Below are 228,561 nucleotides of genomic sequence, written 5' to 3'. Positions count from 1 at the left end.
CCTCGGCATTGCCGTCGGCGGTGCGTCTTCTACTGTACCTGTGCTGATCGCCGAGCTGGCGGCACCACGTCATCGCGGGCGGCTGGTGTGTCAGAGCGAGGTCATGATCGTTTCCGGGCAATGCCTGGCCTATATCGCCAGTGCCAGTTTGGCGCACTTGTTCGACAGCCCGTTAACCTGGCGCTTTATGCTGGCCATCTCGCTGATCCCGGCCGTGCTGCTGTATGTCGGCATGAAATTGGTACCTGCATCGCCGCGCTGGCTGGTGGGTAAAGGCCGGGTTGATGAGGCCAGAACTATCCTCGCAGGTATCCGCGATACGCAGGCCGAGGTGAACAGCGAGCTGACAGAAATCGTCGAGCAATGTGTCAAGGAACAACGCCAAGGCACTGGTTTGAGCGCACTGAAGGAGCCGTGGCTGCTCAAGCTGCTGGGCATCGGTATTGCCTTGGGGTTTGTCCTGCAGTTCACCGGGGTCAATGCCTTTGTGTATTTCACCCCGATGATTCTCAAGGAAACCGGCATGGGCACCCACGCAGCCCTGGTGGCCACCATCGGCAATGGTGTGGTCTCGGTGATCGCGGCCTTGATTGGCATGTGGCTGATCAATCGCATGGGGCGGCGCTCGATGCTGCTCATGGGGCTGATTGTGGTGGTGCTGGCGCAAATCTTCCTCGGCGTAGTGATCAACTTCATGCCGCACTCGCTGCTGCAGAGCTACATGGCTTTGTCCGGGGTGCTGGTGTTTCTGTTTTTTATGCAGATGTGCATCGGCCCGGTCTACTGGCTACTGATGTCAGAGCTGTTCCCCAACCATGTCCGGGGCCTGATGAACGGGATTGCGGTCAGTCTGTTCTGGGTGTTCAACGCCATCGTCGCCTTCCTGTTCCCTGTGTTGCTGAGCGAGATGGGCGGCATGACGTTCTTCCTCTTTGCGCTGATTAATATCGGCTCGATCATCTTTTGCACCCTGTGGCTTCCCGAGACCAAGGGCATGACCCTGGAGCAGATCGAACAGCATATGCAGCAGCGTCTCAGCGGGCGCAGATGGCGTGCGGGCGAAGCCAGCGCCAACCTCTACTGAGCTGACAGCCAGTGCTGCACCCGACTTCAACAATAATAAACAAGGACATCACGCCATGACTGTGTACTCGGATAACCAGATCCCGGTAGGCGGGCTCTTCGAAGAAGAACGCTCGGCCGACATCGTCAATGCCCGGATCAGCGACCAGGCCAACCCGCGTTTGCGTGAGGTGATGGCAGTGCTGACCCGGCACCTGCATGCCGCGATCAAGGAAATCGAACCCAGCCACGACGAATGGCTGCGGGCCATCGAGTTCCTGACCCGCACCGGGCAAATGTGCACGGACTGGCGCCAGGAATACATCCTGTTGTCGGACGTGCTGGGGGCCACCATGCTGGTGGATGCCATCAACCACCGACGCCCCAAGGGGGCGACCCCGAACACCATTCTGGGACCGTTCTATGTGGCCGATGCGCCCCGCTATGAGAACGGCGCCAATATTTGCCTGGACGGCAAGGGCGAGCCGACCCTGGTCAGCGGTCGGGTGCTTGATACCCAAGGCAATCCGATTGCCGGGGCAACCCTGGATATCTGGCAAACCAACGACGACGGCTTCTATGACGTGCAGCAAAAAGGCGTACAGCCAGATTACAACCTGCGCGGCCTGTTCACCTCTGACGCCGATGGCTTCTACGCCTTTCGCACGGTCAAGCCACGGCATTACCCGATCCCGGCCGATGGCCCGGTGGGCCAGCTGCTGGGCGAGCTGCTGGGCGAGCTGGGGCGTCATCCCCACCGCGCCGCGCACTTGCACTTTATCGTCACGGCGCCGGGCTTCGATCAGGTTATCACCCATATCTTCACCCCCGATTGCCCGTACTTGCATGAAGACACGGTATTTGGCGTAAAAAAAGAATTGATCGCCGAGTTCACCCGCCAAACCGACCAGGCCACAGCCCGGCGTTATGACCTGCAAGTCCCCTTTCTGGCCGTCAACTGGGACTTTGTCCTGAGCCCGGCCTGAGACAGCGGCCTTTCGTTTTAAACACCTCACAAAAGTGATCGTCATGCCCGACAAATCTGTTGAATTGCTTGCTGCTTATTGGACCCTCGCGGGTGATACCTACCCGGGCGCGCCCAGCGAGATCAGCCCTTTTTCCCTGCAGTCGCGCGCCGAAGCGGCCGCCCGGACCGGCTGGCGCGGCATGGGCCTGGTGCACGCCGACCTGGTACATAACGTCGCCAAACTGGGGCTGCCCACGGTACGCAGTATCTTCCAGGATAACGGTATCAAGCATCTTGAAGTCGAGTTTCTGACCGATTGGCACCTCGATGGCCCGCTGCGTGCGGCCTCGGACAAGGTTCGCGATGAGCTGCTGGAGATTGCTGGCGAACTGGGCGCGCGCAGCTTGAAGGTCGCCGGTGGTTTGTTTGAAGAGGGCCCGCCCGATATACCGCGCATGCGCGATGCGTTCGCCGTCCTGTGCGACCGGGCCAGGCCTTATGGCGTCAACGTGGTGATCGAGTTTTTACCGTTCTCCAGCGTCAACACCATTGATCGCGCCAAGGCCGTTACCGAGGGCGTGCGCCCCAACGGTGGCTTGCTCGTCGACACCTGGCATGTAGCGCGCGGCGGCATGAATTTTGACGAAATCGCCAAGTTGCCGCTGGAGCTGATCAAGTCCATCGAGCTGGACGATGCCAGCCACGCCATTGTCGAGTCATTGCTCAATGACTCGACCCATCATCGCAAGTTATGCGGCGAAGGGGATCTGGATGTTCCCGCGTTTATCCAGCAGGTTGTCAATGTCGGTTATCGCGGGCCGTGGGGCGTGGAACTGATCAGTGCCCAGTTGCGCAAGCTGCCGTTGGACGTTGCGGCCAAAAGGGCCTTCGACACGACGATGGCGCAGTTTGAAAACATCCAGTTCCCGGCTTGATGCACTGGCAATAACCGATTTTTCCTTGGCTACAACAACGAACAATAGCGTTTTCAGGAGAGACAACTATGGTGGGTATCGCAGTTCTCGGCGCCGGTCGTATCGGCAAGATTCACGCAGCCAACGTGGCAGCCAGCAAATTCGCAACCCTGGTCGTGGTCGCAGACCCCTTCGCCGATGCCGCTGCCAGCCTGGCCGATGAGCTTGGCACGCAAGCCATGACCGACTGTGAAGCGGCCATTGACCGGGCCGATGTCGACGCCATTGTGATTGGCACCCCGACCCACACCCATATCAACCTTATGCTGCGTGCGGTACGCCAGGGCAAGGCGGTATTGTGCGAAAAACCGATCGACCTGGACATGGCCAAGAGCCTGGCGGCAGTGGAGGAGGTGGAGCGTCTGAATGGCCGTGTGATGCTGGCCTTCAACCGTCGTTTCGAAAGTACGTTTGCCCAGATGCGTGCGGCCATTGACGCCGGCGATATCGGTGAAGTGCGCCAGGTGATCATCAGCAGCCGTGACCCGGGCCTGGCCCCGGAAGACTACATAGAGCATTCGGGCGGCATTTTCCGTGACATGACCATCCACGACCTCGATATCGGCCGCTGGTTGTTGGGCGAAGAACCGGTCGAGCTGACGGCCATTGCCAGCCGTCTGATTGACCCGGCGTTGATGGAGAAATACGACGACTACGATACCGCGATGGTGCAGATGCAAACGGCATCCGGCAAGCAGTGCCATATCAACAATTGCCGCCAGGCGGTCTACGGCTACGACCAGCGTATCGAAGTGTTTGGCTCAACCGGCATGCTGCAGATGGATAACCTGCGTGCGACCACCATTCGCCGCTGGAGCCAGGACGTGACCGATGCGCGCGAGCCGTTGCTGAACTTCTTCCTTGAGCGTTATCAGCAAGCCTACAAGTCCGAGCTGGATGCTTATATCGATGCACTGGTACACAAAAAACCGATGCCAACCACCGTACAGGACGGGCTCAAGGCGCTGCAGTTGGCCGATGCCGCCGTAGAGTCGGTCAAGACCGGGCGTGCAGTCAGGCTCTGAGGCCACCTCATTGATTCGGATATTTACACCAGAACATCAGGAGAACCGTTATGTCCTACCAACTTGAGAGTGGCACCCCCATTGGCGTGGCATGCCTGGGGATCACTCACCCGCACACCTCGGGTCGGGTAAAAGCGTTCAAGCGCATGGCCGACGTGCAGTTTCTCGGGGCCTATGATGACAGCCCGCTGCTGGCGCCGTTCTGCGAAGCGTTGGGCCTGCAGGCCCGCAGCATGGAAGCAATCCTCGCCGACCCCAATGTGCATGTGGTGCTGGTACACCCCAAAAGCTACCTGATGGCCGAGTGGACCATTGCCGCCCTTGAGGCTGGCAAGGCGGTGCTGTGCGAGAAACCGGCCGGGCGTGGCACTCAGGACACCCGGCGCATTGTCGACGCGGTCGAGCGTACCGGCGGGCTGTTTCAGGTTGGTTACTGCTGGCGTTACGCGCCGTCGGTTGAAAAGATGCAGCAAGTGCTGCAAAGCGGTGAAATCGGCAAGGTGTTGCAGGTGCGTGCCCACGCTGGTTGCTCCCATGATGAGGCCGATACCAACCACATGAAACAGCCGGGTGACCGTGGCGGGGCTTTTTATGTGATCGGTTGCCACACCATCGACCGCATCCTGCTGCACTTTGGCAAACCGCGCTCGGTCAATGCGCGGATCAGCAAGTTCGCCGGGCAGATGAGCGAGTCAGCGCGTGAAGATGCGGTCGGTGCGGTACTCAACTACGACGACAAGCTGATCACCATCGACTTTATGTCCTGGGACCCCATGCCCTGGACCGAGAGCTGGGACATTACCGCCTACGGCACCCACGGGGTGATGCATTCCACGCCGATGCCGGCCTCGTACAAGCTCTACCACGATGGCAAGAACGGCCATCAGCAAGGCTGGACGCATTGGAACGAAAACAGCTTTCCGGAAATCTGGGCAGTGCGCAAAACCGTGTACTCCCCGGAAATCGCCGAAATCGGCAACCCGGTGTACTTCGACCGCGAGGCCGCAGCCTTCACCCGGTCGCTGCGCACCGGCAGCCCTTCGACGGTGCCTGCCACACAGGCGCATGACATCAACGTGATCCTCGAAGCCCTGTTCGAGTCCGCCGATGCTAACGGCCAGGAAGTTCACCTGGCGTTGTAAAACCTGCGCAGTCCCGGTACGCGAAGTGCCCCTTCGGCTCGATTTATTCGAGCCGATAGGGCCGCTGCGTCCCTGAGAAACACAACAACAAGAAAGAGAGGACGTTATGCACACCATCATCAAGCTTGCAGCAGCCGTGGTACTGGGGTTGGCCGTCAGTGCCTGCTCCAAAAGCGAGAGCAGTGACAAAGGCACCATCGGCATTGCCATGCCCTCCAAAGCCGAGGCGCGCTGGGTTTCCGATGGCAGCAACATCGTCGATTCGCTGAAAAAGCTGGGGTATGACACTGACCTGCAATATGCCCAGTACGAAGCCCCGACTCAGCTGTCGCAAATCGAAAACATGATGGTCAAGGGCATCAAGGGCCTGATCGTTGCGCCGATTGACGGCACCACGATGGCCGATGTGCTCAAACAGGCGCGGGAGAAGGGGATCAAGGTCATTTCCTATGACCGTTTGATCCGCAATTCCAAGGATTTTGATTACTACGTCACGTTCGACAATTACCGCACTGGGGTGTTGCAGGGTGAGTCGCTGGTCAAAGCCCTGGAATTGAAGCAGGGCAAGGGCCCGTTCAATCTGGAGATTTTTGCCGGCTCCACCGACGACAACAATGCCCATGTGGTGTACGCCGGCGTGATGTCGCAAATCAAGCCGTATATCGACAGTGGCAAGCTGGTTGTGCGTAGCGGCCAGCAAGACATGGATAAGGTCGCCACCCTCAACTGGGACGGTGCCCTGGCCCAGGCGCGCATGGACAACGTGTTGAGCGCGTTTTACAGCACTGCCCACCTGGATGCGGTGCTGGCCATGAACGACCAGATCGCCAATGGCGTGGTGTCATCCCTGCGCGGCGTGGGCTACGGCAACGGCAAGTCGGCGATGCCGATTGTGACGGGGCAGGATGCGGAAATCTCCAGCATCAAGTCCATCATTCGTGGCGAGCAGAGCTCGACGATTTTCAAGGACACCCGCGCACTGGCTCAAGCCGCGGCAGACATGATGGATGCCGAACTGAGCGGTAAGACCGTGGTGGTCAACGACAGCACCTCCTATGACAACGGCTCGATGATCGTTCCGACCCAACTGCTGATCCCGCAGCTGGTCGACAACCAGAACTGGCAAAAAGTGCTGGTCGACGACACCCATTTTTACACCCTTGAGCAGTTGCGCTAGTTGATTGCGTTGTCTGCGGCCAGCCGCCAGACAGGAGAGCGAAAATGAGCCAAACGATTCTCGACATGCGCAACATCCGCAAGTGCTTCGGCGCGGTCAAGGCGTTGAGCGGGGTTAACCTCAAAGTGGGCGACGGCGAGATCCACGCCATTTGCGGAGAAAATGGCGCGGGCAAATCGACGCTGATGAAAATCCTCAGCGGCGTTTATCCCCACGGCAGTTTCGAGGGCGAAATCCACTTCGATGGTTCGCCCAGATGCTTTCAGGACTTACGCGACAGTGAAGCGCTGGGGGTCTGCATCATTCATCAGGAACTGGCGCTGGTGCCGATGCTGTCGATCACCGAAAACCTGTTTTTGGGTAATGAGATCTCTCGCCACGGGGTGATCGATTGGCATCAGGCCCATGCGCGCGCGAATGACTTGCTGGCCAGGGTTGGCCTCGATACCCGGCCGCAAACCCTGGTAGGCAATCTGGGTATTGGTCAGCAGCAATTGGTGGAGATCGCCAAGGCCCTGGCCAAGGATGTGCGCTTGCTGATCCTGGACGAGCCGACTGCCAGCCTCAATGAAAAGGACAGCGATACGCTGCTCAAGCTGATGCTGGAGCTCAAGAGTCGTGGCATCACCTCGATCATCATCTCGCACAAACTCAACGAAATTGGCCGGGTCGCTGACCAAATCACGGTTATCCGTGACGGCACCACAGTCGATGTCATCGATTGTCGTGATGTCGGCATCGATGAGGGGCGGGTGGTCCGTTCCATGGTCGGTCGCGAACTGTCAGACCGTTATCCCGCGCGGGTGGCTGCGATTGGCGGGGTTCTGTTTGAGGTCCAGGGCTGGTCAGTGGGCGACCCGGCGCGCCCTGAGCGCGACCGTATCCGCAACGTCAACTTCCATGTGCGCCGTGGCGAAGTGGTGGGCATTGCCGGCTTGATGGGGGCCGGGCGTACCGAGTTTGCCATGAGTGTTTTTGGTCGTTCCTATGGTGTGAACATTCGCGGCAAGGCGCTGCTGGAAGGGCGTGAGGTCGACCTGGGCAACGTGCGCAAGGCGATCGATCAGGGCCTGGCGTATGCCACGGAGGATCGCAAGGGCGCGGGCCTGGTGCTGGGGGAGAGCATTACGCGCAACACCAGCATGGCCAATCTGGCTGCAGTGTCCAGCCGTTGGGTGATGAACGAGCTGGCCGAGACGGCGGTGGCAGTGGAGTACCGCTCACGTCTGCGTATCCGCAGCGCTGACGTGACTCAGTCGGTGGAAAAACTCTCGGGTGGCAACCAGCAAAAGGTAGTGCTGGGCAAATGGCTGTTTGCCAACCCCAAGGTACTGATCCTTGATGAGCCTACCCGCGGTATCGACGTGGGGGCCAAGTACGAAATTTATGGGGTGGTCAATCAGGTGGTCAGTGAGGGGCGAGGCGTGGTGATGATTTCTTCGGAAATGCCGGAACTGCTCGGAACCTGTGACCGTATCTATGTGATGAATGAAGGCCGTTTTGTGGGCGAGTTTGCGATAGCCGAGGCATCGCAGGAAAAAATCATGCACGCAATCATGAGAAATGAGGTGATCCAGTGAGCGAAGCCAGTATGTCTCTCTCATCCAGGGCCAATGCCCTGACAGCGTTCAAGCGCGGCGCCCGTGAATACGGCCTGTTGTTGTCGCTGATCGTGATCATGGTGTTCTTTCAGGTGGCCACTGGCGGGGCGTTGTTGCAGCCGCTCAACCTGACCAATCTGCTGCTGCAAAACAGTTATATCGTGGTCATGGCGTTAGGCATGCTGATGGTGATCGTGTGCGGGCATATCGACCTGTCGGTGGGCTCGGTGGTGGGCGTGGTCGGTTCCATCGCGGCGGTGCTGATGGTCCAGTATCGCCTGGATTTCTTCACCGTCACCGTGATCTGCCTGTTTACCGGTGCCGTGATTGGTGCGGCGCAAGGTTACTGGGTAGCGGTCTGGGGCATGCCGTCTTTTATCGTGACCCTGGCTGGCATGTTGATCTTTCGCGGTGCCACGATTGCCATTTCCCAGGGGCAATCAATCGGTCCGTTTCCGCCAGAATTTGCGGCGATCAGTTCGGGGTTCATTCCAGACTTCTTTGCCCATGAGCATCTGCGCATCACCTCATTGTTGCTGGGGATCGCCGTGGCCGTGACCTTCTGGGTGATCGAATACCGCAGCCGTGCGCGTATCCAGAACAGCGGCGGCAATGTTGCGCCCCTGGCCATGTTTGCGCTGAAGAACGGCCTGGTTGCCGGCCTGCTGGTGTACTTCTGTTACCTGCTCTCCACCTATCGCGGCATTCCGACGGTACTGGTGATCATGAGTGTATTGATCGGGCTGTACACCTTCATCATGAACCGTACCGTGATCGGCCGCTGGGTCTATGCGGTCGGCGGCAACCTCAAGGCAGCCAGGCTGTCGGGCATCAATACCTCACGGGTAACCTTCTTCGCCTTCGTCAATATGGGCGTGCTGGCCGCTGTGGCGGGGCTGATCTTTGTCGCCCGCCTCAACAGCGCGACACCCCGCGGTGGCACCGGCTTTGAGCTGGATGTGATCGCTGCCGTGTTTATTGGCGGTGCCTCGGCATCCGGCGGTGTGGGCAAGGTGGTGGGCGTGGTGATCGGCGCATTCATCATGGGCGTGCTGAATAATGGTATGTCGATCATGGGTATCGGTATCGATTACCAGCAAATGATCAAGGGTGCTGTATTGCTGGCGGCAGTGTTCGTGGACGTTTACCAGAAAAACAAGGGTTGATATGCCGGGCATGGATGACACCGCAGGGAGACTGCAATGATCAAACATATTGTGATGTGGAACCTTGCAGGGGACACGCTGGAAAGGAATCGGCAGGCCTGCCTGCTGCTCAAAGAGCGTTTCGAAGGCCTTGCCGGGTTGATACCGGGGCTGCTGAAAATAGAGGTCGGGGTTGATGTCAGCCGCATCGACTATGCCTGTGATGTCGTGCTCTACAGCGAGTTCGACTCGCATGAGGCCTTGGCTGCTTATGCCACCCACCCCGAGCACTTGCGGGTACGTCGGGAACTGGGCGATTCGCGGATTGCCAGGCATCAGGTGGACTATGTCGTGCCTTGAACTTCTTCACGATGCAACTAAGGTCGTGGTGGCGCATTCATTGATCGGTTGCGCCCGGCGTCTGTTCTCGAGCGTGATTCAACGGCAGGGATACCCCAATGAAACCAAACAGCTCAACGCCCCGCGGGGCTATCGCCCTGGGTCTGCTAGCCCTGGCAATGGCCTCGGCGGCCCGTGCCGAAGATGCCTGCAGTGCCCTGGCCGCCAGGGCCTTGCCCGATGCGACCATCACCGAGGCCCGGGTCATTGCCGCGGGGCAGTACTCCATGCCGCAGAACCCGCTGACGCGGCTGGCCAGTTTCTCCGGCATGAACCCGGCAGGGCGCGCCGCCATCGGGCCCAACCCGGCCTTTTGCAAGGTGGCGGCCACGCTTGCGCCCAGCAGCGATTCAGACATCAAGATCGAAGTGTGGTTGCCGCTCAAGGGCTGGAACGGCAAGTTGCTCGGTGTGGGCAACTTTGGCTGGGGCGGGGCGATGATGTACCCGGCCATGCTCTCTGGACTTGAGCAGGGCTACGCCACGGTGGCCACAGATACCGGTCACGACAGCAGCACAGAAGAGGGCCAGGGCGGACGGTTCGCCCTCGGCCACCCGGAGAAACTGATCGACTATGCCTGGCGTGCTGACCACTTGATGACGGTGCATGCCAAGGATCTGGTCAAGGCTTACTATGGCAAGCCGGCCAGCCGCGCGTACTGGGTTGGCTGCTCGCTGGGTGGCCTTGAAGGCCTGATCGAAGCCCGGCGCTTTCCCGATGACTATGATGGCATCGTCGCCGGTGCGCCGCCCAATCCGCTGGTCAAGTTCAATGCCGCCCAGCTCTGGCCCGGCTGGCTGCTGGGGCGCAACCGTGACCTGAACATGACTAAAGCCAAGTTCGAGATGATCAGCCAGGCCGCACTCAAGGCCTGCGCCTCACCGATTGGCCTCAAGCAGGGGTTTATCGACGACCCGCAGCACTGTGACTTCGAGCCTGAACAATTGCTGTGCAAGGAAGCCGAGACGGCCGACTGCCTGACAGCGGGGCAGGTCGAACTGATGAAACAGCTCTATCGGGGCCCGATCAACCCGCGAACCCAGGAGGTGATTTTCCCCGGCGTGGCCAAGGGCAATGAACGCCTGCTAGGTGATTTTGTCGATGGCAAAGCGTTCCCGGTGGCCCTGGACCTGTTCAAGTACGCGGCTTTCCAGGACCCGGACTGGGACTGGACGACCCTTGACTGGGACAAGACCGTGAACGAGGCCGTGAGCAAGCTCGGGCCGCTGTTGCATGTAGGTAGCGACCTTGCGCCGTTTTTCGACCGGGGAGCCAAGCTGCTGTTGTATGTGGGCTGGAATGACTTTCATAACGGCCAGGAACTGATCGACTACTACCAGTCGCTGCTGCGTGACTCGGGCCCTGCGGCGCAGGCTTCGGCACGCCTGTTCCTGATCCCGGGTATGGGCCATTGCTATGGCGGGGCTGGCTGCGACACTTTCGACAAGCTGGCCACTATCGACAATTGGGTGGAGCACGGCGTGGCGCCGCAGCGCATCGTTGCATCAAAAGTTGAAGATGGCGAGGTCGTGCGTACTCGTCCCCTGTGCGCCTGGCCGCAGGTGGCCCGTTATGTGGGCAAGGGCGATGTAGAAGATGCCGGCAGTTATGCCTGCGTCGATGCAACTCGATAGTAAAACCAGTGGCCTGCAGGCAGTAACCATGCAGGCCAATAGAGCGCCCCGGCGCCTGGTATTTAGCGGCCTTCCAGCAATTCCCCGGCCTGATCCAGCAATGCCAGCGGGTCCTTGGCCTTATGGATATCCACGGACAGCAACTGACGGAAACGCCGGGCGCCAGGGAACCCCTGGCCCAGCCCAAGAATATGCCGCGTGATGTGGTGCATTGAACCACCCGCAGCCAAATGTGCAGAGATATAAGGGCGCAACAGAGCCAGCGCGTGTGCCCGCGAAATGACAGGCGCAGAACTGCCAAACAGGCGTTGATCGACCTCGGCCAGGATATACGGGTTGTGATAGGCCTCGCGGCCGAGCATCACACCATCGAACACCTGCAAATGTTCCTCGCATTGATCAAGGGTCTTGATCCCGCCGTTGAGAATGATCTCCAGTTCAGGGAAATCGGTTTTCAACTGTGCGGCGATGTCATAGCGCAGGGGAGGGATATCGCGATTCTCTTTTGGCGACAGCCCTTCGAGAATGGCGATACGCGCATGCACAGTAAAACTGGTGCAACCGGCATCACGGACCGTACCGACGAAATCGCACAACTGTGCATAGCTGTCGCGGCCGTTGATGCCGATACGATGCTTGACCGTGACCGGGATAGAGACTGCATCGCGCATGGCCTTGACACAATCGGCTACCAGCGCCGGGTGTGCCATCAGGCAAGCGCCGATCATATTGTTCTGCACTCGATCGCTGGGGCAGCCGACATTCAGGTTCACTTCGTCATAACCTGCTTGCTGAGCCATGCGTGCGCAAACGGCCAAGTCGGCCGGAACACTCCCGCCCAGTTGCAAGGCCAGCGGGTGCTCAGTGTCGTCATGACGTAAAAAGCGGTCGGCATCACCATTGATCAGCGCACCGGTGGTGACCATTTCGGTGTAGAGCAAGGCGTTCTTGGAGAGCAGGCGCAGGAAGAAACGGCAATGGCGGTCGGTCCAATCCATCATGGGCGCAACAGAAAACCTCCTAGATACTGGATTCACTGCGGAGCCTAGGTTTTCTGCGGGTTTGGTGGGCATTCGGGCAACTCTCGTTCACTACTGTTTACCGCTGTTTTTGCTTGTTTTTGAATGCTCGTTGCTACAATGTAGCAAATCCGAATATTCGTGTAGCAAAATCATGGGCACTATCACCGTTCGCAAGCGCAAGGATGGATCGACGGGTTACACCGCGCAGATCCGCATCATGCAAAAGGGTGTGACAGTTTATCAGGAAAGCCAGACGTTCGACCGCAAGGCGACCGCGCAGGCTTGGATCAAACGTGTCGAAACTGAAATGTCAGTTCCTGGAGCAATCGAGAAGGCCAATCGATCAGGTGTTACGGTCAAGGAGATGATCGAGCGCTACCTTTTGGAGTACGAAAAGCTGAGGCCGCTAGGGAAGACCAAGCGCGCCACGCTCAAAGCTATCAGTGAGACCTGGCTGGGCAAACTAGAGGATAGAGAGATCACCAGTCAGAAACTGGTTGAGTACGCTGATGGGCGAATGATGAATGACGGTATTCAGGCGCAGACCGTGGGCAATGACTTGGCTCATTTAGGTGCGGTGCTTTCTGTGGCGCGGCCGGCCTGGGGCTATGACATAGATCCAATGGCCATGCCGGATGCCCGCAAGGTTCTGCGCAAGATGGGCGCGGTTACCCGTAGCAAGGAAAGGAACCGTCGCCCCACACTTGAAGAGCTCGACAAATTGTTTGGGTACTTCAGCGAAATGCGCGATAGGCGCAAGCAAGAAATCGACATGGTGCGCGTCACCGCGTTTGCCTTGTTCTCTACCCGTCGGCAGGAAGAAATCACTCGCATCAAATGGAATGCCCTGGACGAAGCTCGTCAGATGGTTCTGGTCACCGACATGAAGAACCCAGGCCAGAAGTACGGCAATGACGTTTGGTGCCATGTACCTGATGAGGCGTGGCGAATCATGCAGTCGATGCCGCGGGTTGCGGAAGATATTTTCCCTTACAACTCCCGCTCCATTTCTGCGTCCTTCACGCGTGCCTGTCACTTTCTCGAAATCGAAGACCTGCACTTTCATGACCTTCGCCATGATGGGGTGAGTCGTTTATTTGAGATGGGTTGGGATATCCCGAAAGTTGCCTTTGTATCCGGCCACCGGGATTGGAATTCGATGCGTAGATATACGCACTTGAAAGGGGATGGCGACCCTTACGAAAACTGGCCTTGGTTGGAGAGGATAGTAACGGGCCCCATTATTGAGGCCCGGAAGAGAGTTAAGAGGCGCGGCGAAGACTAGAGTTGCGCATCAGTTTGTCATGTTCAGTACGTGCGCGTGCATGCTGGGCATCCAGATATGCAGCTAGATCGGCAAGGTGAACCCCGCGTGCTGACTTTTGACTTCGTTCGATTGCTACAAGTGGCAGGTCAATCTGGCCTGCTGCGACTTTCATTTTCATCTTTTCGGGCGTCAGATGGCTGAAGTAATCAGTGCACACCCTCTCAAGGGGGATGATGGCCTGGCCGCCATACTGCGCTAGAAGTAGAAATTGAGTATTCATAGGCCCACCGTCTGAGTGTCGGCTGTTGATACAGGTGCAATTGGGGTCGTTTGGTGCGTATACCCCACCACAAGCTGCGCGGGCGGGCGATTTTGAGCGTTTAGCGGGGCATCAATGGGCGCTGCCTCGCGCAGCTTTGTGTGGGGTATAAGCACCCCCGCAGTGGCGCGAAAAGCTTTAGTAATGCCTGCTGCTGCGCAGCAGAGACTGTTTTTTACAGGCGTGTCGATACCACTGGTCTTGCGGAGCAAAGCGGGTAGGAGCAAGCGATTTGTCAGTGAGTGCGTCATGCCGCTTTTCTCCGGGTGCGAGGTTCAGGTTGATGCTTGCGGCCATCGGCCAGGCCGTTGCGGTAGCCGAGCCAATAGAGCAAGGCCGCGTTCAATATCAAAAAGATCAGCGCACTGATCTGGGTAGGGGTCATGTGGTGTGCTCCTGGTGCGGCGCTGGTGGTGGCAGCGCTTGGCTAGTCGTCTTTATCCGGTGAGTCGCTTTGCGGTCTGGCCAGCTCCTCATCAGCCTTGTAGGCACGAATATCAATTAGCGCGGCAACGTGGCGGATGTGAGCGAACTTCGGCGCCTTGCGACTGCTGTCGAGCGTGATCACGGGTATTTGAATCCGGCCGCTGATGATCTCTGCCGCAAAGGACTGCTCGTTGAGGTGGCGGAAGTACTGCGCGCGCAGCTTGTCGAGGGGGATCAGCACGTCACCGAAATTTCGGTACAGCAGCTCTACGGTGTCCGCATCCGGTGCTGGCAGCAGCCGTAGCGGGCTTTGGTTGGCATTACTCATGGGCTGGCGTGCTCGGTTTAGGGTGGAGGCGGGCCGGGTGGTTCCAGGCATTCAGGCAGTGGCGCTTGGTCAGTTCGCGAAAATGCTCCGGCACTTCTAGGAGCGCAGCGTTGCGCTCCTCGCGTGTCGGCATGGCCACGATCTGCCGAGCATATTCCCTAGGCCACGTCACGGTGATCATCCGGAATTGCTGGAAGGGCCAGGTCCAACTGCTTGGCCAGCCAAGCCATACCGGGCTGACGTACCCGGGTTGATTGGCTGTACTGCATGCCGAGTTCAGCGTGGAACCAATTGCTGTCCTTGACCCGCAAATACTCGCGGTCCCGAACCGGGAAGGCGGGCAAGTTGCGCTCGTTAAGTAGTCCTTTTTCGCGCATCAACTTGATCAGTTTTGGCCGGGTAGTGCGCAGGCACGCAGCTGCTTTGGCGAGGGTGCGTTCCATAGCACCCCCTAGGCTGCGAGCGCGGCAGGAGCTGCCGACGCGACCAAGTGATCGAGCGACTGCAGCAGGCGGCTAAAGCTGTGCTGGTCGTCGCCATAAGCGGTAAAGCACTGAGTGCGCAGGCAACTGTCGCCGGCGACCAGAATCGCCGTGATGCCTTTACGGCTCTGTGTGCGATGAACTGCCAAGCTGACAGCTTCATCCAGACCGACATCGAGCAACAACGAGCCACCTTTGCGCACCAGTTGCTGCAGCAGCTCTTGTTGATTGGCATCCAGTAGCTGGCCGCAATCGACAGATTCAGCACGCACGCGCGGTGTTGCTGGCTTGGCAGTGTCCATGCGGCCGTTGGCGATGGACTCTATAAAGTCAGCGAGTACTAGGTGTGTGTCTTTGTCGGGGTCGTAAACCGTCAGGCTGTGCTTCTCTTCGCCGGAAACAATGGTGAAAAGCGTGCCAGAGGAGCCGTGCTCAACCTGTAGCACGAAGATCAACCGCAGGTTGGTATTTTTGAAGCTGCACGAGTGGCTAAACGTGCCGTTCAAGTTGACCTGCGCAGCCAGCAGGCGAAGGGTTTTATCAGCCAAAGAAAACCGGTTCATGCTGCATGCCCTCCGTTGTTTGGATCGAACGGGGCAGGGCGGTTGCTGTGCGGGACCAGCCGGGGTTTGTGGTTGTGGAGGATGACCAAGCGGCCGGTGGTGGCTTGCAGTTGCTCAATCAGTCGACGGTTGCTGGCGCACGCTGGGTGGACGTGCAGGGTTGCTGTGGTGTGCATGATGTGCCTCGCTCTGTGGTGGGAGAGTGAGGCAAATAATAACCCTAAAGGTTAATTTGTCAAATGCATAACCATTTTGGTCAGTACAGCCTAGCCGGTCCTTTTGTACAGAAATCTACAGAGAGAAGGAGAGCTCTCCAAATTGCAGTCTTCCAGTGGTTTAGTCCGTAGCCTTTAATGGCTAGTAGATAATTTTTTGCCAAATGGTCATTCAGATCCCCTTGAGCAAAAAGCTTCTCAAAAGAAACACGCTGGTCGAACATGAAGGTGTTTGCCTCCTCTTGGAAATCATTATCTAATTCGAGTGTCTTGAATTGAAACTTTGCCTTATCTATGAGGTAGTCCCAGTTTGGGTTTCCTCCAATTATTGAAAATCTAAAAAGAAATCCAGGATTTAATATCTCTAGCTCACCCTGCAAAATTGTAGTGTTAGGAAGTGTATGTAGGTAGGCATGGAGATATTGCTCATTTATATTTGTACTAGCAGTAGTGCTCTTTTTTCTATTACATTCTTGGCAGGACGGTACAAGGTTATGCGTATGTATAGAGAAAACTTTATATTCTGTGTGCGGCAGGTAATGGTCGAGAGTGTTCGGTCTTCCTATTCCGCAATATGTGCATTTGTTATTTGGTGCCATTTTTTTTAGTGTTTTTCTGACATCTTCAAGTAATCTGCCTTTTTGTGTCAGGTTGTAGGAGTTAAAGATGGCATCTAGGATGTTGCTTGCAATATTTCCACCTGATAGTGCGGTGCTGGGAATGGCCCGGTTTTTTATGTACAAGCTGTAAAGTTGATATATATCGCTATGTTTTGAATTTATTTTGCAGTGTATTTTGTTTTTTGGAAATGCAATTTCGAATGTGGCTTTGGTACTAAGATTGTCAGGGTATTTTATGTTCCACATTACATTTTTCTCTTGGCGAAGCAGCCGATTACAAAGGCGCGCGCCTGAGGACTCATTCCATAGGGTACGAAAAGCGCTTCGACTTCTGAAACAGTACTGTATGTGGCTGATAGTGTTCTTAGGGTTTTATAGAAATCTGTAGATCTAGAGTTTAATTCAAAAACTTGAGTTGTTAAAGATCCAATGCTTTCGCCAAACGTTTCAATTTCAGGGTGTTTGACTTCGGTTGTATTCTCGTCTCTATTTATTATGTAAACACTTTTTCTAAGGGTTTCTTGTAGTATTATTGGGGAGTGGGTGGCGATAATTGCAAATGCTTTCTTTCTATCTAGTATGTTCCGTATTGCGTGCATTAAGGCAGCAAGAAGAGGGGGGTGTAAGTGAGTTTCTGGTTCGTCAATTAGGACAAGAGATGATTGAGTTGTATGGGCTACTAAACTAGCTAGCATTTGCATTGCAATTTTATGGCCTGTACTCCAAGACATGAAAGTGTTTTCAATATCTTGACTCATTAGGGTGCTTATACTTAATAATGCTTCGTCGTAACCAAAGGTGTTCTCGTACTCAATGTGCTGTAGCGCCTCGTCGAAAAGGTCTGCATCCTCATCAGTAAGTAATATTTTTTTTAGATTCTTAGAGAATTCACCTGCCATAGCTTCAAGCGGGCGCGGTGAAGTTTTAATTTCTCGATCAAATGAGGGGTTGTTTAATGAAGTTGTATTTTCTATGTTGCTTATAGCTTCTTTGGCTATGTCTCTTAATCCGCAGAAAACAAATCTACCTGTGCCAGAATTCATTTCATGTACGATTTGGTTTCTTTCTCTGCGTCGGAATGTTTCTTTCTCTCTCTCTTTTTCTTTTTCGGTTAGGCTGAGGAATATATTTGATTCGGAATTTTGGCTTTTTATTCCAGGGACTTTGAAACTGTCAAATGGGCTATAAGAAATTGTTATTATACGAGGAAAGCCAATGCTAGGTGGGGTTATTGTTCCGAGCTTGGCAAGGGACGGGTCTTGCCTGTCATCTTCAGATGCATGTGCAACTCGAGCGATACGTGACAGTAGAGTGCTTTTACCTGAGCCATTTCTTCCAATAATCGAGATGATTCTATTGGTGAGTATTGCGCTAGCTCTGGGCTCGAGTTCTTCATTGCCAAATTTGAACGAAATTTCACTATCCCAGTCGCTCATTTTAAATGAGAATTCTAGATTGTTGCTAGTGAGGGATTTGAAGTTTTTGTTTAAGATTGATGTGGCGAGCTTTGAGAACTCGCCAGGATCACTCACTTCGCGAAAAATGGACTCATGCCATCCTGGGCTAAACACAAATGGTTTTTTGAGTTCGGGGTTGTTAATGGTGTCGTTTAAAGATGTTAGGAGTTGCTGGCCTATCTGTGGCGGTAGCTCGGCAATTCGTTGGTAGTAGTCTAAAGTTTGGCCTAAAGATATGAAGCTGTCGTCTAGGCTTTCGAAATTATTGACTAGAACGTGTTCAAAATTTGCTTTCTGGTTAATTTTGAGGATTTTAACCGAGCCGATATACTCTCTTTTCATCGAGTCTGGATTGCCTAGATGAAAAAGGCTGTATTGTGTCTTGTAACCTTGATCATTCCAGTTGATTGGGACTAAAAGAAAGCTTTCGGCGTGTATCCACAAGTCGTCATTAAGTTGGTCTTTCTGTTGGATAATGAAGTTCATGTGCTATTTCCTTTTGCACTTTAACAAATTCATGAGTTAGAGATCTGAAATTTTCCATCTGGCCCGCCCACAAATACTCCAGTCTTCAGTCATCCGAATAATGCGCTCTGGCCAATCAGGGTTGAGCGCGTACAGATACAGCTCGTTCCCTTCCTGTTTCAGCTGCTTCAGTGTTGTAGCCTCGTCGCGGGTGCGCTTGGCTGCAACAAAATGCCCAGGGAAAGCGTCAAGAGATGGATCGATAACAACCTTATCGCCTTCCATAAACTTGGGCTCCATGCTGATACCTTCAACGCGGAGGATGAATGCACGTGGCCCCACTGGCCCCGGTGCTTCGATCCATTCTTCGGCATCGCGAGGATCAAAATTCTCTTCAGAACTGCACCAGGCACCTGCAGCAATTGAGCCGATCACTGGCAGCTTCCTGCCGGTATAGCCCAATACAGAGCCGTTATCGAAGTTTGCGAAACCATGAGGAATGTCGAGCGAGCCATTCGGCAAGCTGAGGGCTCTTTCAATTTCACGCGCAATTTGATCGCCAATTCCTTTTGTTGGGTTCTTCCCGCCGAATGCGCTCACTTGAGCAGGCGCTTTGCCGAGCAGCTCAGCAATGTCGATCAGGCGTAGTTTTTTTTCGGCCAGGATGTGGCGGAAATTGTGCAGGCGGGTATCTGAAATTCTCATGCCTTGATTGTGCCCAGATTAACCTATGGGGTGAATGTCCTTATTGGTATTGCAAAAATTAACCTTTATGGTTAAATTGCGTATCCCGGAGGTACACCACATGAAATTGCGTGACTACATCGAAAGCTTAGATTCAGAAGCGCAGCAGGCTTACGCCGGGCGTTGCAAGATCGCGGTCAACTACCTTCGCTTGCATATTAAGTACGCCAGCAAAGACCCAAGCGTTTCGCTGATCAGGTCATTGACCCACCAAAGTGAAGGCCGTGTATCGCTCGCTGAGGTTCTTGATCACTTCGGCGTCACGGAAACTTAGGCGGCCTAGAAAGAAAAAAGGCGACCAATAAGGCCGCCCAGTTCCTCCCGGCACACACCACCACAGTGTCGACGGGTCGCGGTCAAGGTAGGCGGGCACACCACATGCAATTCCGCCTCCCTTAACCGCGCTTTCCAAGGCTCGGAAGCTTTGGGTTGCTGCCTTCTCCACCACAGATCTGGCAGCTGTTGCGCCAGAGGTGAGCGACGGATCGCTTGCCTCGGCACGGTGCCGGTTTTGGTCTTGCGGACCTCGCCGGCTTTTGGGCACTTTCAAGCCACGCGGCAAATGTACCACCACAGCACGCCGCGCGGCACTGGCAACATTCAAGGATTAATGCCATGAGCCGTATTGCTCTTAGTTGCACCCAACGAGCGCGCCGCGAAATTCTGCCGCTCGATTTGGCGCTTTACCACGCTGCCCGAGACTATCCGGGTGGCGCTGCTGCCATCGCCGCCACCACCGGCCGCAATCCCACCACGTTGCAGCACAAGCTGTCTCCGACCCACCCAAGCCACACGGTGAATGTTCAAGAATTCGCCGAGATCCTGGAGCTGACCAAAGACCGCCGCATCCTGGATGCAGTGCATGCGTTGGTGGGGGACACGATATGGCAGGAACTGGCCGAGGCCTATACCGACGATATGCCCGAGACGCTGACCACTGGTCTTGCCGTGTATTTCCGTCAGGTAGCAGATCTGGCCGACACCTGGGCCAAGAGTATTGGCGACGGGGTGGTCAACGACCGCGAACTGGCCGAGATCCGCCTGCAGGTGTTCCGCGGTATTCAGGGGCTACTGGGCATGTTCAATCGCGCCTGCTACGTCAACTCGACTACGCGGGGTGCTGACCGTGGCTGATATCGCAGATTTTGCTAATGACCTGGTGCAGGAGCGTATTGACCTAGCACTGGCCGCGCGCAAAGCGCAGCAGGTGTTTGAGTCTTACGAGTTTTGCGTGGACTGCGATTCATCAATTCCCTTGGCCCGCCGCTTGGCCGTCACCAGTTGCACGCGCTGTGCAGCCTGCCAACAACTGAATGAACAAATAGGTACCCGTTATGCTCGATGACGTTCTCGGTCAATTCGCTGACCACGGCCTTGAGCCTGCGCAACCACTCACGTTCGGCAAGCTGACCCGCTGCAAGACCACGCAGGACAAGGGCAAAGAGAAAAACGGCTGGTATGTGATCCATGAGCATCGCACCGAGAAAAACGAAACGCTGATTTTCGGCAGCTTCGGTGACTGGCGTTCGGGCGACAGCAACAAGATTAAGGTCAAGGCCGGCCGCATGAGCCAGGAAGAACGCGACGTGATGCGCGCTCGTCAGGAGGAAGGTAAACGCCGCGCCGCCGAGATTGCCGCGAACGCCGCACGCCGTGCTGCCAATCGCGCATCTGGCCTGTTCAAGCGCATGCCGGAGAAGGGCCGTAGCGCTTATCTGGATCGCAAGCAGATCGTCGGCATGGGCGTGCGTTACGCCCCGCGCTCCGGTGCGGTGCTGGTCCCGATGAGCAATGTACGGGATGAGATCATCGGACTTCAGGTCATCTACCCTGAGAAGCAGGCAGATACCGGCCGAGATAAATCCTACTGGCCTTACGGCATGTCCAAAGTGGGTGCCTTCCACCTTATTGGCCCGCACCCTGAACCGGGCGAACCGGTACTGGTCTGTGAGGGCTACGCCACCGGCGCAAGCCTGCATATGGCCACCTCGTTGACGGTGGCCATCGCGTTTGACGCGGGTAATTTGAGCGTGGTGGCCAAGGCCATGCGCGAACGTTTCCCAGGCCGCGCTTTGATCGTGTGTCGAGACGATGACTGGAAAACCAAGAGCCCCAATGGTGAGCCTTGGAACCCTGGTGAAGAAAAGGGTAGCAACGCCGCTTTGATCGTTGGCGGCCAGGTGGTTGGTCCGGTCTTTTCAGGCGAGCGCGAGATCAAGTGGACCGACTTCAACGACCTGCATTGTTCCGAAGGGTTGGACGCTGTTCGCAGGCAGGTATTGGCGGTCGTCAAACCACCCGCAGCTGGTGGCTGGAAAGATCAACTGGCCCGCACTGAAAACGGCTCTTTGATCGCACACATGCAGAACATTGAACTGATATTGGGCAACGATGAGCGTTGGGCAGGCGTTATCAGCTTCAGCGCTTTCAGCTCCAAGATCGTCAAATTGCGTACGCCTCCTTATGGCGGCGGCACCGGGGACTGGGGTGATATCGATGACATACGCGTTATGAAGTGGCTGGCCCAGCAATACAATCTGCGCGTCAAAGCCTCCAGCGTGATTGAGGCGGTCAGCGTTGTGGCCCACGACAACTCATTTCACCCGGTTCGCAACTACCTGAACAAGCTCGAATGGGACCGGGTGCCGCGTCTCGATACTTGGCTGACCACGGTCATGGGTGTGGCCCAAAGCGGTTACAGCGCCAAGGTCGGCAAGCGCTGGATGATCTCGGCGGTCGCACGGGTAATGCGGCCGGGCTGCAAAGCTGACTCGGTAATGATCCTTGAAGGCGGGCAGGGCGAAGGCAAGTCCACGGCCATGAGCATCCTTGGCGGTGACTGGTTTATGGATACGCCGTTTGCCCTGGGCGACAAGGACGGCTTTCAGGCGATCCGTGGCAAATGGATCATCGAACTGGGCGAGCTGGACAGCTTCAACAAGGCCGAAAGCACCAAGGCCAAGCAGTTTTTCTCGGCATCCACCGACACCTACCGCGAAAGCTATGGCCGCAGAACCAATGACGTGCCACGCCAGTGTGTTTTCGTGGGTACCACCAACCAGGACGAATACCTCAAGGACGCCACCGGCAACCGCCGCTATTGGCCGGTGGCCTGCACCAAGGTCGACCTCGAGCAGCTGCGCGAGATCCGCGACCAGCTCTGGGCCGAGGCGATGTTTTGTTATGAGGCAGGCGAGATCTGGTGGGTCAACCGTGACGAAACCGCGATGTTCTCCGAAGCCCAGGACGAGCGTTTTGTGGTGGATGAGTGGGAAGGCCCGATCCTGACCTGGCTGGAAGAGTCACAGATCGGCGAAACCACCAGCGGCAGTGAGGTATTGGCTAGCGCGCTCAAACTCGACTTCGGCCACTGGGGCAAGCCCGAGCAGATGCGCGTCGGCGCGATCATGCACCGGCTTGGATGGCGTCGTGTGCGCCTGCCAGCCCTGGCCAAAAGCGGGCAGCGTCCCTGGGCTTACAAGAAGCCTGATAACTGGGGCGGCCAGTCAGCCCTGCAGGTGCAGAAGATCGAGGAGCCTTGCTTTGATTAAGCACATCGACGCCATGCTCAAACTCTGGGCAGAGGATCTGCACAGCGCAGCACCTGAAGGTACAGGCAGCGGCAACATGATTGCCATGCTGATGGAAACCAAGGGCGAGCTGATTCGCGGCACGCGGGGCAGTCGGGTACTGCTCGATGAGTCGGCCGACATTGAGTTGATCGTCAATAAACACCTGCCGCCGCAGTTGTCGGTGGTGGTGCGCGAACACTACTGCAACCACGACAGCTTCCTGTCGCAGAAGTACACCCACTGCGGTTGCAGTCGTGACACCTACTACCAGCGTCTGCACGACGCGCACCTGTGCATTGCTGGCTTGCTGATGGGGAAGGCTGCGTGATCCCTGGCACCACTCCAACCATCGTCCTTGTCTTGGCCCACCGCGTCCCACTGCTTTGCAAGGCAGTGGGTCACGCACAGGCCGCGCCGTCACTGGGCTGTCCCACAGTCCCACCTGTAAATGCCCCTCGCCCATGTGAGCATAGCGGGCAGCAATACGCGCGTTTCACGCGCATGCGTGTTCTTAATAATCTTTCTATATACGAGGAAAAAGTAAAAGAAGTAGGACAGTGGGGCACAGCCTTTGATTTAGGCGCTCTCCTTTGTCCCACCTTGAACCAGAGCAGTGGGGCAGGGCAGACACCCCCCAAAAGCGCTAGCCGGGGCGATATATTCGCCGACATTCCCCGGGCGTTCAGCTGCCTAACCCACTTATTCACCGGTGGCATTAAAACCCGCTTGCTGCCACCGGAATCGACCTGTAAAAAGTAGTCATCTTCGATAGGTGCGACCGCAGAGAGCGGCCGACACCCACCACTAAACCCGGCCATTGCGCCGGGTTTTTGCGTTTATGGATAGGGGCTTAGTTGGCTTCGGCTTTGTCTTGGAGAGCCCAGTACACGTAGACAGCCAAGGCTACCCCTGTGAATACCGCGAGGCTGAAGACATTCCCCAACAGCATCACAATGTCTACCCGCGTGACAGGGTCAGATGATTGAAGAAACGCGACGATTTTCCATACGCCTTGTGCGATGAGGACTATTGATGAAACGTACGTCCAGAATCGGTAAACCTTTTTCCCCATCAGCTTACGCAGCTTTTGCCACTTGGCTTTGTCTTCGTCTGATGCTCTTACCCAAAGCATCATGAATGTGGCAACACCTATGAGAAATAGAATTAACGTAGATATCGAAACCAAAACGTTTAGTACAGACATGTGGAAGCTCTCACATAAAAGATCAAATTATTCGTATGCAGTAGACCCTAATGAGAGCAGCCATGACTAACGAACAACAAGCATTAGCAGATATGCCCGTCTGGCTGGTGATTGCACTGTCCTTGATCGGTGGGGTGTCGGGTGAGATGTGGCGAGCGGACAAGGATGGTGCCCGGGGTTGGTCACTGGTGCGGCGTCTTACCTTGCGGTCAGGTGCCTGTATCGGCTGCGGGCTGTCCACGATGATGCTGCTGCATGCCAACGGCGTATCAATCTGGGCGTCATCGGCGGTGGGCTGCCTCACGGCGATGGCCGGGGCAGACGTTGCCATCGGCCTTTACGAGCGCTGGGCCGCCAAGCGCCTCGGGGTTTGTGAACCCCCACCCCGTTCCGACCAATCAGAGTAATTCTCGTCTCTCAAATTCTGCCGGGGACCCTGGGCATTTTCCACGGGTACGGGGCAGGAAACCCGCGGGAAATCGTTAGTGGCTGGGTTTCAAAGTTAGTTGACCACAGTTGACTGGTTGACCAGTTGACTCGATATTAAAAGGGACGACCACATGGCGTTTTTGACACGTAAGGAATACGGCGAACTGAAGGGTTGGTCCAAACAACACATCAGCAAGCTGATTCAAAATGATCGTCTGGTTTTGAATGAAGCAGGCCTTGTGGATGTTGACGGCAGTGAACAGTTTCTGGCGATGACTCGTGACCCCAGCAAGGCTGGTGTGAGCGCTCGTCATGCTCAGGACAAGCAGGCCAGTGCTCCAGCTACTGCGCCGATTCACCCTCCGGCTAACGCCTCGCTTCCGTCTATTCCTGACTACCAGCGTTCCCGGGCACGTCGTGAACACGCTCAGGCGGAACAGATCGAAGCCCAGGTCCGAAAAGAAAACGGCTCCCTAGTGGAGGCGAGTGTGGTTGATAAGGCGGCCTTTGAAGCAGGCCGCATGCTGCGGGACCTTCTTCTCGGACTGCCACCGCAGATTGCCTCTGAATTGGTTGCGATGACCGATCCTTGGGAAATCGAAAAACACCTGACTACTTCTATCCGCAGAACGCTTGAAGACGCTGAACGCATGTCCATCAGTGATCTTTCCCGAGCACTCACCAAGAGCTGATCTTATGCACTTTCCATACGCTGACGGAACGGAGGTTTACCGTTTGGCGTATTACCGTGGCTTGCGTCCAGACCCAGACCTCTGGGTTGATGAATGGGCAGACGAGTACATGCGTATTCCTCGCAGTGTCGGTGCTGCTGAGCCAGGTCAATATCGAACCGCCCGCACTCCATACGCCCGGGAGCCCATGCGCTGTTTGTCACCGGCTCACCCCTGCAAACGCGTGGTTACGATGGTGGCTTCGCAGTTGATGAAAACCCAGATAGCGCTGAACTGGATTGGTGCCCTGATCCACATGTCGCCGTCGAACATTCTGACGCTACTCCCCACACTCAAACTCGCGTCGCGGGTTTCATCCCGGATAAGCAAGACCATCGACGCCACCCCCGTGCTGCGCGAAAGAGTGGCTGCGCCGAGGTCGCGCGATGCCAAGAATACTCAGGACACCAAGGAGTTTGAGGGCGGCACTCTGTATGCAGTTACTGCAGGCTCCGCCGCCAACCTTGCGGAGCTGGCCGCCCGGTTTATTTATGGAGATGAGATTGACCGTTGGGAGGTCGACGTAGGCAACGAAGGTGATCCGGTAAAACTGGCCGAAATTCGGGGCAGTACGTTTGGCAGGAAGGCCAAGTTCTACTTCTCAAGCTCGCCCACGCTGAAAGGTGCTTCACGCATTGCCGATCTATTTGCGATCAGCGACCAGCGTTACTACTACGTGCCATGCCCTCATTGCCGGCACATGCAAATTCTTGAATGGGAGAACCTCAAATACACGGAGGATTACAGCCGTATTGAGTACCTCTGCAGCGGCCCTGATTGCGGTGCGCTGATTGAAGAACACCACAAAGGCGAAATGTTGGCCCAGGGCGAGTGGCGTTCTCACGCTGAAGGGGATGGCGAAACTGTAGGGTTCCACCTTAATGCTCTGTATGCGCCCTTGGGTTGGACCAGCTGGTTATCAATGGCCAAGGACTACGACGAGGCCATCGTGAAACAGGCCAGTGGTGATCTGGAAGCCATGCAGGTGTTCTTCAACACACGGTTGGCCAAGGTCTGGGACAGTACTCAGGAGCAGACCAAGGCGAGCGTTCTCCAGGCCCGTGCCTTGCAGGAAGACTATGTACTTGGCTCTGTACCGAAAGGTGCTTTGATGCTGACAGCTTCGGTCGATGTGCAGGCCAACCGGCTTGAACTCATGGTGATGGGCTGGGGCGTGGGGTTAGAGCGATGGATCATCGATCACCAAGTCATCATGGGTGATCCCTCAGATGATCGCACCTGGTCCGCGCTGGATGAAAAATTGAAGTCGCGTTATTGGCATCCATGCTGCGTGGGGTTGTCGATTTTGGCCACTGCTATCGACACCGGGGGGCACCACACAAATGAGGTGTACCAGTTCTGCCGTCTGCGGCGATGGCGCAATGTGTTTGCAATCAAAGGTGCGAGCAAGCCTGGCAAACCACCCATTGCCCAGCGGCCCTCTATGGTCGATGTGACGTGGCGTGGCCAAACCGAACGAAACGGCGCCGAGCTTTGGATCGTTGGGACTGATACCGCCAAAGACTGGATCTATAACCGTTACCCGTTTGAAAGCGGTCCTGGTGCATTGCACTTTGCGAAAGATTTGCCCGATGACTTTTTTGCGCAATGCGTGGCTGAACGCCGAATGACGCGTTACGTGAAAGGCAAGCCGGTCACCGAGTGGATCAAGGGCAAGTCCGAGCGTAACGAAGCGTTGGACTTGATGGTGTATTGCCTGGCAATGGCCCATTACCTGGGGCTGGATCGTTACAAAGAGCGTGACTGGGACCGAGTTGCCCAGGCGCTGGCTCAGGCTGAGTTGTTTGCTGAAAAAGTACCAACTGCTTCCTCGGAAGTTTCGCTGCCAGTCATTGCTTCTGAGTCAGCAATGGAATCACCAGAACCTAAACCTGATCCTGTACCAACCCCGGCAGCTCTACCGCAGCCGGTCGTACGCCTCCCTCAACGTCGCAGCTCCAGCAGCGGCTATCTCAAGAGACGCTGATTATGTCCTTTACCCAGAAGCACCTCGATGCGGTTGAGGCGGCCATCGCACGCGGCGAGAAAACCGTGCGCTATGCCGATCGCACTGTGGAGTACCGCACGGTGGATGAGCTGCTCAAGGCCCGCGATCAGATCCGTACTTCCCTGGTCGCGTCTGCTGGGCCACGTTCAAAAGTGGTGAGGCTCTACCACGGAGGCAAGGGAATCTAATGGCACGCCAATATCCAACCCTGACCCGCAACGGCTTCTTGCTGCCGGAACGGATTAAAGCCAGTTATGAAGGGGCCGGAGAGGGCAGGCGTTCGGCCAGTTGGGACGCCCCTGATATCGGTATCAACAGCATCAATACCCCGGCCTTGCGCAACCTGCGGGCCCGTTCGCGGGCAGCAGTGCGCAATGACCCGTATGCGTTTAACGTCATCGACAAGCGCGTCAGCAACCTGATCGGTACCGGCATTACCCCTCGACCCAAGATCGAGGACGACACCCTGCGCAAAGTGCAGCAGGAGTTGTGGGAGGACTGGGTGGACGAGTCGGACGCCGATGGCCTGACCGACTTTTACGGCCAGCAGGCTTTGATTGCCCGCACCGTCGAAACCGCCGGTGAATGCTTTGTGCGTATACGGCCACGCAGCCTGGACGAAAATCTGGCGGTACCGCTGCAGCTCCAGGTACTGGCCCCCGAGTTTGTGCCGCACGACAAGTTTGAGACGGCCAAAAATGGCAACAGCATCCGTGCCGGCATCGAGTTCAACCCGGCTCACCAGCGGGTGGCTTACTGGATGTACCGAGTTCACCCTCGCGATGCCTCTTCGTTGAACGCCGGATACAACCAGTTGGTGCGGATACCAGCGGCGCAGGTGCTGCATATCTTTGAACCGGTTGAGCCCGGCCAGTTGCGCGGCGTACCGCGTTTGGCGCCGGTGCTCAAGCGCTTGCGCAGCCTGGACAACTACGACGATGCGGTGCTGTTCCGTCAGGAGGTGGCCAACTTGTTTGCTGGGTTTATTAGCAGGCCGCCTCCGGAGGGCAGGCAGCTTGCGCTCGATCCGGTTACAGGTCAGCCCTTCAACGAAGACCGCGATGGCTTCACGCCGATGGTCGCGCTGGAACCCGGGACCATGCAGGAATTGGGGCCGGGCGAAGAGGTTGAGTTCTCCAAGCCTCCGGACGCGGGCAACAACTACCCGGACTTTATGCGGCAGCAATTGATGGCCGCAGCGGCCGGTACTGGCACTCCCTACGAAATTCTCACCGGCGATATGCGCGAGGTCAACGACCGGGCGCTGCGGGTTGTACTCAACGAATTCCGCCGTCGCCTGGAACAACTGCAATTCGGGGTGTACGTGCACCAGTTGTGTCGCCCGGTGCGGGCAGCCTGGATGGACATGGCGGTGTTGGCCGGTCGCCTCAAGCTGGACGACTACGCGCAACGGCGCCGCGAATACCTGCGCACCCGCTGGGTACCGCAGGGCTGGGCTTATATCCAGCCGGTGCAGGACATTCAGGCGCGAATGATGGAGGTCAACGCGGGCTTTAACTCCCGCAGCGAGATGGTCCTGCGTTCGGGCTATGACGCCGAAACCGTCGATGCTGAAAACGCCGCCGATCAGGCCCGCGCCCAAAAGCTCGGCCTCAACTACAAAACACTCGTCGACCAGCCTGAACCGGCGGCCGACAAGGAGACACCATGATCAAGCAGTACCCGCTACGGATTTTCAACAAGGCCGGTGACCCTCCGGCGCCGCAGAGCAAACATTGGTACAGCCTGAAGGCCAGCGGCGAGGCCGAAACCCGCAGCATCGAGGTCTATGTCTACGGCGAGATTGGTACCTGGGGCATCACTGCCAACCAGTTTGTCCGCGACTTGGCTGCATTGGATGATGGTGTGTCACCAATCGTGGTGGCCTTTAACAGCATTGGTGGTGACCTGTTCGACGGCCTGGCCATTCACAATGCGCTGTCCCGATTGGGCGAGCGTTGCACCGGCCGGGTTGATGCCTTGGCAGCCAGCGCGGCCAGTGTTGCGGTGTGCGGTGCTCACAAGGTGGTGATCGCGAGAAACGCCATATTGATGATCCACAACCCTTATACCTACGCGTCTGGCGATGCCGAGGATCTACGCAAGGTCGCCGCCGCACTGGATCAAGCGACTGAAGTGATCATCGCCGCCTACAAATCCAAGGCGCCGAACATTGACGAGGTGGAGCTTCGGCGCCAGGTCAATGCCGAAACCTGGCTTACGGCCAGCGAAGCGGTGGCCTTGGGCTTGGCCGACGAAGTGGGCGAGGGCGTTACCGTTAAAGCCTGCTTGGGCCAAGGTAGTGCGCTGCATCGCTACCAGCACGCACCGCAGGCATTGCTGGCCCAGCTGGATGAGCCGCCGGAGCCAGCCCCAGAGCCAACACCGGAACCGATTCCGCCAGAGCCTGAAAAAACGCCCATTGCGGACTCGGCGAAGCTGGCCTTGTTGATCACTCAAAGCTGCACGGCAGCCGGGATCAGCAATCTGATCGAGCCACTGATCAGCAGTACCAAACTGGCCGACGAGGCCACAGTTAATGCCGCGCTGACCAACGCCAAGGCCGTGCGCGACCTGTGCGTGGCTGCGCGTTTGCCGGAGTTCACCCAGGAGTTTGTCGCGGCTGGGCTCAGCGCCGAAGCGGTGCGCGGGCGACTGTTCGACAAGCTGGTCAGTGGCGGCGGTTTTGAAATCGACAACAGCCTGCCGATCAGCGATGACTCGGTACCGAAAATTCAGGCCAAACAACCTGATCCACCCTCGATCTGGGCGGCGCGTCAGTCGGCGCAAAGTGGTCAATCTAAATCTGCAAAAGGAACCAGAGCATGACGATCCAATACGAACAGCGCCACGCCGGTGAATTCCTCTTGTCCGAGGGGGCCGGCAACATCTCGCGTGAAGCGATCAACGTTGCCGCCGGGGCTGCGCTTGAACCGGGCCAGATTCTGGGCCTGACCACCGCCACGGGTGAGTTTGCGCCGTATCAGCCAACGGCTGAAGACGGCACGGAAAACGCTGTCGCCATTCTCTACGGCCCGCTGGGTGAGTCGGATGTTGTGCGTCGCGGTCGCGCCGTAGTGCGCCTGGCCGAGATCAGCGAAGTGCACCTGACCGGCCTCGATCCTGCTGCTGAAAAAGCACTAGCTGCCCACTTCCTGATCGTTCGCTAAAGCGAGCATCCCTGTTTACCCGTCCCGCCAAGTGCGGGATTTTTCTTTTCTGGAGAGTACCTCATGGCCGATATCGCCATTTTTGAAGACGATGCGTTTAGCGTTTCGTCGTTGACCGCTGCACTCAATGATCAGGAGTACTTGCCGGGTCGTATCAGCAGCCTGGGTCTGTTCCGCGAAGAGGGCATCACCACCCTGACTGTGCAGATCGAAAAAGACGGTGACACCCTGGCATTGGTGCCAGCGGGTGAACGTGGCACTTCCGGCCTGGTGGTCGCTGGTACCAAGCGTCACATGATCCCTTTCAACACCGTGCACTTGCCGGAACGTTTCACCATCAAGGCGGACGAGATTCAGGGCATCCGTGCCTTCGGTACCCGCAGTGAGCTGCAAGCCGTGCAGGACGTGGTCAACCGACGACTGTCCAAAGCCCGCCGTCAGCTGGATGCTACTCACGAATTCCAGCGCATGGGCGCCTTGAACGGTCAGATTCTGGATGCCGATGGCACCACGGTCCTGCTCGATCTTTACAAGACCTTTGGCGTTACGCGAAAAAAGCAGTCTATGGGGCTGAACGACCAGGCCACGGAGTTGCGTGTGCGCTGCTCTGATGCCCTGGACCTGCAGGAGGATGCGTTGGGCAACATCACCAGTACCGGCTCTCGCGCTTTCTGCGGCAAGAATTTCTGGAACAAGTTGGTCACCCACACATCGGTCAAGGAAACCTACCTCAACACCATGCAGGCCGCGTCCCTGCGCGGCGATGCCCGTGAAAGCTTCGAGTTCGGTGGCATCGTCTGGGAACGTTATCGCGGCAAGGTCGCAGGCGTGTCGTTCATCCATGACGACAAGGCGCTGCTAATCCCTGAAGGCGTTCCCGACCTGTACATCTCGGTGTTCGCTCCGGCCGACTACATGGAGACGGTCAACACCCAGGGCATTCCGTACTACAGCAAGATCGAGCCGCTGCCGTTCAACAAAGGCATGGCAGGTGAAGCTCAGTCGAACCCGCTGCACATGTGCACACGCCCCCTGGCGCAGATCTTGTTGGAGCTGTAACCGTGGGCATTCGTGATCTGGTGGCCGATATCGACAGCGTGATCTTCGACGTGCTGGGCGATAGCGCGCGCATCGAAGGTCGCGCCGAGCCGGTGCTGGGGATGTTCTCTGCACCGTGGAAACAGCCGCAGATTGGTCGTCTCAACACCGGCCTTCGCGAGCCGCACTTTGTGGTGCGGGTCGCAGACTCGGATGGCCTGAGCAAAGGGCTACTGGTCACCATCGACTTGCCCGATCTGGACGGTGGTGGCGACTACGACCTGCTGCAGCTGGAGCCCAGCGGCGACGGCCTGGTGTCGCTGATCTTGAGGAAACGCGCATGAGCATTGGCAGCTTCAGTGAGAACAGGGCCAGCAGTGGAATGTTCAATATTCAGGTCTCGTCCGAGGACCTGAAAGCGTTTGCAGCACTCGCCACGCTGGTACCCAAAGCCGCTGCCAACGCGCAGCGCCGAGCGATCAACAAAACCTTGGGCTGGCTCAGTACCCATATCGCCCGGGCCGTGGGCAAGCAGGAGCGGATTGCGGTCAAGGCGGTGCGGCAGCGTTTGCGCAGTTATCCGATCGCGGGCGGTGCAATGCGCGGCAAGCTCTGGTTCGGCATTAACCCGCTGGAGGCCAGCCGGACTGGGCGCCCGCGACAGACCAAGGCCGGTGTGTCAGTAGGCAGTCGTCGCTATCGCGGCGCCTTCTATAAAAAGGTGTACGGCAATCAGGCCGATATCTGGATTCGTACCGCCAGTAAACACTTTGGTCGAGCCAATTATCCCGACAGCGATATCACTTCGCACAAGGGTGACAGCTCGGGTTGGATTGCTGAAAACACGGACCGTTATCCACTGGCTAAAGCCAAGATTTCGCTCGACTCGGTGCGACCTCACTTCGAAGACTGGAGCCGCAAGGCCGATGAACGTCTGCTGCAGATTCTCCGGCAAGAAATGAACTTTGAACTGCAGAAATACCTGAAGGGGACACGCCGTGTCTGAGCAGCCGTTTAGCCTCGACCTGTTGTATCAAACGATCGAGCAGCATCTGCAGCAATCGCTGGCCGGTATTCAACTGGTCAGCTTCTGGCCTGACATCGAGCAGCACATCCCGCTGCCGGCAGTGTTTCTTGATATCGCCGAGATCGAGCCCGGTACCGATATCGGCACCGGGGAAAGCACCCTGAACGTCACCTTTGAAGCGCGGGTGATTGTCGACGTGATCCGCGACCAGCATTACCAGCAGGCCATTCACTTGGCCACGCAACTGGCGGTGCTGTTGCGCACTCAGACGTGGGGCCTGGCCGTTGAGCCTGCCGAGTTCAAACGTTCAACCCAGGACTGGACCCGTCCGGAGCTGGATGGCTACACCGTGTGGCTGGTCGAGTGGACCCAGACGATTTACCTCGGTGAAACGGAATGGCCATGGCCCGACGAGCAGCCCGGCTCACTGGTGTTCAACGTAGGCGGTGAGGTTGACCCGTGAGCCATGCCCTTGCAGAGCACGACCGCATGATCGCCGGTGTGGTTAAGGCCTGTTATGTGGTTGCTCTGGATCTGACGGCCAAACCGCCCGTGTGCCGAGTATCTGATGGTGAATGGGTCAGTGCCTGGGTGCGCTGGCACAATCAGGCGGCGGGTAAGGCGCGCCACTGGCGGGTGCCCAGCATGGGCGAGCAGGGCGTGTTGCTCAGCCCGAGTGGTGATGTGTCACAAGGCACCTTTGTGCCGGGTTTGTTTGGCGATGCCGGACCAGCCCCGGATAACCGTGATCACATTGAGCGCTGGCTGTTCGATGATGGCGGGTCGCTAACCTATAACTGGCAGACCCACAGCTACAGCATTGTGCTGCCGGCCGGCTCGGTGGATATCAAGGTGGGTGGTTCATCGGCGACCGTTACGGATAGCGCCGTGGTGGTTACGTCCGGAGCGATCGCGCTTGATGGCGACGTCACGATATACGGTGAAGTGTTGATCAACGGCGGGTTGCGCGTGACGGGCGATATCAACGGTGGCGGGGCAATTATCGACACCAGTGGCAACACGCCTAACCACAAGCACTAAACAGAACCTCAACCAGCCCGCCGCGTGTGGGCTTTTTTCTGCCTGGAGAAAACGATGACGAGCAAACCTGTCTCGATCGACAAGCCTGTCAGCCCGGTCGTTTACCACGACCGGGCTTTTATTTCTCGCGTCCTGGTGATGCCCAAGGGTCGAACGCTGCATGTCAGTGCTCACCGCGTCGAGGGGGTAGATGCTGAAGCGCAGGCCTTTCTCGATAAACACCCCGACTTAGAGCGTCTGCCGGAGTAGCCCCATGATCGGAATGGACCGCCACACCGGGCTGCCTATCTCGGGCCTTGACCATCTGCTGCAGTCCATTGAAGACATTTTAACCACGCCTCTGGGGTCTCGTCTGATGCGTCCTGAGTACGGCAGCACGATCCGCCGCTTTGTCGACTTGCCCGTTTCAGAGGGTTGGAAGAGTGCGGTCCAGGCCGAAGCCGCCCGCGCCCTGAAGCGCTGGGAGCCTCGTCTGGAACTGACTCGGGTTCAAGTCGTGTCCGTGCTGAGCGGGCGTATCACCTTTCGCCTGTCGGGCAACTATCTGGGCGACAGCAAGCTATTGGACGTGACTGTATGAGCACACTGGACCTGTCCCGTTTGCCGGCACCACTTGTGCTGGAGCCACTGGATTTTGAGGCGTTGTATCAAGAGGCACTGACCGACTTCCGCACCTTGATGGGCAAAAACTGGTCGGCCCCGCTGGAGTCTGAGCCGGTGGTCAAACTGCTGGAAAAACGTGCCTACGACAAGATGATGGAACGGGCGCGGATCAACGACGCGGCCAAGGCGCTGTTGTTGGCGTTTGCCCGGGGCAGCGACGTGGATCATCTGGCGGCCAACTACAACGTAAAACGCCTGACCGTGGTCGAGGCTGATCCCACTGCAGTGCCGCCGATCGAGGCGCAATACGAGTCGGACGATTCCCTGGTCGAGCGCACCTTGCTGGCCTTTGAAGGCATGTCGATCGCGGGCCCCCGGGATGCGTATGTGTTTCATGCGCTGTCAGCGGACGGTCGTGTGGCGGATGCCCGGGCCAGCAGCCCAAGCCCGGCCACGGTGCTGGTCAGCATCTTGAGCCGTCTGGGCAACGGTCAGGCCTCGGCCGATCTGCTGGAAAATGTACGTGTAGCCCTCAGCGATGAGGATGTGCGCCCGGTGGGTGATCGGCTCCTGGTGCAGTCGGCCGAGCTGATCGACTATCAAATTGAGGCGGTTCTTTACCTCTACCCGGGCCCGGAAATGGAGCTGAGCTTGGCCGAGGCCAACGCTTCACTCGAACGTTATGTAAACACGCAGCGTCGCCTGGGCCGGGACATTCGCCATTCAGCCATTCATGCCGCGCTGCATGTATCCCGGGTGCAGCGGGTCGAGCTGATTCACCCAGCGGCGGATGTGGTGGTGCTGGATCATCAAGCGGCCAACTGCACGGCCTTCAAGGTATCCATCGGTGGCACCGATGAGTGATTCCAGCCTGTTGCCGTTCAATCGCACGCCGCTGGAAACGGCGCTTGCCCAGCTTTCTGCCGGTGACCGAACCCTGGCCAACGTGCTGCGCCAGATGCACTCGGTCGAGAACTGTCCGGCGGCGCTACTGCCGTGGCTGGCCATCCAGCGCAGTGTCGACCGCTGGGACCCGGAGTGGTCAGAGCCGATCAAGCGCAAGGTAGTCACGGACGCGTTTGAGGTTCACAAGCGTAAGGGCACCGTGGGCGCGCTGCGCCGGGTGGTCGAGCCGTTTGCAGACATTCTGGAAATTGTCGAGTGGTACGAGCTGGAGCCGATGGGTGAACCGGGCACCTTCACCATGAGCCTGGCTTTGTTCGACAGTGGCTTGAGCGACACGGGCATTGCCGAACTGGAGCGGATGATCAACGACACCAAGCCGGTTAGCCGGCATTTGGTGGGGCTCAGCATCACCTTTAGCCCAGATGGCACCTACTACATCGGGGCCGGTATTTCTTCAGGCGACGAGGTAACTATTTCGTCGCCTGAACTGTGGTCGGATGACCTCGACCTGATCAACCTGGAGCTGTCGGCCAATGACCTCCATTACTTCGCCAACTTCGCCTTACCGGGCCTGATGAGGGTTACATGACCGAACTTTCAGACCGCCAACGGGCGGCTATCGAGATGCTGGAAACAGCGGCGCAAACGGCCCATGACATTGTTCACCTGCCGGCGGACGAGGTTGTCGAGACTGGATCCGGGCCGTCGCCTACGTTCCTGGCATTGGCCAAGATGATCACCGACTTGACCGGTGGCCTGCTGCTACCGCGCAAGCAGGCGATCGCATCCGCCGGCACCGCGCTGGCTCTGGACGTGGCCTACACCAACGGCGTGTCGTTCTTCGACGTGACGCTGGACAAGCCGCAATGCCTGCTCAGCTTTCTCAATACCGATGTGCCGGCGGGCTACACCTGGTCATTCACCGTGCGGCTGCGACAAGGCACCGGGGCGAATAAAGTCACGTTCCCGGCCAGCGTCCACTGGTCGAGCAAGCGCCCGCCGGTGCTGGCCTACGAGGCGGGAGTGGCGGATGTGCTGACATTTATGTCAGACGGTAACGGTTGGTTGGGCTTTCATGATGGGAGTTGGTTCGATGCATCTGTCTCCGCTTAACAGCCGTCGTCCGGCTAACCAGCAAACCGGCTTGAACAATGCACTGAGCATGATTGAAGGCCATCATCGTTTTCTGCGCAATAACACCGGCGACACCGAAGACGCCACGCAGCAGCACTACGCGCAGAACCTGCAGGGGATACTGGCCAACAACCGACATTTTATTGCCCACTCGCAAATGGAGTACCAGCCCAACGGCGACGGTACGACCGAAGGACAGGCGCTGCACATCCTCGGCTATGCCCATGCCTATCTGGCGACCAAGGATCAGCGCTTTCTGAACGCGGCGATCTGGCACTGGGAGGCTTACGAGGCTTATTTCTACGCGGGCCAGCCGATCCCTGACATTCCCCTGCGGCGCATAGCTAACTGGATTGTTAACTCAAAAGAACCGGTGTTGGCGAACTGGCCGATTGATGCCGCTGATCCCACGCACAGCGGGTTTAAGGGCGTTCCCTTTGAGTTCACCAATGGCGCCTTGAGCATCCCCCACGGCGAACCGCACTGGGGTGAGTATTTGGACAAGGCGACCTTTGCCTTTGACGGCGCATTGGCCTGGGAGGCGATCAACGCCACGGTGCAGGCAGTCAAAGAAGACGGCTCGATTGACTGGGACAAGGCGGGCGATCAGTTCGATGTGGACTGGATCATCGCGTGGACCGGGCAAAAGATTAACGCTGAGGGCGACGTGCTTTCTGATGGCCACCCGCTGGAGGAGCACGGACAGGTCCAGTTGAAAAACACGGCGGTGAACGGGGAGCACAAGCTGAACTACGCCACTCGCCAACCGGTTGAGCACGGTGGCTACCTGATCCCGCGTAACGCGGTGCAGCACAACCGGCCGTTGCACGTGCCGTTGCCGGGCAGCGTCAACCAAATGGGCAACGCGGCGGACGGCGAGCAGTGGTATATGGACGCGTGTTACATGCTCTGGCGGATCACCGGCGAGAGTCGCTACAAGAAGGCGATGGATGCCTGCCGTTTCACTGCACACGAATACACACAGATCGACTCCAGCGACCGTTTCTTTCGTCAGAGCCGCACCGAGCTGACGCCTTACACGGACGGTATTGCCTACCAGTTCAGCTACCCAAGTGATGCGGCGCCGGTGATCAGCCGCGATTCGATGGGCTACATCACCGTTGATTGTGATCAGTCGGCGCAAGTCTCCTTGGAGCAGCAGGCGGTGTGGTTCCGGATCAGCAAGGACTCACTGGTGCGCACCTGTTACGGCGGCGTGGACAGCTTTAATGCGCCGCTAAATGCCAAGGTCGATTTGGTGGTGTCGCCCAGCAAGGCCGAGGGCAGCGGCATACGTTACAGCTGCGCGTTGCCCAAGTCGGTGTCAAACATCGAAGTGGTCACGCACGATATCCCGCTCAGCAGTTTTACTCGGCTGAGCAAGGATGACGGTTCTGAGTACATCATGGCCGACCTCCGCGCTGTCTCGCATTCGGACGATATCTTGTCCGAGGAAGGCTACGAGCCCGGGATTTTCGAGGGGCGCGGCGGCAATGTGGTTAGCTCGTTCTTCCCCAGCGATGACGGCTGGTACAGCGTCGGACACTGGTTGTTGCCGACCGAGAAGGCGCCGCTGCAGAGCATCACCTACCGCGCTGACGGCAATTTCAATCTGCGCATTGTTGATGATGACGGTTGGCGTTGGTGGTGGATGTTGCCCGCCACGGCGGGTGCCTGGGTCACGCGGATGATCCGGCCTGAAGACGCTACGCTGTCCGGCTACCAGCCCGGCGCGGCAGATCGTCCTGAGCCAAATGCTCCGGTCTATACGGATCTGGACGGCTTTTCAGTCCTGATGGATGACAGCTCAGACACGAACCTGACGTTCTCGTATTACTGCATCAATGACGTCCCCCCGGCCTTTGCGGCCGAGGATGGCTACACCCTCAACTATCGGCTGACGATCAAGGGGCAGGCTAAATTCCGGGCGCTGGTGGGCGACTGCACGATCGTAAATTACCGGGATGATTCTCTGGCGTACTGCCCGGGCGTGATTCCGTTCTCCAACATCTACGCCGAGGGCACCGACCAGATCGGCGCTTGGCACGGCATGCCGTACCCGGGGTATCAGTACCCACTGATTTACTGCATCGACCCGCTCAATGAGTACGGGCCGAAACTCAATCAGATGGTCGAGTTTCTGTATGACTCGCAGCAGTGGTACGCGCAGAAATTCGGCCAGCTTGGCCCGGGTGCATCGGCCTATGTATGGAACCGCTGGGACAACTACAAGTACGGCGATCCGGATACCTGGACCATGTACCACTGGGGCACGGGGACTGCGTGGAGCGGCTACCAGCCCCGGGCAATGATGGGCGCATGCCGGGCGTGGTACGAACTGGCCAGCCAAGGCAAAGCGGTGCCGGAAAAGCTCAAGGCCTACGCCGAAAACTGGCTGGGCTGGCTGGTCCAGTTTGTAAAAGCCTCGGGAGGGATCCTGCCCACTGACTTTCCGATGACCAGTGTCCCGCAGCCCGAACAAGATGGATTTACCGGGCATGTGACTGGGCTGTGGTTGGCCGGTGCCTGCCTGGCCGGGTTGGCAGGCTGCCAGGTGGCGGGACTGGATGATCTGATCGAAGCCTGCGTGACCGAACTGCAATACAACTATGTGGTGACGCCGGTACCGGGCCAGCCCATGAACGGCAGTTGGTCGCCGGCGGTACGGCTGGGCACGGACAACGGCATGTTCTTCGGCTTTTGGGCCGGGGAGATTCTGCGAGGCCTGGGCCTGTACGTCCTGTACCGAAACCTTGGCCCCGGGGCGAATATCTACGGCGCTCCCATGCCAACGTAAACCACTCAATTAGGCACATTCATGGCAGAGCAAAACACGTTGTACATCGCCATGCTGACGGATGTTGGCGCGGCGCAGCAGGCCAAAGCGATCGCAAACGGCACGCCTTGGAACATCACCCATATGGGCGTTGGGGACGGTAACGGTGTTACCCCGATTCCGTCGAAGCTGCAAAAGAACCTGGTTAACGAAAACCTGCGCCTCAAACTGAACCGCCTGACGGTCCGCGCGGACCGCCCGGTGATCAGTGCTGAGCTGATCCTGCCGTCAAACGTAGGCGGCTGGTGGGTGCGCGAGGTCGGTTTGTATGACTCGACAGGTGCTCTGGTGGCGGTGGCCAGCTACCCGCCCACATACAAGCCAACGCTGGCCCAGGGCACCGGCCGCACCCAAGGCATCCGCCTGCAGATCCTCGTCAGCAGCACGGCTAACATCACGATTCAGGATGACCCGACGCTGGTGACAGCGACCCTTTCGACCGTGCGCGAAGAAATCGGCAAGGGCGAGGCGGGGAGTGCCATCAAACTCAAGACGGCGCGCACTATCTCGGTGTCAGGTGCGGCGACGGGCGAGGCTCAATTTGACGGATCAGACAATGCCCAGATTGCCCTGACGCTCGCCGATACGGGCATTAAGGCGGGCACGTATTCCAAGGTGACGGTAACGGCGAAGGGCTTGGTTGTTAAGGCTGAGTCATTACTGGCAGCGGATATTCCTTCGCTCGATGCCGGCAAGATCACCACCGGCACCTTGAGCCGCCCGACCTCGGCCAACGCCGGTACAGCGACCAAGCTGCAGACCGGCCGGGCGCTGACCTTTGGCGGCGCTGCCACCGGTATGGGCTGGTTCGACGGTAGCGGCGACGTCAACATCCAGTTGGCTCTGGCTGCGCTGGATGCTGGCAAATTGACCAGCGGTATTTTGCCCGTCGCTCGCGGGGGAACGGGTGGCGGCACACCGGCTGAAGCCCGGGCAGGTATCGGCGCGGGTGTTCCATCGAGTTTCTATCACGACCCGGCGGGTTACTGGTGGGAAAAGGACACCGGTTTTTTTGTGCAGTGGGGAAACCGGGCGATGGGCGATTTGCCCGGCGGCATGGTGACGACAAAGGTTGTTTTTACTTATCCGTTTGATACCAAGCCTTTTATCGTTATTCCGGTCATTACGCAGTATCCGGGCGGCATTGTTTCGGCTGCTACGGTCACTTGTGCGCTGAACGAACAAAACACTACCGCTTCGGAGTGCCTGTTCAGCTTTACAGAATATGTCGGCCAGATTCAGCAATTCGGCTTTCGCTGGATCGCGGTCGGGTATCGCGTTACACCGATGTAAACACAGGATTCAACGTTGTACCGCAACCGCCTAAATGGCGGTTTTTTCGTTTCTATGGAGAAAACCATGAGTTCTACCGACTTCTTTCACGGCATTACCGTGTCGCTGGTCGAGACCGGCGCGCGCGTCATTGCGTTGCCCTCGTCCTCGATCATTGGCCTGGTCGATACCTTCACCCCGGGGCTGGGTCTGGTGGAGACCAACGTGCCCACCTTGCTGACCCGTGAGAGCGAAGCGGTGGTCGCGTTCGGTGCTGACTCGGCTATGACCCGTGCGTGCAAGGCGATTTTCAACCAGTCGGCGGCCGCGATCGTGGCCGTGGGTGTGCCGGCAGATACCGAAGCGGCCGTGCTCACCAGTGCCGTTATTGGTGGCGTATCAGCCGATGGCACGCGTACCGGTCTGCAGGCGCTGCTCGATGGCAAGAGCCTGTTCAACCTGCAGCCGCGGCTAATCATTGCGCCCAAGCACAGCGCCACGGAAGCAGTGGCCACCGCGATGGATGTGCTGGCCGGCAAGTTGAAGGCGATCGGCATCATCGACGGGCCAAACACCACCGACGAGGCGGCGATCGCGTATGCCGAAACCTTCGGTTCCAAGCGCCTGTTTATGGTCGATCCGGCGGTCAAGCAGTGGAGCACAACGCTCAACGGCGACGTGTCGGTTCCGGGTTCGGCGATCGCTGCAGGTTTGTTCGCGCAGACCGATTCGCGCTTTGGTTTCTGGTCGTCGCCGTCGAACAAAGAGATTGCCGGTATCACCGGCACGGTGCGTCCGGTCGAGTACCTGGACGGTGACAAGACCTGCCGCGCGAACCTGCTCAACGGCGCCAATATCACCACCATCATCCGTGACGGCGGCTATCGCCTGTGGGGCAACCGTACTTTGTCCTCGGATGCGAAGTGGGCCTTTGTCACCCGTGTGCGCACCACCGACATGGTGATGGACGCGATTCAGGCGGGCATGAAATGGGCGGTCGACCGGGGTATCACCAAGACGTACGTCAAGGACGTGACCGAGACGATCAACGCCTTTATGCGTGACCTCAAGGCGCAGGGCGCGGTGATCAATTTCGAGGTCTACCCCGACCTTGAGAAGACCACGGCCACGCAGATCGAGCAGGGCAAAGTGTATTGGACCATCCGCTTTACCGATGTGCCGCCGGCGGAAAACCCGATTTTCCAAATTGAAGTCACTAACCAGTGGCTGACCGAAGTTCTTGAAGCCTGAGGAGGCGTTCAATGATTCCGCAAACCCTGTTTAACACCAACATGTTTATCGCTGGCCAAAGCCTTCAGGGCGACGTCCCCAGCCTGAGCCTGCCCAAGGTCACGGTCAAAACCGAGGAATATCGCGGCGGCGGTATGGACGCGCCGGTAGCAATGGACATGGGCTTGGAAAAACTGGAATCCAGCTTTGCCACCAACGGTATCCGCCGTGAGGTACTGAAGTACTTCGGTGCTTTTGACCAGACGGGTTTCGATGCCTCGTTTCGCGGTGCCTTCAAGGGTCAGAAAGGTGCGACCACTGCCGTGGTCGCCACCTTGCGCGGCGGCCTGCGTGAAGTCGACCCGGGCGAGTGGTCGGCCGGTTCCAAGGCCGAGTTCAAGTACGCCGTGGACGTCACCTACTACAAGCTCGAAATCGACGGGCGTGTGATGTTTGAAATCGATCCGATCAACTGCGTGCGCGTCATCGATGGCGTGGACCAACTGGCTGACGTGCGTAACGCCCTGGGCCTCTAAGGAACAACGAACATGACCACTAGCACTACTAAAAAAATACCGAGCTGGCTCGAGCTGACGGCCGAAGGTGCCACCATCACCTTGCGCAAACCGACCGAGATCAACCAGATCCAAGTTGATCGGATCAGCCTGCGTGCCCCAACGGTCAAGGATGTACAGCAAGCGACCGTCCAGTCCGGCGGTGATGCTGAAAAGCGTGAGCTGATTTTGTTCGCCTCCCTCACTGGGTCCGGCGACAAGGACATTAGCGCCATGACCATCGTCGACTACAACCGCCTGCAGGCCGGTTATTTTCGCCTGGTCGAAGATGATGAACCTTACGCCTACCACGATTAAAGCGGCGGCCAAGTACCTGGCCCGGGAATTTCATTTCTCGGCCAGCGAGATCGAGGCCATGCCGTTTAACCGCATGCTGTGGTGGCTCACGGATTGAGCTGCTCCCTCCGTTACAAGTAACAGGGCACTCCTATGGCAAACAACATGTCGCTCGGCCTAGTGATCGGCGGGGCGGTGAGCTCGACCGTGGGCGCTGCATTTAAGGATGTAGAGAGCCGCGTCAAAAAACTCAGCGAGCAGGGCAAGAAGGCCCGGGTGCTGCAGAGCACGATCGGCGAAACCATGCGCCTGCGTGATGAGTGGAGAAAGGCTCACGCCGCCGGCGAGAAGGGTGCGCAAGCGTTGCTAAACCGGCTGGAGAGAAACCTCGGCGTCCTGCGTAAGGAAGGCGTGGAAGTCGGCCGGCTGGCCAAGGAATACGACCGCCTTAGCCGGGCCGGTCGCAGTGCTGAACTGAAGGCCAAAGGCTTTGGCCAGATCGACCAAGGCAAGCAGCAGGTGCGCGCCGGTGTGGGGCAGGGAGTGGTGGCCACCGGCATGGTGGCCGTGACGGCCAAGGTCAGTGCCGATTATCAGGCGATCATCCGTGACATTGCGATCAAGGCTGGTGTGGCCCGTTCGGCGCAAGAGGCCGAGATGTCGCGCAGCATCATCGCCACGTCGAACGATATCGGCATGGGCCGCAACGAAGTGGCCGATGTGGTTAACCAGTTGGTCGGCGCGGGGATGGACCTTAAGCAGGCGATGGAGTTTGCGCCGGTGGCGGCCAAGTTCGTCGTGGGGCAGGGCTCGTCTGGTGTCGACACCGCCAAGATGATCCAAGCACTGCAGAGTAACGCCAATATCACCGACCCCAAGGTGCTGGAAAAGGCGTTGGAGGCGGTAGCATTCCAAGGGCAGGCGGGCAGCTTTGAAGCCAGCGACATGGCGCGCTGGTTCCCGCAACTGCTCGCAAGTATGCAGAAACAGGGCATCACCGGCATGGACGCCGTGACGCAACTGGGTGCGATGCTTCAAGTGCAGATGAAAACTGCCGGCACCTCCGACGAGGCGGCCAACAACCTGAAAAACTGGATGGAGAAAATTGGTTCCGGCGAAGTAGTGGATGCCTACAAGAAGGCCGGCATTGATTATCAGGGCTCGCTAAACACCGGTATTCAGGGAGGCATGTCCACGCTGGAGGCCAGTTTCGGCTTGGCCAAGCGCTACATCGAAGCCACCGACCCAAAGAAAGCCGCCAAGATGGCCGAGGCCACGGCCCAGATCAGCAAGGAGGCGAACCCGGAAAAAGCCAAGGCCATGCTCAGCAGCCTGGAGCAGGCTTTGCGCACAGGCGATATCTTTGCCGACATGCAGGTTAAGTCAGCACTGACCGCCTATGTGCAGAACAAGGCGCTGTACGAGCAGCTTAAAAATGAGGCGGCAGGCGCCTCGGGCATCCTCGACAAAAACCTGTCGGAACGGCGCGACACCTCATCGCAAAAATGGGCCGAGACGGTTCAGGCGGGCAACGATGCCATGCGTAGCGTGGGCGATGCCATTCGGCCCGTTACGGATGCGGTCGCCACTGGGCTGACCACGGTGGTCAAGGGCATCACCAAGCTGTCGGACGAGTCGCCCAAGCTGGTGATGGGGCTGACGGCGCTGGCCACCGGTGCCAGCGTCGTGACCAGTCTGCTGGGCGCGCTCAAGATTGGCCGGGGGCTGGTCAATCTGGCCCGGGGCGGATTGGGCGGTGGTGGCGGTGCAGGTCGTGCCGGCGTGCAGTCGGTCTTTGTCACCAACGCCAAGGACGCACTGGGCGGCGGTGACGATGACGGAGACGGCAAGGGGGACGCGGTCAAGTCGCTGGTCTCGGCTGGCCTCAACGCGCTGATGGGCCGCAAGGATGACGGGGGAGAGGGTGAAGGTGCTGCAGATACCAAGCTGGACCCGGTAGAAACAGGCCTGAAGCTGCTCGATGTGATCCGGGAGGCCAAGGGTGGAGGCGACGAGGGCGGGCCAGAGCACACGCAGAAGGTCTTTGTGGTCAACGCCCGGGAAATCGGCGGCGGTGGCCCGGGTGGTGGAGGTCGCGGTGGTCGCCGATCGCGACGCCGAGGGCCGCCCCGCCCGCCGGCACCGCCACCCGTACCGCCGCGTTTGGGCGCTCGATTGATGAACGCCGTTGGCACTATCAGCAAGGCGGGGAAAGCCATCCCTGCCGGCTCGCTATTTGAGGCGGGCATCAAGGCCTTTGACACCTACACCACAGCCAAGACCGCCCAAGAGAAAGCCGAAGGCTACGGCGGTGCTGCCGGTGGCTTGGCCGGGTCGGTGGCGGGTGCAGCGGCCGGTGCGGCGATCGGCTCCGTTGTTCCGATCATTGGCACGGCGATGGGCGGGCTGGTTGGCGCGTTCCTGGGGGGCATGGGTGGCGACACCGTGGGCGGTATGTTCGGCAAAACGTCGTTTGCCAAGTCGCTGTTTGGCAGCGATGCAGAGCCGGGTGATGTGGTGCGTTCGATGAGCGCGCAGTCCGGTCGGTCACAAGCCCCGTCGCCTTTGGTGCTCAAGTCTGAATCCAAGCCGGCGCCGATCGATCAGAAGTTCACTTTTGCCCCGCATATGCCCATTACGGTTCAGGGTGATGTGAAAGACCCCGACGAGCTGATGCGCAAGCTGCAACCCATGATGCAGGGCCATTTGAATGACTTCGCCCGGCAGATGGAAGACAACGCCCGCCGGGCCAATGACCGCAAGCTATACGACGCCCCACACATCGGGTAAGGAGGTGATATGCCCTATATGGAGCAGATGCAAAGCACGGTCAGTTACTTGGCCACGGCCGGGGAGGCTGGGCGGCGAAGTCTTGACGGGATGATGGGGCCGGTAAACGGCGCAATCAGTGAAATGACCGGCGCGGCCTCTGAGCTGGAGACCCTGCCGGTCATTGGGCCGATGGTCGGTGAAAAGCTGCAGCGGGTCATGCGCGGTATCAGCGCGGCGCAGGCCAAAGTGGGGGCGGTGGTCGCTGTCTACAATCAGGCCACCCGCGCCGCCTCGCAGATCGAGCAGCGGCTGGAGGTACTGGGAGAGCAGGCAACCCGGGCAAAAAATGCGATCAACCAGATTGCCGGCAAGATCAATCCGGCGTTGGGCAACATTCTGCCGACCAGCATCTTTGCTACCGACACCACCCCGGCAGTGGAGGCGGTGAAACCGTTCCCCCACTTGCTGATCCTGCAGCCGCACAAGCATGAGGCACCGCCGTATTACTTCAATCTGGATACGGCAGCCTTTGAGGAACTGAACCGGCAGAGCGGTTTCCGCTGGGCCTCGCAAGAGCGCCTGATGCGGCGGCCGGCACAGCAGGCGGTGGGCATGGGCGACGACAAAATTACCCTCAAAGGCTCGATCTTTCCCGGGCACCGGGGCGGTCTCAAGCAACTGGACACCCTGCGTAGCATTGGCGGGTTGTTGGTGCCTCTGGGGCTCACCACGGGCTATGGCTATGTCCTGGGGGATTGGTGCCTGACCTCGATCACCGAGGATCAAAGCGCGTTCCTGCAGGGCGGAATTCCCCGCAAGCAGGGCTTTAGTTTGGAGTTTGTCCGTTATGGCGAAGACCTGCAGAACGCTTGACGGCGACAAGCTCTACACCATTTGTCACAACGCCTATGGTCACCTCAATGGCAGCGTGGAGGCGGTGCTGGAAGCCAATCCCGGGCTGGCCGCCGAGCCGGAGCCGTATCGCGGCGGTGTGCTGATCGTGTTGCCGGACTTGCCGCTAGCCAGCGATGAGCAGGCCGTCCAGCTCTGGAGCTGACCGTTACGCGTAACGCGCCTTAAAACCTGAGCCCCGCCTTTGGGCGGGGCTTTTTGTTGGAGCTGGATATGACGCCCGTTTTTCGCATCGTCGCCGATGGCAGCGATATCACCCGCATGATCAACGACCGGCTGTTGCTGTTGCGCACCTCGGACAAGCCCGGGATGGAGTCGGACGAGTTTGAGTTGCGCATTGATGACCGTGACAGCGCTGTGACGTTGCCGTCTCGGGGGGCCAGTATCGAAATCTTTCTGGGCTATGCCGGGTCCACCTTGTCCCGGGAGGGCCGCTATGTGGTGGATGAGGTTGAAGTCTCCGGCCCGCCAGACACGCTGGTGATACGCGGCAAGGCCAGCGACATGCGCGGTAGCGGCAAGACGACCCGCAGCGGTAGCTGGGAGGGCGATAGCTTGGCCACCATCGTCAGCTCTGTAGCGCGGCGTAACGGCTGGGAGCCGGCCTGTACGGTGGCCACGATCGTGCCCCGGGCTGACCAGTTGGGTGAGTCGGACTTTAACTTGATTACCCGCTTGGCCCGGCAGCATGACTGCACGGCCAAGGTCGCTGACGGCAAGTTAATCGTTATGCCGCGTCAGGGCGGTGTCACGGCCAGCGGCAAGACACTGGGCGTCGTCACCATCAACAAAACGGACGTCAGTCGTTACAGCTTTCGTCTGGTCGATCGCTCGACCCACAAGGCTGTGAGCACCAAGTACCAGGACAAAGCCACCGGCAAACTGGCGGTGGTGAATCTGAACAACGACGACGCCCCGGACGGACTGCCGCCGGTGCATACAGATCGGCATATCCACCCGAACAAGACCGCCGCCGAACAGGCCGCCAAGGCGCGCTTGGCCGCATTCAACCGCTCGACTGCAGGTGTGCGACTGGAAATGCCCGGGCGCTCTGATCTGTTCGCAGAACGGATGATCAATGCACAGGGGTTCAAGGATGGGCTTAATGGCGAGTACCTGGTGGAATCCCGGGAACAGGTATTCACCCAGTCTGGCTGGTCGACGACGATCGAGTGCAACGCCGGCAAGAAGGGAAAGGCCAAGGTCAAAGGCAAGAAGCCCGAGAAAACCCTGAAAATCGTTCAACTCTAACCCGAAAATCCCCACCCCCGGCCCGCCTTGTGCGGGCTTTTTCGTAAGGGCAACTTATGTCGATTACCCAGCAACAACTTTTGCAGATCCTTCCCGATGCTGGCCAGTCAGTTGGCGTTTATGTGCCGGTACTCAATGCCGCGATGGTGCGCTACCAGATCATTGGTCCGAAGCGTGTAGCCGCGTTTATTGCCCAGATCGGCCATGAGTCCGGCCAGTTCCGCTACGTGCGCGAGTTGGGCAACGATCAGTACCTGAGCAAGTACGACACAGGTTCACTCGCCAAGCGCTTGGGCAACACGCCAGAGGCTGACGGCGACGGCCAAAAGTATCGCGGTCGTGGCCTGATCCAGATCACAGGCCGGGCCAACTACATGACCTGCGGTGACGCGCTGGCACTGGATCTGCTCAAGCAGCCCGAGCTGCTGGAAAAGCCACAACATGCTTGCATGTCAGCGGCATGGTTCTGGGCCACCAAGGGGCTCAACCCCCTTGCCGACGCTGGGCAGTTTGACAAGATCACCCAACGTATCAATGGTGGCCAGAATGGCGCGACCGATCGGCAGGCGTTGTACGCCCGTGGGCTTAAGGTGTTGGCGTGAAGATCGATGCGGTGAAGTGGGGCGGGTTGCTGCTGATCATCCTTGGCCTGATGGCGGGCAGCGTGTGGGCCGCATGGGTTTGGCAGGCCAACGCATACGGCCAGCAACTGTCCGCCAAGGAAGCTGCGCACCAAACCGAGCGCACAAATCTTGCCAACGCCAACTCCGCGCAAATTCTGGCGGAGCAGGGCAAGCGCCTCGCCCTGGAGCAGTGGCTGGCAGCCAGTGACCAATCCCATTACCGAGCCCTTACCGATGAGAAAACGAAACAGGCACGCCTTCGTGATCGCCTCGCTACTGCTGACTTGCGGCTGTCAGTCCAACTCGACGCCACCGCAGCAACTGGTTGTGACGCATTGCAAACCACCCCCAGCGCCGGCGGCGTGGTTTATGGCGCCCGTAGAGCCCAACTTGACCCAGCGCATGCTCAACGAATTATCGGAATCACCGGCGACGGCGATCAAGGACTGATTGCTTTGCAGGCCTGTCAGGCCTATATCAGAGGGATTTCAGGCATCCACTAAATATGAGTCTTAGATAAAACGGCGTAAACATCCATTTCAGCCCCCGAGTTTCCGCAGACTCAGGGGACTGGATCAGGGGGATTTTTCATCTGCCCAGCACGCAGGATTAACCCGCTTGTCGCTATGAGCAGCCGGTAAACCCCTGTATTTAGAAGAGGATTTACTCTTCCGCATCAGGATCGCTTTCTGGCACCCATCTAACAATCAGGTCAACGAGCAATTCGACAATTGCATCACTGTTCTCTGACAGCGTTTTAAGGTGTTGGGTAATTCGATGACATGTTTCTATGGAGCCTCGCTGATCGATTCAGATTCCAATTTCTTCGATAGCAGAGCCTAGAGCGTTTATGTTTTGGTTCAACCGGCTTAGCAGGGGGGATGCTGGGTCGTCTGGAAGACGCCTATGGTCTTCCCTCTGGATGATGAGAAAAGCGTCGCAGACACAATAAAACTCTCTTGCCGGAGTAGGGGCCACAACCGAGAGGGGGTGGCCTAATCTGAGTTTGGAGTATCGGTGACGGAATATAGTCTGATTATGTAGAGATATAAGGACATCTGCTTCAGGCCTATAGCTTCCTGTCACAAGAGCAGCTCCCTGACTAAAGTACTAACCCTTGATCGACTAGAAATAGGGGGCAAATCATGTTTCGACCAGTTGCGCCACCACCACGCCACGGGCCAACGGTCTGGCCGGTGGTACGGTGCAAAAAACACCTGCTATGAGGCTGTGAACACGTGAGGCATTGTGCCATGATTAGCGAAATTTTAGATCAGGGACGAATCATGCTAGAAACATTATCAATTAAAAACTTCAAAGCATTTTCAGATTGGCAAGATATTAAACTTGCTCCAATAACCTTGATCTATGGTCCCAATTCTTCGGGTAAAAGTTCAATAATTCACTCCATCATGCTCCTTAAACAATCCATAACAAGACCTAATGTTCAGGGTGGCTTGGTATCAAACGGCGAATATGTTGATTTGGGCGACTTTTCTTCAATGGTCCATGGTCACAAACGAGAAGATCCTATAGCGTTCAAATTTTCTTACCTTCCAACAACAAAGCAGCCAGTTTCAGGTCTTGATTTTGACGTATTCGGGAAATCAAGAAAAAGAGAGTATGAGCTTACATACAGGCACATGGATGGAGAGAAAGAGCACAAAGGGTTTTCTTATATTGACTCTATGTCGGTATCGGTTAGTAATGCGGATGATAATGCTGTTCTTTTTTTTACTGAGTTAAATTCGGCATTGCCACGAAAAGTTCAAGAGCTTAAGTCTGATCTTTTAAGTCTTGAGAGAAGCATTGAGTCTGCGACTGATAAAGAAAAAAATAAACTTTTACATCAGCTTGACGATTTTAGAAAAAAAGCCCCCGCAATGAAAATCGCAGCTGCAAAAACGTTCTCGTTTTCAGGTCGTAAGGCATGGTCTTCTACAAGTGAGTATTTGAAAGGTAGACCTAGATTTAACAATAAAGAAATTGACATAGATAATCTGCTTGATTACGTTACTTTTCGAAGCGATCTTAACTATGCAACGCCTTCAATGGCGACCTATGAAGGAAAGACGAATCCTGCAAAAGATACTGAGGGCGTTTTTTATCTGAATTTCACATGCGCAAGTTTGGCGCGAGACTTAAAAGATAAGTTTAGCTCAGTTACCTATCTTGGTCCTTTAAGAAGCCACCCTAGTCGAATTTATGCCCCTAAGACCGATCAGAATGATTCTGTAGGTAAGCAAGGGGAAAACGTTGCGCGGTTCATTTACGAAAGACCTGAAATTACTGAAGATATAAATCATTGGTTTTCATCATTCGAAGTTCCTTATGAGTTATCGTCAGCAGGCATTGGTAACGATGTTTCAGGACCTGTAATTTGTCTTCAGTTAAAAGATAAACGGACTGATGTTATCGTAGGGCCTTCAGATGTCGGATTTGGCATAGGCCAAATGTTGCCAATAATCGTTGAGGGGCTTGTTAGAGATGATAGCGTTATTTGTGTAGAGCAGCCTGAAATCCACCTTCATCCGCGGCTTCAAGCGAACCTGGCAAATTTTTTTGTTAAAACATGCGATAGCAATCAGTGGATCATAGAAACACATAGTGAGTCTCTTCTTCTCAGATTACAGGCGATGATTGCAAGGAAAGAACTCTCACCAAAAAAAGTCGCGATATATTACGTGGAGCCCACTAAAGCTGGTGGCGAAATAATACCTATTCGACTGGATAGTGATGGTGATTTTATTGATGCTTGGCCAGAAGGCTTCTTTGAAGAACGTCTTAAAGAGAAGTATCGGGGTAAAGTGGTGGCCCCGAAATGATTTCAGAATTTTCTTTAGATAAAGACTTTTTTTCCTCAGGCGTTCTCAATAACGAGTCAATAAGCCTAGCTCATGATTACTTGACTAGCGCTTGGGTCGACCTAGGTGTATTGATCCTGCCTCAAGGTGGAAGCGATGAGTTTTTAGAACTTATAGATAACTTACCAATTAAGTTTCGCCAGCGCTGGGTTGAGGCGTTTGAGTATGGAAAGAAGGCTGAAGTTAGTCGCGGGTGGTGGGAGTTTAGCAATTACGCAAATTTCGAGAGTCTATGCGAATTAAATTCTTTGTTTAAAATTGCTTTCACTGATGAGGATGTTGGCTATCTATTGTCTGGAGATGAGACGAGTAAGAGAACATGCCTAAAAACAGGGTTTGAAATGCTGGGTGCTGGTGTCTGCAGTGAGTCCTCTCACATCAGTAATTCTCAAAGGCTTTCTCAGTCAGATATCTTAGAGTGCGATACAGCAGAACAGGTGTGGCGAGCCAGATTCGAACCGCTAGCTCGCTTTTCAAAAAAAATCACGATTATAGATAGGTATTTTTTTGACGCTATTTGGCGTGCTGCTAAAGATAAAAAAGTTGATGCTGGATTAGTTAATTTTTTCACTTTTTTAGCCAGGCTCGGAAAAAAATACAATGTCAAAATTATTTCGCATGGAGGGGAGAGGCATAGTGATTTTCATTGTGCTGTAAGTGTTGCGTTTTCAACTTTGCTCCGTAGTAATCAGAAGTTTTCTTTGGCACTTGAAAGTCTTACGCTAATTTCCGCGAATGAAGATTTTTTCAAGAAGGAATCGCACGATAGATTTATAGGTTTTGATCGTCATGTGTGCCAAGTTGGAAATGGAATGCGAGTTCTAGGTGCTACGCCGCTACCAAGAAGTACATTTCTCGCCAAATTTGACAGGCATGGCGAACTTGCCAATCGCGAGTCTTCTGCCAGTAAATCAGCCTATAAATTATGGTCTGAAACAGATTAGCCTTGAATCGTCCTGAGGTTCCTAGACGTATCTGACACTGTATAGCGCGAGTGTAGGTTGGCGACCGCAGTTTTTGGACGGAGTCTGGTGACATCTGCCCGTCAGTATTGGCCGTTTTCTGCCTTTCGAGGCGGGCAAAAAACGTTCAAAATTAGTCAGTTGGACGTATGTAGAAAAATCGAGGCTATTCAGAGTGACACATATCTGGGTTGGGGCATATTCGGAGACCGGCTTTGTCTCGAGCCTCAGCTATTGGTCGATAGCAGCCTGTCACGAAGGACTGGTGTCGACCAAAAGCGGACACTCGAAGATTTCTACAAATCAAGGCTCATGGCTATGAGAAGAAGAATGCTTGCTCTTCTATTTTTTCAAATAGATCGTCAGGGACGACGTGACAGTTTTGGCGCTCCCGGATTAAAGCGCGCTCAAATGAGTTGCTGATTTCAGGGTCGTCGTCATCACCAAATGCTCTCCACTCATCTCCGTAATACTGTTTGAAAACCAACATCGAGAAGGCAAGAGGGGTCAGTGTTCTTTTTAGTGGCCACCGATTTTCAGAATGAAACCCAATGTGAAAGTGTGAGCACGGATGAAAAAAACGTTTCCGTTGATCGGGAGCGTTTTCATACCTCCACATGGGTTTCCCGTTCAAGCTCCTCTTGCTGTCCAGTAGGCTAAGATACTGTTCATGAGAAATAAATTCGTTTTCGAAAAGTTCTGTTATTTTTTTGAAAGAGGTGGTTTCTGATTCTTTTCCGGAAATAAAAGGATTGGGGTAATAGGCGTAGCGCACGTATCCATCACGTTCCATACTGAATTGAAAGTATGAGTAATCAGACAAAATCATGTTGTGATGAGATAAGTTCATCGCGGTAAGATAGACGTCGATGTACGTACTATCTTTCGAAAGAATTGCATCTCGGAACTCGGTATTTAGTTGAAGTAAATTTGGATTGCTGAAAGCTGCTGCCAATCCAAGTTTATCCGCCAGGTCCCAACTTTTGTGGATTCCTGACTGAGTCTCCTGTCTATTCATCATCGTAATCCAAGTCAGCGTCTTCTTCTGACAAGCCTTCACGACGAAGGCTGTCTAGATACTCAGCTCTCAATTTTTTGGCTTTGATAGAGCGCTGGCTGAGATCTCTCTGAATCATATCCAATTTGGAAAGGTCAGGCATGGTGAAACGCAAAGCGGGGAAGTTTTGCTCTGCCTCAGTCATTTCTTCAATGATTTGTCTTGTAGATCCTTGCATCCCGGAGACGCGAAGCCAAGCTTTAGTACGTGTGAAAGCCGTGAATAATTTGTTACGATCTCCACGTGTTTTAAGTGAAATCGCATCGACGCCAATGACGAATACTACAGCGGCCTCGTTACCTTTGGCGCGATAAATTGTGGATAGTGTTACCTTATTGGATATTGTAAAGGGTGGGTCTGAGTACGGGTCGGCGTGAATATTATTCGACGCAATCCCCATGTCCGCCAGCTTTGAAGACAAGGCTTTGAAGTAACCCTTCATGTGGCGGTCATCCAGAGCGACAATTATTATGTCTTCCGGATTCAAGCCTTGTTCTAAAAAATCAGATATCGAGGCTATAACCCAGTCTGTTTCGTCATCTAAGGACTGTGCGTTGTAATGCTCTATCAGCTCGGGTAGGTTTTCTCCGCTCAAGCTAACCGGGCTATTTTCAACTGGGCGCACCACCTCTATATCTGCGTTGGCATAATAGTTTGGTGAGATAACTTCATAACCGACGTCTTTCCAGTGATCAGCACTTTCAAGCAATTGCACGATGTTTGAATAAATTCCAAATCCAAGTGCGTGAGCTGTAATGAGGACTTCACGCTGGTTGCGATAGCACTTGCTAAGGACGGTGTCGTTGGAGAATTTGAACGGCAGGCCTATTGCTGCCCGTTCAAGCGATATGCGCGGTTCACCGTCATGATCTATGCCGAATAGTTCAGCAGCGCTCCGCATTCTCACCTTCATGATATTTTGAAGGTCGTCGTACGCCCATACAATGTTTTTTTTGTCTCGGTGGCCTTTCGCAAGCCGGAAACTTAATTCATAAAATGCGGCTGGAAAATCCTGCCCTTCATCAATGAGGATGTGGTCATAGTACTCTTCGATATCACCTTTTTGCATCAGGTCTTGGCATGCAAACTCAAAAGGGTCTATACCATTAGGTGCACCAGAGCGTGCGGTGCTGAATGTGAAAGGTGTTCTCCCTGCTCGTAGGCAGGCATCAGAGTAGGCACCACTTGTGTTAGAGCCGCCCCAACCATGCACTATGTGGATGTTATTCCAGTCTGGATCAACTTCTTTATAATGTCTGTAAAACTTGGTGACCAAGTTTTTTATGGAAGACTTGAGACTCTTTGTATAAAAGGTTAGGAGGATTTTGTCATTTGGTCTGTTCATATGAAGGTGTGCGGCCTTCATAGCCAAAATGATAGTTTTACCCGAACCGGCAAGTCCACGTATACGCTGAGGGCCATTAATTGTTATCAAGGCTGCAGCACGCTGCTTTTGGTCAAAGTTTGCAATTTCAGATTCGAGTTCGGCGAGCGCACTGGCTGCGCGCTGCTGCTCTGGATTTTCGACTAGGCGCTTGTTCGATCGAGTGAGGGCTTTAGCTCCCTCGATTACAGATCGGGCTTCGTCATATGCCTCTGGACCTAATAACTCTTCTTCAAGATCCTGAATCAGATCTTTCAATGAGTCCATTGAGGACACGATTACAGAGTCGCTCGAATCAAAAATTCTGTCTGCTAACTCACTGTCGCAAAAGATAATAGGTGTTACGTTCAGAGAGAGCTGCGAGCGTGACTTTCTTAATATTTTACTTTTTAGTAGCCTTCCTATCAGGATGCTACAAAATTGATTAAGCGAATCATCGACTGCTAAAAGGCTGTTGGTGCTGTCACGATCCGCCTGGATTGCCGTGATCACCCGGATGGCTAGGATTCCGCAGCTGCGGCTTAGCACCAGAATATCTGGCTTGTGATCTGCGCCGTCGTAGTCTGAGTAAACAGGAAAATCATAGTAAAGAGCCGACGGTGAAGAGCTGATAGCGCTTTCAGAGTTCTTAAGCGATTCAATAAGGTCTCTTCCGAGCGGATCTTCTTGCAATCTTTCAGTCGTGACTAGGATATCTACTGCCATGCCAGATGGTCCTTGATGAAGTTTTGGTATTTGGCAATTATTTTTTTGCCATGGGTAGCTAACTCTGGTGATCATTACATGTGTCGAGATGCCAGCGGCGTAAGCGTAGCATGCCACACCCTTTAGGATACTCGATCGCCATCGTGCTACTTAGGAGGAGGATAACCTTCAGCAAGCTGTTGATGATAGATGACGTTGATCGAGGGCATGGTCGTCTTGGCTGCCTTGTACATTTCTACTTCAATTCATAGGGAATTGCTTCGCGTCAGACCTAGACTCAATCCCTTGGGAAGATTTCCAATCGCAATAAGTGCGAGGTTATCGGTGATGATCCGATCATCATTCAGTAGAACAAATGACGGTGCCCACAAAAGTGTATCTTTATTGAATTCATACACCATTTGCCGACTTATTTTTCCTTGAGATTTCAGCCTCGAAATTAACCGAGCTGCTTGAGCCGCCGCACCGGCCAACGCGTCCATGGCTAAGTGAAGCTTTCTCTCATCGTTACCTCTGAATAGAAATGAGACCTGACAGCCGTCCTGATGTGAATGAAAATCGAGTATAGGGTTACGTCTATCGGCTAACCGACTGAGCAATTTCCGAAACCATGCATGTATTCCAGCGTACGTAGTCTTACCCGTCTCAGTAGCTATCGTAGTCACGAATGGATTCCAAACAAGGAGTACGTAGGGCAGACCGACCCTTATCAGTTCTTGTAATGAATCCGCTGCGTTGTGCGACAGTTCGGAACGCTCGACTCTAACGGGTGAATCATTAGTTACTTGATCCAACCAATCTTCATCCACCTCTCTTGCATCCGTCGCGATCTCGATCCAGACATCATCCAACAGTCTGGGGAGCTGTATTGGTGGCGGAACTGATAAGTCAACATCTATCCCCAAGCCAAGAAAACTCAGAACGTCTCCTTCTGCATAATACCCAAGGACTGCGGCGACAAATTTTCGACCTTCAGAACTTTCGAACGATGCACTTTCCAGCAGTTGTCCCTTTGGACGTCCGGGATCGTGATTCTCAAGAAGTGTGAAAGGATTGCAGTTTATCTTGGTAGCCAATATGCCTGGATCGACATCCACCAACAATTTACCATCTGAGCCGCGCGCATCCGTCCAGATCACCGCGCGCACAATTTCGCCAAATTTTCCAGTTTGGTGTCGCTGTTCCGCCTCATCTGCCCATTTGATGGCGGCAGGCGTTTCTTGAAAAAAGTCAGACATGGATTCCCTACCTTCCGATGCAGCGTGTGAAAAGAACAAGATAGCCCTTACCTCACATCCCCTCCTAGCCGGAAATAGAAATTCCTGACAGGCAGCTAATGGTCAGTCGGTCTACACACTAATAAATCTTTCCTCCTTCTATCCGATCTTTGCCGAGGTGTACAGCAGAGCAACTGGGCCGCCTGGAGGCTTCCGGCGTACGCTGGTAGTGGAAAGCCTCAGCAGGGACTTGCAGCAATAAGACAGCTAGTGACGAGACCTCGATTTTGTGCCTCTAGGGTTACTTTGATAGCTCACAATAAGACGACATCGAGCTTCGAACTGGTTTAAACAGTATCAATCTGATGGTGATAGAGTAATTCGATAAATTCAGTAAGGGCGACTTGATCTAGGCTTCACCTAATTGTGGTAGGGGCATTGAAATAGATGATGGCTTTATAGTGGTTTTTTCGACAGTATGCATGAATCGATCGATGGCATTTTGTCCTCGATGCAGGGAGGCAGACTGATGCGAGCTCTTTTGAGGTACCCGACGCAGGCTGGCACCTTCTACATAGCCCAGTCGGCTGATGGGCGATTTCACCCAATGTTTGATGACGATAGCTTGGGTAGCTATCGAAGCATTGCTCAGGCAATCGATGATCTGACAAATGATGCGACTAGCTCTGTACTACACCCCGAGACATTCGAGTTGCTGGATACTTCTGTTCTCGGGTTACCTGATGATCCGGGGGAGTGGATCCGCGTTTAGGGTTTACATGCGGTCTATGGCGTCATTTCTCGTTTGGGGTGGAGCGGCAAGCAGTTTTGCTTATGCATATTTATTTTTTCAGAGTTTCGTATGGTTAGTATGAAAAAAATAGGTTTATACACCGGGGTTTTAGGTGCTTTGGCTTCAGTAGCAGCGCTAGTATTGCCGGAAACCGCAGTCTCGCAGAGTAGCAGTGGGGTAAATAGTCCGATTATTTCTGGAAACGGGAATACCGTTAACTACCAGTCGCAGGTTGGGTTTCCTAGCGCTGAAGTGATTAAAGCGCAACGCCCCAATATTAGTGAGCAGCAATATCAGTCGATACAACCGGGAATGACATATGACGAGGTACTAATGATCGTGAAAATACCCGGCAAAGAAGCCGCAAGTACGGGTAGGGTTCAAGTCTATACGTGGGGCACTGAGGTGTATGTGTACATGACGGTGACAATGGTAGATGGTAAAGTCCAATCAAAGTCTCATTGATATGTATTCCCTTATTCTTGATATCGTTGATGATTTTTTATTAGCTATTGCAGGTCAGTATAGCCATTTGCTTCGTGCTTACGAAAGCCTTGGGGCGGAGGTACTGGCGTGGTTACACTGAAATACACCCATCCTTCGATCCACTCTCCTTGATACTCCACTGCGACGTAGAACCATCCCTTGTCATTTTTATCTAAAACTTCAACTAGCAATCCCAAAGGCAACGACACAATTAGCTCAGAAGATTTACTTGGTTCTACACGGAGTCTCGCGCCGTTACGGTTAACAATTCGGTACCCCGCGAGAAGTGCTCGCTCGTTATCGGGTAGTAGCGCAACTTGCCTGGATATATCTACAGGTTTCGATACGGTAGACATCAGCGCAACTAAAATGCCTATGGCTACATATGTATTGAACATGCGCAGGAGTATGTCCCAAATCACAATAATTTGAAGGTAAATCGATTGTAGGCGTTGTATTGCCGGTAAAGATAGTTCGGCATCTCCAACTGATAGAGCCTTCATGATTTCCAGATCAACACCATGTATATTGTCAAGATCTGGAGCTACTAAGTTTAACCCCTCAGCCTCTATTGTCTGAGTTGATGGTTTGCTTAAATCTCCTGGTGATACGAGAAAGCTCGCTAAGGTCGATTCGCTGATCAGCTCATGATAAGAGCTTATAGCAGCAGAAAAATCTGACTGCATACGTCCACTACTTATCATTGCCCCCATCTGGGCGCGCAAATTCGTCAAAGACTCCGGATTGGTCATTGCTGCCATCTGGGCGCGCAAATTCGTCAAAGACTCCGGATTGGTCATTGCTGCCATCTGGGCGCGCAAATTCGTCAAAGACTCCGGATTGGTCATTGCTGCCATCTGGGCGCGCAAATTCGTCAAAGACTCCGGATTGGTCATTGCTGCCATCTGGGCGCGCAAATTCGTCAAAGACTCCGGATTGGTCATTGCTGCCATCTGGGCGCGCAAATTCGTCAAAGACTCCGGATTGGTCATTGCTGCCATCTGGGCGCGCAAATTCGTCAAAGACTCCGGATTGGTCATTGCTGCCATCTGGGCGCGCAAATTCGTCAAAGACTCCGGATTGGTCATTGCTGCCATCTGGGCGCGCAAATTCGTCAAAGACTCCGGATTGGTCATTGCTGTCATCTGGGCGCGCAAATTCGTCAAAGACTCCGGATTGGTCATTGCTGCCATCTGGGCGCGCAAATTCGTCAAAGACTCCGGATTGGTCATTGCTGCCATCTGGGCACGCAGATTCGTCAAAGACTCCGGATTGGTCATTACTGCCATCTGGGCACGCAGATTCGTCAATGACTCCGGATTGGTCATTGCTGCCATCTGGGCGCGCAAATTCGTTAGGGATGACAGATTACTCATCGTTGCAATATGAGCTCGGATATCATCCATTGGAAAGACAACACCAAGCTTTTTCAAAGAGTCTCTGTTGTTGCCAGTCATGAACTCATACCAGTTTATTAGTCGGTGCGGACTTTGTAGAAAGCCTCTCTATCTTAACCGACGCTGCGATGAATTAGACAGCACTCCCAAAACTTACTCATGTAACCAGTTCCTCCCGGCAGCTTGGTCCTCCTCTAACGCTCGTTCTTGGTCGTGTGTCCGGATTTATTAGAGCACTACAGAAAGGTTTTTTACTGTGGGCCACGGGCACGCGAAATTGGTAGAGCTCCCATCTGTTGGTGGTATTTTTGTCGGCAAGACGCTACAGCAATAGTAGTAAGAGAAGATCACATGCAGTCATTGATTGGACAGATCGGGGAGAGCGTTTTTGGATGATTTTTTATCAAGTCGCATTGGCTGCTTAAATTTTGCTACAGCAATGCTGTGAATTAAAATATCTTATTGATTTATAGTGATTTTTTAATTTTGTGGCTTCGATCCATCATAGGCGCCACACTAAAGCGCCTGGACACCGCAGAGCCTTTGTTTACGGGGTTTGTAGCTGATTTTTCTACCATTTTGCTCTACGTGTTTAAGGCGTGTTTTAGGGGGTAAAAGGGCGTTTTTTAGGGTGGGTGGTAATAAAATGTACCACCTGAAAACTGACGTGTACCACTTTTACTATGGTTACGATCAGATCCAGAAAACTCGCCGACGGCACGGTACGTTATACCGCGCAGATCCGTGTGAAGTGTGAAGGGGCGCAAGTGTATCAAGAGAGCCAGATTTTCGCCCAAAAACAGACAGCCCAAGCCCGGCGCCATCGAGCGGGCCAATCGCGTTGGGGCGATGGTCAAGGTAATGATCGACCGCGACGTGCTTGAAATGGCCAGGGTCGCTACTTGGGCAGCACCAAACAGTCAGCCAGACGCTGGTGGAATAAGGGCTCAGGGGGGCTGGCTGAATAGAACACTCGGGGCATCATCCGGGCAAAAGCCGAACGCCCCAGTATGGGCGCATTTACGCAACGCTATAGGGGCCACAGGTTAGCGATTCAGATTTTTTTCTCTTGTCTTATGCCGGCATAAGACCAGCCCAAGAAGAAGCAAATGACGATGGCGACACCCATACCCATAAAGAATATCAAGGGCGATTGTTCGGCAATGGACTGTTTGCCTTCGTAAGTTGCTTGAATAATTTGTATGGCAGCAATAAATGCCAAGCCACTGAAGGCACATGCCTTAAGGAGTTTTCTGGGGTTCGACGGCTGCTTGGCAGTATGAAAAAAAAAGCCGAGCAAAATCGATGCAATGATCAAGAAGAGAATTAAAAGTAGCATCATGGATGATTCTCTGGCCGGATTGAAACGCCTGGTCTGGAGGCTAGTGCAGCCCTGTAGCCCTGTCCAGTGACTAACGGCAGGCGCAGCGTCTGTTGAAGCCTGTAGTTTGGCGATGGCTTGTAACCATTATCAGCAACCTCCATTGGGTCGCTGGTCAGGCAGTTTTCTCGCAATTGATGCTCGCCGTAAATTTTGTGCCTGTCGGTGTTGCCTGTGAGTCATTGTCCATGCCTTACATAAGGGCTGTGGTGGTTGAGCGCTTGACTGGATGAGTTGTTAAGGTCATGCCCTGCAGCCGGTTGTGTTGTTCAACAGGCCATAAGATCAATCTGCTTTGCCATTCACACCAGCACCGTTTGCTGAAACAATCGACTGTTTGGCCAAGGAGGCATGCAAGATGATTGTGGTGGTTGAAGGGATCAGTGCCGTAGGTAAAACCACCTGGTGCAATCAGGCCGCATCAGCCAGCCTGTTACCGGAGTCATTTCCTGCGGATCGAAAGAGCCAGCCTGTGCAGGACGAGCAGGTAGCAGCCTATTGGACCCGCTGGAATGCCAAACGCTGGAGTGATGCGTGCGCGATTGAGCAGTTGTACGCAGTGGCCGTCTGCGACACCGATCCGTTGAAGCTGCATTACAGCTGGTGTCTTTGGCAAGTTGGGCAGGGCACCGAGGCGCAGTGGCAACTCGCTTGGCAGGCAGCTCGTCGTGCGGTCGCCGCGCAGCAGCTGGGTTTTGCCGACCTTTATTTGGTCAAGGCTATCGACGCCGCGACAGCGCGCCAGCAAATGGCGGGCGACCCAGGCCGTACACGCAAAAATTTCGAGTTGCACCTGAGTCTGCAAGCACCACTGCTGGATTGGTACCGTGCAATCGAGCAGGTGTTTCCTGGGCGGGTGCTCTGGCATCTGCCGCTTGACTTCAAGATCCCGCAAACCTCTGCCAATACCCGCAGGTATGATCTGCGGGCATTTGATGCGCTTTTGGATGCTCTGCCCAGGCCTGCCTTTGACCTGGCCCGCTAGGCCGGCTGCGACAGGGGAGCGTCATGGGGCAATCTCGCAGGCGCTGGCAAAGCCCGTAAAAACGGGGCTTTCTGCCCGTGAGTACCACTAAGTAGCTGTTTTTGAATAAATTTATTTAAAAAGTGCTTCCCATATCCTGAGAGTGCGGGTATATTTGCGCTCGTTCTCACAGCGAACCCTTACAGGTTCAGCGCGGTTGGCAACATTCGCAGGCTGCAAGAATCGATAAGTGAATGCCAGGCATTCATCGCAACATCTACAGGGGCGTCGCCAAGCGGTAAGGCAGCAGGTTTTGATCCTGCCATGCGTTGGTTCAAATCCAGCCGCCCCTGCCATATTCCAGGTCTTGTCCAGCATCGGGCAAGCATCTTCAAGTTCAGCGTCAACGCCATATGGCCTGACGCACTCCCGTCAGTCACCCATATCTCTGTTTTATCCCATAGTTTTTTGACCTGCCCTGACGGTTTATCGCCGGATCAGTCCTGTGGGCTCTTGCCGGTCAACCCATTGCTTGCGAAACCAGTGCGTACTGGCGAACACCGCCAGCAGGTTGCGGGGGCGTGCCGAGGGCCATTTGGGTGACGCAGTCTACTGACTCAAGGCCGGCCAGCGTCAGCCATTCACTCAGGCCGCTGTCCTGCGGTACATCGATTCGCACAAACTGGCCGGGGATCCGGGCGAGCAGGGTAGCGATCAGATATTTGGCTTGCTCAAGGTTTTCAGCGATGACCGGGCCAATGCAATGACCCCGACCGGCACGGCGCAACAGCGCCAAGGCCTGTAACTGACTGTCACGTTCGATGCCTGCCGTGTGCTCCAGCGTGTCGTGCAACTGCGCAAAGATGGCGCTGCGCTCCAGTGCGCTGCCTGCATTGGCCAGAGCAAGTTGTCGGGCCTGGTCTGACAGGCCGAGAGCACGGCAATGCTCGGCTTCGGGCAAGGCCTGGAGTTCTACGGCATGCGCCAGGCCCTGGCGTTGCTCGATGATACCGAATTCGACAAAGCCCTGGCTCAGATACAGGGGGGCGCCGGCGACGGAGGCATTGAGGATGGCAATGCCTGGCTTGCAGGCTTCAAGTGCCTGTTCCATCAACCGGCGGCCAATGCCCCGGCCCTGGAAGTCGGGGTTGACCACCACCAGGCCTATGGTTGCAAACGCGCCCTGGGGGCAGGCAAATGCCGTACCGATCAATTGATCATCGACGCAGGCCACAAATCCTTTGAAAGTACGCTGCAACAGGCTCCAGTCTTCGAGGCGATGGGGCCAGTTCAGTTGCGCGGACAGCCCATGCGCCGCGGGCAAATCGGCCGGGCTCATGGGGCGGTAAGTGCAGGGCTGTGCGCACATGGTGTAACTCCTTGAACAGGTGTGCGCTATCTAGCGGCATTAACGCCGAGCTTTCAACCCCCGATCCTGGCCGAGACGATACTTGCCACCTGGCGTGGCTGGCAGTTGAGGTAAGCCGAGGATTGCAGCCACTGCTGGTCAGGGTACCAGGCGAACATGAACTGGCCATTCTTGAGTTTGTCGACCACCTGACGCGCCACTTGCGGGCGTACCGCCGGGCAACCCAGGCTGCGGCCGATGCGACCCTGGGTCTTGCTCCACAGGGGGTTCACATAATTGGCCGGGTGGATCACGATGGCCCGTTCGCGGGCCAGATCGTTGATCCCCGGTTCCAGGCCGTCCATGCGCAACGAGTAGCCGTGGCTGCCGATATAGCTTTCGCGGGTGCTGAACAGGCCCAGGCTGGACTGGTTGCTGCCATCGGCGTTGGAGAAGCTGGTGGCAAAATTTTCCCCGGATTTTTTCCCGTGGGCGACGAGATCACGCAGAACCAACGTCTTGCGGTTGAGGTCAAAGATCCAGAGACGGCGCGCAGTCGAAGGCTCCGAGTAATCGATCACGGCCAGGTGCCGGGCTTGCTTGGCGCCGTTGTTGACCGCGCACTGCATGGCGCTCAGGGCACTTTTGAGGGCTTGCGGGTTGAGTTCGGGGGCGGCGTGGCTAAGTTTGTTGAGCAGGACGGGATTGGCGGTGGCTGCGTATGCAGTGCTACAGGTTGCACTCAGCGCAATGGCTGCAAGACAAAAGCGACGTAAAAAGATCAGCATGGTTCGTGTGTTCTCGAAGGTAGTCTGGCCAGCACCCTGCGCCGATAACTTGGCGCGCCTGTATTAACTGCTAGCCTGTGGGTTTGCCGTGACGGCCGATTCAGTTCATGGCCATTAATTGGAGTAAAGCAGTTGTTCAAAAAACGCGCATTTTACTTGAGCATTGCCTTACTGACTGCGCCACTGGTCGCTGTAGCCGATCCCCTACAGGCGGGCGCCGAAAACCCGGTGCAACAGGCGCTAAACCAACTGCCCCAGGCCTGTCCAAGTCTGGCTACACGCATCAGTCAGCCGATGCAGCAACTGCTGCAGGGCTTTTATCAGGGCCAGGGCGATCAGCCGGTGTGGTCGGTCAATGGCCGCCTGGGTGCCCTGCAAGCGGCGCTGACGCAACTGGCCGACGACGGCCTTGATCCCGGCAACTACAAGGTGCCTGCCGGGCATGACCTGTGTGCCGACATCGAAACCAGCCAGCACTACCTGCAGGCCTTGCAGGATCTGCACTATGGCCGTCTGCAACAGTCGCGCTTCGAGCCGGTCTGGCATGCCAGTGAAGTGCCACAAGATCGTCAGGCCTGGACTCTGGCCTTGGCCGGCCCGGGTCTGAACGATGTCCCTCGGGCCTTTGCCCAGGCGCGCCCGCAAAATGAGCTGTACCAGAATTTGCGCAAGGTTTATGCGCGTCTGCGCCAGCAACCGCTGCCACAATGGCAGTCGCTGGCCAGCGGCCCCTTGCTGCGCCCTGGCATGCAGGATGCGCGAGTGCCGGACCTGGCCCGGCGACTGGTCAGCGAAGGCTATCTGAACCACATGCCGACGACTGTCGATCACCATTACAGCAATGAGCTGGTGGCGGCGGTGAAGAGCTTTCAGCTTGATCACTCACTGCAGGCCGACGGCGTTATCGGCGCCGGCACCTTGAAGGAACTGAACGTCAGCCCCCGTGACCGGCGCGAACAACTGCGCATCAACCTGGAGCGTTTTCGCTGGATCGCCCAGGACCTGGAGCCTGACAGCCTGCTGGTCAACGTACCCGCCGCCCAATTGACCGTGTACCAGAACGGTGTGCCGGTGTGGCAGACCCGTACCCAGGTGGGCCGTGCCGAGCGCCAGACCCCGTTGCTCAAGTCCCGGGTCAATCGCCTGACCCTCAACCCGACCTGGACCATCCCGCCGACCATCTTTCGCGAAGACAAACTGCCGCAGATTCGACGCGACCCTACCTTCCTCAGCCGCCAGGATTTGCAGATCGTCGACAGCAACGGCCAGCCGCTGGCAGCGCAGGATATCGACTGGGACCGCCCGGGCAACATCCTCCTGCGCCAGGGGGCCGGGCCAAGAAACCCGCTGGGCAAAATTGCCATCCGCTTTCCCAATCCGTTCTCGGTGTACCTGCACGACACGCCCAGCCAGGCCCTGTTCAGCAAGGCGCCGCGCGCGTTCAGCTCGGGGTGCGTGCGGGTCGAAGCGGTATTCCAGTTGCGCGACCTGCTGGTGACACCTGCCGAAAAAGTACGCAGTGAAGAGCTGTTGAGCACCGGCTTGACCCATGAGTTCAGGCTGTCCAAGCCGACGCCGATCCTGATGACCTACTGGACGGCCCAGGCGAACAAGGACGGCAAGGTGATCTATGCGCCGGATATCTACAATCATGACCCGGCACTGATTTCGGCACTGGCTGGCAAAAAATAATAGCGTTTAACGCGCTTGGCGTAGCCGCTGAGGAGCGAAGCGAGGCTGCGATCGAGCGCGAAGCGTTCGTGGAGTCAGGTACGGTTCTCAGGTTTTGCGACTGCTTCGCAGCCGGTCGCAGCCTCGCTTCGCTCCTCAGCGGCTACATAGTCTTGGGCCACTTGCCTCATCCGCAGCCGACCCCCTAGTATCCAGCTCTCGATTGTCGACCGTGAGAGCCCTTATGAGCTGCTGGCCCGATTCGCGCTTCACCGATCTGCTGGGCATTGCCCACCCCCTGATCCAGGCACCGATGCTGGGCGCTGGCGCCGATATCATGATCGGCGTCGCAAAGGCCGGAGGGCTGGGTTCCCTGGCCTGTGCCACGTTGAGCCTTGATGCCATTCGCAGCGAGGTGGCCGCTTTTCGCGCGGCCTGCGACCAGCCGCTTAACCTGAACTTCTTTTGCCACCAGCCCCCGGAGTACGACGAGGCCGCTATCGAGCACTGGAAGTCGCTGTTCAAGCCATACTACAGCGAACTCGGCGCCGACTATGACGCGCCGACCCCGGTATCCAGCCGCGCGCCATTCGATGACGCCACCTGCGCCCTCGTCGAGGAACTGCGCCCCGAAGTGGTGAGCTTTCATTTCGCCCTGCCGGCGCCGGAGTTTGTGGCCAGGGTCAAGGCCAGCGGGGCCAAGGTGCTCAGTTCGGCCACGACGGTTGACGAGGCGCAATGGCTGGAGCACCACGGCTGTGACGCGATTATCGCTATGGGTTACGAAGCGGGCGGGCATCGGGCGATGTTCCTGCACCGTGAACTGACCACGCAAATCGGCACCTTCGCCCTGGTGCCGCAGATCGTCGATGCCGTGTCGGTGCCGGTGATCGCCGCAGGCGGTATCGCCGATGCGCGAGGGATTGCGGCGGCGTTTGCCCTGGGCGCCAGTGCGGTGCAAATCGGCACCGCCTACCTGTTTTGCCCCGAGGCAAAACTGGCCCAGGCTCATCACCGCGCGTTACGCGAGGCGAGTGCCAGTGACACCGCGCTCACCAACTTGTTTACCGGGCGGCCAGCACGGGGCATCGTCAATCGGGTGATGCGCGAACTGGGCCCGATCAATCCCCAGGCGCCAGCCTTTCCGTTGGCCGGGGGCGTACTGTTGCCGCTCAAGGCCAAGTCTGCCGCTGACAGCGGCGACTTTATCAACCTCTGGGCCGGCCAGGGTTTCCCCCTGAGCCCCGGGCGCACCGCCGAACTGTCGTCCTTTGAGCTGACACGCCAGTTTGTCGAGGACTATACCGCCCGTTCTGCATGCATATAGCGGTTTTGCCCGGCATGGCTGGCGGTGCGAATCAGCAGCATGATCGCACCTGCCACCGGCAGGCTCACCAGCAGCAATGCATAACGCAGCGATTCAATACCGAACGCCGGCTGCAGGGCATCGCTGAGCAAACCGGCCAGCAATGGCCCCAGGCCAATGCCCAGCAGGGTCGAAATAATGGTCTGCAAAGCCATCGCCGTACCCCGGCGATTGGCCGGGACCAACTGGGTGATCAGGTTGAATGACGGCGCAACCCACCACACCGAAAAAAAGCTGTAGAGCGCGCACAGCAGCATCGCACTGGGTACCGGCACGCTGGCCACATGCAGCCACACCGTGTTTGGCCATAACAGGTACGCGAACAGTGCACTGAGTGCCGTGACATGCCCGATCACCGGAATACCCACTTGCCAGTACGGGTTGCGTCGGGTCAGGTGGTCACTTAGCCAGCCGCTGAACAAGGCGCCGATCCCGGCAAAGCCTCCACAGATAAAACCCGCCAGCAGCCCTGCATGTTGCAGTGACAAGCCGTGGGAGCGCACCAGAAAACTGGTGTTCCACATGCCGATCGCATACGAGCCCAGGGTGGTCAAGCCGCCTGCCATGACCAGGCAGCGGTAGGCGGGCAGGGCCCAGAGTTTGCGCGCTTCCTTGCCCAGGCTCTGCAACGGGTGGGCCGCATGGGCGCTGGCCAGGTCCCAGCGGCCCCGCGCCGGGTCCTTCGCCACAAAGGCCAGCAGCGTGGAGAACAACAGTGCCGGCATGCCGATCGCGATAAATGCGGTGCGCCAGCCATACTGTTCGACCACCCAGGCGCCCAGGCTCAGGCCGATCACCGCAGAGAAGGTCGGTGCCGCAGTGAAGCAACTGATGGCAAACGAACGGCGATGGGGCGGGTACAGGTCGGCAATGATCGACATCGAGGTCGAGGTGGTCGGCGACTCGCTCACCGCCACGGCCATGCGTGCCAGGGCGAGCATCCAGAAACTCACTGCCAGCCCGCACAGCAGGGTGGCCACGGCCCACAGCAAACAGGCGATCGCCAGCAAGCGGGTGCGTACCATACGGTCGGCCAGGCGCCCGGCGGGCAAGGCCAGCAGGGCAAAGACCGCGGCAAAGGCCAGGCCGGAAATCAGCCCCATCGCCGTGTCACTGACGCCGAATTCGGCTTTGATCGGCTCAATCATCACGGCCAGAATCTGGCGCCCGACAAAATTGTCGGCAAACACCGCCGCCAGCAATAACAGCAAAGCATGGCTGCGCCAGCCGACATGAGCGTTGGACATGGTGGGTTTCCTGTCAGATAAAAACGCCGAAGGCGCTGACCCGGTCAGCGCCTTCGGCAAGGTGCGATGCCTCAGGCCCGCTGGCGCGCCAGGGTCATGGCAGTGTCTTCGATCATGTCTTCCTGACCGCCCACCATGCCGCGACGGCCCATCTCCACGAGGATTTCCCGGGCCGGCACGCCGTACTTTTTCTCGGCGCGCTTGGCAAACAGCAGGAACGAGCCATACACCCCGGCGTAGCCCATGGTCAGGGCGTCGCGGTCGCTGCGGATCGGGAAGTCCATGATCGGCACCACCAGATCCTCGGCCACGTCCTGAATGCCGAACACGCTGACCCCGGTTTCAATGCCCATGCGGTCACACACCGCCACCAGGATTTCCATCGGCGTATTGCCCGCACCGGCACCCAGCCCGGCAGCCGCAGCATCAATGCGCGTGGCGCCGGCTTCGATGGCCGCGATGGAGTTGGACACGCCCATCGACAGGTTGTGATGGCCGTGAAAGCCGATCTCGGTATCCGGGTGCAGGGCTGCACGCAGGGCCGCGACCCGGGCCTGGATATCGTGGGGCAGCATGTAGCCTGCTGAGTCAGTGAGGTATACGCAGTTGGCGCCGAAGCTCTCCATCAACTTGCCCTGTTTGACCAGGCCCTCGGGGCTGTTCATATGGGCCATCATCAGAAACCCCACGGTGTCCATGCCCAGCTTGCGCGCATAGGAAATATGCTGCTCGGACACGTCGGCTTCGGTGCAATGGGTCGCCACGCGAATGGTGTTGACCCCCAGCTCGTAAGCCATTTGCAGATGGTCCACCGTGCCGATGCCGGGCAGCAGCAGGGCCGAGACCCTGGCCTGCTTGAGCATCGGAATCACCGCCGACAGGTACTGCTCATCGGTGTGCGCCGGGAAGCCGTAGTTCACCGAACTGCCGCCCAGGCCATCGCCGTGGGTGACTTCGATCAGGGGCACGCCCGCAGCATCGAGGCCGCAGGCAATGTCTTTCATCTGCTGCAGGGTGATCTGGTGACGCTTGGGGTGCATGCCGTCGCGCAGGCACATGTCATGCACGGTAATTTTTTTGCCGCGAAGATCCATGATCGGCTCCTTAAGCGAGGGCAGGTTGAGGGGCGGATGCCTTGAGTTGCAGCTCGCCCTTGAGGATTTCCTCGGCGAACATCTCGGCGGTGCGCGCAGCGGCGGCGGTCATGATGTCCAGGTTGCCGGCGTACTTGGGCAGGTAGTCGCCGAGGCCTTCGACCTCCATGAAAATCGATACCCGGTTGCCGTCAAACACCGGGCCGTTGACCAGCTTGTAGCCCGGCACATACTGCTGCACCTGCTCGATCATGGTGGCGATGGCGAGGCTGATCGCGGCTTGATCCGGCTCGGTTTCAGTCAGGCAATGCACGGTATCGCGCATGATCAGCGGCGGCTCGGCGGGGTTGACGATAATGATCGCCTTGCCCTTTTTCGCTCCGCCTACCTGTTCGATGGCACTGGCCGTGGTGCGGGTGAATTCGTCGATATTCTTGCGCGTGCCCGGGCCCACCGATTTGGACGCGGCAGTGGCGACGATTTCGGCGTAAGCCACCGGCTGTACGCTGGACACGGCCGCCACCAGCGGAATGGTGGCCTGGCCGCCGCAGGTGACCATATTGACGTTCATCGCGCCGCGCTTGAGGTTGGCCTTGAGGTTGACCGGCGGTACGCAATACGGGCCAATGGCGGCGGGCGTCAGGTCAATCATCAGCACGCCCAGCTCGTTGAGTTTGCGGCTGTTTTCAGCATGCACATAAGCCGAGGTGGCATCGAAGGCGATCTGGATATTGTCTGCCAGCACATGGGGCAACAGGCCGTCGACCCCGTCACTGGTGGTCTTGAGGCCCATTTCGCGGGCGCGGCTCAGGCCTTCGGAGGTGGCGTCGATGCCCACCATCCATACCGGTTCCAGCACCTCGCTGCGCAGCAATTTGTAGAGCAGGTCGGTGCCGATATTGCCCGGCCCGATCAGGGCGCATTTGATCTTTTTGCTCATGGGAAAGGTCTCGAACGGGGGTTAGGGCACAAAGCGCAGGCGGGCAGAGCCCAGGCCGCTGAGGGTCAGGCTGACCTCATCGCCGGGTTGCACCGGCACCAGCGGCGCCAGTGCGCCGGAGAGGATGATTTCGCCCTTGCGAAACGGAATATCGAACTTGCCCAGGGTATTGGCCAGCCAGGCCACGGCCTCGCAGGGGTGGCCCTGTACTGCCGAGCCGAAGCCATGACCGGCGGGCTGGCCGTTTTTCAGCAGATGCAGCTCGACCTTGGCCAGGTCCAGTTCGCGTGGGTTGATGCGTTGTTCACCCAGGGCGAATACGCCGCAGGAAGCGTTGTCGGCCACGGTGTCCTGAATGCGGATTTTCCAGTCGGCAATGCGCGAGTCGACAATCTCGAAGCACGGCACTACCCATTGGCTGGCCGCCATCACGTCTTCGGCGGTGATACCGGGGCCGTGCAGGTCTTCGCCGAGGATAAAGGCGATTTCGCCTTCAGCTCGTGGCTGCACCAACTGGTGGGCGGCGAAGCTGACGTCGCTGTTGTCGGCGACTTGCATGCGGTCAGTCAAAAAACCGAAATCGGGCTGGTGTACATCGAGCATTTCCTGCACGGCACGGCTGGTAACGCCGATTTTTTTGCCGACCACTTGCTCGCCCAAGGCCTGGCGGCGCTGCAAAAAGCGCAGGGAAATGCGGTAGGCAGTGTCCAGGCTCAAGTCCGGGTAGCGGGCGGTCAATGGCTGCAGGCTGCGGCGTTCACGCAGGGCGTGAAACAGCTCGTCGCCCAGGGCTTCAATCAACTGTGTGTCCATAAATTGGCTCTCTTAAACGCCAGAAAACGCTTTGTGGGAGCGGGCTTACTCGCGATGCAGGCGGTGAGGTCTTTCAGGCAGACCGCGTTGATTCCATCGCGAGCAAGCCCGCTCCCACCGTTTTTGTGTCCGGTGGCTCAACCCGGCCAGACGCTCGATTCGGCGCCGCCGTCCACTTCCAGGATCTTGCCGGTGACCCAGCGCGATGCCGGGCTGGCCAGGTACAGTGCCGCAGCGGCGATGTCTTCAACTTCGCCCAGGCTTTGCAGCGGCGTGGCCTTGATCATGCCGTCGCGCATGGCCACCGGCAGCACGCCATTGAGGGCAGCAGTCAGTACCGGGCCGGGGGCTATGCCGTTGACCCTGACCTGCGGCGCAAAGTCCTGGGCCAGCAGGCGGGTCATATGGCTCAACGCGGCCTTGGCAGTGCCGTAGGCGCTGAACTGGGTTTGCGCATAACGCGCGGCCCCCGAGGTGATATTGATGATGTTGCCCTGGCCCGCCTCGCGCATGTGCGGCACGCACAGCTGGCTCAGGTGGTAGGCCGAGGAGACGTTGAAACGCATGATTTCCTCAAAACGCTCCACGCTCAGGGTCAAGGGGTCATTGGGCCCGGCGCCGCCTGCGTTGTTCACCAGGTGGGTGATACGGCCCATCTGCTCGCGGGCCTGGGTGACCAGAGCGCTGCGCTGTTCGCTGTCATTTACGTCGCAGCTCAGGGCCAGGGCCCGGCGGCCGAGGGCGCGTACTTCTTCGGCCACGGCTTCGACGTCGGCCAGGGTGCGGGCCGCCAGGACCACATCTGCGCCGGCTTCAGCGTAGGCCAGGGCGATGCCGCGGCCAATGCCGCGACCGCCGCCGGTGATCACGGCCACGCAGCCGCTGAGGTTGAAGCGTTGAATAATGTTCATAACGGGTCCTTTTTTATTGGCGGGGCGCCCACAGGTCAGGCAGGCCAGGATCACTGGCGGCAATCAGGCGCTTGAGCAGCACTTTGAGCGCCTGGGCATCACCGGGCCCCAGTTTGGCCGATACGTTTTCTTCCACCGCCTTGGCCAGCGCCAACTGTTGCAATGAAGCCTCACGGCCAGTGGCGGTCAGCACATAGCGCGGTTGCTGCTGGCTGCCCTCGAGGGCGACCAGATTCTGCTTTTCGAGAAAACGCATGCTTGCCACGCTGACCACATGCCCGGTGTAGCTGACGAACGTATTGATTTCGTTGAGGGTAAGGTTGTCGCGGATACACAGCACCGACAGGATAAAGAACGCATGCTCGTCCAGTTGCTGATTGCTCAGCAGGCGATGCAGGGCGTCGAGCAACTGGTAGTGGGCGCGGCCCAGCAGGTAGCCGAGCAGGTCCTCGGTGTAGCTGCATTCAGGCGGTGGCGGGGTGGTTGCCAGGCGCAGTTCGCTGCGCGGCTTGCGGGTGGCCAGGGCATATTGGCCGCTTTGAAAAGCCAGCGGGGCGCGGTCGCTGTGATCGAAGGCAAGCACTTCACCAACGAATATCACATGGTCGCCGCCTTCGTATTGAAAGGCGGTGCGGCACTGAAAACGTGCGGTGCAGTCCTGCAACAGCGGCGCTTCGCTGATGCCGTTGTCGAGTTCGATCTCGGCAAACTTGTTCTCGCCCTGCATGGCAAAACGACCGGACAGCGGCTCCTGTTCGGTGGACAGCACATGCACGTTCCAGTGCTTGCCCGAACTGAACACCGGCAAACTGCGAGCGGACTTGGCCAGGCTCCACAGCACCAGCGGCGGGTTGAGCGATACCGAGTTGAAACTGTTGGCCGTAATGCCGATGGGCGAGCCGTCTTCGGCCTGGGTGGTGATGATCGTCACCCCGGTGGTGAACGTGCCCAGTGCGGTACGGAAGGCCTGCGGGTCAAAGCTGCTTTGCATTGCCATGACGAACCCCATGGATTGAATTTTCGTGCTGGCAGTATTCGCCTCGTGGCGGGGCACTACATCGTCTTAATGGACTAACGAATACAGCCGATTATCGTCCGATCGGACGAGGCAGTACGGGGCACAGTTCGCTAGCGTCGGCTCATCGAACCCGTGTATCAGAGGACTTGCCCATGACGTTCAGCAGCACTGCCCCAGAACAGCTGTCCAGCCTGTTGGCGGCGCAGAAAAAAGCCTTTATTGCGGCCGGCCCTGTCAGTGCCGAACAGCGCCGCGAGCGGATTCAGCGGGTGATAGAGCTGCTGGTGCGTTTTCAGCAACCCTTGGTCGAGGCGATGGACGCCGATTTTGGCGGCAGGCCCCAGGGCTTTTCCTTGATGAATGATGTGCTGGGTTCACTGGCATCGCTCAAATACGCCCGCGACCATCTCGGCCATTGGCTCGAAGACGAGCCACGCCAAGTGTTCGCGCCCTATGATCAGCTGGGCGCCAAGGCCTGGGTCATGCACCAGCCCAAAGGTTCCATCGGTATTCTGGGTACCTGGAATGCACCGCTGTTCACCTTGCTCAGCCCCTTGGCCTGTGTATTGGCGGCGGGCAACCGGGCGATCCTCAAACCCTCGGAAGTGGTGCCGCGCACGGCGCAGGTGCTGGCCCAGGCGTTTGCCGAGTTGTTCGACCCGCTGGAAGTCGCGGTGGTCAACGGTGATGCGCAGTTGGCGCAGGTGTTTACCGCACAACCTTTCGACCATCTGGTCTTTACCGGCAGCACCGCAGTCGCGCGCTCGGTGATGCGCAATGCAGCCGAGAACCTGGTGCCCCTGACCCTGGAGCTGGGGGGCAAGTCCCCGGTGATCATTTCCCGCAGTGCCGACCTGGCCAAGGCGGCCTTCAGCATTGCCGTGGCCAAGGCCAACAACGGCGGGCAGATCTGTATCAACCCGGACGTGGTCTATGTGCCCCGTGAGCAACTGGAGGATTTTCTCGCTCTGCTGGGCGCGGCTTACAGCGAGCTGCTGCCCACCACACAAGGCAACCCGGACGTGGTGGCGGTGGTCAATGACCGGCATTTGCAGCGCATCGAAAGTTATGTGCAAGACGCCCGCGAACGGGGGGCCCGGGTCGAGCATTTCCCGCCAGTGCAGTTGGACACTGGCGCTTCACGTCGACGCCCCCTGCAAGTGGTGATCAAGCCACCTCGCGACAGCCGCATCCTGCAGGAAGAAATCTTCGGCCCGGCGCTGGTGCTATTGCCTTATGAGCACCTTGAGCGGGCACTGGATGACATCCATTCGCGCGAGCGCCCGTTGGCGCTGTACTACTTCGGTCAGAGTGAAGAAGAGCAGCGCTATGTGCTGCAGCACACGATTTCCGGTGGGGTCAGCATCAACGACGTGATGATGCATGCGGCCTTGCACGATGCGCCGTTTGGCGGCATTGGCGCCTCGGGCATGGGTCATTACCACGGCCGTGAAGGCTTTCTGCAATTCAGCCATATGCGCACCGTGTACAAGGCCCCGGCCCATGACCCACGCCGCGAATGGGGCTTGCTGCCGCCTTACGGCGAGCACTTCTTGCCCACCATGCAGGCGATGGTCACAGCCGACTGATCCCCCTCAACTTTCTACTGTGGGAGCGGGCTTGCTCGCGATGCAGGCGGCGCGGTTTGTCAGCATCAGCCCGTCGATGGCATCGCGAGCAAGTCCGCCCCCACAGGTCAAGACAGATGGTTTTATAAAAACAATAACTGTTGTGGAGATTGACCTTGCCAAACCCTGCCGAAACACCTGAACAACCTGCCGGCTGGCCCCGTCGCCATGTGCTCAAGGCTGGCGCCCTGGCCGTGGGCGCGGGCCTGCTGGGACGGTTTGCCAATGCCGCCAGTAGCACAGCCATTTCACCCGCCGAGTATCTGGCAATGGATGCCACGGAGATGGCCCGCGCCGTGCAAAAGGGTGAGCTGAGACCCGAACACCTGCTGGCTGCGGCTATGGCCCGCTGTGATGCGGTCAACCCCAAGGTCAATGCCGTCAATATGCGCCACGACGATTATGCCCAGGCATTGCTCAAGGCCCGCAGTACCGCTGGCGTGGCCAGCAGCGGCGCCCTGGCCGGGGTGCCGATCCTGATCAAGGACCTCAACACCTACCTGCAAGGCACCCCCACCAGCAACGGCTGCCGCCTGTACAAGGACGCGCCGCCAGCGCCCCACACCAGCACCCTGATTGCCCGTTATCAGGCGGCCGGTGCCGTACCGTTTGGCAAGACCACTTGCCCGGAATTCGGCCTGACCACCACCACCGAATCTTTGCTCTGGGGGCAGACCCGCAACCCCTGGAACCTGGGCAAAAGCGCCGGCGGCTCGTCCGGGGGGGCGGCTTCGGCGGTAGCCGCAGGTATTGTGCCGGTGGCCCATGCCACTGACGGCGGTGGTTCGATCCGTATCCCGGCGTCCTACTGCGGCCTGGTCGGGCTCAAGCCCACGCGCTACCGCACCCCCAGCGGCCCGGGCAAATACGAAGGCTGGTTTGGTGCCAGCGTGGCCAATGTGGTGTCGCGCAACCTGCGCGATATGGCGCTGTTTATGGATGTGGGGCAGGGGCATGAGGCGGGCAGCCCGTACTGGGCCAAGCCGCTGGTGCGCCCGTATGTTGAAGAGTTGCGTGCTGCTCCCGGTCGTTTGCGCATCGGCCTGGTGCGTGACTCGTTGACCGGCGCGCCATTGGACCCGGCCGTGGCCAGGGTACTGGACGACACCGCCCGGCGCCTGGCCGCCCAGGGCCATGAGGTGCAAGAGCTGCGCCTGAATATCGACCCGCGCCAGCTGTTCGGTGCCCACGGTTCGGTGATTGGCGATGCCCTGCTGACCATGGTGCGCGACCGCGAACAGGTACTGGGCCGCAGTGCCACGGCCGATGACTATGAGCGCATCACCCAGGTGGTGCTGGGCAATGCGCAAAAGGTCACGGGGGAGGGCTTGTACCGGGCGCGCCAGTCGTTCGAAGGCATTGGCGGTTATATGGAAGATCAGTTCCAGGCCTTTGATGTGATCCTGTCGCCGGTGACGGCCAATGTCACCCCCGATCTGGGCCTGCTGAGCCTCGATCAGCCCTGGGACAGCTACGCCCATAATGCGATGGGCAGCGCGGCCTTTACCGTGCTGGCCAATGTCAGCGGGCAGCCTGCATTGTCATTGCCGGTGGGCATGAGCGACAGCGGTCTGCCCATTGGCATGATGTTTACGGCGCCACTGGGCGGTGAAGACGTGTTGCTGCGCCTGGGGGCGCAGATCGAGCAGGACCGGCCGTTTGCCAAGTTGCCGGTGGTTTAAACGCGCCCTCAGCCTGACCCTCGCCCCCAGGGAGAGGGTCAACCTCACCGCGATCTGGCGACTAGTCCGCTTTGACGATGATCGCCAACCCCGCTGGCGGGATTATTCGTCACACACCGCCCGCGCATTCGCGCAGCGAGAGACTGACGGAGAACACACGGATGGATCAGATACGAGAGAAAAGTCCGATTGAGCTTGAGCTGCTGCAACGTGCGCGTGATCTGATCCCCGCACTCAAAAGCCGTTCAGCCCAGGCGGACAAGGATTGCAAGCTGCCCGACGAAACCATTCGTGACATGCAGGAAGCCGGTTTGTTTCGCGCCCTGCAACCGAAAATGTGGGGCGGCCATGAAGTCGATCTGCGCACCTTTTTCGAGATTCAAATGACCTTGGCCGAAGGCTGCATGTCCACTGCCTGGGTCTTCGGCGTGGTCGGCGTACACCCGTGGCAACTGGCTCGCTACCCGGTTGAGGCCCAGCGCGATGTGTGGGGCGAAGACAGCTCGGTGCTGGTGGCCTCCACCTATATGCCGGTGGCCAAGGTCACCCCGGTCAAGGGTGGCTATCAGGTCAGCGGGCGCTGGGGGTTCTCCAGTGGCAGCCAGCATGCCCAATGGTGCCTGCTCGGCGGTATTGTGCCGCAAGACGAAACCGGCCCCACCGAACACGGTACTTTCCTGATCCCGGCCAGCGACTACCGCATTGAACAGAACTGGGACGTGCTGGGCCTGCGCGGCAGTGGCAGCCACGATATCGTCGTCGAAGACGCCTTTGTCCCGGCCCATCGCGTGCAGCGCACCAATAACTACAGCATCGAAGCCACGCCGGGGCGGTTGGTCAACACCAATCCTATGTACGCCATCCCGTTTGCCCAGGTGTTTGCCCGCGCCGTCTCGACATCGGCCCTGGGCGCCCTGCAAGGCGCCATCAACGAATTCCGTGACAACGCGGCCAAGCATATCGGCAAGCACGGTGCCAAAACCGCCGAAGACCCTGCGGCACAGGCCGCCGTGGCCGAAGCCATCATCACCGTCGACTCGCTCAAGCTGGTGCTGATGCGCAACTACGCCAACCTGATGGCGCTGGCCGCTGCCGGGGAATACCCGGATGTGGAAACCCGCTTGCTGTACCGCTACCAATCCTCTCATGTGACCAATGTGTGTGCCGACCGGGTCAGTGACCTGCTGCGCTGCATGGCCGCCTCTGGCCTGTACCACACCAACCCGGTGGCGCGGTTCTTCCGCGACCTGCACCAGGCCCGCGGGCATATCGCCAATAACGAGGCGGCCTACCGTCGCAGTTACGGCCTGGTGCAACTGGGCCTGCCCAACGCAGACCCGTTTGTTTGACCTGATCCACCTTCAAACCTCTGACCTCAGCGCAAGGCATAACAATAATGACGGCTCACGATCAGTCTCAGTCCAGCTATGACGTAATTGTTGTCGGCTCCGGTGCCGGCGCCATGACCTCGGCCCTGTTTGCGGCTGATCAGGGCCTGTCGGTTCTGATTGTCGAAAAAAGTGATAAATACGGCGGGACCTCGGCCATTTCCGGCGGCGGTATCTGGATCCCCAACAACCATTACTTCGCCGCAATCGGCGGCCAGGACAGCCCAGAACTGTCCATGCAGTACCTCAAGGCTGCAACCGGTGAACACGGTGACCCGCAGCGCCTGCAGGCGTATCTGGACAACGCCGCGCCGATGATCAAAAAGCTCACAGCCAGTAGCCATGTGCGCTATGCCGTGGCGGCCAAATACCCCGATTACTACCCGCAACTGCCCGGCGCCTTGCCTGGCGGTCGCACTCTGGACCCGGAGCTGTTCGACACCAGCCTGCTGGCTGAAGAACTGCCCAACCTGCGCAAGCCTTCACCCTCCACCCTGTTGATGGGGCGCATTGCCTGGACCGCCCGCGACGCGCACAAGGCCATGGCGCGCAGTTTTGGCTGGCAATGGCTGATTTTCAAGTTGATGGCGCGCTACAAGCTCGATTTCAAATGGCGACGCAAAAGCAAATACGACCGCCGCGCCGCGTTGGGCAGCTCGCTGGTGGCGTCGTTGCGGCGTTCGCTGATGGACCGCAACGTGCCGCTGTGGCTCAACACCGACTTTCAGGATGTGCTGCTCGACGGTGACCGGGTGTGCGGGATCAAGGTCGCCACCGGCGGCAAGGTGCTGGAACTCAAGGCCCGGCGCGCAGTGATTTTCGGCTCCGGCGGTTTTGAGCAAAACCAGACCCTGCGTGAGAAGTACCTGCCGCAACCCACCCGCGCGAGCTGGAGTGCCACGCCACCGGGCAACAATACCGGGGCAGCGCTTGAGGCTGGCATGCACATTGGCGCCGCCACCGCGCTGATGGACTGGGCCTGGTGGGCACCGACCATCGCCGTGCCCGGTGAAGAAAAACCGCGTGGCGTATTTGCCGAGCGGGCATTCCCGGGGGCCATCGTGGTCAACAGCCTGGGCCGTCGCTTTGTCAACGAGGCCGCGCCGTACCTGGAATTTGTCGATGCCATGTACCAGGACAACCAGAAAACCGATGGCCGCTCGGTACCGTCGTGGGTGATCTTCGACGGCCACTTCCGGCATACCTACGCGATGGGCCCGTTGATGCCGGCCCAGGTGGTTCCCGACAGCCGTCTGCGCAAGGAATGGCTCAACACGGTGTACTGGAAGGCCGATAGCCTGGAGGCGCTGGCCATGCAGATCGGCGTCGATGCCCAGGGGCTGGCCAACACCGTGCAAAAGGTCAACGGCTACGCGCAAAGCGGTGTCGATCTGGACTTTGAGCGCGGCGCCAATGTGTTCGACCGTTACTACGGCGACAGCAATGTCAAACCCAACCCGTGCCTGGCACCGTTGCGCAAAGGCCCGTATTACGCCATGCGCCTGGATGCCGGTGATATCGGCACCAAGGGCGGACTGTTGACCAACCGTCATGCTCAGGTGGTGCGCGAAGACGGTCAGCCGATCCCCGGCCTCTATGCCATCGGCAACTGCTCGGCGTCGGTGATGGGCACCAGTTACCCCGGTGCCGGTGGCACCCTGGGCCCGGCCATGACCTTCGGCTATATCGCCGCCAACCATATCGCCAGTGCTGTGTCGGCACCGGCCAGTGCCAAGGTGCGGGTGCTGTCATGAGCCGGAGCACAAAAACCGCCAGCAACAGCAAGATCCTCGCGCCCCTGCACGCTGATCGCCTCAGCGCCCGGGACTGGCATGACACCTGCGATGTACTGGTGATCGGCTGGGGCGCGGCGGGTGCCTGCGCTGCGCTGGAGGCCAGCAGTACTGGCGCCCGGGTGATGGTTGCCGACCGCTTCATGGGCGGCGGTGCCAGTGCCAAGAGCGGAGGGGTGGTGTACGCCGGTGGCGGCACGCAGCACCAGCAGGCCGCAGGTTTCAGCGACAGCCCGCAAGCCATGTTTGATTACCTCAAGCATGAAACCCAGGGCGTGGTCAGCGATGCCACCCTGCACAAATTCTGCGATGACAGCGTCAGCAACCTGGCCTGGCTCGAAAGCCACGGCGCGCGTTATGCCCACAGCGTGCCGCCGGGAGGGAAGACCTCATACCCGTCCGATGGCTATTTCTTGTATTACTCGGGCAATGAACTGGTGCCGTCCCATGCCGGCACCCAGGCACCCGCTCCCCGTGGCCATCGTACGGTGGGCAAGGGCCAGTGTGGCGCGGTGCTGTACGGTCATTTAAAAGCCGCATGCCTGCGGGCCGGGGTGCAACCGTTGCTGCAGTCAGCGGCGCGGCGCCTGGTGGTGGATGACAGCGGCCGGGTGGTGGGTGCCGAATTCTGGAGCTTGCCGGCGGGCAGCCGCGAAGCCCTCTTGCATGAGCGCTTGGCGGCGCGGGCCGAGCGCCTGCAGAACTTCGCCCCCGGTTATTGCGACCGCCTGCGGCAAAAGCTCAGTGCGCTTGAGCGTGATCATGGCCAGCCGCTGCTGATCCGCGCCCGGCGCGGGGTGGTGCTGAGTACCGGTGGCTTTATCTTCAATCGCGGGTTGATTCGCGATCATGCGCCCAACTTTCGGCGCAACTTCAAGGTGGGTGCCACCGGCTGCGACGGCAGCGGTTTGCTGCTGGGGCAATCGGTGGGGGCCAGAAGCGAGCGGCTGGGCCGGGTGTCGGCCTGGCGCTTTATCAACCCGCCGCACTGTTGGCCCAAGGGGATTGTGGTCAACAGCAACGGCCAGCGCTTTTGCAACGAAGAAGTGTATGGCGCCACCCTGGGCCAGCCACTGTGCGATGAACAGGGGGGCCAGGCCTGGCTGGTGCTGGATGCGCGTCTGCGCAAACAGGCGATCCGCCAGGCGCTGTTGGGCGGCTACTGGTGGTTCCAGGCGTTGCCGGCACTGGCCTTGATGCTGCTCAAGGTACGCAAGGGCGACAACCCGGACAAATTGGCCAATGTGTGTGGCATGCAGGCGGGTGAGTTGAGTGCTGCACTGCGCGCTTATAACGCCGCCGCGCGAGGTGATGCCCCGGATGCCTTTGGCAAGTCTGAAGGTAGCCGCCAGGTGCTGGACAAGGGGCCGTTCTATGCCTGCGATATCAGCGTCGGCAACCCGATCTTTCCGCTGGGGGCGCTGACCCTGGGCGGGCTCAAGGTCGATGAAAATAACGGCGCGGTGCTCGATAACAATGGCCAGCCGATTGCCGGCCTGTTCAGTGCCGGGCGCACCGCCATTGGCGTAGCGTCGCACCTGTATATCAGCGGGCTGTCGTTGGCCGATTGTGTGTTTTCGGGACGTCGTGCGGGCCTGGCGGCCAGCACTGCCAATGCGCAAAGAGAGACCCTTGAAACGGTTTGAGAAAGGGTTGCAAACCTGCTCCCACAGAGCCGGCATCCTCAATAAAAGGACAAAAACATGAGCGCACGTGTTGCAGGCAAGGTGGCGTTGATCACTGGCGGTGCCAGTGGCGTAGGCAGGGCCACGGCGCTGCTGCTGGCCCGTGAGGGCGCCCGGGTGGTGATCAGCGATATCGATGTGGCCGGCGGCCTGGCCCTGGCCGAGGAGATCGGCAGCCAGGCGCTGTTTGTCGAGCACGACGCGGGCAGCGAAACAGACTGGGCGCGGGTCATTGAAACCGTGCGCAAACACCACGCACGGCTGGACATCCTGTTCAACAACGCCGGCATCCTGCTCAAGGGTGATATTGAAAATACCACCTATAGTGAATGGCAACGGGTGCAGCGCATCAATGCCGACAGTGTCTTCCTGGGCTGTCGCGCTGCCATAAGCCTGATGAAAGAAGGTGAGGGCGGCTCCATCATCAACATGTCTTCGATTGCGGCCGTGGCCGGACGCGATGATTACGTTGCCTACAGCGCTTCCAAAGGCGCCGTTGCTGCCCTGTCACGCACCGTGGCGGTGTTGTGCCGCCGGCGCAAATACCGCATTCGCTGCAACTCCCTGCACCCTGACGGCATCCTTACGCCCATGACCACCGCCGGCCTGCCCGCGGGGCTCGACCCGTGGAGCCTGACCATCGATGCCGACCCGATGGGACGCATGTGCCTGCCTGAAGATGTGGCCGCCAGTGTGTTGTTCCTGGCCAGTGACGAGTCCCGCGCCATCAGCGGTATCGAGCTGCGCATCGACAGCGGCCAGTTTGTGATGAGTATCTGACATGAACCAACCTGCGTACTTCTCCCTGCGCGTGGCGCAAATCGTCACTGAAACAGCGGACTCCAGATCGCTGGTATTCGATGTTCCCCTCGCCTTGCGCGAACGGTTTGCCTATAAGCCCGGGCAATTTTTGACCCTGCGCGTGCCGTTTGACGGCGGCTGGTTACCGCGCTGCTATTCACTGTCAAGCACCCCGCTGCAAGACGAACCGTTGCGTGTGACCATCAAGCAAGTGCGCGACGGGCGCGCCTCCAACTGGCTGTGCACGCAGTTGAGCGAAGGCGATCAGCTGCAGGTGCTGGCACCGGCGGGGGTGTTCGTGCCCCGGCATTTTGATGATGATTTTGTCTTGTTTGGCGGGGGTAGCGGCGTCACGCCGGTGCTGTCGATCCTGCGCTCGGCGCTGATTGCCGGCACGGGCCGGATCCTGCTGATCTACGCCAACCGCGACGAGGCCTCGGTGATCTTCGCCGCTGAACTCAAGGCCCTGGCCAGCGCCTACCCTGAGCGCCTGCAAGTGATTCACTGGCTGGACTCGGTACAAGGTATTCCGGCGGTGGCGCAACTGGCCCAAATGGCCCGGCCCTTTGTGCACGCCCAGGCGTTTATCTGCGGCCCCGGGCCGTTTATGGACGCCGCCGTCAGCGCCTTGCACGACATCGGCATGGAGCACGGGCGCATTCATGTCGAGCGTTTTGTCTCGCTGCCCGAAGAAGGCAGCGTGGCGGCCCAGGCCCCGGTCAACACCGAGGTCATCGGCAGTCAGCTGTCGGTGCGCCTGGACGGTGAAGAATTTGAAGTGCCCTGCGCCGAGGGCGAAACCCTGCTTGGCGCCATGCAGCGCGCGGGCCTCAACCCGCCCAGTTCCTGCCTGGTGGGCTCCTGCGCCACCTGCATGTGTACGCTGGAGCGCGGCAGTGTCGAGATGCTGCGCAACGATGCCCTGGACTCACAAGAACTGAATGACGGCTGGGTGCTGGCATGCCAGTCAGTGCCCAGCAGCGAACACCTGCGTGTGTGCTTTCCCGAATAACTTGCCAGACGAGTGACCGATGACTTCCAGCCCGCAACAGAACCTGCCGCGCTCGATCCCGCAACTGCTGTTCAACGCCTCAAAGCAACATGCGGGGCGCACGGCCATCGAAGAGCACGGCGAGTGCATCGATTACAGCGACCTGCCGCGTCTGGCCCTGGCCGTGACCCGCAGCCTGATGGCCCAAGGCATTGGCAAGGGCGACCGGGTGGCGATCTGGGCACCCAACGGGCGCGACTGGATCATCGCCGCACTGGGCATCCATTGTGCGGGCGCCGTGATGGTGCCGATCAACACCCGCATGAAAGGCGGCGAAGCGGCCGATATCCTGCAGCGCAGCGCCAGCCGTTTGCTGTTTGTGCAGCCGATGTTTTTGGGCACAGATTACCTCGCCTTGCTGGCACCGTATCGCCCGGCCAGCCTGGAGTGCCTGGTGCTGCTGGGTGAAGCCCCGTCGGCCAGCGCCAAGGGGCTGGACTGGGAGGGCTTCTTGTCCTTGGGCGCGGCCACCAGCGAAGCGGCAGCGCTCTTGCGTGCGGCCAGTGTCAGCGGTGAAGACCTCAGCGATTTGCTGTTCACCTCCGGCACCACCGGCAAGCCCAAAGGCGTGATGAGTGCCCACGGGCAAACTATCCGCGCCTTTGGCGAGTATGCGAAGGTGATTGGCTTGCAGGCCGGTGATCGATATCTGGTGATCAATCCGTTTTTCCATGCCTTTGGCTACAAGGCAGGCTGGCTGACGTGCCTGTTGGCGGGCGCGACGATCCTGCCGCACCCGGTGTTCGATGCCGAAGCGGTATTCCAGCGCATCGCCGCCGAGCGCATCAACGTGTTGCCGGGACCGCCGACCCTGTACCTGTCGATGCTGGCCCATCCCAAGCTGGCCGAAACCGACCTGTCGAGCCTGCGCATTGCCGTGACCGGAGCGGCCACCATCCCGCCGATCCTGATTGAGCGCATGCGCCGCGAGCTGGGTTTTTCGGTGGTCACCACGGCCTATGGCCTGACCGAGTGTGGTGGCCTGGCAACCATCTGCGACCCCGGCGACAGCGCGACAGTGATAGCCGGCACCAGTGGCCGGGCGATCCCGGGCACCGAAGTGAGTATCCGTGACCCGCAGAACCGGGCTTTGCCGGCGGGCAGCACGGGGGAAATCTGCCTGCGCGGTTTTCATGTGATGCAGGGTTATTTTGAAGACCCGCAAGCCACCGCCGACACCATCGACAGTGAGGGTTGGCTGCATACCGGCGATATTGGCGAGCAGGACGCAGCGGGTAACCTGCGCATTACTGACCGGCTCAAGGACATGTTTATTGTCGGCGGGTTCAACTGCTACCCGGCGGAGATTGAAGCCGGCCTGATCGAGCACCCGGCCATTGCCCAGGTGGCGGTGATTGGCGTGCCCGATGAGCGCATGGGGGAGGTGGGCTGTGCCTGTGTGGTGTTGCGCCATGGCCGGCAGCTGGATGAAGCCGGGTTGATCCAGTGGGCGCGTGAGCACATGGCCAACTACAAGGTGCCGCGGCTGGTGCGTTTCTATGTGGCGCTGCCGGTGAATGCGGCGAACAAGGTGGCGAAGAATGAGTTGCGGGCGGGGTGGAAATAGGGATCCTGCGCGAAGCGGCCGCCGCCGGGTTTAACTGTTGTCTTGCGTATATATTCGGCATTTGTGTCTAACTGAAATTATGGTTTCGCCCTTACGGCGAGTCGCTTTTTCCAGACGCCGAAAAAGTAACCATGGGCCTGCCCCTGGCGTCCGGCCTTCGCTGTGCTCAGGTTTCCTTGTTCCGGCTCTGCTCGGCCTCCCGATGGGACGGATAGATCAAAATCAAAAGCCCCTGAGGCGGCCGACCGGCCGGCCTGTTTGAATGCGGGATTAGCGACCGACATATGTTCTCTGTGGGAGCCGGGCTTGCCCGCGATGCAGGCACCTCGTTCTACCTGGATGACCAAAGTGCTGCCATCGCGGGCAAGCCCGCTCCCACAAGAGTTTTCGTTGTTTAATTATTTTGCTTTTGCCACTCGATTATCCAAACAACGGGAATGCCCATAGCAGCGCCCGAGTGAAGGCAGAACCCCAGAGTGCCGCGACGTATAGAGTGGATATGTACTCGATGGTTTTAACGGGTGTACCGGGTACATATCCAGAATTTGTGTCTAACCGAAATTATGGTTTCGCCCTTACGGCGAGTCACTTTTTCCAGGCGCCGAAAAAGTAACCAAAAAGGCTTGCCCCTGGCGTACGGCCTTCGCTGCGCTCAGGTTCCCTCGTGCAGGTTAGCTCCGTGGGCACGCCGCCACGGGCCATCCATGGCCCATCGCGGCTCTCCCGGCAATCCATGCCGGGAGGCCCACTGCGCAGAACCTCCACTCGGCCTCCCGATGGGGCGGGTAAATCAAAATCAAAAGCCCCTGAGGCGGCCGACCGGCCGGCCTGTTTGAATGCGGGATTGGCGACCGACATATGTTCTCTGTGGGAGCCGGGCTTGCCCGCGATGCAGGCACCTCGTTCTACCTGGATGACCAAAGTGCTGCCATCGCGGGCAAGCCCGCTCCCACAGGGGGGTTGGCGTTATTTGAGATTTTTGCTTTTGCTGTTGCCATGCGATTGTCCAGACAACGCGAATGCCCCTCACTCAGGGACTCGCCGCAATGGCGAAACCATAATTTCAGTTGGACAATAATGCTGGATATGTACTCGACTCAACGGTTTTCCTGTAGTCGCTGAAGAGCGTAGCGAGGCTGCGTATCCTGAAGCAGTGCCGCGTGGGCGTTGATGCCAGGGTTGATGCTGAACAGAGTGGTTTCGAAGGGCAGGCGGGGTGAGTCGTTCTTGGATTCAGTGCAATACCTTCAGCCCGGCAAAAATCTACAGCATCCCCCGATCAGTCCCCTCTCCCTAAGGGAGAGGGCCAGGGTGAGGGCGCTTTTGCTTTAAGAGGCTCAGTTACCCTCAAACCGCGCCGCACGTTTTTCGATAAACGCCTGCATCCCTTCCTTCTGATCCCGGGAGGCAAACAGCAGTGCATTGGCTTTGCGCTCAAGGGCCAGGCCGGTCTCCAGCGGCCCGTCCACGCCCGCCAGTATCACTTCCTTGATTTGCTCGGCCGCCAATGGCGGCATGGCCGCGATCACTTGCGCCATCTCCAGGGCGTAAGCCTGCACCTGATCATCGTCCACCAGGTTGCTGACCAACCCTGCTACCCAGGCTTCTTCAGCGCTGATCGGCTGCCCGGTCAGGGCCATGCGCATGGCCTTGGCCTTGCCCACCGCCCGCACCAGGCGCTGGGTGCCGCCGATGCCCGGCATGATGCCGATGCGTATTTCAGGCTGGCAAAACCTGGCGCTGCGCCCGGCCACAATAATGTCCGCCAGCATGGCCAGCTCGCAGCCACCGCCGTAGGCGTAGCCGCACACCGCCGCAATCACCGGTTTGGGGCAATGCTGGATCGGCGCCCAGACCCGCTCGGTATGGCGCTGGTAAATATCGATGGGGCCAACCCCCGCCATGCTGTTGATATCGCCACCTGCTGCAAACACCGTGTCACCGCCGGTCAGCAGAATGCAGCGCACATCAGGGTCTGCCGCCAGTTGCGTGAAGTAGTGTGATAACAGCGCCTGCAATTCAAGGCTCAGGGCGTTGGTGGCCTGGGGTCGGTTAAGGCGCAGCAGGGCCACGCCCGGGGTCGGAAATTCAAGCAATACCGGCGCGGCAGATGGGTCTGACATGGGCTTCCTCATTAACGGGGGCTGTCACCACAGCGTGCGCTGGATTGTTGCGCCCGGCCGAGTGTGGTTCATCGTCCGTTCAGACGACGAGCAGCCCACCGATTGCCCCTAGAGTGGCTCCATCAGTAGAACAGGAGCACGTCATGGGCCAACTCTCAGGGCTGGACTACAGCGGTAAGGTGGTGCTGGTTACCGGCGGTACCAAAGGCATCGGTGCCGGTATTGCCTGCAGCTTTCTACAGGCCGGCGCGCAGGTCATCGTCTGCGCCAGGACAGCGCCTGAGGTGTTGCCTCACGCAGGTTCGGCACAGGCCGTGTTCATGGCCTGCGATGTGCGTGACGGGGGTTCGCTCAAGGCGCTGTTCGACGGCATTCGCGCCGATTTCGGTCGCCTCGATGTGGTGGTCAACAATGCCGGTGGCAGCCCTGCGGCCGAAGCGGGCAGCGTATCGCCACGTTTTCATGAAGGCATCATCCGCCTCAATCTTATCGCCCCCCTCAATGTTGCCCAGCAGGCCAATGCCCTGATGCAGCAACAGGCCGAAGGTGGCTGCATCGTGTTTATCGGCAGTATCAGCGCCTTGCGTGCATCGCCCGGCACTGCGGCGTATGGCGCAGCCAAGGCCGGGGTGCTGGCCCTGGTGCAATCGCTGGCCGTGGAATGGGCGCCCAAAGTGCGGGTGGTCGCGGTCAGCCCGGGGCTGGTGCTTACCGAACAGGCACACCTGCATTACGGCGACGAACAGGGCATCGCCGCTGTCAGCGCCGGGATCCCGGCCGGGCGCATGGCGCTGCCCGAGGACATCGGCAACGCCTGCCTGTTTATCGCTTCGCCTTTGGCCGGTTATGCCAGCGGCTGCAATTTGTTGTTGCACGGTGGCGGCGAGCGCCCGGCGTTTCTCAGCGCCGCGCATTGACGACCTTCAGCGGCGACCACCGGGTCGCTGCCCTTGACACGCAGGAGACGAACTTGGCTGATTCTCAATTGCTAACCGACGTGCGCGCCCTGGTGGGGCGTGAATATGGTCGCGTCTACGCCTGGGACGAAGTCAACGCCCCGATGATCCGCCAATGGTGCGAGATCATGGGTGTGGACAACCCGCTCTACAGCGACCCGGCGGTTGCCGCCAGCAGCGTCCACGACGGCCTGGTGGCACCGCCTGCAATGCTGCAGGTGTGGTGCATGGAAGGTTTTCACCAGAACAACTACGCCCCGGGTTCGACCCGCGAAAACCCCTATGAAGTGCTCAAGCTGATCGAGTCCTACGGCTACCCGTCGGTGGTTGCGGTCAACTCCGAGCTGACCTTCGAGCGCAATCTGCGCCCGGGTGAAAAGCTCTACTACACCACCCGGCTGGAGTCGGTGGGGGATGAGAAAACCACCGGCCTGGGCACCGGTTTTTTTGTCACCCTGGTGATGGATTACTTCGTTGAACACAAAGCGGGTGACGAGGCCGTGGGCCAGTTGCTGTTTCGCGTGTTCAAGTTTCGCCCGGCCAATAATCATGCCGTTGCAGCGGCGCCGGCCAAGGCCGAAGCCCCGCCTGCGGCCAAGCGCCCCAAGCCGGGCATGAGCGATGACACGCGGTTTTTCTGGGAAGGTTGCGACGCGGGCAAGCTGCTGATTCAGCGCTGCAGCCAATGCCAGACCCTGCGCCATCCTCCGGCGCCGGTGTGCATCGAGTGCCACTCCTTCGACTGGGACAGCGTGCAGGCCAGCGGCCGCGCCAGCCTGTATTCGTTCGTGATCATGCATTACCCCGAAGTCGCACCGTTCGACCACCCCAACCCGATCGGCCTGATCGAGCTTGAGGAAGGTGTGCGGCTGGTGGCCGGTCTGGCGGGGGCAACGCGTGACGAGTTGCGCATCGGTCAGCCCTTGCAACTGGAATTTCACACCTTTGACGGCGAGCTGACGTTGCCAATGTTCCGGCCTGTGGCCGAGTAAGGGAGCCAGCATGGATTTCGAATTTACCGAAGACCAGCGCGCCATCGCAGAAATGGCCGGCAGTGTGTTTGCCGACTATTGCACCGATGACCGTTTGCGCCAGTTCGACACCTGCGAACAGGCCTATATGCAGCCCCTGTGGCAGCTGTGCGTGGAAACCGGGCTGCAAGCCCTGGCCATCCCGGAAGCTCAGGGGGGCAGCGGGCTGGGGATGACCGAGCTGATGCTGGTGTTGCAGGCGCAGGGCGGGGCCCTGGGGCAAGTGCCGTTGTGGCGTCACCAGTTGGCGGCCGCGACCCTGGCGCAGTTTGCCCAGGCCTCTTTGTCGTCGTGGGCCGTCGAAGCCGCGGCGGGCAGGGCGCTGCTGACGCTTGACCTGAGCGGTTTGCATACCGCCCAGGGTATGCGCTTGCACGCTCGAGCGGCTGACGGTGGCTGGCGCATCGACGGTCAGGTGGGCGCACTGGCGCTGGCCGAGCAATCACAGGCGGCGTTGCTGCTGGTGAGTGTCGAGGGTCAGCCGCGGCTGGCGCTGATCGAACTGGCCAACACGGCGATCAAGCCTGTCGCCGGGCGCATGACCCACGGCGAAGCGATAGCCGACCTGCATATCGACGGCCTGCTGATTGGCGCCGAACACCTGCTCCCGGCCGCCGCCCTCGACTGGCTTGAGCCGCGTGCCATCGCGGCATTGGCAGCGTTGCAACTGGGGGTGAGCAGCGAGCAGATCCGCCGCACTGTGGAGTACGTCACCGAGCGGCGCCAGTTCGAACGCAGCATCGGCAGTTTTCAGGCGGTGCAAATGAGTATGGCCAACGCCCATATCGCCCTCGAAGCCCTGCGCAGCACCTTGTGGCAGCTGTGCTACCGCCTCGACGCCGGGCTGCCGGCACCGAGCGAAGCCCTGGCCACGGCCTGGCAAGCCTGCGAAGCCGGACACTTGATCGGGCACAACGCCCAGCATGTGCACGGCGGCATCGGCGTCGACCTGACCTACCCGATGCATCGCTTTCTCTACTGGAGCCGCGCCCTGGGCTGTGCCCTGGGTGGGTCGGCCGCATGCCTTGAACGCCTCGGCGACTGGCTGAGCCATAACGACAAGCTGGGATGGAAATATGACCTTGCAGAACACCAAGCGCTTTGACGACGTGCGCCCCGGCGAAACCCTGCCGGAACTGGCCATCCCGATCACCGTGGCATTGGTCACCGGCGGCGCGATTGCCACCCGTGACTACTTCCCCGGCCACCATGACCTCAATGCGGCCCAGGCCCTGGGATCGCCGCATATCTTTATGAATATCCTCACCACCAACGGCCTGGTGCAGCGTTATGTCGAAAGCTGGGCGGGGCCCGAGGCACGTTTTAGCGCGCTGAAAATCAAGCTCGGTGCGCCGAATTACCCCGGTGACAGCATGACCTTCAATGGCGCGGTAACCGGCCATGACGCGGCCACCCGCACGGTGGAAATCACCCTCAGCGGCAAAAATTCCATGGGCAACCACGTGACCGGTACGGTCGCGCTGGTTCTGCCCTGATCGCGGGAGACAACGCACATGACGCAATCGTCACTCTCGGGCCGCGCAGCCATTGTTGGCCTGGGCGCAACCGAATTCTCGAAAAACTCCGGGCGCACCGAGCTGCGCCTGGCGCTGGAAGCGACCCTGGCAGCCCTGCAGGACGCCGGTATCGACCCCAGCGAGGTCGAGGGTTTCAGCTCGTACTCGGTGGACAAGGTGCCGGAATACGAAATCGCCCGCTTGCTGGGCTGCAAGGACGTCAAGTTCTTCTCCCAGGTTCCCCACGGGGGGGGAGCGGCCTGTGCGCCGATCATGCACGCGGCCATGGCCGTGGCCACCGGCGTGGCCAAAGTGGTGGTGGTGTACCGCGCCATGAACGAACGCTCCTGGTATCGCTTTGGCAGTGGCAGCTACGGCTTTGCGTCGACGCCGATCTTCGAGAACGTCAACTACGGCTGGTACATGCCCCACGGCCTGCACACCCCGGCATCCTGGGTCGGGATGTTTGCCCAGCGCTACATGCACACCTACGGTGCCACCTCGCAAGACTTCGGTCGCGTGGCGGTCGCCGTGCGCGATTTTGCCGCCACCAACCCGGCGGCGTTTTTCTATGGCAAACCGATCACCCTCGAAGAGCACCAGGCCTCGCGCTGGATCTGCGAGCCGCTGCACCTGCTCGATTGCTGCCAGGAATCCGATGGCGCGGTGGCGATGGTGATTACCTCGGCCGAGCGGGCCAAGGACCTGCGCCAGAAGCCGGTGATGATCAAGGCCGGCTCGCAGGGGATCACCTCAGGCCAGCAGATCATGACCTCCTTCTATCGCGATGACATTACCGGGCTGCCGGAAATGGGTGTGGTCGCCAAAGAGCTGTATCGCCAGTCGGGCCTTGGCCCTGATGCGCTGCAAACGGCAGTGATCTACGACCACTTCACTCCGTTCGTGCTGCCGCAACTCGAAGAGTTCGGCCTGTGCGAACGCGGCGAAGCCAAGGAATTTATCCGCGCCGGGCACCATGCGCGTGGCGGCAAGTTCCCGATCAATACCCACGGCGGGCAATTGGGCGAGGCCTATATCCACGGCATGAACGGCGTGGCTGAAGCGGTGCGCCAGGTACGCGGCAGCGCGGTCAACCAGGTCGACCATGTAGAAAACGTATTGGTCACTGCCGGTACCGGCGTGCCTACCAGCGGCCTGATTTTGGGAGCAGCCTGAATGTACGTCGACCTCACGCCCGAACAACACGCCCTGCGCCTGAAGGTGCGGGACTACTTCCAGAACCTGATGACCCCGCAGCTGCGTGAGCAATTGCGCGGCAAAGAGGGCGGCGAACTGTACCGCGACACCATCCGCCAGATGGGGCGCGACGGCTGGCTGGCCGTGGGTTGGCCCAAGGAACACGGTGGCCAGGGCTACGGCCCCACCGAGCAGTTCATTTTTTTTGAAGAGGCCAATATTGCCGGTGCGCCGTTGCCGTTCGTGACCATCAGCACGGTGGGGCCGGCGTTGATGGCCCACGGTACCGAACTGCAAAAGGCCAGGTTCTTGCCGGGTATCGCCGCAGGGGAAATCATCTTCGCCATCGGCTACTCCGAGCCGGATGCTGGCAGTGACCTGGCGGTGCTCAAGACCGCGGCACGGCTTGAGGGTGACACGTTTGTGGTCAACGGCGCCAAGCTCTGGACCTCGGGCGCGGAGTCGGCGGATTACATCTGGCTGGCGGCGCGTACCGACCCCGAGCGGCCACGGCACAAAGGGGTGTCGATCCTGATTCTCGATACGCAGGCCGAGGGTTTCTCGGCCACGGTGATCCCCACCACCAGCAACCCGACGACGGCCACCTTTTACGACAACGTACGGGTACCCAAAGACATGCTGGTAGGCGAGCTGAACGGTGGCTGGAAGCTGATCACCGCGCAGCTCAACCATGAACGGCTGGGCCTGGGGGCCTGGTCGGACAAGGTCGTGGGGCTGTTTGGCCGGGTGCTGGCGTGGGCCAGGGCGGCGGATGAAAACGGCGTGCGGGCGACAGACAAGGCCTGGGTGCGTGCAGGGCTGGCCCAGTGTTATGCCCGGCTGGAGGCCATGCGCCTGATTAACCTGCGCATTGCTGCCGACCTTGAGCGCGAGCGCATGGACGTGGCACTGGCCTCGACCACCAAAGTCTACGGCTCGGAATCGGGGATCGAAATCTTGCGCACGCTGAGCAATATCGTCGGTGCCAATGGTCTGGTGCGCAGTGGTTCTGCCGCGTCCCTGTTGCATGGCGACCTGGAGTACGAAGTGCGTGCTTCGGTGACCCTGACCTTTGGCGGTGGCACCAATGAAATCCAGCGCGAGCTGATTGCCCAGTTCGGTTTGGGCATGCCGCGTACCCAGCGTTAAACATTGCCGAAAGCCTGTAGCCGCTGACGAGGTACGAGGCTGCGACAAGGGGCGCAGGCCCTTCAGATCACCGGCGCAGCCTCGTACCTCGTCAGCGGCTACAAGAACCGAAAGGTGAACAACCATGAGCACGATTGACCAGTTCAGAGAACAAACCCGCAGTTGGCTTGAGGCCAACTGCCCGCCCTCGCAGCGCAAGGCCATCCCGGAAGGCGAGATGGTCTGGGGCGCCCGCGAGATGGAGTTCCCCAGTGCAGACGCGCAAGTGTGGTTCGAGCGCATGCGCGACAAAGGCTGGTTCTGCCCCGAATGGCCGGTCGAATACGGCGGCGCAGGGCTCAGTGACGAATACAACGCAGTGCTCGAGAGCGAGCTGCGCCGCCTCAAGTGCCGCCCGCCACAGATCAACCTGGGTATCTGGATGCTGGGCCCGGTGCTGCTGGAATTCGGCACCGAAGCACAGAAAAAACAGCTGCTCACCCCCATGACCCGCGGCGAGGTGCGTTGGTGCCAGGGCTTCTCCGAGCCCAATGCCGGCTCTGACCTGGCCAGCCTGAAAACTTCGGCCCGGGATGCCGGCGACCACTTTGTGGTCGATGGCAGCAAAATCTGGACCTCCTACGGCGACAAGTCGGACTGGATGTATGCCTTGGTACGCACCGACCCAGCAGCCGGCAAGCATGCGGGCATCAGCCTGATCGTGCTGGATATGCAAAGCCCGGGTGTCAGCGTCGCGCCGATTGATTTGATCAGCGGCAAGTCGGCGTTTTGCCAGGTCTTTTTCGACGCCGTCAAAGTGCCGAAAAGCCAACTGATCGGGCCGCTGCACGGTGGCTGGAACCTGGCCAAGCGGCTGTTGCAGCACGAACGCAAGGCCATGTCCAAGTTTGGCGAGTTCAGCTTGCCCACTCACTTTCATCTGCTGCCTCTGGTCAGCCAGTACTTGCCCGACCCTTCGGGGCAAAGCGAGTCAGCACTGATGGCGCGGGCAGTGGCCACGGCGATGAACGAGCACAGCTACAACCTGACCGTACAGCGCATGGCTGAAGAAGCCCGCGCCGGGCAGGACGTCAGCGGGTTGATGGCGATCATGAAACTGGTCCACACCGAACAGGAACGTGACAAGTTCGAGGTGCTGCTGGATGTCATGGGCTATCACGCGCTCGGCTGGGACCAGGGCACCTTCACAACCCAGGAACAGGCCATCACCCGTGGCTGGCTGAACAGCTTTGCCCTGACCATCTCTGGCGGCTCGTCGGAAGTGCAGCTCAACGTTATTGCCAAGCGGGTCCTGGGCCTGCCTGACGTGAAGTAAGGAAACTCACCATGAACCTGCTTTACAACGAAGATCAACGCATGCTGGCCGACAGTGCCCGTGAGTTCCTTGCCGCGCGCAGCCCGGTATCGCGCCAGCGCGCCTTGCGCGATGAGGCCCTGGCGGGCGGCTTTGACCCGCAACTGTGGCAAGACGCCGTGGCACTGGGCTGGAGCGCGATTCCTTTTCCCGAGAACCTCGGTGGTCTGGATTTCGGCTGCAAGGGCCTGGGGCCGATTTTTCAATCCATCGGTTGCAACCTTAGCGCTACGCCGCTGCTTTCCAGCGTGGTACTCAGCGGTACGCTGCTGCACCTGCAAGGCAATGCGCAGCAGCAGGACCGCTGGCTGTCGGCGATTATCAGCGGTGAGCGGCGTGTAGCGCTGGCGCTGGACGAACAGCCCCGGCACAACCCGACAAAAGTGGCGATGCAAGCCGTGGCCAATGGCGGCGGCTACAGCCTGAGCGGGGATAAATATTTCGTCATCGACGGTGTGGGCGCCGACGCTTATCTGGTAGCGGCACAGACCGGCACGTCGGGGATCAGCCTGTTCCTGGTGCCGGCAGCTGCCCCGGGCCTGACCGTCAACCCGTTGCCGCTGATTGACTCACGCAACCATGCGCGCTTGCACCTGCATCAGGTACAGGTCGGGGCTGATGCCTTGCTCGGCGCCGCCGGGTCGGCCTTGCCAGCGCTCAACAGAGCCCTGGACCGTGGCCGCGTATGCCTGGCGGCCGAGATGCTGGGCATGTCCGAAAAACTCTTCGACATGACCCTCGACTACCTCAAGACCCGTGTCCAGTTCGATGTGGCGATTGGCACCTTCCAGGCGCTGCAACACCGTGCGGCACAACTGTATGTGGAACTGGCACTGGCGCGCAGCGCGGTGATGGCCGGGCTGGACGCACTGGACGCCATCAGCCTGAGCGAGGGTGAGCGTCAGCGCCTGGCCAGCCTGGCCAAGTGGAAAGCGGGGCAGATGGCACTCAAGGTGGTCAATGAGGCGGTACAGATGCACGGCGGCATCGGCGTGACCGACGAGCTGGATGTGGGGTTGTTTCTCAAGCGCATCCGCGTGGCCCAGGCCTGCCTGGGCGATGCCGATTTTCACTGCGAGCGCTATGCAGCTCTGGAGCTGGCGCACGCTTGAGCCTGTAGCGAACTGTTCGAGTCAGGAGAATAACAAAATGAAACTTGAGCAATGGCAGAGCGCCTGGCAGCAGTTGATTGGTGCCGGCTCGCCTTTTGAAGTACTGACGCCAGCGGATGGCGGGGTGAAGTATTTTCGCCACAGTGCAGCCAGCGTCTGGGCCGCGATCGACAGTGGCCGCGTACACGGTGATCGTGAATTTCTGGTGTGGGAGCAGCAGCGCCTGACCTTCGCCCAGTTCTTCGATCAGGTGGACCGCCTGGGCGGGCAACTGGTGCAGCGCTTCGGCGTGCGCAAGGGCGATCGTGTGGCAATTGCCATGCGCAATCAACCAGCATGGTTGGTCGCGTTTGCCGCTATCCAGCGCTGTGGTGCGGTGTGTGTGCCGCTCAACAGTTGGGGGCTGCGTGACGAGTTGTTCCACGGCTTGCAGGACAGTGGCGCGCACCTGTTGCTGTGCGACCCGCCGCGCTTGCAACTGTTGGCTGACGACCTGCGTACGCAAGGACTGGCAACCCTTGTGGTGGGCCTGGACGACGGCGTGCTGCTGGAGGAACACTGCCAGCGCCTCGAAGACCTGCTGGCGGCACCGACGCTGAATGTGCCGGTGCAGCCCGTCACGGCCCAGGACCCGGCCATGATCCTCTACACCTCTGGCACCACGAGCCTGGCCAAGGGTGTGCTGTCCACCCACGGTGCGGTGTGCCAGGCGCTGGTGGCGCTGGAGTTTCAGGGCGCGTTCTGTGCGTTGAGTTCGCCGGAGCGCATCAGCGTGGTGATCAACAGCGGCTATGCCCCCACCACCTTGATGGCCGTGCCGCTGTTCCACGTCAGTGGCCTGCATGCGCAGTTTTTACTGGCCTTGCGCAGCGGCCGGCGATTGTTGCTGATGTACAAGTGGGATGTGGAAAAAGCCTTTGACCTGATCCGCGATGAGCACTGCACCCAGTTCAACGGGGCGCCGGTCATGATGCAGCAACTGCTGACCTCACCGCGCTTTGGTAGCCCCGACACGGCCAGCCTGTTCGGTCTGGGCCTGGGCGGTGCGGCCCCGTCCAGCAGCCTGCTGGCCCACCTGACCCAGCGCAAGCCTGAAGCCATCGGCGGCAGCGGCTACGGCCTGACCGAAAGCAATGGCATTTGTGCTGCGATCGGCGGCGACCAGTTTGTCTACAAACCGGCGTCGGCGGGCTGGCCGCTGCCCATTGTCGATGTGCGCATTGGCGACAGCCCCGAGCGGCCGTTGCCCAGCGGTGTCAGCGGGCTGATCTGGGTCCGTTCGCCGACCCTGATGAACGCTTACTGGAACCTGCCCGAGGCCAGCGCCCAGACTCTGCAACAGGGCTGGCTGGACACCGGTGATATCGGCCTGCTGGACGAGGAGGGCTTCCTCTACATCACCGACCGGGCCAAGGACCTGATCAATCGCGGCGGCGAGAAGATTGCCGCTGCCGAGGTCGAGTCCTGTGCCTGTGAAATGCCCGGTGTGATTGAAGCCGCGGCTTTTGCCGTACCCGACGATGTACTGGGAGAAGTGGTGTTTTTGGTGGTGCGTGGCGAGCCGGCGTCAACCCCGGATGGCGACACGGTGCGCAGCTTTATTGCGCAGCGCCTGGCGAGCTTCAAGGTGCCGGCGCAGATTCATGTCCAGCACACACCGTTTGCCCGCAATGCCTCGGGCAAGACACTCAAAAGTGTGCTCAAAGAGCTGCTTGTAACGGCCTGAATAGTCTTAGTGGACGATGTACTCGCTGCTGATTGGCGAAGAATGGGTGCATACCCCCAGCAAGCCTTATTCGCGTAGGAGGCAATACATGAAAATAACAAGAACAGGCGTAATGCTCGCAGCCGCCATGGCCGTCAACGTGGCCGCCATCGGTACGGCAACCGCCCAGGTATCGCCCGCAGAAGCGGCCAAGTTGGGCAAGGAACTGACCTGTGTCGGGGCCGAGCAGGCGGGTAACGCGGCAGGGACCATCCCGCCGTATACCGGCAAGTACCTGGGGGAAGTGCCGGGCTGGAACCATGTAAAATTTTCCGGTGACCAGCCGGTGGATCCCTACGCCGCCGAGAAGCCGATCCTGGTGATTACTGCGCAAAACATGGCCCAGTACGAAGACAAGCTGACCGAGGGCCAGAAGGCCCTGCTCAAGCGCTACCCTACCACCTACAAGATGAACATCTACCCCGGCCACCGCGATTACCGCTACCCGGATTATGTGTGCAAGCGGGTCATGAGCAACGCCTTGAATGCCAAGCTGGTCAATGACGGCATGGGCTTTGAAGGCTTGGGCCAGGTACCGTTCCCGATTCCGAAAAATGGCATGGAAGCCCTGTGGAACCACCAGCTCCCGGCCCGTGCCTGGACCGAAGAAAAAACCAGTGACCTGGCCTCCGTGCTGCCCAACGGCAGTATTGGCTGGGGGCGCGCTTATGCCCGCAACCTGGCTATGGCCAACTCGCCAACAGTAGAGCCCAGGACTGAAGACAAGCTGCAGGCCATGAGCAACAACATGACCCTCAAGCCGACCCGGGACAATGGCACACTGAGCATCTCCCACGAACCCTACAACTTCGCCACCGACCCGCGTCAGGCCTGGAGCTACAGCCCTTCGACCCGCCGTGTCCGGCTGTTGCCGGGTTACGGCTATGACCAGCCGATGATCGGCACCAACGGCACCATGACCGTGGACGAAGACCGTTTGTACAACGGCTCACCGGAGCGCTACAACTGGAAGCTGCTGGGCAAGCGGGAAATCTACATCCCGGCCAACGCCTACAAGCCCAACGCGGGTACGGTGAAATACGCCGACATGCTGACGCCCAACCATCCCAATCCGGACTTGATGCGTTACGAGCTGCGCCGGGTGTGGGTGGTTGAAGCCGACCTCAAGGAAGGCTACCGCCATGTATACGGCAAGCGTGTGTTGTTCCTCGACGAAGACACCTGGAACTCGGTACTGGCGGACAACTACGACGCCCGTGGGCAGTTGTGGAAGCACGCGATGATCAACTACTACTACCACCCGGACATGAGTGGCTGGCAGGCCGGCTCGCAGTTCTTCATGGACTTGAACTCGGGGCAATACACCGGTTACGGCATGACCAACGAAGCCAAGAAAGGCCCGATCCTCAACGAGGGCAAGTTTACCGCTGATCAGTACACCGCCGATGCGGCACGCGCGATGGGTCGCTAAGCCTTAGGTTTCCAGCGGCAAGCTGCAAGCAAAAGCCCCGCAGGTGTAACGCCTGCGGGGCTTTTTCGTTGGCTCAGGTCAGTGAGGCAAAAGTCATACCGGTGGCATGAACCACCTGGCGCAGGGTGCGCAGTGTGGGGTTGCCTTTGGGCGAAAGGGCGCGGTACAGGCTCTCGCGGGACAGCCCGGCCTTTTCGGCTGTTTGAGCCATGCCTCCCCGTGCTTCGACCACATGGCGCAGCGCGGTCAGAAAACTGGCCTGGCCGCCTTCTTCATCGAGCTCTTCAATGGCGATGCGCAGGTATTCAATGGCAAATTCGGGATCCTGGCGGATCATCTCGATAACGGATTCGTCGTGATTTCTGGTTCTGTTCATGGCTTCCTCTTCTGATACTCATTCCAGCAGCCCACGGCTTTCTCGATATCAGCCTGCTGCTGGCGCTTGTCGCCGCCCAACAGCAACAACACCAGCTTTTTACCGTCTTGAGCGTAATAAAGCCGGTAGCCCGGGCCGTGATCGATACGTAACTCCCAAACGCCCCGGCACAAGGGTTTGCAATCACCAAAAGCACCCGCTGAAAGCCGGTTAACCCTGACGGTGATACGTGCCTTGGCTGTTCGATCCTTTAGATGGTCCAGCCATTGCTGGTAGTGGTCGTTACCCGTTTCGCTGACATAGTGTCTTATCTCGATCATAAGAAATGTAGCTTTGAAGCTACTCCGGGTCAATTTTTTTTTAACCGCCATCTGCGGCTGTTCGTCTGATCAGACCCACATCCAATGTGATAGAGGGTGACCATCGGAACGCTAGGGCTGTGGTGTCTCAAGGGCAATTAGGACGGATCGCAAGGTTGTGCAGGTTTTTTTACAGGCGAGGCCTTTGCGAAGCGGCGGCGGGTGGCGGTAATGCAACAGGTCATTACCGCAGCCAGGAGGAGGGGGTAAGAGGGGGGGTTACGCCTGCGACCAGACGGCCAGTTCGTAGCCATCGAGGTCGGTGAAGTGGAAGCGGCTGCCCCCCGGGAACTTGAATTCAGGCCGGGTGATCTGGCCTCCGGCAGCGCTGATGGCCTGCTGAGCCTGGGCCAGGTCGTCGGCGTACAGAATGATCAGCGGGCCACCGGGGCGTACAGGTTCGCCAGTGGTAAAGCCGCCGCTCAGGCGCCCATCGCTGAACTCGCTGTAGGTGGGGCCAAAGTCGGTGAAGGTCCAGCCAAACACGGCACCATAAAAGGCTTTGCTGCGTGTGATGTCATGGACGTTGAATTCGATGTTGTCGATTCTGTTGTGGCGGTTGTCAGTGGTCACGGGCATCTCCTTATGAGGCTCAAATATAGATAAGTGACTGGCTGAATGCCATCCGCTTCTCTTAAGCACAAGAAGCGCGTAACCATTGGCCAAACCAGTCAGCCACCTTGAGTGTTTTGACCATTGTTGCAGAGCCTTGCCGGGGCGATTATCAACAGGATTTTTCACGGTTCCCATCCTAAAAATAAAGACCGAGGGATTCTGCTGATGCGCGACTATCTGACTTCGATGGCTGATTTTGACTACCAGCGCACGGTCACCGCTGCCCTGGACGGCCATTTGACGGCCGTCAATGCCTGTGTCGAGTGCTGCGACCGTCACGCCTTGCCGGGGCGTATTGCGTTGTTCTGGGAGGGGCGTGATGCCAGCAGCGCGACGTACACCTTCACCCAGTTGCAGGAGCAGGCCGCACGCTTTGCCAATTTCTTGCTGGCCCAAGGCGTAAAGCGTGGTGACAAGGTAGCGGGCCTGCTGCCGCGTAATGTCGAGTTGTTGATCGTGGCCTTTGCCGCGTGGCGTATCGGCGCCATCTACCAGCCGTTGTTCACGGCATTTGGTCCCAAGGCGATCGAGCATCGGCTCAACAGTTCCGGCGCCGCCCTGGTAGTCACCGATGCGGTCAACCGCGCCAAGCTCAACGAGGTCATGGCCTGCCCGGCGATTGTCACGGTGGCGGGCGCCAAGGGGCAGGGCCTGGTACGTGGCGACTTCAGTTTCTGGGCAGAGCTGGACAATTATCCGGCCACCTGCGAACCGGTGATGCTGAGCGGCGAAGACCCGTTCCTGCTGATGTTTACCTCGGGCACCACCGGCCCGGCCAAGCCGCTGTTGGTGCCGCTCAAGGCCATTGTCGCATTCCAGAGCTACACCCGTGATGCTGTGGGGTTGCGCCCCGAGGATTCGTTCTGGAACCTGGCCGATCCGGGCTGGGCCTATGGCATTTACTTCGGGATCACCGGGCCACTGTCGATGGGCCACCCGATCACCTTTTACGATGGTCCGTTTACCGTGGAGAGCACTTGCCGGGTGATCAAAAAGCTCGGCATCACCAACCTCACCGGCTCACCCACTGCGTACCGCATGCTGATTGCCGCCGGTGACGCCTTCTCGAGCAAGATCAAGGGCCAGTTGCGCGTAGTCAGCAGCGCCGGTGAGCCGCTCAACCCCGAAGTGATCCGCTGGTTTGCCGATGAGCTTGGCGTCACCATCCATGACCACTATGGCCAGACCGAAGTCGGCATGGTGCTGTGCAACCACCACGGCCTCAAGCATACGGTGCATATGGGCGCTGCCGGCTTCGCCTCGCCGGGGCACCGCATCGTGGTGCTCGATGACAACCACCAGGAACTGCCCGTGGGCCAGCCGGGCATCCTGGCGGTGGATCGCAGCCAGTCGCCGATGTGCTGGTTTGGCGGTTACGAAGGTTTCCCGACCAAAGCATTTGTTGGCAATTATTACTTGAGCGGTGACACCGTGGAGCTGAACCCGGACGGCAGCATCAGTTTTGTCGGGCGCAGCGATGACGTGATCACCACCTCCGGTTACCGCGTGGGCCCATTCGACGTGGAGAGCGCGCTGATCGAGCACCCCGCTGTGGTTGAAGCCGCCGTGGTGGGCAAGCCCGACCGCGAGCGCACCGAGCTGGTCAAGGCCTTTGTGGTGTTGAACCCCCAGTATCTGGGTGACGCGCAACTGGCCGAAACCCTGCGCCTGCATGTGCGCCAACGGCTGGCGGCACACGCTTATCCCCGTGAAATTGAATTTGTCAGCGAGCTGCCGAAAACACCAAGCGGCAAGCTGCAGCGCTTTATTTTGCGCAACCAGGAAATCGCCAAGGCTGAACTGGCCGCAAGTGCCAGCGTCAGCGCCTAACTGTCAGGAATCATCATGCAAATCGAAAACAAGGTTTTTATCGTTACCGGTGGTGCATCGGGGCTGGGTGCCGCTACGGCGCAGATGCTGGTCAAGGCCGGTGCCAAAGTGATGCTCGTGGACCTGAACGCCGAAGCAGTGGCCGCCCAGGCCCTGAAGCTGGGCGACCAGGCGCGCAGCGCTGTGGCCGACATCAGCCAGGCAGACGCCGCCCAGGCGGCCGTGGCCGCTACAGTGGCCGCCTTTGGTACGGTCAACGGGCTGGTCAACTGTGCCGGGATTGTGCGCGGTGAGAAGATCCTCGGCAAAAACGGCCCGCATGGGCTGGAGACGTTCAGCCAGGTGATCAACGTCAACCTGATTGGCAGCTTCAACATGTTGCGTCTGGCTGCCGCGGCGATCGCCGAAGCCACTGCCGATGCCGAAGGCGAGCGTGGGGTGATCATCAATACGGCTTCGGTTGCCGCATTCGACGGTCAGATCGGTCAGGCCGCTTATGCTGCATCCAAGGGCGCAATCGCCAGCCTGACCTTGCCTGCAGCCCGTGAACTGGCCCGCTTCGGGATTCGGGTGATGACCATCGCCCCGGGTATTTTTGAAACTCCGATGATGGCTGGCATGACGCCAGAAGTGCGCGAATCCCTGGCCGCTGGCGTGCCATTTCCGCCGCGCCTGGGCAAGCCTGACGAATACGCCGCGCTGGTGCGCCACATCATTGAAAACAGCATGCTCAATGGCGAGGTGATCCGTCTCGACGGCGCCTTGCGCATGGCCGCGAAATAAGAGGTGTGAAATGACAATCAGTAATGATCCGGTTGTAATCGTAAGTGCTGCGCGCACGCCCATGGGCGGCTTTCAAGGCGACTTCAAGGGCCTGACCGCGCCGCAACTGGGTGCTGCGGCGATCCGCGCTGCGGTTGAGCGCGCGGGTGTTGCCGACAATGGTGTGGAAGAGGTGCTGTTTGGCTGCGTGCTGTCGGCCGGCCTCGGCCAGGCACCTGCGCGTCAGGCTGCCCTGGGTGCCGGGCTGGACAAGGGCACCCGTTGCACCACGCTGAACAAGATGTGCGGCTCGGGCATGGAAGCCACGATTCTGGGGCACGACCGGCTGCTGGCCGGCAGCGCCGATGTAGTGGTGGCGGGGGGCATGGAGAGCATGTCCAACGCGCCGTATCTGCTCGACCGCGCCCGCAGCGGTTACCGCATGGGCCATGGCCGGGTGCTGGATCACATGTTCCTCGACGGCCTGGAAGACGCCTACGACCGTGGCCGCCTGATGGGTACTTTTGCTGAAGACTGCGCCCAGAGCCACGGCTTTACCCGTGAAGCGCAGGATGCGTTTGCCGTGGCTTCGCTGACCCGTGCGCAGCAGGCGATCAAGGACGGCAGCTTCAGCGCCGAGATCGTCCCGGTGCAGGTCACGGTGGGCAAGGAGCAACGCCTCATCAACGAAGACGAGCAGCCGCCCAAGGCCAATCTGGCAAAAATCCCGACCCTGAAACCGGCGTTCCGCGAGGGCGGTACGGTGACGGCGGCCAACTCCAGTTCGATTTCCGACGGTGCAGCGGCACTGGTACTGATGCGTCGCAGCGAGGCGCAAAAACGCGGCCTCAAGCCCCTGGCGGTGATCCACGGTCACGCCGCGTTTGCCGATGAGCCGGGGCTGTTCCCGACAGCGCCGGTGGGTGCCATCAAACGCCTGATGAGCAAGACTGGCTGGGATCTGGGAACGGTCGATCTGTTCGAGATCAACGAGGCGTTTGCGGTCGTCAGCCTGGTGACCATGAGCGCGCTGGAGATTCCTCACAGCAAGGTCAATATCTACGGCGGCGCCTGTGCGCTGGGGCATCCGATCGGTGCATCGGGCGCACGGATACTGGTGACTTTGCTCTCGGCCTTGCGTCAGCAAAAGGCTACGCGCGGCGTTGCAGCCATCTGCATCGGCGGCGGTGAAGCCACGGCCATTGCCGTGGAATGTCTGTATTAAGGATTTCGTATGCTGCCTACAGCAGAACAATTACAAATACGCGAAGCAGCACGACAGTTTGCCCAGGAACGCCTGAAGCCCTTTGCCGCCGAGTGGGACAAGCAGCATCGTTTCCCCCGCGAAGCGATTGACGAAATGGCGCAACTGGGCTTTTTCGGCATGCTGGTGCCTGAACAGTGGGGTGGTTGCGACACGGGCTATCAGGCCTATGCCATGGCCCTTGAAGAAATCGCTGCCGGTGACGGCTCGTGTTCCACGATCATGAGCGTGCATAACTCGGTGGGGTGCGTGCCGATTCTCAAGTACGGCAGCGAGGTGCAGAAACAGCAGTTCCTGCCAGCGCTGGCCAGCGGTGCGATGCTCGGCGCGTTTGCATTGACCGAACCCCAGGCCGGTTCCGATGCCAGTGACCTGAAAACCCGGGCCCGCCGTGAGGGCGATCATTACATTCTCAATGGCTGCAAGCAGTTCATCACCTCCGGGCAAAACGCCGGGGTGGTGATTGTGTTTGCAGTCACGGACCCGGCCGCGGGCAAGCGCGGCATCAGCGCGTTTATCGTGCCCACGGACGCGCCGGGTTACAGCGTGGCGCGGGTCGAAGACAAGCTGGGGCAACATGCCTCGGACACCTGCCAGATCCTGTTTACTGACCTGAAGGTGCCTGTGGCCAACCGCCTGGGCGAGGAGGGGCAGGGCTACAAGATCGCTCTGGGCAACCTCGAAGGCGGGCGCATTGGCATTGCCGCGCAGGCCGTAGGCATGGCCCGTGCAGCCTTTGAAGCGGCCCGCGACTACGCCCGCGAACGTGTGACCTTTGGCCAGCCATTGGTTGAACATCAGGCCGTGGCGTTTCGCCTGGCCGACATGTCGACGGAAATCGCCGTCGCCCGGCAGATGGTGCACTACGCCGCCGCACTGCGTGACAGCGGCCAGTCGGCCCTGGTCGAGGCCTCGCAAGCCAAGCTGTTTGCTTCGGAAATGGCCGAGCGCGTGTGCTCCAAAGCGTTGCAAACCCTGGGCGGTTATGGCTACTTGAGCGACTTCCCGCTGGAACGGATCTACCGCGATGTGCGGGTGTGCCAGATCTATGAAGGCACCAGCGATATTCAGCGCATGGTTATTTCGCGCAATCTTTGACTTGAGGACATTAGCGATGAGCTACGAAACCATTCTGTTGGACATTCATGGCCAGGTGGGCCTGATTACCCTGAACCGGCCCCAGGCGCTCAATGCCCTGAATGCGCAACTGATTCGCGAAGTGAACCACGCGCTGGACACGCTCGAAGCCGATCACGGGATTGGCTGCATTGTCATTACCGGCTCGAAAAAATCCTTTGCCGCCGGTGCGGACATCAAGGAAATGGCTGACCTGAGCTACCCGCAAATCTACCTCGACGACCTGTTCTCGGACAGCGACCGCGTGGCGGCCCGACGCAAGCCGATCATCGCTGCGGTGGCAGGTTTTGCCCTGGGTGGCGGTTGTGAACTGGCGATGATGTGCGACTTTATCCTGGCCGGTGACAATGCCAAATTCGGCCAGCCTGAAATCAACCTGGGGGTGTTGCCGGGCATGGGCGGCACACAGCGTCTGACCCGTGCAGTGGGCAAGGCCAAGGCCATGGAAATGTGCCTGAGCGGGCGTTTGATGGGGGCTGAAGAAGCGGAGCGTTCGGGGCTGGTGGCCCGTGTGGTGGCGGTGGATGAACTGCTCGACGAAGCGCTTAAAGTGGCGGCGACCATCGCCAAAAAATCCCTGCCGGTGCTGATGCAAACCAAGGAATGCGTCAACCGTGCCTTTGAAGTCAATCTGGCGGAAGGTGTGCGTTTCGAGCGTCGGGTATTCCATGCCTTGTTCGCCACACAGGACCAGAAGGAAGGGATGGCGGCGTTTGTAGAAAAGCGAGAGGCTGATTTTAAAAACCGCTAAAAATCAAAGGCCCCTCACCCTAGCCCTCTCCCGGAGGGAGAGGGGACTAAAAGCAGATTTGTGCTTAACCGCAGATCGGCTCCCTCTCCCTTTGGGAGAGGGTTGGGGTGAGGGGCTCTTGTAGCACCACTCAAATCAGATAGTTCTTCAACTCCCGCGCAATCACCATGCGCTGAATCTCGCTCGACCCTTCATAAATCTGGGTAATCCGCGCATCGCGGTAGTAACGCTCCACCGGGTAGTCCTCCAGGTAGCCATAGCCGCCGTGGATCTGGATGGCTTTGGAACACACGTACTCAGCCATTTCCGAAGCAAACAGTTTGGCTTGTGAGGCTTCTGACAGGCAGGGTTTGCCCGCGCTGCGCAGGCGCGCGGCATGCAGGATCAGCAGCCGCGCCGCGTTGATGCGGGTCTGCATGTCGGCCAGCATATTGGCCACGCTCTGGTGTTCGATGATGGCCTTGTCAAATTGCACCCGGTCACGGGCGTAGCCCAGTGCTGCTTCGAAGGCCGCACGGGCGATGCCCAGTGCCTGGGCGCCAATGCCGATACGGCCTCCTTCGAGGTTGGCCAGGGCGATGGCCAGTCCCTTGCCGCGCTCGCCGAGCATATTCGCCTCGGGCACGCTGCAGTTGCTCAGGGTCACGGCACAGGTGTCCGAAGCACGGATGCCCATTTTGTGCTCGGTACGGTCGACGATAAAACCGGGTGTTGCCGTAGGCACCAAAAACGCCGAAATGCCTTTTTTGCCCAGGTCAGGGTCGGTCACTGCAAACACGATCGCCAACTTGGCACGTTTGCCGTTGCTGACAAATTGCTTGGCGCCGTTGATCACCCATTGGCCATCACGCAGCTCTGCGCGGGTACGCAGGTTATGGGCTTCTGAGCCCGCCTGGGGCTCGGTCAGACAGAAGCAGGCGATGGTCTGGCCGCTTGCCAGCTCCGCCAGCCAGGTCTGTTTTTGTTCCTCGCTGCCGTACTTCAGTATCGGCCCGCAGCCCACCGAGTTGTGAATGCTCATCAGGGCGCCGGTCGCGGCATCGCCCGCGGAGATTTCTTCCACCGCCAGGGCGTAGGCGACGTAATCAACATAGGTGCCGCCCCATTCCTCCGGCACCACCATGCCCAGCAGGCCCAGTTCGCCAAGCTTGGCCACCAGCGCGTCGTCGATCCAGCCGGCCTTTTCCCACGCCTGGGCATGGGGGGCGATTTCACGCCGGGCAAAGTCGCGGGCCATGTCGCGGATCATCACTTGCTCTTCGCTCAGTTCGATATCTTGCATGGCTCAGGCTCCCTTGGCGTTGAATTCGGTAAAGAAGCTGGCCACATGGGCGCTGTCCAGCGCCTCAAGGGTTGGCGGGTTCCAGCGCGGGTTCTTGTCCTTGTCGATGAGCAATGCGCGCACACCTTCCATAAGGTCGCCACGATCAAACCACTGACGGTCAAGATGCAGCTCCAGGGCGAAGCATTGCTCAAGGGGCAGTTCTCGGCCACGGCGCAGCATTTCAAGGGTCACGGCCATCGCCAGCGGGGAGCGGGTTTGCAGCAGGTCGGCGGTTTGATTGGCCCATTCGCGGGTTTCCGGGGCGATGACTGCGCGCAGATGGGCGACAATGCGCGGTACATCAGCCTGGGCGAAAACGCTGTCAATAAGCGGGCGCAGCCTGGCCAGCGGCGGGTCGGGCAGTACGGTTACTGCGAAACGGGCGACCAGTGCAGTCAGGTCATCAATAGGGGACTTTTGCCAGTTGAGGCTGTCCAGGCCCTTGTCCAGTTCAGGCAGTGCGCTGCTTTCCAGATAGCCGTCTGCCAGCCCGCAGTACAACGCATCGGCGGCGCGGATTTGCACGCCGCTGACGCCCAGGTAGGTGCCCAGCTGACCTGGGGTGCGGGTCAGGAAGTAGCTGCCGCCAACGTCAGGAAAATAACCGATACCCACTTCTGGCATCGCCAGTTTGCTGCGCTCGGTGACCAGGCGCAGATCCGCGCCCTGTACCAGGCCCATGCCGCCGCCGAGAACGAAGCCGTCCATCAAGGCGACGACGGGTTTGGGGTAGCGGTGCAGGGTCAGGTCGAGGGCATATTCCTCTTCAAAGAACTGGCTGTGCAGGGTGTCGTTGTTTTGATAGCTGTCGTACAGCGAGCGGATATCACCGCCTGCGCAAAAGGCTTTCTCGCCTGCGCCACGCAGTACAACGGCCTTGATTTGCGGGTCAGTGGCCCAGGCATCCAGCTGCTGTTGCAGGCCGCGCACCATTTCAAGATTGATCGCGTTGAGGCCGCCGGGGCGGTTCAGGGTCAGGTGGCCAATATGGTTGCGGACCTCGGCCAGAATCGTGTCTGGAAGCGGCGCGACTTCCGGTGTCGGTGAGGATGAAACCTGAGCAGTCATCACTAACTCCCTGCTTTATATTATTTTTAGTGGGTGTTCACGGGCGAACGATAACCGATGCTAACAGTGCAAATTTGCCCATTACAACCCTGATAAGTGCAGGGTTGGTGTGCATTTTTGCCTGTTAGCCATGCAGTAATGTGCGTATTTATTGCGCCAGCCAGCCGCCGTCGACATTCCATGCTGCGCCACGCACCTGGCTGCCGGCTTCGCTGCATAAAAACAACACAAGTTCGCCCAGTTGCGGCGGGGTGACGAATTCCAGCGAAGGCTGTTTTTCTGCCAGCAGGTCGTGCTGCGCCTGATAGGGGTCAATGCCCTGGCTGATACGTTGATCAATCTGTTTTTGCACCAGCGGCGTCAGGACCCAGCCCGGGCAGATGGCGTTGCAGGTGATATTGCTGGTGGCGGTTTCCAGGCCCACCACTTTGGTCAGGCCGATCACCCCGTGCTTGGCGGCAACATAGGCGGCCTTGCCGACCGAGCCCACCAGCCCGTGCACCGAGGCAATATTGACGATACGCCCCCAGCCGCGCTTGCGCATGCCGGGCAGGCTGAGGCGGGTGCTGTGGAACACACTGGACAGGTTGATGGCGATGATCGAGTCCCAACGCTCTACCGGGAACTCCTCGACGCTGGCCACATGCTGGATGCCTGCGTTGTTGACCAGGATATCGATGCCGCCAAATTCGCGTTCGGCATAATTGATCATGTCGGCGATCTGCGCCGGGTCGCTGACATCTGCCGGGTGGTGGCCAACCTTTACGCCAAACTGTTCGACCTCGGCAATCACTTTGCCCGGATCGCCAAAGCCGTTGAGAATCAGGTCGGCTCCGGCCTTGGCCAGGCTCAGTGCGATGCCCAGGCCGATGCCGCTGGTAGAACCGGTAACCAATGCAGTTTTGCCCTTAAGGCTCATGATCAATTCCTCAATGAAACACGATGGGTTCGTGAATGAGGAAACGTAGCACGGGGTTTGCTGTAGCCCAAACGAAACGGCCCACCAAAAGGTGGGCCGTCTTCACGCAGCGCTGGGAGGATTAGTCCTGGCGGCTGGTGACTTCCAGCAGGTGGTAGCCGAACTGGGTTTTAACCGGGCCTTGCACCACGTTGATTGGCGCGCTGAAAACCACGGTGTCGAATTCCTTGACCATCTGGCCCGGGCCGAAAGAGCCCAGGTCGCCGCCCTGACGGCTCGACGGGCAAGAGGAATTGGCTTTGGCAACTTCGGCGAAGTCAGCGCCGCCTTCGATTTGCGCTTTCAGTTCGTTGCACTTGTCTTCGGTGGCAACCAGGATGTGACGGGCAGTGGCTTTGGCCATGAGGGAGTACTCCTTTGAATAAGGTGCTGAGCCTACCGGATTCGGTGATTTTTTTCTCGGCAAACTGCGCTTGAATGAATTGATTACAGGCTACAAGCCCGCTTCCTTCAGGCGTTTGGCGTGCTCGATGTAAAGCTCTACCGGGTTGATGCGCCTGCGGCTTCCTCTTGCCATATGGTTGATGGTGTCGAGGTGGTCCAGGGGGTAGTCGGAGCGGATGACCTGGCCCAGATGCGAGCTGAAGCGGCCAACCATGCCGTCGTTTTCTCGGGTTTCGCGGGTAAAAAAGCTGTCAAACACACGCAAGGCATTGTGCAAGGGGTCGAGCAGGTTGAGTGACTCGGCCAGCCGCGAGCCTTTGATGATGCCGCTCCAGGAATAATAGTGCACAGCGTTCACCTGTGCGGGGCCCATGCCGCCCCATGTGTCGGGCAGCCCCTGGGGGTATTGGCGGTTGAAGGCGGCAACGCCATCGGTGGTCAGGGCGTTAAGCGCATTCAAGGCATTTTGGGGCAGGCGCGGGTGGCCGCTGAGGGCGGATAAAAATGCGCTGAACGAGGTGGTCAGGGCGGCAGCGACCGTTTCGCCAAGCCTCCCCGGGACAAAGGCCAGGCGCAAGCGATCGGCCAGCTCGGAGCCGTGGTTGGGGCCACTGACTGACGTCACCGAGGCGATCAGTTCAGGGGCGATGGCCGCCACATAACGCGCGGTAAGGGCGCCCTGGCTGTGGCCGATCAGGTTGACACGCTGTGCACCGACCTGCCTGCGCAGGTTGTGGATCTGCTTGAGCAGTTGATCGCCTCGGGCTTCATTGTCGTTGGCGGCTGAAATGATTGGAACGAAGACGCTGGCACCGCACTCATTGAGTGCTTGCTTGATACCATGAAAGTAGTGATGCGAGCCTATCCGGTCGAATCCAAAAAGGCCGTGTACCAATAAGATCGGATAGCGTGTATTTACCGAATCGTCCATGTTCAATCTCGCAGGGTGTTTTTGATCCATGAAAACACCTTAGCCGAGATCGTCTTTGCGCAACCGTGGGGCTTTTCCCAGGTTGCGCACGGTTTTGCCGAACGTGGTTGTCAGGCGGTGGCCTTGGTCGTGTGGCGCTGTGCTTGTAGCCTGCGGGCGGCGTTGCGCAGCAGGTGTTCGGTGGCATCCCAGCCCAGGCAGCCGTCGGTTACGGACACGCCGTAGCGCATCGATGCACCCAGGGGCTGGCAGCCTTCGAACAGATGGCTTTCGAGCATCATGCCGATCAGCGAGTGATCGCCCGCCAGGCGTTGCTCGAGCACATCGTTGAACACCTCGGGCTGGCGCAGCGGGTCTTTGCCGCTGTTGGCGTGGCTGCAGTCGACCATCAGGCGGGCGGGGATACCTGACTTCTGCAGCCCGGCGCGGGCCTTGGCGACGCTGGCACGGTCGTAGTTAGGGCCGCTGTGGCCGCCGCGCAATACCAGATGGGTGTCGGGGTTACCACGGGTTTCGACGATGGCCGGGTGGCCCTGGCTGTCGACACCGAAGTGACGATGGCTGTGTGCCGCAGAACGCATGGCGTCACAGGCGATGGCAACGCCACCGTCGGTGCCGTTCTTGAAGCCTACAGGCAGATCAAGACCGCTGGCCATTTCGCGGTGGATTTGCGATTCCGTCGTGCGGGCGCCAATGGCCACCCAGCCCAGCAGGTCGTCGAAGTAGCCGGCGGCGATGGGTTGCAACAGCTCGGTGGCGACCGGCAGGCCCATGCGCAGCATTTCCAGCATCAGTTCCCGCGACAGGGTCAGGCCGTGGGCCATGTCATCGCTGCCATCCAGGTGCGGGTCGTAGGCCAGGCCTTTCCAGCCCACGGTGGTGCGCGGTTTTTCGATGTAGGCGCGCATCACCAGCAGCATGTCATCGCGCACATCATGGGCGAGGGCAGCGAGGTTGCTGGCGTATTCCAGTGCGGCGACGGGATCGTGGATGGAGCAGGGGCCGACCACCACCAGCAAGCGGGAGTCTTCACCGTTGAGGATGGCGCGAATGGCTTGGCGCTGGCTGCTGACCTGGGCACTCAGTGGGGTACTCAGCGGCAGTTGCTGCTTGAGTTGCGCTGCGGTTGGCAGACGACGGGTCGAAACAGGAGCAGTGGCAGTGTGTACGGTTTGCAGAGCTGAAACGGATGCGTTCATGGTATGGGCTTCCTGGGCAGGCGGCGGGTTGTCCCGCGCGCTCAGCCCTACTGGGGTGTTCGACAATTGGCCAGACTGGCCGTGAGTACAGGCGTGCCACCAATGTGGGTCCGTTCGGAGGCGGCAGGCTGTCCCGAACGGCGGCTGATAAATCGCCATGCAGTGCAAAGGTCGAAGCGGTAATAAGTGGCGTAGTTCATGGGGTAAATCCTCAATTCAAGAAAATGTGTGGGGCTGAAAAAAAAACCCCCGGTCGGGGAGCCGACCGGGGGTTAGATTTCTCTGGCAGGCGACCCCTAAGTAGTGGGCGCCGTGTGGGTATCAGGCGCGCCAGTGGCTAAACCAATACCCAAAATAAAATCGTGCAGCGGAGTGCATGTTGTTCGCGCACACGGCAGCAGCCAGACGCGATTGGCGTGTGGTCTTACAGGCGGCAGTGATGGCGTGGTGCAACATGGGTTGTCTCCAATTGATGTTCCGCAGCTTACTTGAGGCGAGCCTGCGGATTCAATAAAAAAATACCATGCGGCGCAATTGTGCTGGCTATGGCCCTCGCTTGAGCCCCTGTCATGCCTTGCACGGCGCTGTTTGCGGGGCCTGCGTAGTAAATCGGGAGCTTGCCTCAATTAAGCGCATACTCAAGCTGACTCACCATCTTTTGCTTCTGTCAGATGCGTGCCCTGAGACGGAATGATGCCGTCTTTCATGCCCAGAAGAACCGCTACCTTGTGGGCTTCACCACGCCTCCCCTTTTTGCGCCCGGCGAGCACTTGATAAGTGGTAGCAGGGTCGACGCCATGTTCCCGAGCGAACTCTTGAACGGACTTTCCCTGGTGTTCCAGCCATGCCTTGGCTTGTGCGGCGGTACGAATTCCGGTCATGGTTCAAAACCGTTCAAAGTTGTTTAATATTTATGGATTATACCATCCTTGCGGGTGTTTAAAATGGGATCCTACATCCAAATGAGTGGAATTGGTTTGCGCTTGAGGCAGGAGCGAGAGCGGCTTGGTTTGTCGCAGAAAATTTTTGGCGAAATCGGTGGTGTCGAGGCCAACGCCCAGGGCAAGTATGAAAATGGAGATCGTGCGCCCAAGGCGGATTATTTGTCGCGCGTTGCCGCACGCGGTGTGGACGTGCTGTATGTATTGACGGGCAGTCCGACCCCGACCTTGATCGATAATTTGAGTCAAATTGAAGAAAAGGTTCTGATCAGCTACCGGGTGCTGCACAAGGAGGATCAGGACGCCATCCGCCGCCTGACCGTCACCCTGGCAGAGTTGTCCGCGCCGCAACCGGTTAAGGAACGACGTGATCCCGAGGAGGTTGAGCCTGTCAAGGAATGAGTCTTTACAAGGAATTAACGTTTTGCCAGCGATAGATGACGCAAGTCGGTAGGTTGGTGCATTAGTTTTTGCTAAGGTGTCGGCAATCAACCAAGACCAATTTGCGAGGTGTCGACTTGATTCGGGTTCTAGTGGTCGATGACCACGATCTTGTGCGTACAGGGATCACACGAATGCTGGCCGATATCGAAGGCTTGCAAGTGGTCGGCCAGGCCGAGTCCGGTGAAGAGTCGTTGCTCAAGGCTCGCGAACTGAAACCGGATGTAGTCCTGATGGATGTCAAAATGCCTGGCATTGGTGGCCTTGAGGCGACCCGCAAGATGATGCGCAGCCACCCGGATATCAAGGTGGTTGCCGTGACGGTGTGTGAAGAAGACCCTTTCCCGACGCGCTTGCTGCAAGCAGGCGCGGCGGGCTACATGACCAAGGGTGCGGGCCTGGCCGAAATGGTCCAGGCGATTCGCCAGGTCTTCGCCGGCCAGCGCTACATCAGCCCGCAAGTCGCCCAGCAATTGGCGCTCAAGTCCTTCCAGCCTGCCAGTGACTCCCCCTTTGATGCCCTGTCCGAGCGTGAAATCCAGATCGCGCTGATGATTGTCGGCTGTCAGAAGGTCCAGGTTATTTCCGACAAACTCTGCCTGTCGCCCAAGACGGTCAATACCTACCGCTACCGGATTTACGAGAAACTCTCGGTCAAGAGCGATGTGGAGCTGGCCTTGCTGGCCGTTCGTCATGGCATGGTTGATGCTGGTTGATCATGACTGACGTGTTCGACGCAAGTGCATTTCTCTCGACCTGTAGCGGCCGGCCCGGCGTGTATCGCATGTTTGACCGCGAAGCGCGGCTCTTGTATGTGGGCAAGGCCAAGAACCTGAAAAAACGCCTGGCCAGCTACTTTCGCAAAACCGGCCTGGCGCCCAAGACCGCCGCGCTGGTTGCGCGCATTGCGCAAATTGAAACCACCATCACCGCCAACGAAACCGAAGCGCTGCTGCTTGAGCAGACGCTGATCAAGGAGTGGCGCCCGCCGTACAACATCCTGTTGCGCGACGACAAGTCCTACCCCTATGTGTTTCTGTCGGATGGCCAATACCCGCGCCTGAGCATCCATCGCGGGGCCAAAAAGCTCAAAGGCAAATACTTCGGCCCTTACCCCAGTGCGGGCGCCATCCGCGAAAGCCTGAGCATCTTGCAAAAGACTTTTCTGGTGCGTCAGTGCGACGACAGCTACTTCAAAAACAGAACGCGACCCTGCTTGCAGTATCAGATCAAGCGCTGCAAGGCCCCTTGTGTCGGGCTGGTGGACCCACAGGAGTACGCCGAGGATGTACGCCACTCGATCATGTTCCTGGAAGGGCGCAGCAGTGCCCTGACCGATGAGCTGAACGCCGCAATGGAGCAGGCCGCCAGTACGCTGGACTTCGAGCGTGCGGCCCAGGTGCGGGACCAGATTTCCCTGCTGCGCCGGGTTCAGGACCAGCAAAGCATGGAAGGCGGCACCGGGGATGTGGACGTGATTGCCGCGTTTGTGAACCCGGGTGGTGCCTGTGTACACCTGATCAATGTGCGTGGCGGGCGGGTGCTGGGCAGCAAGAACTTCTTCCCGCAAGTGGGCATCGAGGAAGACGTGGCCGAGGTCATGGCCGCCTTTCTCGGTCAGTACTACATCAGCAGCCCCGAGCGCGACCTGCCCGGCGAATTGATCGTCAACGTCGAGCACGAGAGCTTCGAGGCGATCACCGAGGCGATCGAGGCGCTGCGCGGCCGTGAGCTGGCGATCAGCTACCGTGTGCGTGGTACCCGTGCGCGCTGGCAGCAACTGGCTGTCACCAACGCCGAGCAGGCCCTGATGGCTCGCCTGACCAACCGTCTGCATGTGGCGGCACGTTTTGAAGCCTTGGCCCAAGTGTTGAAGCTCGATGAGATACCCCAGCGCCTGGAATGTTATGACATCAGCCACTCCAGTGGCGAAGCCACGGTGGCGTCCTGCGTGGTGTTTGGCCCTGAGGGGCCGATCAAGTCGGACTACCGGCGCTTCAATATTGAAGGCGTAACCCCGGGTGACGATTATGCCGCCATGCACCAGGCCCTGATGCGCCGCTTCAGCCGGCTCAAGGACGGGGAGGGCAAGTTGCCGGACATTCTGCTGGTCGACGGTGGCAAGGGGCAGATGTCGATGGCCCGCGATGTGCTCAATGAACTGGCCGTCCCTGACCTGATTTTGCTCGGCGTGGCCAAGGGGGCGACACGCAAGGCGGGTTTTGAAACCCTGTACCTGAACGATGCAGCCCATGAATTCACCCTCAAGGGCGACTCGCCGGCCTTGCATTTGATCCAGCAGATCCGCGATGAGGCTCACCGTTTTGCAATTACCGGGCATCGGGCACGACGGGGTAAAACCCGACGAACCTCAACCCTGGAAGGCATTGCAGGGGTAGGGCCGACCCGTCGCCGAGATTTATTGAAACATTTTGGTGGCTTACAGGAGCTATCTCGTGCCAGCATCGAGGAGATCGCCAAAGCACCCGGGATCAGTAAAAAGCTCGCTGAGTTGATTTATGCAAACCTGCACAGCGAGTAGAATGCCACCTCACCTCGTAGCCAGTTGTGCCGATGAATATCCCTAATTTGATCACCGTACTACGCGTTCTACTTATTCCTTTCTTCATTTTGTTGTTCTATTTGCCCTACAGCTGGAGTTATGCAGCCGCCAGCTCAGTCTTTGCATTTGCCGCGGCGACCGATTGGCTTGACGGCTATCTGGCCCGTCGACTGGAGCAAAGCACGCCTTTTGGTGCCTTTCTGGACCCGGTCGCCGACAAGCTGATGGTGGCGGTGGCCTTGGTGTTGCTGGTGCAAGAGCATCACAACGTATGGCTGACGTTGCCGGCGGCGGTGATTATCGGTCGTGAAATCGTCATTTCCGCGTTGCGCGAGTGGATGGCCGAACTGGGCGCACGGGCCCAGGTGGCGGTATCGAACATGGGCAAATGGAAAACAGCGGCGCAGATGCTGGCCCTGGTGATCTTGCTGGCCAACCCTTCGGACTTCAGCTTCTGGGTGTTGGTGGGTTACGGGCTGCTGCTGGTGGCTGCCGGCTTGACCCTGTGGTCGATGCTTCAGTATTTGCGGGCTGCCTGGCCGCACCTGAAGACCACCTCGGTAAAATAAATAAAACTTTTTTGAATCAAGGGCTTGACGCGTTATTAGATTTCTATAGAATGCGCATCACCAAGCGGGAATAGCTCAGTTGGTAGAGCACGACCTTGCCAAGGTCGGGGTCGCGAGTTCGAGTCTCGTTTCCCGCTCCAAATATGGCTCTGTTGAATTGTATGAAATTTGATAGAGCAAGAAAAAAGGACCTTCGGGTCCTTTTTTCGTTTCTGGCATTTCATCCGGGTTTGCCGAGTCGCTCTTGTGAAGCTGCAGCCGGGTGGTATTTTCTGGCAAGTTAGCTTGAGACGGCGATGATGTTCGCGCTGTTCGCCATAGAGTGGGCGGGCTATTTAGAGGGCCACTCTAATAGTGGCTTATTTTAAGCTCGCCGCTCTTTCAATAAAGGGCGCACTTGCCCCGCCCGCGACCCGTCTCATGCAGTCCTGGCGCCGGCAGATCCCGGCAGGCACATTGCGATTTCATCTTTGTCGCGTCATGTTTAATGATCTTGGATGGTTAAATATGTTAGCGAAATCAGGTAGTTGATCAGGTTTGCCGATCACTGGATATTCGCACGCTGAATAACGGTGAATTCTTGTTGTATTGTCCGACAAGGGGCCTGGTTTCTATATAACAGACTATGGCAGCGGGTCGGGAATATTGGTAATTTGCGCCCCGTTGATCACTGGACCTCTAATAATGAAAAAACTATTCTTCAAGACCACCCTCGGTCTTGCCGTTGCACTTGCGTCTTCTCAGCTACTTGCCAGCGGTCTTGCAATTAATGAACAAAGTATCAGTGGCATGGGCACCGGCTTCGCCGGTCGATCGTCCTCTGCCGATGATGCCAGTACCGTATACGGCAACCCTGCCGGCATGGCGCGCCTGAAGCAGGAGCAGGTGAGTGCAGGTGCTGCCTTGCTCGTGGCGAAAACCGATATCAGCCATACCCGCAGTACCTTTGGTGGCAAGGAAGATGGCGATATGGTGCCGTTGACTGCGGTGCCCATGGGTTATTACGTCAAGCCGATTGATGAACACTGGGCCTTCGGTGTCGGTTTCTATGTGCCGTTTGGTTTGATTACGGACTATGGCAGTGGTTTCGCAGGGCGTTACTTCGCCAATAAGAGCAAAATTCAGGTCATGACGTTCCAGCCCACGGTCAGCTATGCCTTCAATGACAAGGTATCGATCGGGTTTGGTCCGACTATCAACCGCATTGACGGTGAACTGACTTCCCAGGTGCCGAATGCCTTCACTCCGGGCACAAACGACGGCAAGGTGAAGATCAGCGGCGATGACACGGCCATCGGTTTCAACGCCGGTATCCTGGTACAGGCCACTGACAGCACCCGTGTGGGCCTGACCTATCACTCCAAGGTCAGCTACAACCTCAAGGGCACTACCAAGGTCACTGGCGGTACCTTCAGCCTGCTGGGCCTGAGCGGCCAGAGCTACGATGCCAAGCTGGGCCTGGATACGCCGGAGTCGGTGGACTTCTCGGTCACTCATCAGCTCAATGATGACTGGACGCTGTATGCGGGCAGCACCTGGACGCGCTGGAGTCGCCTCAAGGACATTACCGTGCAAAACAGTGATGTCAGCCCGCGTCTTGGCGGCTCGTTGAGCACCATTACCGAAGAGCAGAACTGGCATGACACCTGGGCCCACGCCATTGGTGCCGCGTATCAGTTGAATCCGCAATGGGTGCTGCGCACCGGCTTGTCGGTTGACCAGTCGCCAACCAACAACACCAATCGTTCGCCGCGCATTCCTACCGGTGACCGTACCGCCATCAGCTTCGGCGCTGGCTGGACGCCGGTCAGTAACATGACGATCGACCTGGCGTACTCCTACCTGTGGGAAGACAGTACCAAGGTCAACGACAGCTCGGCTTCCAAGGGCGCGTACAGCTCTACCTACAAAAACAGCGCGAGCGGTTTTGGTACTTCGATCACCTATCGCTTCTGACCCGCGGGATGTGCGTTACAGATGATGTAACGCACATCTGGCCCAGAGATCCTGGATATCCAGCGTTTTGAAGAGTGTCGAGGCTTTGCCAGCAAGCATCAGAGCCTGCTTGCCCGTTTTCAGATCGCGATAGTACGCAATCCCCCCGTGTACTCGCCCGGCAGGCAGCGCGCTGCTCAGGCGGGCTGGGCCACCAGGTTATTGCTGACGTTACGCCCTAACACCAGTACCGTTACAAAACCGCATCCCACCAGGGCCGTGGCCAGGCTCAGCAGCACCGAGCTGCCCAACTGGTCGACGATTTGCCCGCCGAAGAACGAGCCCAGGGCAATAATCACCTGAAACAGGGCTACGAACAGCGGCATGCCGCGCTCCACATCCTTGGGCGCTACCACAAACATCCAGATACTGGCGCAGGCCGGGAAGGCGCCGAAAGCGAAGCCCCAGAGGGCGATGAGCATCGCAGCGCCAGTCATGCCGGTGGCGAAGTAGGGGAACAGGGCGGTGCTGGTGCCAATCATCAGGGCCACCAGCAACAGGGTGTGACGCACACTGCGATTGGCGGCAAAGCCGGCGAATAGATTACCCATTACCCCAGCAACACCATAGAGCAACAGCAATGAGCCAATGGTCGGCCCGTCGAAACCGGCACTGTGCTTGAAGAAGGGGGCGACATAGGTGTAGGCGGCAAAGTGCGCCAGGCCAATGAGCAATACCGCAATCAACCCCACCCGCGATTGCGGGTTGATAAACAAGGCCGGCAGGTCACTGACGCGAATGGCCTTCTCGGGGGTGAGCCGCGGCAGCAGGAAGATCTGCGCCAGTAGCACCGGCACGCCCACCAGCGCCGTCACCAGGAAGGTCATGCGCCAGCCCAGCAAGCCACTTAGCCATGTGCCTACGGGCACGCCCAGGACGGTGGCCAGGGTTACGCCGACCATGATGATCGAGGTGGCCTGGGCGACGCCCACGCCCTTGGGGGCCAGGCGGCCACTCAGGGCGATGGCGGTCGCCCAGAAACCGCCGATGCTGATACCCAGCAGCACACGACCCACCAGCAGCAGGTTGAAATCACTGGCGAAGGCCACGACTGAGTTGGCAATGATCATGACCAGCGTCAGGCCGACCAGCAGGTAGCGACGGTCCATCGTACCAATGCCGATGGACAGCAAGGGCGCCGCGAGCGCGGCCATTATGCCGGGCAGGGTGACCATAAGCCCGGCGTGGCCGGCACTGATGCCAAGGTCACTGGCAACGTCGTTGAGTACGCCCACCGGGAGAAACTCGCTGGTCACTAGGGCAAAGGCGCCCACGGCGACCGAGAGAATCGCCAGCCACTGCTGTTTGACGCTCTGTTGAGGATGTTCGGGGCGGCCGCGAGGCGGCAGGCTGGCGCTTGGCATGGTGGTGAGTTCCAGAAGGGGAGATGTCGCCTGAAGCTAGGCTGGGGGCGGGGGAAGCTGGAGGGGATTATAGGGGGCAGTTTTGCCGATCAAACACGCGGGCACTTCGATAGTAATTATCAGTGCCATCGATAGGGCGCCCGTAATAGAGCGCCCGCTGTTGGCTGGAAGAGTTATAGGCGAGTTGTAAGGCCCTGTGCATGCAAGAGCGTGCTGGCCCGGTCAGATGATGATATCCATGCGCGGGCCGAGCCCGTCGACCAGCACGGATATATGGGCCTGTACTTCGCAACGGGCTTTACACAGGTCGATGGCGCTTCTGAGTTCACGGTCGATAATGTTTCTGGCTTCTTCTCGTTTTTCGCAGGCGGTTTCAGCCGTCAAGGTCACCTGGCCGGCAAAGGTGGTTTCAACCGTAGACAGTTTGCTCCAGTCGGGGGTTTGTATATTGGCGATGCTTTTTCTGACCTTGTCGGCTGCTTTGGCTGCAATATCCGTATCTCCTGTCGGAGAAATCGAATATGTAAATAAGAAGTAGTGTTTTGTCATTTGATCTGCCTTTATAAAGTAACGATTTATAAGGCGAGCGTCAGGCTCGCTTATATCAACATTAGCACTGCAATCAGGCAGCGAAATACTGGCCTTAAAGTTTTCGGGCTGAAAGAGTGTGTGCAGTTGTTTATATTATTTATATGATTTGTAGGTTGAAGCTGTCCTGCGGCATTGGGCTTTGCATGATGTGAAAGTTGCTATATGGGGGGTGTTTCGGCATGTTTTATTGCATCACCGTCTAGATCAGATCTTGAGGGTTTTTCGTCGCCGGGTACGATGCGCTCATGCGGCACACCCACTTAAAAACTGCACAATCCTGGCGCAAGTGTCTTGCACCAAAAACAGACTTGGCTGATTCATGGTGAAGCATTCTGGCTGTCTAAGTTTTATGAAACTTCCTACATCTTCAGTTTTCCGCCCATTACAGTTTTATGGCACACCACTTGCTCTGGAGGATGACCGGGCGCAGACAACTCTGTGGTCGGGCGACGCAGCAAGCGTGGTTGCTCGTCTGTCATTGCCTGCGTATTTCCCTTCGATTCAAAGGACTGGTCATGCAAGAGAAAGCAATGGTTGTGAGCCGACGCAAAGTACTCAACTGGATCGGCGTGACAGCGGGCGCCGCCGCGATGTATCAGGCAATGACTGCCTTGAGTTTTGCCGCTGAATCGAACTATGAGCGGGATTTTGCCTTGAGCGGTGCGCCAAAGGGCACCCGTGTACTGATCCTTGGGGCGGGGCTGGCGGGCATGACCGCCGCCTATGAGCTGCGCAAGGCCGGCTATCAGGTCAAGGTGCTGGAGTTCAATGCCAAGCCGGGCGGGCGCTGCTGGACGCTGCGTGGCGGTGACCGTTTCACCGAGCTGGGCGGCGCTACCCAGCATTGCGAATTCGACAAGGGCCTGTACCTCAATCCCGGCCCGTGGCGCATCCCGTATCACCATCATGCCGTGCTCGACTACTGCCACAAATTCGGCGTCGCCCTGGAGCCCTTTATCCAGGTCAACTACAACGCGATGGTGCATTCCACCCAGGCGTTTGAGGGCAAGCCGCAACGTTACCGTGCCGTGCAGGCCGATTTTCAGGGGCATGTGGCCGAACTGCTGAGCAAGGCCGTCAACCAGCACGGGCTGGATCAGGCACTGACCCGCGAAGACCGCGAGCGCCTGCTGGAGGTGATGCGCAAATGGGGCGCGCTCGATAGCAGCAATGCCTATAAGAAATCCCTGGAGACCAGCATGCGTCGCGGTTTTGCCGTGGACGATGGCGGCGGCCTGATGCCCGCAGCGGTGGCGTCCGAGCCTATCGACTGCAAGGCGCTGCTGGATTCCAATCTGTGGCAAAGCATCGCCAGCGGCCAGGAGTACGAATTCCAGAGCAGCATCTTCCAGCCGGTTGGCGGCATGGACATGATTGCCCAGGCGTTCCAGAAACAGGTCAACGACCTGATCCAGTACAACGCCAAGGTCACGCGTATCCAGCAAAACGGCAACGGTGTGACCGTTACCTACCAGAACAGCGACGGCAGCGGCGGGGCTCGGCAAGAGCAGGCCGACTGGTGCGTGTGTACCTTGCCGTTGTCGATCCTCGGACAGCTGCCCATCGATGTCAGCGCGCCGATGATGAGCGCGATCCGCGCCGTGCCCTACGAGTCTTCGATAAAGGTCGGGCTGCAATTCAAACGCCGTTTCTGGGAGCAGGACGAGCATATCTATGGCGGCATCAGCTACACCGATACGCCCATCAGCAAGATCAGCTATCCGAGCACCGATTACGGCAAGCAGGGCAAAGGCGTGTTGCTTGGCGCCTATATCTGGGGGCCGAACGCTTACGAGTTCACCGCCATGAGCCCGCAAATGCGCGTGCAAAAGGCCGTTGAATACGGTGCCCAGATCCACCCGCAATACCCGGCAGAGTTCGAAAACGGCATCGCCGTGGGCTGGCACCGGGTGCCCTGGACCAACGGCTGCTACGGCCTGTGGACCCCCGAAACCCGCGAGCAGCATTACAAGAACCTGTGCCAGATTGACGGGCGCATTGTCCTGGCCGGTGAACATGCTTCTTACATTCCGGCCTGGATGGAGGGCGCCATCCTGTCTTCCCAGGATGCGATCAAACGCCTGCACACCCATATCATCGCCAGCGCGAAAGCGGCCTGAGCCCGGAGACAGCCATGCGAATGACTTTAACCACCGCTATCCTGGCCGGCGTGCTGGCCAGTGTGCCTGCGTTTGCCGAAGATGCGCCGATACTGTCCACCTCTGGCAAGTTCGATCAGCCCAGTGGCGAGGCCCTGTTCAATCAGGTCTGCCAGGGTTGCCATATGGCTGATGGCCAGGGCTCCCACGGGGCGGGCGCGTATCCGGCGCTGGCTGCCAACCAGAAACTGGGGGCCAAGGTGTACCCGGTGTATATGGTGACATCAGGGCAGGGCGGCATGCCGGGCTTCAAGAAATACATGGATGACCAGCAGATTGCAGAGGTGGTCAACTATGTGCGAACCCACTTTGGCAACCACTATGCCGACACCGTGACCGTCGAGGATGTACGCGCGGTCACCCGGCGCTGACAAGCAATCATGGACTGCGCGTTTTTTCATACCCCTAAAGGAATGTAACGATGACTAAAAAAATGATCCCCGCTTTTGTTTTGACCTCGGTGCTGGCCGGCCTGATGGCAACCCAGGTGAGTGCGGCAGAAGTGATCCGCCACAAGCTGCCCAATTCCGACTTTCCGATTTCCCTGGCCGTGGAAATCCCGCCGGGTGTCACCGTGGTCAACCTCAGTGGTGTGGTGCCGCCCATTGCCGACAGCAAGGCCGACCCCAAGACCCTCGCCGCTTATGGCGACACCGAAGTGCAGACGGTCAATGTGCTGAAAAATATCGAGGCCACCCTCAAAAGCCTGGGCCTGAGCATGGGTGATGTGATCAAGATGCAGGTGTATCTGGTGGGTACGCCGGAAACCGGCAAGATGGATTTCGCCGGCTTTATGAAGGGTTACACCCAGTTTTTCGGCACCCAGGCCCAGCCCAAGCTGCCAACCCGCTCGGCGTTCCAGGTGGCCGGTCTGGCCAACCCGAATTATCTGGTAGAGATCGAGGTCACGGCAGCCCGGCCGTAACCTCCCGCTTAACGGGCGGGTGCCATAGCGCCTGCCCGTCCCCCTTCACGGCGTACCCGACAGGTTGCTCAGCCCTCAAGCGGTGGTGTGTCCAGCGCCAACAACTCCTCCATCAAGCTGAACACCGTGGCTTTGACAGCACTGTTCAGCGCTGTCCATGCCAGCCCCGTGGTTGCCCGGTATTCCCCCAGATCCAGCGGCCTGGAGATGACATTGGCGGGCAAGGCGCGCCCGGCGTTGGCTGGCAGCAGGCCAACCCCTAGCCCGGCAGATACCAGGGCAAGCATGGTGGTGAACTCGCCCAACTCGGTTGCGTGTGGCAGATGCGCGCCCTGGCGGGCAAGCGCTTGCATCAATTCATCGTAAAAGCCGGGGGCGTAACGCCGAGCCAGGGTAAAAACCGGCAACTGGCTCAGCTCAGTGGGGTGCAGGACGTCGCAGGCCAGCAGCGGGTGGTCGCCGGGCAGGGCGACAATAAAGTTTTCCTGCAGTACCTCGCGGGTGTGGATCCCCGGGATGGCGGCCGGCAGGCGCATCAGGCCGAAGTCGAGCTGGCCGTTTTTCAGCGCCACGGCCTGGTCCGGGCCGGGCATGTCCTTGAGTTCCAGTTCGATCCGCGGGAAGCGGGCATGCAGCGAGCGGACCAGCATGGGCAGCAATTCGGGCAGTACAGAGGAGACAAAGCCAAAGCGCACGCGGCCGATCTCCCCGCGACCACACGCCCTGGCCACGTCGGCGGCATGGGCCGACTGGTGGAGCGTGGCCCGGGCTTCAGGCAGGAAGAGGGTGCCCACCTCGGTGAGTGCGACCGAGTGGCGGTTGCGCTCGAACAGGCGCACCCCCAGCTCTTCTTCGAGCATCTTGATCTGCATGCTCAGGGCCGGTTGCACGATGGACAGCCGTTGCGCGGCCCGGCCGAAGTGCAGCTCTTCGGCCAGGGTCACAAATGATCGCAGGTGTTTGATTTCCACAGGGCACTCCAGGCTATGCAACGACGTCATGGCGAAGCGCATGGTAATGGATCGCAGAAGGTTTTAGCCAAGCACGGCCATGTGCGACGGTGCAAAAAAACGCGCAAGGCGTTGGCAGACGTTGGACAATGGGTGTTTTCACTTCAAGCGAGCGATCACTTATGTCTCACCACGACATCACTTTTATCCCTGATCCCGATGCGGATTCCATCTCCTCGGATGTTGCCGGCTTTGCCGGCCTGCTGGTATCGACGCAGATTCCGACCCGTGCCGATGGCAGCCTGGAGCTGGGCGGGATTGTCGAGCAGAGCGAGTGTACGTTGCAGGCGCTCAAGCTGGCGCTGGAGAAGGCGGGCAGTTCGATGAGTCGGGTACTGCACCTGACCATTTACCTGACTGATATGGCTGATCGGGCGGCGTTCAATGAAGTTTACAAACGTTACTTTGCCCAACCGTGGCCGGTGCGCGCTGCGGTGGGCGTGGCCGAATTGGCGGTGGCGGGGATGCGGGTGGAAGTGACGGCGATGGCGGCCAAGGGCTGAGAACAACACACGATTGTGGGAGCGGGCTTGCTCGCGACTGGATCGCCGCGGTGTGACTGAAACACCGCGGCGCCTGCATCGCGAGCAAGCCCGCTTCCACGATCGTGCCGCTTATTACTTCAACGGCGGCGTGCGCGGCGGGATCATGCGCTTGCTGCCCGTTGCCTCAAATGCCGACGCAAAGCGCAGCAACGCCGAATCGTCATAGGCGCGACCGGCAAACGTCAGCCCCACCGGCATGCCGATATCCGCCATCACGCCCATAGGCACGGTTACGGTCGGCACACCCAGATGGCGAATGGCGAGATTGCCGTTGGCCACCCACACGCCGTTGCTCCAGGCGATATCCGCTGACACCGGGTTCACATCCGCATCTGCCGGGCCAACATCAGCGACGGTCGGGAACAGCACAGCATCCAGGCCCAAGTGGTCCATCCAGTCTTCCAGGTCGATGCGCCGGGTTTTTTCAAGGCCGCGCAGGCCGTCGGGCACGGTACTGATCTGGTCCCACGGGGTAATGCCACGCTGGGCCATGCGCACATACTCGTCCATGCCGGCCGCCAGTTCGTCCTCACGGTTGGGCAGGGTGCCCGGGTCGTGCGGGAAGATCAGTGGGCCGTCGACGTCGGCCAGGCGGTTGAGTTGCGGGTCACCGTTGGCGCGCAGGAAATCATCGAATGCCCAGGCCGACAGCTCCCATAGCTCGTCATGCAAGAACTCTTTGGACACCAGCCCGCGGGTAAACACGGTGGGCGCGCCTGGGCGATCGCCTTCGCAGTTGGACACCAGCGGGAAGTCTACTTCCAGCACTTCGCCGCCCTGGGCTTCGATGGCCTGGCGTGCGGCTTGCCACAGGTCAATCACCGAGGCGCGGGTGATGATGCGCTGCCCGGTGGGGCCGCCAATGCCGGGGCATTCAGCCGTGCCGGCCTCGGGGTCGGCATTGATATACATGCGCGGTACGCCAAAGCGTTTGCCGGCCAGCGCTTCGCTGCCGGCATTGAGTTGTGCATAGGAGGCCGGACGCACCGAGGCCACGCTCGGCAGCGGCACCCAGGGTTGCAGGCGCCACAGGTCGCCACGGGTATCCGGGTCTTCGGCGACGACAACATCGAGCACTTCGAGCAGGTCGGCCATCGTGCGGGCAAAGGGCACGACCACGTCCATGGTCGGTGTCAGCGGCCAGTTACCGCGCACTGAAATCACCCCGCGCGACGGCGTGTAGGCGCACAGGCCGTTGTTAGACGCCGGGCCGCGCCCGCTGGACCAGGTTTCCTCGGCCAGGCCGAAAGCCGAAAAACTGGCCGCCGTGGCCGTGCCTGCACCGTTGGACGAGCCGGAGGCGAAAGGCGCCGTCAGGTAGTTGGCGTTGTACGGGCTTTCGGCGCGGCCATACACACCGCGTTGCATGCCGCCGTTGGCCATGGGCGGCATATTGGTCTTGCCCAGGCAGATGGCCCCCGCACCGCGCAGGCGCTCAATGGTGAAGGCATCACGATAGGCGATCAGGTCCTTGAAGGCCGGGCTGCCCGAGGCGGCGGTCAGGCCCTTGACCAGGTAGCTGTCCTTGGCGGTATAGGGGATGCCATCCAGCGGGCCGAGGGTCTGGCCCTTGGCCCTGCGGGCGTCCGAGGCCTGTGCTTCGGCCAGTGCCTGGGGGTTGCGCACCACCACGGCATTGAGCGCGGTGGCCGTGTCAGGAGTGTCGTAGGCGTCGATCCGCGCGAGATAGGCCTGCACCAGTTCGACTGCCGTGGTTTGGCCGGTTTCGAGCGCGCCGCGCAGTTGGGCTATGGACACCTCGGTGACTTCGATCATGGGCTTACCGCTTGAGGACTATGGGAAACCGCAGAGCTTAGCGAAACTCCTGCCTTAACAGCCAGCCCATGTGACATTTGATGTCGTAAATAGGTATCACACCTTGTGGGAGCAAGTGGTTAAAGCCGCTGCCAGAGCGCGTCGGCCTGGGGGTTGCGGTTATCGCGCCAGCGCACCAGGATCACTTCCAGATGATCGGATTCCATGTCCGGGTACAAGCGCACCAGCTCACCGCGTTCGATCAGTGGCGCCACCATGCTGTGGGGCATGCACGCCACGCCCTGGCCGCTGGCGACCATCGGCTTGAGCGCCTCCGAGACGGTGGCTTCGAACACTTGCAGCAAACGCTGCGGCTGGGGGTGACGGTTGATCTGGGTGCGCGACAGCTCATGCAGTTGCGCACTGCGCGAATAGCTGAGCAGCGGGATCGGCTCGTCGGTGTGCGCGCAATGCGCCGCCAGTACGGGCGTGGCGACCCAGTACAGCTCGTCATGGCCCAGGGACTTGACCTCGAACTCGCTCTGGCGCGAGTAGGGCGCCGTCTTGGTGTCACGGTAGAACAGGATGAAATCACAACGCCCGGACATCAGCGCCATGTAGTAGTCATCGGTGCTGCGATAGCCCGTGTCGATACGGGTGAACAGCGGCGCCTGCGGGCTGTTCAACTGGCTGATCCAGCCCGGGAAAAAGTTGCATGCCAGGGTGTGCAGCGAAGCAAAGGTCAGTGGCCGGTTGAGCACCTTGACGCTCTGTTCGCAATCGCGGGCCATGCGTACCAGTTCCACGGCATTGGGCAGCAGCGCTTCGCCCGCAGCAGTCAGGCGCACCGGGTTGCGTTCGCGGTCGATCAGGGTCGCGCCCAGGTGAGCTTCAAGCAGTTGAATACGCCGGCTCAGGGCCGATTGCGATGAGCCGCGCATGCTGGCCGCTGCCGTGAATTTACCGGTGTCGGCCAGGGCGAGAAAATCTTCGTACCAGTCAATGTTCATGGACTTATTCCAATATTCGATAGCCCGTGCAGCATAGTGGATCAATTGCCGCTATCCGGCCCAAGCCTGTGTCTTTATTGTGCGCTGAACCGCCACCTGCCGTTGAACTGTGGTTGACAGGCATAACAAGAAGAATTTTGAAGGGGCAATGATATGCATAAATTGAATAGGGCCAAGCTTTTACTTGGGGCTCCGCTGTTGGCCTTGCTGTTGACGGGTGCCCAGGCCGCCCAGGCAGGTGTGCTGGACAAGGTCAAGGCTCATGGCAGCGTGCGCTGTGGGGTCGCGGGCGACAAACCGGGCTTTTCGCTGATTGATGACAAGGGCCGCTGGACCGGCATGGACGTGGACCTGTGCCGCGCCGTGGCCGCGGCGGTGCTGGGGGATGCGGACAAGGTCGAGTACCTGACCACCACCGCGAAAAACCGCTTCACCGCCCTGGCCTCCGGGGAGATCGATATCCTGTCGCGGGCTGCCTCCTGGACCGCTGAACGCATCGCCAACCTGGGCGTGGACTTCACCACCGTGTGGTTCTATGACGGCCAGGGCTTTATGACCCACGCCGCCGACGGCATCCAGAAACTCACCGACCTGGACGGCGCCACTTTCTGCCTGTCACCGGGCACCACCTCCGAGCAAAACCTGGAAGACTATTTCGGCCGCCGTGGCCTGACTTACAAAACCGTGGTCATCGAAAAAAGCCCCGAACTCTATGCCGCCTTTCAGCGCGGGCGTTGCAACGCCATTTCCAATGACTCTTCGGGGCTGGCGGCGCGTTTGGCGTTGATGAACAACCCCAAGGACTATGCGCTGTTGCCCGAGGTGATTTCCAAGGAGCCGCTGGGGGCCTTTGTCGCTCAAGGTGACACGGTGTGGCGCAATATTGTGACCTGGACCGCTTACGCGCTGATGACCGGCGAAGAGCTGGGCGTAACCTCGGACAACGTCGACGAGTTGCGTGGCAACAAGAGCGCATCCACCGATATCGCCCGCTTGCTGGGCACCGAAGGCAGTATCGGCAAGTCCTTTGGCCTGGACAGTGACTGGGCTTATCGCGCCCTCAAGCAGGTCGGCAACTACGCGCAAATCTACGACCGCAATCTCGGCCAGCAGACGGCATTGAACATCCCGCGCGGTCTTAACCGCAGCTGGAAAGACCATGGCCTGATGTACGCACCGCCGATTCGCTGAGGGGATTACTGTCATGTCGACCCATCGTTCGCCCAACCTGCGCCTGTCCAGCGTGCTGCAGCAGGGGCTGGTACTGGCCCTGGTTGCGGCAGTGTTTTATCTGCTCTCCAGCAACGCCGCACTGAACCTGAAGAACCTCAATATCGCCTCGGGGTTCGGTTTTTTGTCCCAGCGCGCCGGCTATGACATCAGCTTCTCGCTGATTGATTACACCCCGGATGCAACCTATGCCCGCGCCTATCTGGTGGGCTTGCTCAACACCCTGCTGGTGTCGGTGCTGAGCATTGTGCTGGCGACCCTGCTGGGAGGTGCGCTGGGCATGGCGCGCGTCTCCGACAACTGGCTGATCAAGCGCCTGAGCGGCACCTGCATCGAATTTTTGCGTAACGTGCCGCTGGTGGTGCATCTGGTCTGGTGGTACGGGCTGGTGTTGGCGCTGCCCGGGGTCAAGCACTCGGCCTCGCTGTTTGGTGTGGTGTTTTTGAACAACAACGGTCTCAACCTGCCGTGGCTCGAGCAGGGCAGTGTGGTCGGCTGGGGGCTCTTCCTGATGCTGCTGGGCACCTTGCTGGCTTATATGTTCTGCCGCTTGAAAGAAGCCCGCGGGCCCTGGCGCGGTTTTGCCTCCAGGCGCTGGCCAGCGCTGCTGGCCGGGGCGGTGCTGCTGCCCTTGCTGGTGTACGCCCTGAGTGATGCTCATGTGCAATGGGAAGTGCCGGTGCAGCGCGGTTTCGGGTTCAAGGGCGGGATCACTCTGGTTCCGGAGATGCTTGCCTTGTGCCTGGCCCTGTCGTTCTACAGCGCCAGTTACATCGCCGAGATCGTGCGTGGCGCAATTGAATCGGTGCAGCGCGGCCAGTACGAAGCGGCCAGGGCACTCGGCTTTACACCCGGTACCACCCTGCGCCAGTTGATCGTGCCGCAGGCCATCTATCCGATGATTCCGCAGATCACCAACACCTACCTGAACATCGTCAAGAACTCCTCGCTGGGGGTGGTCATCGGCTTTATGGAACTGGTGTCGTCCACCGGCGGCACCACCCTGAACCAGACCGGCCAGGCTATCGAATGCATCGCGTTGGTGATGGGCACCTACTGTGCGATCAGCCTGGTGATCTCGTTGGCGATGAATATTTATAACCACCGCATTGGCCAGAGGGGGCACTGAACATGACCGCAATGAATCAGGCACTGGCAGTCCCGCTGGCACCGCCGCGCTTGCCCCGGCTGCAGCGTGCCCTGGCCTGGAGCCGCAGCCACCTGTTCCCCAGCCCGGGCCACAGCCTGCTGACCCTGAGCGTACTGGCACTGCTGTGCTGGTGCATTCCCGCTGCGCTGAACTGGCTGGTATTTGATGCCACCTTCGTCGGCAGCAGCGCCAAGGACTGCAACTCCGGCGGCGCTTGCTGGCTGCCGATAACCCAGCGCTGGAACCTGTTCGTATACGGCTTCTACCCGCAGGCTGAACAGTGGCGGGTAAGCCTGGCTCTGGTGCTGGCAGGGGCAGCGTTTGTCTTGCTGTTTTTCAAGCGCCTGGACCGTCGCCTGCTGCTGGGGTACCTGGCCTTGCTGCCGATTGTGATGTGGTGGCTGCTCAAGGGCGGTGCCGGTTTGCCCGAGGTCTCCTCGACCAAATTCGCCGGGATGCTGGTCACGGTGTTCCTGGGCACCGCAGGGATGATCTTTGCCCTGCCGCTGGGGATTTTGCTGGCTCTGGGCCGGCGTTCCAAACTGCCCGTGGTGCGCATGCTCTGCGTGCTGTACATCGAGCTGGTGCGCTCGGTGCCGGTGATATCGCTGCTGTTTATGGCCTCGCTGATGATCCAGTTGTTCCTGCCGCCAGACTCGGCCTTCGACATCCTGCTGCGGGTGCAGCTGGTGCTGATCCTGTTCACGGCCGCCTATATGGCCGAGACCTTGCGCGGCGGTTTACAGAACCTGCCCAAGGGGCAGTACGAGGCGGCGATGGCGCTGGGTTTCGGCTACTGGAAAACCATGGGCCAGATCATCCTGCCGCAAGTGCTCAAGCAGTCCATAGCGCCCTTGCTCACGCAATTTATCGGTCTGTTCAAAGAGACCACGCTGGTGATGATCGTGGGTGTGCTGGACATCGTCGGCATCGCCATGAGCACCGCCGTCGCACCTGAGTGGGTTGAGTACGGCCACGAAATCTACGTCTTCCTGGCGATCTACTTCTTCGTCATCTGTTTTGCACTGTCGCGCTATGCCCGACACCTTGAACAACGTATGGAGCAAAGCCGCTCATGATCAGCAAACCCAAGGCTGATGCCGCCGCGATGGTGCGCATCGAACAATTGAACAAGTGGTTCGGCAATGCCCATGTATTGAAGAACATTTCCCTGGATGTACACGCTGGCGAAAAAGTGGTGATCTGCGGGCCTTCGGGTTCCGGCAAATCGACCCTGATCCGCTGCATCAACCAGCTGGAGCAGCACCAGCAGGGGTTGGTCGAGGTATTGGGCGAAGAACTCAATGGCAGTGTCAGGGGCCTGGAGCGTATTCGTCGGCAGGTGGGCATGTGTTTCCAGCACTTCAACCTGTTCCCGCACCTCACCGTGCTGAAAAACTGCACCTTGCCCCAGACGTCTAATCTGGGCGTACCCGAGGCGCAAGCCATCGAGCGTGCGCTGGGCCTGCTGGATAAGGTCAAGATGCGCGACCACGCCAACAAGTTTCCCTCGCAGTTGTCCGGTGGCCAGCAGCAGCGCATCGCCATTGCCCGGGCGCTGTGCATGCAGCCCAAGGTCATGTTGTTTGATGAACCGACCTCGGCCCTGGACCCGGAAATGATCGCTGAAGTGCTGGACGTGATGACCGGCCTGGCCCAGGAAGGCATGACCATGATCTGCGTGACCCACGAAATGGGTTTTGCGCGCAAGGTGGCTGACCGGATCGTATTTATGGACCAGGGCGAGATCGTTGAAGAAGCTCCCCCCGAGCGGTTTTTCTCCGCCCCCGAGTCTCCCCGTACCCAACGTTTTTTGAGCCAGATCATCAATCACGGAGTGCATGCCCAATGACCCAGCCTATCGCAATGGCCCTGCATGGCGGTGCCGGTGTACTGATGCCCGGTGTTTTGACCCGCGAAGACGAGCAGGCGATCCACGCCGCATTACTGCAGGCGCTCAAGGCCGGGGTCGATGTCCTGGAAAAGGGCGGCAGCAGCCTGGACGCGGTCCAGGCCAGTGTGGTTGAACTGGAAGAGTGCCCCTGGTTCAACGCCGGCAAAGGCGCGGTGTTTACCCATGCTGGGGACCATGAACTGGACGCGGCAATCATGAACGGTGCCAACCGCGAAGCCGGTGCCGTGGCCGGTGTGCATCATGTGCGCAACCCGATTTGCGGTGCGCGAGCAGTGTTGGAGCACAGTGAGCATGTGCTGCTGGCCGGTGCCGGGGCAGACTTGTTCCTGTCCGAGCAGGCGGGTCTCGAACATGTCAGCAATGACTGGTACGACACGCCGTTGCGTCGTCGCCAGTGGGCTGCGCAACAGCAGCAACCGGAGACGGTGTTGCTGGAGCCGGGCGGCGTGGAGAAAAAATTTGGCACCGTGGGCGCCGTTGCCCTCGATAGCCACGGCCATGTCGCAGCGGCCACCTCCACGGGCGGCATCACCAACAAGCGCTATGGCCGGGTGGGCGACTCGCCGCTGATCGGCTCCGGCACCTGGGCCGATGACCGCAGCGCGGCGATATCGGCGACCGGGCACGGCGAGTTCTTTATGCGCACCGTGGTGGCCCACAACATTGCATCGCGCATTCGCCTGGTGGGCTCAAGCCTGGCAGACGCCTGCGAGCAAGTGGTGCAGGGCGAGCTCAAGGAGCTGGGCGGTAACGGCGGCGTGGTCGCCGTGACACCGGCTGGCGAGACCGTGCTGAGCTTCAATACGCCGGGCATGTACCGCGCCTGGCTGGATGCTGACGGCGGTCTGCACACGGCCATTTACGCCGAGGACGACTGCCTGCATCGACGTTGAGTGAATTGACCCGCGGGGCGGCTGGAGATTAGTCTCGATCTCCTTTCGCCCCGTGGAATGCACTGATGATCACCTGCTACCTGCGTTACGTGATTGACCCTTACCAACTGGCCGAATTTGAGGCCTATGCCAAAGTCTGGATCCCGCTGGTAGAGAAGTTCGGCGGCCAGCATCATGGCTACTTCCTGCCCTCGGAAGGTGCCAACAATATCGCCCTGGCCATGTTTACCTTCCCCAGCCTCGCGGCCTATGAAGACTACCGCGAGCGCTCAAAAACCGATGCCGAGTGCATTGCCGCGTTTAAACTGGCTGAAGATAATCGCTGTATCCTGAGTTACGAGCGCAGTTTTTTCAGGCCTGTTTTCGAGTAACCCCCCCCACTTCTTCCAAGAGGCATGCCCCCATGGCAACTGCATACGCATTTATTGATATTCCCGCCACAGCCGATCAGGTCTGGCAATTGATTGGTGGCTTCAACTCGCTGCCGGACTGGCTGCCCCTGGTTGCTACCAGCGAATCTGGTGAAGGCGGGCGCTTGCGCCATCTGCAGACCGTGGATGGCACGGTGATCGTTGAGCGCCTGCAAACGTTCGACAATGCCGGCAAGACCTATAGCTATTCCATTGTCGAGGCGCCGTTTCCGGTGACCGACTACCTGGCGACCTTGCGCGTTGAAGCCCTGGGCGACGGCGCCCGTGTTACCTGGTCGGGGCAGTTCACCCCGGCAGGTGTGAGCACTGAAGCTGCCGAAGAGCTGTTTACCGGGGTCTATCAGGGTGGGCTGGCGGCGCTGAGCGGCAATTTCGCAGGCTGATTTGTACTCGGGTGTTTAACTGCAATACCGGGTACATATCCGGCATTTATGTCCAACTGAAATATTGGTTTCGCTTTTACAGCGAGTCACTTTGCAAAAGCGGCAAAGTAACCAAAGCGCTTTCGCCCCTTCGTACGGCCTTCGCTCCGGTTCTGCTCCGTGGACACGCCGCGACGGGCCATCCATGGCCCATCGCGGCTCTCCCGGCATCCATGCCGGTCGACCCACTCCACAGAATCTCCTCTCGGCCTCCCGGGAGGGCAGGCAGATCAAAAGCACTGCGGCCCCGAGGCGGCCGACCTGTTTGGCGGCGAGGTCTGTGACCCCCGAATATTTACTCTGTGGGAGCGGGCTTGCTCGCGATGCAAGCGGCGCGGTATTTCAGTTGAATCGCGTCGATGCCATCGCAGGCAAGCTCGCTTGCACATTAAATGCAAGCGCAAAAGTGGGTTGAAACTACCCAGCTTCCGTGCAGTGATGGCACTTTAAAATCAAAAAAATCTTAAAACCTGTGGCTATTTAATGACTTAGGTCAGTATTGCCTTGAAATAAAATGTGCAGAATCACTTGTTACTGATTGTTACGATAGGGTAAGATCGCCCTGCGTTCACCTACCACGGTTTATGCATTTTTAAGCCCCAAGTTTCCATCAGCTACTTGGGCTTTTTTTTGCCTGAAATTTGATATTGGATCCAATTTTCGGGCAAGCAAAAGGCGCCTATCGCTGGCGCCTTCAGGTAGTTATCACGCGCTAATGAGCTGCTCAGCGCACCAGGCAGGGCTTTTTGTTGTCGTATTTCCAGCCGGGAATCATGTACTGCATGGCTACGCTGTCATCCCGCGCACCCAGGCCCATGCCTTTGTACAGTTCGTGAGCCTTGGCCACGGCGTCCATGTCGATATCCACGCCAAGCCCTGGTTTGCTTGGCACCTTGATATGACCGTCGACAATTTTCAGCGGTTCGCGGGTCAGGCGCTGGCCGTCCTGCCAGATCCAGTGGGTATCAATGGCGGTAATGTCCCCCGGCGCTGCCGCCGCAACCTGGGTAAACATGGCCAGGGAAATATCAAAGTGGTTGTTGGAGTGCGAGCCCCAGGTCAGGCCCCATTCGTGGCACATCTGCGCAACGCGTACCGAGCCCTGCATCGTCCAGAAGTGCGGGTCGGCCAAGGGAATGTCCACGGCTTGCGACTGAATTGCGTGGCCCATCTCGCGCCAGTCAGTGGCAATCATGTTGGTAGCCGTAGGCAGGCCGGTGGCGCGGCGGAACTCAGCCATCACTTCGCGCCCCGAATAGCCGTTTTCGGCGCCGCACGGGTCTTCGGCATAGGCCAGCACGTTGTGCTGGTCGCGGCACAGGGCGATGGCTTCTTTCAGTGACCAGGCGCCATTCGGGTCCAGGGTGATGCGGGCGGCGGGGAAGCGCTCGGCCAATGCCGTCACCGCTTCGATTTCTTCAGCGCCGCGCAGTACGCCGCCCTTGAGCTTGAAATCGTTGAAGCCGTAGCGGGCTTGTGCGGCTTCTGCCAGGCGCACAATGGCCTCAGGGCTCAGCGCCTTTTCATGGCGCAGACGCTGCCAGTCATCACCGTCGGTTTCATTGCGGTAGGCCAGGTCGGTGTGTTGCCGGTCGCCTATATAGAACAGATAACCAAGCATCTTCACCGCCTCCCGTTGCTGGCCTTCGCCGAGCAAGGCCGCGACCGGCACATGCAGGAATTGGCCGAGCAGGTCGAGCAGGGCGGCCTCCATCGCCGTGACGGCGTGGATGGTGATGCGCAGGTCGAAGGTTTGCAGGCCGCGGCCCGCCGAATCGCGGGCGGCGAAGGTGCGACGCATGGCATTGAGGACGCTCTGGTAATTGCCGATGGGCTGGCCCACCACCAGGTTGCGGGCGTCTTCCAGGGTTTCGCGGATGCGTTCGCCACCGGGCACTTCACCCACGCCGATATTGCCGCTGCTGTCCTTGAGGATGACGATATTGCGGGTAAAGAAAGGGCCGTGGGCGCCGCTGAGGTTGAGCAGCATGCTGTCATGGCCCGCCACCGGGATTACCTGCAGGCTGGTGACGGTCGGGGCTTGGCTGGCGTGGTGTTGATGGTCGGCATTCATGGTCTGGTCCTTGTCAGGCAGGTTGCAGGGCGGTGGGGGTCACGGCCGTAGGAGTGGGTTTGGTCTTGGCAAAGAACACAATGAGTGCCGCAATGATCGACGTGCCGGCCAGGCCATAGAGGCCGCCCTGGATCGAGCCGGTGGTTTGTTCCAGGAAACCGAAGGTGGTGGGGGCGACGAAGCCGCCGAGGTTGCCGATGGAGTTGATCAGTGCGATCACCGCCGCCGCGATGCGTGCATCCAGGTAGCCCTGGGGGATGGGCCAGAACAGCGCCGATGCCGATTTGAAACCGATGGCGGCAAAGCAGATGGCGATAAACGCAAAGATCGGTCCGCCGGTGGTGGACATGAACATGCCGATGGCGGCAATGACCAGGGCGGCCGCCACCCAGGCTTGCTGGAACCTGAACTTGCTGGCCAGCGAGGCAAAGGCGTACATGGCAATGATGGAGATCAGCCACGGGATCGAGTTGTAAAAGCCCACCTGGATATCGCTCAGGTCGCCCATTTTCTTGATGATGCTCGGCAGCCAGAACGTCGCCGCGTAAATGGTCAGCTGGATACAGAAGTAGATCGCGCAAAACAGCATGATCTGCCGGTCCTTGAGCAGCCTGCCCAAGGTGGGCTTGACGGTGTTGACGGCATCGCGTTCACGCTGCTCGCGGTCAATCTCGTTGACCAGCGCATCTTGCTCGGCACGGCTGAGCCATTTGGCGTCATGGGGTTTTGAGTCCAGCCAGAACCACACAAACACGCACAGCACCACCGAAGCCATGCCCTCGATGATGTACATCCACTGCCAGCCATGCAGGCCCATGCCGGTGATTTGCAGCAGCAGGCCGCTCAGTGGTCCCGAGATCAGTGAGGCCAGTGCCGAGCCGCTGAGGAAGATGGCAATCGCCTTGCCGCGTTCGGCGCCCGGCAGCCAGCGGGTGAAGTAATAGATCACGCCCGGGAAGAAGCCGGCTTCGGCTACACCGAGCAGGAAACGCAGGATATAGAAGTGGGTTTCGTTCTGGATAAAGGCCATCAGGGTGGCGGTGATGCCCCAGGTGAACATGATTCGGGTCAGCCAGATACGGGCGCCGACTTTTTGCAGCAGCATATTGGACGGCACTTCAAACAGTGCGTAGCCGATGAAAAACAGCCCTGCACCGAAACCATAGGCGGCGGCTCCAATGCCCAGATCGTGCTCCATGTGGCTGCGCACAAAGCCGATGTTTACGCGGTCGATGTAGTTGACGATAAACATGATGACGAAGAGCGGCAGTACATGACGCTTCACTTTTTGGATCGCACGCGCCAGGACCGGGTCGTTGGCGTACGCAGCAGACGGATTGCCGGAAGTGTTCACAATTCAAAGCCCCACTGATTATTTTTATGCGGGTTATGTGTGCCGCAGGTCAGGCCTGCAGTTGCCAGACATCATACGAGTGGACTTTTTTCTTGGCAATGCTTTGAAACAAACCAAAAAGTTATAAAAATGCTGATATAGATACTTTAATGTCGATTATTCGGGTGATTTGCTGGCTTTAAGGCTAGGGAAAGCTGCAAGCGAGGTACTTGCCTGAAGGTCGTAATCAGTTTTAAACATAGGGTTGTCTGATTTTTATATAGCTTGTCATACATGTTCAGGTGCTAGTATCAGACCGTCTTGTTCGAAGGGATTTGCCCCATGCACAACCCCCAGAGTGCGCCGTTGCGCAAGCGTTCACCGGGCCTGGCCCACGACATCGTGGCCGAGCTCACACAGCGGATCCTGCTGGGCCAACTGGCGCCCGGCGAGAAGCTGCCTTCCGAGTCGGCCATCGTGCGTGAGCACGGCGTAAGCCGCACCGTGGTGCGTGAGGCGATTTCAAAATTGCAGGCAGCGGGGCTGGTCGAGACCCGTCACGGCATTGGCACCTTCGTGCTTGAGCGTGATCAGCGCCAGGGCATTCACTTGAGCCGGGATACCGCGGCCAGCGTGCGCGGCATCATCGAGTTGCGCATGGGCCTGGAGACCCAGGCGGCGGCACTGGCCGCCAGGCGTCGCACGGAGGAGCAACTGCTGCAGATGCGCCAGGCGCTGGATGACCATCAGAACTCACTGGCCAACAATGACAGCAGCGTCGAGCCGGACTTGCGGTTTCACCAGTTGATCGCCCAGGCCACGGGCAACAGTTGTTTCACCGACATCATTGCCCAGCTGGGGCGTTCGGCGATCCCGCGTACCCGGATCAACAGTCAGGAGCGCGGTGATGCCGACCTCAAGCAGTTGGGTCAAATGGCCGTGCTCGAACACGAAGCGATTCTGCGCGCCATCCGCCGCCAGGACCCCGACGCCGCCCGCGCCGCCATGCTGCTGCATCTGAGCAACAGCCTGGAGCGCATGGCAGGGGAGTGAGGGCAAAGCAGATCAAAAGCCCCTCACCCTAGCCCTCTCCCGGAGGGAGAGGGGACTAAAGGCAAAAGCAGATATGAGTAACGCCATCAATCAGCCCCCTCTCCCTCCGGGAGAGGGTTGGGGTGAGGGCTGTCACTTCAACGCCATATCCTCAGGATTGATCTGTTTCCAGGCCTGCAGCACCACCTGCGCCTTGGGCTCCTGGCCGCTGTAGAGGTAGAACTGGATCAACGCCAAACGCGCATCGCGAAACGCCGGCTGGCGTTTGAGCAGTTCTTCCATTTGTGCGCAGGCCTGGTCGAGTTGGCCGCCCTGGTGCAGCGCCACGGCCAGCACATAGCGGTACTGGCCGTTGTCCGGTTCCAGTTTTACCGCCTGCTGCAAAGCTTTCATCGCTTGTTCGGGCTGGCCGGCGCGAATCAATGCCAGCCCCATGCTGTGTTGCAACAACGCTGCCTGGGGTTGTGCCTTGATCGCATCGCTGAGCAGGGTCGAGGCTTCTGCCTTGCGACCACCGGCCTCCAGCCATTGGGCCAGGGTGACCAGCGCCGGGTAGAAGTCGGGATCACGCAGTAACGCTGTGCGCAGCCTGGGCTCAACCTCGGCATTGCGCCCGCTGGCCTGGTACAGCATGGCCAGGTTGAGGTTGGACTCTGCCCGTTCGGCCAGGCTCAATTGCACCTTCTCGTATTCGCCGATGGCCTTGTCCCACGCGCCCTGACTGCCCCCCAAGCCATTGCGTGCCGCTCCCTGCAGGTTGCGCGCGGCAATGATGCGCACCGCCCGCACGCTGTCATTCAACAACGGACTGAGCAAGGCGACCCGCTCAGCCGGTGGCAAAAAGGCGCTCACCGCCCGCACCGCGCTTTCACGCACTTGCGGGGCAGGGTGGTTGAGGTCCTTGCTGGCCAGTTTCAACGCGGATTCGCTGGGGTAGTTGGCCAGTTCGGCCAACAGCGTAGCGCGTTGAATCGCTGGCAAGTTGCTGCGCCGCAATTGCTCGTACAGCGCCTGCCCGGCACCGGGACGGCCACCGCGGATCAACCACAGGCTGTCATCGTAGCGCGCCGCTTGTGGTGCATCGTGGGCGCTCCAGAGTTTGAATTGCTCGGTTACCCGGTCACCGGCCTTGCCCTGATGGCAGGTCAGGCAGGCGTCAGGGGTACCCAGGGCCTTGGCCCGCATCGGGTTGGGCAGGCTGAAGCTGTGGTCATGGCGAAAGTCGTTGCCCATGTAGAACTTGCCGGGCATATGGCAATCCACGCACTGTGAGCCGGGCTGGCCTTCGGCATGGCGATGGTGGTCGATGGAGTCATAGTTCTTCGCCAACAGGCCCTTGCCGTCAATTCCGGGGATTGCAGCCTTGCCGGCGGTGTTGTGGCATTGCAGGCACACGCCATTGCCCGGCGCCTTGAGTTCGGTGCTGTGGGGGTTGTGGCAGTTGCTGCAACGCACGCCCTTGTCGAACATTTTGCTTTGCAGGAATGAGCCGTGTTCGAACACCTCGTCCTTGATCTTGCCGTCCAGTGTGTACAGTTCGCGGGTCAGTACGCTGGGCAGGTAGTCGTCCATCAGGCGCTTGCCCACGGTAAAACCATCGCCCAGCGGTGCGCGGCGGGCATGGCAGCGGGCGCAGGTTTCGATCTCGACGGTGGCGTCCTTGTTTTTAAGGTCGACGTCAAAGCCGCTGTGGGGCAACGGGTTGTTTTCGGTTACGGCGCGCAGATGATTGGACGCCGGGCCGTGGCAGGCCTGGCAACCGACGCCGAGGCTGTTCCACTGGCTGTTGAAGGTGTTGGCTGCTGCGTCGAAGTTGCGTTTGTAGCCGGTGGTGTGGCACTCGACGCACATAAAGTTGGCGTTCTGGCTGGGCTTGCTCCAGTGCAGCGGGTTCTTGAAATTCACCCCCTGGCCCGGGTACAGATGGAACCAGCGGTTTTTTTCACTATCCCAGGCCACGCCCAGGGCTTGCAGCTTGCCGTCACCGACTTCGATCAGATACTGCTGCAACGGTGCAATACCGAAGGTATAGGCCACCTTGAAGTCGGCGGGCTTGCCATCGGCCCCGGGTGTGTTGACCCAGAACTCGGCGCCCTGGCGAAAAAACCGGCTGCTTTCGCCTTCGCCTGTAAACGCTGCATTGTTGAAATTAGCGAGCACAGTCTGCGACTCGGCCACCTGCATGGCCAACTGGTGATGGGAGCCTTGCCAGTCCTTGGCCTGGGCGCCGTGGCAGCCCTGGCACTGTTGTTCGTCAACCATCTGCGCCGGGGCGGGTTTCGGGCTCACTGAAGCAATTGCCGCAGGCGGGGGCGGCAATACCACCGGGGCCGGGCGGCTGAGGTAAAACCACAGCCCGGCCAGCACCAGTAGCAACACCCCGGCGCTTGCGGGTAACAGGTAACGGCTCATCAGGGTGGGGCGCGAATCAGGTTGGTTTGCAGCTTTTATAGTTTTAGTTTTGGGCATTGCGACTTCCGTATCGAAAAGGCTCTAGCGTTCACCGACAAACCAGCGGTAATAGGGGTTGGCGCCATCGCCACGCATCACTTCCCGAATATCCTGGCTCCATGCCTCGCGGTCGCCATCATAGGCATGCAGGCTGGAACGGTAAAACTGCATCAGGCGTTGCTGATGGGTATTCATGCGCTCGACAAACTCCGGGTCGGCGTTGACCACATTCGCTGGCCTGCGCAGGTCGAGCAACGCCGGCAGTACCCGGCTGATTTCTTTGCTGCGCACCCAGGGAGCGTACTCGATACGCGGTTGGTCGTCCGTGACGGCCGGCGCATCTGCAGCAAAACGCTGCAGCCCTGCACGGTCGGTCACCCAGGTTGCCAGCAGTGCCGCTGACGAAGCCACGCCCACATCCTGCAAGGCGTTGCGTACACCGGGTTGCTCGAAGCGGGCGCTGATGCGTGCGGCATCCAGTTCCATCGGTTGCAGTGAACCCACCAGCAGCATTTCGTGAAATTCGCTGGTCCACAGCGTGGCGTAGGGGAACACGTCGAGAAAACTGCGCACCAGCGAGCGCGAGTCGTCGATATTTTGTGTCGGCAACGGCAACCATTGCGCAACGATCCCCTGCGGTTGCAGGCGCTGCGCAGTCAGTTGATAGAAGTCCCGCGAGTACAGGTTGACCACCCCGGCGGCGGAGGGCGGCGGTGGTTCAAGGGTGATCAGGTCATAGCGCTGTTCGCTGCGCAGCAGCTCCTGGCGACCGTCGCGCAAACGCACCTGCAAGCCGGGGTTGGTCGCCGCAGCGAAGTTGCCTTTGAACAGGGTTGAAGCCTTGACCACCGCGGGCAGCAACTCGGCCACCACCCGTTGTTCCAGCCCCGGATAACTGAGCAGGGCGCCGGCGGTGATCCCGGTGCCAAAGCCGATCACCAGCGCCGAGCGGGGTTCGCCGTTGTGGATCAACAGCGGCAACAGGGCCTGGATGCGCATATAGCGCAGCGACGGCATGGCATCGCCGGTGTTGGACACGCCCTGGATATACAGGCGGTGGAAGGTGCGTTCGCCCTTGCCCTGGGTGACCACGGCAACCGTGCCACCGCGGCCTTCCTGGTAAAACGCCAGCTCGCCGTTGCGGGCTCCGGGCAGCAGGTCGGCGAGACGTTCGACCGGCGTCAGTATGGCCACCAGCAACGCTGCCAGGCTGACCGCAATTACGCCCTGGCGATGACCTTTCTTGACCCCGTGCCCCTGGCGTACCGCGATAAAACCGACGGCAGCAGCGATGATCGCCAACACACCGAGGGTACGCACCAGCCCCAGCCACGGGATCAGCACAAACCCGCACAGCGCAACGCCGATGATCCCGCCCAGGGTGTTGAACGCCACGACCGCACCGACATCCCGCCCGACCCGGCCGGGGCCGACGCATAGGCGCAGGGCGACCGGGAACGCGGCGCCCAGCAACAACGTGGGGGCAAACACAATACTCAGTGCCGCCACCGCGAAGCGCGCGCTCATGCCCAGCAACACACTGCCACCCAAGGCCAGTACCGCAGTCTCTGCCTGGGTTTGCAGCAGCACCAGCCAGCGCCCGAGCAGGGTGATTTCCAGCAGTGCCACCAGCCCGGCTCCAGCGATCAGCAAGGCAAAAATGCCCCAGGGATCGCGCAGGCGATCAACCCGGCGCGCCATCAGGCTGCTGCCGATAAACAGCCCGGCCAGGTAAGTGGCCAGCACCACGGCAAAGGCATAGGTGCGGGTGCTCATGAACTGTACGATCGACTGCGACCAGACCACTTCGTAGCCCAGCGCCACACCACCCGCGATCGCATACAAGGCCATGGCCAGCCGGGCCGGTGTGGGTGCCGGGCTGGACGCTACGGGGCCGCTGACAATTGCGTGCTGCCCGCGTTGCAAGCCCAGGGCAGCCACGGCGGCAATCAGGTTGAGGGCGGCGGCAACGAGGGCACTGGCGAACACGCCGAAGCTGGCAATCAAGACAAAGGCGGTGAGCAGGGTGCCGACAATCGCCCCGCCGGTATTGGCGGCATACAGGCGGCCCCCGGCCTGGCCCAGATGGCGCGGATCAGCCGCCAGTGCGCGCATCAGCACGGGCAGCGTGCCGCCCATCAAGAGGGCGGGCAGGCCTACGAGCAGCAATGGCAGTAGCCAGGCGGGCAGGCCGATCCGTTGTTCGAGCCAGGCAAATGGCGCGGCGGCCATGCCCAGCCCCAGCGTGGCGCCGATGCCGAGCACGGCCACACCGACTTCGAGGCCTGCATACAGCAGCAAGGGTTTGCCCAGGCGGTCGGCGCAACGGCCAAACAGCAGCCCGCCAAGGGCCAGCCCGGCAAAGAAGGCGCTGATGCCGGTGGTGATGGCGTACACCTCGACACCGATCACCAGCGACAGTTGTTTGATCCACAGCACCTGATAGATCAGGGCGGCAGTACCGGAGATAAACAGCAGCAAGGCGGGGGCAGTCAATGCAGTACGGCTGGACGGTAAGGATGGCGGCATTGCGCTGGAGCCTTGTGCAGAAGGAATTCGGGAAGGAGTCGTTACCCCGTGTGGGAGCGGGCTTGCTCGCGATGGAGGCGGCGCGATCTGACAGATGCAGCGCGTCGAGACAATCGCGGGCAAGCCCGCTCCCACAGGGCAGGTTTACTGCGCTGGCTGATGTTTCATTTTTTCCGCAATCTTGGCATCTACCGCTGCGCGTACCTGATCGATACTGAAGCTTGGCGGCTTCTGGCTCGGCGGGTAATCAACGAAGGTTTCCAGGAAGTTGGCCGCCTTCATGATTGCCAGTTCATTCAAGTAGACGTTTTTCGTGCTCCAGTCGTAATACTGATCGGAGACCACGTCAGCCCGCTCGAACGGGTCCATGCGCAGGTTGAAGATTTTCGGCACCCGCAGGCACACGAATGGTTCGCTCCAGACCTTGAAACCGCCCGGTTCGCGTTGCTCGCAGAACACCACTTTCCAGTTGTCGAAACGCATCGAGACCAGCATGCCGTCATCGTTGAAGTAGTAGAACTCGTTGCGATTGCCCTTGGGTTGTTCGCCGGTCAGGTACGGCAGCTGGTTGAAACCGTCCAGGTGCACCTTGAAGTTGCTGCCGCCGGCCACCGGGGCCCAGCCCTTGAGCAACTTGTCCTTGACGTCGGCATCGCCAGCCACTGCCAGCAGGGTGGGGAACCAGTCCAGCCCGGAGAACATTTCGTTGCTGACTTCACCTGCCTTGATTTTACCCGGCCAGCGCACGATCGCCGGGACCCGGAAGGCACCTTCCCAGTTGGAGTTCTTTTCGTTGCGGAACGGCGTGGTTGCCGCGTCCGGCCAGGAGAACTGGTTGGGCCCGTTGTCCGTGGTGTAGACCACGATGGTGTTGTCGGCGATTTTCAGGTCGTCGAGGGTTTTCAGCAGTTTGCCGACGTCGCCGTCATGTTCAAGCATGCCATCGGCGTACTCGTTGCCGGGCATACCACTCTGGCCCTTCATCGAGTCGCGCACGTGGGTAAAGACGTGCATGCGCGTGGTGTTCATCCACACAAAAAAAGGCTTGTCGGCCTTGGCCTGCTTTTCGATAAATGCCTGCGCCGCCGCGGTGGTTTCATCGTCGATGGTTTCCATGCGCTTGGCGGTCAGGGCCCCGGTGTCTTCAATCTTGCCGTCGGCAAAACTGTGAATCACCCCTCGGGGCGAGGTGGCCTTGACGAAGGCTGGGTCATCCTTGGGCCAGTACGGGCGCTCGGGCTCTTCTTCGGCATTGAGGTGGTAGAGGTTGCCGAAGAACTCGTCAAAACCATGATTGGTCGGCAAATATTCGTCGCGGTCGCCCAAGTGGTTTTTACCGAACTGTGCCGTGGCGTAGCCTTGCGACTTGAGCGCCTGGGCGATGGTGATATCGCGCTTTTGCAGGCCCACCGGTGCCCCCGGGATGCCGACCTTGGACAGGCCGGTGCGCAGCGGCGTCTGCCCGGTAATGAATGACGAGCGCCCGGCGGTGCAGCTGTTCTCCGCGTAGTAGTCGGTGAACATCATGCCTTCTTTGGCAATCCGGTCGATGTTGGGGGTTTTGTAGCCCACCACGCCCATGGAGTAGGCGCTGATATTGGACTGGCCAATGTCATCACCAAAAATCACCAGGATGTTGGGCTTTTCAGCGGCTGCGGCGGTGGCAGAAAACGCCATCACCGAAGCCGCCACGAGGGCTAGCTGGGGTAACCACTTGGCTATTCGAGTCATGCAACTTGCTCCTTGTTGACCTGGTTAGTGCACTGCTGACGGCTGTTTTTCTTATTGCTGTTGCTCGTTTGCACTGGCCTCGAACGGGTAGATCCGTCGCCATTGCGACGCCATATCGACGATAGTCCAGTCTTGTTGTTTTGCCTGATCGAGCGCCTTGTCCAGGCGACCGATTTTCGAGTCCCTGTCATAGGCCCATTCGCGTTTGGCGTCGGTGTGGTGCACCAGGCCCATAAAGCGCGGCCCCGTGCCTGCAGCCGTCCACTGGAGCATCTGCAGGTCGCCGTCGGAGTTGCCGAAGGCGAGGATCGGCCGGCGGCCAATCACGCTGTCGATGCTCACCGGCTTGCCGGGGCCGTCATCGTTATGGGCGATTTTGGCGGTGCGCAGGATGGACGGTTGGCCGTCCTTGAGCTGGTACTCGGTGACAAACGTGGAACCGATCACCTGCTCCGGCGGAACGCCATAGACCTCTTCGGCAAATACGCGCATAAAGCCGGTATCGCCGCCGGAAACGATGTAGGGCTTGAACCCCTGGCTGCGCAGGTATGCAAGCACTTCCAGCATCGGCTGGTAGACCATCTCGGTGTAGGGCTTGCCGGTTGTCGGGTGGCGGGCCTTGCTTAGCCAGGCTTGCACGTTGTTGCGAAACTCATCGGTGGTTAGCCCGGCATGGCTGGCCATAAAGATTTTCAGCAGGCCCTCCATGCCGCTTTCGGCGAGGGCCTTGTGGTCGTTTTCCAGCACCGCCTTGAACGGTTGCTGGTCTTTCCATTCCGGGTGTTGGGGGGCCATGCGTTTGATTTCGTCGAAGGCAAACAGCTCTTCGAAATAACCCGGCTGCTCGCTCCACAGGGTGCCATCGTTGTCGAACACGGCGATGCGCGCTTCGGGTTTTACAAAGCCCTTGCTGTCCGGCGTGGTAACCGTCTCGACAAATTCGATGATGCTTTTTTTTGCCGGGCCTTCGTTCCAGGAGGGCAAGGGGTCGGCGGCCAGGGCGAACAGCGGCAGGGCGAACAACAGCGCCGCAAGTGCTGTTGTAGCCGCTGCCGAGGTACGAGGCTGCGATGGGCAGCGAAGCGGCCCCGAGATGTTGAAGGCCCTTCGGTCCTTATCGCAGCCTCGTGCCTCGGCAGCGGCTACAGGTTTTTGTTTATTCATTTCTGGAAGTCCTTTTCATGTCTTGGGTTGAGCGGGCGTAAACCATAATCCTGGCGCGGCGGGCGGTTGCGTAGCCAGTACCTGACGGCGTTGAGAACATGCAGCAAGCGACCCCGGTTTACATACAGGGCAACAGCCAGCAGCAACGCGGCAGCGCCCACCAGCCAAAAGGCGGGCAGCCGTAACCGGGTGGGCTGGCCCATTTGTTTGAGGTCGTCAACGATGGAGAACACCGGGGTGTAGCTGCTGCTGGCGGTGGCCTTGAAGGTGACGGCCGGGAGTTCGCTGAAGCGGGTTTTGCGGTTGACGCTGTCCCACCATTTGACGCGGATCGCCGGCAGCTCGAAATCGCCTTCGCGCTCGATGCGATAACGGACGCGGTCAATGCGCTGACCGCCATTGAAGCCGCCGCGGCCGTCGTCCAGATTGCTCACCTGCGGGGTTTGCGGGTATGCACCGAGCCCGGCCACCGAGGCCAGGGGCGGGGCGGGCAGTGCCAGCCCCGGAGTGCCGTCAGCCTGTAACGTTACGCTGCGGGTCAGGCTGTCACCCACCTTGAACGGGCCGCCTGACGGAGTGAGCGACTGGCTCAGGCGCAACGCGCTGGCCGCCAGTACCGGCTCGCCGGGGCTGAAACCCTCGGGCAGGCTGGCACGAAAGGTCAGTGCCGGGGTTTGCCCCGACAGCTCATGGCTGGCCTGCGCCGGAGTGGCACGCACCGTCAAGGGCGCGATGGAGAACGCTTGCGCCTGGGTCGGGGTAATCCGGTAGGTGTAGCGCAGGCCGCTGAACGTCTGGCCCTGGATCGTCTGCGACAGGTGCTCGGCTTCACCATTGGGTGGCATCACATCGGTACCGGCCAGGCTCAGTTCGGGCAATGACGCACCACGGGTAAACCAGCTGTCGGTCAGCACATCGACCTGAAGTTGCACGGCCTCGCCCACCACCACGGCGTCGCCCGGTACCAGCCGGGCCTGCACCCGCAGTTGTGGCTCGTCGGCCTGCGCCAGGCCGACGAACATCAGCAGTGCCAGGGCACAGGGCTTCATGGCGCCACCTTCTGATCTTGCAGGCTGAATTTTTGCCGCAGGAAATTCGCCGGGGAGGTGGTCAGGTTTTGCAGCCACTGTTCGTCACTGGCCGCCTGCAGGGTTTGCACTGGCTTGCTCTGGCCTTTGCCTGGGGGCTTGTCGAATTTGACTGCGTCGGGTTTGACCTCGGGGGTGTTCTGCTCGGCGCTGTCGGTGTCTTTTTCCAGGGCAATGGCCAATGCCAGGTTGGCGCTGGCTTCGGGGAACTGCGGTTGCAGGGTCAAGGCCTGGCGATAGGCGGCAATTGCCTGTTCGAATTTGAAGCGACGCACGTAAATATTACCCAGGTAAAAGTACGCCTGGGCGGTGTTCAACTGGGCAAAGCTGGCCAGTGCCAGATCGAAATCGGCGGCGTTATAAGCTGCGATGCCTTTCCAGTAAGGATCGACAAATAACTCCGCAGCTGCCGGATAGTGCTGGTGTTCAAAGGCCCAGCGCCCTTGCTGGTCGCGGGTGAAGAAGGCATCGGTCAGTGCGTTGGCGTGCGCCGGTGCCGGTTGCAGGGCCAGCCCTGCGCCCAGCAGCAGAACAGCGTTCCAGTTCAAACTCCAGCCACGGCGCACCGAGAACCAGGCAAGCAACAGCAGGGGGCCACACAACCAATAGCCGGCGTCTTTCCATTGCAGCTCGCGCTGCTCGTCGCTGGCGGCCTGGAAGTGCTGTTGGGCGTGGCCTTCGACCCAGTCCAGATCATCGTTATCAAGGGTCAGGCTGCCCAGCGGCGCATCCGTAGCGGCGGCCAGTTGCTTGAGCGCGGCGCTGTCGAATGTACCCAATTGCGGGCGGCCGGTACTGTCGGTGCGCGGTTGGCCGCTGGCGTCGCGAATGATCCCGTCATTGCTGCTGCCCACCGCCAGTACCAGCACTTGCAGGGCACTGCCCGGTAACAGGGCTTTGAGGCTGTCCAGTTGCGTGGTGTCGGCACCGTCGGTGATCAGCAACAGCGTGCCGGGGGCTTTTTCGGCCTGCAGCAGGCGCCTGGCCTGTTCGATTACCGCCGCTACGTTCTTGCCGGGCCGGGCGATCAGGTCGGTGCCCAGGGCCTGGACAAAACTGTCGAGCAATGCCGGGTCGTCGGTGGCGGGCAAAACCAGATGGGCGCTGCCTGCATAGGCAATCAGGGCCGTACGGGCACCCTTGCGCCGGGCGATCAGGTCATGCAGTTTGTGCTTGGCGGCTTCCAGTCGGGTGGGCTGCACATCGCTGGCATCCATTGACGGTGACAGATCAATGGCGATGATCAGCGGGGCGCGGTTTTGCAGGAAAGCCGGGCGGTCCTGTTCCCAGGTGGGGCCTGCCGTCGCAACGGCGCCGATCATCAGCAGGGCTGCGGTCAAATGCACCGGGCGCAGGTGGTGGCTGTCGGGCGGGGTGACCAGCAAGTGGGGCAACAGGTGCGGGGCTATGATCGCCCGCAGGCGTCGTTGCTGGTCATGGCTGCGCCGCCACACCAGCGGCAGCAGGGCACCGACAATCGCCAGCAGCAGCCAGGCCGGGCGCAGAAAGTGGAAGTCACTGAGGTTGATCTCCATCTCGGGCCTCCTGCGGTGGCGGGTGCGGGTGCCGCCGTGAGGCCAGCAGCGCAAGCAGGTGATACAGCGTCACCAGACTGATGGCGGCCGCTACGGGCAACCAGAACAGGTCACGTTTGGGCTGGTGGCTGAAAGTCTGCACGGTGTGCGGGGTGATGCGGTCGAGGGTGGTGTACACCTGGTTCAGGCTGTCGCGGTCTTCTGCGCGAAAGTACTGGCCGCCGGTGCTTTTGGCGATGCTCTGCAGGGCGGCCAGGTTGACCTTGGCTTCGCCGTCGGCATTCGGGTCGCCGATGCCGATGGTGTGGATCACCACACCTTTGGCCGCAGCCATGGCAGCGGCACGGGGGACGGGGATGGCGCTGCTGGTGTCGTTGCCGTCAGTGAGCAGGATCAGCACTTTTTCCTGTTCATGGGCCTGGTCGAGCAGTTTCAGGCTCAGGCCGATGGCGTCGCCGATGGCGGTGTCGGGGCCCGCCATGCCGATGCCGGTGTCGTCCAGCAGCAGTGCCAGACTGGCGTGATCGAGGGTCAGGGGCGCTTGCGGATAGGCCGCGCTACCAAACAGGATCAGGCCGATGCGGTCATCCTTGCGCCGGGCAATAAAGTCCTGCACCACGTGTTTGACCGCGCTCAGGCGGTCGATTTTCTGGCCGCTGGCGTCGGTGAAGTCGGCGGTTTCCATCGACTGTGAGATATCGATGGCGAGCATCAGGTCGCGTGCCGGTTGCTGGCGCTCGATGGGTTTTTCGACCCATACCGGCCTGGCCACGGCCACCACCAGCAATGCCCACACCAGCAGGTTGAGCAGCAATTGCCCGCTATTGTGCTGCGCGCCTGCCACCTGAGGGGCCTGATCGACGGCGCGGCTCATGCCGTAGAAAAACGGTACGCGCACCGCGCTGCGGGCTTCGCGGTAGGCGGGCAGCCAGCGGTAGCCGAACCACGGCAAGGGCAGCAATAGCAGTAGCCAGGGGTAATCAAACTGCCACATGGTGCAGCTCCACCCAGCGTGTGCAGGTGTCGACCAACTGCTGGCGTTGTATGGCGGGCAGGGCGAGCAATTGCTCATCCGGGGCGTAGGCAAGAAACGCCAGTTGCTGGCTGAAATCCTCGGGCACCGGCTGCGGGCCGTGGCGGCGTAAAAAGTTCTGCCAGGCCTCGCCCTGCAACGGCCCCGCTGCCTGCGGCACGGGCATGGACAGGGCCACCCGTTTAAGCAGCGTGGGCAGCTCGCGCAAAGTGCCCAGCGGGTCGTTGGCCGCGCGCAGTTGCGCCAGCCGTTGCAAGGCCTCGCGCCGGTAGCGGTCGCGCCGCCAATGCAGGCAAGCGCGTGCAGCCCAGACCGCCAGGCCGCTCAGCACAAGCCCAAGCAAGGCCCACCAGCCCCAGGTCTGCGGCAGGTAGCTGACGGGTGCCGGCAGGGCCAGGGTTTGCAGTTGGTCAATGCTGGGGATAGGGCTGGTCATGGCCGCACTCCGCCCAGTTTGCCCAGTTCGATACGCAGCTGGCTGTGGGCGTCCCGGGCGGTACTGAACATCATCAGCGGCACCTGGCTGCGGCGCAGCAGGCTGGCGATGTCCTTGAAGCGCCCGCTGAGGAAGTCGCCCAGTGGTTGGCGGACGTGTGCGTGCTGCACCGCCAGTTCCACTTGCAACTGGCCCTGGGTAACCAGTAAACGCCCGGTCTCGGGCAGGTCCAGCGCCAAGGGGTCGTAGACCTGCATGGCGATCACATCGTTGTGCACTGCCAGCTGGCGCAGCAACTGCAGGGTGTGCGCTCCGGCCCCGGCGAAATCGCTGATCAGGCAAATCAGGTGGTCGTGCCCGGCAATGGCCAGGCAATGCTGCAGCACCTTGTCCAATTGATCGGCGTCTTCGCAGTCGGGCAATGTGGCGTTGAGTTCCTGGTTCTGCCGGGCGATTTTGCTGCATAGCGCCTCGACCCGTTTGCGGCTGCGCAGCGGGGCAATGCTGTCGATGCGTTGATCGTTGAACACCAGCGCGCCCACCCGGTCGCCGGCGTTGAACACCATCCAGGCGGCCAGCGCGCCCAGTTCGGCAGCGGTGGCAGATTTGAAGCTGCGGCTGGAACCAAAAAACATCGACATGCGCTGGTCGACCACGATCAAGGCCGGGCGGTCGCGTTCTTCGGTAAAGGTGCGCACCACGGGTTTGCCGGTGCGCAATGAGGCGCGCCAGTCGAGGTGGCGCAGGTCGTCGCCGGGTTGATAGCGGCGCAGTTCGTCGAAATTCAGGCCACGGCCACGCAAGCGTGAAGCATGGTTGCCCGAGAGGATGCTGGCCCGGGGTTGGCGGGCGACAAAGCTTAGCGCCCGCGCCTTGAACTCCAGCGTCATCAACTGCGCCAGCGAAACATAGACCAGGCCGTCGGCCTCCTGCCGTTGAGGGCGCATCAGGCGGGTATCGCGACTTTGTCGAGAAGGCGCTGCAGTACCTGGTCAGCGCTGACGCCATCGGCGACGGCGTCGTAGCTCAGTTGCAGGCGGTGGCGCAGTACCGGATACACCACGGCGCGCACATTGTCCGGGGTGACAAAGGCCTGGCCGCGCAGCCAGGCGTCGGCACGGGCGCATCGGTCAAGACCGATACCGCCGCGGGGGCTGGCGCCGATGCTGATCCAGCGGGCCAGATCAGCGTCGTAGTCGGCGGGGTGGCGGGTGGCGTTGACCAGGTCGATCAGGTAAGCATCGATGGCAGGGGACACGGTCACTGCAGCGACTTCGCGGCGCGCCGCAAAAATCACCTCTTGACCCAGGGCGAACGCCGGTGCCGCTGCGGCGCTGGCATGTTGCGCCTGTTCCTCGGCACGCAGCATGCGCAGCACCTGGGATTCGTCTGCCGGCGCGGGGTAGTCAAGTAGTACCTTCATCACAAAGCGGTCCATCTGCGCCTCGGGCAGCGGATAGGTGCCTTCCTGCTCGATGGGATTTTGCGTGGCCAGCACGATAAACAGTTCGGGTAACGGGTGGCTGTTGCCGGCCACGGTGATCTGCCGCTCTTCCATGGCTTCGAGCAAAGCCGCCTGTACCTTGGCCGGGGCGCGGTTGATTTCGTCGGCCAGGATCAGGTTGCCGAACAGTGGCCCGGGTTGAAAGCGGATCAGGTTCTGGCCATCAACCTGGTGCAGTACCTCGGCACCGGTGATGTCCGATGGCAACAGGTCGGGGGTGAACTGGATACGGCTCATCTGCGCATCCAGGTGCCTGGCCAGCGCCTTGACGGTACGGGTCTTGGCCAGCCCGGGCAGGCTTTCGAGGAGCAGATGACCGTTGGCCAGCAGGCCGACGATGATCTGCCGGATGACCTCGTCCTGGCCCAGTACCGCTTCGGCGATGCTGGCTTGCAGGGCATTCAGATCGTTGAGCGCTGTCATAAAGCATTCCTTGCTTGAGCACGGTTACCAGGGGGCGGGGACCACCACAAACTGCACGTTGCCACCCACATAGCGCGGCTGATACCAGGTCGGGCCGCAGTGTTGATACGCCACATTGTTGGCCACGACCGATACGCAGCCCGCAGGCACGCTGGTGACTTGCGAGCCGATGGCTATTGCCGTGGCCGTGGTTGCACCCACCACGGCGGCTGCGGCCCACGGGTGATACCAGTTGTCCGGCGGTGGCGGCGGTGGCATGGGCCTTGGCGGTGGCGGCATCGGCCGTGGCGCCGGGTAGGGATGTGGTTGCGGTTGCGGGTATGGGCGCGGCTCCGGTTGCGGGTGCAGCCTGGGTTGTGGCTGTGGGTGCGGTTGCGGTTGCGGCATGGGGTGCGGCGCCGGTGGATGTCCGCCAGTGTGCGGCACCACAAATGTACGTGCGCCACCACCTCCGCGCAGTTGCCAGGCCTGGGCGACGGAGGTGTGCAGCAGGCAGGCGCTGAGTACGCCACACAGCAGCCAATGCAGGCGCTTCATGGTTGCGCCTCCAGGCTGTACTTGCTTGGGGCCCATTGCAATGGCACTTCCTGCGCTCCGTGCGGGGGGTCGAACTCGAAGCTGGTGGCGCTGAGGGCAGGTTTTAGCTGCCAGGCAAAGTCGACGCTGTGACGCGGGTGTTCGGGTATGTCGCGGCGAGTGATGGTCAGGCGGCACGGCAGGGGTTGTTCGCCCTGACGCAGCCACAGTTGCCAGTCGATATCGTCCTGGCGCAAGACGTAATGATCACAGCGCTGACCGTCCAGTGTGTCACTGCCGATCAGCACGGCTGAACGCAGGCCGGCCTGTTGGGCGGTGCTGGCGTTCCAGCGAAACAGATCGGCCAGCGGCAGCTCGATGCCGTAGCGGGTATTGAGCAGGTCGATCAGTGCGTTGATGTTCGCCGGGGCGGGCGCGCTTGCGTAGTAGGGGCCGGGGCTCTGGTAAAGGGTAAAGCGCTTGCCGTCGTAATAAAGGGTGCGGCGCCCGCCCTGATTGTCCACCGAGACCTTCAGCTTGTCCGGCTGTTGGGCCAGCAGTTGGGTGGTGTGACGGAACTCGACGGTCTGGCCGTTTTCCAGCACCTGGTCGGTCTGGCTGCGGGCCTCGACGCCAAACTGCTTGAGGCTGCGCAGGTAACTGCCCATCCGCTCCAGGGCCTGCAGGGCAGCGGGTTCGACGGCCGCGCTGGCCTGGCCGGTGAACATCAGCAGCAGGCCGAGCAGGGCAGGGCGCATCAAGGGCATGGTCACGGCCTCTACCAGACGTACTGCATGCGCAGGGTCCAGGTGGCGATATCCGGTGAGCCCTTGCGCTCGGTCACGGTGTCGGTATAGGCCAGCAGGCCGCCGAACTGCGGTGTGAGCATAAAGCCCATGCTGGCACCGGCCAGGGTGCTTTCCTGTTTATTGTCCTGCCAGTCGCCGTCGATTTTGGTTTCGCCGCCGCGGGTGTAGGTAGCGTCCAGCGAGGCCCAGAGGGCACGGTTGAAGTCGTAGCTGTAATGGCCCTCGATGGCATACAGGGGTTTTTGTTCGAGCTTGCTGTTGCCCTGGTATTCATCGTTGGACCCGTACAACGACACCATGGTGTTGATCTCCAGCCAGGTGGGGCCAATGGGGGTGCCGAAACCTAGCTCGGGTTTGTACACCCAACGGTTGGCGCCGATATTGATCACCCGGTTCTTGTCATAGTCGCCGGTGGGTGTGGTGACTGTCAGGGCGGCGGTGAGGAAGGTCTCGGGAGTCCATTTGGCGAACTCCTCCTTGCTCAGCGCCGGGCCACCGAAGATGTTGTGTGCGAACACCAATTGGGTGTCACCCATGCCGCCGTTGTGCTTGGTGCCGGTAAAATAACGGGCATTGTCGAACGAGGCTGAGACGTCGGCGTAGGGTTGCAGGATCTCGATGGCGCTGTTGCGCCCGTCGATGCCGAATGAGCGGGCGTAACGCAAGATGTACAGGTCGGCATTGAGGGACAGCCCGTCGATGGGCAGCGAGGTGTCGATGGGGGTATTGGAGTCGACGCGGTTGTAGTAGCCGAACAGCATGTTCAGGTCGGTGGGTGTGTTTTGCCAGTCGCGGGCATTGTCGGCCCAGCCGGCCAGCGGCGTCAGGATCAGGGTGAGTGCCGTAAAACTGGCCTTGCGGGCGGTACTTGCTCCCATCGTAGTGCTCCTTCGATCGCTCTTTGGCGGTTTATCGTCCAATGCCCGGCGTGTTTATTTGTTTAATGAAGCTAGCAGTAACCGCAGACTTCGCTGGCTGGCGGCCGAAATGCTGCTGATTCTGTGGGCTGGGTCTCTTTTAAATGACGAGCGGTTCGGCCTCCCGATGGAGCGGGTAGATCAAAAGCCGTCGAGGCGGCCGACCGGCCGGCCTGTTTGGATGCGGGATTGGCGACCGACATTTTTTCTCTGTGGGAGCCGGGCTTGCCCGCGATGCAGGCTCCTCGTTCTATCTGGAGGAACATAGTGCTGCCATCGCGGGCAAGCCCGCTCCCACAAGGGGTTGGTGTTGTTTGAAATTTTTGCTTTTGCTTTTGCTTTTGCCACTCGATTGTCCAGGCGACGCGAATGTCCATAACAGTGCCCGAGTGAAGGCAGAACCCCTAGAACGCCGCGACGCATAGAGTGGATAGGTACTCGGTGGTGTTAACGGGTGTACCGGGTACATATCCGGAATTTGTGTCTAACAGAAATTATGGTTTCGCCCTTACGGCGAGTCACTTTTTCCAGACGCCGAAAAAGTAACCAAAAAGGCTTGCCCCTGGCGTACGGCCTTCGCTGCGCTCAGGTTCCCTCGTGCAGGTTAGCTCCGTGGGCACGCCGCCACGGGCCATCCATGGCCCATCGCGGCTCTCCCGGCATCCATGCCGGGAGGCCCACTGCGCAGAACCTCCTCTCGGCCTCCCGATGGGGCGGGTAGATCAAATGCCTCTGAGGCGGCCGACCGGCCGGCCTGTTTGGATGCGGGATTTGCGACCGACTTATTTTCTCTGTGGGAGCCGGGCTTGCCCGCGATGCAGGCTCCTCGTTCTATCTGGAGGAACATAGTGCTGCCATCGCGGGCAAGCCCGTTCCCACAGGGGATTGGTGTTGTTTGAGATTTTTGCTTTTGCTTTTGCTTTTGCCACTCGATTGTCCAGGCGAAGCGAATACCTCTCACAGAAGGCTGACCGGCGAGCCTGTTTTGGGGCGGGACCCGCGAACCTATGTTCTTTGGTCGAGCACGCCCCTCCAGCGGACTACTGGTTATTTAGCCACCTGTGGGCACTGACTGCGTGATATCGTATTGGCCTTTATCTAGGGGATATCCAATGCGAATGCTGATCGGCGTCATGAGTCTGGCCTTGCTGGCCGGTTGTGTATCTCCTGCGATGGACACTGCCCGTGCCAAGGCTCCAACCCGGGTGCTGGCTTCGGAAAAAGCCACGGCGCTGGTCGCCGAATGCATCAAGTTTTCCTGGCAGGATGAAAGCGTGTTCGGCGTCGATGCCAGTGCCTATATCAACAGCGACAAGGCCGGCAAACAGACGGTCTACACCCGTGGTGCCGAGTCCTTTGCCGATCTGCAGCCCCAGGGCACCGGCACGGCAGTGAGCTACTACGCCAAACAGCCGGGTGATGCTGCCGCCATGCGCCGCCTGGCGATGCTGGCGACGTGCCTGTAATCGCGTAATGGACTTGAGGCAGGGCTTTGTCCTGACCCGGCACTGGCGTGATACGCCGTCGGGCATCGAGGTCGAATTCTGGCTGGCCACCGATGACGGGCCGCAGCTTGTGCGCCTGCCTTATCAAACGTCCACTGCGTTTATCCCGAGCATTCAGTCAGGCCAGGCACAGGCGCTGTTGCAGGGCGAGGCGGGGGTGGAATTTCGTGAGCTGGCGCTGTGTGATTTCCAGTCACGCCCGGTGACCGGCCTGTATTGCCGCCAGCACGGCCTGCTGATGGACATTGCCCAGCGCCTGCGCCGTGCCGGGGTCGATGTGTACGAGGCCGACATCCGCCCGCCGGAGCGTTTTTTGATGGAACGCTTTATCACTGCTCCAGTGAGTTTCGGCGGCCGAGCCCAGGACGACGGGCCGCTGCTGGATGCGCGGCTCAAACCCCATCCAGACTACCGACCGCAGCTCAAACTGGTGTCACTGGACATCGAAACCAGCGAGCAGGGCGATTTGTATTCCATCGCCCTGGAAGGCTGCGGCCAGCGCCAGGTGTATATGCTGGGCAAGGCCACTGCGGCCGATACCCCGGTGGATTTCGACCTGGAGTTCTGTGCCACCCGCGGCGACCTGCTGCTGCGTCTTAACCAGTGGATGGCCCGGCATGACCCCGACGCGATCATCGGCTGGAATGTGGTGCAGTTCGACATGCGGGTGTTGCACGAGCATGCCCGGCGCCTGGGTATCCCGCTGCTGCTGGGGCGTGGCGGCAGTGAAATGCAGTGGCGCGAGCACGGCAGCCGCAAAAACCATTTTTTTGCCAGTGCTGCAGGGCGGCTGATCATCGACGGGATTGAGTCGTTGCGCTCGGCGACCTGGTCGTTTACTTCCTTCAGTCTGGAAAACGTCGCCCAGACCCTGCTGGGCGAAGGCAAGGACATCAGCACGCCGTACCAGCGCATGGACGAAATCAACCGCATGTTTGCCCATGACAAGCCTGCGCTGGCCCGTTACAACCTCAAGGACTGCGAGCTGGTCACGCGGATTTTCGCCAAAACCGAGCTTCTGACCTTTTTGCTGGAACGTGCCTCGGTCACGGGGCTGGAGGCGGACCGCAGCGGCGGGTCGGTGGCAGCGTTCTATCACCTGTACATGCCGTTGATGCATCGCCAGGGCTTTGTCGCCCCCAACCTGGGCGACAACCCGCCCCAGGCCAGCCCCGGCGGTTTTGTCATGGAGTCCCGGCCGGGGCTGTACGAATCGGTGCTGGTGCTCGATTACAAAAGCCTGTATCCGTCGATTATCCGCACCTTTCTGATTGACCCGCTGGGGCTGGTGGAAGGGTTGCGCGAGCCAAGCGACGAGGCCTCGGTGCCGGGTTTTCGCGGCGCGCGTTTCTCGCGTAGCCGGCACTGCCTGCCGGCCATTATCGAGCGTGTGGCCAATGGTCGCGAAGTGGCCAAGCGGGAGAAAAACGCGCCTCTGTCCCAGGCCCTGAAAATCATCATGAATGCTTTTTACGGGGTGTTGGGCTCCAGCGGGTGCCGGTTTTTTGATACGCGGCTGGCGTCGTCGATCACCCTGCGCGGGCACGAGATCATGCTCAAGACCCGGGCCCTGATCGAGGCCCGGGGCTTTAGCGTGATCTATGGCGACACCGACTCCACCTTCGTCTGGCTGCGCAGCGAGCACAGCGAAGCCGATGCCGCCCGGATCGGCCGTGAGCTGGTGGCGTATGTCAACGACTGGTGGCAGGCCCATGTGCGTGACGAGTACGGGCTGACCAGCGCGCTGGAACTGCAATTCGAGACCCACTACAGCCGCTTCCTGATGCCGACCATCCGGGGTGCCGAGGAGGGCAGCAAAAAGCGCTATGCGGGGCTGGTGGTGCATGCCGACGGGCGTCGGGAGATGGTCTACAAGGGTCTTGAAACCGTGCGCAGCGACTGGTCGCCGCTGGCCCAGCAGTTTCAGCAGGCGCTGTACCGGCGCATCTTCGACCGCCAGCCGTGGCAGGACTACGTGCGCGATTTTGTGCGCGCTACCCTGGCGGGCGAGCATGATGAACTGCTGATCTACCGCAAGCGCCTGCGCCGCCCGCTCAGTGACTACGAGCGCAATGTGCCGCCCCATGTGCGGGCGGCACGGCTGGCCGATGAGTACAACGACCTGCACGGGCGCCCGCGCCAGTACCAGAATGGCGGCAGCATCAGCTACGTGATCACCGTGGCCGGGCCCCAGCCGCTGGAGAACCGCACCGCCGAGGTGGATTACGACCACTATTTGACGCGCCAGCTGCAACCGGTTGCGGACGCGATTCTGGTGTTTGTCGACGACGATTTCAGCGCCCTGGTGGGCGGCCAGATGGGGCTGTTTTAGGCGTCGCTGGCAGGGCTGGCGGCGGCTTTGGAGCGGGCACGGTCCTTGGCAGCCTTGGCTTCGGCGGCCAGGCATTCCAGGCAGAACTGCTCGGCGTAGCTCATCAGGATTTCGGTGGTGTCGCCCTTGATCGTGCGGGATCCGGCGAGGATATAGCGCATGCGTTTTTCCGTAACCCCCAGGCGCAGGGCAATCCAGGCCGGGGTCTGGCCGATGCGGTCGACCAGTTTGTTGGCGTATTCGGTGGAGTGGTTGTAGCGTTCAGCGTTGGGAAACATAGGGGTTCCATGGGGCGGTAGGGTGAAGCCGGAGCGCATGGTACTCCTTTTCACCCGCGCCCATGATCTTGCCTGCCCCGGCGGTCATGATTTCACCGGCTTGATCAGGCTTTCTGCCGGGATGCCGAACATCTCATGCAGCTTCCAGATCATGGGCAGGGTCAAGGAGCGTTTGCCGTTGAGCACTTCATATACCCGGTTCTGCCGGCCGATAGCAGGCACCAGGTCAGCCGGTGACAGCCCGGACTGCTCCATTCTGAAACGGATGGCATCCACCGGGTTGGGCAGGTCGACGGGGAAATGCTTGGCTTCGTAGGCTTCGATCAGGGTGATCATCACCTCCAGGTAGTCGCCTTCAGGTGTGCCGGGCTGCGGTTCATTGTCGAACAGCGGCGAAACCGACTTCAGTGCGTCTTTGTAGTCCTGCTCTGTGCGAATTGGACGAATATTCATGGGTTACTCCATTTCCACGGTGTTGGCATCAATGGTGTCGTACTGCTGGTGAGTACCTGCGAATTTGATATAGATGGCGCTGTAGCGATAGGCCACAGCCACCACGAGCCGATAGGCGTTACCTTTGATGTTGAACACGACCCGGTTGCTCTTGAGAATGCTGGCATGGCGAAACTGCGCCTTGATGTCGGCCGGTGTTTGCCAGTTCGCCTTTTTTGCTTCATCAATCCAGCACAGGAAAGATTGCTCTGCGCCTGGATGCTTCTGCCAAAAGATCTTGAGCTGACTGATTGCGATGATTCTCATAAAATGATCCTAGTCCCATGGTGGGACTTTTGCAAGTTGGCTTTACGTCCTGTGCAGCTCAAATACCCCGCAATGCTCAAGAACGCCAGTTTGAAAACTTGAGCAAATATGAGCTGTGCCATTCAGGCCTCACTGTCCTCGGCATGGACTCATCTGTAACAGCGAAAGACCCGGCCCAAGTCATGCCCGCCCGCGGTTTTATGAACTAGAGTTCCCCCCAATCACCAACAGACACGAGAGGGATTTTCATGACTGCGCTGGATGTTTTCTGGGTCGGACTGGGGGGCGGGCTGGGCTCGCTGCTGCGCTGGTGGATCGGGTTGCGGGTCGGGCAGCTGTACAAGGGGCCGTTCCCGCTGGGCACGTTCCTGATCAACGTCAGCGGCGCCTTCGTGATCGGTTACCTGAGCATCCTGTTTACCGTGGACTGGCGCGACCGCTATGGCGATTTTCTTAGCGCCGCGGTGCTCACCGGTATCCTGGGCGGTTACACCACATTCAGCAGCATGCAGCTGGATGCCTCGAAACTGGCCAAGGCCAGGGATCGGGCATGGGCCGCCGGTTATCTGATTATCTCGGTTCTGGTCGGCCTGGCCGCCGCCGCGTTCGGCGCCTGGCTGGCGCGCTGACTCTGGAGCAAACCCCATGTTGAACATGATTATTCTGATTTTCGTTGGCGGCGCATTCGGCGCCATGTGTCGCGAGTTTGTCATGCTGTCGGTGCCGCGCCTGGCCGACGGTTTTCCGATGGATATCTTCGTCGCCAATATCGTCGCCGCGTTTCTGCTGGGCGTGGCCACGTCGCTGTTCAAGAGCAACCGGATCAATCAGTACGTACATGTAATGGTCGGCACCGGGATCATGGGCGGGCTGTCCACGTTCTCCAGTTTCGTCTTTGGCGCCGTCGAGATGATGCAAGACCCGGGCAGTGTTTTTGTCTCCATCTGCTATCTGGTGATCAGCCTGGTGATCGGCTTTGCCGCTGTTGAGCTGGGCCTGGCGGCCGGGGCCAAAGTGACTCCGCTACCCGCATCCGATACGCCGCAATAGACCTTTGCAACACCCATGAAAAAGCCCTCGTCAGAGGGCTTTTTTTGTTGCCTGCATAAAGGTTCAGGCCAGCGACGTACGCTTGCCGAAGAACATCTCGGTGATCAGGTCGTTATTGATTTGATCGCCCTGCAGGGTGCGCACCAGCAGTTCACTGCCCAGCAGCGGTAACGACAACACCATCGTCGGGTTGACGCGTTTGACCTTGGGCATGTTCCGCGTTTCGTTGACCAGCGCGATGATCTGGGTGTCGTCGCCAGCCACTTCCTTGGCCGCAAGGATGGTGAACACGTTTTCGGCATCGCTGTCGCACAGGGTGACGATGTACTTGGCGTCTTCAGCACCGGCCAGTTTAAGGGTCGACGCCGCCGACGGGTCACCTTCAATGATATCGGCCTTTTCCGGCAGGTCGTGCTGGCTGCCGGCAGCGCACACCACGGTGACATGCTCGCCACGATCGGTCAGGCCTTTGTAGACGTTTTGTGCCAGGGAGCCAACGCCAACGAGGATGTAGTGATTTTTACGCGCCATATGGGTAATCCTGCCTTTAACAATGCGTTGGATGTTGTTGCTGATCAGCGGGCCGGCAATGGACGCCACCGAAATCGCGAAGATGGTGATGCCCAGTATGATCACCGTCAGGGTGAAAAAACGTGCATCGGTGGTGTGCGGGACAATGTCGCCAAAGCCTACGGTGGACATCACCACAATGGCGAAGTAGAACGCTGAGGGCAGGTCCGTCACGGGTGGTGCAAAACCGTCACCGATGTAGAGCGTGCCCAGGGTGCTGTAGACGATCAGCGAGGCGATGCTGACCACCGCAAAGAAGCTGCCCGAGGCCAGGCTGTAGTGATCAAAACGGCGCCAGTAGAAGCCCAGTACGGCAATGGTGAACACCGAGAAGAAGGTCACGCCGTCAGGTTTTTTCAAAATGAAAAAATCCACGCAGACGGTGGCCACCAGCAGCAGCAGGGAAAAAAACCAGCTGATACGCGACTTGATCAGCAACCCCAGTGACATCAGTAACAGCACAAGCCCCACGACAAAACCGGGGATTTCCAGCAAGGCCAAAAAGCTTAATGCCTCCTTCCAGGTATCAAATGATCCGGACTTGGCGTTGGCGTGGGCAACACCACGCTCCAGCACCGGCAAAAACAAGAGAAAGCCGTTGATCGCCACCAGCAGGGCGACTCCATAGGCAAAGGAGATCCGATTTTTTACGTCCTGTAATAAAGTCATGGCACCTACGACGCGTCTGTTAAAGGGTGAGGGGAGTGTAGGTCAGGTTTTTCGGGCTGCCACCTGCAGCCCGTGTGCTTGAGCCTTGCCTCAGGCATTGGCTGGCAGTTGGTCATAACCGCGGATGTAGTAGTTAAGGGCTGAAATCAGCCAGCACAGGACAAACATGCCAATGATCCAGTAGCCAATCTCGCCGAAGTTTTCACTGATGGCATTGATCGGCGTCCATATCCCGCCCGTGAGTTGCAGTTTGTCGGCAATCAGCCCCAGCGCTTCGACGCCGCCGATAAACAGGGCAACCACCACCGAGGCGGCGGTGATGGTGATGTTGTAGTAGAGCTTGCGCACCGGTTTGGAGAATGCCCAGCCGTAGGCGCCGATCATCACGAAGTTGTCCAGCGAATCGATCAGGGCCATGCCCACGGCGAACAGCACCGGGAACACCATGATCGACCACAGGCTGATGCCGTGGGAGGCGCTGGTGGCGCTGATGCCCAGCAGGCCGATTTCGGTGGCGGTGTCAAAGCCCAGGCCGAACAGAAAACCCACCGGGTACATGTGCCAGCTTTTGTTGACCAGGTTGAACACCCGGCCAAAGACGCGCGCCATCAGGCCGCCCGGGTTGGTGGAAATCAGGTCCAGTTCCTCGGGTGGCAGGGAGTGACCGGCCTTGACCTGTTTGAACTTCCTGTACACCGAAATCAGGATCACCAGGTTGAGCACACCGAACAGCAGCAGGAATACCGAGGACACCAGGGTGCCGATCAGGCCACCCGTCTCGTGGAACCACTCCATGTCGTCCTTGAAGGCCATTGCCGTGGCCGCAATCGCGAAAGAGGCGAGCACCACAATGGTCGAGTGCCCCAGGGAGAACCAGGTGCCTACTGCGATCGGGCGTTTGCCCTGTTGCATCAGCTTGCGGGTGACATTGTCGATGGCGGCAATATGGTCGGCATCCACGGCGTGGCGCAGGCCGAAGCCGTACGCCAGCAACGCGGTGCCCATCAGCACCGGGTTGTTGCCGAACTCGGCAAAGGCCCAGGCCCAGGCGAGGAGGTTGGCCACGATCAAGCCGGTCAGCAGATAAATGGCACGACGCGTAGTGTTCGACGGTTCGGCATTCGTCAGGGGGTGGGCAATCGCGGTCATGGAAACGCTCCGGCAAAAGGATCGAAATTATTGGCGGTGGGCCGGCATCACGTCTTGGTTAGGCACCAGGAACAACCAGGATGCCAGTACAAAAGGCATGGTCAGGGTCGGGATGCCAATCGGGGCCAGTACTGTATTCAAGGCGCCCTGTACAAATACAGTGAAAATCACCCCGATCAGGGTGTAGATAAGCACGCGCCAGCTGGGCTTGTTGAAGGTCGAACCCAGGGCGATGGCGGTCAGCACGGCGCTGAAGGCATACAGGCCGTTGTTGATGCTGGCGTGTTCGGCTTGCAGGACCACGGCCACCAGCACTGCCAGCAGCGAGCCCAGCAGGCCGAACACCGCTGCCCACAACGACGACACCGCAAGCCCGGCGAGGAACAGCACGCTGCCGAGCACGGTGCTGATCAGAAACACTTCCGAGATCCCGTAGAAGGTGCTTTTGAACAGGTCAATGCCGTCGAACAGGCTAGTGTTGTACGCGACCAGGTCGTGGGGCAGGTTGGGGACGGGCAGGGCGCTGGAAGTCAGGCCGCCAAAGGCGTAGCTGGCCAGCAGCATGGTCCAGGTCACCAACACGAAGGGGGCGGTGAGGGCGGCGACTTTCCAGGTTTTCAGAATGTCGGCAATGCAGATGGTGACGATTACTGAGACCACGCTGCCGAGGATGATGCACAGCCACAGGATGGGGCTCACGGCGAGAAAGGTCGGCAGCGCAGCACCGACCAGGCAGCCGTTGTAGCCGTACAGGCCGGCCTTCCAGGAGGTGCGGTCCTTGAGGTGCATGCCGGTAAAGGTGGCCACGGCGGTGCCCAGTACACTGCCGAAGGCCATGGCCGGAATGCCTTCACCAAATGCGCCGACAAAGATCGCGGCAAAGAACAGCAGCCCGGTGAGGGGGTTGTTCTGGAACATGACCTGAGCACAACCGCGCAGGGTGACGTCGATAAATTCAAGGACGACATTGCCATCCGCGATTTTCGACCACTTGGATGCAGCTTCCATATTGACTCTCCCGATTGAGCATTTGGCCAGGATCAGCTTGCGTAGCAGCTGCCGTAGGAACGAGGCTGCGTTCGGCTGCGAAGCAGTCGTAAAATCAGACACCTGCGCTGTGTCAGCTAGTCTCTGATTTCAGGTTTTGCGGCCGCTACGCGCCCGAACGCAGCCTCGTTCCTACGGCAGCTGCTACAAAAGCCTCGATCTTTTTACTTCCACAAAAACGCCGGCTGCAGGGTCACGCCAAAAATTTCTTCGCGGGCCACCTTCCAGAACTCGCGAATCTGCGCCTTGACCTCACCGCTGTCGTTGCCCAGCACCTTGAAGATCAGCCCGCAGTCGTTGGGCAGGCGGGTCACGCCGCTGGCCAGCCCGGCCTCCATGTCGAACAGCGCCGGGATGCGCTCGACAATCCGGTCATGATGTTCCTTGGGCGTTAGCAACACCACGTTGCCGAACACATCGAAGGTCTGCATCACGCCGATGGCGTCCAGGCTCTCCTTTTTGGGCTCAAGAATGTACTTCTCGACAAACAACTCGCGGCCTTCGAGGTTCTCGGCACGCACCCGTGAGGAGTACACGTCAAAGCCGAAACGCTCATCCACATGGTGGTATTTGCGCCCCGACATCAGGGTTTCGCAGTAGATGACCGTCGCCGTAGGGTGGATCCTGATTTGCGTGTCGGTGATAAACCGTGCATTGCGATGGGGGATCAGCGGGTCGGGCATGAACTCCAGGTAGCCGTCAGCCTCGACGGTGAAGTGCTGGATTTGCGAGGCGTAGTTGGCATTCATCGAATGCACTTTGGTCGCGGACTGGGTGGTGACGTGCCCGCAGGCACCCACCCCCACGTTGACATCCGTGGCCAGGCGGTCGCCCTGCAGTATGCAACCGGAGGTTGAAATCATGGTTACGCACGGCAGCTCGGGCATCTCCTCGTCCCAATACAAGGCCCGCTGCACCAGCGACGGCACGCGGCGCTCCATATCGGCCAGCACGCTGCGATTACCGCGCTTTTCAAAACCCAGGCGCAAGTAACCGCTTTTGCCCACGGCACCGCTGTGCATTTGCGCCGGTTCGTCCTGGTACTGCGACAGCTCCGGCGCATCAATGCCGAGTGAGTGAGCGCGTAGCCGTGACGGGTTGTTCACGATCTGGCTCTGCGCTGTCATGCACTGACCCCGCTTTTGATCGCCGGTTTTTGTGCGAACAGGAACATGTGCTCGATCATGTCTACCAGCTCTTCAATGCCCTGGCCGGTCTTGCAGTTGGTGAGGATATACGGGCGGTTGCCGCGTACCACTTTGGTGTCGCTTTCCATCACGTCCAGGCTGGCGCCGACGTAGGGGGCCAGATCGATCTTGTTGATGATCAGGATATCGGCCTGCACCAGGCCCGGGCCGTTTTTGCGCGGGATCTTCTCGCCTTCGGCCACGTCGATCACATAGATATAAAAGTCGGCCAGGGCCGGGCTGAAGGTCAGGGTCAGGTTGTCACCGCCGCTCTCGATCATGATCAGGTCGCTGTCGGGGAACTTCTCTTCCATTTCCTCGACCGCCGCAATGTTCATGCTCGGGTCTTCACGCACTGCGGTGTGCGGGCAGGCACCGGTCTCGACGCCGAGGATCTTGTCTTCGTCGAGGATGCCCTTGAGGGTGCGCTTGACCTGCTTGGCATCTTCGGTGGTGACGATATCGTTGGTGATGATCAAGGGCTTGTAGCCACGGTTGATCAGGATCGGGGTGATCACTTCGATGATCGCGGTTTTACCTGAACCGACCGGGCCGCCAATACCAATACGAGTAATCTTTTTCACGGTTATTTCCTTACCAGATAGGGGAGCTGAAGCTGCGTCGACACACGCCGACGCAGCCCGGGGAGTCAGTTCATAAATAGCCGTACATGCGCCTTGACGTGTACGGCGGCGAGCACATCGACAATCGGGACATAGGAGGACATCTGCTCGATATCGCCGATTTCGGCGATATCACAGAAGGCTTCAATGTCGTGGTTGAGTTCAAAGAGGATGTGCTGGGTATCCAGGTGAGTGACCCGCATCAGGCGCATGGCGGCACTGAGGATGGTCATGGCCACGCCGTACTGGTGCATCACCACCACCTCACGGGCACCGATGCCCTGGGTCGACATCACCACGGCCTGGGTGACGGGGTAGGTGCCTGCCGCGTTGCCGGCCTTGATCTGTTCAAGCCACCAGCGCACCAGCGGTTTTTCCACGACATGGATCGACATCTCGGCGAGTTTTTTGCCCATGCGCGTGGCCATCAAGCGGCTTTCTTCGTTGAGCTTGCGGTTATTCACCGCCCAGTCGGCGCGCAAAATGCCGTCGCGGTCTTCAGCCACGGCAGCCCGATGCGCAGCGACCACGCCCATGCCGTCACAGCTGGCCGCCTGCTTGAGGGCGGTAAGCACAAAACCCTTGAGGGTCGCGACATCGTGAACGATGCCTTTTTGAATGGCCGATTCCACGCCATTCGAGAACGAAAAGGCACCCACTGGCAATACGGAGTCGCCAAACTGCATGATGCGAATTAGATCGGATGCGTTCATCTATGCGCCTTCTTGCCGGGTTCAGTGCTTATGGCTGTGGAACGTATGGCCGTTGTCGTGACTGTGACTGTGTGCGTCATGGCTGTGCACGCCCTGGATCTTCAGGGCTGCAGCGTCCAGCTTGTCTTGCGGGCTGGCCACGTGAACATGGGTGTCGGTTTCTTCGGCACCGCCAAACAGCAGGCGCGCCTCGGATGTGGTCAGCAGTGGCAGGATTTCGGCGCCGCCAACAAAGGCGTACGGCAGGTGTTGAAAACCGTGGGTGCGCATCACCGAGTCCATCATCTTGGTTTCGACAGTGAGCGGGATGTAGACCTCGTTGTTCTTGGTGACGGCTTTCCAGTGCTGGTTGCCCAGGGCATGTCCCAGTTCGAAGCTGGTCTTGATCAGCACGTCCAGGGGTTGCTGCTTGAGCTCGCGCAAGTCGATGACCATGACGTCGCGCAGGTTCAGCTGCACCACCACGGCGGTGTTGGAAGCCTCATCCCACAGCAGCACATCGCCGTCGGACAGCACCACGTTGCGTTCCAGCGAGATGCCCAGGTCGAGACCGCCGAGGCTGGTGCGACGGCAGCGGCTTTTTTGCGCTTCACGTTGGTCGAGCACCAGCAGGTCAACCTTGGCGCCTTCGAGTTTGTGTTGCCAGTGCGGGTCTTTCTTGGCATTGCCCAAAATGTGTTCAATCAAAATCACGTTGCAAGCTCCTTCCCTGAATCATGTTCCGGGGGTTGCCACCGGGATGCACGCACCCCGGCAGCGGCCCGTTCAGGCGTTAGCCAAAGAAATAACGCTGGTTCATGGTGGCCACGTCGATGGGTTTGCACGTGGCGTGCACACCGTCGACTTTTACCGCGAAGGTTTCCGGGTCAACGTCGATATGCGGAGTCTGGTCGTTGCGCACCAGGTCTTTTTTCGACACGGTGCGGCAACCGCGAACCGCCATGACCTGACGCTCCAGCCCGGCCTTTTCCTTGACGCCGTCTTCCAGTGCCGCCTGCGACACAAAGGTCACGCAAGTGTCTTGCAGGCTTTTGCCGAACGCACCGAACATCGGGCGGTAGAACACCGGCTGCGGGGTGGGCAGGGAGGCGTTAGGGTCACCCATTGCCGCCCAGTTGATCATGCCGCCCTTGATTACCATCTTCGGCTTGGCCCCGAAGAAACGCGGGTCCCACAGCACCAGGTCAGCCATCTTGCCGACTTCCACCGAGCCCAGCACATGGCTGATGCCCTGGGCCAGGGCCGGGTTGATAGTGATCTTGGCCACATAGCGCAGGACGCGGAAGTTGTCGTTGTCGGCGCTGTCTTCCGGCAGCTTGCCGCGGGAGACTTTCATCGCATGGGCGGTTTGCATCACCCGCAGCCAGTTTTCACCGACCCGGCCCATGGCCTGGGAGTCACTGGAAAACATGGAAATCACGCCCATGTCCTGCAACACGTTTTCGGCGGCGATGGTTTCCGGGCGTACGCGGCTTTCGGCAAATGACACGTCGGCCGGTACATTCGGGTTGAGGTTGTGACAGACCATGATCATGTCGAACAACTCGGCCTGGCTGTTGACGCCGTAGGGCAGGGTCGGGTTGGTCGAGCTCGGCAGCACGTTGCTCTGGCTGGCCACCTTGATGATGTCGGGAGCGTGACCGCCACCGGCGCCTTCAGTGTGGAAGGTGTGAATGGTGCGACCTTCGAAGGCATCAATGGTGTCTTCGACATAACCGCATTCGTTGAGGCTGTCGGTGTGTACCGACACCTGCACGTCCATCTCGTCGGCAGTACGCAGCGCATGGCGCAGTGCGTTTGAGGTTGCGCCCCAGTCCTCGTGAACCTTGAGGCCGGCAACACCGGCGATGATCTGTTCGGCCAGCGGGTCGCGGCCAAAGGAGTTGCCCTTGCCCAGCATGCCGACGTTGATCGGCAGCCCTTCCAGCGAGCGCAGCATCTGGCGGATGTTCCAGGGACCAGCGGTCACGGTGGTACCGTTGGTGCCGTCGGTTGGGCCGATGCCGCCGCCGAAGAAGGTGGTGATGCCGTTGGACAGCCCGTGGTAGGCCTGCTGCGGCGAGATCAGGTGAATATGGGTATCGATCCCGGCGGCGGTGAGGATCAGGTGCTCACCGGAGATGGCGTCGGTGCTCACACCCACCACCAGGCCCGGGGTGACGCCGCTCATGATGCCCGGGTTGCCGCTTTTGCCGATACCGACGATCTTGCCGTCACGGATACCCACGTCGGCTTTGATTACGCCCTGGATGGCGTCGATGATGGTGACGTTGGTGATCACAAGATCCAGTACGCCGTTGTCGCGGGTCAGAGTGTTGTCTGCGCCCATGCCGTCGCGCAGGGATTTACCGCCGCCGTAAACGGATTCTTCGCCGTAACCGCGCAGGTCCTTTTCAATTTCGACAAACAGGTTGGTGTCACCCAGGCGGATCTTGTCGCCCGTGGTTGGGCCGAACAGGCCTGCGTATTCTTTGCGTGAAATGGTAGGCATCGGTGGCTCCTTTTCTAATGCCGCGCGAGCGTCAGTGGTTCAACGGCGCGTGTGCAAAGTATGAAAATGCGGGTTACTTGTCGTTGACAGGCTTGGACGGCTTGCCCGGCTCGGAGAACTTGAAGCCGTGGTCGCGCGCGCGCTGAATGGCTTGCAGTTTTTCCGGGCGCTCATGGCTGCTGGTCAGTTTGTCGGGGACCCAGCCGTCAACCAGGTTGTTGAAACCGTAGAGGGTTTGCTTGCCACCGTAGGGGATCAATGGCACTTCAATCTCGTCACCCGGCTCGAAGCGGATAGCCGTGGTGGACGAGATGTTCAGGCGCTTGCCGAAAGCGGCAGCACGGTCGAACTCAAGGGCACGGTTGACTTCGAAAAAGTGAAAGTGCGAGCCGATCTGGATCGGCCGGTCACCGGTGTTGCGCACTTTGACTTTGGTGACGGGGCGGTCTTCGTTGAAGGTGATGGGCGTGCTGGCGTAGAGGGTACCGCCCAGTGGCACATCGGCTTCATTGCCCTTGCTGATACCGCCGGGGTTTTTGGCGTGGGGGATGCTGTGGTTCGGGTGAGTATCCTGGTGCGGGCTGTTGGTCTCTTTGGTGCTCATGACTGACTCCTCGAAACGTGGCGGTCTTGCGTTAACCGGGTTCAGGGCAGGTGCTTACTTGATCGGGTCGTGGACCGTGACCAGACGACTGCCGTCGGTGAAAATCGCTTCAACCTGTACGTTGGGAATCAGGTCGCTGACGCCTTCCATCACGTCATCCTTGGTCAGTACCTTGCTGGCCTCGGTCATTACGTCTTCAACCGACTTGCCGTCGCGGGCGCCTTCCAGGGCGGTGACGGTGATGATTGACACGGCCTCCGGGTAGTTCAGCTTCAAGCCGCGTGCCTTGCGCCGGAATGCCACGTCCGACAGGGTGTAAACCATCAGCTTTTCGACTTCTCTGGGGGTGAGCTGCATAAGCCCTCCTATCTGCAGTGCGGTAAGAATTAAAGTTCTGGAGTGCCGCTCAGGCGTGCGCGCATGCAAAACACTCCACACGACGGGGACGTGCGAAGGCAGGGTGACGTTTGAGTGGGGGTGTTTAATGCCTGTTGTCGTTTCATAAGCTCAACCGTTCAAATCCATTAATACGGGTGCGAGGCAGAGCCTAGACCATAATCACCGGGCGGCCAGGCGAGACCGGAACGCGACAAAGAGTCTGTTGACACAGATAGAAAGGCAGCGTTTGCCTGTAAACTTCTTATAAAACAGTTTGTTACGGTGTTTTTGTAACGTTTCAATGCGTTGCTTTTGGCCAGTGATTCGTTGTTTAGGTCAGAAAAAACTTCATCTTTAGTGCGATATGTCATCTAAACAGTTGAAGCTGTTCGTCTAAATGAGTGCGCTTCGTTATTTTTCGTCCGGTAATTTGCCGTTTTTAAACAAATGCCGATGGCCGCAGTGATACAGCGCAGCATGCAACTGGTCGTTGAGCTCGGTCAGTTGCCGGAGCATTTCCAGGCTCAGCCAGACATAGGCATAGAAGGGTGTTTCGGTGATCTTGCCGTCCAGGCTCTTGAGCACCAGTTCATGAAGGTCGTGGGTTTTCTGCCGTAGCTCGCCACTGATCTGGTTGTTGGAAATACCCTCGCACAGTTTGTTCTGCAACGATTCGAGGGCCTGCGGGATTAGGTGGTGCAGGCCGTTGAGGGCGGGCTCGCTCTCGATCAGCAGGTGGCTCTCGCGCGAAGACCAATAGGCATCGATCATCAGGCTCATGGTGGCCAGCAAGTTGCGGTGCAGGGTTTGCAGGGACTCGAACACCTGTGGCTTGAGGTTGCTCTCGTTGCTGGCGGGGGAGATGTAATTGCGCAACTTGATCACCGCGTCCAGTTCGTCCTTCAACTGATCATCCAGGTTGGGGCGCTCGGGAATTCGCGGCGAGAAATACTGCGAGTACAGGCTGTTGATCTTGCCCAGGCTTTCGCCGAATTTGATCCGCAGGTCGGTGTAGGCCCGCTGCGGGTAGATGCTGGTGTAAAGCATGGCCAGCAGCGACCCCGCCAGCACATAACCGCTGCGGGTGAGGGCCGACTCCATGTCGTTGGGCGGTGCGCAACTGACCACCGCCAGCGTGGCGCCGATCAGCAGGGCCATATAGGGGTGTTTGCCCAGGGTCAGGTAACCGGCGATAAACATCATCACCCCGCACCACAGCAGCATCAGGGCAAAGGAATGCATCTCCAGGTACAGCGCCACCAGGCCCGACAGCGCGCCCAGCACCGTACCGCCGGTACGTTGCAGCGCGCGGGAAAACACGTTGCCCCAGTAGGGCTGTGGGCCCATGACGATGAGCATGGTGATCAGGGCATAGGAGGCGCCGTCGAGTTTGAAAAACCGGATGACGACAAAGGTAATCAGGAACGCCAGGCTGATGCGGGTGGCGTGAATCCAGCGGTAATTTTTGCAGACCAGTTTTTCCAGATTTGAAATCTTTTTACCCAACTGCATAAAGTCCCCAATCACTGTAGTGGATTGGGCTGGCAGCGTAGTTCAGGTCAGGCGTGTCCACCACTGGGGATGGCTCTATTGCGAGGGGAGGAAAGCGGCAGGCATAAAAAAGGCCATTACCATCATGGGGATCCGGTAATGGCCAAAAATCTCAACCAAAGAGAGCGTCAGGCGCAAACCTGACGAGCGGCAATGTATCAATCCCACTCTTAGTTAGCTAGCTAAGGGTGTGCGAAACTGTTTTACCTGCTGCGCAACAATGGTGCATTACAGGCTGGCTAGGCAGGGGCAGCGTTAGCCGATACCCTTTGGCCCATGCAAATACCTGACTTGAATCTGCTGGTTGCCTTGAATGTCTTGCTCGAAGAAGGCTCTGTGGTGGGCGCGGCCCGGCGCATGAACCTGAGCGCCCCGGCCATGAGCCGCACCTTGACCCGCATCCGCGAGGTCTTGAACGACCCCATTCTGGTGCGTTCGGGGCGTGGGCTGGTGCCAACGCCGCGTGCACTGGAGTTGCGTGAACAAGTGCGCGGGGTGGTCGAGCTGGCGCACGGGGTGTTTACCCAGAGCCAGAACAGTGATTTGCGTGAGCTGGAGCGAACATTCAGCATTCGCGCCAATGACGTATTTTTTGGCGTGTATGGCGCAGCATTGCGCCAGCAAATGGCCCTGGACATGCCCAAGGCCACGTTGCGGGTGGTGCCTGAGGGCTTTACCGATGACGAGGCGCTGAATGAAGGCCGCATTGACCTGACTATCTGCGCCACTAACCGCTTCAGCTCGGATATCAAGGTACAAAGGTTGTTTACCTGTCCGTTTGTGGGGTTGGCGCGGCAAGGGCATCCGATTTTCGATGAGCCCATTACGGCCCGGCGCTTTGCCGGTTTTGACCATATCAGCGTGTCACGCAGGGGCCATGCCCGCGGGCCGATTGACGCGCTGCTGGCCGAGCTGGGGCTGGAGCGGCGGGTGTCGTTCACCACGCCGACGTTCTACTCGGCGATTTTTGCCCTGGCCGGGGAGGACCTGATCCTGCCGCTGATGCCCCAGGTGCTGCTCAAAAACCTGGAGCCACTTGGCCTCAAACTGCGTCCGTTCGAGCTCCCGATCACCTTGCAACCGGTGGATATTGTCCAGGCCTGGCATCCGCGGCTGGACAACGATCATGCCCACCGCTGGCTGCGTCGCACCCTCAAGACCTTCTGCGAGAATGCCGTGGTATAGGCCCCAACCCTGTGGGAGCGGGCTTGCTCGCGATGGTATCTACGCGGTTATCCAGACAAACCGCAGCGCCTGCATCGCAGGCAAGTCAGCTCTCACAGAACATAATGCTCAGCTGACCATTGCGTCTGACGCACTCCACAGTTAGTTATTTATCAATTTTTATAGCTATGCCGGCTGATTAAACTTTCTGTCATCTATCAAGACGACGGAGTCAGCGATGTATTGGCGGTTTGATCATGGGCGCGGTCTGGCGCCTGGAGCTGTGCTGTGACGGCGCTGGTTGCAGGTGCCGTGGCACCCATTCCGGCCCCGGCCGGCAGTGCGGCTTTTGGGCTGCGGATTTTTACCGGTCTGCTGGGCGTTTTGCTGGCCGTGCTGGTGTCGGGTTTCAACGAAAATGTGACCAAGGTGGCCATGCCTGATATCCGTGGGGCCATGGGTATCGGTTATGACGAAAGCACCTGGTTGCTGGCGGTGTATTCGGCCACGTCCATCAGTGCCATGGCCTTTGCGCCGTGGTGTGCAGCCACCTTTTCCCTGCGCCGTTTTACCCTGTGTGCCATCGGCGCCTTTTTACTGCTGGGCATCCTTTGCCCATTGGCCCCCAATGTCGATGTGCTGATGCTGCTGCGCACCTTGCAGGGCTTTGCCGGTGGGGCCTTGCCGCCAATGCTGATGTCAGTGGCGTTGCGCTTCCTGCCGCCGGGCATTCGCCTGTACGGCCTGGGCAGTTATGCGCTGACCGCGACGTTCGGCCCCAGCTTCGGTACACCGTTGTCCGCCTGGTGGGTGGAGTACGCCGGGTGGCAATGGGCTTTCTGGCAAATTATCCCCCTGGGATTGTTGTCGATGGCGTGCGTGGCCTGGGGCTTGCCGCAAGACCCGTTGCGCCTGGAGCGGTTCAAACAGTTTGACTGGCGTGGCCTGCTGCTGGGCTTGCCGGGGCTGATCATGCTGGTGCTGGCGCTGGAATTGGGACAACGCCTGAACTGGTTTGAGTCGCCGATGATCCGTTTTTTCATCGTCGCGGGCAGCACCCTGATGGTGCTGTTCTTCATTAATGAATGGTCGCACCCGCTGCCGTTTTTCAAGCTGCAATTACTGAAAATCCGCAATCTGAGCCACGCTTTGCTGACGCTGGGCGGGGTGCTGTTTGTGCTGTTGGCGGTGATCAAGATCCCTTCCAGCTATCTTGCTCAGATACAGGGCTATCGGCCCCTGGAAACCGCGCCGGTGATGCTGATGGTGGCCTTGCCGCAATTGATTGCGCTGCCGCTGGTGGTTGCGGTGTGCAACCTGCGCTGGGTCGATTGCCGCTGGGTGCTGGCCATCGGGCTGGGGCTGCTGGCGCTGGCGTGTGGCATCGGCTCGCAGGTCACGTCGCAGTGGAGCCGTGAGAACTTTTACGGGCTGCAGGCGATACAGATCATCGCCCAGCCCATGGCCGTGATTCCTTTGCTGATGCTCGCCACCGGAGGCCTGAACCCGGCAGACGGGCCGTTTGCCTCGGCCTGGTTCAATACCGTCAAAGGCTTTTCGGCGGTGGCAGCCAGCAGTGTGCTGGGGGTGCTGACCCTCAACCGCGAGCACTACCACTCAACCATGTTGCTCGACCGCCTGGGCAACTCGCCGCTGGTCAGCACTGGTACCGACCTGGCGCGCCGGGCTCACCAGCAGGCCGTGGTGCTGACCAGCTCCGATCTTTATCTGTACATGGCCGTCCTGGCGCTTTTCCTGATTGTGTTAATCCCTTTTGGCCCCACGCGGATCTACGCGCCGGGCACACCTGTTGGAGTTGTGAAATGAGTACAACAAACGGGCGCAAGCCCCGGGTCCTGGCCGCAGCCGTCGCGCTGGCAGTTATCGTGCTGTACGCGCTGTGGCGGCTGGTCTTTGTCACGGGTACCGTGCAGAGCACTAATGATGCTTTTGTCAGCGCCGATTTCACCCTGATTGCGCCCAAAGTGGCGGGGTTTATCGACGAGGTGCTGGTGCAGGATAACCAGCCGGTCAAGGCCGGGCAGTTGCTGGCCCGGATCGACCCGCAGGACTACCGCGCAGCGGTGCAGGCCGCGCAAGCCAGTGTGGCGACGGCGCAGGCGCAACGGGTCAATGCCCTGGCGATGTTGGAACGCCAACGCTCGCTGATCGAACAGGCCAAGGCCACGGTGGATGCGGATGTGGCCCAGGTGGAATTTGCCAGCCATGAACTGCAGCGCTATGAGCACCTAGCGGGGCAGGGTGCAGGTACGCTGCAGAACTCCCAGCAGGCGAAAAACCGTTCGCTGACCGCTCGTGCCGAGTTGGCCCAGCACAAGGCCGCCCTGGAAGCCGCCCGTCAGCAAACCCGCGTATTGGCCGCCCAGGCCACGGCCGCGCAAGCATCGGTGGAGTATGCCGAGGCCTTGCTGGCACGGGCCGGGCTGGACTTGTCGCATACGCAACTGCTGGCGCCGTTTGACGGTGTGGTGGGGCGGCGCAGCGTACGCCTGGGGGCTTACGTCAAACCCGGCGACACCGTGATGGCGGTGGTACCGCTGGCCGACGCCTATGTGGTGGCCAACTTTCTCGAGCATCAACTCACCCACATGCAGGCAGGGCAGCGCGTGACGATCAAGGTCGACAGCTTTCCGGGCCAGACCCTGCAAGGCACCGTGGACAGCATTGCCCCGGCCACGGGGGTGACGTTCGCGGCGATTGCCCCGGATAACGCCACCGGCAACTTCACCAAAGTGGCCCAGCGCATTGCGGTGAAAGTCACGCTGGATAACGGGCAGCTACTGGCCAGCCAATTGCGCCTGGGGATGTCGGTGGATGCCTCCATCGACACGGCAATGGCGCACGCTCAGCAGGTCAGCACACGATGAAAAAACATGCAGTGGCCTGGGCTGTGGCCTGTTACAGCGTACTGAGCCTGAGTGGTTGCGTGGTCGGCCCGGACTTCAAGGCGCCCGTGCCCAAGTTGCCTGCGGGCTGGGCGTCGGTGCCCACTGAGCCGGGGCACAATCGCGCAGTAGATACAGCTGTGGACCTGCATTGGTGGGACCGTTTCGGTGATCGGCAATTGTCTGCCCTGGTGCGCGAGGCGCAGCAGCGCAACTTTGATGTGCAACTGGCAGCCAGCCGCCTGCAACAGAGCCTGGCGATCCGCCGTCAGATCAATGCCGACACCCTGCCCGAGGTGGATGCAGCGGCAGCCTACAGTCGTAGCCGCAACAGCCAGAAGGGTTTGAGTGACCCTTCCGGGAACAGTGGCAAGCAGGCCTTCAACCTGTGGAACGGCGGTCTGGGGTTCAGTTGGGAGGCTGACCTGTGGGGTCGCGTCAAGCGTTCGGTGGAAGCGGCGGATGCCTCCGTGCAGGTGGCCGCACAGGATCGCAATGCGGTGCAACTGTTGGTGATCGTGCAGACCGCGCAGCACTATATCCAGTTGCGCGGCACACAGCAGGCACTGGCGGTGGTCGAGCAAAACCTGCAGATCGCCCGGCGCAGCCTGGAACTGACCCGGTTGCAGCTGCGGGAGGGCGTGGCCACGGATTTACAGGTGTCTGAAGCTGCGGCCCAAGTGGCCGAGATCGAAGCGCGCCAGGCACCCTTGCAGCAACGCAGCGCACAGTTGATCAATGCCCTGAGCTTGCTGCTGGCCCGCGAACCACGGGCCTTGCAGGCGCAATTGAGCGCAGCGGCCGACGTGCCTGCCTACGGCGCGGATGTGCCGGTCGGCCTGCCCAGCGAGCTGGCGCAACGGCGCCCCGACATTCGTCGTGCCGAGGCCCGCTTGCATGCAGCCACTGCGGCGATCGGCATGGCCGAGGCGGATTTCTATCCGCGGATCACCCTGTCGGGCAGTCTCGGTTTTCAAGCCCTGCAGCTGTCGGATCTGGGCAGTTGGGGGTCGCGCAATTTTGCCTTCGGCCCGGGCCTGAGCGTGCCGGTGTTCGAGGGCGGACGTTTGCAGGGGGCCTTGCAGTTGCAGGAAGGGCGCCAGCAGGAGGCGGGTATTGCCTACCAGCAAACCGTATTGCGCGCCTGGCATGAGGTGGACGATACGCTGGTGGCGTATCAGGCCAGCCAGCGTCGGCGCGACAGCCTCAAGCAGGCAGTGGTGCATAGCCAGCGGGCACTGGACAGCGTTCACCAGCAATATGCCCAGGGCACGGTGGACTTTCTCAACGTGCTGACGGTGCAAAACGCGTTGCTGGCCAACGAAGCAGCGCTGGTGGACAGCACGGCGCAGGTCTCGCTGTCGCTGGTGGATGTGTTCGCGGCGCTGGGTGGGGGGTGGCAGGGCTAGTTGCTTGCAGCTTCTGGTGGGAGCGGGCTTGCCCGCGATGATATCGGCGTAGTTATCCCGGCCAACCGCAGTGCCGGCATCGCAGGCAAGCCAGCTGCCACAGGTACTGAGTGATTGCCCACAGGTTTTGCTATGCTCGCGCCCTCGACCGCAAACGCCAATATAGGCGTGTCCCGTTCATATTGAGCCTATTTATGTCTGCCGATACTCAAGCCACAACGGTGCGCTTTACCCGTTCCGACTATAAAACCCTTGGCCTTGCTGCCCTGGGCGGAGCGTTGGAAATTTACGATTTCATTATTTTCGTATTCTTTGCCCTGACCCTCAGCCAGCTGTTCTTCCCCCCGGACATGCCCGAGTGGTTGCGCCTGTTGCAAAGCTTCGGGATTTTTGTGACTGGCTATCTGGCACGTCCACTGGGCGGGATCCTGATGGCTCACTTTGCCGATCACCTGGGGCGCAAGCGGGTGTTCAGCCTGAGCATCCTGATGATGGCGCTGCCCTGCCTGCTGATCGGCATCATGCCTACTTACGCCGACATCGGTTACTTCGCGCCGCTGATCCTGCTGGCCTTGCGCATCCTGCAGGGCGCAGCGGTCGGGGGCGAGGTACCCAGTGCCTGGGTGTTCGTGGCCGAGCATGCGCCGGCCGGGCGCCGAGGCTTTGCGCTGGGCTTTTTGCAGGCCGGGCTGACCTTTGGCTATTTGATTGGTGCCCTGAGCGCAACGCTGCTGGCGCAACTGTTCACCCCGGCCGAGATCCTCGATTACGCCTGGCGCTTTCCGTTCCTGCTCGGCGGTGTGTTCGGCGTGATTGGTGTGTGGCTACGCCGTTGGCTGAGTGAAACACCGGTATTTCTGGCTCTGCGTGAACGCAAGGAGGGCCGTGCCGAATTCCCCTTGCGCACCGTCCTGCGTGATCACCGGGCGTCCTTGCTGCCGGCCGCGCTGCTGACCTGCGTGCTCACCAGCGCCGTGGTGGTGTTTGTGGTCATCACCCCGACCGTGATGCAGCAACGCTTCGGCATGACCGCCAGCCATACCTTTGCGTTGAGCAGCCTGGGCATAGTGTTTTTGAATATCGGCTGTGTGCTGGCCGGGTTGATCGTTGATCGTATAGGCGTGTGGCGCAGTATTGCGCTATACAGTGTGCTGTTGCCGCTGGGTATCGGCCTGCTGTACGCCAGCCTGGTCGGGCAGTGGATTATGCCCGGCCTGGCCTATGCGTTCGCCGGCTTGACCTGCGGGATTGTCGGGGTGGTGCCGTCGGTGATGGTGGGCCTGTTTCCGGCGCCGATACGGGTTTCGGGAATTTCCTTCACCTACAATATCGCCTATGCGCTATGGGCCAGTACCACGCCGTTGCTGCTGATCGCCCTGATGCCGTGGAGCCCCTGGGTGTGCGTGGCGTTCTGCGCGATGATGGGGCTGGTCGGCTTGCTCACCGCCCGGCGCTACGGTTTGAGCGGCGCGACACAGGTCGAGCAGCGTCTATTGGCCAAGGCCGAAATGTAGCAGGTGGCAACCTTCGGTCATCACGGTGATTGCTGGCTCTAATAGGAAGCATTACTATTCGCGCCCCACCTGTGCAGTCCCGTGCGATGACTCAGAAAGTGCCCCGCAAAACGGGCTTCTTTGAACATTACGAAGAGTTGATCGGCACCTGGACCCGGCGCCTGCGCAATCGGCAGCAGGCGCAAGACCTGGCCCATGACACCTTTGTCCGCGTGCTCGAATCCAACCCGGATTCGGTCGAGCAGCCGCGGGCGTACTTGCACCAGACAGCACGCAATATCGCGGTAGACGGCTTTCGCCGCGAAGAGCTACGCGACGCCAAGGAGCTGGCAGCCGTTCCCCCAAGTTCGTCCGAAACCGGCGATCCGGAGCAGTATATGCGCGCTATCCAGTTGGCTGAGTCGGTCGAAAGGGCTTTGCAGGAACTGCCGCTCAATTGCCGCAAGGTGTTTGTCTGGCAGAAGATCGAAGGCCTGACCCAGGCCGAAATTGCCGAGCGCCTGGGGCTGTCCAGAAACATGGTGGAAAAGTATATGATCCGCACCCTGCGCCATCTGCGTGAACGCGTGGAGGCTCCGTGATGACATCGGTAAAGGATTGCAGGATGGATACACGAGACTGTACCTGTGGCAGTGCCAGTGTGCGTGACGCGGCTGCCACCTGGTTTACCCGGGTGCAAGCGCAAACCCTGAATGCTGGCGAGCAGGCCCAATTCCAGGCCTGGCGCACGCAACACGCCAGCCATGAGGCCGAATACCAGTGGCTGGCCAGTTTGTGGTCTGCCGCCGATCTGTTGCCCAAGGCCCGTTTGCAGGCGCTGTGTGAAGTGCCTGCACCGCGGCACAGCCGGCGTTCGTTTCTGGCCTACGGGCTGGCAGCCAGCCTTGTCGCGGTGGCGGCCGGGGCGGGCATATGGATGCAGCTGCAAGCCTCTGCCGGCTATCACGCAACATTTGCCACGGCGCTGGGTGAGCGTCGTACCGTGACATTGCCCGATGGTTCGGCCATTGAACTCAATGGCCGCAGCCTGATGCGCGTCAGCTACGAAGGGCAGCAGCGTATTGTCGAGCTGGAGCGCGGCGAGGGCATGTTCAACGTTGCCCATGATGCCGACCGGCCGTTTGTGGTGCAGGCCGGGGCCGGCCAGGTAACCGTCACGGGTACCCGCTTTGACGTGCTGCGCGAAGGCGATCAGGCCCGCGTTGCGGTGGAGTCTGGGCATGTGCGGGTGCAGGGCGCCAATCCGGATGCAGTGGTCAACCTGACGGCCGGGCTGGGTACGGTTGTCGATGAGCGTGGCCGGGTGGCCGCCGCGCAGCCGGTCAACACCCGTGCGTTGACGGCGTGGCGCAAGGGCCAGTTGGTATTCGAAGACGCCAGCCTTGAAGACGTGGCGGCACAAGTGTCGCGCTATCGTGACAAGCCGCTGTGGGTCAGCACGCCAGCGGTGGCCCGCATGCGCCTGACCAGCGTGTTCAAAACCAATGACACCGATGCCCTGCTCAAGGCGCTGCCGCAGATCTTGCCGGTCGCGATCATGACGCGGGCAGACGGCAGCCAGGAAATCATCGCGAAAAAATAATTGGCTACTGGATTCAGGTTTTTTTCGAGTTCTTCGTCTTCTTGAACAACTGCAACTGGTTTGCATTAACAGTCGCACTCAAGTGCGATCAACAGGGCAAGACTCGACGTGAAAAACAACAATCCTCGTGGGCGACTTTGCTCGCTTGAAACACCTTTGCGCACACCTTCCTGCCTGACTCGGGCGCGCCTGCTGCCACTGGCGTTGGCCCTGGCGGTCAGCGCCGCGATGCCGGCGGCCTTTGCTGGCGAAGCGGCGTCGAGCGCCATCCATATTCAGGCCCAACCCCTGGGCTCGGCCTTGAGCCAACTGGCACAGCAAACTTCGCTGCAGGTATTTTTCAGCCCGCAACTGGTAGCAGGCAAACAGGCCCCGGCCGTCGATGGCAATCTGTCGCCCGAGCAAGCCCTGGGCCGCCTGCTGCAAGGCAGTGGCCTGAGCTATGAGCTGAGTGGCGATGCCGTGACCCTGCGTGCCGCACCGGCGGTCAGTGCCGCCGCATCCGGCCCGCTGGAGCTGGGGCCGGTGGATGTCAAGGTGGTCGGTAACTGGCTGAACGATGCCAACGATGCCGTGGTGCAAAACCACCCCGGCGCCCGCACGGTGATTCGCCGCGAGGCGATGGTCGAACAGGGCACCATGAACGTCAGTGATGCCCTCAAGCGCATCCCGGGTGTGCAGGTGCAGGAATCCAACGGCACCGGCGGCAGCGATATTTCCCTGAACGTCGGCGTGCGTGGCCTGACTTCGCGCTTGTCGCCGCGCTCCACTGTATTGATTGACGGTATTCCCGCGGCATTCGCTCCTTACGGTCAGCCACAACTGTCGATGGCGCCGATTTCCTCGGGCAACCTGGACAGCATCGACGTGGTGCGCGGCGCCGGTTCGGTACGCTACGGGCCGCAAAACGTGGGCGGGGTGATCAACTTTGTGACCCGGGCCATTCCCGAGACCTTCCAGGGCGAAGTCGGCACCACCCTGGAGACTTCCGAGCGCGGCGGCTGGAAGCACATCGAGTCGGCCTTCCTCGGCGGCACGGCGGACAACGGCATCGGTGCCGCACTGCTGTATTCCGGGGTCAAGGGCGATGGCTACAGGGCGCGCAACAATGACAACGATATCGATGACGTGTTGCTCAAGACCCATTGGGCACCCACCGATCAGGATGACTTCACCCTTAATTTCCACTATTACGACGCCACGGCAGACATGCCCGGCGGCCTGACCCAGAAGCAGTTCGACGCCGACCCGTACCAGTCGCTGCGCGACTACGACAACTTCACCGGGCGGCGCAAGGATGTGTCCTTCAAGTACTTGCGGCAGATCGACGACCAGACCCAGTTTGAAGTCCTGACCTATTACACCGACAGCTTCCGTGGCAGCAACATTGCCGCGCGCAACCTGCAAACCCTGGCGTCCTACCCGCGCAGCTATCACACCTTCGGCATCGAACCGCGGGTGTCCCATGTGTTCAGCCTGGGCCCAGTGACCCAGGAAGTGGGTGTGGGCTATCGCTATCTCAAGGAAGCCATGCATGAAGAGGCCAGCCAGGTGTACCTGGTCAATAACGTGCCCGTACCGGGGCCCGGGGCTGACGGCCATGTGTATCAGGACCGCACCGGCGGCACCGAGGCCAACGCCTTCTATATCGATGACAAGATCGATGTGGGCAACTGGACGGTCACTCCGGGGATCCGCTTTGAGCGCATCAGCACCAACTGGCACGACCGCCCGGTGCTGGGCAACAACGGCAAGCCGGTGCAGGAGAAAAACCGCAGCATCGACAGCAGCGAAGCACTGCCGGCCCTGAGCGTGATGTATCACCTGTCGGATGCATGGAAGCTGTTTGCCAACTATGAAACTTCGTTCGGCAGCCTGCAGTACTTCCAGCTGGGCCAGGGGGGTGTAGGTGATGCCACGGCGGCAGGCTTGCGTCCTGAAAAGGCCAAGACTTACGAGCTGGGTACGCGCTACGACAATGGCGTGTGGGGCGGTGAAGTGACGCTGTTCTACATCGACTTTGCCGATGAGTTGCAATACGTGAGTAACGATGTGGGCTGGACCAACCTGGGCGCGACCAAGCACCAGGGCATCGAGACTTCGGTGCACTACGACATGTCGGCATTGGACGCGCGCCTGGACGGTCTGTCGGTCAATGCGGGCTTTACCTACACCAAGGCCACGTCCGAGGGAGACATAGCCAACTTCAAGGGCCGTGACCTGCCGCTGTATTCGCGCCAGGTAGTCAACCTGGGCGCGCGGTATGTGGTCAACCGCTGGACCTACAACCTGGACATGTTTGCTCAGTCCCAGCAGCACGCGCCAGGCACGGGCGGGGTGTACATCACTGATCCGACCCCGGACGGCCAGTACGGTGATATTCCCGGATATGCTACCTGGAGTACCCGGGTTGGCTACGACTTCGGCCCGCAAGCGTCGAACCTGAAAGTGGGAGCGGGGATCAAGAACCTGTTCAACCAGGAGTACTACACCCGCTCCAGCGACAACAACGCGGGGATTTACCTGGGCGAGCCGCGTACGTTCTTTGTGCAGGCGAGTGTGGGGTTCTAAACGCATCACACAGACTGTGGGAGCGGGTTTGCCCGCGATTCAGGCAGCGCGGTGTTTCATTTTCATCGACGTGATCCTGTCGCGAGCAAGCCCGCTCCCACAGGGCCAGGGCAGCGTCCGTCAAACCCGCAAAATCCGCCCGCTGATGGCCACGGCCAGCAGCATGGCGGTGATCAGCAAAAAGGCACTGCTCAGGCTGCTGGCATGGGCAATAAAGCCGATGGCCGCAGGCCCTGCCAGAATCCCGGCATAACCCAGTGTGGTAATGGCCGGCACGGCGATGTGTTCCGGCATCACCGTCTGTTTGCCCACGGCGGTGTACAGAACGGGCACGATATTGGAGCAACCCACGCCCACCAGTGCATAGCCCAGCAGTGCCACTTCCCAGCTCGATGCCAAGGTTGCCAGGGCCATGCCCGCGGCGGCAAATAACCCGCCCAGGACAATCACCCGGCGGGCGCCCAGGCGCCTGACGATGGTGTCGCCCATCAACCGTCCTGCGGTCATGGTCAAGGCAAACGCGGCATAACCCAGCCCGGCATAGGCTTCGTCGATACTTTTCTCACTGGTCAGGAACACGGCGCTCCAGTCGAGCATCGCGCCTTCAGCCAGGAATACGGTAAAGCACAGCAAACCGATAAACAGCACCACGCCGTGGGGCACGGCAAACGCCGGGCCACTGCTTTCACTGCCATAGGGCAGCAGATGCGGAGCGGCCTTGAGCAGGGCTGCCAGGATCAACATGATCACCACCACTATTGCCCACAGCGGCGACAGCCCCAACGCCAGCAGGGCGCTGACCCCGGCAGCGCCGGCAATCCCGCCGACACTGAACAGCCCGTGAAACCCCGACATCATGTTGCGCCCGCTGGCGCGTTCAACGATCACGGCTTGCAGGTTGACGGTGGAGTCGACGGCGCCCAGGCCCGCGCCAAACAAAAACAGTGTGGCGATCAACAAAGGTATGGCACTGACCGTTGCCAGCAGGGGCAAGGCGAGGCAGATCAACAGCGTGCCGCCCACCAGCACCCGGCGACAGCCATAGCGCGTGGCCAGGATACCGGCGACGGGCATCGCCAGGATCGAGCCCGCGCCCAGGCACAGCAACAACAGGCCCAGGGTGGCCTCGTCCAGTCCTGCCCGCGCTTTGGCGTAGGGCACCAGGGGCGCCCAGGCGGCGAGACCGAAACCTGCGATAAAAAACGCAATGCGGGTCGACATTTGTTCAAGACGCCCTGGCACAAGGGGCATTTGAGTGGTGATGGCAGTCATGGTCATCCTTGGAAAACGGGCTTTGGTGCGCTGCGGCGTAACATCCTTGCATATTTGCGGCATGGCTCGCGAGGGCGCTGGCGTACGGATTGGCGAGAGTGGTTGAATAGCGCGCTTGCTTATCCCGCTGCCACTGGTACGTATTTTATGGACAAGAACTCTGACTCCGCAGTGCTATTGCTCAACCCCGCAGGGCTGTATGACCCTGCGCCCAATGGTTACTCCCATGTTGCCCGTGTGGCAGCGAATGTGCGGCTGGTGTACACCGCCGGCCAGGGCGGCGAGAACGCCGACAGCGAGCTGTCCAGCGACTTTGCCGAGCAGGTCCGCCAGGCATTCGCCAACCTGCAGGTCGCCCTGGCAGCGGCGGATGCGCAGATCAAGGACGTGGCCAAGATCACCGTATTGATCGTTGATCACAGCCTGGAGCGTTTGCAGATTCTGGGCGCCGAGGTGAAGCGGGTATGGGGCGAGCTGCCGGCACCGGCCTGTACCTTGATTCCGGTGCCGCGCCTGGCGCTGGATGAGATGTTGTTTGAGGTCGAGGCGGTAGCGGCGGTAGCCGTCTGAGAGATTGACCTGTGGGAGCGGGCTTGCTCGCGATAGCAGCACCTCGGTGATTGAGCTACACCGAGCCGCACGCATCGCGAGCAAGCCCGCTCCCACAGGAGGGTCACACCTGCAACAGGCGCTCCCTGAGCTTGCCGATTTCGTCGCGCATTTGCGCAGCGGCCTCGAACTCCAGATCGCGGGCCAGGGCGTACATTTTTTCTTCCAGTTGGCGAATGCGTTTGCTGATCTCGCTCGGCGAGCGCAGTTCGTTTTCGTACCTGGCGTTTTCTTCCGCAGCCTTGGCCATGCCTTTGCGTTTCTTGCTGCGCGAGCCGGGTACCACTGCGCCTTCCATGATGTCGGCGACGTCCTTGAACACGCCTTTGGGCGTAATGCCGTTGGCCAGGTTGAAGGCGATCTGTTTTTCGCGACGGCGTTCGGTTTCTCCGATGGCACGCTCCATCGAGCCGGTGATGCGGTCAGCGTAGAGAATCGCCCGGCCATTGAGATTACGTGCTGCACGGCCAATGGTCTGGATCAGCGAGCGCTCGGAGCGCAGGAAGCCTTCCTTGTCGGCGTCCAGGATCGCCACCAATGACACCTCGGGCATGTCCAGGCCTTCACGCAACAGGTTGATCCCCACCAGCACGTCAAACACGCCCAGGCGCAGGTCGCGGATGATTTCGACGCGCTCCACGGTGTCGATATCCGAGTGCAGGTAACGCACCCGAACGCCGTGGTCGGCCAGATAGTCGGTGAGGTCTTCGGACATGCGCTTGGTCAGGGTGGTCACCAGCACGCGCTCTTCCAAAGCCACCCGTTTGGAAATCTCGGAGAGCAAGTCGTCGACCTGGGTCAGGGCCGGGCGCACCTCGATCTGCGGGTCGACCAGACCGGTTGGGCGCACCACTTGCTCGATCACCCGGCCCGAGTGCTCGGCCTCGTAATTGCCGGGGGTGGCGGAGACAAAAATGGTCTGCGGGCTGATGCGCTCCCATTCGTCAAAACGCATCGGCCGGTTGTCCAGGGCCGAGGGCATGCGGAAGCCGTATTCCACCAGGGTCTCTTTGCGCGAGCGGTCGCCTTTGTACATGGCGCCCACCTGCGGCACGCTGACGTGAGATTCGTCGATGACCAGCAGGGCGTCGGCCGGCAGGTAGTCAAACAGAGTAGGCGGTGCGGCGCCGGGCTCACGCCCCGACAGATAGCGCGAGTAGTTTTCGATGCCGTTGCAGTAACCCAGCTCCATGATCATTTCCAGATCGAAGCGGGTGCGTTGCTCCAGGCGCTGGGCTTCGACCAGCTTGTTATTGGCACGCAGGTACTCAAGCCGCTCCTTGAGCTCTTCCTTGATCCCTTCCACGGCGTCGAGCAGGGTTTCGCGTGGCGTTACATAGTGGCTCTTGGGGTAAAAGGTAAAGCGCGGCATCTTGCGGATGACTTCGCCGGTCAACGGGTCAAAGGCACTGATGCTTTCGACTTCGTCATCGAACAGCTCGATGCGTACCGCCTCCAGATCCGACTCGGCAGGGTAGATGTCGATCACATCACCGCGCACGCGGAAGGTGGCGCGGGCAAAATCCATGTCGTTGCGGGTGTATTGCAGGTCGGCCAGGCGGCGCAGCAACTCGCGCTGGTCGAGTTTGTCGCCGCGGTCGACGTGCAGCACCATTTTCAGATAGGTCTCGGGGCTGCCCAGGCCATAGATGCATGACACCGTGGTGACGATGATCGCGTCCTTGCGCTCAAGCAAAGCCTTGGTCGCGGACAGGCGCATCTGCTCGATATGGTCGTTGATCGAGGCGTCTTTCTCGATAAAGGTATCGGAGGAGGGCACATAGGCTTCGGGCTGGTAGTAGTCGTAGTACGAGACGAAGTACTCCACCGCGTTGTTGGGGAAGAACGACTTGAACTCGCCGTACAACTGCGCGGCCAGGGTCTTGTTGGGCGCCAGCACCAGGGTGGGGCGGTTCACATGGGCGATCACGTTGGCGATGCTGAAGGTCTTGCCCGAGCCCGTTACCCCGAGCAGGGTCTGGTGCGACAGACCGGCTTCGATGCCTTCGATCATCTGGCGAATGGCTTCGGGTTGATCGCCCGCAGGCTCAAAGCGGGTAACAAGCTGGAAATCGGGCATGAAGGACCTCTGGTTTGCGTCTGTAAGGCCGCAGGAAAAAACAGGATACGGGTAAATATGGAGGCCCTGTCCTACTGTTTCAAGGCGAAGCTCTGATACGGGCATATTGGCAAAGATTGCAATTAGACCAGTGGCCTGAAAATAAACTCAAATACTTGGCCAAAACCGGCAATAGCCTGTTGCCCGAATCCTGATCGGGCTTATACTTGCTCCCCGTTTGTGCACCGCTCTAGTGCAATCGGCTGGAGCGTTGTCACCCCCTCCATTCCCCATTCAGAGCCGCCGTAATAATGAGCCTGTTCTCCGCTGTCGAAATGGCACCACGCGATCCTATCCTGGGCCTCAACGAAGCATTCAACGCCGATACTCGTACCAGCAAAGTGAATCTGGGGGTCGGTGTTTACTGCAACGAAGAGGGACGAATTCCGCTCTTGCGTGCCGTTGTCGAAGCCGAAACGATCCGGGTTGCCCAGCATGCGTCGCGCGGCTACTTGCCGATCGACGGCATTGCTGCTTACGACCAAGCTGTACAGAAGCTGCTGTTCGGTGCCGAGTCGCCACTGCTGGCTGCTGGCCGGGTGATCACCACGCAAGCCGTTGGTGGCACGGGCGCGCTGAAAATCGGTGCGGACTTCCTCAAGCAACTGCAGCCGGGCGCTGTGGTGGCCATCAGCGATCCAAGCTGGGAAAACCACCGTGCTCTGTTCGAAACCGCCGGTTTCCCGGTGCAGAACTATCGCTACTACGACGCTGCCAGCCATGACGTGAACCGTGCCGGCATGCTCGAAGACCTCAACGCCTTGCCAGCCGGTTCGATCGTGGTGCTGCACGCCTGCTGCCATAACCCGACCGGTGTCGACCTGACCCCGGCCGACTGGCAGAACGTGCTGGACGTGGTCAAGGCCAAGGGCCTGATCCCATTCCTGGACATGGCCTACCAGGGCTTTGGCGACGGTATCGACGAAGACGCTGCAGCCGTGCGCCTGTTTGCCGAATCGGGCCTGAGCTTCTTCGTTTCCAGTTCGTTCTCCAAGTCGTTCTCGCTGTACGGCGAGCGCGTTGGCGCACTGTCGATCATCACCGAATCCCGGGAAGAGAGCGCCCGCGTTCTGTCCCAGGTCAAGCGCGTGATCCGCACCAACTACTCCAACCCGCCGACCCACGGCGCAACCATCGCCGCTGCGGTGCTTAACAGCCCTGAGCTGCGTGCGATGTGGGAAGAAGAGCTGGCAGAAATGCGCCTGCGTATTCGTGGCATGCGTCTGCAGATGGTTGAACTGCTGTCGAAAAAGGCCCCTGGCCATGACTTCAGTTTTGTTGCCCGTCAGCGTGGCATGTTCTCGTACTCCGGCCTGACCGTTGAACAAGTGACGCGCCTGCGTACCGAGTTCGGCATCTACGCCCTGGATACCGGTCGAATCTGCGTGGCTTCTTTGAATCAGCGCAACATTGAAGCGGTAACCGACGCCATTGTTCAGGTCATCTGAACAATCCGGGAGAAGTCATCGAAAGTGTTGACTTCTCTTTTTATATCAGTAAGATAGATGCCATTCCGCGATAGCTCAGTTGGTAGAGCAAATGACTGTTAATCATTGGGTCCCTGGTTCGAGTCCAGGTCGTGGAGCCAGATAGAAAAAAGCCGCTAGCAATAGCGGCTTTTTTTTGCCTGAAATTTGGCAAATGCCTGCCGGATACCCCGCCTGAACCCCTCAGAAAATAATGGCTTTTAGCCATTTTCTTGCAACCTGAAACGTTTTTTTTAAGAAGTTCGTCACGAATATCGCTATTCGATAATAAAAATCGTTTACTCCTATCTGAGAATGATTATTATTGCCTGCAGTTCGGTCTAGCTCAAAGGATCTGTGTCAGTGATAAGAACTTCTCCGGTATTTTCCCGACTGCAAGCCGGGAAAAGCGTTTACGGCATGCTCAACTCTCTCCCTTCACCGCTGCTCTGCGAGATGCTTGCATTTGCCGGCTATGACTTTGTAATCCTTGATCTAGAGCACTTGCTGCGTTCCGAAGACGACATCATGCATTGCGTGCGGGCCTGTGAGGCCGCCGGAATTTCGCCCTGGCTGCGCATGGCGCAAGTGGACGAGAAACTGATTGGCAGGGCACTTGACGCGGGCATTGAAGCCATCGTGCTTTCGCGCACCGAGAGTGCAGGGCAGGTTCAGCGCGCCCTCGATGCAGCCTTTTTCCCGCCCCTGGGCAAGCGCGGCATCACTGGCGGGCGCATCACCGGCTTCGGTCGCCTGCCACTGCCCGACTACATCGAGCTGGCCAACCGCCAGACCCCCATAATCCCCATGATCGAAAGCCGCGCCGGCGTCGACGCGCTAAGCAAGATCCTGCAATTGCCGGGTGTCGGCATGATCATGGAAGGCGCCCTCGACCTGGCCCTTGATCTTGGCCTCGGCCCGGACCCGCTCAATCCTCAGGTCTGGCAAACCCTGCAAGACATGGCCGACGCCTGCCTGCGCGCCGAAGTAGCGTTTTGCGCCAACCCGCGCACGGCTGAACAGAATGCGCTGTGGCGCGCTCGTGGCGTTCGCAGCTTTCTGGCGGGTGAAGACCGCGGCCTGCTGCATAACGCCTTGAAAGCCCGCCTGCACTCTCTCCAACAGCAATAAATGAGTCGACGTAGTCCAATGAAAACAACAACACTGCACTTTTCACTGAGCCTCTTCACCCTGGGCATCTGCCACGCGGCCATGGCCGCGGATCAACCTGCGGGCAGCAGCGTGGAGCTGGCGCCCATGACGATTCAGGGCGACGTTCTTGGCGCGGCCAGCGACCAGGAAGTCCGTACCTATGCCGGCAGTCGCAGCGTGATCGATTCCAGCGACCTGAAAAAAGCCAGCGCCCGCGGTCTGGATGATGCGCTGCAGCGAGTGCCCGGGATCAAGATTTTTGACGAAACCGGCACCGGGGCCTTGCCGCAAATTTCCGTGCGCGGTCTGTATGAGAGCCGCAGCGGTCGCATCCAGGCCCTGTCCGATGGCATTCCCCTGGCCCTGGCGCCCTACGGTCAGACCGGGCTTTCGCTGTTTCCAATGACCATGGCCACGGTCGATCGTGTGGACATCGTGCGCGGGGGCGCAGCGGTGCAATACGGTCCGAACAACGTCGGCGGGGTGATCAACTTCATCAGCAAGCCGATCCCCCGCGAGTGGGAAACCACCCTTCAGGAAAAGACCACGTTCAACGTGGGCGGGCGCCAGTTGTGGGACACCTATATGGGCACCGGCGGCTACCTGACCGACAACTTCGGCCTGCAACTGGACATCAACACCCTGAGCGGCTCCTACGGTCGTGAGCACTCCGATACCGATGTGCAGAACTACCGTTTGCGCGGCCAGTGGAACATCGACGACGACCGCGACCTGAGCTTCGGTATCCAGCACTACAAGGCCGACATGGACCTGGCAGGTGCGCTCAGCGTCAAGGACTACAAGGACGACCCGCGCCAGTCGACCCGCCCGCTGGACCGCTTCGAGGGTGACACCGATCGCGTCTGGGGCACTTACACCCAGCGGCTGGGCGCAATCGGGCCATTTGACTCGGTGGAGTTCAGCTGGACCAACTTTGCCCACAACAGCTATCGCAACTTTGTGGTCGGCTTGCCGTTCACTCCGGACGGTACAGCGGTGACCAAGCAGGACGGCCCGCGTGATTTCAAGGTCTGGGGTACGGAGCCGCGCATCAGTGCCACCATCGATGGCGACACCGTCGGCCAGACCTGGCTGCTCGGTGCCCGGTATGTCAGCGAAGACATCAGTTACAAGGTCAACCGCGAGAGCCTGGCCACCGGCGTCACTGCACCGTTTCGCGACTGGAAGTTCGATGACAGCGCTCGCGCCTTTTATATCAGCAACGCCATCAGCCTGTTCGATCGCCGCCTGACCATCACCCCGGGCGCGCGCTATGAGAATGCGCGCATGAATTACAGCGACGGCATTACCGGCTTCGAGCGCGAGAACAAGTCTGAAGAGTGGTTGCCGGGCCTGACCGTGGGTTACCAGGCCAGCGAGGCCTGGTATGTCTACGCCAACGCCCAGAAGTCCCTGCGTCCGCCCCAGGTCACGCAGATCGTCAAGGAAGGCGCCGTGGGTGCCGAACTGGCGTGGAACTACGAGACCGGCGTGCGATATACCCCGTGGGACGGCATGCGTGTCGACTTCAACCTGTACCGCATCGACTTCGACGACCAGATTGCATACAACGCGACCACCGACCGTTTCGACAACCTGGGCAGTACCCGTCACCAGGGCTTCGAGACCGATATTTTCTGGACGCCGCAGGCCATGCGTGACCTGGACTTGCATGCCGGCTATGCCTACCTCGACGCCAAGCAGCGCAACGGCACCTACAAAGGCAACGAGGTGCCGTATTCCTCGCGCAACCAGTTCCTGGTGGATGCCCGCTACCGTTTTGCCGAGCACTGGACCTACAACCTTGATGGCCTGTACATCAGCAAGGCCTACACCGATGCGGCCAATACCCGCGAAGAAAATGCCTCGGCCAGCGTGGGCGAGCTGCCTGCCTACTGGGTCTGGAATACCGCCATCGAACGTGAGTTCCCGCTGGCCGACAAGAGCGTCCTGACCGCCTCGGCGGGCATCAGCAACCTGTTTAACCGCGAATACTACTTCCGCGGGATCGACACCAGCCCGTGGGGTCGTCAAGCCGCGCCTGAGCGTTCGCTCACCCTAGGCGTCAACTACCGCTTCTAAACCGCGCACACGCGCCCCTTAACCAGTTGCCCGAGCCTGCGGGACGGGCAACTGTTGCCCCCAGGAAAGTGCCATGCAACGTCCATTCGTCATCCTTGCTCACGTCGCACACCCAGCCATTCTCGAGGGCTTTTTGCCTGCCGCACACAAGCGCGGCCTGCCAGTCGTGGTGATTACCGACCATGCTCAGGAACATCGGCGCCTGCTCGCCACATCGCCGATTTCGCCTGACCAGCTCCAGGTTATCGAATGTGATGTGTTCAACCCGCTGGCAGTGATCGAGAGCCTCAACGCCCAGGGTTTGCGCCCGGTGGCGGTGTTCTCCAACAGCGATCATCTGCAAACCGCGACGGCGATAGTGGCAGAAGCCTTCGAGTGCCCGGGCAAAGACTGGCGGCTGTGTTACGCCGCGAAAAACAAGGCAGCCATGCGTGAGCGCATGCAGCGTCTGGGGTTGCCCGGGCCGTGGTTCCAGGTGCTTGGCGCGAACACCGAACTGCCTGACGATGCGCCGTGGCCGGTAGTGGCCAAGCCGCGGGAAGGGGTGGCCAGCCTGGACGTGCGCCTGTGCCATAACGCCGCCGAGCTGAGGGCTTACTGCGAGCAGTTCTGGCAGCAACAACCGGACCGCGCGCTCTTGCTCGAAGCCTATATGGCTGGCCCATTGTTTACCCTCGAGACCCTGGGCGACGGGCGCAACCTGCAAGCCATCGGCGGCTTCGACGTGAGCCTGTCGGCCCCACCGCACTTCGTGGAACTGGCTGCACGCTGGAACGGCCAGCTCAGCTGCGTGCAGCGGGCTGCCGCGCTGGCACAGGTCGCTGCGTTTGGCGTCAATTTCGGCGTTTGTCACAGCGAGTTCATTCTCACGGCCCAAGGCCCGATGCTGGTGGAGATCAACTACCGCAGCATTGGCGATGGCCGCGAGTTCCTGCTCGATCGCCTGCTGCCACAGGGCTGGTTCGACCGTATCGTCGCGCTGCATCTGGGCCACAGCCTGATCGCAGCGCAGCCGGCGCAAGCCCAGGCCACGGTGCATTACCTGGTGGCTGAGCGCCCGGGGCGCCTGGATCAGGCCAGCGCCAGTTTCAATGTCGAGTCCGAGAGCCACTGGTGTGATTATCGCGCGTTGCAGCATGCCGGCGACACCGTCACCATCAGCCACTCCAACAAGGACTATGTTGGCGTACTGCGGTTGATCGCCGCGGATGACGTGAGCCTCGATGCCCACCTGAACTCGACCCTCAACGACTTGAAGTGGGTGGTGGCATGAGCCTGCAAGCAGACGCCGCCGATCAGGCATTCATTACCCGTCGCATCATTGATTGCTGCCTGCGTGAAGACATTCGCGGGGTGGTCAGCCAGGGGCTGATTGCGCACTTGCCCGAAGAACTGACCCATTATCTGCCAGCGCAGCCGGGCAACCACTGGCTGAGGATTGCCCACTTGGGCACTGACGAGCTGTGGCTGCCGGTGGTGCGGGCGTATCCGTTGCAGGACTGGAGCGTGACTGGCGATGCCTGGATCCGGGTAGCGCCCCAGCAGCTGCCGCAGGTCCAGCGTGGCTACCGGCTGTGGCTGGGCCAACTGAGCCAGGGGCTGGATGAAGAAAGCCTCGGGTTGTTCGCGGCGTATCGGCAAGAGGCCGATTGCGCCACGCAACATCGGACCCTGTGCAAGCAGGCCTATCAGCGCAATGCCGCCGCACTCGGCGATATCATCGGGCTCGAGCACTGGTCGCAGCGCCTGTTGAAGATTGACCAGCTGGCCAGCTATCTGGACCACCCGTTCTACCCGACCGCGCGGGCCAAAAGCGGCTTCGATGACGCGGCCCTTGAAGGCTATGCGCCGGAGTTCGCGCCGCGTTTCGAACTCAACTGGCTGGCTATCCCCAATCAGGCCCTGACCCTCACCAGTGCGCAGCCGCCGCATTGGCCGGGCTTTGAGGAGGTTGGCTTGCCCGCGACTTTGCACACCAGCCACTCACTGCTGCCGGTACATCCGTTGACCTGGGCTGTGCTTGAGCAGTATGGCCTGCCTGAAGGCGCGCTCAAGGCGCCACGCACCGCCATGCAGGTCGAACCGACGTTGTCCGTGCGCACGCTGGTGTGCATTGATCACCCCCAGTGGCATATCAAGTTGCCATTGCTGGTCACCACCCTGGGGGCACGCAATCTGCGTTTGATCAAGCCGAGCACCCTGTATGACGGCCACTGGTTTCAGACCACGCTGCTGGCCTTGGCCGAGCGTGATCCAGCGCTGGCATCGCGGTATCTGCACGTTGATGAAAAGCACGGTGGCCATGCTGCCCAGAGCCGCCATCTGGCCTATATCGTGCGTCGTTACCCGGCGGGCCTGGACCACACCACGCTGGTACCTGTGGCTGCGCTGGCCAGCCCGCTGGCTGATGGCCGGCTGTTCCTCGAGCAATTGGTCGAGCGCTTCTACGCAGGCTCCTTGCAGCATTGGCTGGATGATTATCTCGACCTGCTGTTGCAGGTTCATCTGCGGCTCTGGCTGCAATACGGCATCGCGCTTGAGGCCAACCAGCAGAACGCGGTGTTGATCTACGAGCAGGATCAGCCCGTGCGCCTGCTGATGAAGGACAACGATGCCGCTCGCCTGTGGCCGCAGCGCTTTGTCACGGCGTGCCCGGACCTGAGCGAATGGCCAGACGCCTTGCAGGATGAACGCATTCGCGTCGACAGCAGCCAGCCGCTGGCGGAAATGTTCTGCACCATCACCTTGCAACTGAACATGGTCGCCATTGTGGAGGCCATTGCGCAGGCGGGCCTGGACACGCGAGCCCGCCTGTATGGCACGTTGCGTCAGCGCCTGACGGCATGTCTGGGGCAACTCGAAGCCGAAGGCATCAACGGTGAAGACGCACGCCGCTGGCTGCTCGACAGCCCCAGGCTGCCGGTCAAATACCTGCTCAGTGCCGGCAGCCTGTTCAGCAAGGCGCACTCGGGGGCCAGTGACATCAACAAGTTCTATGGCTACAGCGCGGCGAATTTCCTGCTGGAGGAGGTGGCATGCAGCGCCGTCTGATTGCCAGCGTACTGCTGGGGCATTACCTGTCGGCCTTTACTGCCCTGGGCATTCCCCTGTACCTGCCACGGATCCTCGCCGACCTGGCCCCTGATACCCCGGGCTGGGCCATCGGCGTGCTGTTTGTCCTGCCGACGCTGTGCACAGCCCTGGCCGCACCACTCTGGGGGCGCTGGGCCGATCGCAACGGTTGCCGTATTTCGTTGTTGCGTGCCCATGCAGGGTTGTTCGCGGGTTTTCTGCTGGCGGGCTTCAGTCCCAATCTGGGGGTGTTTGTGTTGGCGTTGATCATCCAGGGCACTTTCGGCGGGGCGATGGCGGCGTCCAATGCCTACCTGTCGACCCAGTTCAAGGGCGGGGATCTGTCCCGGGCCTTGAACTGGACGCAGTATTCGGCACGCCTGGCGATGATCAGCGGCCCGATCCTGTTGGGGCTACTGACCTCGCAAGGCTTGGGCATAAACCTGTACAGCTGGCTGGCCTGGCTGCCGTTGCTGGCCTTCGTGCTGGTGCTGCCGTTGCCCAATGACACGCCCAGGCATGCCCTGGACCGCAAGAAGCCCGAGGCCTTGAGCGAACTTCCGGCGGACATGACGCGGCTGCTGGCGGTGCAGTTTTTGTTCAGTTTCGCCATGGTCGTGACATTTCCCTATTTCATGCCCTTCGGCGAGCAGTTGGGGATTGGCAGCGACACCTTGATCGGTGTGCTCTACAGCCTGCCCCATGTGGTGTACCTGCTGGCCTTGCCCTGGGTCCACAAGCACCCGGGCAACCTGCTGTTGCCAGGGCTGGCGCTGTTGGCCGTCAGTAATGCACTGCAATTCTGGAGCGTGCAGGCCGAGCCGTTGTTTGCCCTGCGCCTGCTCAGTGGGGCGGGCATGCTGCTCAGCTTTGTCGGCCTGCATCGCTGCCTGAGCCAGCGCAGCCGCCAGGGCAGTGCAGGGCGCCTGTTCGGCTGGTTCGACTCCAGTGGCAAATGGGCCGGCACGGCTGCCGGTGTCACGGCTGCCGTGGTCAGTCAGGCCTGCGGCATTGCATCGCCCTTTCTTGTTGCATGCCTGGCGGCCCTGGCTGCCTTGGTAATCGCACGCCCTCTATTGATGACTTCCCGGGAGATTCCGGCATGACGATCACCCTTAATACTGTATCCCTGAACGACCATGCCCTGGATGGAGAGGCCCAGCGCCATGCCATCGAGTGCCTGCTCAATTGCTATTTGCGTGAATATGCCCTGCCACGCAACGAAGCCAACCTGGACTATCAGGCACAGGACTTGCCGATGAGCCTGCGCCAGGCCAACGGCCGTTGCATCAGCCTGCGTCTGCCGGGTGGCCGGCTGGTGGTGCGCATCGACCGCGCCAGCCTGCTGGGGCGCTGCCATTACATCGGCGCACCTTACTTCAAGGGCAACCAGCAAAGTTGGCGCCCCCTGGACGCCGAGGAGCTGGCCAGCCTGTTGTGTACGCCGCTCAGCGGTGTCGAGCGAGTTGGCGAGATGTTGCAACAAGTCGCCAACAGCCTGCAGATTACCCGAACCTTTCTGCGCCATGCCCGTCCGGCCAATGAGGTCACTGACAGCCTGCTGGCGTCCGAGCAACATCAATTGTGGGGCCATGCCCTGCATCCGACGCCAAAAAGCCGCGAGGGCATTTCCCATGACGATTTGCTGGCCTGTTCGCCGGAGGTCGGGGCGCGCTTTCAATTGCACTGGTTCAAGGTTGATCCGCTGCTGATCCGTCATCAGGGCGAGAATCCGCGCAGCACCCTGCATCAGCTCTCGGGGCGCGACGACGCTTATCCGTGCCACCCCTGGGAAGTCGCTCGCATACTGGCCGACCCGCTGGTGCAGCGTGCGCAGCAACAGGGCCTGATCGAGTACCTCGGGGTACTGGGGCTGGCCATGTACCCGACCTCGTCCGTGCGTACGCTTTACCACCCGCAACTGGCCTATTTCATGAAGTTCTCGATGCATGTGCGGTTGACCAACTGCGTGCGCAAAAACGCCTGGTATGAGTTGGACAGCGCCGTTGCCCTGACCCGTCTGCTTGGGCCGATCATGGACGAACTGGCAACCCGGCAACCGGATTTTGTATTGATGCCCGAACCTGCCGCTACCAGCCTGGACCTCAGTGCCCTTGGTTCCCTGGAGGAGGCCCGCGAAGTCACCGAGTGTTTCGGCATCGTGTACCGGGCAAACCTGAGCGTGGCTGACCGCGAGCGCTATCAGCCGCAAGTGGCGATGGCACTGTTTACCTGGGATCAACAGGATCGCAGCGTCTGCCGCCAGCAGGTTCAGCGATACGCTGACCGGGCCGGCTTGAGCATCGAACAGGCCACGTTGAACTGGCTGGATGCCTATGCCGCTCGGATGCTGGGCGGCGTGCTGTATTGCCTGTTCCGCCAGGGCATAGCGCTGGAGCCGCATTTACAGAACACGGTGATCGGTTTCACCGAAGACGGCCTGCCTTGCCGGGTGTGGATTCGCGATCTGGAAGGGACCAAGCTGGTCCCGGAAATCTGGCCTGCCGAACGCCTGAGCGCGCTGGATGAGCGCACCCGGACCTCGGTCTACTACAGCGCGCAAAAGGCCTGGCAGCGGGTGGGTTACTGCGCTCTGGTAAACAATCTGGGAGAAGCGATTTTTCATCTGGCCAATGGCAGCGACACCCTGGAGCAGCAGCTCTGGGGTCGAATTGCTGAACTGTTACAGGCCCAATCCCTGCAGCTCGGCCAGCCACAGCCACTGCTTGACCTGTGCGCCGGGGCAGCGTTTCCCAGCAAGGAAAACTTTATGACCCGCTTGATGATGCGTGCCGACCGAGAGGCCGGTTACACCTTGCTGCCCAGCCCGCTGGCAGTCATTGAAAAGAGCGAATGCGCATGAAGCTTCCTGTAGCGGTCCGTCAACGTATCGAGCAGCTCAAGGCCGGGCACGAGGCGCCACTGTGCGCCTACATTTACGACCTGCCAGCCCTTGAGCAGCATGTAAAAGCGATGCGTCAGGCAATGCCCGAAAATTGCGAACTGTTCTACGCTGCAAAGGCCAACCCTGAAGCTCGGGTGCTGAAAACCCTGGCACCTTGGGTGGATGGATTTGAAGCTGCCTCGGGCGGTGAACTGACCTGGTTGCACGAGCAGTGCCCTGACCAGCCGCTGATCTTTGGTGGCCCTGGCAAGCTCGATCATGAACTGGATATTGCCCTGCAGTACCAGGTTTCGGCGTTTCATGTCGAGAGTGTCACCGAACTGCGCAGCCTGGCTCGCATCGCTGGCAAGCGGGGCGTACAGGCGCCGGTGATGCTGCGCCTGAATCTGAAGCTGGCCCGGGCACCTCAGAGCCGTTTGGTCATGGGCGGTAAACCTACACCGTTCGGCCTGGATGAAGAGGGGCTGGCCAGCGCCCTGCAAGTGTTGCGCGAAGAGCCGTCGCTGGAACTCAAGGGGCTGCATTTCCATCTGCTTTCCCATCAGTTGGATGTGGATGCGCATCTTGAGTTGATTCGCAGCTATTTACTGACCTTCCGCCAACTGTGTCGCGACCACGGCTTGCAACTGCCCCTGCTGAACGTCGGTGGCGGCATGGGGATCAACTATCAGGACGCAGCGCAGTCGTTCGACTGGCCGAGGTTTTGCCTGGGCCTCAAGGGGTTGCTCGACGAGTACCCGATGGGCGCGACCCGTATCCGCTTTGAAATCGGCCGCTTTATCAGCGCTGCGTGCGGCTACTACGTCATGCAGGTGCTGGATATCAAAAGCAGCCACGGCGAGCTTTTCGCCATTGGCCGTGGCGGTACTCACCATTTTCGTACCCCGGCAGCCCAGGGCCATGACCATCCGTTCACGGTAGTGCGGGGCAATCAACCCGCACAGATCAGCGATCAACGCGTCACCCTGGTAGGCCAGCTCTGTACGCCGAAAGACGTGCTTGCAAGGCAGCAACCGGTCGCGCAACTGGCGATTGGTGACCTGCTGGTATTCACCCTGGCGGGGGCCTATGCCTGGAACATCTCGCATCAGAATTTCCTGATGCATGAACCGCCGTTGAAGGCTTTTATCGAGGGTTGATTGCACGCAGCTGGCAGCCCAATGGCTGCCAGTTGTAAAAGCCAGAGGGCTATTGGCTCAGAAGGACCTCGCTCAGGAACTCATAGCCCATTTTGATTGCGGGCACGCTGATGCAAACAAAAAGAATGCCGAACTGCCACTGAACAATCTTGTTGTGGGCTTCCAGTGTCGAGATTGAGGTACGCAGTTCTACGCCTTGTTCCCTTATGGACGAGCGAAGCTCGGCACTTTGCTCCCTGATCAGGGCGCGCAGCTCAGCGCCCAGCTCTGAAAGGGAGGTTTTGAGGTGTTTTTCTGTTTGTGCGAGATCCGATTTGGATGCGAGCTTTTCCACATCACTCTCCCAGGCATCAATGACTGCCTTGGCTTTATTTGAGGGCATGCTGATTGATGTCAGCGCGTCATACAGGGTGATCGACTGTTTCATTTCGCCTCCTGCGATTGGCAACTGCTGCAAGGCCCCTGCCTGCCGGCGGGGCGGGTCCAGGCCAAATAATCTACTCAACCCGCCAAATAATAAAGTCAGGCGATTCTTATAGTTATGTCGGCCTTTGGGGATGACCAATAACAAAGCCGCTGGCAACAGCGGCTTTGTTTGCAGGTTGTTCGCGCCTTAGCGGGGTAGCGAAGGGGCGACAGATTGCGGTGCAAGGTTCTGCTCGCTATGGCCGGGCATCATTTCCCACGCATCACGGGGCTCGTCCAGGTCGCGGTTGAGGGTTTCCGGGGTTTTGAAGGTGGTATACAGGGTAATCAGCGTCAGCAGTGACAGGTAGCAGGCAATCGGCAACCAGGCGCCGATACCGGCGCTGGCATCGCCATCATGGCTGGCCACGACCAGGGCGATTAGCCCGGCGCCAATTAATGGTGCTATGCCGCCAGCAATCACCGCAGAGGCTTCCCGGGCGATGGATACCCCCATATAGCGGTGGCGCGAGCCGAACAGCTCAGGCATCAGCGCCGCCTGGGTGCCAAACATGCCCCAGGTGCCGATGCCCAGGGCGATGGAGATGGCAATGATACTGGCCACCACGTTGCCCTGGCTCAGTACCCACCATACCGGGAAGGCCAGTGCCAGTTGCAGCAGGGCAAAGGCCCGGTACACCACCACACGGCCAAAACGGTCGCTGAGCTTGCCGGCAATCGGCACGGTCAGCGCGCCCAGGCTGGCGGCGCAGATCAGTGTCAGTACGCCAACCGGCCCTTGCAGGCCGACCACGCCCACGATGTAACTCACTGCCAGGGCCTGGTAAATCGACGAACCGCCGTTTTCGCCCAGGCGCAGGCCGATGCCCAGCAACAGCGTAGGTTTGGAATGTTTCATCGCGCTTTTGAGCGGGTTGTCGCACACGCGCTTGAGTGCCTTGAGGCGGATAAAGGTCGGTGACTCCTTGAGCGACAGGCGCATGTACAGGCCCAGGGCAACGATCACCACGCTGCTGAAAAACGGTATGCGCCACAGCCCGCTTTCGAGCACGTTGTCACTGCTGCTGATGACCGCAAAGTACACCAGTGCGGCAAGGATAGTACCCAGTTGAATACCAAGAAACGGCAGCGCCGCGTAGAAGCCGCGGCGACCTTGCGGGGCGTACTCGGTCATCATTACCGCCGCACCGGCTTGTTCGGCACCGGCACCCAGCCCCTGGAGCAGACGCAGCACCACCAGCAGCACGGGGGCGAGGTAGCCGACCTGGCTGAAGGTGGGCAGGGCGCCAATCAGGGTGCTGGAAACGCCCATCAGCAGCACCGTGGAGGTAAGCACGAACTTGCGCCCCACGCGGTCGCCGATCATGCCGAACAGCACGCCGCCCAGCGGGCGGATCGCAAAGCCCAGGAAGTAGGTGCCAAAGCTGGCGATCAGGCTCATGGTGCGGGTTTGTTCAGGGAAGAACAGCGGGCCGAAAATCAGCGCGGCGGCCAGGGTGTAGAGGGCAAAGTCATAGTATTCCAGCGCGCTGCCCAGGGAGCAGGCCCAGGCGGCCCGGTGCAGGTCTTTCTTGGGTGCTTCGGTTTCGGGGACCAGGTCAATATCAGATGAACCATGTTCGTGAGTCATGTGGGTACCTTCTGGTAGGTGCCTTTACGGCATCTTGTTATCGATAGGCAGCAGGTTTTTTACAGATTCAACCTCTGTATTTCCTCGAGCATGGCCTGCTCCATGATGTCGATGGGCGCCTCCATGCCGGTGTACAACTCGATTTGTCGACAGGCCTGATGCACCAGCATGCGCGTGCCGGACACGGTGCGGCAGCCCAGCTCGGCGGCCTGCAGCAGCAAGGCGGTGCGCACGGGCATAAAGGCTACATCCATGACAATCAGGTGGCTGGCCAGCAACCCGTCCAACGGGTTGCTGTCGGGCTGCTTGAAGCCCACGCTGGTGGCATTGATCACGATGTCGAAATCTTGCGCGGCAAAGGTCTCGACACCGCCGCCCCAGTGCGCGCCCAGGTCTGAGCTCAGGACCTTGCCCCGTTCGCTGCTGCGGTTGAACACTGTGACCCGGGCTGCCGCTTGCAAACAGCCATAGACTACGGCCCGTGCTGCACCACCCGCGCCGATCACGGCAACCCGCTGCTTATTGAGCTCGCAGACTTCTTGCAGGGCGCGCACCGCGCCCAGGTAATCGGTGTTGTAGCCGGTGAGTACACCGTCGACATTATTGATGGTGTTGACCGCGCCAATGACCAGCGCGGACTCATCGATCGCGTCCAGATGCTCCATCACCACGGTTTTGTAGGGCATGGACACGTTCATTCCGCGCACACCCAATGTGCGGATGGCCGCAACGCCTGCTACCGGATCTTCGATGCCAAAACAGACAAAGGTGTAGTCCAGACCCAGGGCCGCGTAGGCCGCGTTGTGGATTTTTGCAGAGAGGGAAAAGGGCGAGCCCATGATCGAACCGCACAGGGTTGGCAGGGACTGGGGCATGCGTGCCTCCTTGTTTTGGATTTATGAGTGGGGCAATAACCCCACTTTCAACCCCTCCTGCGCCGTGTGCCAATCGTATATGGTGATATTGTGATCACGGATGCTGATCACCACCTGAGCCTGGGCGATTGACGATGCGTGCAGCACATTGAAGCTCTTGCGGTGTTATGGTGCTGAATCCTTCCTGCCAACGGATTTGTTGTGATGACTACACCGCGTGCTGCTGTCGGCCCGATCCAGGCCGTGATTTTCGATATGGACGGTTTGTTGCTGGATACCGAGGGCATCTACACCGAAGTTACGCAGATCATCGCCGAACGTTACGGTCGCACTTATGACTGGAGCATCAAGCAGCACATCATTGGTCGCGGCGCCCTCGACCTCGCCGAATTTCTGGTCAAGGCGCTGGAATTGCCGATCACCGCGCAGGAATTCCTGGTTATCCGCGAACCGCTACTAAAAGAGCGCTTCCCCAAAGCCGCGGGCATGCCGGGTGCCGAGGCGCTGGTGCGGCATTTGAAGGCACACAATATCCCGATAGCAGTAGGTACCAGTTCGTCGCAGCATTCATTTGCGCACAAGACCACCTTGCATGGTGAGTGGTTTGACCTGTTTGACACCATCGTCACTGCTGATGACCCTGAAGTGGGCGCGGCCAAGCCTGCGCCGGATATCTTCCTCACGGCAGCACGGCGCCTGGGCGTTGCGCCCGGGCAGTGCCTGGTGTTTGAAGATTCCCCCTTCGGCGTAACTGCGGCAAAAGCCGCCGGCATGACCGCCATAGCCGTGCCGGATGAAGCGATGGCCGACAGCAAGTACGCGCATGCCGACCAGATCATTCGCCAGCTGGCCGATTTTGATCTGGCGGCCTACGGTTTGCCGCCGATGCGTTGAGCGAGAGCAAACACTTTGTAGTCATTGACGAACGTCGCCTCGCTCCGCTCGTCAACGGCTACAGGGGTCACTGCACCGGCAGCTTTTCCAGTGCTGCACGCAGCTCGTCGGCGCTGGCAAATTCCTGTCGGGATACCAGGGTGCCGTTGTCCAGTTGCAGCCACAGCACCTTGTCTTCTGCGCCCGGATAGTTGGCAGCCACCTTGCCGTCGCGGTCGAGCACCACGCGGTAGCTGTAGTCACGCATGGCCGGGATGGCGATAAATTTGCCGATCAGCGAAGGCATGCGCTGCACATCGGCAAGGAACACCACATTGCGTGCCTCCAGATAGCCCTTGGCCTGGTTCTCCAGTGCGGCCTTGACCAGTTTTGAGCCGTCCATATTGCGTGCTACCAGCAGCACCCGGGTTTTCTCGTTAAGGGTGTAGGGCTGGTCGTGCTGATCCTGCAAGGTCCACTGCGTCAGGCGCTCGCCGATATTCGCGGCCTGGGCCAGCATGGAAAAAGCGCTCAACAGCAGCACAAGTGCAATTTTCACCGTTCGATACCCCTTCAGTTAACTAGGTCTGGCCTGACAGGTTTCAGGCAGGGCCGGTATGGTATCCCACGGCGTCAGGTAAAAGGTCTGAGACGCATTTAGCTACAAAATGCTCTATGGTTAAGCGCAACCGGCCCAAGGAACTGCACTGATGACGCGTCTGACAGCGAAAGACTTTGCCCCCGAATTGCTTGAGCTCTATGACTACTACGCCCACGGCAAGATCAACCGCCGCGAGTTTCTTGACCGTGCTGCGGTGTTCGCCCTGGGTACGACGGCGTTATCGTTGCTGACGGCGTTGAGCCCTGACTATGCACTCGCCGAGCAGGTTTCCTTTACCGACCCGGATATTGTTGCCGAGTACATTCTGTACCCGTCGCCCAAGGGTAACGGCCAGGTGCGGGGTTATCTGGTGCGGCCAGCCAAGGCCACCGGCAAGCTGCCGGCCGTGGTGGTGGTGCATGAGAATCGCGGGCTGAATCCGTATATCGAAGATGTGGCCCGGCGCCTGGGCAAGGCGGGGTTTATTGCCCTGGCACCCGATGGCCTGACGTCGGTGGGTGGTTACCCCGGCAATGACGAGCAAGGCCTGGCGCTGCAGCAGAAAGTTGACCCGACCAAGCTGATGAATGACTTTTTCGCGGCGGTGGAGTGGTTGATGCACCACGATGCAAGTACTGGCAAAGTGGGCATTACCGGGTTCTGCTATGGCGGCGGGGTGGCCAATGCGGCAGCAGTGGCCTACCCGGAGTTGGGGGCGGCGGTGTCGTTTTACGGACGCCAGCCAGGTGCCGATGAGGTCAGCCGTATCCAGGCACCGCTCATGCTGCACTACGCCGGGCTGGATACGCGCATCAATGAAGGCTGGCCAGCCTTTGAACAGGCGTTGAAGGCCAACGGTAAAGTCTATGAGGCACATGTCTACCCGGGGGTGAATCACGGCTTTCACAACGACTCCACGCCCCGTTACGACGAGGCCGCTGCCACCCTGGCCTGGAACAGAACCCTTGACTGGTTCACCAAGTACCTGGCGTAGCGCTTAGCTGTTTTTTTTACGCAGGCTTTTGATCCGTGCGCTGGCGCGCTGCACGGCGGCCATTTTTTCCGGGCGCTTCATGCCCCGCCATTTGCGGATGTCTTCCTTGGTACGCCCGCAACTCACGCACAAGTCGCCGCTAAGCTGGCAAACCGCAATGCACGGGTTTTCGATGTCTTTTGCCACGGCTCAGTTCTTCTGGGCCAAACGTTTTGGCCAGTTGCCGCCACAGCTGCGCTGGCATTCTTCTTCCGAGTCGAAATACACATGGGCCGAGCCGTTACGCACCTTGACGCCGGCATCCGCCAATGCCTGGGCCGTCAGTTCCCCCATAAAGCGCGCCTCGCCATCGGCCAGGGCGAAGTCTTTGCTGGCTTGCGTATCGAACACCCAGACCACCTTGAGGCTGGCCGGGAAGGCTTCGTAGTCGACCACATGGGTGAGCCAGGCAAACCCCGGGATCTGTGATTTGGCCGTTTCACAGGCCTCGGTCAGGGAGGTGATCAGGCGACGTTCGATCTGTGCCTGGGTGCGTTTGCTTAAAGACATGGGTGAATCCTGTTGATAGGCGGGGCAAAGCCGTGATTATACCTGAGCGCGGGGCTTGGCTACTGCTGCTTCGCCCAGAGTGCCACCTGAGGTAGAATGTCGCGGTTGAACGGCTGGCCGCCCTGGAGCGTCATGTCCACGCAGGTTCCCCGGAAGGAACCGCGAGCAGGCCGGACATCAAGGGAGTCGCATCTGCTGTACCCAAAATGTTACCCAAGTAGCTGAAGCCAAGACCAACAAGAGATCAGCGCCCAAGGTACATGAAGTGAGGTCTGTAACGTGCACAGGCCTTATATATCTGCCCGTTCGGGGCTTGAAGCTGGTTCGATTGCAGGTGACCGTCTGCAGTGGGCCAGGCAACTTCAGGCACTGCGTGCCGGGCAGATGGCGTTTTATCTTAGGTACTACAACATGTTAAAAAAAATGAACAAGGGGCTACTGGGCCTGGCGCTGACCATGGGGATTACCTCCGTGCAGGCGGCAGAACCAAAACACGTGGATGTACTGCTGATCGGCGGCGGCATCATGAGCGCTACTCTGGGTGTCTGGCTCAATGAGCTGGAACCCGGCATGTCCATGGAGATGATCGAACGTCTCGATGGCGTTGCCCTGGAAAGCTCCAACGGCTGGAACAACGCAGGTACCGGTCACTCGGCCCTGGCAGAGTTGAACTACACGCCGGAAGACAAGAACGGCAATGTTGAGATCCCCAAGGCCATTGAAATCAATGAAGCCTTCCAGGTCTCGCGCCAGTTCTGGTCGTGGCAGGTCAAGAACGGCGTGCTGAAAGATCCGCGCTCGTTCATCAACTCCACGCCGCACATGAGCTTTGTGTGGGGCGACGACAACATCAAGTTCCTGAAAAAGCGCTACGAAGCATTGCAGGCCAGCCCTCTGTTCGCGGGCATGCAGTACTCCGAAGACCCGGTGCAGATCAAGAAGTGGGTTCCGTTGATGATGGAAGGGCGTGATCCCAACCAGAAAGTCGCGGCTACCTGGTCGCCGATCGGTACTGACGTGAACTTTGGCGAAATTACGCGCCAGTTTGCAGCCTACCTGCAAACCAAGCCTAACTTCTCGCTGAAGCTGTCGAGCGAAGTGCAAGACATCAAGCGCAACGAAGATGGTTCGTGGCGTGTGGTGTACAAAAACCTGAAAGACGGCAGCACAACCGAAACTGACGCCAAGTTCGTGTTTATCGGCGCTGGCGGCGGTGCCCTGCACCTGCTGCAGAAATCCGGCATTCCTGAAGCCAAGGAATACGCAGGCTTCCCGGTTGGCGGCTCGTTCCTGGTGACCGAAAACCCGACTGTTGCCGAGCAGCATCTGGCCAAGGCCTATGGCAAGGCTTCGGTTGGCGCGCCACCAATGTCGGTTCCGCACCTGGACACCCGCGTGCTGGATGGCAAGCGCGTCATCCTGTTTGGCCCGTTCGCAACCTTCTCCACCAAGTTCCTGAAAGAAGGTTCGTACTTCGACCTGCTGACCAGCACGACTACGCACAACATCTGGCCAATGACCAAAGTCGGTATCGAACAGTACCCGCTGGTTGAATACCTGGCCGGTCAGCTGATGCTGTCGGACGAAGACCGCTTCAATGCTCTGAAAGAGTACTTCCCGAACGCCAAGTCCGAAGACTGGCGCCTGTGGCAGGCCGGTCAGCGTGTGCAGATCATCAAGCGTGACGAAGACAAGGGCGGCGTGCTGAAACTCGGTACCGAGATTGTCAGCGCCAAAGATGGCAGCATCGCCGGCCTGCTGGGCGCATCCCCGGGTGCCTCCACTGCGGCACCGATCATGCTGACCGTGCTCGAAACCGTGTTCAAGGACAAGGTTGCGACACCAGAATGGCAAGCCAAGCTGCACCAGATCGTGCCGAGCTATGGCACCAAGCTGAACGGCGATCCTGATCGCGTTGCTCAAGAGTGGGCCTACACGGCTGAAGTCCTGAAACTGACTCCACCACCGGCAATCCCGGCGGCGACTCACACTGCAACACCTGCTCAAGCGCCGGCCAAGCCTGCGCCAAGCAATCCAGCGGCTGACATGGCGCTGTAAAAAAACGGCCCCGCCCGATGCTATTCGGGTGGGGCCGCTTTATTTGGCGTGACTTCCTCGTTCAACCTCCGCGCACTACCTCACTGGGTCCCGAACAGGGCCGTCCAGTAAATCCCCGCATCACTTTTCGGGTCCGTCGCATAGGCAGCGCCCAGCTCGCGAAACTCAGGGTTCATCACATTGGCACAATGGCCAGGGCTTGCCAGCCAGCCATCGACCAGCTTGCGCGTGGTGTCTTGCCCGGCGGCGATGTTTTCGCCGATCTGTTGCGCGATATAGCCCGCCAGTTCCGCACGATCCCCCGGGGTGCTGCCATCACGGCCCTTATGATCGAAATAGTTGTTGTTGGCCATGTCCCGCGAATGATTTTCGGCAGCGCTGGCCAGGTTGCTGTTCCAGGTCAGGGGCGCGGCGGGGCTGAAGGTCTGGGTGCCGCATTGGCGGGGTTGGTTGCGGGCACTGTTGAGCATCTCGAGGACTTTTTGCCCTTCGGCCTGCCAGTCACCCAAGCGTGCCGCCAGCAGCGGGCGGGCCAGGACGATGCGCCAGTCGCGCTGGTCATGGCTGACGCCGATATCGACAAATTGCGGGTCGAGCACCACGCGACAGAAGCTTTCCTGCACGGCTTTCATGGCGGCTTGCGCATCGCGAGGGCCGGACAGGTTGATCGCCTGTACATTGACCATCGGGTAGGCCGCCCGGGCAAGGGCTTGCTGCAAATCGCCGAAGCTGCTGGCCGGCAGCACCAGGCGGGTGTCGGCCGACAGCGGCGGCAACTCTTGCGATGGCTGCCCGGCGCACAGCTGAATCTGGCTGCGGTAGGCGTTGATCGACTCGATCAATTGCGATTCTTCGCTGGCCATGGCGCCAACGCTGAACGCCAGACCCAGGCTCAAGGCGCCGAGACGGTTCAGGGTGAAGTGAGCACGCATACGGGTTCCCTCTAAACGGAGTGCGCTCATGATGCGTTATTTCGCCCGGTTAGTCTTTTGCCTGTGCCACGAAGGCTTTGGCCCTGGCGGTCAGTTGGTCGATCTGGCGGTCGCGCTTTTTCTCGGCGTCGAGCATGGCCTTCTTGCCGTTGCGTTGCAGCAGGTAGGTATGGATCTGGCGTACTTCGGTGGACTGGTAGATCGCGGCTACGTCGAGCACACCCATCAGGCCATCGCTGCTGTGGTCGCGTGTGTTCATCAGCACTTGCGGGCCGCGCGTACCGATGACTTGCAGGCCCATCGCCTCGAATGCGGCGACCTTGCCCACGCTGCAGGTCAGTTCGGTGTGAGGGTAGCGATGCACCACCTGCGCGACCATCGCCCGGGTCACACCCTGCTGGCGATGGCTGGCCAGTTCGGCCATATAGGCAATGCCGCAGGCCTGGGGATCGTCCTTGACGGGCAAGTACAGGGCGAAGCCGGTCACTTTTTCCGGGTCCTGGTCGTCAGTCGCGACCAGCAACTCAACGTCAATGCCTTTGGATCCATCGAGTGCCTGCAGGTACAAGTGCACTTCAAAGCCGATGGCGTATTGATAGATGCTGTACAGCAGATTGCTCGGGGCGATTTCCATCGCACTGATATCGCTCAGGTGATCGACCACCAGTTGCAGGATCTGGCTGTTGATCGGCTCGCTGACCGGGGTATTGAAATGGGTGAGGAGGGGCATGGCATGGTTTCTATAGTGTGCCGCAGGACAATTCGTAGCAGCTGCCGAAGGCTGCGTCCGATTGCAAAGCGATCGTAAATACGCGGTACGAGGTTTACCTGGATGGCCGCGGTGGCTGATCTTACGACGGCTTCGCCGCCGGACGCAGCCTTCGGCAGCTGCTACAAAATCAAAATCAGCTTCGCCGAGGTCAGCGCTGACTCAACCAAAAGTCATGCAGCGCCCGCGCGGCGGGGGCAATGGCAGCAACGCTCTGCTGATGGGCGGCTACGTCGAGGTCGGCGGGCAGTTCGAAGTTGTCCTGCTCGGCGCAGTCGGCGATGGCTTGCAGCAGGCGTGCTTGCGGTGCCGGCAGTGCTGGCCAGTTGCTGATGGCTACTGCGCGGGTGTAGCCGAAGCACCACTCTTCAGCCAGGGTCACGTCCTGGCCCAGATGTTCGGTCTGCTCGAAACGCGGTGTGAATGCGCTGCTGTCCTCAGCCAGTTGCCGGGCCAGGGTATTGATATGACGCACACTCAGTTCGATGAACTGTTTGGCTTCTTCAGGGCTTTCCCAGGCCGGGTTCTGACCGCCCCAGATCGCCGGGAACCATTCGCCAATATCGACCTGCGTCGGGCTCGAAACCAGCGCGGTGAAGTAACCGTCGAGTTCTGAAGGGTTGAGCACGGAGTGATCGTCGCCGTATTTGAGCAACGTGTTTTCGATCACATCAAAGTCGCTGGCGTTCAGGGGTTGCGATTGCATGTTCGGGCTCCTTGGAGGGGGCGGTACAGCGGGCGATCGGTGCAGATCGCCGGTGCGAAGTCAGTCCACGGAAACGATAGACTGGAGCTCAAAGTATTTAAAGCCGGCTTTGGCCAGGGCCTTTTTGGCCTCTTGCTCAGCATTGAAGCGGCTCAGATCCTTGGAGTCATGCACAAACAGGGTTTCATCGCCGTCAAACACCTTGGTCACCCGCATGGTGACGCGAAGAATCGGGCCGCTGCGTTTTTTTGGCGCAGGTGATGGCGCCTTGGCAGGTGCCGCCGCTTTTTTTACAACCGGGGCGATTTTTTCGGGGGCAGGTTCAACGTCGAATTCAACCTCAGGTTGAACCGGGGTAGCAGGCAGATCAAGGCCGAGCGCTCTGCGCATGTCGTCCTCGGTGAATCCGGCACTCATTGATAGCTCTCTGATAATTTTAAAGAGGCGCTTATAGGGCAGCGGTTCGGGTTATGGCAAGAAAATTTGATCATTTGCTACAAATTACCGCTTATTCAGGGTTTTTTGCGTTTATTGGATCCAATTTAGCTGTCGCGCAACAAGCCATGTCCATCCAGCAGTTTGTAAGCAATTTCGGGGCGCTTTTCCAGGGCGCGGCGGATGGCAGCCGGGATGGCCTGGCGGGTTTTACGGCACAGCCCCGGCTGCTCGGCAAGGCGGATGGCAATGCCGCGCATGGTGCGCACTTCGGTATGGCCGGGGTCGATCAGCACCTCAATGCCCAATTGCTCATGCATGCGCCGCTGCATATGTTCCAGGTCGCTGAGGCTTTGTATGTTCTCCAGCCGCTCCAGCAGCACCTTCTCGGCCTGGCGCGTGAGGTTGAAGATCCGCAGGTCGCTGTCAGGTGATGCCAACAGCTGTTCCCGCTCGCAGATGCAGGCGCCGGGTGGGCAGGGTGAACGAAGCGTCACGGAAGGCGTCATGGCGTTGAGCATAGCTGCCCCGGGTTTTAGTCGTCCAGACGCAGGGCCATGATCACCGTACGCTCGGCCCCGTGGTACTCGTCGCGCACTTTCTCAAAGCCCAGTTGCGCATAGAAAGACTCCGCCGTCAGCGAGGAGGGCACCCGCAGTTCTGCAATCTGCGCAGCAATGGCGGCGTCCTTGAGGCGCGCCATCAATTGCTGGCCTATGCCACGGCCCTGATGGTGCGGGCTGACGAACACACTGCGCACCACCGCCTGATCCAGGCTGGCAGTGCCCACGACCTGCTGTTCGAGTACGGCTACATACATCTGGCGTTGTTGCATCAGATTCAGGATCGAGGTCGGGCAGAAGTGCTGCTCGACCGCGCTGATCACCTGCGGGGCATAGTCCCGGGCGTTGGACTCACGCAAGGCGGCGATCACCAGGTTGCTGATGGCTTGGGCATCGACTGGCAGGGCACGGCGAATCAGGCACTGCATACAGGCTCCTTGCTCTAGTGCGGTTGGGCCGCCGTGCCAGCCCCGTCGGCCAGCACCCAGGCGTAGAGCTGGCGATCGATATTGGCACCGCTGAGAATCAGCGCCACGCGGCGGCCTTGCTGGCGCGACTGCTCGCTGATCAACCCGGCCAGCGCTGCGGCCCCGGCCCCTTCGGCGGTGTTGTGGGTAGTTTCATGGTAGACCCGAATCCCGTGGGCGATCTGCTGATCGGTGACCCGAATGATTCGCGCCGCGCCTTTGCGGATAATGTCCAGCGCTTCTGGCAGCGGTTGGCGACACGCCAGGCCGTCGGCGAACGTGCGCGCAGAGTCGGTACACACCACACGGCCCTGTTCAAAACTTTGCGCAAACGCATCGGCGTGACTGGACACCACCCCGACAATCTCGGTGTTCAGGCCCAGCAGGTCGCGGGTCTGGATCAGTCCGCAGATCCCCGAACCCATGCCGATGGGGACATACACCGTGTCCAGCTCTTCGACGGCTTCGAGCAGTTCCAGCGCATAGGTGGCCACGCCGCGGATCAGGTCCGGATGAAAGGCCGGCACCAGGTGCCATTGCCGGTTTTGCGCCAATGCCGCCGCTTCGGCCCGCGCTTCATCGAAGTCCTGGCCGCATTCAATCACGGTTGCGCCCAACGCCCGCATGGCGGCGTTTTTTTCAACCGAGTTGCCTTGCGGCACCACGATATGGATCGGCAGGCCCACACTGCGGGCCGCCAGCGCCAGGCTTTGCCCGTGATTGCCGCGGGTGGCGGTGACCAAGCCTGTGGTGCCTGGCTCGCGGGCCAGCAAACCCTGCACATACAAAAGGCCACCCCGCACTTTGAAGGCACCGGTGGGGGTGTGGTTTTCATGCTTGACCCACACCGTGCAACCCATGCGTTCGGTCAGCAAAGGCCAGGCCAGCTGCGGGGTTGGCGCCAGGGTCTGGTGTACGGTGTGGGCGGCGAGGCGAAGGGCATTCAAGTCAAACATGGCGCACCGTCATCGAGGGATTTGACTCGATTCTAGGCACAACGCATTGTATGGGCCGACCCTTATATTGCATGGCCAACAATAAATGTGGATACCGACGCTCACCGACACGGACCAGCCGCGCTACCTGGCGCTGGTCGATGCCATTACCCGGGCCATTGCCTGTGGCGAACTGCAGCCCGGAGCGCGCTTGCCCCCTCAGCGGCGTCTGGCTTGGGCGCTGGGCTGGAACCCCAGCACCACCATGCAGGCCTATCGCGAGGCAGCGCGGCGGCATCTGGTGGCGGGTGAGGTGGGGCGTGGCACCTATGTGCTGGCGGGCAGCCAGGAGGCGACCCTGTTCAGGCTGCAACACGCCGACGAACAGGCCAGCCGTATCGATCTGCGCACCAACGTTCCCGCCATCGACCACCTTGGTGAGCAGGATGCGCAAGCCTTGTCCTGGTTGCTCGACAGTCGCCAGGCAATTCGCTTGCAGGGCTATCTGAGTGCTGCCGATCTGCTGCAGGCGCGAGTCCAGGGAGCGGCCTGGCTCAAGGGGCGCGGGCTGGACGTGAGTGTGGAGCAGATCATGCTCTGCACCGGTGCCCAGCAAGGGTTGTTTACCGTGCTGCTGTCGTTGTGCCAGGCGGGCGATACGGTGCTGGTTGAAGCCTTTACCGCGCCGGGGATCAAGGCCGCCTGCGCGCAGTTGCGTTTGCCCATGCAGGGGGTGGCGATGGACGATGAGGGGATCCTGGCGCAGGACTTCGAACGGATGATTCGTGCCACCGGGGCGCGGGTTGCAGTGCTGACCCCGACCCTGCAAAACCCCACTGCGGCGGTGATGAGCGTTGAACGCAAACAGGCGATTGCCCGGATCGCCCGGCATCACGGTGTGCAGGTGATTGAAGACGATGTATACGGTGCGCTGACCGCCAGCCCGCCGTTGTACCGCTATATGCCCGAGCTGGGAGTCTTGATCACCAGCCTGTCCAAGACCGTGGCGGCGGGCGTGCGCCTGGGCTGGATTGTGGCGAGCCCGTCTGTGCTGGCGCGTATCGATCCTTATGCGCAGTCGGCGCATTGGGGCGTATCGCCGCTGTGCCTGGCTATCGCCTGCCAATGGATCAGTGATGGCACTGCGCAAGCGCGACTGCAGTGGCAAACCGCGGAAGTGACCCGGCGCTGGCGCCTGGCAAGAAAGCTGCTGGGGCCGGCAATGGACCCGGCAGACGCACCATCGCCGCATATCTGGGTGACGCTGGCAGGCGGCGCCGAAGGCTGTCGTGCCGTTGGGGTTGAGGTGGTGCCGGCGGATGTTTTTGCGGTTAAATCCACCCCAAGCCATGCGGTGCGCATCAGCCTGACGGCGGCTGCCAGCGCCCAGGTGCTGAAAGTGGCGCTGCAGCGGATTGCATGCCTGCAACACCCCTGACTATCCAAGGACCCCCATGCGCAGAGAAATTGGCTACTGGCACCGCGAAGGTCGCGAGCTGTTCTATTACCTGGAATTCAAGCCCGATACCGCCGAGTTTTACCTGACGTGCGAACACACGCCCGCCGAAGGCGAGGGCAGTGTGCGCTCGGTATTGCTCAGTGAGGCGCGCGGCGAGCGTTACTACGAAGACGCGTTGCTGATTATCAAGGAGGAACTGTTCAGGCAATACACCCTGTGAGCGGGGATCGCGGTCAATGTTCCGGTTGGTGGCTGGGGCAAGATGTGCCGATAATGCCGCGGGCCCGACAGGTGTCGGGTCAGGATGTTGCCATTCAAAGGAGCTGTAAATGCGCGTGTTTTATATCTTTACCCTGTTGGGCAGCTTGCTGCTGGCCGGTTGCGCCAGCAACCCGATGGCCCCGGTAGCCGACCAGGCGGTGCAGGCCCCGAGCCCCGACATGGCACAAGTGGTGTTTATGCGCGATGCCTATACCGGCAAAGCCATTGTCTCTTCACTGTATGACGTGACCGATGGCCAAACCCGTTTTATCGGCGTAATGGCCAATGGCACCAAGATCGCCCACCCGACCACCCCGGGCAAGCACACCTTTATGGTGGTGTCCGAAGCGGCTGACTTTATGGAGGCCGACCTGGTGGCTGGCAAAACCTACTACGCGCTGGTTACGCCGCGCATGGGCTTGTGGAAAGCCCGGTTTTCCCTGTGGCCGATCAGCAATGAGCCGGATGCGGCCCACAGCTTGAAGTCCAATAACTTCAAGGGCTGGGTCGAAGACACCGATCTGGTCACCAACTCGCCGAAATCCCTGGCCTGGTACCAGCGGGTCAAGGCCAGCGTCGAGAAAAAGCGCGCGGAGTACTGGCCGGTCTGGCAGGAAAAAAGCGCTGAGGCTATTGCCGAGCGCACACTCAAGCCAACGGATGGTTTGTAACACCTGAGCCGGGGCGGTGGCATTTATGTCGCCCTGGTCTTACCTCGGCACTTCGCTGAGTTGCAGCACCCAGGTAATTGCCTGCGCCTTGCCATCCCACACATAGCGAAAATGCTGGCCCTGCACCGGTAGCGAAAGCGCCGGAGGGCGAAACGCTGCCACGCACTCGTGGCCGCTCAGCCGCACGCTGTTGTACAGCAGGCCCCAGGCGCCTTCTGCACGCAGTGGCCGGGCAAAATCCTGGCTCAGGCCATAACGGGCAGGTGAGGGATCGTGCAGGTCGGCAACGCCGCGTATATCGATCATCGGTTGTACAACGCGGTTGATATAGGTCCGCAAGGTAATTTCAATACTGGGCTCGCGGGTGGCCCGCCAGAACTGCTCCTGGTGAAAACAGGTTTCAGCAATGGCCGCCTCGACGCTGCTGGCGCAGTAGTACACACCATAAGTGCCATCGGTAAAACGACTGGCCCGGCCAATATGGGTAAAGGCGGCCATGACGGGTGTCGACCCTTCGCCGCACAACCGGTCTTGCGGCTTTACCCGCTGCAGGACGCCAGCCTGGTCACGCAGACGGTCATTGGTGAGGCTTTCAAGGACAAAGGCGATCTCCAGGTCGGCCGGGTCCAGGGTGTCTTCAAATACTGAAATGGGCGGGAAGGCGCTGTTGACGATGCGATAAGCCCTGGTCCATTCAGGCAGCACTGCATCAGGCATCAGCCGCGCACCCCATCCAGATAGCGGCGCACATCCGCCAGATCGACCACCTGGCCGGCGAGCATGTAGCCCAGGGCGCTCTGGCCATTGAAGGGCGCTGCGGTATTGGGTTTGTGTACCCATTGGTAGGCCCGTTCCGGGGTGTTGCTGAACAGGATACGCAGTGCCTTGTGAATGCCCATCAAGTACGAAATGCGTTCCAGGGTATCGTGGGGCAAGCGCACGTTCGGCAGTTTTTTGTATTTGAAGTAGGTGGTATTGCCAATGGCGCCAAGCAGGGTGCACTGCTGGTCCTTGGTGCAGCCCCAATGCTCCATCAGATTGAAGAAAAAGGTCAGGGCAACTCGGCCAGCATCACCGCTGGTGATGTCCGGTTCAGGGTTATGGGCGACTAGCTGCATGACGGCCTCCATAGGGTCTATAAAATCAGCCTACTCCAGATATGTATTATTTCAAGGAAATCATCCGTAACCGAATGTTTAACCGATAAGCCGGGCAGTGGGTGATTTTGCCCTGAGGGGGGATGTGCCTGAGCGCGTATCTGTCAGCCATTGGCTGGCGGTGCTGGTTTCGTGAGGTGTGATGCTGCGCACACCGCCCGGCCATGATCTACGCTTCACTAACGAAGGCTTTCAAAGCTGGAATTTTCAATGCGTAGCCCATCTGAAAACAGCCTGCACAATGCGTTGAAAGCCTGCCGGGAAAGCTTTCTCTCTGTCGGTTTTTTCAGCTTCTTTATCAATGCGTTAATGCTCGTTCCCACCTTCTATATGTTGCAGGTCTACGGTCGCGTGATCACCAGCGGCAGCCTGACCACCCTCACCATGTTGACGCTGATCATGACCGGGCTGGTGATTACCCTCGGCTGCCTTGAGTGGACGCGATCGCGGATCATGGTCCGGGTCAGCAACCGCCTCGACATGCTGCTCAGCCGCCAGGTCTACAAGGCCAGTTTCAAGCGGGCCCTGGAAAGCGGCGGGATGGACGCCTCGGCCCAGCCGCTCAACGATTTGACCGGCCTGCGCCAGTTTCTCTCCGGTAACGGCCTGTTCGCCTTTTTCGATGCGCCCTGGCTGCCCATCTATATCGCCGTGATGTTTATGTTTCACCCCTGGTTCGGCTGGGTGGCGACAGGCAGTGCGCTGTTGTTGCTGGTGCTTGCGTTTATCAATGAAAGGCTGACCGGGCCAACGCTGGCCCAGGCCAACAAGGAGCATATTGGCGCTTCGCTCTACACCACAAAAAACCTGCGCAATGCTGAAGTCATCGAATCCATGGGCATGCTTGAAACCCTGATGGAACGTTGGTGGAACCGGCAAAAAAATGTGCTGATGCTGCAATCCCGGGCCAGCGACAAAGGGGCCATGATCAGCACGCTGTCCAGGTCGTTCCGGATTCTGGTGCAGTCGCTGATTCTCGGTCTGGGCGCTTATCTGGCCGTGGATCATCAGGTGGGGGCCGGGTTGGTGTTTGCCGGGTCGGTATTGCTGGGGCGCGCACTAGCGCCCATCGATCTGATCATCGGCAGCTGGAAGGGCTTTATTGCCGCGCGTTCGCAGTACGCCCGGCTCAATGCCATCCTGGCCAAGCAGCAGGCCCAGCCCGAGCGCATGCGATTACCGGCGCCCAAGGGCGATGTGCAGGTCGAGAACCTCAGCGTTGCGGCTCCCGGTTCCAATATCCCGATCATCAAGAACATCAGCTTCAGCGTGCCGGCCGGTTGCGTGGTCGGCATTATCGGCCCCAGTGCCGCCGGCAAGTCGACCCTGGCCAGGGCGCTGCTGGGCATCTGGGCCCCGCTGCATGGCGTGGTGCGCCTCGATGGCGCGGATATCAGCGCCTGGGACAAACATGACCTGGGCCCCCATATAGGCTACCTGCCCCAGGATATCGAGCTGTTCGAAGGCAGCGTCAGCGACAACATTGCCCGCTTTGCTCTGGTCGATCCAGAGCAGGTCATTCTTGCGGCCACCACGGCCGGTGTACACGACATGATCCTGCTGTTGCCCGATGGCTATGACACCGTGATTGGCGGTGACGGCGTGGTGCTTTCCGGCGGGCAGCGCCAGCGTATCGGACTGGCCCGTGCCCTGTACGGCAGCCCGCGGCTGATTATCCTCGATGAGCCCAACTCCAACCTTGACGAAGTCGGCGACCGTGCCCTGATCGCCGCCCTTCATAACATCAGGCTCTCAGGCGCCACCCTGTTTGTGATTACCCACCGCACCAACATTGTGTCCCAACTTGACCGGCTCATGGTTATGAGCAACGGCGGCATCAGTCTGTTCGGGCCGCGTGAGCTGGTGCTGAACGAGCTCAACGCACAGCAGACACCCAAACAGGCCATGCAGTCTGATACCGCCATGGCTTCGGTGGCTAACGGCAAGGACAGTTTCGATGAACCCCATGACCCCAATTCAATCAACTGACAACTTTGCCGAATTGACCACCTGCGATCGAAAAATCCGGCGCCTGGGGTTTGCCGTTGTATTGCTGACTTTTGGTGTGTTTGGCATCTGGGCTGCATTCGCACCGCTCGATGGTGCCGCCTATGCACCCGGTGTGGTGACCGTGCAGGCGTATCGCAAAACGGTGCAGCACCTTGAAGGCGGCATCGTCAAGGAGGTGCTGGTGCATGACGGCGATATTGTCAAACCGGATGACCCGCTGATCATTCTCGACGATACGCCGCTGCGCTTCGAATACCAGATGACTCGCGGGCAACTGATTGCCGCCAAAGCGATGGAGGCCCGGCTGGTTGCAGAGCGGGACAGCCTGCCCGAGATTGTTTTTGAACCGCTGGCCCCTGCCGACAAGCTGCGCGGTAGCGAAGCGCGCCAGGGCGAGATCCGTGTGTTCAACGCGCAACGCGGTTCGCGCCTGGGCCAGATTGCCGTGTTGCAAGAGCGTATTGACCAGTTGAATGAGCAGATCAATGGAACCCAGGCGATTATCGGCGCCAAGGGGCATCTGGACAGGTCTTACAGCGGCGAAATCGTCGAATTGACCGATCTGCTGGCCCAGGGTTTTGTCGACAAGCAACGCCTGCTGGAGCAGGAGCGCAAGCGTCAACTGCTCAGGTCCGAAGTGGTCGAGCACCGATCCGCAATCACCACCTCACGGCTGCAGATCAATGAAACCCGGTTGCAGATCCTGCAAATCGACAAGGACTTCAATGCCGAAGTGGTCAAGCAACTGGCCGAAATCCAGAGCAAAATTTACGACCTGCAGGAGCGGGCCGCGGCCCTCGAAGACCGTCTGGGTCATATCGTGATTCGCGCTCCCGAAGCGGGCATGGTGATCGGCATGACCGTGCATACGATCGGCGGCGTGGTACGCCCGGCGACCCCACTGCTGGACATTGTGCCGTCAGTGTCGGGGCTGGTCATAGAGGCCCAGGTGGCGCCGGTGGACATTGATCGAATTGCCATTGGCAAGCGTGCTGATATTCGTTTTGGCGCGTTTAACAGCGCCACCACGCCAGTGATCGAAGGCGAGGTCAGCAGTGTCTCGGCGGACCGGCTGATCAATGAAAAAACCGGGGCCGGTTATTACCTGGCACGGGTCAAGGTGACCAAGGCCGGCGAGCACACTCTGGGGGAGCGCAAGTTACTGCCAGGCATGCCTGCTGACGTGTTGATCATTACCGGGCAGCGCACGCTGCTGCACTATCTGCTGCAACCGGCGCGCAATGCCATCTCACAATCGATGATCGAGGAATGACCATGCAAGTGACTGCACGTGTGCTGGGCGGTTTGTTCGGGCTTGCCGCGGGGGTTGCCCTTGTGCATGCCGCCGTGCCGGCGCCAGAAGGGGTCAGCGCCTCGACATTCACCACCGACCTGATGCAGTTGTATCGCGAGGCACGTTTGCAAGATCCGCGAATACTGGCCTCCCGTGCGCGGGCGCAAGCGGGGCAGGAGTACCAGCGCGAAGCCTTGGGGACGCTGTTTCCGCAGGTTGCGCTCAATGCCGGGGCGAACCGGATCCACCAGGAAAACGAGCTGGTGCAGCAGAGTTTCGACAGTGAAATCTACAGCCTGGTATTGCGCCAGTACCTGTACAACAAGTCCGCCTGGGAGAATTACCAAAAATTCAAAAGCATGGCCAAACAGTCTGATTCCGAAGCCCTTGAGGCACAGTCCGAAGCCACTGTGGAGCTGGCCCGGCGTTACTTCACGGTTTTGGCCGCCGAGGACGAGCTGGAGCTGATTCAGGCCGAGTTGCGCACCACGCAAAAAAGCCTGGACCGGGTCAACGCGTTGTATGCCAAACAGTTAGCCCTGATTACCGATCAGTTGGACCTCAAGGCTCGTGTCGACGGGCTGGCGGCACAGGTACTGGATGCGCGCAACCAGGTCAGTGTCAGTCGCGCGGCGCTGGCCGAGATTGTCGGACGGCCGGTCAAGGAGAAGCTCAGTCGCGTGCGTGACGATGTGCAGTTGCGCGTCTCGGCGCAGAGCCTGGAAAGCTGGGTGCGCGAAGGGGTCGCGCAAAATCCGGCGCTCAAGGCCAATGAAAGCGGGGTTGAAGTAGCTGGCGCGGCGTTGCGCGGTGGCAAGGGTGGCCACTACCCGACACTGAGTCTGACCCTTAGCGCGCAGCAGTCCAACGAAGGCTACAACAACGCCCTGGTACCGCGGACCGACAGTTATGTGGCCGGGATCGGCCTGCAGGTGCCGATATACAGCGGCGGCTCTACCTCGGCACGGGTGCGCGGGCTGTATCAGGATCAAATCGCGGCCGAGCAACAGCTGGAGTCGGTACAGCGGCGGGTAGTCAAGGAAATCACCAGCGCCTACCTGACGGCCGATACAAGCGCAGAGAAGATCAGTGCCAGTCGCAATGCCCTGGCCTCGGCACAGCTGTCCAGAGCCGCTGCAGAGAAAGCGTTCGGCTACGGGATGGTCAATGCCGTCGATGTGTTGACCAGTGTGCGTAACGAATACCGGGCTCATAGAGATTTGCTCAAGACCCAGTACGACTTCGTTACCAATGTCATTACGCTTAATCGCTGGGCGGGAAAACCCCCTGGGGATAGTGTCGCAAGCGTTAACCTCTGGCTGAATCCGGGTAGCCCCGGGCCGGATATTGCCTCCCCATAGTGGCGCCAGTTAATTGACTTCCTTGCGTATCTGTTAGCTTGGCGTTACACCATCTGTCTGTTTTTTTGACGCATATGTCATATGTCATGCATGCCGCACGCCCCCCGTCCGCGCGCTTAAGGCCTTGATTTGCGTGGGGTGCTGAGCTTTTGCAGGAAAAGCTGCCAGGCGCCTGAAAGAAGCGTGCTTGCCCGACTGCAGTGCTGGCAGCCGCGGCAGCACGCAGCTCTGTCCTAGACTTACCTGACAGCCCGAGGGAGAACATCAAAAGGCGCAAGCTATTGATAATTATTCCTGTTTATTTCGCTTCAATGGTTTTGCCCGGTGTTGGCCAGTACGTGCAACCTGAGCCGGAGCAGTAAATGGCACTATTCGTACGGGCAACGGGTAGGGGTGTTTGATTGTTCAAGGGAGTCAGGAAGGTAATGCCGCCTCTCAGAAAACCCATACGCGTGATGCTGATCGACTGTCGCCCCCTTGTTCTCAGGGGGCTTCACGACTTGATCAATGCCAGGAAGCCTCAAATGGAAGTGAGCGGCCAGGCCACCACCTATACCCATGCGCTTGACCTTGCCGATCAGTTGCGGCCCCATGTCATCTTCTTCAGCTTTTTTCCGGACGCCCTGAACCCGCTGGCAGTCATCAGCCAACTCACCCGCAGCACCGGGATGAAAGTGCTGGTGCTCAAGGGGCTGTACGACGTCATACCCGCAGCCCAGGCAATGGAAGCGGGTGCTCGTGGCATCGTGCTGGCGGAAGATCCTACAGAGTCGATCATCCTTGCCATCATCAAGGTCCACCATCGTGACACCGGGCTCAACCGGGCCTGGACCGGCGGGTTAGGCAACTATGCCGCAAGCGGGCACACGGTGTTGAAACACAATCTGGAGCTGGAGAAACAATCGCGCCTGACCTTGCGCGAGAGAGAGCTGATTCGCGCCATCGTGGACGAACCCTCGGCCAAGTACATGAGCATTGCCGGGAACCTGGGCATAAGCGAACACACCGTGCATAACCATCTGAGCAACATCTACCAGAAGCTTGACCTGATCAACCGGACGGACTTGCTGATGTACGCGATCAAGCACGGGCTGTTTGACAGTCAATAACGGCCAGTCAAAAAAAGGCCTGGCTCCTTATGGGAGCCAGGCCTTTTGCTTGCTGCGACATTTAGACAATGTCAGTCGGAGCAATATCAGTCACACCCACCAGCTTGATAATGCTGGTGATCCCCGTACCGTCACCGTCGTATGCCAGATAGCCGTCGCCTCCAACGACGCCAAAGTAGTAGTTGGTGGTGCCGTTGAGCGCCGTATCGGCTGCCGTGATAAAGGCCGCCACGTTGGCCGCAGGGGCCGCCACTTCCGTATAGTTAGCCCCTGTACCTGCGGTCGGGAAGTTCAGCGTATCCACCCCGGAAGTGAAGCCGGCGGAGATCACAGCCGTTGCCGCAGTCAGTGAGCCATCGGTATCCAGGCCGCTGAAGTTGAAGGTGTCGGCCCCCACACCACCGGTGAAGGTCTTGTCCCCTTCAATGGTCACATCCAGGGTCTGGGCGGGGGTTGCATCGGCATCCGCATCCGTCACCACGACATTGAAGGTCAGATGGGCATCCGGCGTCGACGACGTTACGAAGCCCAGGTCGGTGATCTTGACCACATCGCCATCCCAGGTTCCTGCTTCACCGGCTTCAACAGGGTTGCTTTTACTGCCCTCGCCGGACTCGTTGCTGAAGGTCAAGGTGTTGCCGGTACTGGCCCCGCTGACACCCACATTGCCATTGAGGTTGTAGCCGCTACCGGTGACACCCTCGGTGGAAACCAGCACCTGCAGGCCCTGGATCAGGTAGTTCTCGTTGCCGAAATTATAGTCATTGCTTTCGACAATCACTGCACCGTCGTTCTGATCCAGAGTGATCCCGTAGGCTGCCGGGTTCGCAATCGGGTGGAAGTTATTGGGTGAAGTCGAGGCGTTTTTTATGATGATGTCTTCGCTGTCGACAATGATCGCCCGCGTGATCAGGCTGTTGTCATCAGGATCGATCAGCTTGAGCACCAGTATCAGGTCCTCGCTGCCGATACCGTCGAACTTGACGTAGATCCCTTTGCTGGTGGCCGTGGGCGCTGCGGTTGTATCACCGAACGGGCTGGCGGTGAAGAAGTCCAGGTCCATTACCTCGCCTTGCTGGATGGTGTCACCGGCCACGCCTGCGGCGGTCCCGGAAACACTCACCCATGAGGTTGCAGCAGAGAACAGTTCGCCGGGGACGAAGGCGTTGTTGCCACCTGCCATGATGTTATTGGCACCCGTGCCTGAACCCTGTTCGGCGAAACCGCTGAACTGCACAAAGAAGTCATCGGCCAACTTGGCCACCGACACCGGCGGTTGCTGGTTGATGGGCGTCGTACCGCCAATGTTATAGCCGGTGAAACCCTGTGCGGCGGAGGTTTTCAGGATGCTGAAGCTGTCGATATCGTCCGCCAGGCTCAGCGTGTAGGTGTCTGCCACCTTGTCAAAGGTCATGGTGCCGGTTGCGTTGGTCAGCGCGCCCAGCGTCGGGTTGTTGGAGACGTAGGTGAAGGAGAGGTTGAACACCGCACTGGTGTCTGACTCCGAGGCCCATGTCACCACTTTGTTGGTGATGGCAGTGGTGCCTACCGTGCTGTCTCCCATGCTTACGGACAAGTCGCTGTTTGCGGAGCTGTAGACCGTCCCAAGGCGGTCATCCGCGCCGATGTCATAGGCAAATACGCCAGTGCCGCCGGGGGTTGGGTTGCTGGAGTTGGCATAGACCACATTGGACTTGGCCGTTACCACAGGTGAGTCGTCATCCACAGTAATCAGCAGGCCGTTGGCGGCGGCTGTGACGCTGTCGCCGTCGTAGTCCGTGGCGTTGATTGCCGTGCCCAGAGCGATGTTCAGATCGTTCTCGTTCAGGCCGGCGGCATGGTCGAGTTGATCAAGCAGCATAAAGGCATAGGCCCCGGTCGCCGCCTGCACGCTGAAGGTGAACACCGAATTGCCGGCCCCGGCAGAAGCGGTCAGCAACCAGGTGTTGCTGCCCGCGTCATAGGTAGTGGCATAGGTCACGGTGACACCGCCGCTTTTCAGGCCCAGTGCCGTCAGGCCGTTGGTGGTCAGGGAATAACTCAGCGGCTCGTCCGCACCGGACTGGAACAGGGCGCTGACATTGCCGCTGGCCAATACGATTTCCCCTGCTACGTCCCCTGTACCGCCCGGGATACCATCGCCGGGGCCAGAGTCGGCCGCGCCTTCGTGTACACCGTCTTCGTCCACCGTGCCGGTGAGCAGATTGATCGATGCGATTGGCGTGTCGTCATCCACCGTGATCACCAGGCCGTTCGCCGCTGCTGTGACGCTGTCCCCGTCAAAGTCGGTGGCGTTGATGGTGGTGCCGAGGGCGATGGTCAGATCATTCTCGTTCTGGCCGGCGGCATGGTCGAGTTGGTCCACCAGAGTGAAGGCATAAGCGCCGGTTGCGGCGTGCAGGCTGAACGTGAACACCGTATTGCCTGCACCGGCCGAGGCCGTGAGCAGCCAGGTGCTGCTGCCTGCGTCAAAGCCGACTGCGTAAGTGACGGCTACGCCGCCGCTCGTCAGGCCCAGTGCTGCGAGGCCGTTGGTGGTCAGTGAGTAGTTCAGTGCCTCGTCCGCACCGGACTGGAACAGGGTGCTGACATTGCCGCTGGCCAATACAATTTCCCCGGCCACATCCCCGGTACCACCGGCGATACCATCGCCGGGGCCAGCGTTAGCCGCACCTTCCACCACACCGTCTTCGTCCACCGTGCCGGTGAGTTGATTGATCGTGGCGATTGGCGTGTCGTCGTTCACCGTGATCACCAGGCCGTTGGCGGCGGCCGTTACCGTATCACCGTCAAAGTCGGTGGCATTAATGGCAGTGCCTAGGGCGATGGACAGATCATTCTCGTTCAGGCCAGAGGCATGATCGAGTTGATCCACCAGGGTAAAGGCATAAGCCCCCGTGGTTGCATGCAGGCTGAATGTGAACGCCGTATTGCCCGCACCTGCCGAGGCAGTGAGCAGCCAGGTGCTGCTGACAGCATCAAAGGCCACGGCATAGGTGACGGTTACTCCGGCACTTTTCAGGCCCAGTGCTGCCAGGCCGTTGGTGGTTAGCGAGTAGTTCAGGGCCTCGTCCGCACCGGACTGGAACAGGGTGCTGATATTGCCGCTGGCCAGCACGATTTCCCCGGCCACATCCCCGGTACCACCGGCGATACCATCGCCGGGGCCAGCGTTAGCCGTACCTTCCACCACACCGTCTTCGTCCACGGTGCCGGTGAGTTGATTGATCGTGGCGATTGGCGTGTCGTCGTTCACCGTGATCACCAGGCCGTTGGCGGCGGCCGTTACCGTATCACCGTCAAAGTCAGTGGCATTGATCGCAGTGCCAAGGGCAATGCTCAGATCGTTTTCGTTCAGGCCAGAGGCATGATCGAGTTGATCCACCAGGGTAAAGGCATAAGCCCCCGTGGTTGCATGCAGGCTGAATGTGAACGCCGTATTGCCCGCACCTGCCGAGGCAGTGAGCAGCCAGGTGCTGCTGACAGCATCAAAGGCCACGGCATAGGTGACGGTCACTCCGGCACTTTTCAGGCCCAGTGCTGCGAGGCCATTGGTGGTCAGCGAGTAGCTCAGGGCCTCGTCCGCACCGGACTGGAACAGGGTGCTGATATTGCCGCTGGCCAGGACTATTTCTCCGGCTACGTCGCCTGTACCACCGGCGATACCATCGCCGGGGCCAGCGTTAGCCGCACCTTCGAGCACACCGTCTTCATCTACCGTCCCCGTGAGCTGGTTCAGTGTGGCGATGGGCGTGTCGTCGTCCACCGTGATCACCAGTTTCTGCGCCGTAGCGGTGACCGAGTCGCCGTCCTTGTCGGTGACCTTCAGCACCGAACCCAGCTGCAGCAGCAATTCGTTTTCGCTGTTGTCGCCGCCCACCGTATCCGGGTGGTCGAGTTGATCGAGAAGGGTGAAGGTATAGCTGCCGTCAGAGGTATTGGTCAGCTCCAGCTTGAAGACGGCGCGGTCAGTGGCGGCGACATATTCGGCAGCAGCGCCGACATAGCCCCACAGGGTGTTGCCGATCACGTCATATTTAACCGTCTCGCCCTTGGAGGCCAGCGCCACCGCAGTCGCGGCGCTGTCAAACACTTGCACGCCGGAGGTGTCATTGGACAAGGAGTAGCTCGCCGGTGCATCGGTACCTGAGGTGAATACAGTGGCCACAGTGCCGGAGGCCGATGCAGGAACCAGCAGGCCCGCGTCGCCGACACCGCCGTCGATGCCACCGGCCAGGCTGTCTTCATCCACCAGTGCCGTAACCGGCAGCCCGGCGGCGGCAGGACCGTCGTCTTCAAAGTTCAGTTGACTGCCGACTTCCTGAGGCACTGCCACCACATTGGGCAGATGGAAACCGCCGATATCGAACGTGGAGTTGCCGGTGCCGCTGTTTTCAATCACCACGCGGTTGTGGGTGCCATCAACGGTGTATTGCAGGGAGAAGTTGGCTTCAAAGCCGACAATCGTTGCGGTGCGGTCAAGCCCTGCATTGCTGGTAGTGAAGGTCACACTGATGCTGCCGAGCGTGGTATTGGTCGTGACCCCGGTCAGGCCGGCGATGGCCACCCCGTTGGCGCCAATTACCGTGACGCTGGCGATATAACCAAGATTGTCGGCCCCGTTCACCGCATGACCATTGCCGTCGAGCAGGCCGTCATAGTAGGCCGAGCCGACTTCCAGGCCCGTGGTAAAGGCGCTGATGGTGGCTGCGCAGGTTTTTGGCGGCGTGGCCTGGGCGATGATAATGGTTGCACCGCTTGCCGCGAAGAGCCCGCCAAACAGGATATTGCTTTCGTTGGTCGCCTCACCATGGGTCAGGTCTGGCACGGTGTAGCGCGCGTCCGGGTTGGTGATAAAACTGAAAATCATGCCTTCGCCAGCCTTGATCCCCTGGCTGTTGGTACCGATGGTGGTCGGCCCTGCGCCCTGGCTGGTGTTGACGGTGTCAGCCTGGTTGGCGGGTACCTGGTCCGGGTCCATGCCGGTAACGATCAGGCCTGTGGTGCTGCCACCTGCCTTGAACATCAGAAAGCCGTTTTGCCCGGAGGGCAAGCCGGCGAAATCAAAGGCCAGATCCTGGCTGGCTGTCACCCAGAGGTGGTTGGTCATGTCGACCACATCGTCGGGGTTGGCGGTATCCGGATGCATCAGCTGTTCTTGCTGCACCATCCACACCTTGGCCCCGGTTGCTGTCTGCTCGAGATAGGCGGCGAAGATGATGGTGCCGTTCGGGTTGGCCAGATCGTCGTCGGGGGCAGGTGTAGCACCCTCACTACCGGCACGGCCCAGCACGATATTGTTGTTGGTGTCCGAGTAGAGAAATATTTTCGTGCCATCGAGGGTATACAGGCCGCTCCAGTCCGAGCCGCCATTGGCGTTGCCCGGATCGCCCAGCGCCTTGCCCTGGGCATCGGTAAAGGCCAGGTCTACATAGGTGCCGGTAATGGTGATCAGGTCGGCACCGGTATTGCCGGCAGCGCCGGTATAACCGCTCAGCGCCGCATTTTTGACCGGGGTGGCGCCCAGCAGGGCGAACAGCCGGGACTCGAACGGGAAGGGCAGATCGCCGGTATCGTCGGTAGCATTGATGGCCGCGACGGTTATGTCGTTATCGTTGATATCTTCGATATCGGTGGAGGTGGCGGCGTTCTGTAAACCGCTCGTTTCATCGACCGTGATGCTGCTGTTCAAGATGATAGCCATGGTGCTCTCCTGGCGGATTACGGTCACAGGGCTGACCGCTGGGAATTTATTGCGACAGAAATCAACTATGGATTTGCGCGTCAGCTTGCGCATCGGCCGATACTCCCAGGCGGTCTGGGAGTATCGGCCTATCTGGCAGGGAGAAGGGCCGCGGGCATGCCAGGAGATTTTTGGCCTGCCGCCGGTTAGGATTGCGCCTTATAAATACACAAGAAACGGATCGAATCTTGACCGAACGACGTCAATTCAGCACCGGCATGAAGGGCAAGAACCTTCGTTACCTCAAAGACAGTGCCATAGAGGCAGGACCCATGGTACGCACCGGTTTTGTGTTGCTTGAGCATTTTTCACTGCCGGCCTTCACCCAGGCACTGGACACCCTCATTACCGCCAACCTGCTGCGTGCCGGTTTGTTTTCTTCGCGCACCTATGGCTTGAGCGACAGTGAGGTGGTCAGCGATCTGGGCCTGGTGATCCGCCCCGATGCCCGTATCGATCCGGCGATGATCCATGAACTGGACCTGCTGGTGATCTGCGGCGGCTACCGGACCGAATTAAAAATCAGCGATGCGCTGAGCAACCTGCTCAGGGCCGCTGCGCGTGAGGGCATCACGTTGGGCGGGCTATGGAACGGCGCCTGGTTTCTCGCCAGCGCCGGGGTACTGGACGGTTATCGTTGCGCGATCCACCCCGAGCATCGTCCGGCGCTGGCGGAAGTGGCAAGGGCGGCGCAGGTCACCAGCGAACCCTATGTCATCGACCGTGACCGATTGACTGCCTCCAGCCCTGCCGGAGCCTTCCAGATGGCTCTGGGCTGGATCAAGGGCCTGCATGACAAGGCGCTGGTGGAGGGTATCGAGGATATTCTGGCATTTGAGGAGTCGCGCTACCGACGGATCAAGCCGGCGGAAAATATCTGCGTCAGTGCGCCCTTGCGCGAAGTGGTCAAGCTGATGGACGCCAACCTCGAAGACCCCCTGGAGCTTGAGCAACTGGCGGTCTATGTCGGCCGTTCCCGGCGTCAGCTTGAGCGCTTGTTCAAGGAGCAACTGGGCACCACACCGCAACGCTATTACCTGGAATTGCGCATCACCGAAGCGCGCCGGTTGCTGCAGCACACCGAGCTGTCACAAGTGGAGGTACTGGTGGCCTGCGGGTTTGTCTCGCCCAGCCATTTCAGCAAGTGCTACAGCACCTATTTCGGCTATCGACCGTCCAAGGAAGTGCGCCTGATTAAATAACGCGGCCCGGCACCGTGCCGATCCTTGACTATGCTGTGGGCACTTACTGCGCAGGCAGATGCTCTGGTTCGAGGGATTGGCATGATTTCAGAATGGGAAATGATTGGCCGTTTGCTGCTGGCAGCGGTGCTCGGCAGCCTGATTGGCTTGCAGCGCGAGCATCAATTCTGGACGGCGGGTTTGCGCACGCACATGCTGGTGGCGACCGGCGCATGTTTGTTTATGACGGTGTCGGCCTTCGGCTTTCAGCAGGCGCTGACCCAGCCGGGCACGCAACTGGACCCTTCGCGGATTGCTGCGCAGATTGTCACCGGCATCGGCTTTCTCGGGGCCGGCTCGATCATGATGCGCGGTGAAGTGATCAAGGGGTTGAACACGGCGGCGAGCCTGTGGGCGGTGGCGGCCATCGGCATGTCGATTGGCGGCGGTATGTATCTGTTGGGTGTGGCTGCGACCGTGCTGATTCTGGCCATCCTGATCGCCATCGGGCCGATCGAGCACCGTTATCGCGATTATATAAAGGTCCATGTGATCAAGCTGGTAGCGCCGACGGGTGTGCTCAATCGTAAGAGTCTTGAGGCGTTTTTGGGCGTGGATGCCGTGCGCCTCAAGGAGGTGCTGGTCGAGCAGGGGCCACAGATGGGCACTGAAAGCGTCACGGTCGAATTCAAGAAAACCAGTCGGGTTGAGACCGCCGAGTTGCTCAAGCGGATCTTGACTATTCCAGAGGTCAGGGAAGAACCGGCCCCCCATTGATTGAATGGGGGGCTGCAGGCAGGGGCCACGCGATTGCGCCAGCGTTAAAGCTTGCGACTGCCGGCCAGCAACCACAGCAGGTAAAGCCCGCCCAGCAAACCGGTAGTCAACCCGATCGGCAAGTTGAGGTGCTGGGTGAAACGCTGGCTGACCAGGTCGGCCACCAGCAATAGCAAGGCCCCCATCACCGCACCTGTCAGCAACGGGATATCGGGCGAAGCAGTCAGCCTGCGGGCCAGCTGCGGCGCTGCCAGGGCGATAAAGCTGATAGGGCCGGCCGCCGCCGTGGCAATGGCCGTGAGGCCTACCGCCGCCATCACCATGAGCAGGCGCGAACGTTCAACACTCACGCCCAGTTGGCTGGCGGTGTCGTCGCCCATTTCCAGCAGGTTCAGTTGCCGGGCCTGGTAGACCGCAACGGGGGTGATCAGCACCAGGCCCAGCGCCGCTGGCAGCACATGGGCCCAGGTGCGGGTGTTGAGTGAGCCGGACAGCCACAGCTGCGCCGTCATGGCCTGGTCGAGATCGCCGGTCACCAGCAGGATAGTGTTGAGCCCGGTCAGCATCGCGCCAACACCGATGCCCACCAGCACCAGGCGGTAGCCGCCGCTGGTGCGACCCTTCATCGACAGCACAAAGACCAGGGCTGCGGTGCATATGCCACTGAGCACTGCGGCCAGTGAGGTGCCCAGCGGCCCGGCATTGAACAGGATGATCTGCACAATCGCACCGCTGGCCGCTCCGGTGGTGAAACCGATGATGTCCGGCGAGCCGAGGGCATTGCGCGAGATGGACTGGAAGATCGACCCCGCCATGCCCAACGCCGCGCCGACGCAGACGGCTGTCAGTACCCGGGGTAAACGGACACGCCAGATCACCCGCTCGGCGGTGGGGTTGTCACCCGCTCCGAACAGGCTGGCCAGCACTTCGCCGGGGCTTAGCGCCAGCGTGCCGACGCCCAGCAGCATGGGCCCCAGCAACAGGGTCAGGACCATCAACAGCGTGCCGATCAGCATCACTCGCGGGCGCCAGAGCAGTGAATATGAAGCAAAGCGGATGACCGCAGGCAGGGCAGTTTTCATAGTTGACTCAATCGGTACTTGCGTACCACGGCAATAAAGAACGGGCCGCCCAGCAACAGGGCGATGATCCCCGCAGCGACTTCGGACGGGGCCACTACCACGCGCCCGAGCACATCGGCTGCCAATAGCAGGATGGCGGCATACAGGGCGGAATAGGGCAGGATCCAGCGCTGATCCGGGCCGACCAGCAACCTTGCAATATGCGGTGCCACCAGCCCGACAAAACCGATTGGGCCGGCGCCGGCGGTGGCCGCGCCGGCCAGCAGCATCACCGCCAGGCACGCCAGCAGCCAGGTTGAACGCGGGCTGGCGCCCAAGGCCAGGCCCATGTCCTTGCCCAACGCCAGCACATTGAGGTTGCCGGCAATCGCCAGGGCGATGGCGCCGCCCGGGATCACGGCCGCCAACAGCACCCAGGCGGCTTGCGGGCCGCTGCGCTCTAGGGAGCCGGAGGCCCAATGGCGAAACTGGTCGAAGACGTCGGCAGGAGCATTGAGGATAAAAATGCCGGTGGCCGATACCAGCATGATCGACAGCCCGGCTCCGGCCAGGACCAGGCGCACCGGGTTGCAGGTGCCGGCATGGGCCTGACCGATGATAAACACGGTGACCCCTGCCAGCCCTGCGCCGATAAAGGCGAACCCCACATAGGCCAGTGGCGTCACCAGATTGAACGCGGCCGCTCCTATGATGATTGCCAGTGCAGCACCTGCATTGATACCCAGCAGGCCCGGCTCGGCCAGCGGGTTGCGCGTGACCGCCTGCATGATCGCTCCGGCCATCCCCAGCGCCAGCCCGGCCAGGACCGCCACCAGGGTGCGCGGGATACGCAGCTCGCGCACTATCAGGTGGACGTCGTTTTGCCGATCATAGGTACCCAGCGCATCAAGGACCTGGTTCAGGCTCAGGGGGCGTGAGCCGAGGGCCAGGCTCAGCCCCACCATCAGTACCAGCAATCCCAGGCCGCCCACCAGGCCGCGCAGGCGTTTACGGTGTGGCTGCTTGAACCG

At 59.7% G+C, this 228,561-nt stretch carries 213 protein-coding genes, 3 tRNA genes and 1 pseudogene (2 of these 217 running past the window's edge); 128 read left to right on the top strand and 89 right to left on the bottom strand.

The window, feature by feature from the left end:
• The 10 genes from AB3G35_RS17280 to AB3G35_RS17235 all read left to right on the top strand — a co-directional run.
• Positions 1-1,084: the 3' portion of a sugar porter family MFS transporter gene (locus AB3G35_RS17280; RefSeq protein WP_016781293.1), read on the top strand. It extends 356 nt beyond the left edge of the window; only the last 1,084 of its 1,440 coding nucleotides appear in the window; the start codon falls outside the window, past its left edge; the stop codon is at positions 1,082-1,084.
• Between the two features lie 55 nt (positions 1,085-1,139).
• Positions 1,140-2,048, top strand: coding sequence for a dioxygenase (locus tag AB3G35_RS17275; protein ID WP_369781843.1), 909 nt, complete (start codon positions 1,140-1,142; stop codon positions 2,046-2,048).
• 43 nt (positions 2,049-2,091) lie between these two features.
• A complete protein-coding gene (locus AB3G35_RS17270) occupies positions 2,092-2,964 on the top strand; it encodes a sugar phosphate isomerase/epimerase family protein (RefSeq protein WP_369781842.1) in 873 nt (290 codons plus the stop codon).
• A gap of 68 nt (positions 2,965-3,032) precedes the next feature.
• Entirely contained in the window at positions 3,033-4,028 is a 996-nt protein-coding gene (gene iolG / locus AB3G35_RS17265; protein WP_016781290.1) for an inositol 2-dehydrogenase, read from the top strand.
• 50 nt (positions 4,029-4,078) lie between these two features.
• Positions 4,079-5,170: a Gfo/Idh/MocA family protein gene (locus AB3G35_RS17260; protein ID WP_106117472.1), complete on the top strand. Its 1,092-nt coding sequence runs from the start codon at positions 4,079-4,081 to the stop codon at positions 5,168-5,170.
• Positions 5,171-5,276: 106 nt separating this feature from the next.
• On the top strand, positions 5,277-6,347 hold the full coding sequence (gene chvE / locus AB3G35_RS17255) for a multiple monosaccharide ABC transporter substrate-binding protein (RefSeq protein ID WP_369781841.1): 1,071 nt from the start codon (positions 5,277-5,279) through the stop codon (positions 6,345-6,347).
• A gap of 44 nt (positions 6,348-6,391) precedes the next feature.
• Positions 6,392-7,927, top strand: coding sequence for a multiple monosaccharide ABC transporter ATP-binding protein (gene mmsA, locus AB3G35_RS17250; RefSeq protein WP_369781840.1), 1,536 nt, complete (start codon positions 6,392-6,394; stop codon positions 7,925-7,927).
• Complete coding sequence (mmsB, locus tag AB3G35_RS17245; protein WP_016781286.1) at positions 7,924-9,114, top strand: multiple monosaccharide ABC transporter permease; 1,191 nt, start codon at positions 7,924-7,926, stop codon at positions 9,112-9,114. Before mmsA ends, mmsB begins: the two co-directional genes overlap by 4 nt.
• 36 nt (positions 9,115-9,150) lie before the next feature.
• A complete protein-coding gene (locus AB3G35_RS17240) occupies positions 9,151-9,453 on the top strand; it encodes a Dabb family protein (protein ID WP_016781285.1) in 303 nt (100 codons plus the stop codon).
• Between the two features lie 98 nt (positions 9,454-9,551).
• Positions 9,552-11,126 (top strand): tannase/feruloyl esterase family alpha/beta hydrolase, encoded by a 1,575-nt coding sequence (locus tag AB3G35_RS17235; RefSeq protein WP_369781839.1) that lies wholly within the window; start codon positions 9,552-9,554, stop codon positions 11,124-11,126.
• Between the two features lie 62 nt (positions 11,127-11,188).
• Here AB3G35_RS17235 and dusA read toward each other — a convergent pair whose 3' ends face one another.
• Positions 11,189-12,199 (bottom strand): tRNA dihydrouridine(20/20a) synthase DusA, encoded by a 1,011-nt coding sequence (gene dusA / locus AB3G35_RS17230; RefSeq protein ID WP_369781838.1) that lies wholly within the window; start codon positions 12,197-12,199, stop codon positions 11,189-11,191.
• Positions 12,200-12,299: 100 nt separating this feature from the next.
• Between dusA and AB3G35_RS17225 the strand changes: the two genes are divergently transcribed.
• Positions 12,300-13,433, top strand: a complete 1,134-nt coding sequence (locus tag AB3G35_RS17225; RefSeq protein ID WP_369781837.1) for a tyrosine-type recombinase/integrase — start codon at positions 12,300-12,302, stop codon at positions 13,431-13,433.
• Here the strand turns inward: AB3G35_RS17225 and AB3G35_RS17220 are convergent.
• The 6 genes from AB3G35_RS17220 to AB3G35_RS17195 all read right to left on the bottom strand — a co-directional run bounded on the left by AB3G35_RS17220 (position 13,411) and on the right by AB3G35_RS17195 (position 15,533).
• Positions 13,411-13,695 carry a pyocin activator PrtN family protein gene (locus AB3G35_RS17220; protein ID WP_150628501.1) on the bottom strand — a complete coding sequence of 95 codons (285 nt, stop codon included), beginning with the start codon at positions 13,693-13,695 and terminating at the stop codon, positions 13,411-13,413. The genes AB3G35_RS17225 and AB3G35_RS17220 overlap by 23 nt on opposite strands.
• A gap of 286 nt (positions 13,696-13,981) precedes the next feature.
• Positions 13,982-14,119: a hypothetical protein gene (locus AB3G35_RS17215; RefSeq protein ID WP_369781836.1), complete on the bottom strand. Its 138-nt coding sequence runs from the start codon at positions 14,117-14,119 to the stop codon at positions 13,982-13,984.
• Positions 14,120-14,161: 42 nt separating this feature from the next.
• Positions 14,162-14,488 (bottom strand): pyocin activator PrtN family protein, encoded by a 327-nt coding sequence (locus AB3G35_RS17210; protein WP_048383167.1) that lies wholly within the window; start codon positions 14,486-14,488, stop codon positions 14,162-14,164.
• Positions 14,481-14,621 carry a hypothetical protein gene (locus tag AB3G35_RS17205; protein WP_369781835.1) on the bottom strand — a complete coding sequence of 47 codons (141 nt, stop codon included), beginning with the start codon at positions 14,619-14,621 and terminating at the stop codon, positions 14,481-14,483. Before AB3G35_RS17205 ends, AB3G35_RS17210 begins: the two co-directional genes overlap by 8 nt.
• Positions 14,622-14,646: 25 nt before the next feature.
• Positions 14,647-14,931, bottom strand: a complete 285-nt coding sequence (locus AB3G35_RS17200; protein WP_369781834.1) for a phage antirepressor KilAC domain-containing protein — start codon at positions 14,929-14,931, stop codon at positions 14,647-14,649.
• Positions 14,932-14,939: 8 nt separating this feature from the next.
• Positions 14,940-15,533, bottom strand: coding sequence for a hypothetical protein (locus AB3G35_RS17195; protein ID WP_369781833.1), 594 nt, complete (start codon positions 15,531-15,533; stop codon positions 14,940-14,942).
• A 5-nt stretch (positions 15,534-15,538) separates the two neighbouring features.
• Between AB3G35_RS17195 and AB3G35_RS17190 the strand changes: the two genes are divergently transcribed.
• On the top strand, positions 15,539-15,739 hold the full coding sequence (locus tag AB3G35_RS17190) for a hypothetical protein (protein WP_369781832.1): 201 nt from the start codon (positions 15,539-15,541) through the stop codon (positions 15,737-15,739).
• A gap of 50 nt (positions 15,740-15,789) precedes the next feature.
• Here the strand turns inward: AB3G35_RS17190 and AB3G35_RS17185 are convergent, their stop codons facing one another.
• The 3 genes from AB3G35_RS17185 to AB3G35_RS17175 are packed head-to-tail and all read right to left on the bottom strand — an operon-like array spanning position 15,790 to position 18,995.
• Positions 15,790-16,614, bottom strand: a complete 825-nt coding sequence (locus tag AB3G35_RS17185) for an HNH endonuclease (RefSeq protein ID WP_369781831.1) — start codon at positions 16,612-16,614, stop codon at positions 15,790-15,792.
• On the bottom strand, positions 16,614-18,311 hold the full coding sequence (locus tag AB3G35_RS17180; protein ID WP_369781830.1) for an ATP-binding protein: 1,698 nt from the start codon (positions 18,309-18,311) through the stop codon (positions 16,614-16,616). The genes AB3G35_RS17185 and AB3G35_RS17180 overlap by 1 nt, the downstream gene beginning before the upstream one ends.
• Positions 18,312-18,347: 36 nt before the next feature.
• Positions 18,348-18,995, bottom strand: a complete 648-nt coding sequence (locus tag AB3G35_RS17175) for a LexA family protein (protein ID WP_369781829.1) — start codon at positions 18,993-18,995, stop codon at positions 18,348-18,350.
• Positions 18,996-19,095: 100 nt separating this feature from the next.
• Here AB3G35_RS17175 and AB3G35_RS17170 point away from each other — a divergent pair, with 100 nt between their 5' ends.
• The 5 genes from AB3G35_RS17170 (at position 19,096) to AB3G35_RS17150 (ending at position 22,934) form a co-directional block, all read left to right on the top strand.
• A complete protein-coding gene (locus AB3G35_RS17170) occupies positions 19,096-19,308 on the top strand; it encodes a hypothetical protein (RefSeq protein ID WP_369781828.1) in 213 nt (70 codons plus the stop codon).
• Positions 19,309-19,649: 341 nt separating this feature from the next.
• Positions 19,650-20,168: a phage regulatory CII family protein gene (locus AB3G35_RS17165; RefSeq protein ID WP_048383174.1), complete on the top strand. Its 519-nt coding sequence runs from the start codon at positions 19,650-19,652 to the stop codon at positions 20,166-20,168.
• A complete protein-coding gene (locus AB3G35_RS17160) occupies positions 20,161-20,379 on the top strand; it encodes a TraR/DksA C4-type zinc finger protein (protein ID WP_339428894.1) in 219 nt (72 codons plus the stop codon). Before AB3G35_RS17165 ends, AB3G35_RS17160 begins: the two co-directional genes overlap by 8 nt.
• Entirely contained in the window at positions 20,369-22,585 is a 2,217-nt protein-coding gene (locus AB3G35_RS17155; protein ID WP_369781827.1) for a VapE domain-containing protein, read from the top strand. The genes AB3G35_RS17160 and AB3G35_RS17155 overlap by 11 nt, the downstream gene beginning before the upstream one ends.
• Complete coding sequence (locus tag AB3G35_RS17150; RefSeq protein WP_369781826.1) at positions 22,578-22,934, top strand: hypothetical protein; 357 nt, start codon at positions 22,578-22,580, stop codon at positions 22,932-22,934. Before AB3G35_RS17155 ends, AB3G35_RS17150 begins: the two co-directional genes overlap by 8 nt.
• Positions 22,935-23,456: 522 nt before the next feature.
• Here the strand turns inward: AB3G35_RS17150 and AB3G35_RS17145 are convergent.
• Positions 23,457-23,810 (bottom strand): hypothetical protein, encoded by a 354-nt coding sequence (locus AB3G35_RS17145; RefSeq protein WP_369781825.1) that lies wholly within the window; start codon positions 23,808-23,810, stop codon positions 23,457-23,459.
• A 62-nt stretch (positions 23,811-23,872) separates the two neighbouring features.
• On the opposite strand from AB3G35_RS17145, the gene AB3G35_RS17140 reads away from it, so the two are divergent.
• The 31 genes from AB3G35_RS17140 to AB3G35_RS16990 all read left to right on the top strand — a co-directional run bounded on the left by AB3G35_RS17140 (position 23,873) and on the right by AB3G35_RS16990 (position 51,452).
• A complete protein-coding gene (locus AB3G35_RS17140; protein WP_369781824.1) occupies positions 23,873-24,217 on the top strand; it encodes a phage holin family protein in 345 nt (114 codons plus the stop codon).
• A gap of 153 nt (positions 24,218-24,370) precedes the next feature.
• Positions 24,371-24,931, top strand: a complete 561-nt coding sequence (locus AB3G35_RS17135; RefSeq protein WP_369781823.1) for a terminase small subunit — start codon at positions 24,371-24,373, stop codon at positions 24,929-24,931.
• Between the two features lie 4 nt (positions 24,932-24,935).
• Positions 24,936-26,957: a phage terminase large subunit family protein gene (locus AB3G35_RS17130; protein WP_369781822.1), complete on the top strand. Its 2,022-nt coding sequence runs from the start codon at positions 24,936-24,938 to the stop codon at positions 26,955-26,957.
• 2 nt (positions 26,958-26,959) lie between these two features.
• Complete coding sequence (locus tag AB3G35_RS17125) at positions 26,960-27,166, top strand: phage head-tail joining protein (protein ID WP_073514850.1); 207 nt, start codon at positions 26,960-26,962, stop codon at positions 27,164-27,166.
• A complete protein-coding gene (locus AB3G35_RS17120; protein WP_369781821.1) occupies positions 27,166-28,650 on the top strand; it encodes a phage portal protein in 1,485 nt (494 codons plus the stop codon). Before AB3G35_RS17125 ends, AB3G35_RS17120 begins: the two co-directional genes overlap by 1 nt.
• The gene (locus AB3G35_RS17115) at positions 28,647-29,807 is read left to right on the top strand and encodes a head maturation protease, ClpP-related (RefSeq protein WP_369781820.1); all 1,161 of its coding nucleotides are present in this window, start codon (positions 28,647-28,649) and stop codon (positions 29,805-29,807) included. Before AB3G35_RS17120 ends, AB3G35_RS17115 begins: the two co-directional genes overlap by 4 nt.
• The gene (locus AB3G35_RS17110; protein WP_133079683.1) at positions 29,804-30,148 is read left to right on the top strand and encodes a head decoration protein; all 345 of its coding nucleotides are present in this window, start codon (positions 29,804-29,806) and stop codon (positions 30,146-30,148) included. The genes AB3G35_RS17115 and AB3G35_RS17110 overlap by 4 nt, the downstream gene beginning before the upstream one ends.
• Before the next feature lie 63 nt (positions 30,149-30,211).
• Positions 30,212-31,207, top strand: coding sequence for a major capsid protein (locus AB3G35_RS17105; RefSeq protein WP_369781819.1), 996 nt, complete (start codon positions 30,212-30,214; stop codon positions 31,205-31,207).
• Between the two features lie 2 nt (positions 31,208-31,209).
• Complete coding sequence (locus tag AB3G35_RS17100; protein ID WP_095031155.1) at positions 31,210-31,530, top strand: hypothetical protein; 321 nt, start codon at positions 31,210-31,212, stop codon at positions 31,528-31,530.
• Entirely contained in the window at positions 31,527-32,192 is a 666-nt protein-coding gene (locus AB3G35_RS17095; protein WP_369781818.1) for a hypothetical protein, read from the top strand. Before AB3G35_RS17100 ends, AB3G35_RS17095 begins: the two co-directional genes overlap by 4 nt.
• Positions 32,185-32,676 (top strand): hypothetical protein, encoded by a 492-nt coding sequence (locus AB3G35_RS17090; protein ID WP_369781817.1) that lies wholly within the window; start codon positions 32,185-32,187, stop codon positions 32,674-32,676. The genes AB3G35_RS17095 and AB3G35_RS17090 overlap by 8 nt, the downstream gene beginning before the upstream one ends.
• Positions 32,673-33,254 carry a phage baseplate assembly protein V gene (locus tag AB3G35_RS17085; RefSeq protein ID WP_369781816.1) on the top strand — a complete coding sequence of 194 codons (582 nt, stop codon included), beginning with the start codon at positions 32,673-32,675 and terminating at the stop codon, positions 33,252-33,254. Before AB3G35_RS17090 ends, AB3G35_RS17085 begins: the two co-directional genes overlap by 4 nt.
• Before the next feature lie 54 nt (positions 33,255-33,308).
• Positions 33,309-33,503, top strand: a complete 195-nt coding sequence (locus AB3G35_RS17080) for a hypothetical protein (RefSeq protein WP_369781815.1) — start codon at positions 33,309-33,311, stop codon at positions 33,501-33,503.
• Positions 33,504-33,507: 4 nt separating this feature from the next.
• Positions 33,508-33,834, top strand: a complete 327-nt coding sequence (locus AB3G35_RS17075; protein ID WP_369781814.1) for a GPW/gp25 family protein — start codon at positions 33,508-33,510, stop codon at positions 33,832-33,834.
• Positions 33,831-34,721: a baseplate J/gp47 family protein gene (locus tag AB3G35_RS17070; protein WP_369781813.1), complete on the top strand. Its 891-nt coding sequence runs from the start codon at positions 33,831-33,833 to the stop codon at positions 34,719-34,721. The genes AB3G35_RS17075 and AB3G35_RS17070 overlap by 4 nt, the downstream gene beginning before the upstream one ends.
• A complete protein-coding gene (locus tag AB3G35_RS17065) occupies positions 34,714-35,352 on the top strand; it encodes a phage tail protein I (RefSeq protein WP_150628524.1) in 639 nt (212 codons plus the stop codon). Before AB3G35_RS17070 ends, AB3G35_RS17065 begins: the two co-directional genes overlap by 8 nt.
• On the top strand, positions 35,349-35,876 hold the full coding sequence (locus AB3G35_RS17060; RefSeq protein WP_369781812.1) for a hypothetical protein: 528 nt from the start codon (positions 35,349-35,351) through the stop codon (positions 35,874-35,876). Before AB3G35_RS17065 ends, AB3G35_RS17060 begins: the two co-directional genes overlap by 4 nt.
• A complete protein-coding gene (locus AB3G35_RS17055; RefSeq protein ID WP_369781811.1) occupies positions 35,857-38,694 on the top strand; it encodes a phage tail protein in 2,838 nt (945 codons plus the stop codon). The genes AB3G35_RS17060 and AB3G35_RS17055 overlap by 20 nt, the downstream gene beginning before the upstream one ends.
• A gap of 21 nt (positions 38,695-38,715) precedes the next feature.
• Entirely contained in the window at positions 38,716-40,026 is a 1,311-nt protein-coding gene (locus AB3G35_RS17050; protein ID WP_369781810.1) for a phage tail protein, read from the top strand.
• 66 nt (positions 40,027-40,092) lie between these two features.
• Positions 40,093-41,256: a phage tail sheath family protein gene (locus tag AB3G35_RS17045; protein ID WP_150628528.1), complete on the top strand. Its 1,164-nt coding sequence runs from the start codon at positions 40,093-40,095 to the stop codon at positions 41,254-41,256.
• Between the two features lie 11 nt (positions 41,257-41,267).
• Positions 41,268-41,771, top strand: coding sequence for a phage major tail tube protein (locus AB3G35_RS17040; protein ID WP_046809315.1), 504 nt, complete (start codon positions 41,268-41,270; stop codon positions 41,769-41,771).
• Positions 41,772-41,783: 12 nt separating this feature from the next.
• Entirely contained in the window at positions 41,784-42,107 is a 324-nt protein-coding gene (locus AB3G35_RS17035) for a phage tail assembly protein (RefSeq protein ID WP_369781809.1), read from the top strand.
• Complete coding sequence (locus AB3G35_RS17030; protein WP_254925087.1) at positions 42,082-42,204, top strand: hypothetical protein; 123 nt, start codon at positions 42,082-42,084, stop codon at positions 42,202-42,204. Before AB3G35_RS17035 ends, AB3G35_RS17030 begins: the two co-directional genes overlap by 26 nt.
• A gap of 35 nt (positions 42,205-42,239) precedes the next feature.
• Positions 42,240-44,876 carry a phage tail tape measure protein gene (locus AB3G35_RS17025; RefSeq protein ID WP_369781808.1) on the top strand — a complete coding sequence of 879 codons (2,637 nt, stop codon included), beginning with the start codon at positions 42,240-42,242 and terminating at the stop codon, positions 44,874-44,876.
• A gap of 9 nt (positions 44,877-44,885) precedes the next feature.
• A complete protein-coding gene (locus AB3G35_RS17020; RefSeq protein WP_095031296.1) occupies positions 44,886-45,731 on the top strand; it encodes a phage tail protein in 846 nt (281 codons plus the stop codon).
• On the top strand, positions 45,706-45,915 hold the full coding sequence (locus tag AB3G35_RS17015) for a tail protein X (protein WP_159259630.1): 210 nt from the start codon (positions 45,706-45,708) through the stop codon (positions 45,913-45,915). Before AB3G35_RS17020 ends, AB3G35_RS17015 begins: the two co-directional genes overlap by 26 nt.
• A 68-nt stretch (positions 45,916-45,983) precedes the next feature.
• On the top strand, positions 45,984-47,021 hold the full coding sequence (locus AB3G35_RS17010) for a phage late control D family protein (RefSeq protein ID WP_369781807.1): 1,038 nt from the start codon (positions 45,984-45,986) through the stop codon (positions 47,019-47,021).
• A 56-nt stretch (positions 47,022-47,077) separates the two neighbouring features.
• Entirely contained in the window at positions 47,078-47,623 is a 546-nt protein-coding gene (locus AB3G35_RS17005; RefSeq protein ID WP_369781806.1) for a glycoside hydrolase family 19 protein, read from the top strand.
• On the top strand, positions 47,620-48,147 hold the full coding sequence (locus AB3G35_RS17000; protein ID WP_369781805.1) for a lysis system i-spanin subunit Rz: 528 nt from the start codon (positions 47,620-47,622) through the stop codon (positions 48,145-48,147). The genes AB3G35_RS17005 and AB3G35_RS17000 overlap by 4 nt, the downstream gene beginning before the upstream one ends.
• 750 nt (positions 48,148-48,897) lie before the next feature.
• Positions 48,898-50,469 carry a DUF3696 domain-containing protein gene (locus AB3G35_RS16995; RefSeq protein WP_369781804.1) on the top strand — a complete coding sequence of 524 codons (1,572 nt, stop codon included), beginning with the start codon at positions 48,898-48,900 and terminating at the stop codon, positions 50,467-50,469.
• On the top strand, positions 50,466-51,452 hold the full coding sequence (locus AB3G35_RS16990) for a hypothetical protein (protein WP_369781803.1): 987 nt from the start codon (positions 50,466-50,468) through the stop codon (positions 51,450-51,452). Before AB3G35_RS16995 ends, AB3G35_RS16990 begins: the two co-directional genes overlap by 4 nt.
• A gap of 334 nt (positions 51,453-51,786) precedes the next feature.
• Here the strand turns inward: AB3G35_RS16990 and AB3G35_RS16985 are convergent, their stop codons facing one another.
• The 3 genes from AB3G35_RS16985 to AB3G35_RS16975 form a co-directional block, all read right to left on the bottom strand.
• Positions 51,787-52,488 carry a DUF2290 domain-containing protein gene (locus AB3G35_RS16985; protein WP_369781802.1) on the bottom strand — a complete coding sequence of 234 codons (702 nt, stop codon included), beginning with the start codon at positions 52,486-52,488 and terminating at the stop codon, positions 51,787-51,789.
• Complete coding sequence (locus AB3G35_RS16980; RefSeq protein ID WP_369781801.1) at positions 52,481-54,616, bottom strand: DEAD/DEAH box helicase; 2,136 nt, start codon at positions 54,614-54,616, stop codon at positions 52,481-52,483. Before AB3G35_RS16980 ends, AB3G35_RS16985 begins: the two co-directional genes overlap by 8 nt.
• Before the next feature lie 245 nt (positions 54,617-54,861).
• Positions 54,862-55,854: a hypothetical protein gene (locus AB3G35_RS16975; RefSeq protein ID WP_369781800.1), complete on the bottom strand. Its 993-nt coding sequence runs from the start codon at positions 55,852-55,854 to the stop codon at positions 54,862-54,864.
• Positions 55,855-56,695: 841 nt separating this feature from the next.
• Between AB3G35_RS16975 and AB3G35_RS16970 the strand changes: the two genes are divergently transcribed.
• Complete coding sequence (locus AB3G35_RS16970) at positions 56,696-57,091, top strand: hypothetical protein (protein WP_369781799.1); 396 nt, start codon at positions 56,696-56,698, stop codon at positions 57,089-57,091.
• Between the two features lie 44 nt (positions 57,092-57,135).
• Here AB3G35_RS16970 and AB3G35_RS16965 read toward each other — a convergent pair whose 3' ends face one another.
• Both AB3G35_RS16965 and AB3G35_RS16960 read right to left on the bottom strand, forming a co-directional pair.
• A complete protein-coding gene (locus AB3G35_RS16965) occupies positions 57,136-58,569 on the bottom strand; it encodes an SH3 domain-containing protein (RefSeq protein WP_369781798.1) in 1,434 nt (477 codons plus the stop codon).
• Positions 58,570-59,563: 994 nt separating this feature from the next.
• A complete protein-coding gene (locus tag AB3G35_RS16960; RefSeq protein WP_134048786.1) occupies positions 59,564-59,851 on the bottom strand; it encodes a hypothetical protein in 288 nt (95 codons plus the stop codon).
• Positions 59,852-60,248: 397 nt separating this feature from the next.
• Here AB3G35_RS16960 and AB3G35_RS16955 point away from each other — a divergent pair, with 397 nt between their 5' ends.
• On the top strand, positions 60,249-60,875 hold the full coding sequence (locus AB3G35_RS16955; RefSeq protein WP_106116430.1) for a hypothetical protein: 627 nt from the start codon (positions 60,249-60,251) through the stop codon (positions 60,873-60,875).
• A gap of 260 nt (positions 60,876-61,135) precedes the next feature.
• Positions 61,136-61,210 (top strand) — tRNA-Gln (locus AB3G35_RS16950).
• A gap of 164 nt (positions 61,211-61,374) precedes the next feature.
• Here the strand turns inward: AB3G35_RS16950 and AB3G35_RS16945 are convergent.
• Together AB3G35_RS16945 and AB3G35_RS16940 are read right to left on the bottom strand one after the other, a co-directional pair.
• Complete coding sequence (locus AB3G35_RS16945) at positions 61,375-62,223, bottom strand: GNAT family N-acetyltransferase (RefSeq protein WP_369781797.1); 849 nt, start codon at positions 62,221-62,223, stop codon at positions 61,375-61,377.
• A gap of 53 nt (positions 62,224-62,276) precedes the next feature.
• Complete coding sequence (locus AB3G35_RS16940; protein WP_016781279.1) at positions 62,277-62,990, bottom strand: murein L,D-transpeptidase catalytic domain family protein; 714 nt, start codon at positions 62,988-62,990, stop codon at positions 62,277-62,279.
• A 132-nt stretch (positions 62,991-63,122) separates the two neighbouring features.
• On the opposite strand from AB3G35_RS16940, the gene AB3G35_RS16935 reads away from it, so the two are divergent.
• The gene (locus AB3G35_RS16935; protein ID WP_169846589.1) at positions 63,123-64,682 is read left to right on the top strand and encodes a murein L,D-transpeptidase; all 1,560 of its coding nucleotides are present in this window, start codon (positions 63,123-63,125) and stop codon (positions 64,680-64,682) included.
• 223 nt (positions 64,683-64,905) lie between these two features.
• A complete protein-coding gene (locus AB3G35_RS16930) occupies positions 64,906-65,988 on the top strand; it encodes an NAD(P)H-dependent flavin oxidoreductase (protein ID WP_369781796.1) in 1,083 nt (360 codons plus the stop codon).
• On the opposite strand, the gene AB3G35_RS16925 is transcribed toward AB3G35_RS16930, so the two are convergent.
• From AB3G35_RS16925 to AB3G35_RS16900, 6 genes are all read right to left on the bottom strand, one after another.
• Positions 65,961-67,274 carry an MFS transporter gene (locus AB3G35_RS16925; RefSeq protein WP_369781795.1) on the bottom strand — a complete coding sequence of 438 codons (1,314 nt, stop codon included), beginning with the start codon at positions 67,272-67,274 and terminating at the stop codon, positions 65,961-65,963. The genes AB3G35_RS16930 and AB3G35_RS16925 overlap by 28 nt on opposite strands.
• A 71-nt stretch (positions 67,275-67,345) precedes the next feature.
• The gene (gene dmpG / locus AB3G35_RS16920; RefSeq protein WP_016781275.1) at positions 67,346-68,368 is read right to left on the bottom strand and encodes a 4-hydroxy-2-oxovalerate aldolase; all 1,023 of its coding nucleotides are present in this window, start codon (positions 68,366-68,368) and stop codon (positions 67,346-67,348) included.
• A 10-nt stretch (positions 68,369-68,378) separates the two neighbouring features.
• The gene (locus AB3G35_RS16915) at positions 68,379-69,308 is read right to left on the bottom strand and encodes an acetaldehyde dehydrogenase (acetylating) (RefSeq protein ID WP_016781274.1); all 930 of its coding nucleotides are present in this window, start codon (positions 69,306-69,308) and stop codon (positions 68,379-68,381) included.
• 21 nt (positions 69,309-69,329) lie between these two features.
• Entirely contained in the window at positions 69,330-70,121 is a 792-nt protein-coding gene (locus AB3G35_RS16910; protein ID WP_016781273.1) for a fumarylacetoacetate hydrolase family protein, read from the bottom strand.
• Positions 70,122-70,258: 137 nt separating this feature from the next.
• A complete protein-coding gene (locus tag AB3G35_RS16905; protein WP_016781272.1) occupies positions 70,259-71,032 on the bottom strand; it encodes a glucose 1-dehydrogenase in 774 nt (257 codons plus the stop codon).
• Between the two features lie 13 nt (positions 71,033-71,045).
• Positions 71,046-72,029 carry a flavin reductase family protein gene (locus tag AB3G35_RS16900; RefSeq protein WP_016781271.1) on the bottom strand — a complete coding sequence of 328 codons (984 nt, stop codon included), beginning with the start codon at positions 72,027-72,029 and terminating at the stop codon, positions 71,046-71,048.
• A 173-nt stretch (positions 72,030-72,202) separates the two neighbouring features.
• Between AB3G35_RS16900 and AB3G35_RS16895 the strand changes: the two genes are divergently transcribed.
• The 8 genes from AB3G35_RS16895 (at position 72,203) to AB3G35_RS16860 (ending at position 83,645) form a co-directional block, all read left to right on the top strand.
• Positions 72,203-73,639 (top strand): coniferyl aldehyde dehydrogenase, encoded by a 1,437-nt coding sequence (locus AB3G35_RS16895; protein WP_369781794.1) that lies wholly within the window; start codon positions 72,203-72,205, stop codon positions 73,637-73,639.
• A 155-nt stretch (positions 73,640-73,794) separates the two neighbouring features.
• On the top strand, positions 73,795-75,360 hold the full coding sequence (locus AB3G35_RS16890) for an amidase (protein ID WP_369781793.1): 1,566 nt from the start codon (positions 73,795-73,797) through the stop codon (positions 75,358-75,360).
• 161 nt (positions 75,361-75,521) lie between these two features.
• A complete protein-coding gene (locus tag AB3G35_RS16885; protein ID WP_086797540.1) occupies positions 75,522-76,709 on the top strand; it encodes an acyl-CoA dehydrogenase family protein in 1,188 nt (395 codons plus the stop codon).
• 47 nt (positions 76,710-76,756) lie between these two features.
• Positions 76,757-78,502, top strand: coding sequence for an FAD-binding protein (locus AB3G35_RS16880; protein ID WP_095003591.1), 1,746 nt, complete (start codon positions 76,757-76,759; stop codon positions 78,500-78,502).
• Positions 78,499-80,187 (top strand): FAD-binding protein, encoded by a 1,689-nt coding sequence (locus tag AB3G35_RS16875; RefSeq protein WP_134048769.1) that lies wholly within the window; start codon positions 78,499-78,501, stop codon positions 80,185-80,187. Before AB3G35_RS16880 ends, AB3G35_RS16875 begins: the two co-directional genes overlap by 4 nt.
• Positions 80,188-80,244: 57 nt before the next feature.
• Positions 80,245-81,006: an SDR family oxidoreductase gene (locus AB3G35_RS16870; protein ID WP_369781792.1), complete on the top strand. Its 762-nt coding sequence runs from the start codon at positions 80,245-80,247 to the stop codon at positions 81,004-81,006.
• A gap of 1 nt (position 81,007) precedes the next feature.
• Positions 81,008-82,039 (top strand): 2Fe-2S iron-sulfur cluster-binding protein, encoded by a 1,032-nt coding sequence (locus tag AB3G35_RS16865; protein WP_369781791.1) that lies wholly within the window; start codon positions 81,008-81,010, stop codon positions 82,037-82,039.
• Between the two features lie 19 nt (positions 82,040-82,058).
• Positions 82,059-83,645 (top strand): FadD3 family acyl-CoA ligase, encoded by a 1,587-nt coding sequence (locus AB3G35_RS16860; protein WP_369781790.1) that lies wholly within the window; start codon positions 82,059-82,061, stop codon positions 83,643-83,645.
• Positions 83,646-84,982: 1,337 nt separating this feature from the next.
• Here the strand turns inward: AB3G35_RS16860 and AB3G35_RS16855 are convergent.
• Complete coding sequence (locus AB3G35_RS16855; RefSeq protein WP_016781262.1) at positions 84,983-85,768, bottom strand: enoyl-CoA hydratase; 786 nt, start codon at positions 85,766-85,768, stop codon at positions 84,983-84,985.
• A 143-nt stretch (positions 85,769-85,911) separates the two neighbouring features.
• Between AB3G35_RS16855 and AB3G35_RS16850 the strand changes: the two genes are divergently transcribed.
• The 10 genes from AB3G35_RS16850 to AB3G35_RS16805 all read left to right on the top strand — a co-directional run bounded on the left by AB3G35_RS16850 (position 85,912) and on the right by AB3G35_RS16805 (position 97,281).
• Entirely contained in the window at positions 85,912-86,685 is a 774-nt protein-coding gene (locus AB3G35_RS16850; RefSeq protein ID WP_369781789.1) for an SDR family oxidoreductase, read from the top strand.
• 53 nt (positions 86,686-86,738) lie between these two features.
• On the top strand, positions 86,739-87,716 hold the full coding sequence (locus tag AB3G35_RS16845; protein WP_134048763.1) for a bifunctional MaoC family dehydratase N-terminal/OB-fold nucleic acid binding domain-containing protein: 978 nt from the start codon (positions 86,739-86,741) through the stop codon (positions 87,714-87,716).
• 10 nt (positions 87,717-87,726) lie between these two features.
• Positions 87,727-88,860, top strand: a complete 1,134-nt coding sequence (locus tag AB3G35_RS16840; RefSeq protein WP_086797524.1) for an acyl-CoA dehydrogenase family protein — start codon at positions 87,727-87,729, stop codon at positions 88,858-88,860.
• Entirely contained in the window at positions 88,832-89,251 is a 420-nt protein-coding gene (locus AB3G35_RS16835) for a MaoC family dehydratase (RefSeq protein ID WP_016781258.1), read from the top strand. The genes AB3G35_RS16840 and AB3G35_RS16835 overlap by 29 nt, the downstream gene beginning before the upstream one ends.
• A gap of 18 nt (positions 89,252-89,269) precedes the next feature.
• Positions 89,270-90,448 carry a lipid-transfer protein gene (locus tag AB3G35_RS16830; RefSeq protein WP_016781257.1) on the top strand — a complete coding sequence of 393 codons (1,179 nt, stop codon included), beginning with the start codon at positions 89,270-89,272 and terminating at the stop codon, positions 90,446-90,448.
• Positions 90,449-91,618 (top strand): acyl-CoA dehydrogenase family protein, encoded by a 1,170-nt coding sequence (locus AB3G35_RS16825; protein WP_083369548.1) that lies wholly within the window; start codon positions 90,449-90,451, stop codon positions 91,616-91,618.
• Positions 91,619-91,742: 124 nt separating this feature from the next.
• Positions 91,743-92,933, top strand: a complete 1,191-nt coding sequence (locus tag AB3G35_RS16820) for an acyl-CoA dehydrogenase family protein (RefSeq protein ID WP_086797522.1) — start codon at positions 91,743-91,745, stop codon at positions 92,931-92,933.
• 11 nt (positions 92,934-92,944) lie between these two features.
• Complete coding sequence (locus AB3G35_RS16815; RefSeq protein WP_369781788.1) at positions 92,945-94,084, top strand: acyl-CoA dehydrogenase family protein; 1,140 nt, start codon at positions 92,945-92,947, stop codon at positions 94,082-94,084.
• Between the two features lie 37 nt (positions 94,085-94,121).
• A complete protein-coding gene (locus AB3G35_RS16810; RefSeq protein ID WP_134048757.1) occupies positions 94,122-95,810 on the top strand; it encodes a class I adenylate-forming enzyme family protein in 1,689 nt (562 codons plus the stop codon).
• Between the two features lie 88 nt (positions 95,811-95,898).
• Positions 95,899-97,281, top strand: coding sequence for a DUF1329 domain-containing protein (locus AB3G35_RS16805; RefSeq protein ID WP_231386501.1), 1,383 nt, complete (start codon positions 95,899-95,901; stop codon positions 97,279-97,281).
• Positions 97,282-97,354: 73 nt separating this feature from the next.
• Here AB3G35_RS16805 and AB3G35_RS16800 read toward each other — a convergent pair whose 3' ends face one another.
• The 3 genes from AB3G35_RS16800 to AB3G35_RS16790 all read right to left on the bottom strand — a co-directional run bounded on the left by AB3G35_RS16800 (position 97,355) and on the right by AB3G35_RS16790 (position 98,595).
• Complete coding sequence (locus tag AB3G35_RS16800; protein ID WP_016781251.1) at positions 97,355-97,657, bottom strand: addiction module antidote protein; 303 nt, start codon at positions 97,655-97,657, stop codon at positions 97,355-97,357.
• A complete protein-coding gene (locus AB3G35_RS16795) occupies positions 97,654-98,028 on the bottom strand; it encodes a type II toxin-antitoxin system RelE/ParE family toxin (protein WP_086797514.1) in 375 nt (124 codons plus the stop codon). The genes AB3G35_RS16800 and AB3G35_RS16795 overlap by 4 nt, the downstream gene beginning before the upstream one ends.
• 207 nt (positions 98,029-98,235) lie before the next feature.
• The gene (locus AB3G35_RS16790; RefSeq protein WP_081481044.1) at positions 98,236-98,595 is read right to left on the bottom strand and encodes a VOC family protein; all 360 of its coding nucleotides are present in this window, start codon (positions 98,593-98,595) and stop codon (positions 98,236-98,238) included.
• A 201-nt stretch (positions 98,596-98,796) separates the two neighbouring features.
• On the opposite strand from AB3G35_RS16790, the gene AB3G35_RS16785 reads away from it, so the two are divergent.
• The 5 genes from AB3G35_RS16785 to AB3G35_RS16765 are packed head-to-tail and all read left to right on the top strand — an operon-like array spanning position 98,797 to position 104,375.
• Complete coding sequence (locus tag AB3G35_RS16785; protein WP_134048755.1) at positions 98,797-100,461, top strand: AMP-binding protein; 1,665 nt, start codon at positions 98,797-98,799, stop codon at positions 100,459-100,461.
• A gap of 15 nt (positions 100,462-100,476) precedes the next feature.
• Positions 100,477-101,244 carry an SDR family NAD(P)-dependent oxidoreductase gene (locus AB3G35_RS16780; RefSeq protein WP_086797508.1) on the top strand — a complete coding sequence of 256 codons (768 nt, stop codon included), beginning with the start codon at positions 100,477-100,479 and terminating at the stop codon, positions 101,242-101,244.
• A 10-nt stretch (positions 101,245-101,254) separates the two neighbouring features.
• Entirely contained in the window at positions 101,255-102,448 is a 1,194-nt protein-coding gene (locus tag AB3G35_RS16775; protein ID WP_029611462.1) for an acetyl-CoA C-acyltransferase, read from the top strand.
• A 9-nt stretch (positions 102,449-102,457) separates the two neighbouring features.
• Complete coding sequence (locus AB3G35_RS16770) at positions 102,458-103,585, top strand: acyl-CoA dehydrogenase (RefSeq protein WP_095041324.1); 1,128 nt, start codon at positions 102,458-102,460, stop codon at positions 103,583-103,585.
• 16 nt (positions 103,586-103,601) lie between these two features.
• Positions 103,602-104,375: an enoyl-CoA hydratase gene (locus tag AB3G35_RS16765; protein ID WP_086797506.1), complete on the top strand. Its 774-nt coding sequence runs from the start codon at positions 103,602-103,604 to the stop codon at positions 104,373-104,375.
• A gap of 130 nt (positions 104,376-104,505) precedes the next feature.
• On the opposite strand, the gene AB3G35_RS16760 is transcribed toward AB3G35_RS16765, so the two are convergent.
• The 7 genes from AB3G35_RS16760 to AB3G35_RS16730 form a co-directional block, all read right to left on the bottom strand.
• A complete protein-coding gene (locus tag AB3G35_RS16760; protein WP_134048753.1) occupies positions 104,506-105,657 on the bottom strand; it encodes an acyl-CoA dehydrogenase family protein in 1,152 nt (383 codons plus the stop codon).
• A gap of 3 nt (positions 105,658-105,660) precedes the next feature.
• Positions 105,661-106,767: an enoyl-CoA hydratase/isomerase family protein gene (locus tag AB3G35_RS16755; RefSeq protein ID WP_016781243.1), complete on the bottom strand. Its 1,107-nt coding sequence runs from the start codon at positions 106,765-106,767 to the stop codon at positions 105,661-105,663.
• A gap of 148 nt (positions 106,768-106,915) precedes the next feature.
• Complete coding sequence (gene hbdH / locus AB3G35_RS16750) at positions 106,916-107,686, bottom strand: 3-hydroxybutyrate dehydrogenase (protein ID WP_016781242.1); 771 nt, start codon at positions 107,684-107,686, stop codon at positions 106,916-106,918.
• Between the two features lie 121 nt (positions 107,687-107,807).
• Positions 107,808-108,089: a peptidylprolyl isomerase gene (locus AB3G35_RS16745; protein ID WP_016781241.1), complete on the bottom strand. Its 282-nt coding sequence runs from the start codon at positions 108,087-108,089 to the stop codon at positions 107,808-107,810.
• Between the two features lie 90 nt (positions 108,090-108,179).
• Positions 108,180-109,061: an alpha/beta hydrolase gene (locus AB3G35_RS16740; protein WP_203304597.1), complete on the bottom strand. Its 882-nt coding sequence runs from the start codon at positions 109,059-109,061 to the stop codon at positions 108,180-108,182.
• A gap of 110 nt (positions 109,062-109,171) precedes the next feature.
• Positions 109,172-110,260, bottom strand: a complete 1,089-nt coding sequence (locus AB3G35_RS16735; RefSeq protein WP_340079875.1) for a 3-deoxy-7-phosphoheptulonate synthase — start codon at positions 110,258-110,260, stop codon at positions 109,172-109,174.
• A gap of 638 nt (positions 110,261-110,898) precedes the next feature.
• On the bottom strand, positions 110,899-111,141 hold the full coding sequence (locus AB3G35_RS16730) for a DNA-binding protein (RefSeq protein WP_016781238.1): 243 nt from the start codon (positions 111,139-111,141) through the stop codon (positions 110,899-110,901).
• Positions 111,142-111,222: 81 nt separating this feature from the next.
• On the opposite strand from AB3G35_RS16730, the gene AB3G35_RS16725 reads away from it, so the two are divergent.
• The 6 genes from AB3G35_RS16725 to AB3G35_RS16700 all read left to right on the top strand — a co-directional run bounded on the left by AB3G35_RS16725 (position 111,223) and on the right by AB3G35_RS16700 (position 116,730).
• Positions 111,223-111,603: a helix-turn-helix domain-containing protein gene (locus AB3G35_RS16725; RefSeq protein WP_159259575.1), complete on the top strand. Its 381-nt coding sequence runs from the start codon at positions 111,223-111,225 to the stop codon at positions 111,601-111,603.
• A 116-nt stretch (positions 111,604-111,719) separates the two neighbouring features.
• Entirely contained in the window at positions 111,720-112,358 is a 639-nt protein-coding gene (gene uvrY / locus AB3G35_RS16720; RefSeq protein WP_029611459.1) for a UvrY/SirA/GacA family response regulator transcription factor, read from the top strand.
• Positions 112,359-112,360: 2 nt separating this feature from the next.
• Entirely contained in the window at positions 112,361-114,184 is a 1,824-nt protein-coding gene (uvrC, locus tag AB3G35_RS16715) for an excinuclease ABC subunit UvrC (RefSeq protein ID WP_095041318.1), read from the top strand.
• 32 nt (positions 114,185-114,216) lie between these two features.
• On the top strand, positions 114,217-114,774 hold the full coding sequence (gene pgsA / locus AB3G35_RS16710; RefSeq protein WP_016781234.1) for a CDP-diacylglycerol--glycerol-3-phosphate 3-phosphatidyltransferase: 558 nt from the start codon (positions 114,217-114,219) through the stop codon (positions 114,772-114,774).
• 64 nt (positions 114,775-114,838) lie between these two features.
• A tRNA-Gly gene (locus tag AB3G35_RS16705) sits at positions 114,839-114,914 on the top strand.
• Positions 114,915-115,458: 544 nt separating this feature from the next.
• Positions 115,459-116,730, top strand: coding sequence for an OmpP1/FadL family transporter (locus AB3G35_RS16700; RefSeq protein ID WP_016781233.1), 1,272 nt, complete (start codon positions 115,459-115,461; stop codon positions 116,728-116,730).
• Positions 116,731-116,906: 176 nt separating this feature from the next.
• On the opposite strand, the gene AB3G35_RS16695 is transcribed toward AB3G35_RS16700, so the two are convergent.
• A complete protein-coding gene (locus tag AB3G35_RS16695) occupies positions 116,907-118,133 on the bottom strand; it encodes an MFS transporter (protein WP_016781232.1) in 1,227 nt (408 codons plus the stop codon).
• A 222-nt stretch (positions 118,134-118,355) separates the two neighbouring features.
• On the bottom strand, positions 118,356-118,682 hold the full coding sequence (locus tag AB3G35_RS16690; RefSeq protein WP_016781231.1) for a hypothetical protein: 327 nt from the start codon (positions 118,680-118,682) through the stop codon (positions 118,356-118,358).
• Between the two features lie 632 nt (positions 118,683-119,314).
• Here AB3G35_RS16690 and AB3G35_RS16685 point away from each other — a divergent pair.
• The 3 genes from AB3G35_RS16685 to AB3G35_RS16675 are packed head-to-tail and all read left to right on the top strand — an operon-like array spanning position 119,315 to position 121,808.
• Positions 119,315-120,844 carry a flavin monoamine oxidase family protein gene (locus AB3G35_RS16685; RefSeq protein ID WP_037001250.1) on the top strand — a complete coding sequence of 510 codons (1,530 nt, stop codon included), beginning with the start codon at positions 119,315-119,317 and terminating at the stop codon, positions 120,842-120,844.
• Positions 120,845-120,858: 14 nt separating this feature from the next.
• Positions 120,859-121,254 (top strand): cytochrome c, encoded by a 396-nt coding sequence (locus AB3G35_RS16680; RefSeq protein WP_029611456.1) that lies wholly within the window; start codon positions 120,859-120,861, stop codon positions 121,252-121,254.
• Between the two features lie 50 nt (positions 121,255-121,304).
• Entirely contained in the window at positions 121,305-121,808 is a 504-nt protein-coding gene (locus tag AB3G35_RS16675) for a RidA family protein (RefSeq protein WP_016781228.1), read from the top strand.
• Positions 121,809-121,876: 68 nt separating this feature from the next.
• On the opposite strand, the gene AB3G35_RS16670 is transcribed toward AB3G35_RS16675, so the two are convergent.
• Positions 121,877-122,779, bottom strand: a complete 903-nt coding sequence (locus AB3G35_RS16670; protein WP_083369545.1) for a LysR family transcriptional regulator — start codon at positions 122,777-122,779, stop codon at positions 121,877-121,879.
• A 161-nt stretch (positions 122,780-122,940) separates the two neighbouring features.
• Between AB3G35_RS16670 and AB3G35_RS16665 the strand changes: the two genes are divergently transcribed.
• Positions 122,941-123,321: a RidA family protein gene (locus AB3G35_RS16665; RefSeq protein WP_016781226.1), complete on the top strand. Its 381-nt coding sequence runs from the start codon at positions 122,941-122,943 to the stop codon at positions 123,319-123,321.
• A 114-nt stretch (positions 123,322-123,435) separates the two neighbouring features.
• Here AB3G35_RS16665 and AB3G35_RS16660 read toward each other — a convergent pair whose 3' ends face one another.
• Positions 123,436-125,139, bottom strand: a complete 1,704-nt coding sequence (locus AB3G35_RS16660) for an amidase (protein ID WP_016781225.1) — start codon at positions 125,137-125,139, stop codon at positions 123,436-123,438.
• Positions 125,140-125,258: 119 nt separating this feature from the next.
• Positions 125,259-126,128: a LysR family transcriptional regulator gene (locus AB3G35_RS16655; RefSeq protein ID WP_016781224.1), complete on the bottom strand. Its 870-nt coding sequence runs from the start codon at positions 126,126-126,128 to the stop codon at positions 125,259-125,261.
• 153 nt (positions 126,129-126,281) lie between these two features.
• Here AB3G35_RS16655 and AB3G35_RS16650 point away from each other — a divergent pair, with 153 nt between their 5' ends.
• The 7 genes from AB3G35_RS16650 (at position 126,282) to AB3G35_RS16620 (ending at position 132,130) form a co-directional block, all read left to right on the top strand.
• Positions 126,282-127,319: an amino acid ABC transporter substrate-binding protein gene (locus AB3G35_RS16650; protein WP_016781223.1), complete on the top strand. Its 1,038-nt coding sequence runs from the start codon at positions 126,282-126,284 to the stop codon at positions 127,317-127,319.
• Positions 127,320-127,332: 13 nt separating this feature from the next.
• Positions 127,333-128,487, top strand: coding sequence for an amino acid ABC transporter permease (locus tag AB3G35_RS16645; protein ID WP_086797487.1), 1,155 nt, complete (start codon positions 127,333-127,335; stop codon positions 128,485-128,487).
• A gap of 2 nt (positions 128,488-128,489) precedes the next feature.
• Positions 128,490-129,587, top strand: coding sequence for an amino acid ABC transporter permease (locus AB3G35_RS16640; protein ID WP_369781787.1), 1,098 nt, complete (start codon positions 128,490-128,492; stop codon positions 129,585-129,587).
• Positions 129,584-130,360: an amino acid ABC transporter ATP-binding protein gene (locus AB3G35_RS16635; RefSeq protein ID WP_095041239.1), complete on the top strand. Its 777-nt coding sequence runs from the start codon at positions 129,584-129,586 to the stop codon at positions 130,358-130,360. Before AB3G35_RS16640 ends, AB3G35_RS16635 begins: the two co-directional genes overlap by 4 nt.
• Positions 130,357-131,316 carry an isoaspartyl peptidase/L-asparaginase family protein gene (locus tag AB3G35_RS16630; RefSeq protein ID WP_106116455.1) on the top strand — a complete coding sequence of 320 codons (960 nt, stop codon included), beginning with the start codon at positions 130,357-130,359 and terminating at the stop codon, positions 131,314-131,316. Before AB3G35_RS16635 ends, AB3G35_RS16630 begins: the two co-directional genes overlap by 4 nt.
• 65 nt (positions 131,317-131,381) lie before the next feature.
• On the top strand, positions 131,382-131,687 hold the full coding sequence (locus AB3G35_RS16625) for an NIPSNAP family protein (RefSeq protein WP_016781218.1): 306 nt from the start codon (positions 131,382-131,384) through the stop codon (positions 131,685-131,687).
• Between the two features lie 32 nt (positions 131,688-131,719).
• Positions 131,720-132,130: an SRPBCC family protein gene (locus AB3G35_RS16620; protein ID WP_369781786.1), complete on the top strand. Its 411-nt coding sequence runs from the start codon at positions 131,720-131,722 to the stop codon at positions 132,128-132,130.
• 763 nt (positions 132,131-132,893) lie between these two features.
• Here the strand turns inward: AB3G35_RS16620 and gudD are convergent.
• Both gudD and AB3G35_RS16610 read right to left on the bottom strand, forming a co-directional pair.
• Positions 132,894-134,243 (bottom strand): glucarate dehydratase, encoded by a 1,350-nt coding sequence (gudD, locus tag AB3G35_RS16615; RefSeq protein ID WP_095041235.1) that lies wholly within the window; start codon positions 134,241-134,243, stop codon positions 132,894-132,896.
• 13 nt (positions 134,244-134,256) lie between these two features.
• Positions 134,257-135,597 carry an MFS transporter gene (locus tag AB3G35_RS16610; protein WP_106116458.1) on the bottom strand — a complete coding sequence of 447 codons (1,341 nt, stop codon included), beginning with the start codon at positions 135,595-135,597 and terminating at the stop codon, positions 134,257-134,259.
• 321 nt (positions 135,598-135,918) lie between these two features.
• On the opposite strand from AB3G35_RS16610, the gene AB3G35_RS16605 reads away from it, so the two are divergent.
• Positions 135,919-136,629, top strand: coding sequence for a FadR/GntR family transcriptional regulator (locus AB3G35_RS16605; protein ID WP_016781213.1), 711 nt, complete (start codon positions 135,919-135,921; stop codon positions 136,627-136,629).
• A 132-nt stretch (positions 136,630-136,761) separates the two neighbouring features.
• On the opposite strand, the gene AB3G35_RS16600 is transcribed toward AB3G35_RS16605, so the two are convergent.
• The 13 genes from AB3G35_RS16600 to AB3G35_RS16540 all read right to left on the bottom strand — a co-directional run bounded on the left by AB3G35_RS16600 (position 136,762) and on the right by AB3G35_RS16540 (position 152,726).
• Positions 136,762-139,098: a tetratricopeptide repeat protein gene (locus tag AB3G35_RS16600; RefSeq protein ID WP_369781785.1), complete on the bottom strand. Its 2,337-nt coding sequence runs from the start codon at positions 139,096-139,098 to the stop codon at positions 136,762-136,764.
• Between the two features lie 24 nt (positions 139,099-139,122).
• Positions 139,123-141,609, bottom strand: a complete 2,487-nt coding sequence (locus AB3G35_RS16595; protein ID WP_369781784.1) for a fused MFS/spermidine synthase — start codon at positions 141,607-141,609, stop codon at positions 139,123-139,125.
• 144 nt (positions 141,610-141,753) lie between these two features.
• Positions 141,754-143,340 carry an arylsulfatase gene (locus AB3G35_RS16590; RefSeq protein WP_169885448.1) on the bottom strand — a complete coding sequence of 529 codons (1,587 nt, stop codon included), beginning with the start codon at positions 143,338-143,340 and terminating at the stop codon, positions 141,754-141,756.
• Positions 143,341-143,391: 51 nt separating this feature from the next.
• Positions 143,392-144,504, bottom strand: coding sequence for an HAD family hydrolase (locus AB3G35_RS16585; protein WP_369781783.1), 1,113 nt, complete (start codon positions 144,502-144,504; stop codon positions 143,392-143,394).
• Positions 144,501-145,553 carry a hypothetical protein gene (locus tag AB3G35_RS16580; RefSeq protein ID WP_369781782.1) on the bottom strand — a complete coding sequence of 351 codons (1,053 nt, stop codon included), beginning with the start codon at positions 145,551-145,553 and terminating at the stop codon, positions 144,501-144,503. Before AB3G35_RS16580 ends, AB3G35_RS16585 begins: the two co-directional genes overlap by 4 nt.
• Positions 145,550-147,127: a VWA domain-containing protein gene (locus AB3G35_RS16575; protein ID WP_369781781.1), complete on the bottom strand. Its 1,578-nt coding sequence runs from the start codon at positions 147,125-147,127 to the stop codon at positions 145,550-145,552. The genes AB3G35_RS16580 and AB3G35_RS16575 overlap by 4 nt, the downstream gene beginning before the upstream one ends.
• Positions 147,108-148,121 (bottom strand): VWA domain-containing protein, encoded by a 1,014-nt coding sequence (locus AB3G35_RS16570; protein ID WP_369781780.1) that lies wholly within the window; start codon positions 148,119-148,121, stop codon positions 147,108-147,110. The genes AB3G35_RS16575 and AB3G35_RS16570 overlap by 20 nt, the downstream gene beginning before the upstream one ends.
• The gene (locus tag AB3G35_RS16565) at positions 148,108-148,596 is read right to left on the bottom strand and encodes a DUF4381 domain-containing protein (protein WP_106116464.1); all 489 of its coding nucleotides are present in this window, start codon (positions 148,594-148,596) and stop codon (positions 148,108-148,110) included. The genes AB3G35_RS16570 and AB3G35_RS16565 overlap by 14 nt, the downstream gene beginning before the upstream one ends.
• Positions 148,593-149,543, bottom strand: coding sequence for a DUF58 domain-containing protein (locus tag AB3G35_RS16560; RefSeq protein ID WP_169885457.1), 951 nt, complete (start codon positions 149,541-149,543; stop codon positions 148,593-148,595). The genes AB3G35_RS16565 and AB3G35_RS16560 overlap by 4 nt, the downstream gene beginning before the upstream one ends.
• Entirely contained in the window at positions 149,543-150,523 is a 981-nt protein-coding gene (locus tag AB3G35_RS16555) for an AAA family ATPase (RefSeq protein WP_369781779.1), read from the bottom strand. Before AB3G35_RS16555 ends, AB3G35_RS16560 begins: the two co-directional genes overlap by 1 nt.
• A gap of 24 nt (positions 150,524-150,547) precedes the next feature.
• Positions 150,548-151,060, bottom strand: coding sequence for a hypothetical protein (locus tag AB3G35_RS16550; RefSeq protein ID WP_369781778.1), 513 nt, complete (start codon positions 151,058-151,060; stop codon positions 150,548-150,550).
• Positions 151,057-151,806 (bottom strand): DUF2092 domain-containing protein, encoded by a 750-nt coding sequence (locus AB3G35_RS16545; RefSeq protein ID WP_369782752.1) that lies wholly within the window; start codon positions 151,804-151,806, stop codon positions 151,057-151,059. Before AB3G35_RS16545 ends, AB3G35_RS16550 begins: the two co-directional genes overlap by 4 nt.
• Before the next feature lie 11 nt (positions 151,807-151,817).
• Positions 151,818-152,726, bottom strand: coding sequence for a transporter (locus tag AB3G35_RS16540; protein ID WP_086797443.1), 909 nt, complete (start codon positions 152,724-152,726; stop codon positions 151,818-151,820).
• A gap of 1,151 nt (positions 152,727-153,877) precedes the next feature.
• Between AB3G35_RS16540 and AB3G35_RS16535 the strand changes: the two genes are divergently transcribed.
• Positions 153,878-154,231, top strand: coding sequence for a hypothetical protein (locus AB3G35_RS16535; protein ID WP_166672918.1), 354 nt, complete (start codon positions 153,878-153,880; stop codon positions 154,229-154,231).
• Positions 154,232-154,238: 7 nt separating this feature from the next.
• A complete protein-coding gene (locus AB3G35_RS16530; protein ID WP_340056766.1) occupies positions 154,239-156,602 on the top strand; it encodes a DNA polymerase II in 2,364 nt (787 codons plus the stop codon).
• Here AB3G35_RS16530 and AB3G35_RS16525 read toward each other — a convergent pair.
• The 3 genes from AB3G35_RS16525 to AB3G35_RS16515 form a co-directional block, all read right to left on the bottom strand.
• Positions 156,599-156,880, bottom strand: coding sequence for a hypothetical protein (locus tag AB3G35_RS16525; protein WP_016781210.1), 282 nt, complete (start codon positions 156,878-156,880; stop codon positions 156,599-156,601). The genes AB3G35_RS16530 and AB3G35_RS16525 overlap by 4 nt on opposite strands.
• A gap of 84 nt (positions 156,881-156,964) precedes the next feature.
• On the bottom strand, positions 156,965-157,333 hold the full coding sequence (locus tag AB3G35_RS16520) for a type II toxin-antitoxin system HigA family antitoxin (RefSeq protein ID WP_016781209.1): 369 nt from the start codon (positions 157,331-157,333) through the stop codon (positions 156,965-156,967).
• Between the two features lie 3 nt (positions 157,334-157,336).
• Positions 157,337-157,639, bottom strand: coding sequence for a type II toxin-antitoxin system HigB family toxin (locus tag AB3G35_RS16515; protein WP_016781208.1), 303 nt, complete (start codon positions 157,637-157,639; stop codon positions 157,337-157,339).
• A gap of 248 nt (positions 157,640-157,887) precedes the next feature.
• On the opposite strand from AB3G35_RS16515, the gene crcB (AB3G35_RS16510) reads away from it, so the two are divergent.
• Both crcB (AB3G35_RS16510) and crcB (AB3G35_RS16505) read left to right on the top strand, forming a co-directional pair.
• Positions 157,888-158,268 carry a fluoride efflux transporter CrcB gene (gene crcB / locus AB3G35_RS16510; RefSeq protein WP_016781207.1) on the top strand — a complete coding sequence of 127 codons (381 nt, stop codon included), beginning with the start codon at positions 157,888-157,890 and terminating at the stop codon, positions 158,266-158,268.
• Between the two features lie 16 nt (positions 158,269-158,284).
• Complete coding sequence (gene crcB, locus AB3G35_RS16505) at positions 158,285-158,689, top strand: fluoride efflux transporter CrcB (protein ID WP_016781206.1); 405 nt, start codon at positions 158,285-158,287, stop codon at positions 158,687-158,689.
• A gap of 63 nt (positions 158,690-158,752) precedes the next feature.
• On the opposite strand, the gene kch is transcribed toward crcB (AB3G35_RS16505), so the two are convergent.
• From kch to AB3G35_RS16450, 11 genes and pseudogenes are all read right to left on the bottom strand, one after another.
• Complete coding sequence (gene kch / locus AB3G35_RS16500) at positions 158,753-159,928, bottom strand: voltage-gated potassium channel protein (protein WP_029611453.1); 1,176 nt, start codon at positions 159,926-159,928, stop codon at positions 158,753-158,755.
• 90 nt (positions 159,929-160,018) lie between these two features.
• A complete protein-coding gene (locus AB3G35_RS16495) occupies positions 160,019-161,077 on the bottom strand; it encodes a HoxN/HupN/NixA family nickel/cobalt transporter (RefSeq protein ID WP_169909988.1) in 1,059 nt (352 codons plus the stop codon).
• Positions 161,078-161,104: 27 nt separating this feature from the next.
• Positions 161,105-162,085 carry an urea transporter gene (yut, locus tag AB3G35_RS16490; RefSeq protein WP_083369539.1) on the bottom strand — a complete coding sequence of 327 codons (981 nt, stop codon included), beginning with the start codon at positions 162,083-162,085 and terminating at the stop codon, positions 161,105-161,107.
• Between the two features lie 203 nt (positions 162,086-162,288).
• Complete coding sequence (locus AB3G35_RS16485; protein ID WP_016781202.1) at positions 162,289-163,251, bottom strand: urease accessory protein UreD; 963 nt, start codon at positions 163,249-163,251, stop codon at positions 162,289-162,291.
• Entirely contained in the window at positions 163,248-163,895 is a 648-nt protein-coding gene (gene ureG / locus AB3G35_RS16480) for an urease accessory protein UreG (RefSeq protein ID WP_369781777.1), read from the bottom strand. The genes AB3G35_RS16485 and ureG overlap by 4 nt, the downstream gene beginning before the upstream one ends.
• A 65-nt stretch (positions 163,896-163,960) precedes the next feature.
• Positions 163,961-164,647: an urease accessory protein UreF gene (locus AB3G35_RS16475; RefSeq protein ID WP_016781200.1), complete on the bottom strand. Its 687-nt coding sequence runs from the start codon at positions 164,645-164,647 to the stop codon at positions 163,961-163,963.
• Positions 164,648-164,668: 21 nt separating this feature from the next.
• Positions 164,669-165,340: an urease accessory protein UreE gene (ureE, locus tag AB3G35_RS16470; protein ID WP_016781199.1), complete on the bottom strand. Its 672-nt coding sequence runs from the start codon at positions 165,338-165,340 to the stop codon at positions 164,669-164,671.
• Positions 165,341-165,419: 79 nt separating this feature from the next.
• On the bottom strand, positions 165,420-167,138 hold the full coding sequence (locus tag AB3G35_RS16465) for an urease subunit alpha (RefSeq protein ID WP_086797428.1): 1,719 nt from the start codon (positions 167,136-167,138) through the stop codon (positions 165,420-165,422).
• A gap of 202 nt (positions 167,139-167,340) precedes the next feature.
• Positions 167,341-167,637: pseudogene (gene ureB / locus AB3G35_RS16460) on the bottom strand (urease subunit beta); the annotation flags it as partial.
• A 159-nt stretch (positions 167,638-167,796) separates the two neighbouring features.
• Positions 167,797-168,099, bottom strand: coding sequence for an urease subunit gamma (locus AB3G35_RS16455; RefSeq protein WP_016781195.1), 303 nt, complete (start codon positions 168,097-168,099; stop codon positions 167,797-167,799).
• 432 nt (positions 168,100-168,531) lie between these two features.
• Entirely contained in the window at positions 168,532-169,632 is a 1,101-nt protein-coding gene (locus AB3G35_RS16450; protein ID WP_016781194.1) for an FUSC family protein, read from the bottom strand.
• A gap of 315 nt (positions 169,633-169,947) precedes the next feature.
• Here AB3G35_RS16450 and AB3G35_RS16445 point away from each other — a divergent pair, with 315 nt between their 5' ends.
• The 8 genes from AB3G35_RS16445 (at position 169,948) to AB3G35_RS16410 (ending at position 180,817) form a co-directional block, all read left to right on the top strand.
• Positions 169,948-170,856: a LysR family transcriptional regulator gene (locus AB3G35_RS16445; RefSeq protein WP_016781193.1), complete on the top strand. Its 909-nt coding sequence runs from the start codon at positions 169,948-169,950 to the stop codon at positions 170,854-170,856.
• A 267-nt stretch (positions 170,857-171,123) separates the two neighbouring features.
• Positions 171,124-172,662: an MFS transporter gene (locus tag AB3G35_RS16440; protein ID WP_369781776.1), complete on the top strand. Its 1,539-nt coding sequence runs from the start codon at positions 171,124-171,126 to the stop codon at positions 172,660-172,662.
• The gene (locus tag AB3G35_RS16435; RefSeq protein WP_369781775.1) at positions 172,659-173,723 is read left to right on the top strand and encodes an HlyD family secretion protein; all 1,065 of its coding nucleotides are present in this window, start codon (positions 172,659-172,661) and stop codon (positions 173,721-173,723) included. The genes AB3G35_RS16440 and AB3G35_RS16435 overlap by 4 nt, the downstream gene beginning before the upstream one ends.
• Positions 173,720-175,150, top strand: a complete 1,431-nt coding sequence (locus AB3G35_RS16430; protein WP_134048699.1) for an efflux transporter outer membrane subunit — start codon at positions 173,720-173,722, stop codon at positions 175,148-175,150. The genes AB3G35_RS16435 and AB3G35_RS16430 overlap by 4 nt, the downstream gene beginning before the upstream one ends.
• 194 nt (positions 175,151-175,344) lie before the next feature.
• Positions 175,345-176,664: an MFS transporter gene (locus AB3G35_RS16425; RefSeq protein ID WP_369781774.1), complete on the top strand. Its 1,320-nt coding sequence runs from the start codon at positions 175,345-175,347 to the stop codon at positions 176,662-176,664.
• Positions 176,665-176,750: 86 nt separating this feature from the next.
• Positions 176,751-177,245 carry a sigma-70 family RNA polymerase sigma factor gene (locus AB3G35_RS16420; protein WP_029611450.1) on the top strand — a complete coding sequence of 165 codons (495 nt, stop codon included), beginning with the start codon at positions 176,751-176,753 and terminating at the stop codon, positions 177,243-177,245.
• A gap of 23 nt (positions 177,246-177,268) precedes the next feature.
• A complete protein-coding gene (locus AB3G35_RS16415; RefSeq protein ID WP_369781773.1) occupies positions 177,269-178,246 on the top strand; it encodes a FecR domain-containing protein in 978 nt (325 codons plus the stop codon).
• 228 nt (positions 178,247-178,474) lie between these two features.
• On the top strand, positions 178,475-180,817 hold the full coding sequence (locus AB3G35_RS16410; protein WP_262502027.1) for a TonB-dependent receptor: 2,343 nt from the start codon (positions 178,475-178,477) through the stop codon (positions 180,815-180,817).
• A gap of 120 nt (positions 180,818-180,937) precedes the next feature.
• Here the strand turns inward: AB3G35_RS16410 and AB3G35_RS16405 are convergent, their stop codons facing one another.
• On the bottom strand, positions 180,938-182,089 hold the full coding sequence (locus AB3G35_RS16405) for an MFS transporter (RefSeq protein ID WP_134048691.1): 1,152 nt from the start codon (positions 182,087-182,089) through the stop codon (positions 180,938-180,940).
• Between the two features lie 147 nt (positions 182,090-182,236).
• Here AB3G35_RS16405 and AB3G35_RS16400 point away from each other — a divergent pair, with 147 nt between their 5' ends.
• Complete coding sequence (locus AB3G35_RS16400) at positions 182,237-182,659, top strand: RidA family protein (protein WP_106117291.1); 423 nt, start codon at positions 182,237-182,239, stop codon at positions 182,657-182,659.
• Positions 182,660-182,762: 103 nt separating this feature from the next.
• Here AB3G35_RS16400 and uvrB read toward each other — a convergent pair whose 3' ends face one another.
• Entirely contained in the window at positions 182,763-184,778 is a 2,016-nt protein-coding gene (gene uvrB / locus AB3G35_RS16395) for an excinuclease ABC subunit UvrB (protein WP_086797407.1), read from the bottom strand.
• Between the two features lie 290 nt (positions 184,779-185,068).
• Here uvrB and AB3G35_RS16390 point away from each other — a divergent pair, with 290 nt between their 5' ends.
• The 9 genes from AB3G35_RS16390 to AB3G35_RS16350 all read left to right on the top strand — a co-directional run bounded on the left by AB3G35_RS16390 (position 185,069) and on the right by AB3G35_RS16350 (position 196,633).
• A complete protein-coding gene (locus AB3G35_RS16390) occupies positions 185,069-186,265 on the top strand; it encodes an amino acid aminotransferase (RefSeq protein WP_016781183.1) in 1,197 nt (398 codons plus the stop codon).
• A gap of 64 nt (positions 186,266-186,329) precedes the next feature.
• A tRNA-Asn gene (locus tag AB3G35_RS16385) sits at positions 186,330-186,405 on the top strand.
• Positions 186,406-186,703: 298 nt separating this feature from the next.
• Positions 186,704-187,414 carry an HpcH/HpaI aldolase/citrate lyase family protein gene (locus AB3G35_RS16380; protein WP_169910006.1) on the top strand — a complete coding sequence of 237 codons (711 nt, stop codon included), beginning with the start codon at positions 186,704-186,706 and terminating at the stop codon, positions 187,412-187,414.
• Between the two features lie 18 nt (positions 187,415-187,432).
• The gene (locus tag AB3G35_RS16375; RefSeq protein WP_095041197.1) at positions 187,433-189,517 is read left to right on the top strand and encodes a TonB-dependent siderophore receptor; all 2,085 of its coding nucleotides are present in this window, start codon (positions 187,433-187,435) and stop codon (positions 189,515-189,517) included.
• Between the two features lie 73 nt (positions 189,518-189,590).
• Entirely contained in the window at positions 189,591-190,790 is a 1,200-nt protein-coding gene (locus tag AB3G35_RS16370; RefSeq protein WP_083369537.1) for an acetyl-CoA carboxylase biotin carboxylase subunit family protein, read from the top strand.
• Positions 190,787-192,568 (top strand): IucA/IucC family protein, encoded by a 1,782-nt coding sequence (locus tag AB3G35_RS16365; RefSeq protein ID WP_369781772.1) that lies wholly within the window; start codon positions 190,787-190,789, stop codon positions 192,566-192,568. The genes AB3G35_RS16370 and AB3G35_RS16365 overlap by 4 nt, the downstream gene beginning before the upstream one ends.
• Complete coding sequence (locus AB3G35_RS16360) at positions 192,553-193,695, top strand: MFS transporter (protein ID WP_088377559.1); 1,143 nt, start codon at positions 192,553-192,555, stop codon at positions 193,693-193,695. Before AB3G35_RS16365 ends, AB3G35_RS16360 begins: the two co-directional genes overlap by 16 nt.
• Positions 193,692-195,452, top strand: coding sequence for an IucA/IucC family siderophore biosynthesis protein (locus AB3G35_RS16355; protein ID WP_169910012.1), 1,761 nt, complete (start codon positions 193,692-193,694; stop codon positions 195,450-195,452). The genes AB3G35_RS16360 and AB3G35_RS16355 overlap by 4 nt, the downstream gene beginning before the upstream one ends.
• Positions 195,449-196,633 carry a type III PLP-dependent enzyme gene (locus AB3G35_RS16350; protein ID WP_223181916.1) on the top strand — a complete coding sequence of 395 codons (1,185 nt, stop codon included), beginning with the start codon at positions 195,449-195,451 and terminating at the stop codon, positions 196,631-196,633. The genes AB3G35_RS16355 and AB3G35_RS16350 overlap by 4 nt, the downstream gene beginning before the upstream one ends.
• A 49-nt stretch (positions 196,634-196,682) precedes the next feature.
• Here AB3G35_RS16350 and AB3G35_RS16345 read toward each other — a convergent pair whose 3' ends face one another.
• The 3 genes from AB3G35_RS16345 to aroE all read right to left on the bottom strand — a co-directional run bounded on the left by AB3G35_RS16345 (position 196,683) and on the right by aroE (position 199,564).
• Entirely contained in the window at positions 196,683-197,060 is a 378-nt protein-coding gene (locus AB3G35_RS16345) for a hypothetical protein (RefSeq protein ID WP_016781175.1), read from the bottom strand.
• Between the two features lie 186 nt (positions 197,061-197,246).
• Positions 197,247-198,689 carry an MFS transporter gene (locus AB3G35_RS16340; protein ID WP_016781174.1) on the bottom strand — a complete coding sequence of 481 codons (1,443 nt, stop codon included), beginning with the start codon at positions 198,687-198,689 and terminating at the stop codon, positions 197,247-197,249.
• A gap of 59 nt (positions 198,690-198,748) precedes the next feature.
• Complete coding sequence (gene aroE / locus AB3G35_RS16335; RefSeq protein WP_095041202.1) at positions 198,749-199,564, bottom strand: shikimate dehydrogenase; 816 nt, start codon at positions 199,562-199,564, stop codon at positions 198,749-198,751.
• Positions 199,565-199,768: 204 nt separating this feature from the next.
• Between aroE and AB3G35_RS16330 the strand changes: the two genes are divergently transcribed.
• A complete protein-coding gene (locus AB3G35_RS16330; protein WP_083369535.1) occupies positions 199,769-200,458 on the top strand; it encodes an HAD-IA family hydrolase in 690 nt (229 codons plus the stop codon).
• A gap of 67 nt (positions 200,459-200,525) precedes the next feature.
• Here AB3G35_RS16330 and AB3G35_RS16325 read toward each other — a convergent pair whose 3' ends face one another.
• Positions 200,526-200,996, bottom strand: a complete 471-nt coding sequence (locus AB3G35_RS16325; protein WP_369781771.1) for an FAD/FMN-containing dehydrogenase — start codon at positions 200,994-200,996, stop codon at positions 200,526-200,528.
• A gap of 151 nt (positions 200,997-201,147) precedes the next feature.
• Here AB3G35_RS16325 and yghX point away from each other — a divergent pair, with 151 nt between their 5' ends.
• Entirely contained in the window at positions 201,148-202,032 is an 885-nt protein-coding gene (yghX, locus tag AB3G35_RS16320; protein WP_203304588.1) for a YghX family hydrolase, read from the top strand.
• A gap of 3 nt (positions 202,033-202,035) precedes the next feature.
• On the opposite strand, the gene AB3G35_RS16315 is transcribed toward yghX, so the two are convergent.
• Together AB3G35_RS16315 and AB3G35_RS16310 are read right to left on the bottom strand one after the other, a co-directional pair.
• The gene (locus tag AB3G35_RS16315; protein ID WP_369781770.1) at positions 202,036-202,218 is read right to left on the bottom strand and encodes a DUF1289 domain-containing protein; all 183 of its coding nucleotides are present in this window, start codon (positions 202,216-202,218) and stop codon (positions 202,036-202,038) included.
• Positions 202,219-202,221: 3 nt separating this feature from the next.
• Positions 202,222-202,581, bottom strand: a complete 360-nt coding sequence (locus tag AB3G35_RS16310) for a hypothetical protein (RefSeq protein ID WP_016781167.1) — start codon at positions 202,579-202,581, stop codon at positions 202,222-202,224.
• A 411-nt stretch (positions 202,582-202,992) separates the two neighbouring features.
• Here AB3G35_RS16310 and mqo point away from each other — a divergent pair, with 411 nt between their 5' ends.
• Positions 202,993-204,639: a malate dehydrogenase (quinone) gene (gene mqo, locus AB3G35_RS16305; protein ID WP_106117282.1), complete on the top strand. Its 1,647-nt coding sequence runs from the start codon at positions 202,993-202,995 to the stop codon at positions 204,637-204,639.
• An 80-nt stretch (positions 204,640-204,719) separates the two neighbouring features.
• Here the strand turns inward: mqo and AB3G35_RS16300 are convergent, their stop codons facing one another.
• From AB3G35_RS16300 to AB3G35_RS16270, 7 genes are all read right to left on the bottom strand, one after another.
• Complete coding sequence (locus AB3G35_RS16300) at positions 204,720-205,571, bottom strand: CAP domain-containing protein (protein WP_095041207.1); 852 nt, start codon at positions 205,569-205,571, stop codon at positions 204,720-204,722.
• A gap of 49 nt (positions 205,572-205,620) precedes the next feature.
• Positions 205,621-206,301 carry a GNAT family N-acetyltransferase gene (locus AB3G35_RS16295; protein ID WP_369781769.1) on the bottom strand — a complete coding sequence of 227 codons (681 nt, stop codon included), beginning with the start codon at positions 206,299-206,301 and terminating at the stop codon, positions 205,621-205,623.
• Between the two features lie 190 nt (positions 206,302-206,491).
• Positions 206,492-207,046 (bottom strand): UPF0149 family protein, encoded by a 555-nt coding sequence (locus AB3G35_RS16290; protein ID WP_086797383.1) that lies wholly within the window; start codon positions 207,044-207,046, stop codon positions 206,492-206,494.
• A gap of 60 nt (positions 207,047-207,106) precedes the next feature.
• Entirely contained in the window at positions 207,107-207,463 is a 357-nt protein-coding gene (locus tag AB3G35_RS16285; RefSeq protein WP_016781162.1) for a hypothetical protein, read from the bottom strand.
• A gap of 125 nt (positions 207,464-207,588) precedes the next feature.
• Complete coding sequence (locus AB3G35_RS16280) at positions 207,589-207,990, bottom strand: hypothetical protein (protein WP_169910334.1); 402 nt, start codon at positions 207,988-207,990, stop codon at positions 207,589-207,591.
• 26 nt (positions 207,991-208,016) lie between these two features.
• Positions 208,017-208,472, bottom strand: a complete 456-nt coding sequence (locus AB3G35_RS16275; protein WP_169910022.1) for a GNAT family N-acetyltransferase — start codon at positions 208,470-208,472, stop codon at positions 208,017-208,019.
• Between the two features lie 14 nt (positions 208,473-208,486).
• Positions 208,487-209,467 carry a threonine dehydratase gene (locus AB3G35_RS16270; protein ID WP_016781159.1) on the bottom strand — a complete coding sequence of 327 codons (981 nt, stop codon included), beginning with the start codon at positions 209,465-209,467 and terminating at the stop codon, positions 208,487-208,489.
• Positions 209,468-209,552: 85 nt separating this feature from the next.
• Here AB3G35_RS16270 and AB3G35_RS16265 point away from each other — a divergent pair, with 85 nt between their 5' ends.
• From AB3G35_RS16265 to AB3G35_RS16255, 3 genes are all read left to right on the top strand, one after another.
• On the top strand, positions 209,553-210,884 hold the full coding sequence (locus tag AB3G35_RS16265) for a PLP-dependent aminotransferase family protein (protein ID WP_324708795.1): 1,332 nt from the start codon (positions 209,553-209,555) through the stop codon (positions 210,882-210,884).
• 16 nt (positions 210,885-210,900) lie between these two features.
• Positions 210,901-211,125 (top strand): hypothetical protein, encoded by a 225-nt coding sequence (locus tag AB3G35_RS16260; protein ID WP_016781157.1) that lies wholly within the window; start codon positions 210,901-210,903, stop codon positions 211,123-211,125.
• A gap of 109 nt (positions 211,126-211,234) precedes the next feature.
• Positions 211,235-211,837: a hypothetical protein gene (locus tag AB3G35_RS16255; protein WP_016781156.1), complete on the top strand. Its 603-nt coding sequence runs from the start codon at positions 211,235-211,237 to the stop codon at positions 211,835-211,837.
• 39 nt (positions 211,838-211,876) lie between these two features.
• Here the strand turns inward: AB3G35_RS16255 and AB3G35_RS16250 are convergent, their stop codons facing one another.
• Positions 211,877-212,554, bottom strand: coding sequence for an RES family NAD+ phosphorylase (locus AB3G35_RS16250; protein ID WP_106117277.1), 678 nt, complete (start codon positions 212,552-212,554; stop codon positions 211,877-211,879).
• Positions 212,554-212,955 carry an MbcA/ParS/Xre antitoxin family protein gene (locus AB3G35_RS16245; protein ID WP_016781154.1) on the bottom strand — a complete coding sequence of 134 codons (402 nt, stop codon included), beginning with the start codon at positions 212,953-212,955 and terminating at the stop codon, positions 212,554-212,556. Before AB3G35_RS16245 ends, AB3G35_RS16250 begins: the two co-directional genes overlap by 1 nt.
• A gap of 249 nt (positions 212,956-213,204) precedes the next feature.
• Here AB3G35_RS16245 and AB3G35_RS16240 point away from each other — a divergent pair, with 249 nt between their 5' ends.
• The 4 genes from AB3G35_RS16240 (at position 213,205) to AB3G35_RS16225 (ending at position 218,768) form a co-directional block, all read left to right on the top strand.
• Positions 213,205-214,983: a type I secretion system permease/ATPase gene (locus tag AB3G35_RS16240; protein ID WP_095041213.1), complete on the top strand. Its 1,779-nt coding sequence runs from the start codon at positions 213,205-213,207 to the stop codon at positions 214,981-214,983.
• A complete protein-coding gene (locus AB3G35_RS16235) occupies positions 214,952-216,277 on the top strand; it encodes an HlyD family type I secretion periplasmic adaptor subunit (RefSeq protein WP_095041214.1) in 1,326 nt (441 codons plus the stop codon). The genes AB3G35_RS16240 and AB3G35_RS16235 overlap by 32 nt, the downstream gene beginning before the upstream one ends.
• Positions 216,274-217,659, top strand: a complete 1,386-nt coding sequence (locus tag AB3G35_RS16230; RefSeq protein ID WP_369781768.1) for a TolC family outer membrane protein — start codon at positions 216,274-216,276, stop codon at positions 217,657-217,659. The genes AB3G35_RS16235 and AB3G35_RS16230 overlap by 4 nt, the downstream gene beginning before the upstream one ends.
• A gap of 425 nt (positions 217,660-218,084) precedes the next feature.
• Entirely contained in the window at positions 218,085-218,768 is a 684-nt protein-coding gene (locus AB3G35_RS16225; protein ID WP_106117274.1) for a response regulator transcription factor, read from the top strand.
• A gap of 61 nt (positions 218,769-218,829) precedes the next feature.
• On the opposite strand, the gene AB3G35_RS16220 is transcribed toward AB3G35_RS16225, so the two are convergent.
• Positions 218,830-224,472 (bottom strand): beta strand repeat-containing protein, encoded by a 5,643-nt coding sequence (locus AB3G35_RS16220; protein ID WP_369781767.1) that lies wholly within the window; start codon positions 224,470-224,472, stop codon positions 218,830-218,832.
• A gap of 227 nt (positions 224,473-224,699) precedes the next feature.
• On the opposite strand from AB3G35_RS16220, the gene AB3G35_RS16215 reads away from it, so the two are divergent.
• Positions 224,700-225,713, top strand: coding sequence for a GlxA family transcriptional regulator (locus AB3G35_RS16215; RefSeq protein WP_369781766.1), 1,014 nt, complete (start codon positions 224,700-224,702; stop codon positions 225,711-225,713).
• A gap of 81 nt (positions 225,714-225,794) precedes the next feature.
• Positions 225,795-226,469, top strand: coding sequence for an MgtC/SapB family protein (locus tag AB3G35_RS16210; protein WP_169844221.1), 675 nt, complete (start codon positions 225,795-225,797; stop codon positions 226,467-226,469).
• Positions 226,470-226,513: 44 nt separating this feature from the next.
• On the opposite strand, the gene AB3G35_RS16205 is transcribed toward AB3G35_RS16210, so the two are convergent.
• Together AB3G35_RS16205 and AB3G35_RS16200 are read right to left on the bottom strand one after the other, a co-directional pair.
• Positions 226,514-227,551, bottom strand: a complete 1,038-nt coding sequence (locus AB3G35_RS16205) for a FecCD family ABC transporter permease (RefSeq protein WP_369781765.1) — start codon at positions 227,549-227,551, stop codon at positions 226,514-226,516.
• Positions 227,548-228,561, bottom strand: partial view of a FecCD family ABC transporter permease gene (locus AB3G35_RS16200; protein ID WP_369781764.1) — the 3' portion only. 30 nt of this gene lie beyond the right edge of the window; only the last 1,014 of its 1,044 coding nucleotides appear in the window; its start codon lies off the right edge, out of view — the gene reads right to left on this strand; it ends in the stop codon at positions 227,548-227,550. The genes AB3G35_RS16205 and AB3G35_RS16200 overlap by 4 nt, the downstream gene beginning before the upstream one ends.

It is taken from the genome of Pseudomonas sp. WC2401 (assembly GCF_041200115.1).
Lineage (GTDB): Bacteria > Pseudomonadota > Gammaproteobacteria > Pseudomonadales > Pseudomonadaceae > Aquipseudomonas > Aquipseudomonas fragi.
This window is presented reverse-complemented; position numbering and strand designations above follow the sequence as displayed.

Bases quoted from the DNA above. Each gene is read 5' to 3' on its own strand.
- gudD (WP_095041235.1), bottom strand. From the start codon at position 134,243: ATGAATGCCGACCATCAACACCACGCCAGCCAAGCCCCGACCGTCACC.
- AB3G35_RS16555 (WP_369781779.1), bottom strand. From the start codon at position 150,523: ATGACAGCGCTCAACGATCTGAATGCCCTGCAAGCCAGCATCGCCGAA.
- AB3G35_RS16570 (WP_369781780.1), bottom strand. From the start codon at position 148,121: ATGTGGCAGTTTGATTACCCCTGGCTACTGCTATTGCTGCCCTTGCCG.
- AB3G35_RS16240 (WP_095041213.1), top strand. From the start codon at position 213,205: ATGCGTAGCCCATCTGAAAACAGCCTGCACAATGCGTTGAAAGCCTGC.
- AB3G35_RS16675 (WP_016781228.1), top strand. From the start codon at position 121,305: ATGACTAAAAAAATGATCCCCGCTTTTGTTTTGACCTCGGTGCTGGCC.
- AB3G35_RS16340 (WP_016781174.1), bottom strand. From the start codon at position 198,689: ATGACTCACGAACATGGTTCATCTGATATTGACCTGGTCCCCGAAACC.
- AB3G35_RS16430 (WP_134048699.1), top strand. From the start codon at position 173,720: ATGAAAAAACATGCAGTGGCCTGGGCTGTGGCCTGTTACAGCGTACTG.
- AB3G35_RS16525 (WP_016781210.1), bottom strand. From the start codon at position 156,880: ATGTTTCCCAACGCTGAACGCTACAACCACTCCACCGAATACGCCAAC.
- AB3G35_RS16265 (WP_324708795.1), top strand. From the start codon at position 209,553: ATGTGGATACCGACGCTCACCGACACGGACCAGCCGCGCTACCTGGCG.
- AB3G35_RS16605 (WP_016781213.1), top strand. From the start codon at position 135,919: ATGCACAACCCCCAGAGTGCGCCGTTGCGCAAGCGTTCACCGGGCCTG.
- AB3G35_RS17010 (WP_369781807.1), top strand. From the start codon at position 45,984: ATGACGCCCGTTTTTCGCATCGTCGCCGATGGCAGCGATATCACCCGC.
- AB3G35_RS17005 (WP_369781806.1), top strand. From the start codon at position 47,078: ATGTCGATTACCCAGCAACAACTTTTGCAGATCCTTCCCGATGCTGGC.
- aroE (WP_095041202.1), bottom strand. From the start codon at position 199,564: ATGCCCCAGTCCCTGCCAACCCTGTGCGGTTCGATCATGGGCTCGCCC.
- AB3G35_RS17210 (WP_048383167.1), bottom strand. From the start codon at position 14,488: ATGAGTAATGCCAACCAAAGCCCGCTACGGCTGCTGCCAGCACCGGAT.
- AB3G35_RS16975 (WP_369781800.1), bottom strand. From the start codon at position 55,854: ATGTCTGACTTTTTTCAAGAAACGCCTGCCGCCATCAAATGGGCAGAT.
- AB3G35_RS17185 (WP_369781831.1), bottom strand. From the start codon at position 16,614: ATGTGGAACATAAAATACCCTGACAATCTTAGTACCAAAGCCACATTC.
- AB3G35_RS16345 (WP_016781175.1), bottom strand. From the start codon at position 197,060: ATGAAACAGTCGATCACCCTGTATGACGCGCTGACATCAATCAGCATG.
- mmsA (WP_369781840.1), top strand. From the start codon at position 6,392: ATGAGCCAAACGATTCTCGACATGCGCAACATCCGCAAGTGCTTCGGC.
- AB3G35_RS16850 (WP_369781789.1), top strand. From the start codon at position 85,912: ATGGGCCAACTCTCAGGGCTGGACTACAGCGGTAAGGTGGTGCTGGTT.
- uvrC (WP_095041318.1), top strand. From the start codon at position 112,361: ATGACTGACGTGTTCGACGCAAGTGCATTTCTCTCGACCTGTAGCGGC.
- AB3G35_RS16275 (WP_169910022.1), bottom strand. From the start codon at position 208,472: ATGCAGTGCCTGATTCGCCGTGCCCTGCCAGTCGATGCCCAAGCCATC.
- AB3G35_RS16905 (WP_016781272.1), bottom strand. From the start codon at position 71,032: ATGAACATTATTCAACGCTTCAACCTCAGCGGCTGCGTGGCCGTGATC.
- hbdH (WP_016781242.1), bottom strand. From the start codon at position 107,686: ATGAGCCTTAAGGGCAAAACTGCATTGGTTACCGGTTCTACCAGCGGC.
- dmpG (WP_016781275.1), bottom strand. From the start codon at position 68,368: ATGGATCTTCGCGGCAAAAAAATTACCGTGCATGACATGTGCCTGCGC.
- AB3G35_RS17120 (WP_369781821.1), top strand. From the start codon at position 27,166: ATGGCACGCCAATATCCAACCCTGACCCGCAACGGCTTCTTGCTGCCG.
- AB3G35_RS16775 (WP_029611462.1), top strand. From the start codon at position 101,255: ATGACAATCAGTAATGATCCGGTTGTAATCGTAAGTGCTGCGCGCACG.
- AB3G35_RS16730 (WP_016781238.1), bottom strand. From the start codon at position 111,141: ATGACCGGAATTCGTACCGCCGCACAAGCCAAGGCATGGCTGGAACAC.
- AB3G35_RS17130 (WP_369781822.1), top strand. From the start codon at position 24,936: ATGCACTTTCCATACGCTGACGGAACGGAGGTTTACCGTTTGGCGTAT.
- AB3G35_RS17125 (WP_073514850.1), top strand. From the start codon at position 26,960: ATGTCCTTTACCCAGAAGCACCTCGATGCGGTTGAGGCGGCCATCGCA.
- AB3G35_RS16225 (WP_106117274.1), top strand. From the start codon at position 218,085: ATGCCGCCTCTCAGAAAACCCATACGCGTGATGCTGATCGACTGTCGC.
- AB3G35_RS16725 (WP_159259575.1), top strand. From the start codon at position 111,223: ATGAGTGGAATTGGTTTGCGCTTGAGGCAGGAGCGAGAGCGGCTTGGT.
- AB3G35_RS16575 (WP_369781781.1), bottom strand. From the start codon at position 147,127: ATGGAGATCAACCTCAGTGACTTCCACTTTCTGCGCCCGGCCTGGCTG.
- AB3G35_RS16445 (WP_016781193.1), top strand. From the start codon at position 169,948: ATGCAAATACCTGACTTGAATCTGCTGGTTGCCTTGAATGTCTTGCTC.
- AB3G35_RS17045 (WP_150628528.1), top strand. From the start codon at position 40,093: ATGAGTTCTACCGACTTCTTTCACGGCATTACCGTGTCGCTGGTCGAG.
- AB3G35_RS16745 (WP_016781241.1), bottom strand. From the start codon at position 108,089: ATGGCCAAAGCCACTGCCCGTCACATCCTGGTTGCCACCGAAGACAAG.
- AB3G35_RS16230 (WP_369781768.1), top strand. From the start codon at position 216,274: ATGACCATGCAAGTGACTGCACGTGTGCTGGGCGGTTTGTTCGGGCTT.
- AB3G35_RS17275 (WP_369781843.1), top strand. From the start codon at position 1,140: ATGACTGTGTACTCGGATAACCAGATCCCGGTAGGCGGGCTCTTCGAA.
- AB3G35_RS16540 (WP_086797443.1), bottom strand. From the start codon at position 152,726: ATGGGAGCAAGTACCGCCCGCAAGGCCAGTTTTACGGCACTCACCCTG.
- AB3G35_RS17135 (WP_369781823.1), top strand. From the start codon at position 24,371: ATGGCGTTTTTGACACGTAAGGAATACGGCGAACTGAAGGGTTGGTCC.
- AB3G35_RS16355 (WP_169910012.1), top strand. From the start codon at position 193,692: ATGACGATCACCCTTAATACTGTATCCCTGAACGACCATGCCCTGGAT.
- AB3G35_RS16945 (WP_369781797.1), bottom strand. From the start codon at position 62,223: ATGTGCGCACAGCCCTGCACTTACCGCCCCATGAGCCCGGCCGATTTG.
- AB3G35_RS16650 (WP_016781223.1), top strand. From the start codon at position 126,282: ATGCATAAATTGAATAGGGCCAAGCTTTTACTTGGGGCTCCGCTGTTG.
- AB3G35_RS16855 (WP_016781262.1), bottom strand. From the start codon at position 85,768: ATGTCAGACCCATCTGCCGCGCCGGTATTGCTTGAATTTCCGACCCCG.
- AB3G35_RS16830 (WP_016781257.1), top strand. From the start codon at position 89,270: ATGACGCAATCGTCACTCTCGGGCCGCGCAGCCATTGTTGGCCTGGGC.
- AB3G35_RS16515 (WP_016781208.1), bottom strand. From the start codon at position 157,639: ATGAGAATCATCGCAATCAGTCAGCTCAAGATCTTTTGGCAGAAGCAT.
- AB3G35_RS17155 (WP_369781827.1), top strand. From the start codon at position 20,369: ATGCTCGATGACGTTCTCGGTCAATTCGCTGACCACGGCCTTGAGCCT.
- AB3G35_RS17055 (WP_369781811.1), top strand. From the start codon at position 35,857: ATGCATCTGTCTCCGCTTAACAGCCGTCGTCCGGCTAACCAGCAAACC.
- AB3G35_RS16270 (WP_016781159.1), bottom strand. From the start codon at position 209,467: ATGTTTGACTTGAATGCCCTTCGCCTCGCCGCCCACACCGTACACCAG.
- AB3G35_RS17095 (WP_369781818.1), top strand. From the start codon at position 31,527: ATGAGCATTGGCAGCTTCAGTGAGAACAGGGCCAGCAGTGGAATGTTC.
- AB3G35_RS16915 (WP_016781274.1), bottom strand. From the start codon at position 69,308: ATGAGCAAAAAGATCAAATGCGCCCTGATCGGGCCGGGCAATATCGGC.
- AB3G35_RS17190 (WP_369781832.1), top strand. From the start codon at position 15,539: ATGCCCTCCGTTGTTTGGATCGAACGGGGCAGGGCGGTTGCTGTGCGG.
- AB3G35_RS16535 (WP_166672918.1), top strand. From the start codon at position 153,878: ATGCGAATGCTGATCGGCGTCATGAGTCTGGCCTTGCTGGCCGGTTGT.
- AB3G35_RS16235 (WP_095041214.1), top strand. From the start codon at position 214,952: ATGAACCCCATGACCCCAATTCAATCAACTGACAACTTTGCCGAATTG.
- AB3G35_RS16795 (WP_086797514.1), bottom strand. From the start codon at position 98,028: ATGGCGGTTAAAAAAAAATTGACCCGGAGTAGCTTCAAAGCTACATTT.
- AB3G35_RS17060 (WP_369781812.1), top strand. From the start codon at position 35,349: ATGACCGAACTTTCAGACCGCCAACGGGCGGCTATCGAGATGCTGGAA.
- AB3G35_RS16420 (WP_029611450.1), top strand. From the start codon at position 176,751: ATGACTCAGAAAGTGCCCCGCAAAACGGGCTTCTTTGAACATTACGAA.
- AB3G35_RS16925 (WP_369781795.1), bottom strand. From the start codon at position 67,274: ATGTCCAACGCTCATGTCGGCTGGCGCAGCCATGCTTTGCTGTTATTG.
- AB3G35_RS17195 (WP_369781833.1), bottom strand. From the start codon at position 15,533: ATGAACCGGTTTTCTTTGGCTGATAAAACCCTTCGCCTGCTGGCTGCG.
- AB3G35_RS16545 (WP_369782752.1), bottom strand. From the start codon at position 151,806: ATGCCCTTGATGCGCCCTGCCCTGCTCGGCCTGCTGCTGATGTTCACC.
- AB3G35_RS16870 (WP_369781792.1), top strand. From the start codon at position 80,245: ATGAGCGCACGTGTTGCAGGCAAGGTGGCGTTGATCACTGGCGGTGCC.
- AB3G35_RS16645 (WP_086797487.1), top strand. From the start codon at position 127,333: ATGTCGACCCATCGTTCGCCCAACCTGCGCCTGTCCAGCGTGCTGCAG.
- AB3G35_RS16820 (WP_086797522.1), top strand. From the start codon at position 91,743: ATGAGCACGATTGACCAGTTCAGAGAACAAACCCGCAGTTGGCTTGAG.
- AB3G35_RS16880 (WP_095003591.1), top strand. From the start codon at position 76,757: ATGACGGCTCACGATCAGTCTCAGTCCAGCTATGACGTAATTGTTGTC.
- AB3G35_RS16405 (WP_134048691.1), bottom strand. From the start codon at position 182,089: ATGACTGCCATCACCACTCAAATGCCCCTTGTGCCAGGGCGTCTTGAA.
- AB3G35_RS16680 (WP_029611456.1), top strand. From the start codon at position 120,859: ATGCGAATGACTTTAACCACCGCTATCCTGGCCGGCGTGCTGGCCAGT.
- AB3G35_RS16995 (WP_369781804.1), top strand. From the start codon at position 48,898: ATGATTAGCGAAATTTTAGATCAGGGACGAATCATGCTAGAAACATTA.
- AB3G35_RS17065 (WP_150628524.1), top strand. From the start codon at position 34,714: ATGAGTGATTCCAGCCTGTTGCCGTTCAATCGCACGCCGCTGGAAACG.
- AB3G35_RS17140 (WP_369781824.1), top strand. From the start codon at position 23,873: ATGACTAACGAACAACAAGCATTAGCAGATATGCCCGTCTGGCTGGTG.
- AB3G35_RS17030 (WP_254925087.1), top strand. From the start codon at position 42,082: ATGAACCTTACGCCTACCACGATTAAAGCGGCGGCCAAGTACCTGGCC.
- AB3G35_RS17115 (WP_369781820.1), top strand. From the start codon at position 28,647: ATGATCAAGCAGTACCCGCTACGGATTTTCAACAAGGCCGGTGACCCT.
- AB3G35_RS17110 (WP_133079683.1), top strand. From the start codon at position 29,804: ATGACGATCCAATACGAACAGCGCCACGCCGGTGAATTCCTCTTGTCC.
- AB3G35_RS16825 (WP_083369548.1), top strand. From the start codon at position 90,449: ATGTACGTCGACCTCACGCCCGAACAACACGCCCTGCGCCTGAAGGTG.
- AB3G35_RS16760 (WP_134048753.1), bottom strand. From the start codon at position 105,657: ATGCAAGATATCGAACTGAGCGAAGAGCAAGTGATGATCCGCGACATG.
- AB3G35_RS16800 (WP_016781251.1), bottom strand. From the start codon at position 97,657: ATGAACAGAACCAGAAATCACGACGAATCCGTTATCGAGATGATCCGC.
- AB3G35_RS16260 (WP_016781157.1), top strand. From the start codon at position 210,901: ATGCGCAGAGAAATTGGCTACTGGCACCGCGAAGGTCGCGAGCTGTTC.
- AB3G35_RS16280 (WP_169910334.1), bottom strand. From the start codon at position 207,990: ATGACGCCTTCCGTGACGCTTCGTTCACCCTGCCCACCCGGCGCCTGC.
- pgsA (WP_016781234.1), top strand. From the start codon at position 114,217: ATGAATATCCCTAATTTGATCACCGTACTACGCGTTCTACTTATTCCT.
- AB3G35_RS16600 (WP_369781785.1), bottom strand. From the start codon at position 139,098: ATGCCCAAAACTAAAACTATAAAAGCTGCAAACCAACCTGATTCGCGC.
- AB3G35_RS17240 (WP_016781285.1), top strand. From the start codon at position 9,151: ATGATCAAACATATTGTGATGTGGAACCTTGCAGGGGACACGCTGGAA.
- AB3G35_RS16755 (WP_016781243.1), bottom strand. From the start codon at position 106,767: ATGACTGCTCAGGTTTCATCCTCACCGACACCGGAAGTCGCGCCGCTT.
- mqo (WP_106117282.1), top strand. From the start codon at position 202,993: ATGTTAAAAAAAATGAACAAGGGGCTACTGGGCCTGGCGCTGACCATG.
- AB3G35_RS16290 (WP_086797383.1), bottom strand. From the start codon at position 207,046: ATGCAATCGCAACCCCTGAACGCCAGCGACTTTGATGTGATCGAAAAC.
- AB3G35_RS17225 (WP_369781837.1), top strand. From the start codon at position 12,300: ATGGGCACTATCACCGTTCGCAAGCGCAAGGATGGATCGACGGGTTAC.
- crcB (WP_016781206.1), top strand. From the start codon at position 158,285: ATGTTGAACATGATTATTCTGATTTTCGTTGGCGGCGCATTCGGCGCC.
- AB3G35_RS16310 (WP_016781167.1), bottom strand. From the start codon at position 202,581: ATGTCTTTAAGCAAACGCACCCAGGCACAGATCGAACGTCGCCTGATC.
- AB3G35_RS16990 (WP_369781803.1), top strand. From the start codon at position 50,466: ATGATTTCAGAATTTTCTTTAGATAAAGACTTTTTTTCCTCAGGCGTT.
- AB3G35_RS17050 (WP_369781810.1), top strand. From the start codon at position 38,716: ATGGCAGAGCAAAACACGTTGTACATCGCCATGCTGACGGATGTTGGC.
- AB3G35_RS17170 (WP_369781828.1), top strand. From the start codon at position 19,096: ATGAAATTGCGTGACTACATCGAAAGCTTAGATTCAGAAGCGCAGCAG.
- AB3G35_RS17070 (WP_369781813.1), top strand. From the start codon at position 33,831: ATGAGCACACTGGACCTGTCCCGTTTGCCGGCACCACTTGTGCTGGAG.
- AB3G35_RS17180 (WP_369781830.1), bottom strand. From the start codon at position 18,311: ATGAACTTCATTATCCAACAGAAAGACCAACTTAATGACGACTTGTGG.
- AB3G35_RS16840 (WP_086797524.1), top strand. From the start codon at position 87,727: ATGGATTTCGAATTTACCGAAGACCAGCGCGCCATCGCAGAAATGGCC.
- AB3G35_RS16330 (WP_083369535.1), top strand. From the start codon at position 199,769: ATGACTACACCGCGTGCTGCTGTCGGCCCGATCCAGGCCGTGATTTTC.
- AB3G35_RS16300 (WP_095041207.1), bottom strand. From the start codon at position 205,571: ATGCGTGCTCACTTCACCCTGAACCGTCTCGGCGCCTTGAGCCTGGGT.
- AB3G35_RS16370 (WP_083369537.1), top strand. From the start codon at position 189,591: ATGCAACGTCCATTCGTCATCCTTGCTCACGTCGCACACCCAGCCATT.
- AB3G35_RS16765 (WP_086797506.1), top strand. From the start codon at position 103,602: ATGAGCTACGAAACCATTCTGTTGGACATTCATGGCCAGGTGGGCCTG.
- AB3G35_RS16450 (WP_016781194.1), bottom strand. From the start codon at position 169,632: ATGCAGTTGGGTAAAAAGATTTCAAATCTGGAAAAACTGGTCTGCAAA.
- AB3G35_RS16465 (WP_086797428.1), bottom strand. From the start codon at position 167,138: ATGCCTACCATTTCACGCAAAGAATACGCAGGCCTGTTCGGCCCAACC.
- AB3G35_RS17015 (WP_159259630.1), top strand. From the start codon at position 45,706: ATGGCGAAGACCTGCAGAACGCTTGACGGCGACAAGCTCTACACCATT.
- AB3G35_RS16785 (WP_134048755.1), top strand. From the start codon at position 98,797: ATGCGCGACTATCTGACTTCGATGGCTGATTTTGACTACCAGCGCACG.
- AB3G35_RS16295 (WP_369781769.1), bottom strand. From the start codon at position 206,301: ATGCCCCTCCTCACCCATTTCAATACCCCGGTCAGCGAGCCGATCAAC.
- uvrB (WP_086797407.1), bottom strand. From the start codon at position 184,778: ATGCCCGATTTCCAGCTTGTTACCCGCTTTGAGCCTGCGGGCGATCAA.
- AB3G35_RS16250 (WP_106117277.1), bottom strand. From the start codon at position 212,554: ATGCCTGATGCAGTGCTGCCTGAATGGACCAGGGCTTATCGCATCGTC.
- AB3G35_RS16985 (WP_369781802.1), bottom strand. From the start codon at position 52,488: ATGAATAGACAGGAGACTCAGTCAGGAATCCACAAAAGTTGGGACCTG.
- AB3G35_RS17025 (WP_369781808.1), top strand. From the start codon at position 42,240: ATGGCAAACAACATGTCGCTCGGCCTAGTGATCGGCGGGGCGGTGAGC.
- AB3G35_RS17220 (WP_150628501.1), bottom strand. From the start codon at position 13,695: ATGAATACTCAATTTCTACTTCTAGCGCAGTATGGCGGCCAGGCCATC.
- iolG (WP_016781290.1), top strand. From the start codon at position 3,033: ATGGTGGGTATCGCAGTTCTCGGCGCCGGTCGTATCGGCAAGATTCAC.
- AB3G35_RS16735 (WP_340079875.1), bottom strand. From the start codon at position 110,260: ATGAACGCATCCGTTTCAGCTCTGCAAACCGTACACACTGCCACTGCT.
- AB3G35_RS17080 (WP_369781815.1), top strand. From the start codon at position 33,309: ATGACGAGCAAACCTGTCTCGATCGACAAGCCTGTCAGCCCGGTCGTT.
- AB3G35_RS16695 (WP_016781232.1), bottom strand. From the start codon at position 118,133: ATGCCAAGCGCCAGCCTGCCGCCTCGCGGCCGCCCCGAACATCCTCAA.
- AB3G35_RS16965 (WP_369781798.1), bottom strand. From the start codon at position 58,569: ATGACTGGCAACAACAGAGACTCTTTGAAAAAGCTTGGTGTTGTCTTT.
- AB3G35_RS16900 (WP_016781271.1), bottom strand. From the start codon at position 72,029: ATGGCAATGCAAAGCAGCTTTGACCCGCAGGCCTTCCGTACCGCACTG.
- AB3G35_RS16485 (WP_016781202.1), bottom strand. From the start codon at position 163,251: ATGACAGCGCAGAGCCAGATCGTGAACAACCCGTCACGGCTACGCGCT.
- AB3G35_RS17270 (WP_369781842.1), top strand. From the start codon at position 2,092: ATGCCCGACAAATCTGTTGAATTGCTTGCTGCTTATTGGACCCTCGCG.
- AB3G35_RS16410 (WP_262502027.1), top strand. From the start codon at position 178,475: ATGCCGGCGGCCTTTGCTGGCGAAGCGGCGTCGAGCGCCATCCATATT.
- AB3G35_RS16865 (WP_369781791.1), top strand. From the start codon at position 81,008: ATGAACCAACCTGCGTACTTCTCCCTGCGCGTGGCGCAAATCGTCACT.
- AB3G35_RS16350 (WP_223181916.1), top strand. From the start codon at position 195,449: ATGAAGCTTCCTGTAGCGGTCCGTCAACGTATCGAGCAGCTCAAGGCC.
- AB3G35_RS16580 (WP_369781782.1), bottom strand. From the start codon at position 145,553: ATGAAGCCCTGTGCCCTGGCACTGCTGATGTTCGTCGGCCTGGCGCAG.
- AB3G35_RS17075 (WP_369781814.1), top strand. From the start codon at position 33,508: ATGATCGGAATGGACCGCCACACCGGGCTGCCTATCTCGGGCCTTGAC.
- AB3G35_RS16220 (WP_369781767.1), bottom strand. From the start codon at position 224,472: ATGGCTATCATCTTGAACAGCAGCATCACGGTCGATGAAACGAGCGGT.
- yut (WP_083369539.1), bottom strand. From the start codon at position 162,085: ATGGAAGCTGCATCCAAGTGGTCGAAAATCGCGGATGGCAATGTCGTC.
- AB3G35_RS16810 (WP_134048757.1), top strand. From the start codon at position 94,122: ATGAAACTTGAGCAATGGCAGAGCGCCTGGCAGCAGTTGATTGGTGCC.
- AB3G35_RS16210 (WP_169844221.1), top strand. From the start codon at position 225,795: ATGATTTCAGAATGGGAAATGATTGGCCGTTTGCTGCTGGCAGCGGTG.
- AB3G35_RS16940 (WP_016781279.1), bottom strand. From the start codon at position 62,990: ATGCTGATCTTTTTACGTCGCTTTTGTCTTGCAGCCATTGCGCTGAGT.
- AB3G35_RS16455 (WP_016781195.1), bottom strand. From the start codon at position 168,099: ATGCAGCTCACCCCCAGAGAAGTCGAAAAGCTGATGGTTTACACCCTG.
- AB3G35_RS16380 (WP_169910006.1), top strand. From the start codon at position 186,704: ATGCTCAACTCTCTCCCTTCACCGCTGCTCTGCGAGATGCTTGCATTT.
- AB3G35_RS16425 (WP_369781774.1), top strand. From the start codon at position 175,345: ATGTCTGCCGATACTCAAGCCACAACGGTGCGCTTTACCCGTTCCGAC.
- AB3G35_RS16640 (WP_369781787.1), top strand. From the start codon at position 128,490: ATGACCGCAATGAATCAGGCACTGGCAGTCCCGCTGGCACCGCCGCGC.
- AB3G35_RS17260 (WP_106117472.1), top strand. From the start codon at position 4,079: ATGTCCTACCAACTTGAGAGTGGCACCCCCATTGGCGTGGCATGCCTG.
- AB3G35_RS16685 (WP_037001250.1), top strand. From the start codon at position 119,315: ATGTATCAGGCAATGACTGCCTTGAGTTTTGCCGCTGAATCGAACTAT.
- AB3G35_RS17200 (WP_369781834.1), bottom strand. From the start codon at position 14,931: ATGGAACGCACCCTCGCCAAAGCAGCTGCGTGCCTGCGCACTACCCGG.
- AB3G35_RS16530 (WP_340056766.1), top strand. From the start codon at position 154,239: ATGGACTTGAGGCAGGGCTTTGTCCTGACCCGGCACTGGCGTGATACG.
- AB3G35_RS17035 (WP_369781809.1), top strand. From the start codon at position 41,784: ATGACCACTAGCACTACTAAAAAAATACCGAGCTGGCTCGAGCTGACG.
- AB3G35_RS16560 (WP_169885457.1), bottom strand. From the start codon at position 149,543: ATGCGCCCTCAACGGCAGGAGGCCGACGGCCTGGTCTATGTTTCGCTG.
- AB3G35_RS17205 (WP_369781835.1), bottom strand. From the start codon at position 14,621: ATGCCGACACGCGAGGAGCGCAACGCTGCGCTCCTAGAAGTGCCGGAG.
- dusA (WP_369781838.1), bottom strand. From the start codon at position 12,199: ATGCCCACCAAACCCGCAGAAAACCTAGGCTCCGCAGTGAATCCAGTA.
- AB3G35_RS16375 (WP_095041197.1), top strand. From the start codon at position 187,433: ATGAAAACAACAACACTGCACTTTTCACTGAGCCTCTTCACCCTGGGC.
- AB3G35_RS16285 (WP_016781162.1), bottom strand. From the start codon at position 207,463: ATGAGTGCCGGATTCACCGAGGACGACATGCGCAGAGCGCTCGGCCTT.
- AB3G35_RS16550 (WP_369781778.1), bottom strand. From the start codon at position 151,060: ATGAAGCGCCTGCATTGGCTGCTGTGTGGCGTACTCAGCGCCTGCCTG.
- kch (WP_029611453.1), bottom strand. From the start codon at position 159,928: ATGACTTTATTACAGGACGTAAAAAATCGGATCTCCTTTGCCTATGGA.
- AB3G35_RS17105 (WP_369781819.1), top strand. From the start codon at position 30,212: ATGGCCGATATCGCCATTTTTGAAGACGATGCGTTTAGCGTTTCGTCG.
- AB3G35_RS16690 (WP_016781231.1), bottom strand. From the start codon at position 118,682: ATGACAAAACACTACTTCTTATTTACATATTCGATTTCTCCGACAGGA.
- AB3G35_RS16790 (WP_081481044.1), bottom strand. From the start codon at position 98,595: ATGCCCGTGACCACTGACAACCGCCACAACAGAATCGACAACATCGAA.
- AB3G35_RS16205 (WP_369781765.1), bottom strand. From the start codon at position 227,551: ATGAAAACTGCCCTGCCTGCGGTCATCCGCTTTGCTTCATATTCACTG.
- AB3G35_RS16885 (WP_086797540.1), top strand. From the start codon at position 75,522: ATGGATCAGATACGAGAGAAAAGTCCGATTGAGCTTGAGCTGCTGCAA.
- chvE (WP_369781841.1), top strand. From the start codon at position 5,277: ATGCACACCATCATCAAGCTTGCAGCAGCCGTGGTACTGGGGTTGGCC.
- AB3G35_RS16970 (WP_369781799.1), top strand. From the start codon at position 56,696: ATGGTTAGTATGAAAAAAATAGGTTTATACACCGGGGTTTTAGGTGCT.
- AB3G35_RS16875 (WP_134048769.1), top strand. From the start codon at position 78,499: ATGAGCCGGAGCACAAAAACCGCCAGCAACAGCAAGATCCTCGCGCCC.
- AB3G35_RS16620 (WP_369781786.1), top strand. From the start codon at position 131,720: ATGGCAACTGCATACGCATTTATTGATATTCCCGCCACAGCCGATCAG.
- AB3G35_RS16390 (WP_016781183.1), top strand. From the start codon at position 185,069: ATGAGCCTGTTCTCCGCTGTCGAAATGGCACCACGCGATCCTATCCTG.
- AB3G35_RS16400 (WP_106117291.1), top strand. From the start codon at position 182,237: ATGGACAAGAACTCTGACTCCGCAGTGCTATTGCTCAACCCCGCAGGG.
- AB3G35_RS16700 (WP_016781233.1), top strand. From the start codon at position 115,459: ATGAAAAAACTATTCTTCAAGACCACCCTCGGTCTTGCCGTTGCACTT.
- AB3G35_RS16655 (WP_016781224.1), bottom strand. From the start codon at position 126,128: ATGAACATTGACTGGTACGAAGATTTTCTCGCCCTGGCCGACACCGGT.
- AB3G35_RS16955 (WP_106116430.1), top strand. From the start codon at position 60,249: ATGATTGTGGTGGTTGAAGGGATCAGTGCCGTAGGTAAAACCACCTGG.
- AB3G35_RS16590 (WP_169885448.1), bottom strand. From the start codon at position 143,340: ATGACTCGAATAGCCAAGTGGTTACCCCAGCTAGCCCTCGTGGCGGCT.
- AB3G35_RS16895 (WP_369781794.1), top strand. From the start codon at position 72,203: ATGACGTTCAGCAGCACTGCCCCAGAACAGCTGTCCAGCCTGTTGGCG.
- AB3G35_RS17235 (WP_369781839.1), top strand. From the start codon at position 9,552: ATGAAACCAAACAGCTCAACGCCCCGCGGGGCTATCGCCCTGGGTCTG.
- AB3G35_RS16565 (WP_106116464.1), bottom strand. From the start codon at position 148,596: ATGACCAGCCCTATCCCCAGCATTGACCAACTGCAAACCCTGGCCCTG.
- AB3G35_RS16805 (WP_231386501.1), top strand. From the start codon at position 95,899: ATGAAAATAACAAGAACAGGCGTAATGCTCGCAGCCGCCATGGCCGTC.
- AB3G35_RS16780 (WP_086797508.1), top strand. From the start codon at position 100,477: ATGCAAATCGAAAACAAGGTTTTTATCGTTACCGGTGGTGCATCGGGG.
- AB3G35_RS16740 (WP_203304597.1), bottom strand. From the start codon at position 109,061: ATGGACGATTCGGTAAATACACGCTATCCGATCTTATTGGTACACGGC.
- AB3G35_RS16770 (WP_095041324.1), top strand. From the start codon at position 102,458: ATGCTGCCTACAGCAGAACAATTACAAATACGCGAAGCAGCACGACAG.
- AB3G35_RS17165 (WP_048383174.1), top strand. From the start codon at position 19,650: ATGAGCCGTATTGCTCTTAGTTGCACCCAACGAGCGCGCCGCGAAATT.
- AB3G35_RS16365 (WP_369781772.1), top strand. From the start codon at position 190,787: ATGAGCCTGCAAGCAGACGCCGCCGATCAGGCATTCATTACCCGTCGC.
- AB3G35_RS16360 (WP_088377559.1), top strand. From the start codon at position 192,553: ATGCAGCGCCGTCTGATTGCCAGCGTACTGCTGGGGCATTACCTGTCG.
- AB3G35_RS16245 (WP_016781154.1), bottom strand. From the start codon at position 212,955: ATGCAGCTAGTCGCCCATAACCCTGAACCGGACATCACCAGCGGTGAT.
- AB3G35_RS16495 (WP_169909988.1), bottom strand. From the start codon at position 161,077: ATGACCGCGATTGCCCACCCCCTGACGAATGCCGAACCGTCGAACACT.
- AB3G35_RS16435 (WP_369781775.1), top strand. From the start codon at position 172,659: ATGAGTACAACAAACGGGCGCAAGCCCCGGGTCCTGGCCGCAGCCGTC.
- AB3G35_RS16660 (WP_016781225.1), bottom strand. From the start codon at position 125,139: ATGATCGAAGTCACCGAGGTGTCCATAGCCCAACTGCGCGGCGCGCTC.
- AB3G35_RS17175 (WP_369781829.1), bottom strand. From the start codon at position 18,995: ATGAGAATTTCAGATACCCGCCTGCACAATTTCCGCCACATCCTGGCC.
- yghX (WP_203304588.1), top strand. From the start codon at position 201,148: ATGACGCGTCTGACAGCGAAAGACTTTGCCCCCGAATTGCTTGAGCTC.
- crcB (WP_016781207.1), top strand. From the start codon at position 157,888: ATGACTGCGCTGGATGTTTTCTGGGTCGGACTGGGGGGCGGGCTGGGC.
- AB3G35_RS16665 (WP_016781226.1), top strand. From the start codon at position 122,941: ATGTCTCACCACGACATCACTTTTATCCCTGATCCCGATGCGGATTCC.
- AB3G35_RS16860 (WP_369781790.1), top strand. From the start codon at position 82,059: ATGACTTCCAGCCCGCAACAGAACCTGCCGCGCTCGATCCCGCAACTG.
- AB3G35_RS16960 (WP_134048786.1), bottom strand. From the start codon at position 59,851: ATGATGCTACTTTTAATTCTCTTCTTGATCATTGCATCGATTTTGCTC.
- AB3G35_RS16255 (WP_016781156.1), top strand. From the start codon at position 211,235: ATGCGCGTGTTTTATATCTTTACCCTGTTGGGCAGCTTGCTGCTGGCC.
- AB3G35_RS17145 (WP_369781825.1), bottom strand. From the start codon at position 23,810: ATGTCTGTACTAAACGTTTTGGTTTCGATATCTACGTTAATTCTATTT.
- AB3G35_RS17020 (WP_095031296.1), top strand. From the start codon at position 44,886: ATGCCCTATATGGAGCAGATGCAAAGCACGGTCAGTTACTTGGCCACG.
- AB3G35_RS16595 (WP_369781784.1), bottom strand. From the start codon at position 141,609: ATGCCGCCATCCTTACCGTCCAGCCGTACTGCATTGACTGCCCCCGCC.
- AB3G35_RS16625 (WP_016781218.1), top strand. From the start codon at position 131,382: ATGATCACCTGCTACCTGCGTTACGTGATTGACCCTTACCAACTGGCC.
- AB3G35_RS16415 (WP_369781773.1), top strand. From the start codon at position 177,269: ATGGATACACGAGACTGTACCTGTGGCAGTGCCAGTGTGCGTGACGCG.
- AB3G35_RS16815 (WP_369781788.1), top strand. From the start codon at position 92,945: ATGAACCTGCTTTACAACGAAGATCAACGCATGCTGGCCGACAGTGCC.
- AB3G35_RS16930 (WP_369781796.1), top strand. From the start codon at position 64,906: ATGAGCTGCTGGCCCGATTCGCGCTTCACCGATCTGCTGGGCATTGCC.
- AB3G35_RS17040 (WP_046809315.1), top strand. From the start codon at position 41,268: ATGATTCCGCAAACCCTGTTTAACACCAACATGTTTATCGCTGGCCAA.
- AB3G35_RS16585 (WP_369781783.1), bottom strand. From the start codon at position 144,504: ATGAATAAACAAAAACCTGTAGCCGCTGCCGAGGCACGAGGCTGCGAT.
- AB3G35_RS16475 (WP_016781200.1), bottom strand. From the start codon at position 164,647: ATGAACGCATCCGATCTAATTCGCATCATGCAGTTTGGCGACTCCGTA.
- AB3G35_RS16910 (WP_016781273.1), bottom strand. From the start codon at position 70,121: ATGGACACACAGTTGATTGAAGCCCTGGGCGACGAGCTGTTTCACGCC.
- AB3G35_RS16520 (WP_016781209.1), bottom strand. From the start codon at position 157,333: ATGAATATTCGTCCAATTCGCACAGAGCAGGACTACAAAGACGCACTG.
- AB3G35_RS16980 (WP_369781801.1), bottom strand. From the start codon at position 54,616: ATGGCAGTAGATATCCTAGTCACGACTGAAAGATTGCAAGAAGATCCG.
- AB3G35_RS16630 (WP_106116455.1), top strand. From the start codon at position 130,357: ATGACCCAGCCTATCGCAATGGCCCTGCATGGCGGTGCCGGTGTACTG.
- AB3G35_RS17215 (WP_369781836.1), bottom strand. From the start codon at position 14,119: ATGACCCCTACCCAGATCAGTGCGCTGATCTTTTTGATATTGAACGCG.
- AB3G35_RS16835 (WP_016781258.1), top strand. From the start codon at position 88,832: ATGACCTTGCAGAACACCAAGCGCTTTGACGACGTGCGCCCCGGCGAA.
- AB3G35_RS16635 (WP_095041239.1), top strand. From the start codon at position 129,584: ATGATCAGCAAACCCAAGGCTGATGCCGCCGCGATGGTGCGCATCGAA.